General features: G+C 49.8%; 178 protein-coding genes (1 of these 178 cut by a window edge). 92 read left to right on the forward strand and 86 right to left on the reverse strand.

What is annotated here, in order from left to right; genetic code table 11:
• The 5 genes from FPE01S_RS00005 to glsA form a co-directional block, all read right to left on the reverse strand.
• On the reverse strand, positions 1-884 hold an 884-nt coding region (locus FPE01S_RS00005), incomplete at its 3' end, for a PAS domain-containing protein (protein WP_217998155.1).
• Positions 885-1,119: 235 nt separating this feature from the next.
• The gene (locus FPE01S_RS00010) at positions 1,120-1,386 is read right to left on the reverse strand and encodes a hypothetical protein (protein WP_046366936.1); all 267 of its coding nucleotides are present in this window, start codon (positions 1,384-1,386) and stop codon (positions 1,120-1,122) included.
• Positions 1,386-2,477 carry an amidohydrolase family protein gene (locus FPE01S_RS00015; RefSeq protein WP_046366937.1) on the reverse strand — a complete coding sequence of 364 codons (1,092 nt, stop codon included), beginning with the start codon at positions 2,475-2,477 and terminating at the stop codon, positions 1,386-1,388. The genes FPE01S_RS00010 and FPE01S_RS00015 overlap by 1 nt, the downstream gene beginning before the upstream one ends.
• A gap of 1 nt (position 2,478) precedes the next feature.
• Positions 2,479-3,816 carry a hypothetical protein gene (locus tag FPE01S_RS00020; protein ID WP_052955386.1) on the reverse strand — a complete coding sequence of 446 codons (1,338 nt, stop codon included), beginning with the start codon at positions 3,814-3,816 and terminating at the stop codon, positions 2,479-2,481.
• Positions 3,817-3,849: 33 nt separating this feature from the next.
• On the reverse strand, positions 3,850-4,923 hold the full coding sequence (glsA, locus tag FPE01S_RS00025; protein WP_245623914.1) for a glutaminase A: 1,074 nt from the start codon (positions 4,921-4,923) through the stop codon (positions 3,850-3,852).
• A 133-nt stretch (positions 4,924-5,056) separates the two neighbouring features.
• Between glsA and FPE01S_RS00030 the strand changes: the two genes are divergently transcribed.
• Together FPE01S_RS00030 and FPE01S_RS00035 are read left to right on the forward strand one after the other, a co-directional pair.
• Positions 5,057-6,091 carry a DUF481 domain-containing protein gene (locus FPE01S_RS00030; protein ID WP_046366938.1) on the forward strand — a complete coding sequence of 345 codons (1,035 nt, stop codon included), beginning with the start codon at positions 5,057-5,059 and terminating at the stop codon, positions 6,089-6,091.
• Positions 6,092-6,188: 97 nt separating this feature from the next.
• Complete coding sequence (locus FPE01S_RS00035; RefSeq protein WP_046366939.1) at positions 6,189-7,310, forward strand: hypothetical protein; 1,122 nt, start codon at positions 6,189-6,191, stop codon at positions 7,308-7,310.
• A gap of 4 nt (positions 7,311-7,314) precedes the next feature.
• Here FPE01S_RS00035 and FPE01S_RS00040 read toward each other — a convergent pair whose 3' ends face one another.
• On the reverse strand, positions 7,315-7,980 hold the full coding sequence (locus FPE01S_RS00040) for an outer membrane beta-barrel protein (protein ID WP_046366940.1): 666 nt from the start codon (positions 7,978-7,980) through the stop codon (positions 7,315-7,317).
• Positions 7,981-8,218: 238 nt separating this feature from the next.
• On the opposite strand from FPE01S_RS00040, the gene FPE01S_RS00045 reads away from it, so the two are divergent.
• The gene (locus tag FPE01S_RS00045) at positions 8,219-8,692 is read left to right on the forward strand and encodes a pyridoxamine 5'-phosphate oxidase family protein (RefSeq protein ID WP_046366941.1); all 474 of its coding nucleotides are present in this window, start codon (positions 8,219-8,221) and stop codon (positions 8,690-8,692) included.
• Between the two features lie 518 nt (positions 8,693-9,210).
• Here FPE01S_RS00045 and galA read toward each other — a convergent pair.
• The 6 genes from galA to FPE01S_RS00075 are packed head-to-tail and all read right to left on the reverse strand — an operon-like array spanning position 9,211 to position 20,669.
• The gene (galA, locus tag FPE01S_RS00050) at positions 9,211-11,616 is read right to left on the reverse strand and encodes a beta-galactosidase GalA (RefSeq protein ID WP_046366942.1); all 2,406 of its coding nucleotides are present in this window, start codon (positions 11,614-11,616) and stop codon (positions 9,211-9,213) included.
• Position 11,617: 1 nt separating this feature from the next.
• Entirely contained in the window at positions 11,618-13,900 is a 2,283-nt protein-coding gene (locus tag FPE01S_RS00055) for a membrane or secreted protein (RefSeq protein WP_174446972.1), read from the reverse strand.
• 4 nt (positions 13,901-13,904) lie between these two features.
• Entirely contained in the window at positions 13,905-14,960 is a 1,056-nt protein-coding gene (locus FPE01S_RS00060; RefSeq protein WP_046366943.1) for a glycoside hydrolase family 53 protein, read from the reverse strand.
• Complete coding sequence (locus FPE01S_RS00065; RefSeq protein ID WP_046366944.1) at positions 14,960-16,024, reverse strand: SusE domain-containing protein; 1,065 nt, start codon at positions 16,022-16,024, stop codon at positions 14,960-14,962. Before FPE01S_RS00065 ends, FPE01S_RS00060 begins: the two co-directional genes overlap by 1 nt.
• Before the next feature lie 26 nt (positions 16,025-16,050).
• Positions 16,051-17,658 (reverse strand): RagB/SusD family nutrient uptake outer membrane protein, encoded by a 1,608-nt coding sequence (locus tag FPE01S_RS00070; RefSeq protein ID WP_046368487.1) that lies wholly within the window; start codon positions 17,656-17,658, stop codon positions 16,051-16,053.
• 20 nt (positions 17,659-17,678) lie between these two features.
• The gene (locus tag FPE01S_RS00075; protein WP_046366945.1) at positions 17,679-20,669 is read right to left on the reverse strand and encodes a SusC/RagA family TonB-linked outer membrane protein; all 2,991 of its coding nucleotides are present in this window, start codon (positions 20,667-20,669) and stop codon (positions 17,679-17,681) included.
• A gap of 177 nt (positions 20,670-20,846) precedes the next feature.
• Between FPE01S_RS00075 and FPE01S_RS00080 the strand changes: the two genes are divergently transcribed.
• The 16 genes from FPE01S_RS00080 (at position 20,847) to FPE01S_RS00155 (ending at position 43,700) form a co-directional block, all read left to right on the forward strand.
• Positions 20,847-24,962: a hybrid sensor histidine kinase/response regulator transcription factor gene (locus FPE01S_RS00080; protein ID WP_052955393.1), complete on the forward strand. Its 4,116-nt coding sequence runs from the start codon at positions 20,847-20,849 to the stop codon at positions 24,960-24,962.
• Between the two features lie 561 nt (positions 24,963-25,523).
• Positions 25,524-27,674: a xanthine dehydrogenase family protein molybdopterin-binding subunit gene (locus tag FPE01S_RS00085; protein ID WP_046366946.1), complete on the forward strand. Its 2,151-nt coding sequence runs from the start codon at positions 25,524-25,526 to the stop codon at positions 27,672-27,674.
• A 12-nt stretch (positions 27,675-27,686) separates the two neighbouring features.
• Entirely contained in the window at positions 27,687-28,163 is a 477-nt protein-coding gene (locus tag FPE01S_RS00090) for a (2Fe-2S)-binding protein (RefSeq protein ID WP_046366947.1), read from the forward strand.
• Between the two features lie 2 nt (positions 28,164-28,165).
• Positions 28,166-28,807 carry a hypothetical protein gene (locus tag FPE01S_RS00095; RefSeq protein WP_046366948.1) on the forward strand — a complete coding sequence of 214 codons (642 nt, stop codon included), beginning with the start codon at positions 28,166-28,168 and terminating at the stop codon, positions 28,805-28,807.
• Positions 28,804-29,943 carry an XdhC family protein gene (locus tag FPE01S_RS00100; protein ID WP_072053930.1) on the forward strand — a complete coding sequence of 380 codons (1,140 nt, stop codon included), beginning with the start codon at positions 28,804-28,806 and terminating at the stop codon, positions 29,941-29,943. Before FPE01S_RS00095 ends, FPE01S_RS00100 begins: the two co-directional genes overlap by 4 nt.
• A gap of 14 nt (positions 29,944-29,957) precedes the next feature.
• Positions 29,958-31,235 carry an acetyl-CoA hydrolase/transferase family protein gene (locus FPE01S_RS00105; protein WP_046366949.1) on the forward strand — a complete coding sequence of 426 codons (1,278 nt, stop codon included), beginning with the start codon at positions 29,958-29,960 and terminating at the stop codon, positions 31,233-31,235.
• A 160-nt stretch (positions 31,236-31,395) separates the two neighbouring features.
• Positions 31,396-32,466, forward strand: coding sequence for an IS110 family RNA-guided transposase (locus tag FPE01S_RS00110; RefSeq protein ID WP_046368490.1), 1,071 nt, complete (start codon positions 31,396-31,398; stop codon positions 32,464-32,466).
• A 651-nt stretch (positions 32,467-33,117) separates the two neighbouring features.
• On the forward strand, positions 33,118-34,446 hold the full coding sequence (locus FPE01S_RS00115) for a sigma-54-dependent transcriptional regulator (protein WP_046366950.1): 1,329 nt from the start codon (positions 33,118-33,120) through the stop codon (positions 34,444-34,446).
• Between the two features lie 290 nt (positions 34,447-34,736).
• Positions 34,737-34,814 (forward strand): potassium-transporting ATPase subunit F, encoded by a 78-nt coding sequence (locus tag FPE01S_RS00120; protein ID WP_245623971.1) that lies wholly within the window; start codon positions 34,737-34,739, stop codon positions 34,812-34,814.
• A gap of 2 nt (positions 34,815-34,816) precedes the next feature.
• The gene (kdpA, locus tag FPE01S_RS00125; RefSeq protein ID WP_046366952.1) at positions 34,817-36,532 is read left to right on the forward strand and encodes a potassium-transporting ATPase subunit KdpA; all 1,716 of its coding nucleotides are present in this window, start codon (positions 34,817-34,819) and stop codon (positions 36,530-36,532) included.
• Between the two features lie 9 nt (positions 36,533-36,541).
• Positions 36,542-38,578 carry a potassium-transporting ATPase subunit KdpB gene (gene kdpB / locus FPE01S_RS00130; protein ID WP_046366953.1) on the forward strand — a complete coding sequence of 679 codons (2,037 nt, stop codon included), beginning with the start codon at positions 36,542-36,544 and terminating at the stop codon, positions 38,576-38,578.
• Positions 38,579-38,596: 18 nt separating this feature from the next.
• On the forward strand, positions 38,597-39,157 hold the full coding sequence (kdpC, locus tag FPE01S_RS00135) for a potassium-transporting ATPase subunit KdpC (protein ID WP_046366954.1): 561 nt from the start codon (positions 38,597-38,599) through the stop codon (positions 39,155-39,157).
• Between the two features lie 8 nt (positions 39,158-39,165).
• A complete protein-coding gene (locus tag FPE01S_RS00140; RefSeq protein ID WP_046366955.1) occupies positions 39,166-40,269 on the forward strand; it encodes a porin in 1,104 nt (367 codons plus the stop codon).
• A gap of 2 nt (positions 40,270-40,271) precedes the next feature.
• A complete protein-coding gene (locus FPE01S_RS00145; protein WP_046366956.1) occupies positions 40,272-41,387 on the forward strand; it encodes a histidine kinase in 1,116 nt (371 codons plus the stop codon).
• Complete coding sequence (locus FPE01S_RS00150) at positions 41,387-43,096, forward strand: sensor histidine kinase (protein WP_046366957.1); 1,710 nt, start codon at positions 41,387-41,389, stop codon at positions 43,094-43,096. Before FPE01S_RS00145 ends, FPE01S_RS00150 begins: the two co-directional genes overlap by 1 nt.
• A gap of 103 nt (positions 43,097-43,199) precedes the next feature.
• Positions 43,200-43,700: an SRPBCC family protein gene (locus FPE01S_RS00155; RefSeq protein ID WP_046366958.1), complete on the forward strand. Its 501-nt coding sequence runs from the start codon at positions 43,200-43,202 to the stop codon at positions 43,698-43,700.
• 58 nt (positions 43,701-43,758) lie between these two features.
• Here the strand turns inward: FPE01S_RS00155 and FPE01S_RS00160 are convergent, their stop codons facing one another.
• The 4 genes from FPE01S_RS00160 to ligD all read right to left on the reverse strand — a co-directional run bounded on the left by FPE01S_RS00160 (position 43,759) and on the right by ligD (position 48,872).
• Complete coding sequence (locus tag FPE01S_RS00160; RefSeq protein WP_046366959.1) at positions 43,759-44,772, reverse strand: zinc-binding alcohol dehydrogenase family protein; 1,014 nt, start codon at positions 44,770-44,772, stop codon at positions 43,759-43,761.
• Between the two features lie 42 nt (positions 44,773-44,814).
• Complete coding sequence (locus tag FPE01S_RS00165) at positions 44,815-45,438, reverse strand: hypothetical protein (RefSeq protein WP_046366960.1); 624 nt, start codon at positions 45,436-45,438, stop codon at positions 44,815-44,817.
• 56 nt (positions 45,439-45,494) lie between these two features.
• Positions 45,495-46,004 (reverse strand): DUF4382 domain-containing protein, encoded by a 510-nt coding sequence (locus FPE01S_RS00170; RefSeq protein ID WP_052955396.1) that lies wholly within the window; start codon positions 46,002-46,004, stop codon positions 45,495-45,497.
• A 66-nt stretch (positions 46,005-46,070) separates the two neighbouring features.
• On the reverse strand, positions 46,071-48,872 hold the full coding sequence (gene ligD, locus FPE01S_RS00175) for a DNA ligase D (protein ID WP_046366961.1): 2,802 nt from the start codon (positions 48,870-48,872) through the stop codon (positions 46,071-46,073).
• 67 nt (positions 48,873-48,939) lie between these two features.
• Here ligD and FPE01S_RS00180 point away from each other — a divergent pair, with 67 nt between their 5' ends.
• Positions 48,940-49,731, forward strand: a complete 792-nt coding sequence (locus FPE01S_RS00180; RefSeq protein ID WP_046366962.1) for a ThuA domain-containing protein — start codon at positions 48,940-48,942, stop codon at positions 49,729-49,731.
• Between the two features lie 9 nt (positions 49,732-49,740).
• Here FPE01S_RS00180 and FPE01S_RS00185 read toward each other — a convergent pair whose 3' ends face one another.
• From FPE01S_RS00185 to FPE01S_RS00195, 3 genes are read right to left on the reverse strand one after another with little or no spacing between them, the layout of a single operon-like run.
• Positions 49,741-50,037 carry a chaperone modulator CbpM gene (locus FPE01S_RS00185; protein ID WP_046366963.1) on the reverse strand — a complete coding sequence of 99 codons (297 nt, stop codon included), beginning with the start codon at positions 50,035-50,037 and terminating at the stop codon, positions 49,741-49,743.
• Positions 50,038-50,041: 4 nt separating this feature from the next.
• Positions 50,042-50,935, reverse strand: coding sequence for a DnaJ C-terminal domain-containing protein (locus FPE01S_RS00190; protein WP_046366964.1), 894 nt, complete (start codon positions 50,933-50,935; stop codon positions 50,042-50,044).
• Between the two features lie 20 nt (positions 50,936-50,955).
• Entirely contained in the window at positions 50,956-51,798 is an 843-nt protein-coding gene (locus tag FPE01S_RS00195; protein WP_046366965.1) for a sulfurtransferase, read from the reverse strand.
• A gap of 106 nt (positions 51,799-51,904) precedes the next feature.
• Between FPE01S_RS00195 and FPE01S_RS00200 the strand changes: the two genes are divergently transcribed.
• The 3 genes from FPE01S_RS00200 (at position 51,905) to FPE01S_RS00210 (ending at position 55,312) form a co-directional block, all read left to right on the forward strand.
• Entirely contained in the window at positions 51,905-52,786 is an 882-nt protein-coding gene (locus tag FPE01S_RS00200) for a COG4315 family predicted lipoprotein (protein WP_046366966.1), read from the forward strand.
• Between the two features lie 131 nt (positions 52,787-52,917).
• Entirely contained in the window at positions 52,918-53,361 is a 444-nt protein-coding gene (locus FPE01S_RS00205) for a VOC family protein (RefSeq protein WP_046366967.1), read from the forward strand.
• Between the two features lie 298 nt (positions 53,362-53,659).
• On the forward strand, positions 53,660-55,312 hold the full coding sequence (locus FPE01S_RS00210; RefSeq protein WP_046366968.1) for a GMC oxidoreductase: 1,653 nt from the start codon (positions 53,660-53,662) through the stop codon (positions 55,310-55,312).
• Here the strand turns inward: FPE01S_RS00210 and FPE01S_RS00215 are convergent, their stop codons facing one another.
• From FPE01S_RS00215 to FPE01S_RS00225, 3 genes are read right to left on the reverse strand one after another with little or no spacing between them, the layout of a single operon-like run.
• Positions 55,313-55,726 carry a VOC family protein gene (locus FPE01S_RS00215; protein ID WP_046366969.1) on the reverse strand — a complete coding sequence of 138 codons (414 nt, stop codon included), beginning with the start codon at positions 55,724-55,726 and terminating at the stop codon, positions 55,313-55,315. It lies immediately after the preceding gene.
• Between the two features lie 29 nt (positions 55,727-55,755).
• Complete coding sequence (locus tag FPE01S_RS00220) at positions 55,756-56,244, reverse strand: SRPBCC family protein (protein ID WP_046366970.1); 489 nt, start codon at positions 56,242-56,244, stop codon at positions 55,756-55,758.
• Positions 56,241-56,591, reverse strand: a complete 351-nt coding sequence (locus FPE01S_RS00225) for an ArsR/SmtB family transcription factor (RefSeq protein ID WP_046366971.1) — start codon at positions 56,589-56,591, stop codon at positions 56,241-56,243. Before FPE01S_RS00225 ends, FPE01S_RS00220 begins: the two co-directional genes overlap by 4 nt.
• Positions 56,592-56,766: 175 nt before the next feature.
• Between FPE01S_RS00225 and FPE01S_RS00230 the strand changes: the two genes are divergently transcribed.
• A complete protein-coding gene (locus tag FPE01S_RS00230; RefSeq protein ID WP_046366972.1) occupies positions 56,767-59,544 on the forward strand; it encodes an outer membrane beta-barrel protein in 2,778 nt (925 codons plus the stop codon).
• Positions 59,545-59,554: 10 nt separating this feature from the next.
• On the opposite strand, the gene FPE01S_RS00235 is transcribed toward FPE01S_RS00230, so the two are convergent.
• A complete protein-coding gene (locus tag FPE01S_RS00235; protein WP_046366973.1) occupies positions 59,555-60,337 on the reverse strand; it encodes a GLPGLI family protein in 783 nt (260 codons plus the stop codon).
• Between the two features lie 128 nt (positions 60,338-60,465).
• Between FPE01S_RS00235 and FPE01S_RS24505 the strand changes: the two genes are divergently transcribed.
• Genes FPE01S_RS24505 through FPE01S_RS00260 form a run of 5 tightly spaced genes read left to right on the forward strand, consistent with a single transcriptional unit; the run spans position 60,466 to position 65,237 of the window.
• On the forward strand, positions 60,466-61,911 hold the full coding sequence (locus FPE01S_RS24505; RefSeq protein ID WP_052955398.1) for a sensor histidine kinase: 1,446 nt from the start codon (positions 60,466-60,468) through the stop codon (positions 61,909-61,911).
• Positions 61,908-62,597, forward strand: coding sequence for a response regulator transcription factor (locus FPE01S_RS00245; protein ID WP_046366974.1), 690 nt, complete (start codon positions 61,908-61,910; stop codon positions 62,595-62,597). The genes FPE01S_RS24505 and FPE01S_RS00245 overlap by 4 nt, the downstream gene beginning before the upstream one ends.
• Before the next feature lie 48 nt (positions 62,598-62,645).
• Positions 62,646-63,689, forward strand: a complete 1,044-nt coding sequence (locus tag FPE01S_RS00250) for an Atu2307/SP_0267 family LLM class monooxygenase (RefSeq protein ID WP_046366975.1) — start codon at positions 62,646-62,648, stop codon at positions 63,687-63,689.
• 31 nt (positions 63,690-63,720) lie between these two features.
• Positions 63,721-64,161 carry a PepSY-like domain-containing protein gene (locus tag FPE01S_RS00255; RefSeq protein ID WP_046366976.1) on the forward strand — a complete coding sequence of 147 codons (441 nt, stop codon included), beginning with the start codon at positions 63,721-63,723 and terminating at the stop codon, positions 64,159-64,161.
• A 20-nt stretch (positions 64,162-64,181) separates the two neighbouring features.
• Positions 64,182-65,237 carry an exostosin domain-containing protein gene (locus FPE01S_RS00260; protein WP_046366977.1) on the forward strand — a complete coding sequence of 352 codons (1,056 nt, stop codon included), beginning with the start codon at positions 64,182-64,184 and terminating at the stop codon, positions 65,235-65,237.
• Here FPE01S_RS00260 and FPE01S_RS00265 read toward each other — a convergent pair.
• Positions 65,194-66,141, reverse strand: a complete 948-nt coding sequence (locus FPE01S_RS00265) for an NAD-dependent epimerase/dehydratase family protein (protein ID WP_046366978.1) — start codon at positions 66,139-66,141, stop codon at positions 65,194-65,196. The two genes, FPE01S_RS00260 and FPE01S_RS00265, sit on opposite strands and share 44 nt — an antisense overlap.
• Positions 66,142-66,200: 59 nt before the next feature.
• Between FPE01S_RS00265 and FPE01S_RS00270 the strand changes: the two genes are divergently transcribed.
• The 3 genes from FPE01S_RS00270 to FPE01S_RS00280 are packed head-to-tail and all read left to right on the forward strand — an operon-like array spanning position 66,201 to position 69,323.
• Entirely contained in the window at positions 66,201-67,394 is a 1,194-nt protein-coding gene (locus FPE01S_RS00270; protein ID WP_046368493.1) for a glycosyltransferase, read from the forward strand.
• Positions 67,378-68,475 (forward strand): glycosyltransferase family 4 protein, encoded by a 1,098-nt coding sequence (locus tag FPE01S_RS26115; protein WP_046366979.1) that lies wholly within the window; start codon positions 67,378-67,380, stop codon positions 68,473-68,475. The genes FPE01S_RS00270 and FPE01S_RS26115 overlap by 17 nt, the downstream gene beginning before the upstream one ends.
• Positions 68,475-69,323: a DUF6492 family protein gene (locus FPE01S_RS00280; RefSeq protein ID WP_046366980.1), complete on the forward strand. Its 849-nt coding sequence runs from the start codon at positions 68,475-68,477 to the stop codon at positions 69,321-69,323. Before FPE01S_RS26115 ends, FPE01S_RS00280 begins: the two co-directional genes overlap by 1 nt.
• Here FPE01S_RS00280 and FPE01S_RS00285 read toward each other — a convergent pair.
• Positions 69,318-70,139, reverse strand: coding sequence for a glutamate--tRNA ligase family protein (locus tag FPE01S_RS00285; RefSeq protein WP_046368494.1), 822 nt, complete (start codon positions 70,137-70,139; stop codon positions 69,318-69,320). The two genes, FPE01S_RS00280 and FPE01S_RS00285, sit on opposite strands and share 6 nt — an antisense overlap.
• A gap of 106 nt (positions 70,140-70,245) precedes the next feature.
• Here FPE01S_RS00285 and FPE01S_RS00290 point away from each other — a divergent pair, with 106 nt between their 5' ends.
• Together FPE01S_RS00290 and FPE01S_RS00295 are read left to right on the forward strand one after the other, a co-directional pair.
• Complete coding sequence (locus FPE01S_RS00290) at positions 70,246-70,683, forward strand: VOC family protein (protein ID WP_046366981.1); 438 nt, start codon at positions 70,246-70,248, stop codon at positions 70,681-70,683.
• Positions 70,680-71,066: a DoxX family protein gene (locus tag FPE01S_RS00295; RefSeq protein ID WP_046366982.1), complete on the forward strand. Its 387-nt coding sequence runs from the start codon at positions 70,680-70,682 to the stop codon at positions 71,064-71,066. Before FPE01S_RS00290 ends, FPE01S_RS00295 begins: the two co-directional genes overlap by 4 nt.
• Here the strand turns inward: FPE01S_RS00295 and FPE01S_RS00300 are convergent.
• Entirely contained in the window at positions 71,054-72,022 is a 969-nt protein-coding gene (locus FPE01S_RS00300; RefSeq protein ID WP_046366983.1) for a GlxA family transcriptional regulator, read from the reverse strand. The genes FPE01S_RS00295 and FPE01S_RS00300 overlap by 13 nt on opposite strands.
• A gap of 86 nt (positions 72,023-72,108) precedes the next feature.
• Positions 72,109-73,086 carry a GlxA family transcriptional regulator gene (locus tag FPE01S_RS00305; protein ID WP_046366984.1) on the reverse strand — a complete coding sequence of 326 codons (978 nt, stop codon included), beginning with the start codon at positions 73,084-73,086 and terminating at the stop codon, positions 72,109-72,111.
• A gap of 112 nt (positions 73,087-73,198) precedes the next feature.
• Between FPE01S_RS00305 and FPE01S_RS00310 the strand changes: the two genes are divergently transcribed.
• From FPE01S_RS00310 to FPE01S_RS00325, 4 genes are all read left to right on the forward strand, one after another.
• Positions 73,199-73,798 (forward strand): dihydrofolate reductase family protein, encoded by a 600-nt coding sequence (locus FPE01S_RS00310; protein WP_046366985.1) that lies wholly within the window; start codon positions 73,199-73,201, stop codon positions 73,796-73,798.
• The gene (locus FPE01S_RS00315) at positions 73,782-73,991 is read left to right on the forward strand and encodes a hypothetical protein (protein WP_046366986.1); all 210 of its coding nucleotides are present in this window, start codon (positions 73,782-73,784) and stop codon (positions 73,989-73,991) included. Before FPE01S_RS00310 ends, FPE01S_RS00315 begins: the two co-directional genes overlap by 17 nt.
• Before the next feature lie 36 nt (positions 73,992-74,027).
• Complete coding sequence (locus FPE01S_RS00320) at positions 74,028-74,747, forward strand: outer membrane beta-barrel protein (protein ID WP_046366987.1); 720 nt, start codon at positions 74,028-74,030, stop codon at positions 74,745-74,747.
• Between the two features lie 88 nt (positions 74,748-74,835).
• Entirely contained in the window at positions 74,836-75,636 is an 801-nt protein-coding gene (locus FPE01S_RS00325) for a phosphatase PAP2 family protein (RefSeq protein WP_052955404.1), read from the forward strand.
• A gap of 6 nt (positions 75,637-75,642) precedes the next feature.
• On the opposite strand, the gene FPE01S_RS00330 is transcribed toward FPE01S_RS00325, so the two are convergent.
• A complete protein-coding gene (locus FPE01S_RS00330) occupies positions 75,643-78,063 on the reverse strand; it encodes an FtsX-like permease family protein (protein ID WP_046366988.1) in 2,421 nt (806 codons plus the stop codon).
• 200 nt (positions 78,064-78,263) lie between these two features.
• On the opposite strand from FPE01S_RS00330, the gene FPE01S_RS00335 reads away from it, so the two are divergent.
• Entirely contained in the window at positions 78,264-78,992 is a 729-nt protein-coding gene (locus FPE01S_RS00335; protein WP_046366989.1) for a metallophosphoesterase family protein, read from the forward strand.
• 9 nt (positions 78,993-79,001) lie between these two features.
• Here the strand turns inward: FPE01S_RS00335 and FPE01S_RS00340 are convergent, their stop codons facing one another.
• The 6 genes from FPE01S_RS00340 to FPE01S_RS00365 form a co-directional block, all read right to left on the reverse strand.
• Positions 79,002-79,787, reverse strand: a complete 786-nt coding sequence (locus FPE01S_RS00340; protein WP_052955406.1) for an FHA domain-containing protein — start codon at positions 79,785-79,787, stop codon at positions 79,002-79,004.
• A gap of 9 nt (positions 79,788-79,796) precedes the next feature.
• Positions 79,797-83,789, reverse strand: a complete 3,993-nt coding sequence (locus FPE01S_RS00345; RefSeq protein ID WP_245623915.1) for an FtsW/RodA/SpoVE family cell cycle protein — start codon at positions 83,787-83,789, stop codon at positions 79,797-79,799.
• Complete coding sequence (locus tag FPE01S_RS24510; protein WP_052955407.1) at positions 83,779-85,524, reverse strand: serine/threonine protein kinase; 1,746 nt, start codon at positions 85,522-85,524, stop codon at positions 83,779-83,781. Before FPE01S_RS24510 ends, FPE01S_RS00345 begins: the two co-directional genes overlap by 11 nt.
• 1 nt (position 85,525) lies before the next feature.
• On the reverse strand, positions 85,526-86,851 hold the full coding sequence (locus FPE01S_RS24515) for a PP2C family protein-serine/threonine phosphatase (protein ID WP_052955408.1): 1,326 nt from the start codon (positions 86,849-86,851) through the stop codon (positions 85,526-85,528).
• 13 nt (positions 86,852-86,864) lie between these two features.
• On the reverse strand, positions 86,865-87,827 hold the full coding sequence (locus FPE01S_RS00360) for an FHA domain-containing protein (protein ID WP_046366990.1): 963 nt from the start codon (positions 87,825-87,827) through the stop codon (positions 86,865-86,867).
• Positions 87,828-87,950: 123 nt separating this feature from the next.
• On the reverse strand, positions 87,951-88,718 hold the full coding sequence (locus tag FPE01S_RS00365) for a hypothetical protein (RefSeq protein ID WP_046366991.1): 768 nt from the start codon (positions 88,716-88,718) through the stop codon (positions 87,951-87,953).
• Between the two features lie 124 nt (positions 88,719-88,842).
• Here FPE01S_RS00365 and FPE01S_RS00370 point away from each other — a divergent pair, with 124 nt between their 5' ends.
• A complete protein-coding gene (locus FPE01S_RS00370; protein WP_052955409.1) occupies positions 88,843-90,162 on the forward strand; it encodes a carbohydrate porin in 1,320 nt (439 codons plus the stop codon).
• Here the strand turns inward: FPE01S_RS00370 and FPE01S_RS24520 are convergent, their stop codons facing one another.
• The 5 genes from FPE01S_RS24520 to acnA all read right to left on the reverse strand — a co-directional run bounded on the left by FPE01S_RS24520 (position 90,163) and on the right by acnA (position 96,819).
• Entirely contained in the window at positions 90,163-92,325 is a 2,163-nt protein-coding gene (locus tag FPE01S_RS24520) for a response regulator (protein WP_052955410.1), read from the reverse strand.
• Positions 92,326-92,347: 22 nt separating this feature from the next.
• A complete protein-coding gene (locus FPE01S_RS25755) occupies positions 92,348-92,527 on the reverse strand; it encodes a hypothetical protein (RefSeq protein ID WP_157473846.1) in 180 nt (59 codons plus the stop codon).
• 195 nt (positions 92,528-92,722) lie between these two features.
• Complete coding sequence (locus FPE01S_RS00385; RefSeq protein ID WP_046366993.1) at positions 92,723-93,418, reverse strand: LytR/AlgR family response regulator transcription factor; 696 nt, start codon at positions 93,416-93,418, stop codon at positions 92,723-92,725.
• Positions 93,415-93,987: a hypothetical protein gene (locus FPE01S_RS00390; RefSeq protein ID WP_046366994.1), complete on the reverse strand. Its 573-nt coding sequence runs from the start codon at positions 93,985-93,987 to the stop codon at positions 93,415-93,417. The genes FPE01S_RS00385 and FPE01S_RS00390 overlap by 4 nt, the downstream gene beginning before the upstream one ends.
• 105 nt (positions 93,988-94,092) lie before the next feature.
• Positions 94,093-96,819 carry an aconitate hydratase AcnA gene (gene acnA / locus FPE01S_RS00395; protein WP_046366995.1) on the reverse strand — a complete coding sequence of 909 codons (2,727 nt, stop codon included), beginning with the start codon at positions 96,817-96,819 and terminating at the stop codon, positions 94,093-94,095.
• Positions 96,820-96,915: 96 nt separating this feature from the next.
• Between acnA and FPE01S_RS24525 the strand changes: the two genes are divergently transcribed.
• Genes FPE01S_RS24525 through FPE01S_RS00410 form a run of 3 tightly spaced genes read left to right on the forward strand, consistent with a single transcriptional unit; the run spans position 96,916 to position 99,128 of the window.
• Complete coding sequence (locus FPE01S_RS24525; RefSeq protein ID WP_052955411.1) at positions 96,916-97,506, forward strand: LVIVD repeat-containing protein; 591 nt, start codon at positions 96,916-96,918, stop codon at positions 97,504-97,506.
• Between the two features lie 10 nt (positions 97,507-97,516).
• Entirely contained in the window at positions 97,517-98,284 is a 768-nt protein-coding gene (locus FPE01S_RS00405; protein ID WP_046366996.1) for an LVIVD repeat-containing protein, read from the forward strand.
• 55 nt (positions 98,285-98,339) lie between these two features.
• The gene (locus tag FPE01S_RS00410; RefSeq protein ID WP_046366997.1) at positions 98,340-99,128 is read left to right on the forward strand and encodes an MBL fold metallo-hydrolase; all 789 of its coding nucleotides are present in this window, start codon (positions 98,340-98,342) and stop codon (positions 99,126-99,128) included.
• A 1-nt stretch (position 99,129) separates the two neighbouring features.
• Here the strand turns inward: FPE01S_RS00410 and FPE01S_RS00415 are convergent, their stop codons facing one another.
• Both FPE01S_RS00415 and FPE01S_RS00420 read right to left on the reverse strand, forming a co-directional pair.
• Positions 99,130-100,149 (reverse strand): ligand-binding sensor domain-containing protein, encoded by a 1,020-nt coding sequence (locus FPE01S_RS00415; RefSeq protein WP_046366998.1) that lies wholly within the window; start codon positions 100,147-100,149, stop codon positions 99,130-99,132.
• Between the two features lie 91 nt (positions 100,150-100,240).
• The gene (locus tag FPE01S_RS00420) at positions 100,241-102,613 is read right to left on the reverse strand and encodes an ABC transporter permease (RefSeq protein ID WP_046366999.1); all 2,373 of its coding nucleotides are present in this window, start codon (positions 102,611-102,613) and stop codon (positions 100,241-100,243) included.
• Between the two features lie 203 nt (positions 102,614-102,816).
• On the opposite strand from FPE01S_RS00420, the gene FPE01S_RS00425 reads away from it, so the two are divergent.
• The 6 genes from FPE01S_RS00425 to FPE01S_RS00455 all read left to right on the forward strand — a co-directional run bounded on the left by FPE01S_RS00425 (position 102,817) and on the right by FPE01S_RS00455 (position 110,470).
• The gene (locus FPE01S_RS00425; protein WP_046367000.1) at positions 102,817-103,416 is read left to right on the forward strand and encodes an outer membrane beta-barrel protein; all 600 of its coding nucleotides are present in this window, start codon (positions 102,817-102,819) and stop codon (positions 103,414-103,416) included.
• A 265-nt stretch (positions 103,417-103,681) separates the two neighbouring features.
• Positions 103,682-104,419 carry a murein L,D-transpeptidase catalytic domain family protein gene (locus FPE01S_RS00435; RefSeq protein ID WP_046367002.1) on the forward strand — a complete coding sequence of 246 codons (738 nt, stop codon included), beginning with the start codon at positions 103,682-103,684 and terminating at the stop codon, positions 104,417-104,419.
• A gap of 47 nt (positions 104,420-104,466) precedes the next feature.
• Complete coding sequence (locus FPE01S_RS00440; protein WP_046367003.1) at positions 104,467-105,441, forward strand: Gfo/Idh/MocA family protein; 975 nt, start codon at positions 104,467-104,469, stop codon at positions 105,439-105,441.
• A complete protein-coding gene (locus FPE01S_RS00445) occupies positions 105,441-106,856 on the forward strand; it encodes a sugar transferase (protein WP_046367004.1) in 1,416 nt (471 codons plus the stop codon). The genes FPE01S_RS00440 and FPE01S_RS00445 overlap by 1 nt, the downstream gene beginning before the upstream one ends.
• Positions 106,857-109,553 carry a M1 family metallopeptidase gene (locus FPE01S_RS00450; protein WP_046367005.1) on the forward strand — a complete coding sequence of 899 codons (2,697 nt, stop codon included), beginning with the start codon at positions 106,857-106,859 and terminating at the stop codon, positions 109,551-109,553. It abuts the gene before it with no gap.
• Entirely contained in the window at positions 109,550-110,470 is a 921-nt protein-coding gene (locus tag FPE01S_RS00455) for a GNAT family N-acetyltransferase (RefSeq protein WP_046367006.1), read from the forward strand. The genes FPE01S_RS00450 and FPE01S_RS00455 overlap by 4 nt, the downstream gene beginning before the upstream one ends.
• On the opposite strand, the gene FPE01S_RS00460 is transcribed toward FPE01S_RS00455, so the two are convergent.
• The gene (locus FPE01S_RS00460) at positions 110,467-111,147 is read right to left on the reverse strand and encodes a 2-C-methyl-D-erythritol 4-phosphate cytidylyltransferase (RefSeq protein ID WP_046367007.1); all 681 of its coding nucleotides are present in this window, start codon (positions 111,145-111,147) and stop codon (positions 110,467-110,469) included. The two genes, FPE01S_RS00455 and FPE01S_RS00460, sit on opposite strands and share 4 nt — an antisense overlap.
• Before the next feature lie 11 nt (positions 111,148-111,158).
• Here FPE01S_RS00460 and FPE01S_RS00465 point away from each other — a divergent pair, with 11 nt between their 5' ends.
• The 3 genes from FPE01S_RS00465 (at position 111,159) to FPE01S_RS00475 (ending at position 113,237) form a co-directional block, all read left to right on the forward strand.
• On the forward strand, positions 111,159-111,734 hold the full coding sequence (locus tag FPE01S_RS00465; protein WP_046367008.1) for a DUF4230 domain-containing protein: 576 nt from the start codon (positions 111,159-111,161) through the stop codon (positions 111,732-111,734).
• Positions 111,731-112,363 carry a DUF4230 domain-containing protein gene (locus FPE01S_RS00470; RefSeq protein ID WP_046367009.1) on the forward strand — a complete coding sequence of 211 codons (633 nt, stop codon included), beginning with the start codon at positions 111,731-111,733 and terminating at the stop codon, positions 112,361-112,363. The genes FPE01S_RS00465 and FPE01S_RS00470 overlap by 4 nt, the downstream gene beginning before the upstream one ends.
• A 166-nt stretch (positions 112,364-112,529) precedes the next feature.
• The gene (locus FPE01S_RS00475; protein WP_046367010.1) at positions 112,530-113,237 is read left to right on the forward strand and encodes an Abi family protein; all 708 of its coding nucleotides are present in this window, start codon (positions 112,530-112,532) and stop codon (positions 113,235-113,237) included.
• A gap of 12 nt (positions 113,238-113,249) precedes the next feature.
• On the opposite strand, the gene FPE01S_RS00480 is transcribed toward FPE01S_RS00475, so the two are convergent.
• The 7 genes from FPE01S_RS00480 to FPE01S_RS00510 all read right to left on the reverse strand — a co-directional run bounded on the left by FPE01S_RS00480 (position 113,250) and on the right by FPE01S_RS00510 (position 125,524).
• A complete protein-coding gene (locus tag FPE01S_RS00480) occupies positions 113,250-114,242 on the reverse strand; it encodes a bifunctional heptose 7-phosphate kinase/heptose 1-phosphate adenyltransferase (RefSeq protein ID WP_052955412.1) in 993 nt (330 codons plus the stop codon).
• A gap of 9 nt (positions 114,243-114,251) precedes the next feature.
• Positions 114,252-115,700 (reverse strand): APC family permease, encoded by a 1,449-nt coding sequence (locus tag FPE01S_RS00485; protein WP_046367011.1) that lies wholly within the window; start codon positions 115,698-115,700, stop codon positions 114,252-114,254.
• A gap of 63 nt (positions 115,701-115,763) precedes the next feature.
• Positions 115,764-116,357 (reverse strand): OmpH/Skp family outer membrane protein, encoded by a 594-nt coding sequence (locus tag FPE01S_RS00490; protein ID WP_046367012.1) that lies wholly within the window; start codon positions 116,355-116,357, stop codon positions 115,764-115,766.
• Positions 116,358-116,514: 157 nt separating this feature from the next.
• On the reverse strand, positions 116,515-120,810 hold the full coding sequence (gene rpoC / locus FPE01S_RS00495; RefSeq protein ID WP_046367013.1) for a DNA-directed RNA polymerase subunit beta': 4,296 nt from the start codon (positions 120,808-120,810) through the stop codon (positions 116,515-116,517).
• A 623-nt stretch (positions 120,811-121,433) separates the two neighbouring features.
• Positions 121,434-121,847, reverse strand: coding sequence for a phosphate-starvation-inducible PsiE family protein (locus FPE01S_RS00500; protein ID WP_046367014.1), 414 nt, complete (start codon positions 121,845-121,847; stop codon positions 121,434-121,436).
• 42 nt (positions 121,848-121,889) lie between these two features.
• A complete protein-coding gene (locus tag FPE01S_RS00505; protein ID WP_046367015.1) occupies positions 121,890-122,522 on the reverse strand; it encodes a response regulator in 633 nt (210 codons plus the stop codon).
• On the reverse strand, positions 122,504-125,524 hold the full coding sequence (locus FPE01S_RS00510; protein ID WP_046367016.1) for a ligand-binding sensor domain-containing protein: 3,021 nt from the start codon (positions 125,522-125,524) through the stop codon (positions 122,504-122,506). The genes FPE01S_RS00505 and FPE01S_RS00510 overlap by 19 nt, the downstream gene beginning before the upstream one ends.
• A 274-nt stretch (positions 125,525-125,798) precedes the next feature.
• Here FPE01S_RS00510 and FPE01S_RS00515 point away from each other — a divergent pair, with 274 nt between their 5' ends.
• The 7 genes from FPE01S_RS00515 to FPE01S_RS00545 all read left to right on the forward strand — a co-directional run bounded on the left by FPE01S_RS00515 (position 125,799) and on the right by FPE01S_RS00545 (position 134,354).
• Positions 125,799-127,421: an arylsulfatase gene (locus FPE01S_RS00515; RefSeq protein ID WP_083990093.1), complete on the forward strand. Its 1,623-nt coding sequence runs from the start codon at positions 125,799-125,801 to the stop codon at positions 127,419-127,421.
• An 88-nt stretch (positions 127,422-127,509) separates the two neighbouring features.
• Entirely contained in the window at positions 127,510-128,610 is a 1,101-nt protein-coding gene (locus tag FPE01S_RS00520) for an HAD family hydrolase (protein WP_083990201.1), read from the forward strand.
• A gap of 17 nt (positions 128,611-128,627) precedes the next feature.
• Complete coding sequence (locus FPE01S_RS00525) at positions 128,628-130,154, forward strand: DUF1254 domain-containing protein (protein ID WP_046367017.1); 1,527 nt, start codon at positions 128,628-128,630, stop codon at positions 130,152-130,154.
• A 36-nt stretch (positions 130,155-130,190) separates the two neighbouring features.
• The gene (locus tag FPE01S_RS00530; protein WP_046367018.1) at positions 130,191-132,209 is read left to right on the forward strand and encodes an alkyl/aryl-sulfatase; all 2,019 of its coding nucleotides are present in this window, start codon (positions 130,191-130,193) and stop codon (positions 132,207-132,209) included.
• A 13-nt stretch (positions 132,210-132,222) separates the two neighbouring features.
• The gene (locus tag FPE01S_RS00535) at positions 132,223-132,531 is read left to right on the forward strand and encodes a transposase (protein WP_046367019.1); all 309 of its coding nucleotides are present in this window, start codon (positions 132,223-132,225) and stop codon (positions 132,529-132,531) included.
• Positions 132,532-132,540: 9 nt separating this feature from the next.
• On the forward strand, positions 132,541-133,125 hold the full coding sequence (locus tag FPE01S_RS00540) for a hypothetical protein (RefSeq protein ID WP_046367020.1): 585 nt from the start codon (positions 132,541-132,543) through the stop codon (positions 133,123-133,125).
• Entirely contained in the window at positions 133,125-134,354 is a 1,230-nt protein-coding gene (locus FPE01S_RS00545) for a porin (protein ID WP_046367021.1), read from the forward strand. The genes FPE01S_RS00540 and FPE01S_RS00545 overlap by 1 nt, the downstream gene beginning before the upstream one ends.
• Before the next feature lie 583 nt (positions 134,355-134,937).
• Here the strand turns inward: FPE01S_RS00545 and FPE01S_RS00555 are convergent.
• Positions 134,938-137,064, reverse strand: a complete 2,127-nt coding sequence (locus FPE01S_RS00555; protein WP_046368506.1) for a glycoside hydrolase family 20 protein — start codon at positions 137,062-137,064, stop codon at positions 134,938-134,940.
• A gap of 118 nt (positions 137,065-137,182) precedes the next feature.
• On the reverse strand, positions 137,183-137,755 hold the full coding sequence (locus tag FPE01S_RS00560; protein ID WP_046367023.1) for a Fic family protein: 573 nt from the start codon (positions 137,753-137,755) through the stop codon (positions 137,183-137,185).
• Positions 137,756-137,857: 102 nt separating this feature from the next.
• Between FPE01S_RS00560 and FPE01S_RS00565 the strand changes: the two genes are divergently transcribed.
• Positions 137,858-139,369: a malate:quinone oxidoreductase gene (locus FPE01S_RS00565; protein WP_046367024.1), complete on the forward strand. Its 1,512-nt coding sequence runs from the start codon at positions 137,858-137,860 to the stop codon at positions 139,367-139,369.
• A gap of 57 nt (positions 139,370-139,426) precedes the next feature.
• Positions 139,427-139,834 (forward strand): hypothetical protein, encoded by a 408-nt coding sequence (locus FPE01S_RS00570; RefSeq protein WP_157473847.1) that lies wholly within the window; start codon positions 139,427-139,429, stop codon positions 139,832-139,834.
• On the opposite strand, the gene FPE01S_RS00575 is transcribed toward FPE01S_RS00570, so the two are convergent.
• Both FPE01S_RS00575 and FPE01S_RS00580 read right to left on the reverse strand, forming a co-directional pair.
• Entirely contained in the window at positions 139,835-140,461 is a 627-nt protein-coding gene (locus FPE01S_RS00575) for a response regulator (protein WP_046367026.1), read from the reverse strand.
• Positions 140,439-143,483: a sensor histidine kinase gene (locus tag FPE01S_RS00580; RefSeq protein WP_169749115.1), complete on the reverse strand. Its 3,045-nt coding sequence runs from the start codon at positions 143,481-143,483 to the stop codon at positions 140,439-140,441. The genes FPE01S_RS00575 and FPE01S_RS00580 overlap by 23 nt, the downstream gene beginning before the upstream one ends.
• Before the next feature lie 330 nt (positions 143,484-143,813).
• Between FPE01S_RS00580 and FPE01S_RS24530 the strand changes: the two genes are divergently transcribed.
• The 8 genes from FPE01S_RS24530 (at position 143,814) to FPE01S_RS00620 (ending at position 151,799) form a co-directional block, all read left to right on the forward strand.
• A complete protein-coding gene (locus tag FPE01S_RS24530; RefSeq protein ID WP_052955414.1) occupies positions 143,814-144,401 on the forward strand; it encodes an RNA polymerase sigma factor in 588 nt (195 codons plus the stop codon).
• 224 nt (positions 144,402-144,625) lie between these two features.
• Complete coding sequence (locus tag FPE01S_RS00590; RefSeq protein ID WP_046367028.1) at positions 144,626-145,207, forward strand: DUF4136 domain-containing protein; 582 nt, start codon at positions 144,626-144,628, stop codon at positions 145,205-145,207.
• Between the two features lie 32 nt (positions 145,208-145,239).
• Positions 145,240-145,545: a transposase gene (locus FPE01S_RS00595; RefSeq protein ID WP_046367029.1), complete on the forward strand. Its 306-nt coding sequence runs from the start codon at positions 145,240-145,242 to the stop codon at positions 145,543-145,545.
• 24 nt (positions 145,546-145,569) lie between these two features.
• Positions 145,570-146,124, forward strand: a complete 555-nt coding sequence (locus FPE01S_RS00600; protein ID WP_046367030.1) for a hypothetical protein — start codon at positions 145,570-145,572, stop codon at positions 146,122-146,124.
• 19 nt (positions 146,125-146,143) lie between these two features.
• Complete coding sequence (locus tag FPE01S_RS00605; RefSeq protein ID WP_046367031.1) at positions 146,144-147,214, forward strand: hypothetical protein; 1,071 nt, start codon at positions 146,144-146,146, stop codon at positions 147,212-147,214.
• 6 nt (positions 147,215-147,220) lie between these two features.
• Complete coding sequence (locus tag FPE01S_RS00610; protein WP_052955415.1) at positions 147,221-148,429, forward strand: BamA/TamA family outer membrane protein; 1,209 nt, start codon at positions 147,221-147,223, stop codon at positions 148,427-148,429.
• 126 nt (positions 148,430-148,555) lie between these two features.
• Entirely contained in the window at positions 148,556-150,721 is a 2,166-nt protein-coding gene (locus FPE01S_RS00615; RefSeq protein WP_157473848.1) for a hypothetical protein, read from the forward strand.
• 94 nt (positions 150,722-150,815) lie between these two features.
• Positions 150,816-151,799 (forward strand): DUF481 domain-containing protein, encoded by a 984-nt coding sequence (locus tag FPE01S_RS00620; RefSeq protein WP_046367032.1) that lies wholly within the window; start codon positions 150,816-150,818, stop codon positions 151,797-151,799.
• Between the two features lie 751 nt (positions 151,800-152,550).
• Here the strand turns inward: FPE01S_RS00620 and FPE01S_RS00630 are convergent.
• The 5 genes from FPE01S_RS00630 to FPE01S_RS00650 all read right to left on the reverse strand — a co-directional run bounded on the left by FPE01S_RS00630 (position 152,551) and on the right by FPE01S_RS00650 (position 157,268).
• Positions 152,551-153,159, reverse strand: a complete 609-nt coding sequence (locus FPE01S_RS00630; protein ID WP_046367034.1) for an outer membrane beta-barrel protein — start codon at positions 153,157-153,159, stop codon at positions 152,551-152,553.
• Positions 153,160-153,169: 10 nt separating this feature from the next.
• Positions 153,170-153,793: a DUF4136 domain-containing protein gene (locus FPE01S_RS00635; RefSeq protein WP_052955417.1), complete on the reverse strand. Its 624-nt coding sequence runs from the start codon at positions 153,791-153,793 to the stop codon at positions 153,170-153,172.
• Positions 153,794-153,958: 165 nt separating this feature from the next.
• The gene (locus FPE01S_RS00640) at positions 153,959-155,242 is read right to left on the reverse strand and encodes a BamA/TamA family outer membrane protein (RefSeq protein ID WP_046367035.1); all 1,284 of its coding nucleotides are present in this window, start codon (positions 155,240-155,242) and stop codon (positions 153,959-153,961) included.
• Positions 155,221-155,973: an OmpA family protein gene (locus FPE01S_RS00645; protein ID WP_083990095.1), complete on the reverse strand. Its 753-nt coding sequence runs from the start codon at positions 155,971-155,973 to the stop codon at positions 155,221-155,223. Before FPE01S_RS00645 ends, FPE01S_RS00640 begins: the two co-directional genes overlap by 22 nt.
• A 122-nt stretch (positions 155,974-156,095) precedes the next feature.
• Positions 156,096-157,268 (reverse strand): BamA/TamA family outer membrane protein, encoded by a 1,173-nt coding sequence (locus FPE01S_RS00650; protein WP_046367036.1) that lies wholly within the window; start codon positions 157,266-157,268, stop codon positions 156,096-156,098.
• A gap of 250 nt (positions 157,269-157,518) precedes the next feature.
• Between FPE01S_RS00650 and FPE01S_RS00655 the strand changes: the two genes are divergently transcribed.
• Positions 157,519-158,295, forward strand: coding sequence for a bestrophin-like domain (locus FPE01S_RS00655; RefSeq protein ID WP_046367037.1), 777 nt, complete (start codon positions 157,519-157,521; stop codon positions 158,293-158,295).
• 4 nt (positions 158,296-158,299) lie between these two features.
• Here the strand turns inward: FPE01S_RS00655 and FPE01S_RS00660 are convergent, their stop codons facing one another.
• The 24 genes from FPE01S_RS00660 to FPE01S_RS00775 form a co-directional block, all read right to left on the reverse strand.
• Positions 158,300-159,745, reverse strand: a complete 1,446-nt coding sequence (locus FPE01S_RS00660) for an NADH-quinone oxidoreductase subunit N (protein WP_046367038.1) — start codon at positions 159,743-159,745, stop codon at positions 158,300-158,302.
• Positions 159,742-161,220 (reverse strand): complex I subunit 4 family protein, encoded by a 1,479-nt coding sequence (locus FPE01S_RS00665; protein ID WP_046367039.1) that lies wholly within the window; start codon positions 161,218-161,220, stop codon positions 159,742-159,744. Before FPE01S_RS00665 ends, FPE01S_RS00660 begins: the two co-directional genes overlap by 4 nt.
• Positions 161,217-163,106, reverse strand: coding sequence for an NADH-quinone oxidoreductase subunit L (gene nuoL, locus FPE01S_RS00670; RefSeq protein WP_046367040.1), 1,890 nt, complete (start codon positions 163,104-163,106; stop codon positions 161,217-161,219). The genes FPE01S_RS00665 and nuoL overlap by 4 nt, the downstream gene beginning before the upstream one ends.
• Positions 163,107-163,110: 4 nt before the next feature.
• Positions 163,111-163,422 (reverse strand): NADH-quinone oxidoreductase subunit NuoK, encoded by a 312-nt coding sequence (nuoK, locus tag FPE01S_RS00675; RefSeq protein ID WP_046367041.1) that lies wholly within the window; start codon positions 163,420-163,422, stop codon positions 163,111-163,113.
• The gene (gene nuoJ / locus FPE01S_RS00680; protein WP_046367042.1) at positions 163,419-163,952 is read right to left on the reverse strand and encodes an NADH-quinone oxidoreductase subunit J; all 534 of its coding nucleotides are present in this window, start codon (positions 163,950-163,952) and stop codon (positions 163,419-163,421) included. The genes nuoK and nuoJ overlap by 4 nt, the downstream gene beginning before the upstream one ends.
• Positions 163,953-163,960: 8 nt before the next feature.
• The gene (nuoI, locus tag FPE01S_RS00685; protein WP_046367043.1) at positions 163,961-164,476 is read right to left on the reverse strand and encodes an NADH-quinone oxidoreductase subunit NuoI; all 516 of its coding nucleotides are present in this window, start codon (positions 164,474-164,476) and stop codon (positions 163,961-163,963) included.
• An 11-nt stretch (positions 164,477-164,487) separates the two neighbouring features.
• Positions 164,488-165,444, reverse strand: a complete 957-nt coding sequence (gene nuoH, locus FPE01S_RS00690; RefSeq protein ID WP_046367044.1) for an NADH-quinone oxidoreductase subunit NuoH — start codon at positions 165,442-165,444, stop codon at positions 164,488-164,490.
• 5 nt (positions 165,445-165,449) lie between these two features.
• Positions 165,450-168,131, reverse strand: coding sequence for an NADH-quinone oxidoreductase subunit NuoG (gene nuoG, locus FPE01S_RS00695; protein ID WP_046367045.1), 2,682 nt, complete (start codon positions 168,129-168,131; stop codon positions 165,450-165,452).
• Entirely contained in the window at positions 168,112-169,416 is a 1,305-nt protein-coding gene (gene nuoF, locus FPE01S_RS00700; RefSeq protein ID WP_046367046.1) for an NADH-quinone oxidoreductase subunit NuoF, read from the reverse strand. The genes nuoG and nuoF overlap by 20 nt, the downstream gene beginning before the upstream one ends.
• Complete coding sequence (gene nuoE, locus FPE01S_RS00705) at positions 169,409-169,942, reverse strand: NADH-quinone oxidoreductase subunit NuoE (protein WP_083990096.1); 534 nt, start codon at positions 169,940-169,942, stop codon at positions 169,409-169,411. The genes nuoF and nuoE overlap by 8 nt, the downstream gene beginning before the upstream one ends.
• A gap of 20 nt (positions 169,943-169,962) precedes the next feature.
• The gene (gene nuoC / locus FPE01S_RS00710; protein ID WP_046367047.1) at positions 169,963-171,705 is read right to left on the reverse strand and encodes an NADH-quinone oxidoreductase subunit C/D; all 1,743 of its coding nucleotides are present in this window, start codon (positions 171,703-171,705) and stop codon (positions 169,963-169,965) included.
• A gap of 24 nt (positions 171,706-171,729) precedes the next feature.
• Positions 171,730-172,368 (reverse strand): NADH-quinone oxidoreductase subunit B, encoded by a 639-nt coding sequence (locus tag FPE01S_RS00715; protein ID WP_046367048.1) that lies wholly within the window; start codon positions 172,366-172,368, stop codon positions 171,730-171,732.
• A complete protein-coding gene (locus tag FPE01S_RS00720; RefSeq protein ID WP_046367049.1) occupies positions 172,340-172,789 on the reverse strand; it encodes an NADH-quinone oxidoreductase subunit A in 450 nt (149 codons plus the stop codon). Before FPE01S_RS00720 ends, FPE01S_RS00715 begins: the two co-directional genes overlap by 29 nt.
• A gap of 37 nt (positions 172,790-172,826) precedes the next feature.
• Complete coding sequence (locus FPE01S_RS00725) at positions 172,827-173,258, reverse strand: CBS domain-containing protein (protein WP_046367050.1); 432 nt, start codon at positions 173,256-173,258, stop codon at positions 172,827-172,829.
• 164 nt (positions 173,259-173,422) lie between these two features.
• A complete protein-coding gene (locus tag FPE01S_RS00730; protein ID WP_072053931.1) occupies positions 173,423-175,063 on the reverse strand; it encodes a glycoside hydrolase family 31 protein in 1,641 nt (546 codons plus the stop codon).
• Positions 175,060-176,598, reverse strand: a complete 1,539-nt coding sequence (locus tag FPE01S_RS00735; RefSeq protein WP_052955420.1) for a DUF4832 domain-containing protein — start codon at positions 176,596-176,598, stop codon at positions 175,060-175,062. The genes FPE01S_RS00730 and FPE01S_RS00735 overlap by 4 nt, the downstream gene beginning before the upstream one ends.
• A 37-nt stretch (positions 176,599-176,635) precedes the next feature.
• Entirely contained in the window at positions 176,636-177,508 is an 873-nt protein-coding gene (locus FPE01S_RS00740) for a PKD domain-containing protein (RefSeq protein ID WP_046367051.1), read from the reverse strand.
• Positions 177,509-177,519: 11 nt separating this feature from the next.
• Positions 177,520-179,031, reverse strand: a complete 1,512-nt coding sequence (locus tag FPE01S_RS00745) for a RagB/SusD family nutrient uptake outer membrane protein (RefSeq protein WP_046367052.1) — start codon at positions 179,029-179,031, stop codon at positions 177,520-177,522.
• Between the two features lie 10 nt (positions 179,032-179,041).
• Complete coding sequence (locus FPE01S_RS00750) at positions 179,042-182,305, reverse strand: SusC/RagA family TonB-linked outer membrane protein (RefSeq protein ID WP_046368515.1); 3,264 nt, start codon at positions 182,303-182,305, stop codon at positions 179,042-179,044.
• Positions 182,306-182,498: 193 nt separating this feature from the next.
• The gene (locus FPE01S_RS00755; RefSeq protein ID WP_052955421.1) at positions 182,499-183,725 is read right to left on the reverse strand and encodes a FecR family protein; all 1,227 of its coding nucleotides are present in this window, start codon (positions 183,723-183,725) and stop codon (positions 182,499-182,501) included.
• An 88-nt stretch (positions 183,726-183,813) separates the two neighbouring features.
• On the reverse strand, positions 183,814-184,407 hold the full coding sequence (locus tag FPE01S_RS00760) for an RNA polymerase sigma factor (protein ID WP_046367053.1): 594 nt from the start codon (positions 184,405-184,407) through the stop codon (positions 183,814-183,816).
• Between the two features lie 61 nt (positions 184,408-184,468).
• Positions 184,469-185,086, reverse strand: a complete 618-nt coding sequence (locus FPE01S_RS00765; protein ID WP_046367054.1) for an NUDIX hydrolase — start codon at positions 185,084-185,086, stop codon at positions 184,469-184,471.
• 761 nt (positions 185,087-185,847) lie between these two features.
• Positions 185,848-186,819, reverse strand: coding sequence for a bile acid:sodium symporter family protein (locus tag FPE01S_RS00770; RefSeq protein ID WP_046367055.1), 972 nt, complete (start codon positions 186,817-186,819; stop codon positions 185,848-185,850).
• Positions 186,816-188,375: a hypothetical protein gene (locus FPE01S_RS00775; protein WP_046367056.1), complete on the reverse strand. Its 1,560-nt coding sequence runs from the start codon at positions 188,373-188,375 to the stop codon at positions 186,816-186,818. Before FPE01S_RS00775 ends, FPE01S_RS00770 begins: the two co-directional genes overlap by 4 nt.
• Before the next feature lie 161 nt (positions 188,376-188,536).
• Here FPE01S_RS00775 and FPE01S_RS00780 point away from each other — a divergent pair, with 161 nt between their 5' ends.
• From FPE01S_RS00780 to FPE01S_RS00840, 13 genes are all read left to right on the forward strand, one after another.
• A complete protein-coding gene (locus FPE01S_RS00780) occupies positions 188,537-189,703 on the forward strand; it encodes a 2-isopropylmalate synthase (protein ID WP_052955422.1) in 1,167 nt (388 codons plus the stop codon).
• Positions 189,704-189,705: 2 nt separating this feature from the next.
• The gene (locus FPE01S_RS00785) at positions 189,706-191,124 is read left to right on the forward strand and encodes an ATP-binding cassette domain-containing protein (RefSeq protein WP_046367057.1); all 1,419 of its coding nucleotides are present in this window, start codon (positions 189,706-189,708) and stop codon (positions 191,122-191,124) included.
• Positions 191,125-191,131: 7 nt separating this feature from the next.
• Positions 191,132-192,247, forward strand: coding sequence for a 3-isopropylmalate dehydrogenase (leuB, locus tag FPE01S_RS00790; protein ID WP_046367058.1), 1,116 nt, complete (start codon positions 191,132-191,134; stop codon positions 192,245-192,247).
• Between the two features lie 258 nt (positions 192,248-192,505).
• Positions 192,506-193,420, forward strand: coding sequence for a branched-chain-amino-acid transaminase (gene ilvE / locus FPE01S_RS00795; protein WP_046367059.1), 915 nt, complete (start codon positions 192,506-192,508; stop codon positions 193,418-193,420).
• A gap of 8 nt (positions 193,421-193,428) precedes the next feature.
• Positions 193,429-195,114 (forward strand): dihydroxy-acid dehydratase, encoded by a 1,686-nt coding sequence (gene ilvD / locus FPE01S_RS00800; protein ID WP_046367060.1) that lies wholly within the window; start codon positions 193,429-193,431, stop codon positions 195,112-195,114.
• 11 nt (positions 195,115-195,125) lie between these two features.
• Entirely contained in the window at positions 195,126-196,874 is a 1,749-nt protein-coding gene (gene ilvB, locus FPE01S_RS00805) for a biosynthetic-type acetolactate synthase large subunit (protein ID WP_083990098.1), read from the forward strand.
• A 15-nt stretch (positions 196,875-196,889) separates the two neighbouring features.
• The gene (ilvN, locus tag FPE01S_RS00810) at positions 196,890-197,477 is read left to right on the forward strand and encodes an acetolactate synthase small subunit (RefSeq protein WP_046367061.1); all 588 of its coding nucleotides are present in this window, start codon (positions 196,890-196,892) and stop codon (positions 197,475-197,477) included.
• Between the two features lie 56 nt (positions 197,478-197,533).
• Positions 197,534-198,583 (forward strand): ketol-acid reductoisomerase, encoded by a 1,050-nt coding sequence (ilvC, locus tag FPE01S_RS00815; RefSeq protein ID WP_046367062.1) that lies wholly within the window; start codon positions 197,534-197,536, stop codon positions 198,581-198,583.
• A 62-nt stretch (positions 198,584-198,645) separates the two neighbouring features.
• Positions 198,646-199,896, forward strand: coding sequence for a threonine ammonia-lyase IlvA (gene ilvA, locus FPE01S_RS00820; protein WP_046367063.1), 1,251 nt, complete (start codon positions 198,646-198,648; stop codon positions 199,894-199,896).
• A gap of 105 nt (positions 199,897-200,001) precedes the next feature.
• Entirely contained in the window at positions 200,002-204,516 is a 4,515-nt protein-coding gene (gene gltB / locus FPE01S_RS00825) for a glutamate synthase large subunit (protein ID WP_046367064.1), read from the forward strand.
• A 54-nt stretch (positions 204,517-204,570) separates the two neighbouring features.
• Positions 204,571-206,073 carry a glutamate synthase subunit beta gene (locus FPE01S_RS00830; protein ID WP_046367065.1) on the forward strand — a complete coding sequence of 501 codons (1,503 nt, stop codon included), beginning with the start codon at positions 204,571-204,573 and terminating at the stop codon, positions 206,071-206,073.
• Positions 206,074-206,444: 371 nt separating this feature from the next.
• Positions 206,445-207,842, forward strand: a complete 1,398-nt coding sequence (locus FPE01S_RS00835; protein WP_046367066.1) for an ammonium transporter — start codon at positions 206,445-206,447, stop codon at positions 207,840-207,842.
• 169 nt (positions 207,843-208,011) lie between these two features.
• Positions 208,012-209,124, forward strand: a complete 1,113-nt coding sequence (locus FPE01S_RS00840) for a porin (protein ID WP_046367067.1) — start codon at positions 208,012-208,014, stop codon at positions 209,122-209,124.
• Between the two features lie 66 nt (positions 209,125-209,190).
• On the opposite strand, the gene FPE01S_RS00845 is transcribed toward FPE01S_RS00840, so the two are convergent.
• The gene (locus FPE01S_RS00845; protein ID WP_046367068.1) at positions 209,191-211,764 is read right to left on the reverse strand and encodes a phosphoenolpyruvate carboxylase; all 2,574 of its coding nucleotides are present in this window, start codon (positions 211,762-211,764) and stop codon (positions 209,191-209,193) included.
• Between the two features lie 338 nt (positions 211,765-212,102).
• On the opposite strand from FPE01S_RS00845, the gene thrA reads away from it, so the two are divergent.
• The 7 genes from thrA (at position 212,103) to FPE01S_RS00880 (ending at position 220,414) form a co-directional block, all read left to right on the forward strand.
• Complete coding sequence (gene thrA / locus FPE01S_RS00850; RefSeq protein ID WP_046367069.1) at positions 212,103-214,547, forward strand: bifunctional aspartate kinase/homoserine dehydrogenase I; 2,445 nt, start codon at positions 212,103-212,105, stop codon at positions 214,545-214,547.
• Between the two features lie 16 nt (positions 214,548-214,563).
• Positions 214,564-215,484, forward strand: a complete 921-nt coding sequence (locus tag FPE01S_RS00855) for a homoserine kinase (RefSeq protein WP_046367070.1) — start codon at positions 214,564-214,566, stop codon at positions 215,482-215,484.
• A gap of 21 nt (positions 215,485-215,505) precedes the next feature.
• Positions 215,506-216,798, forward strand: coding sequence for a threonine synthase (gene thrC, locus FPE01S_RS00860; RefSeq protein WP_046367071.1), 1,293 nt, complete (start codon positions 215,506-215,508; stop codon positions 216,796-216,798).
• A gap of 51 nt (positions 216,799-216,849) precedes the next feature.
• Positions 216,850-217,539 (forward strand): response regulator transcription factor, encoded by a 690-nt coding sequence (locus tag FPE01S_RS00865; RefSeq protein ID WP_046367072.1) that lies wholly within the window; start codon positions 216,850-216,852, stop codon positions 217,537-217,539.
• Positions 217,536-218,900 (forward strand): HAMP domain-containing sensor histidine kinase, encoded by a 1,365-nt coding sequence (locus tag FPE01S_RS00870; RefSeq protein ID WP_046367073.1) that lies wholly within the window; start codon positions 217,536-217,538, stop codon positions 218,898-218,900. Before FPE01S_RS00865 ends, FPE01S_RS00870 begins: the two co-directional genes overlap by 4 nt.
• Positions 218,901-218,996: 96 nt before the next feature.
• Positions 218,997-219,485 carry a universal stress protein gene (locus FPE01S_RS00875; RefSeq protein ID WP_046367074.1) on the forward strand — a complete coding sequence of 163 codons (489 nt, stop codon included), beginning with the start codon at positions 218,997-218,999 and terminating at the stop codon, positions 219,483-219,485.
• Positions 219,486-219,496: 11 nt separating this feature from the next.
• Entirely contained in the window at positions 219,497-220,414 is a 918-nt protein-coding gene (locus FPE01S_RS00880; protein WP_046367075.1) for a bestrophin family protein, read from the forward strand.
• On the opposite strand, the gene FPE01S_RS00885 is transcribed toward FPE01S_RS00880, so the two are convergent.
• On the reverse strand, positions 220,411-222,387 hold the full coding sequence (locus FPE01S_RS00885; protein WP_046367076.1) for a S9 family peptidase: 1,977 nt from the start codon (positions 222,385-222,387) through the stop codon (positions 220,411-220,413). The genes FPE01S_RS00880 and FPE01S_RS00885 overlap by 4 nt on opposite strands.
• Positions 222,388-222,425: 38 nt before the next feature.
• Between FPE01S_RS00885 and FPE01S_RS00890 the strand changes: the two genes are divergently transcribed.
• Together FPE01S_RS00890 and FPE01S_RS00895 are read left to right on the forward strand one after the other, a co-directional pair.
• Positions 222,426-223,919: an N-acyl-D-amino-acid deacylase family protein gene (locus FPE01S_RS00890; RefSeq protein ID WP_245623916.1), complete on the forward strand. Its 1,494-nt coding sequence runs from the start codon at positions 222,426-222,428 to the stop codon at positions 223,917-223,919.
• Between the two features lie 137 nt (positions 223,920-224,056).
• Positions 224,057-225,484: a T9SS type B sorting domain-containing protein gene (locus FPE01S_RS00895; RefSeq protein ID WP_157473851.1), complete on the forward strand. Its 1,428-nt coding sequence runs from the start codon at positions 224,057-224,059 to the stop codon at positions 225,482-225,484.
• A gap of 78 nt (positions 225,485-225,562) precedes the next feature.
• Here FPE01S_RS00895 and rpoB read toward each other — a convergent pair whose 3' ends face one another.
• Together rpoB and FPE01S_RS00905 are read right to left on the reverse strand one after the other, a co-directional pair.
• Entirely contained in the window at positions 225,563-229,366 is a 3,804-nt protein-coding gene (gene rpoB, locus FPE01S_RS00900; RefSeq protein ID WP_046368519.1) for a DNA-directed RNA polymerase subunit beta, read from the reverse strand.
• Between the two features lie 220 nt (positions 229,367-229,586).
• Positions 229,587-230,686, reverse strand: the 3' portion of a protein-coding gene (locus FPE01S_RS00905) for a vanadium-dependent haloperoxidase (protein ID WP_046367078.1). The gene runs 226 nt beyond the window's last position; 1,100 of the gene's 1,326 nt are visible here — the last part of the coding sequence; the start codon falls outside the window, past its right edge; it ends in the stop codon at positions 229,587-229,589.

Genomic DNA, 230,686 nt, shown 5'->3' on the forward strand with positions numbered 1-230,686 from the left:
AAAGGCCCGGCTTCACCCGGCATGGCAAAAGTTTCAAACCAGGGTTTGCCCAATAATTGTTTTTCGTATTGACCACCCAGTTTTTTCGCTGCGTAAGGATTCAGATAGCTGATATTACCGTTCCTGTCCAGCTCAATGATCAGCAGGTGCATATTCTGCACGAGCATATTCCACCGCATGTCTCTCCAGCGTAAACTCTTTTCCAGGTGATATTTTTCCTGGGTATTGACGCGCAGCCGGATGCCAATGATCACAATGAAGGCGACCAGGTTCAGGTGCAGGGGGAAGAATACATTGACGCCAAGCCGGCTGGTCAGGGTATATCGGGAACCCTCATTCACCACGGAGAGGCCGAGGAGGATCCCATAGATGAGCAAGGCCGCAAGCAACCATTTGGCCTCCTTTCTTTGTGCCCGCCGGAACTGATCCCTGACGGCTATCAATCCGTATAGCAATACAGTTATCAATGCGATCCGCGACAGCCAGTACCAGTCCGTCCGGTCACCGTGTGTAGTGGCCATCACATAATAACTCCAGAGCAGAAAAAATTGGGTGAGATACGTAAACACCCTTTTCTTATAGCCCGTGTAATATTCAATGAAGACGGGAAGCAATGCGTAATACAACCAGATAAAGATGCGCTTTACCTGCAGTTCTACAGGATAGGGTGCCTTATCGGTCATCACAAATCCACCGGGGGGCAATACCAGGAAGAAAAATCCGCAGAGGCACATAATGCCGAATACAAGATCTGTCCTTTCCCCATGGGAATAGAGCCCGGCCAGAACGTTGATGATTCCTGATAACAAGGCTATGCCGGCAGTTATGTACGCGATTGACAGGTATAAGGTATCCATTAGCTCCGTTTCGGTTAATGTTTGCATAGCGTACGGTTACGGGTGCATTTGCCCAACCCATCCAAAACATCACATTTCGGTTGGGCGTTGCGGTTCAACGCTATCGTGCGGGGGAAAGGAATGCAGCCGGTACGGTTGGGAACGGGAGCTAGAATCAGGCTTACAGGTAATAAGGTACCTATTAATTTTCGTATCCGCAAGCACTTCGGCTGGATTTCATGACAAGTTGATAAAAATCAGCTTGTTATTTCAGGTGTTAAGATTACCTGTTTTGCGCAGGGCGAGATGGTCCAATATTGAATCTTTTGAATTCTTTTTCCAGTTCCCTGATCAGTTCCCTGTATTCTTCCATGGTTCTGTGTTGTTCCTGTGAAATTTCCTGGGTTGCCCGAAGGGCTTCAAGGCAGGTGATATAATCAATACACAGGTGCTGGAAACCTTCATCCACTGCATACAGCTTTTCTATCTGCTCCCGCTGCTGCGGAAAGCGGTCGCCGATTTCAGATAATATCTGATGCAGCGCTTTCATTATTTTCCATCTGATGCGTGTTCACTTTCCCATTTGCGTACCCTCACCCTGGCGGCATCGTACAGCCGGGCGTAGTTGCCTTTAAGCAGTTTGAATTTTGCGTCGGGGGTCAGCAGTTTGAACAGGGGTGCATACATGGTATACACCTTGAGGTATTTTTCCGGCGTCGCCGGTGCCACCTCATCGGTTCCAAACAGGAAACGGTCGGGATATTTATTGATCACATCAGCCATTAACCGCAGCGACTGCTGGGTTGCTACAATATATTTGGCCACTTCATCCCAGGAGATGTCAATATTGACGTGTTTCAAAGATGGATCATCCAGTGCTTTTTGCAGCATGCGCAACTGGTCATCGATCGGTTGAACTACCCTTCCCAGTCCGCAATGCGCCCAGATGATGGATGTCTGCGGATGCCGGCGGAAAAGATCGCCCAGCTGTTTCACCAGGTAAGGCTCCTGACCATCTTTGGGAAAGGGCATATCAATGTCGTTGTGCAGCAGCACCACCAGGCCGGATTCTGCACAAAAATCCAGGATCCTGTCCAGCGCCGGGTTGGTCAGGGAAGCCACTTCCCCGGCTACTTTGGAAGACACAAATTCCTTGTGAATAGTGAACTCGCCGATGCCACTGAATACACCCGGGAAAATCTTCAGCACTCTTTTGATATGGTCCGCTGCATACATATCGGCCGGGTTAAACCCGGTGATCATCGGATCAAAACGCTGCTGTTCGGCTTTAGACAAATTCCGGTAAGCCATTGCAATCATGGCATCGGTAAAGGAGTAATAATACAGGGGCGCATCTGAAGCCAGGTAGTAGTTGGGTGCAAAATCGCCGGTGTTGCCGTGCGACCAGGTCTGCTGCAGGGGAATGCCGAAGAGTGTTGACCTGCCCGTCCGGCCGCCCATAATGGTTAAAAACTCGCGTACCGTTATGCCTTCCTGGATATAATTGGTCAGATGGAAATGCGTATCATAAAACCAGGAAGTGTCTGATTTGGCAGGTGCCTGTGCAGAAGCCAGTGAAGGCAGCAGCAGCAATGCCAGCAGCGGCCGGAAGAGGGCCGTAAGCTTTGTTTTTGTACACATGTCAGAGTAGTATGTCGGTTCCGATCGTAACCGTGGTTCCTGTTTGGCCGGCGGTGTACAAACCAAAAGTTCCTCCCGCCGAACTTTTATATACATGGTGTAATTGTCCGTTCAGGCGCCAGCTCCTGCTTTTGAAGGGGTAAACATTCACGCCACCACCGAGTTCCCAGGGATGCCGCTTGAACTCGTCAAAGAAATAGGAATGGATGACATACACGTTCAGGATCTTTGGCACCACCATATGTGATAGCTGCAGGCTGTAGCCGACATCCTGGATCCTGTTGATCGGAACAGGACCGTCAGTGTCGAATTTTGACAGTACGCGGTTGTAGATCTCAGCCTGCGCATTGAAGCCTTTGTATTTTACGCCCAGGTCGAAGGCAATCATATCATAGTTTGCCTCCTGTACGGTAACACCATCAGCCAGCGCACCCGTCTCAAAAAACAGTACGCCATCTGTCATGCGCACCTGGGTATTGTCCGGTGATGGCTGTCCCGTATTGTTGAAACGATTGTCCCTGTCGTGCGTATAGCTCATACCAAATCTTGTAGAGACCTCTTTGTGATTTTCGAAATCGATCAGTCCGCCTCTCGGACCATATTCACCGGTTGTCGGCATCCATGTCAGCCCCACACCTTTCGACAGCGTTCGCGTCAGTTTGGCTGCCTGTACACCCAGTGTACTGAGATTATTGCCCAGGAACAGGGCGTAGTTTAACCGCGGTACAATCTCACCTTTCAGTGTGATGCCATTGGTGAACCCTGCCCGCAGGCTTTCCTCTCCCATGGTCCGGTCGGTTGAGAGATAAAACGGGAACGGCCCCTGCATCGACCGGACAGAAATGTTCGGCATAATACCCGCAGCCAGTGTGAAATTCTTATTGAAGCGATACTGGATATTACCATAAACCAGCGTCTGCTGGGTGGTCATTACAGACCACACCGTGGCGACATAGGTCAGCTTTGGCGTAAACAGTTGCCCCGAGAACCACAACATCGCACGATGCCAGTGAAAATCATTCCTCCCGGTGAATTCCCTGTCCCTTCCCAGGTGATCCTGCCAGGTCTGTTTGCCCGGCATCTGGTTGAGGTAACGGACCATGGCATAAATGCTCAGGTTCAGGGTGGCAATTTTTGTCTTGACAAGACTGAACCCCTTGCCCGGTGTAAACTCACCGGAAGTGGTATTCGGATAGGTGGGGAAAATTGAATCTCCCCTTACTGTCGTGTCCCGGAACAGCGTCGACTGCTCTAGCTGGGCGGAAGCACCGTTCCCTAAAAAACACAGGATCACCACGGGCAATAGCGCCCTTACAACCACTTTCACAGGCAGCATCATAAAGTATTTATTTGAGAACAACGTACCGTCCGCCTATTTCGGCTGGACCAGATATGGGTTTACATTGAGCTTCTTAACGATATCGTAGATGGTCTTCTGGGCTTTGACACTGTTGCCGGCTGCATTGAGCGGCGGAGAGATCACGGCGATGCCGAACTTACCGGGACATACCGCGATAATACCACCGCCAACACCACTTTTGGCAGGCAGGCCGACAGCATACAGCCACTGGCCGGAATCATCATACAGACCGGCAGTCGCCATTACAGACAGCGTGAATGCGGTCGTTTCCGGTGATACCACTTTCTTTTTGGTTATCGGGTTTACACCACCGTTGGCAAGTGTTGCGGCCATGATGCCAAGGTCACGGGCATTTACATTGATGGCGCATTGTTTTGTGTATACGTCGGTACTCTGTACCGGGTCAAAATACATCCGGCCATATGCCAGCAACAGGTGGGCGATCGCCTGGTTGCGCAGGTTGTCACCGGCCTCACTGATGTATACCGGTCCATTCAACTGAAGATCGGCACCTGCAAATTCATCGTGCGTCTGCAGGATGTTCTTCCATTTCGCTGCAGAGTCTGCTCCGTTAACCAGGCTCACTGCTGCGATCGCTCCGGGGTTCACCAGCGGGTTGATCTCCTTTCCTTTCTGCAGTTCGATGGCCACTATGGAATTAAACCGCAAACCCGTCGCATCCACACCGATCTTGTCCATCACGTACTTCGCACCATGTTCCTCTATAACCCTTGCCAGTGTAAATACTTTTGAAATAGATTGAATAGACACTCTTGAGTCCAGGTCGCCTTTTGTGTACACTGTTCCATCAGCTGTGACCAGCGCAATACCGTAAATATTCGGATCTACGTTGGCGAGTTCCTTGATGTAATCTGCATTCTTTCCTTCCTTGCTGTCTTTATTGGCATTGTAGGCATCATTGATTGCTGCCTCAATGTTTTCCTTTGACAATCCGGTAGTGGCTGCAGCTGAAGGCGTTGTGCCCTTCTTTTTTTTCTGGGCACCAGCAGTCATGGTAATGGAAACTGCTGCCAGCACCAACACAGCAGTGGCGCAATATTTCCCGAAAAAGAGTGCGCGTTTCATAATATAATTTTTTGTTGGTAGAGTAAGGTGAACAAGTCCGCTAAAGGTAGCGGGTTTGCAAGGCGAACGCATGGTTTGCCGGCGTTTAACGGTTAAACGATTTGCCGCTATCCGTTTGTTTTAAATTGATCTGATGAAAGGCGTTTTGCTGTGTGTTTGCCTGCTGCTGGGTGCATTCCTGCTTTCTGCACAGAAAGTCAGGACCAAAGACACTGTCTACTTTACGAATGGCACCAAAATCATTGGCGAAGTGAAAGGGATCAAGGTCGGGGTATTGACTTTTGACCCTGATGATGCCAACGATATTACCGTGCAACTGCGTGTGATCAAAACACTCGCAGCCATTTCAAAAGTATTCCGGGTGGAAACCATCGACCATCGTGTATTCTTCGGCAAAATGCTCCCCATGGAAGGCAACAAGGAGGCGCTGATGGCCACTGATGTTGACTCCACAGCAATCAGGATGGAAGACATTTCTGTGATGTACCCTTTCCGGAACTCCTTTAAACAAAGATTCACCGGAAGCGTACAACTCGGATTTGACTTCACGCGATCCAGCGAACTGGGCCGTCTCAATTATGACGGCAAGTTGAATTACAAGGCCCGTAAGGAAGAGATCACCTTTGGCATCTCCGGCATCTATACGTTGACAGACAGTACCCTGAGCCGTGATCGTGAGGATATGAGCATCAAATACAACTATTATTTCGGCACCACCTGGTTTGGAACGCTGCTCCTGAAATACCAGCGCAACCTTGAACTTGGCCTCCAGCGCCGTTACCAGGAAGGTATTGGTGCGGGCAATAAATTCATCACCAGCAAACACGTTTATGCATGGACCCGCGGGGGCTTCGTATTCAACCAGGAAACGAGCACCGAAAATGTAAAGTCCGGAACACTTCCCGAAGGATTCCTGCAGCTGGAATTCAATTTCTTCCGGTTCACGAAACCCAAGATCAGTGTCGTTCTGGCACAGGCCGGTTATTATAGCCTGTCTTCCAGCGGCCGTTTCCGTAACGATGGACAACTTGACACCAGCTGGGAGATCATCAAGGACCTCAACCTTACCCTCACCTTCTACAACAACTTCGACAGTCAGCCGCCCACTGCGGAAAGCAGAAAATTCGACTTCGGAACTATCTTTGGCGTTAGTCTCGTAATCAGGTAAATTCGTTTTACGGTGAAACGAGGCACATACTCAAGGGTTTCGGGTTAGCGGCAGAGGTAAATTAGTAGCGCATTCCATCCAGATCAAATTACCATTTATGCAAAAAATCAGCACCCTCTTCGTTGCCCTGATCCTTATCCTGGGAAAATTATCCGCCCAGTATTCCGCCGACATGGTAGTGGGCAAAAAGAATCTCGACACGCGCGACAGCATGAAGACTGCCTCCTATCCCTATATATTGCCGATATGGGGACAAAAAGCGACCAACAAGGGATTCAATCTCCCCTACTCTGCCGGGCTCAGCATGCAGTACATTTATCAGCAATCTGACATTATTATCAACAACCTCCAGGTTGGGTTCAATAACGGTCCGATGCACAATATGGATCAGATAGTCCGGTTCGATAATTCAGTAGCTACTTCCAATGGTCTCAATATTCGTCCCGACTTCTGGATCCTGCCCTTTCTGAATGTCTATGCGATTTTTGCGAAGTCGAAAACATCCACAGCCATCAATGCAGGCGTTTATCTGCCAGACAGCAGCGACACCTGGCACAGGATAACAGATATCAATACCAAGGCTGAGTTTGATGCAACGACGTTCGGGTTTGGGTTGACACCGACCATTGGTATCGGGGGTGCTTTCCTGGCATTGGACATGAACTTTTCGTGGACGGATATCGATGAGCTGGATAAACCTGCGTACGTATTCATTTTTGGTCCAAGGCTGGGAAAAAACTTTAAACTCAAAAAGAAGGATCAGAACGTTGCCGTTTGGGTCGGCGGCTTCCGGGTGAAGATGAACAGTGGTACCAACGGGAACATTTCCGCATCAGAACTTTTCCCGACAGATCAGTGGGGAGAGAAAGTAAATACCGGACTTGAAAAAGTGGCAGACGGTCAGCAAAAAGTAGATGCCTGGTGGGAAGACCTTACCCCGCAGGAACAAAAAAACCCAGTGAATATTGCCAAATACAACACTGCCAACAACGTACTTTCCAGGGCTGGTAATTTCTTCAATGCTGCGTCAGAAATTGTCAGCAATGCGGGCAATGGTTCGATTCAATATTCACTGGACAAAAAGCCGAAAGACAAATGGAACTTTATTGTGGGTTCACAATTCCAGCTTAATAAAAGCTGGATGCTGCGGGTCGAATATGGTTTTCTCAGTTCAAGGCAGCAGTTTATCGGGGGATTGCAATACCGGTTCGGGTTGTGAGGGCTTATTTCTTAGCACCCTGCAGCCGGAAGGTAAGTCCGCCGCCGAGGCCAAACTGCAACATGGAGGAGTAAGTAGATACACCTGTTCCCACACCACCTGTTCCAAAATAAATACCGCCGCCGGCAGCCTGGGTACAGGAAAGCAATTGCGCCTGCAGCTTAAGGCCAATTGCGCCGGAGGTCCAGATATTGGTTCCCAGTCTCAGGCCCCAGGCAAATTTGGTGGCACTTCCCTTGAAATCGGTATCGGGGTTTTCGGCATCAATAATACCCACGCCCAGCATAAAACCGCCATAGGGTTCAAAACGCTCACTACGGGCAAAATTGCGGGCGCCGCCGATCAGGATGTAGTTGACGGCAACATCAACATTGGAATATTTTTCCCGCAGCGAATTGTAGTCATAATAGGTAATTGGCGCTTTGGTATCCTGCCTGTAGTACAGCAGTTCAATGCCGTAGGCGTCATGCAGCCTGTATTCAATACCGGCGCCCCACTGGAAGCTTCCCTGGATGGTTCCGTTGAAATAGCTGGTATTGCTGTAATAGGAATCTACATTATCGTCAAAAACATAGCCGGCATAAGCATTGAGGCGTATTTTCTGTGCCTGGGCGGATTGCAGCAACGCGGCGAGGCAGAAGAGGCAGGTAAATCCAAGGAGCTTTTTCATATACGATGGTTATGGTTATCAAATGTAGCCGATAAGCCAGCCGGCGGCAGGAATCCGCAGCGTTTAACGGTTAAGTCAAGACAGGCCTCCCTTTATGGTTTCGCCATTTCCCGGAAAAAAATATGAGTGCCGGTAGGTCAGCCTGCAGCGTGCTTACGATCACGATCAGTTGACGGGCTGATGCCAGTCATTCAGTGCGACCGCAAAACGGCGTTCCTTCGTTAACAAATTGAAGGCTATGATCGGAAAACTCACCAGCGCCGAAATTGAGCAGGTGCTGTCGCAGCAGGTGATCGGCAGGATCGGTTGCCATGCAAAAGGAAAAACTTACGTGGTGCCCATCAGCTATGCCTATGACGGAGATTTCATTTACGGGCATACCCAGGAAGGTCTTAAAATTGACATGATGCGGGATAATCCATCGGTATGTTTCGAAACGGATTGTTTCGATGATATGGCCAACTGGAAATCCGTCATTGCCTGGGGATTGTTTGAGGAGATCCGGGATGCCGGTGACCGGGAACACGCCCTGAATCAGCTGCTGCAGCGAAACCTTCCGATGATCAGCAGTGAGACCACCCATATCACCCCGAACTGGCCGTTTGTGCCGGAAAACCGCAATGAGATCGGCGGTATTGTATACCGGATCTGGCTGCGGGAAAAGACCGGCCGCTACGAGAAAACTGCGGTTTTCCATGAGGCTGCATGGTGATGGCCCCGACCGCATTGGCGTAAAAAATACGAGGTCCAACAGACTTGGAACATATTCACCAGGGAGGTTGAACTGACCCGTAAATGAGGCTAAAAATAGCCTTATCCTTGTGTCAAAGTAGTCTCTTCCCTGGGTAAAGCCCCCCCTTTATACGGGGATGACACAAGGATAAGGCCATTTTTAGACCACTTTTAAGCATAGTCCTTTGGCCTCTTTGCTACCTCTGTTCAACCTCTGTAGGACCTCAATTTCTATACGCCGGGTACTCGGGTTTGCCTCGAAAACAGAGGAGAACACCTCGGATTCCGAGGCGAACCAGTGGTCCCACATAGGGAACAAAGGCCGGGAACAGAGGCGAAATCAAGGGTTTTGTGATCTCATCCCTGAAAAAGTGCAACCTCGTCCCGCCAAAAGTGCAACCTCGTCCCAGGAAAAGTGCAGCCTCGTCCCAAATCACATTCCCCGTTGAAAAGCGTTGCTAATTTTGTATCCAGTTCTTTGAAAGGGAGGTCAGAAAATTAAAACTCCACCGACGCAGTGGTGAGTCCCGGCGAAATTGCGGTCAGTTTCACTTTACCGGTTGTTTTTCCTGCCTGCAAAATCACCTGGCATTTTCCGCTGAAGAGGGAACGCTGCCAGGCGCCCGGAACACAATGGTCGGGTTCGTGACTGCTTGGGTCACCATTCCCCACACCGATGATCTTTGCATCTCCTTCCAATGCAAAGCGGATCATGTTGCCGGCATCAGGCACTTCCCGTCCCTGGCTGTCCAACGCAATAACATTCACCACCACGGCATCTTTTCCGTCTGCTGTTAAGGTGGTTTTCGACGGTTTTAACAGGATTGCTGCTGCTGCACCGGTCGTTTCGACAACCGTCCTGATTTCCCGGCCATGCCTCACCGCAACAGCCTCCAGCTTGCCGGGTTCATATTGCACGGTCCACCGCAGGTGACTGTTTCGCGGCATGGCTTTGCTGCCAAGGTTTTTGCCATTGAGAAAAAGGGTCACAGTATCTGCATTGCTGTTCACCCAAACTTCGGTCTGCTCTCCTACAGGCACCGGTTCATTCCAATGCGGGGAAATATGCAGCACGTCTTTATTGCGCCACCAGGATTGATAGTAGTAGTAAATATTTTTAGGAAACCCACAGGCGTCCATCACCCCGAAATGGGAACTGATGTTCGGCCAGGAATAGGGCGTTGGCTCTCCCCGGTAGTCAAATCCCGTCCAGATAAAGCCACCGAGCCAGAAGTCAGCATTGGCAGCCAGCTGCCACCATTCTTCTGCACGGCTTGCCCACCATGGCGCAGTTATGTCCTGGTCAGGGAGGTATGCGCGGACAGTATCTTTTTTCCAGATGCCGCGTGTAGTTACCGTACTGCCCATTTCTGTTCCCAGCAAAGGCTGCTGCGGATGGTCACGATGATAATCGGCAACCGCAAACTGGCGGTAATTAAAACTCCTGATGGGGATCACTTCATTTACGCCGGGATAAACATTGGCCATATCTGCGGCATACGTTGAGGTGCGGGTAGGATCAAGCTGCTTTAATTTGCGCATCAATGTTCCGGCGATCAGCCTGCCGGTGGAATTGCCCTGGATAAAACCTTCCTCATTGCCGATACTCCAGAGAAAAACGCTGGTGCGGCTGCGGTCACGTTTTACCAATCGTTCAAATTGGCCCAGGTATTCCGGTCCGCTGTTCAGCAGGCGTTGCTCATCAAGCACCAGCATACCGAGACTGTCACAGGCATCCAGCAATTCAGGTGTGGGTGCATTGTGGCTTGTGCGAAAGGCATTGCTGCCCATCTCCTTCAGCAATTGAATCCGATAATATTGCAGGTAATCAGGAAGTGCGGCACCCAGGCCGGCATGATCCTGGTGATTGTTCGTTCCAAGGATTTTCAGATGCTTCCCATTTAGGTATACACCGTTTGTCCGGAGCTCGATACTCCGGAATCCGAAACGCAGTTGCTGGCGGTCAATCAGTTTCCCATTTTTCTTCAATTCCACCACCACCCGATGCAGGTAAGGGTCTTCCAGTGTCCAGATCCGGGGTTGCTTTACATTGATTTGCTGAATGAACGTGCGGCTATTGCCGGAGCGTAATGACGTCGTTACCGGTTTTCCAGTGGCCAGTTTTCGACCGTCCCTGTCCGTGAGGTAGGCAACCACTTCAACAGGGCTATCTCCTGCTGCCTGCACCCCTTCCGTTGCTATCGTTGTTTCAACGGTCAGTGCAGCCCGTTCTCCTGCAATTTCAGCATGTGCAAAAATGCCGTCAGTAGTAATATGCGCGTTGACAAAACTGTTCAGCCACACATGGCGGTAGATGCCCGCGCCTTCATAAAACCAACCTTCGTATTGGGAAGCGTCCACACGAACCGTGATGATGTTCTCCTTATGAAAAAATAAAAAGTCGGTTACATCATAGTTGACGCCCAGGTATCCGCTTTTGTTGTTGCCGAGGTAAAACCCATTGATCCAAACCTGTGCATCGCGGAAGATACCATCGAACTGTATTTCAAATCTTCGCCCCGAGTCTGCGGGCGATAAAACAAAGTGTTTACGGTACCAGCCGATACTGGTCGCCGGAAACAGGCCGCCCACCGCTTTGTAGCCATGACTTTCCACTTCTTTGCTGTCGACCTGCACAAAAGGAAGTTCCACTGCCCAGTCGTGCGGCAGATCCAGTTTCCTCCAGCTGCTGTCATTAAACGCAGGATCAATGGCGGTACCTGTTGCTCCTCCTGACTTGGAGTATACCGTCCTGAGGCTGTAGCTGAAATCTTTTTCCGGAAGCGCGGCATGTCCGAATGCGAAACGCCATCCCTCATCAAATAACTCATGGCTGCGTTGCGCGCTGGCCTGGATGGTCAACGCCGCAAAAAAAACGAATAGTATCAGTGAATAGAGACGCATGTTAATGGAGCGAAATTTGGTAAATGTCAAGGGTAGCATCTGTCAGCTTTACCGGCTGCCGATTGTTGTCCAGGCTCACCTGGAGCTTTTCAATGTTTCTTAATTGAAGTTTCGGTTGACTGATCGCAGGGGAAAACTGCAATGGCTGGAACCCGGGAAATGGTCGCGGCAGCAGCAGTGCTGGTCCTGGCAGCAAAGTGTTGACCGGAATAAAATAAGTTCTCCTGTCTTTTCCAATGGGAACCTCCGCTGCATATCCCTGGCCCTGGTTGTCCACCAGGGTCAGGCGCAGGAGCAGTTGATCCGCTCCTGTACCACTGGCCGTCACTGCCAGGGTATCGGGTTCATCACCCGTCGCCTTCCTGTCCACTACTAACAGAGACTGAATATTGTTGCCGATAAATTGCTGGAAACCCATTAGCTCGTCCCCTTCCATGTTTTTGATGGAAAGCCGGAATGCTTCTGCTGACGGTTCCCTGTCGAAGTGGGTGGTAGAAAATCCTTTACGATATTGCGGTGTTACTGTGATCATCCTGTCGGTGGCGGGATTAAACAATATTGCAGTGGCAGGTGTCACTATTTCGGTATGATCATCCGATAGCGATGATGAACCAGCGTTAGTCGAAATGGCTGCTGTTGCTTCCGGGGCGACAAACTCCTGAGATGGCTGAATTCCTGCGGGCGCACCTTTGCGGCGAATAACATATACCCCAGGCTGTATGCTTATGGTTCCTTTTACCGCATTTGCTGAATATTTATTTCCGGTATTGATGCCCTGAACCGAAAAATCAGTTCCCAGCCCGGGAAGGTTGACCGACATTGATTTTGACTGCCAGGATATTGCTGTTACCGGTTTACCTGTTTCCGGCCGGCCAAAGGGATCTCGAAGCCGGATCACATCCGGCATCACTTCCAGCCGCCATTCATCCGGCGCCATCCTGTCAAGGAAGTAGGCGCCAGTACCGGAGTACCGAACGAGCACCGAGTTCCCTGCCCCGGCGATATGCTGCAATGCCGCAGCATCAGCGGGTTTCAGACTGGTGTTGTTGCTGTAATAGAATTTATCCTGCGATGCCATTACACTCAACTCTTTTTCATAGTCCACATGAAAACCATCAAATGCAGTATCGGTAGGATAGACACCCCAGGATTTATTCCTCGGCAGGTGGCGGAAAGCTTCTGCAGCGATCATCAGCGCTATCGCTTTGTGAGGCGTATAGGCCAGGTTGAGATAATGTGTCTGGTATTCTGTGTTCACATCGGCGATGGCCATCGGGTCGTAGGCAAACTGCGTTGCCCATTGAAATCCTGCTTCCCGGAAGCTGCGGGCCATCGCAGGATACATGGATGGATTCATCACATCCGCCGCATCAAACTCATACACCATGAGTGCGCGGTTGGCAAACGCCGGTATGGTGTCCCGGAACGGAATGCGGTATTTGTCCACCGCCGGCAGCGAGTTGCCCGGCAGTATTCGGTTGCCCACAAGACCTGTGGGATACCATTGAAAACTGAACCCATCGATATTGGCAGCTGCCACTGCATCTGCATACCACGGCCCCTGGGCAATATTGTAAAATACCGGCTTGCTCCAGCCGGTTGACCGCACCGCCGCCGCGAGGCGGTTGATATAAGCCGTTACGCCGGCTTTCGGACCGCTGTGCGCCGGCTCATTGTTCAGTTCTACGGCAATGATATCCTTATCTGCCTCATAACTCAGTTTCGTATAAGGGTTGACGTGGGAAAAGAATTGCCGCAGGTAGTTCTCCTGTGCAGCGATCGCAGTGTCATTGGTGGTGAGTTTTCCCCTGCCGTAATAGCGCGAGAATCCGGGTGTTGGTTCATCTCTATCGGGGTAGCCATTGCCCCAGAAAGCGATTGGTGTTACAATGGTTTTAATGCTTCTCTTTTTCAGTTCCGCCAGCAAAAAATCAAACAGCCGCAGATGTTCATTCTGCAGGAGGTTTCCCGCCGTATCGCTGATCTCCGTATCCCAGACATGCACGCGAAAGGCATTCAGGCCAAGACGGGACAAATGATACACATCATTCCTGATCGCCTGTTCCAGGTTCACCCCTTTTGCTTTCTGTGCCCGATAGGCATGCGCAAACGGTGTCGTATAATTCACGCCAAAAAAACTGGCCTCGCTGTTGTCTGCAGTATAGCGCATGACGCCTTCTTTGTCCACATACACCAGGTTCGTTGAGGCTGGAGGCAGTGAGTTGATCTGTGCCATCAAATCGGCAGACAGCAGCGCGAGTATAGTCATCAACATCATTCGCATGTCGTCAGTTTTTAAAAGGATCCAGCGCAATCGTGGGTTTGCCGGTGTTATCAAATGCCCCTAATGTATATCCCTTCCATCCGCCATATGCTTCGGGCTCCCAATAAAAGACGCCCAGTCCCCTGTCATCCTTTACCGATGCCGTCTTTCTGATAAGGTCGTCGAGAAAAGCTTTTGATGTAGCTGCGTCATCCCAGGGCATGCCGGCTTCCACTACCATCACGCCTTTGTTGTACCGTGTTACAATATCATTCATAATGGCCAGGCAGGCAGTATTGGCAGCAGCCCATCCGGATGGTGCATAACCGGGATACATCGACAGTCCGACAATATCAAATTTCGCTCCGGCCGCTGCCAGTCCGCCGATGTTCCATCGGAACAGATCATTGTCCCAGCCATTCGATACATGCACGATCACTTTTGCTGACGGATAGACGCTTTTGGCCGCATCAAATGCTGCAGTGATCAAAGCGGCATAGTTGTCCATATGTTCAGAGGCTTTCCCGTCCGGCCACAACATGCCATCATTGGTCTCGTTACCGGCCTGCACCCATTGTACGGTCACACCTTCCGATTTCAATTGCTGCAATACCGATTGGGTATGTTGTGCCACTGCGGCTTTGAGTTCACCGAAGGTCAGTGTAGCCCAGGTTGCAGGCTTTTCCTGATGCCCCGGATCTGCCCAGGTATCGCTGTAGTGAAAATCGATCATCACCTGCAATCCCAGTGCTTGTGCCCTTTTTGCCTTGGCGACTACATCAGCAACGCTGTTGTAGTTGTCCGCCGGATTCACCCAAACCCGCAGGCGAATGGTATTAAAGCCGAGTGATTGCATCAGCGCGAAACATTCCTTCTCCTGACCACCTGCAGTATAAAATTTCTTACCGGCGGCTTCCATTTCGGTCACCCAGCTGATATCAGCACCTTTTATGGAAACAGTTACCGGGGGATCAGGCGGAACAGGGTCCGGATCAGGATCAGAAGACTTGCTGCAGGCGCTCATAACGATGCAAAGGGCAACTGCCGCCTTCCACAAAATACTACTCTGGATACGTATCATTATTCGAAAGAATAGGTATAGGAACCGTCTCCTGCACTGAGATCAAGAATTACGGTATAGGTTCCGGTACCCGGTGCCGGTATATTGTTGCCGGACCAGTTCGGGGGACCGGCATAGATCAGCTTGCCATCACCATTTACTTTATAACTCAGGTCATAGCCACCATTGGCTGTAAAAACAAATGCGTTACCGGCCGTAAAATTCACACCGGTGGCAATGAGACGATGCGTTACGGGATCATAGGTCATAGGCGTAGCTTCAGTATCCCAGCCATTATGGTCGCCCGTAACAGTGAAAGTAACCGGAACAAAATTCACCGTACCTGCCTTTGTATCGGCATTCACTTTCATGAAATTCGGTGCCGGCGTAAACCACAGGTTGCCCGAAGCCCCGGCAGTCATGGTGTTGGCGGTGCCTCCCCATCCATAGGTAACACCGCTGCTTTCCACCATGAGTTTCAGTGCATCGCCTCCCCAACCGTCGGCATTTGGCAAATTGATATAGCCTTCATATTTGTCGTCGTAATTGGGTGATGTCAATACAAATCCGTTGGTTCTGACAGCAGGCGTCTGCCAGGAATTTCCACCCAGTACCAGCAATGCCGGGAATGCAACCTGATAGGGTGTTACGGTCAGCTGGCTGACTTCGGAATAAATAAAAACAGAATCACTGAGCAGCGACTTTATGCGGATGTCCAGGTCACCGGTTTCCCCGGCAGCGATACCGAGTCCGATCGCCAGTTCATTCAGTACAGAACCCAGGTATTTCAGTTGCGGTACGGTACCGGTATTGACTGATTTGGGCGCAGCAAAGCCGCCACCGGCCAGGTCAATTTCAACGGTATAACTAACGGCAGCTGAATAACCGAAATCGGCACGGGTCCAGCTGATGGTCTCTACGGTGTCGGATGCCGTTGACTCACTGAGCTCCAGGGTCTGGGGCGACAGGGTCACATCCGGCGCGGTTCCATCTGTTTTAAAGGTCTGCGAAATATCCTTTTTACAGGAAAACATTCCTGCCAGCAGCAGTCCTGTTAATCCGAGTTGTATGATATAGCGTTTCATCGTTTCAAATTTTGTTGGCTGTTGGATCAATAGCCACTGTTTTGATGCAGGTTGGGATTGGAGGACAAATCGGTAGCCGGAAGCGGGAAAATATTGTATTTGGCATCAGCGCCTCTCCCCGCTTGTACACCTCCTTTCCAGGCCCACAGGTATGCTTCAGTAGTAAAGCGGTTATATCGGATCAGGTCAGTACGCCGGTGCGCTTCATAGTATAATTCGCGACCCCGCTCATCAAGAATAAAATCAAGGTTCAGCTCACCAGCCGTGATGTTGCCATCGGTTTCACCGTCATAAGCGCGGGTGCGTAATTCATTGATATAATCAAGCGCCTCGTCCTGGCTACCGCCGGAGCCCCCGCGCAAAACGGCTTCTGCAAAAATGAGATAGATCTCGCCCAGCCTGAATAAGGGAAAGTCGATGTCTGCCCAGTTGCCGTTGGGATCGGCATGCGGAGCCGGGTCACCACTCCGTGTTTTGTTGCGGTACTTGTTGGAGGAATAACCGTCAGTGCTCACATACAATTCGGTCATTTGTTTATTCTGTCCGGAGGTATAAAACTGTGCGCGTTTGTCTGTATTGCCGGAAGGATCTTCAAACAGGTCAGTAAACTGTTCGGGGTGACGGAGTCCTCCCCAGGTGCCACTGGTTCCTGAAATATCGCCGGGCACTGCTGCAGGACCATGCGCCAGGTAAGTGGTGCCACCCCAGTTTTGGGTGTACTGGGCATCATAGGCGATCATGAAAATATTCTCATCAGCGTTGAGATTGTTGTCTGCCAGCGTCAGCTCACGGTAGTCAGGATGCAGGGTATATCCGGCATCAATGATCCTTTTGCACCAGGTTATGGCTTCCGTGTTCTTATCCGTACCGGTATAGACTTTGGCGTTCAGGTAAAGCCTCGCAAGGAGCGCCCAGGCTGCAGCCTTGTCTGCCCGCCCATACTCATTCGTACGCGGTTCAGCCAGTTCGCCATCAATGGCAGTCAGTTCAGCTTCGATCCAGGCATAGAGATCGGCCCGGCTGATCTGTTTTGGCAATCCCGTAGCAATGGGAGAATTCTCGTCCACGAAAGGCGGATTAGCAAAGAGGTCCATCAGTACCCAGTACTGGTAGGCACGCAGGAATCTTGCTTCAGCTCGATATTTTTTAATTTCTTCTGCATCCGTGCCGGTAAACCCACGGGAAGCAATCTTGTCATCCGTAGACTGGCGGATAAAATCATTGCAGACAGTGATCTGGAAGAAGGCGCGATAATATACGCCATTCACGATCGGGTTATTCGCTGACCAGCTCATCTCTTTCAATCCCCTGATTCCGGCATCATTCTGCCAGCTCCAGGCGGCTTCATCGGTAGTAAGCTCCTGCAGGTTAAAATAGAGCCGGAGAAAATCAGAGTTGCCTTCATCATTGATGATCTGTGTGGAAATATCGGGCGACCCGGTGCCGCCGGTATTGCCGGTCAGCGCAAATGCGCCGTATGCCTTGGCCAGGGCCTGCTTGTAGCCCTGCGCGGTACTGTACACCGCATCTGCTGTTACATCATTAGTGGGAACAAGGTCCAGTTTTTTAGTACAGGCAACAAATCCCGCCGTCAGCAGCAACAGGACCAGGCCGATTTTATAGGAAGTTTTCATACCAGTCATTTTGTTGTTCATTAGAAATTGAGGTTTAAACCAACGGTGAATACGCGCGGACGCGGATACAGGTTATTGTCCACCCCATTGCTGATTTCGGGATCGAGTCCCTTGTATTTCGTGATCACAAATACATTTTGTGCACTCAGGTATAACCTTAGCGCAGCCTTGCTGTTGATCACTCTTCCCGCATCATACCCGACCAGGAAATTATCCATGCGCAGGAATGATCCGTTCTGGATATAATAGTCGCTCAGCAGGTTATTGCTGTTGCCATGGAATCTTGTTTCCAGGTAATTGGAGGATGCATTGTACAATACTGCACTGCCAAGGATCTGCAACAGGTTACCGATATTGCTGTATATATTGTTGTATACATAATTTCCGATGCTTGCCCGCAATACAAATCCAGCATTGAACCGCTTATAACTGACATTGGTACTGAAACCCATGAACACATCGGGAACCGCACTCTCTGTTTTGGTCAGGTCATCCTGGTTGATGATCCCATCACCGTTCACATCCACAAAAACATTCTCTACCGGCTTACCACTCTTATCGTATACCTGCTGGTAAAGGTTAAAAGTATTCCGGCTGTACCCTACCTGCTGAATTTGTGAAAAACCGCCGCCTACGCCACCGGAGATCGCACCATCCTGGATACCGCGATAAGTCGGATCATTCGGCACCACGGTGAGATTGGTGATCCGGTTCCGGTTATACGTCACATTGAACGCGGCATCCCAGGTCCAGTCATTATTCTTAACGGGTGTTGCATTGATGTTGAACTCAATTCCCTTGTTTTCCATACTGCCCACGTTGGCAATAAAGAAAGCGGAGAAATTGGATCCTGCTGGTTGCGGGATATTATTGAGGAGATCGTCCGTCTTTTTAATGTAAGCATCAATGCTACCGGTAATCCGGTTATCCAGGAATCCAAAGTCAAGCCCGATATTGCTGGTAGTGGTTTCCTCCCATTTGATGTTTGGGTTGTAAGCCCCGGGACGATACATCTGGTAGTAGTTGTTACCGAACTGGTAGGTGGCATTGGGTGAGCTGAGGGCATAAAACGAAAGGAAATCATAGTTGTTGATGCCATCCTGCTGCCCGGTAACGCCCCAGCCTAACCGAAGTTTCAGATCAGACAGGACTCTTGCGTCCTGCAGGAATTTTTCGTCTTTGATCCTCCAGGCGAATGCTACGGAAGGGAACATACCCCAACGGTTGGCTTCAGCGAAGCGGCTGGAACCGTCGCGCCGCAGGGTTGCCGTCAGCAGGTACCTGTCATGGAAGGTATAGTTCAACCGGCCGAAGAAGGAGACCAGGGTGTTTTCCGGTTCATTATAGGGAAACGCCGGATCGGAGTTCGGGTATTTGACGCCCTGTGCGTTAAAGCTGGCATAATTGTAAACCTTGGTCAGGAAGTTATTATAGGAATATCCTGCTGTAAGGTCCACCCGGCTGTTGAGGCCGCCGAACAATTTATTGTAATTGAGGTAAAAATCAAATATGGTATTCGTGCGGTCCTGCCGGTACTGGTTGTTTTGCCCGCCTGCTCCACCAGCTGCATAATCTGAAGCGGCACTGTCACTCACAAAAATGGTGCCTTTGCCTCTTGCCACATCATATCCCATATTGACGTTGGCCCGCAATTCTGGAAGAAAATGGAACTTGTAATCGAGTTGCAGGTTACCGATGCTGCGGATAGGCTCACTTTCGTCAAAACGTTGCTCGAGTAGTCCCACAGGGTTCCGGCCCACGAGGTTGACGAGTCCGGTCGGGCTGTTCGGATCGCGCCATTCCCAGTATCCGCCGAACCGGCCATCACCCTTATCATCATACACCGGGTGAGTCGGATCAAAGCTCAGGGCACTGCCGATCGCTGCACTGTTTCCGAAGCGGGTTTTCTGTACTGTTCCCTTGAAGTTCAGATCAACCTTCAAGTGATTGTCAAGGAAGGTAGGATTCAGCGCAAGGGATAGAGAACCCCGCTGCATCTTGTCAGTCAGCAGCACACCACTCTGATTGGTATATCCCAGTGAAAGGCGGTAAGGCAGTTTTTTGATACCACCGCTAACGGATATATTATTGTCGGTGGCGAAGGCAGTGCGGTAGATCTCGTCCTGCCAGTCGGTGTTGTGGCTGCCCATCATCGCTTTCTGCGCATCGGTACCATTCTGGTTGACGATTTCACGGAAAGTGTCTGCATCCAGCACGTCTACTTTGTTGGCTATGTTGGAAACAGAGAAATTGGTGGAAAAGTTAATCCGCAACTTTCCACCGGTACCTTTCCGGGTGGTGATCAGGATCACCCCGTTGGCCGCGCGGGTGCCGTAGATGGCAGCTGCCGAGGCGTCTTTCAGCACCGTAAAGGTCTCAATATCGTTCGGGTTGATAAAGCTGAGCGGATTTGAGGCGCCGGGAATCGTTCCCGATTCCATTGGTACGCCATCGATCACGATCAGCGGATCATTGCTGGCACGCAGGGACGAACCACCCCTGATCCTGATCGTACTACCCGAGCCTGGCTGTCCGCCATTGGATATGATGGATACACCCGGAAGTTTTCCTGCGATCATCTGTTCCGGTGTCGAGATCTGTCCCTTCTGAAAATCTTTTGCGGAAACGCTGGCGACTGAGCCGGTGAGATCAGTTTTCCGCGAGGTACCATAACCGATCACCACCACCTCGTTGAGGTTGCCGGCCAGCGGGGTCATCTGGATCGTCAGGGACTCGTCCGCCCCAACTGTCCGTTCCAGGGACGAGACGCCAATGGAAGTGAAGACCAGCACATCGCCAGGGTTGACATTCTGGAGGCGGAAGGTACCGTCCACCCCGGTCGCCCCGGCATTTTTTTTACCTTTTACAGAAACGGTTACCGCTGAAAGGGGCTTTCCGGCGGTGTCGGTCACAGTGCCGGTGATCGTGCGGCCCTGACCATACAATAAAGAGGAGCATAACATAAGCAGTACAGCAAAGCTGCCTGATCGCAATCGTTTAAGCGCATTCATCGCAATCGGTTTTGTTTGGCAATAGCAACATGGGTAAGAGTTTCAAATCTATTGAAAAGGCTGCGCGGTCATTTTCCCCAGCTATCCGAACTTTGTTTCAAATCGTCATTCTTGCTACCGGCCTTGTTTTCAGCGATCTTTTTTCCTGTAAATTGAACAACACGCTTAATTGCCGACATGCCCGGAAGACGCCGTATCATATTATTATTGCTGCTGACTGCCTGCTGCCAGGGCCTGACTTTGTGGTGCGAGGCACAGTCACCTATCATTAATTTCCGTCATATAAAAAGTGAGAACGGGTTATCGAACAGTACGATCGAATCCATTCTTCAGGACAGCCGAGGCTTTCTCTGGTTTGGAACCCGCGACGGATTGAACCGGTATGATGGCTCACAGTTCCAGGTGTACCGGAATCACCCGGCAGACACTACCTCTTTAAGTGACAATTATATCACTGCCCTGCATGAAGACAGCGAGCAGACACTATGGGTGGGCACCTTAAATGGCCTCAGTCGTTTCCAACCCCGCCTGAATAAATTCACCCGATATCGCTTCCCTAAAGATCATGGTAATGGTAACACCAACCGTATTGCAACCATCATCGGCGACAGTAAAGGCAGGGTTTGGGTGGGTACTGCGGGAGGCGGTCTCCAGGTTTATGAAAAAGGCTCCGGTCGCTTCCGTACCGTCAGTTGCGTGCTGGGTGATCGTACCGAACCTTATATCTATGCCCTCCTGGAAGACAGCCGCGGTAATCTCTGGGCGGGAACCGAATCCGGCCTGTATTTGTATAATACCCGTGCGGCACAATTCGAAAATATACTGCTGCCGGCTGAACTAAATGGCAAAGCCACCATCAGTGCACTGGCCGAAACGGCAGATGGCCGACTGCTCCTGGGCATGTCAGACAACGGCCTTGTTATTTACCATCCCTCCTACCACAGTTTTCAGCACTTTGTACATCGCGCCGATGATCCCACGTCATTAAGTAGTAACCTGGTCAGGTCTGTGCAGGTCAGTAAAAAAGGGGATGTCTGGATAGGGTCGGTGAACGGCGGGCTCGATCATCTTGATGCATCTTCCGGAAAATTCATCAACTACCAGTACCAGCCCGACAATCCAAACAGCCTCAGCCAGCGAACCGTATCGGCATTGTACGAAGACCGGCAGGGCAATATCTGGATCGGTACCCACCGCGGTGGGATCAACCTGTACATGCCGGGTGCGGAGAAGTTCAGGCTGTACCGGCAGAAACCCTTCGATAACAGCCTTAGTTATAATGATGTCAAAAGTTTCTGCGAAGACCGTTCCGGCAATATCTGGATCGGTACGGATGGCGGCGGACTGAACCTGTTTAACCGCAAACTGAACCATTTCACCCATTACAAACATGACCCCTTCAACCGGAGAAGCCTTGGCTCCAATGAAGTAATGGACATCCGGGAAGACCGGGAAGGCACGCTCTGGGTGGCGACCTGGGGCGGCGGGCTTTGCCGGTATGATCCGCGCACCAATGATTTCACCCGGTTTACCAGCGCCGCTGCCAATTATATACAATGCATTTTTGAGGACCGGGACAGCAGTCTGCTGATTGGTACTTATTTCAGCGGCCTGCATGCCTTCAATAAAAGGACGGGGCAATTCTCCCGCATCACCAGGAGCCCATCCGGAAAAACATCCATCTCAGGAAATAATATCCTTTCCATTACACAGGACCGGGACGGAAATATATGGATGGGTACCGATGACGGTGGCCTTAACCGTAAGGATGCAGGGACGGGAGAATTCAGCCAGTATTTCCGTAATGAAGACAAACTCCCTGATATTCGGGTATTGTTCACCGATAGCCGCGGCGGTATCTGGGCCGGGCAGGCCGGACTATACAAGTATGATTCCGGCCGGAATGACTTTTTTATTTATACCCAGCAGGAAGGGCTGGCCGACGTCTTTATTAAGGGGATGGTGGAAGACAACAACGGGCAATACTGGATCACCACATCTGCCGGGCTTAAAATGCTGGATACGGAAACCGGCCACGTTCGAAGCTTCAATACAGGAGATGGCCTGCAGGAGATGGAATTTGAAGCCAATGCCTTTACCAAAACCCGCGACGGGCAGATTTATATCGGGGGCGTGAACGGATTCAACAGTTTCAATCCGAAAGAAATCAAGGCCAACGATTTCGTTCCCCCGGTTTTTGTCACGGATTTCCAGGTGCAGAACCACCCGGTATCAGGTGGTTCCGGCAGCAAGGTACTGAAGGAAGACATCAGCTTTACCCATGAGATTACCCTGAGTTATAAAGAAGCGACATTTTCTTTTGGCTTTGCTGCCCTGAGTTATACTGCGGCGGAAAATAATCGCTTTGCCTATAAACTGGAGGGATGGGACAAAGACTGGATCTATACGGCACAGGAAAAAAGAGCCTCTTATACCAATGTACGGCCGGGCACCTATACTTTTACGATCAAGGCATCCAACAACGATGGCATCTGGAACAACCAGGGATACAGTATCCGGGTCATTATCACTCCCCCGTTCTGGAACACCTGGTGGTTCCAGTTGCTCACTATTGCGCTGCTTGCCGGCGTATTGTATTATATCTACCATATCAGGCGGAAGGTGCAGCTGCAGCAATTTGAAGAGCAGAAAAAAGAAGAGATCCACCAGATGCAGTTGCAGTTCTTTACCAATATTTCCCATGAATTCCGCACACCACTTTCACTGATTACCGGTCCGGTTGAAAAACTGTTGCAGGAAGACGCCGACAACAAACATCATCACCTCTACCAGGTGATCCACCGGAATGCGAACCGGCTGCTGCAGCTGATCAATGAGCTGATGGATTTCCGGAAAGCAGCATCAGGCGCCCTTCACCTCCAGGTGATGCCCGGCAACCTCCCGTTGTTCCTGCATGAGATCGCCGAAGAGTTCAGTGAACTGGCGTTGCAGAAGAATATCCGTTTTACCGTTTCCGCACAAACCAAAAAATCCGAGATCTGGTTCGATCGGCAGGTGCTGGAAAAGATCATCACCAACCTGCTCAGCAATGCCTTCAAATATACCAATGACTATGGGCGTGTTTCCCTGCAGTTGCTGGATTCCCTGGATCAGTTCCATCCCCAGTATGAAAATAAATTACTGATCGGCAATCAGCCGGAGAACCGGGGCTGGGTCTATGTTCGCGTGTCGGATAATGGTATCGGCATTTCCGGTGAATCAATACGGCACCTGTTCGAGCGGTACTATCGGGTCTCTGATACGCATCTCGGTTCGGGCATCGGCCTTGCCTTTGTAAAAACACTGACACAACTGCACCATGGAAATATCTATGTGTACAGTGAAAGGAATAAGGGCACCGAGATCATTATTGCGCTGCCAGCCGAAAAATCGGCTTACTCCCGGAAGGAAAGATGGCTGCGGCCGGCTGAACTCCCCGATACCGGCGAATTGATTCAATCAGGGCTTTCCAATGGTACTGTCGTCACCCCGGCTACGCCTGTACCGGGATTGACAACAATTGCTGAAGGCAGCAGAAACCAGATTTTGATTGCTGAAGACAATCCTGAATTGCGGCAATTTCTTAAAGAATCGCTCGAATCCCAATACCAGGTAATCGAGGCGGCAGATGGCCGTGAAGCCATGGAAAAGACCGCCACGCAATTTCCGGATGTGGTGATCAGCGACATTATGATGCCGGTAATGGATGGCATTGAATATTGCCGTGCAGTAAAGAACAATGCTGACACCGCACATATTCCCTTTATTTTACTGACTGCCAAAAACGGGATGGAATCGAGGCTGGAAGGTGCGGAAACCGGTGCTGACTACTATTTTTCCAAACCGTTACGTATGGACCTGCTGCAACTGACCTTGCAGAATATACTCAGCCAGAAAGAAAAGCTGAAGGCCTATTACCGGAAAGATCAGCATGCTGAGATCAGGGAGCTGGCGCATTCGGAACGCGACCGGCAATTTCTTGAAAGACTCATTGCCGTGATCGAAGAAAATCTTTCCAAGCCTGAAATGGATATTGAATATATCTGTACACAGATTGGCATGAGCCGCACCAAGCTCTACAACCTCGTAAAAAATATTACGGGTCAGGCGATCGGCGACTTCATCCGCACCGTCCGGCTGAAACGCGCTGCAACATTGCTTACCAAGGGTGAATTGTCGATGTCTGATATCATGTACAGTGTAGGTATCCAGACGCAATCCTATTTTTCCAAGGCATTCAAGCAGGAGTTCGGCAAAACACCTACGCAATACCTGAAGGACCTGGAAAAATGAGGAAAGTTTTGACTGCTGAAGCTTTAGCGTAAGCAGTAACTTCAGCAAAGGGGGGGACCAGCTTTTTAGAAAGTGGTCAATTCATAAAACCGAGTGAAATGAGGCACCACACTGCATTTCACAAAATTAAACGTTTGCATATGTTTATTGCAAACACGTGGTTATATGTCATCGTGGACACTTATAATTGTTGCCCCAGCTGTCTGTAAAGATTTTCAAGTACTGGATCATATAAGTTTCCCGAATAATACGTTTCCGCTAAGTAAGTTTCCCGGCTATGATTTCTCCGTTGGACAATTTACCCGTTTAGAAAAACGGAATTTAAACAAGTAATACACATACGCTTCTGAAACTAAGTGTGGTGGCTCATTTCACTCAGTTTTATGAATTGCATCAATTTGAAAATTAGATACCTCCCGCTTATTCGGGGAATCCACACAGCGTGAACACATAATTCCTTCAACAAAGCATGGAAAGAAAACTATATGCGTCTAACCCAACTCCAAACCCCAACCTTAATCTTTTTTCTCCCGATTTTGTCCGAACTTGTAAGGAACGGCTATGACGACCATCACCAGACGATCCTTTCTCAAAAATGCCGGGGGCGCAGGCGTTGCCCTCTGGCTGGGGTTGTATGTTCACGGTGAAGTGGGAAAGACAACCAGTCCGGTGACGGCAGCACACTTTACACCATGGATCCTGATAGAATCCGGCGGAAAGATCACCATTTACAATACCAAACCCGAGATCGGCCAGGGTACATTCCAGGCGATCCCGGCGCTGATCGCCGAGGAGCTCGAAGTGTCTCTTGACCAGGTAACCATCCTGAACTCAAACGGCGAAAAAGAATTGGGCACCGCACAGCGGGCCGGAGGCAGCGCATCTGTGCGTACCAGTTTTTCTGACCTGCGGAAGGTGGGCGCTTCAGCAAAAGAAGTACTGATCCAGGCTGCAGCAAGTACCTGGGGCGTTGATGCCGCAACCTGTTATGCTGAAAACGCAACGGTGTACCATCGCGCGTCCGGAAAATCGATCGCCTACGGTGACCTGGTGGAAACTGCAGCGAAAATCGAATTGCCCAAAACACCAGTTCTGAAAGACGGGAAGGATTTCAAAATAATCGGGAAGTCCATGCGGCGGCCGGATGTTCCGCTGAAGACCAATGGAAGTGCTGTTTTCGGCATCGATGTGAAAGTAGACGGGATGCGTTATGCGTCAGTGGAAAGATGCCCCGTGATCGGAGGCACCCTGAAACAGTTTGATGCCTCCGCTGCCCTGAAAATAAAGGGCGTGGTTACAGTGGTTCCTGTGGAAAGGGTTTATGGCATTCATCGCAATACCGGTGTGGCCGTGATCGCAGATAATTATTGGGCGGCCCTCCAGGGCAGGAAGAAACTGCGCGTGGAATGGGACACAAAGGGATTTGAACATTTCCAATCGGATGAATATGAAGCGGGCCTCCGGTTGATGGTGTCACAGGAAGGCCTGACCGACAAAAATAAAGGCGATATTGACGCACTTACCATTGCACCGGAAAACCTGGTGGAAGCTTTTTACGAAACCCCGATGGTTGCCCATCATCCGATGGAACCGTTGAACTGTATTGCCCAGGTAAAAGACGACCAGGTGGAACTCTGGACTTCTACCCAGGTGCCCAGTAATGTTACCGGCAGTGGTCCCAATGACCTTCACAAACTGATCGGCGTGGCACCGGAAAATATTAAACTGCATGCAACTTTTGTAGGCGGCGGTTTTGGAAGACGGTTGTATCTTGATTTCATCGTGGAAGCCGTAAATATTGCAAAACAGGTGAACTACCCGGTAAAAGTGATCTGGACAAGAGAGGACACCACCGAACAAGGACCTTTCCGTCCCATGACCTTTTCACAGCTGCAGGGCGGCTTCAGTGCTGAAGGAAAACTGGTGACCTTCCGGCACAAAGTGATCAGCCCCTCCTACGCTGAATCGGTCGGCCGGAATTTTGATCCCAATAAAGTAGACGGTACCATGGTGGAAGGAATTGCGGAGCAGGCTTATGAGATTCCGAATATCCGGACAGCGTATGTCCGTGCAGGTTATCATGTTCCTGTTGCAGCCTGGCGATCTGTTACCAGCTCTACGGTTGCCTTTGCACAGGAGTGTTTCCTGGACGAGCTGGCCTGGAAAGCCGGGATGGATCCCATGTCCTTCCGCTTATCCTTATTATCCGCGCCTTCAGATACAAAAAGAGTATTATTGACACTGAAGGAAGTATCGGGATGGGACCGTCCGCTGCCCAAGGGAAGCGGACGCGGCGTGGCGACCTGGGAATTCTTTGCAGGCCTTTGCGGGCAGACCGTGGAAGTAACGCATTTGTCCGATGGCCGGATACGGATTGATAAAGTAGTAGCCGTGATCGACCTGGGAGAAGTGGTGAATCCTGATAATGTCAGGAACCAGACGGAGGGTGCCATCATCATGGCATTGGGTGCCGCAGTAAAACCGGATATCCGCCTGAAGCATGGCAAGGTGACCCACCATAATTTTTATGACAACCTGCTGCCACGGATCAGTGAGACGCCGTTGATTGACGTGCATATCCTGGCCGAAGGAGGTAAGGTTAAGGGTGTGGGTGAACCCGGATTACCGCCATTCGCCCCGGCCCTGGCCAATGCGATCTTTGCAGCAACAGGAAAGCGTAACCGGAAAATGCCTTTTGATCTTCATGTGTAAACAATACCAATTATGATCAGATTAACCGTTAACCAGAAAACACATAAAGTGGACGTTGATCCCGATATGCCCTTGCTTTGGGTAATCAGGGATATCATCGGACTTACCGGAACGAAGTATGGCTGTGGCGTTGCACAATGCGGCGCCTGTGTAGTGCACCTGAACGGGGAAGCAGTCCGTTCCTGCGTCACGAAAGTTTCCCGTGCAGCCAATCAGAAAATCGTAACGATCGAAGGGCTTTCTCTCCATAATGATCATCCTTTGCAGCAGGCATGGGCGGAGATTGACGTTCCGCAATGTGGATATTGCCAAAGCGGCCAGTTGATGTCTGCAGCAGTACTGTTGAAAGAAAATCCACAACCCGACGACGCTGCAATCGATGCTGCCATGTCGGGCAACCTTTGCCGCTGCGGCACCTACCCCCGCATCAGAAAAGCAATTCATCGTGCTGCTGAGCTGCAGCAGGAAGCCGGAAAAAAACCATTCTAACTATGCCTGTCAACCACAATCTTCCAGTAAGAACATTTTCCGTAGTCACCGGGCTTTTCGGATTATTCGCATTACTGTCTTTCAGTATCCGTAAAGGGCACATCGAGCAGGATGCCCCGACGGGCCATGACAGCCTTATGATCGTGAAAGATAGTGCTGCATCAGTTAAAGCTTTCCTGGAAGTATACAACGTATTGATGAGTCCGCGTTGCATGAATTGTCACCCATCCGGCGATGTACCGCTGCAGGGAGATGACAACCACCTGCATACCATGCTTCCCCAGCGGGGTAAGGACGGCAAGGGAGTATATGCCATGAAATGCGCCAATTGCCATCAACCAACCAATACGCCCGGGGAACATACACCTCCAGGCAATCCCAACTGGCATCTTCCGCCCGCTGATATGAAAATGGTATTCCAGGGAAAAACACCGCATGAGCTGGCTAAACAAATCATGGATCCTGCTCAGAATGGTAATAAGACACCGCAGCAATTGCTGGAACATGCACATGATGGATTGGTGGTGGCCGCCTGGAATCCGGGTGAAGGAAGAACCTTGCCCCCAATGACACATGATGCATTTGTAAAAGCCTGGACTACCTGGCTGAAAACCGGTGGGTTTGCCCCACAAGCGAACCCGTGACGAAAGAAATTCATGATATCATCAATGCTTACCACAAAGCCAGGCGGGAGGGAAAGCAAATGGCGCTCGCGACTGTGGTGCATGTGGAAGGATCTTCCTACCGGAGACCCGGCGCGCGCATGCTGGTGGAGGAAGATGGAAAAATGACGGGTGCCATCAGTGGCGGATGCCTGGAAGGCGATGCGCTTAGGAAAGCGCTGCTGGCGATACATCAGCAAGCAAACCGGCTGGTTACCTACAACACGCTGGAAGACGATATGGCATTCGGTGTACAGCTCGGATGCAATGGCATCGTGCATATTCTCTTTGAACCGGTCGACCCGTCAAAAACTAATCATCCCGTAACATTGCTTGAACAATGCGCATCGGCTCGCGAACCGCTGGTGCTGGCAACGGTTTTTAACCTGAACCGCAATCCACATCAACAGTTCGGCACCTGCCTGTTATCCGATGGAGAAAAGTCAGTTCACGCAGGCAACACCCCGCCTGACCAACTTCCATTGGTTACAGCATTAACAGCAGATGCTATACAAGCCCTGGACACACAATCTTCCCGGCTGGAACACTATCCTGCAACGGGCGACAGTGCCTTCCTCGAATACCTTCAACCAGCCATATCCCTGTACGTTGTGGGCGGTGGTAATGATGCCCTTCCGCTGGCAGCAATGGCGTCACTGCTGGGCTGGCCCGTGACGGTGATCGACGGAAGAATTACGCATGGCAACCGTCAGCGTTTTCCGGCGGTGGAGAATATTATCAACGGTAAACCTCAAGCCGTTCTGCCGCAGCTACAGATCGACCATCGCTCCGCAGTCGTGCTGATGACACACAATTACCATTACGACCTGGCGATGCTGAAAGGCCTGCTGCCGATGGAGCCCGGGTATATCGGCTCTCTTGGCCCAAAAAGTAAATTCTTAAAAATGCTGGACGACCTCCGGCACGAAGGTATTGAACCGAGCCAGGAGCAGCTTGAAGGCGTATACGGCCCTACCGGGTTGGATATCGGCGCAGAAACAGCCGAAGAGATTGCGCTTTCCATCATAGCCGAGATCAAGGCAGTGATGTGCGGAAGGAAGGGAAATTTTCTGAGGAACAGGCAAAACAGCATCCATCACCACGTTACAGAACAGTAGCCATATTCAACACCATGAGATTGCCCTTTACCTCCATCGAAAAAGCAGTTGAACTTGTTCAGTCCGGCGACCGTGTATTTGTTCACGGCAGTGCTGCCACGCCTCTTTCCCTCGTGAACGCCTTACTCGAAAGAGCTCCTGATCTGAAAAACATTGAGATTGTTTCCATCAGCACATACGGTGATATTCAATGGAAAAGACCTGGTATCACCGGCAGTTTTTACCTCAATTCCCTATTTGTTTCAGCCAATGTGCGGGAATGGGCCAATAGCCACTACGGAAGTTATGTGCCAATATTTCTCAGCGAAATCCCCAAACTCTTCCGGGAAAACATGCTCCCGCTCCAGGTAGCAATCGTTCAGGTGTCGCCGCCCGACATGCATGGCTATGTTTCGCTGGGCACGTCCGTGGACGCAGCCCTGGCCGCTGTACAGACAGCCCCGATCGTGATTGCACAAGTCAACCCCCGTATGCCGCGGGTATTCGGCGACGGTGTCATTCATGTTTCCCGGTTCACGGCGCTGGTCGAAGAATCAGCCGAACTTCCTGAAGTGGATTATGGCAGTAAATCAGATGCCGTGTCGCAGGAAATCGGCAAACATGTTGCGGGCCTCATCGAGGATGGTGCCACACTGCAACTGGGCATCGGTGCCATACCCGATGCAGTACTCAAACAGCTTACCCACCATCGCCGGCTAGGCATTCATACTGAAATGTTCTCAGACGGCGTGATCGATCTGGTGGAACGCGGGGTGATCACCAACGAACACAAAGTGATCAAACCCGGAAAGATCGTCACTTCATTTTTACTCGGAACAAGAAGGCTCTACGATTTTGTAGACAATAACCCCTTTATTTCGAGTAAGGATATCAGTTGGGTAAACGATACCGACATTATCCGCCGCAATCCGAAAATGATTGCGATCAACAGCGCCATCGAAATTGATCTGACCGGTCAGATCTGTGCTGATTCAATTGGCACCTATCAGTATTCAGGTATTGGCGGACAGATGGATTTCATGCGGGGTGCCGCCTTGTCTCCGGGTGGTAAAGCGATCATTGCGCTCCCCTCCACAACCAAAAAAGGGATTTCCCGCATTGTCCCCTTTCTCAAGGAAGGCGCCGGTGTGGTCACCACGCGGGGGCATGTGCATTACGTGGCAACCGAATACGGTGTGGTGAATCTGTTCGGAAAGAATATGGAACAGCGCGCGAGGTTGCTGATCAGCATTGCGCATCCGGATCATCGTGACACCCTGGAGAAAGCACGCATAGAGCGGTTCTCGCGATAAGCATCAGGCGCAGTTTTATCACGCTGTGTTTTCCCGCAAGGGCGCAGGCGCCCCGCAAAGGAGCAAAGATTTCATGCTTTCATTAGCAATAAAGAAGCTTCTGTATTAGGTGTAACTTTTGGTTGTCAAAATCAATCAATCACACTTAAAAACAGAAGCCATGACACAAGGTAAGAAATTGGACTTTGGCGGTCAATCGATTTTTTGTGGTATTGATGTACACAAAAAGTCCTGGAGCGTTTGCCTGCGGACTGCCGATCGGGAGCTTCAGTGCTACACCCAAAATCCGGATCCGGAATTGCTATCGGATCGCCTTAACAAGTCCTATCCGGGGGCCAGCATTCAGCTGGTATATGAAGCCGGTTTTAGTGGTTATTGGACGCAACAAAAGCTGAGTTGCAGGGGCTTTGACTGCCGGATTGTGCATGCCTCCGATGTGCCTCAGACCGATAAGAACCGACGCTTTAAGACCGATCCGGCAGACTGCCGTAAATTAGCCTGGGAATTAAGTAAGGGCTCTTTAAACTTTATTCATATTCCACAGCCCATTACCATAGAGAACCGTAGTCTGGTGCGCAGCCGCGAGCAACTGGTGAAGGACCAGACCCGCTATAAGAACCGGATTCACTCGTTTTTGGATTTTATGGGGGTTGCTGTTCCTGAAAACTTCACCAAAAGCACTCATTTTAGCCGGGCGTTCCTGAAGTGGCTGGAGCAACTGGATTTACCCGGGCACAGTAGAGCTGCCTTAAAAGTGAAACTCAGCATGTTAGAGGCCATACGCGGTCAGCTCTTAGAGGTGAACCGGGTACTCAAAGCCCTGGCTAAAAGTGACGCCTATCAAAAGCAAATGGGTTTACTCATGACCATCCCCGGCATTGGGTGGCTAAGCGCGTTAATCATCTTTACCGAACTTGAGGATATCAGAAGGTTCAAAAACTTTGATCACCTGGCCAGTTATGTAGGCTTTAAACCCGACATCTACGCTTCAGCAGAGAAAAGCAGCGTAAAGGGCATTACCCATCACTGCAATCATTTGCTTCGGGAAACAATGGTAGAATGTGCCTGGATGGCTATATCAAAAGACCCCGCGCTCACTCAGTCATACTACCAACTCAAGGGGCGTATGCACTACAATAAGGCGATTCTGAGGATCGCCAAAAAACTACTGAACCGGGTCCGCTTTGTACTGATCAATGAACAACCCTATCAGATTGAAACTGTATCCTGATGGCGCCAAAGTATAGGTATCTAGTTTTATAGGGAAACGGATTAAAACTTTTGCTGCGAAATAAAATTTTCCAAAAAGCTGCCAACGTTAATTTGCGCCTGCAGCAACCAACAAGGATCGTCTGTCTAGCAAAGAGTGCGCAGCTTCTAATGAACCTGAACAAAATCCTGCAGCGGCCAACTGCCTGTCTGCCAATAGGAGAGTGAATTTATTACAGCAGTACAAAGCCTATCCAAAAGCAAAACCCAATCAGATGAAACATAGGAGGCGCAAAGATTTTTGTGAAGATGTTTTGGGGAGTTTTGTAAATGAGATACCGGGTATTATAAAAGAAAGCAGCCTTCAGCTTTAATATTGTCATAGGCCAAATTTCCGGGACATTTCTTGCATTACTCCGGCTCTTCTCCCGCATCCGGCTGGCCCTTTTCCCGCAACTTTCCAGCGTAAAGGCGGCGCGTACCCGGCTTCTGCATTGCTCTACTTCTATTTACCCGATGTTACGCCGATCCTAATCCTCACTGAAACCAATACTACCTTCGCGCCTTTGCTCCTTTGCGGGGCGCCTGCGCCCTTGCGTGAAAATATTGCGAGAAATAAGCTGCGCGAAAAACAATCGCGCAGCACCGCGAACTTTTCCTCAATTTTGCTCCCATGCCCGGCACAATACTACTGATAGACGACGAAACGCAACTGAGAAAACTGCTCACGCGCATCATTTCACTGGAAAACTTTACCGTTATAGAAGCCGGCTCACTGAAAGAAGCAGATGCTGCAATGGCAAGACACACTATAGATGTAGTGCTATGTGATGTGAAACTACCGGATGGCAATGGCGTGGACTTCGTAAAAAAAGTAAAACGGGACCACCCGGGCCAGGAAATTATCCTGCTGACTGCTTTTGGTAATATTTCTGACGGCGTGCAGGCGATCAAAAATGGCGCGTTCGACTATATTGCCAAGGGGAATGACAACGACCGCATCCTGCCATTGCTGCACCAGGCCACTGAACATGTGCTGAAGCAACGGAAATCAGCTGTCCGCTTCCGTGATCAACCACATGATTTCAATGCCATTATAGGCAACAGTGCGGTCATCACAAATTGTATCAGTATTGCCCGCAGGATCGCAGACAGCAATGCAACAGTACTGATCCTGGGAGAAACAGGAACCGGTAAGGAGGTATTCGCACAAGCCATTCACCAGAATAGCCGCAGGAAAGCATTTCCTATCATTGCCATCAACTGCAGTGCTTTCAGCCGCGACTTACTGGAAAGTGAACTTTTCGGTCACAAAGCAGGCGCCTTTACCGGAGCACAGAAAGATAAAAAGGGACTGGTCGAACTGGCTGAACACGGTACCCTCTTCCTCGATGAAATAGGCGAAATGCCTATCGATCTGCAAGCTAAACTGCTCCGTTTTCTTGAGAACGGACAGTATATCAAACTCGGCGACACGAGAATATCCAAAGCAGATGTACGCATCATTGCGGCCACCAACCGCGATCCTGTGGAACAGGTAAAAGCCGGCCAATTCCGTGAAGATCTTTATTACAGGCTGAATGTATTATCCCTTATCCTGCCGGCACTGCGTGAAAGGAAAGCAGATATCGCCGCGCTTGCTTCCCATTTCCTGGATCTGTTCAGCAGCCCTGATCACCCACCACGCTCCCTTTCGGCTGATACCCTGCGGTTGCTGGAAAATTATCCATGGAAAGGAAACATCCGCGAACTCCGGAATGTGATTGAACGTGCACTGATCCTCACGGATGGTCCGGAAATCCTGCCAGGCCATCTTCCTATTGAGATGCAGCAACAACTTCAGCTGCAAGACACAAGCCATTCATTGTCAGCAGTAGAAAAACAACATATCGTCAAAATACTGAGGCATACCGGAGGGAACAAAACCAGGGCTGCGGATTTACTGGGCATCGGATTGACCACACTCTACCGGAAAATGGAGGAATACCAGATCTCCAAATAGGTTTAACCCTTTCATTTTGACAAAAAACCCTTTCATTTTGAAAGGGTTTTCGCACATCAGAACGTCCCACTCCCCTACAAACTTCTCTATAAGAACCTGAATTTCAAGGTATTTATTGTTTTGTTGTGACATCCCATCAAACAGGTATACCGTTTGGTCACGTAGCACAAACAAAACAACCTCCAATGCTCACGCTGATTCTTCTAGCTGCCGGCGGTATCTGCTTCTGGTGCTTCTTTAAAACCATCGACTGGTTCGAAAAAATTTAACCCTGAAATGAAAATCTTATGATGCTCAGCTTATTTATCCTGTCCATCGCCGTCTTTTTTTACCTATTGTATGTATTGATCAAACCTGAAAAATTCTGATTATGTCCGGCGAAATAATAGCCATAATATCCATCTTCCTGGTGACCCTCATTCTGGCATGGCCACTGGGGAAATACATCTCCAAAGTGTTTCGGGGAGAAAGGACACTGACCGATTTCATGTCACCACTGGAACGATTTATTTTCCGGTTCAGTGGAATTAATCCCAACGAACCCATGAGCTGGAAACAGTTTCTGAAAGCCATGCTGACTGTAAACGCATTGTGGCTATTCTATGCAATGGGTCTTTTAATTTACCAGGACCGTTTTCCGCTCAACCCGGATGGTAATGCAGCACAAACACCAGACCTGGCTTTCAACACTGCGATCAGCTTTCTGGTTAACTGTAACCTGCAACACTATTCCGGTGAAAGCGGCCTGACTTATTTCACGCAACTGTTCGTGATTACTTTTCTTCAATTTGTGAGTGCTGCAACTGGTATAGCGTGCCTGATTGGTCTCTTCAACGGATTCAGGGAACGCACTACCAACAATCTTGGAAACTTCTGGAACTACCTGGTTTTGAGTGTTACCAGGATTTTGCTTCCGCTGTCCATTGTTGTTGCTGTTATCCTGGTATTCAACGGAACGCCATCAAGCTTTGCCGGAAAAGATACCATTACGACGCTTCAGGGAGATACCGTGCAGGTATCCCGTGGACCAGCGGCCGGGATGATCGCCATCAAACAGCTGGGTACCAATGGCGGTGGTTGGTTTGGCGTCAATTCCGCCCATCCGCTGGAAAACCCCAACTACCTAACCAATGCGGTAGAAACAATTTCCATATTGCTGATCCCCATTGCGCTCATTTTTTCATTAGGCTTCTACCTGCAGCGCAGGAAACTGGCAGTTATGATCTTTGGTGTAATGTCGGTGCTCTTCATTCTCTTTACCGCAATCAATACATGGTATGAAACAAAGGGAAACCCCGCCATCGACAGGCTGGGTATTGCCCAACTCCAGGGTAGTATGGAAGGAAAGGAAGTTCGAATAGGAGCGGCTGCGACAGCATTGTGGAGTGTAGCAACAACCTCTACTTCCAATGGATCGGTTAACGGAATGCACGATAGCCTTACTCCAATTTCCGGTGGTGTGGTGATCCTTGATATGATGATCAATGCCCTTTATGGTGGTGTTGGTGTTGGGTTACTAAACTTCTTCATCTTCATTGTTATTGCAGTATTTCTTTCGGGCCTTATGGTAGGCAGAACGCCGGAGTTCATGGGACATAAAGTTGAAGCCAGGGAAGTAAAAATAGCTGCGCTAATCACACTGTTGTCCGCGTTCCTCATCAAGGGATTCACAGCACTGGCCGCTTATATGGTAGCTCATCACCCTGAAATCGCGTGGTCAGTAAAACCCGGTGCATGGCTGAACAACCCCTCTTTCCATGGATTTTCGGAAATGCTGTATGAATTCACCTCCTCCAATGCGAACAATGGAAGCGGATTTGAAGGGCTCGCAGATAACAATATATTCTGGAATGTAACAACCGGTATTGTTCTGATTCTTGGCAGGTACCTTCCGATCATCGGACCCATTGCAATTGTCGGACTACTGGCCAACAAAAAGTTCATACCTGAATCTCCGGGCACGCTCCGGACAGATTCCATCACCTTTGGGGTTATGACACTTGCAGTGATCATCATTGTAACAGCACTTTCTTACCTGCCTGCGCTTGCCCTCGGACCACTGGCTGAATATTTCTCCCTTTATTAATTGTACACCATGTCAAGTTCAAAAAGAAAAATACCCCTGTTCGAACCACGGCTGGTTCGCACTGCCCTGCAGCAATCATTCATCAAGCTGCATCCCGTTAAGATGTTCCGGAACCCGGTTATGTTCTCCGTGGAAATTGCCACTGCCATCATGCTGGCGGTAGTACTCTATCAAATGAGTACAGGTGAAAAGAGCCAGGGTGGCGTCTGGTACAATACTCTGGTATTCGCGATCCTGCTCATCACCGTGCTGTTTGCCAATTTTGCGGAAGCCCTTGCCGAAGCAAGAGGTAAGGCACAGGCCGAAAGTCTGCGTAAAACACGGGAAGAGACTCCGGCCAAAAAGCTAACAGGCGGCAAGGTTAACCGTGTTTCGTCTTCACAACTGCTACTGGGCGACCTGTTTGTATGCGAGGCGGGAGACGTGATTCCTATGGATGGAGAAATCATTGACGGTATTGCTACAATTGATGAGTCCGCCATTACCGGCGAATCAGCTCCTGTGATCCGTGAATCGGGTGGGGACAAATCATCTGTAACCGGTGGTACCAAAGTACTCAGCGATAGGATTGTCGTAAAAGTAACAACAGCTCCCGGTGAAACTTTTCTTGACAAAATGATTGCCCTGGTTGAAGGTGCATCACGGCAAAAAACGCCCAATGAAATTGCCCTGACTATCCTCCTGGCAGCCTTTACATTGATATTCGTTATCGTTTGCGTAACCCTTAAACCCTTTGCCGACTATGCAAAGACACCCATCACCATCGCGGCATTCGTTTCACTCTTTGTCTGCCTGATTCCCACCACTATTGGCGGATTACTGTCAGCCATCGGTATTGCAGGAATGGACCGGGCACTCGGCGCCAATGTAATTGCAAAAAGTGGCAAAGCAGTTGAAACCGCTGGTGACGTTGATGTATTGTTGCTGGACAAAACCGGTACCATCACCATCGGAAACAGAAAAGCCACCAACTTTTTCCCGGTAAACGGAATGCCTGAGAACAAATTCATCGAACTCAGTGCGTTGAGTTCCTTGTCGGATGATACACCGGAGGGCAAATCCATCGTGGAGCTTGCGCAACAAAAAGGAGTCCAGGCCATCGCTGAAAAAGGAACCAGGTTTGTACCATTTACTGCTGAAACCCGCAGCAGCGGAGTGGACACACCATCCGGCAGCAATATCCGGAAGGGTGCTTTCGATGCCATTAGTAACATGATAAAAGCCAGTGGCAACACAGTACCGCAACCGGCGGCTGAAACGGTACAACGGATTGCAGCCAACGGGGGTACTCCGCTGGTCGTTTCGCTGAACAATGAAGTAAAAGGGGTGATTGAGTTGCAGGATATTGTCAAACCCGGCATCCAGGAAAGGTTTCATCGATTGCGCAAAATGGGCGTAAAGACTGTAATGGTAACCGGAGATAACCCGCTCACGGCAAAATACATTGCCAATGTATCCGGCGTCGATGATTTTATTGCCGAAGCCAAACCGGAAGACAAGATGCATTACATCCGCCAGGAACAGGCGAATGGAAAGCTCGTTGCCATGATGGGCGACGGTACCAATGACGCCCCGGCACTGGCACAGGCGGATGTGGGTGTTGCCATGAACAGCGGCACCCAGGCTGCAAAAGAAGCCGGGAATATGGTGGATCTGGATAATGATCCCACCAAATTGATCGAAGTGGTGGAAATAGGTAAACAACTGCTGATCACCAGGGGTACGCTGACCACCTTCTCAATCGCCAACGATGTAGCGAAATACTTCGCAATTGTCCCTGCACTCTTCATCAGTTCCATACCTGCCCTGCAGGCACTTAACATCATGCACCTGAAGAGTCCTGAGTCGGCCATTCTGTCTGCCATCATCTTCAACGCGATCATCATACCGATCCTGATACCACTCGCTTTGAAGGGAGTGCAGTATCGCCCGATTGGCGCGTCTGCGCTGCTTCGCCGGAACCTGTTTGTGTATGGACTTGGCGGCATTATAGTACCCTTCATCGGAATAAAGCTGATTGACCTCCTGGTTGGCCTTTTCGTGTAATCAGAAAAACAAATAATTATGAAAAAGTATCTTGGTATATCATTCAAACTTTCCCTCGCACTGCTTATTCTGTGCAGCTTGCTTTTCCCTCTGCTTATTGCAGCTATCGGAAAAGCAGCCCCCGGCGGTGGAGATGGCGAAACAGTAAAAGTGAATGGAAAAGTAGTTGGGTATAAAAATATCGGTCAACAATTCTCCGAAGATAAATATTTTCAGGGTCGCCCATCTGCTGTCAGTTATAACGCAGGAGGATCCGGCGGCAGCAATAAAGGCGCCTCAAACCCTGATTACCTGCAACAGGTAAAGGACCGGATAGACACTTTCCTCGTGCACAACCCCGGCGTATCGCACGCCGATATCCCGGCAGACCTGGTAACAGCCAGCGGCAGTGGTCTGGATCCGGATATAAGTCCTGCTTCCGCCCTGGTACAGGTTAAGAGAATTGCTGCCATCCGCCATCTTCCTGAAGAAAAATTAAAATCCCTTGTTGCTGAAAATACTGAAAAACATATGCTGGGCTTTGGTCCCACTACAGTAAACGTACTCCTCCTGAATATCGCGCTAGACAATCTGAAATAAAGTGCACCATGAAAAAGAAAATCAAACTGCGCTCTCTTGCCTTCTTGTCATTATTGCTATGCAAAAGTCCCGTTCAGGCACAGGACACTACTGCATCCACTGCACCTGCCCCGACACTTCAGTTCAGCGGATACGCTGAAGCCTATTACTCCTATGATTTTAACGAACCAGCAGATCACAACAAAGCCACCTTCCTCTACAGTCATAGCCGGCACAATGAATTCAACCTCAACCTCGGATACCTGAAAGCCGCCTATTCGGCAGCAAGGATCAGGGCTAACCTGGCGCTTGCGGCAGGCACTTATATGAATGCCAACTACGCGGCTGAGACCGGTGTGTTGAAAAATATCTTCGAAGCCAATGCCGGTGTCCGGCTTGGCAGAAAACAATTGTGGCTGGATGCGGGCATCTTCGGTTCACATATCGGCTTCGAAAGCGCTATCAGCAAGGACTGCTGGACACTGACAAGGAGCATCCTTGCTGAAAACTCACCGTACTACGAGGCTGGGGCCAAACTGACCTATTCGACAGACAATGGTAAATGGCTCATGAGTGTTCTTGCACTGAATGGCTGGCAGCGGATTACCCGCGTAGACGGCAATTCCATGATGAGCTGGGGCACGCAATTGCAGTACAAACCATCGGGAAATGTATTATTGAACTACAGTACATTTCTCGGTACGGATAAACCGGATACGGCCCGGCTCTTGCGGGTGTTTCACAATGTTTATGGTACTTTTCAGCTGTCTGAAAAGTGGGGCCTTACAACAGGTTTCGATATCGGTACCGAAGAAAAGACACCATCCGCTGACGGCACAAACTTATGGTATTCCCCTGTTGTTATAGTACGTTTTGCCGTCAACAAGAAATGGACCGTTGCGGCAAGGGCGGAATATTATAACGACAAGGACGGGGTAATCATCAGTACGGAAACCCCGAATGGCTTTCAGACCTCGGGTTACTCCCTGAATATTGACTACAGTCCCGTACAAAATGCACTGATTCGCTTGGAAGGCAGGAATCTCCGGAACAAAGACGACAGTTTTGCAGGAAAAGACGGTCCCAGCAATAACGATTCATTCATCACGGCATCCATTGCCATTTCATTCTGATCATGGAAACCATAGCAACTGATTGGCCGGATCGCCGAAAAGAGCAAAAAGGCAAGCTCAAGATCTATATCGGGATGAGTGCCGGCGTGGGCAAGACTTACCGCATGTTGCAGGAGGCCCATACGCTGTTGCGAAATGGTATCAATTTGAAAATAGGTTATGTAGAAACGCACCGGCGCCAGGAAACTGAGGCGCTGGTGCCAGGTCTTCCACTGCTTCCACGAAGGAAAGTATTCTATAAAGGAAAAGAACTGGATGAAATGGATGTGCAGGCGATAATCCTGCTACACCCGCAGGTAGTAGTCGTTGATGAATTGGCCCATTCCAACATTCCCGGAAGCCGGAACGAAAAGCGGTGGCAGGATGTGCTGGACATCCTGGAAGCAGGCATTGATGTAATCACTGCAGTCAATATTCAGCATATAGAAAGCATCAATGACGATGTGAAAGCCATTACCGGCATTGAAGTTAAAGAACGTGTACCGGACAAAGTGCTTCAGCTGGCAGATGAAGTGGTCAATATTGACCTTACAGCCCAGGAACTCATCACCAGGTTAAAGGAAGGAAAAATTTATGACCATGCAAAAGTACAACAAGCCCTAACCAACTTCTTCCAGCCGGAGAAGATCCTTCAATTGCGTGAGCTCGCACTCAAAGAAGTGGCAGGCCAGGTGGAAAGGAAGGTAGATTATGAAGTGGCAGCCGGAAACCGCCAGTGGCGGCATGAAAGATTTCTTGCCTGTATTTCTTCCAATCATGAAACAGCACAGCACATCATCCGGAAAACTGCAAGAATGGCCTCGTATTACAACAGCCGATGGTATGTTTTATACGTTCAGACGCCCAGAGAAGCAGCCGATAAGATCCCACTTGCTGCACAACGACACCTGATCAATAACTTCAAAAATGCAACGGAACTGGGAGGCGATATTGTTCAGCGGCAAAGCCGGAATGTGGCGGAAGCCATCATGGCCCTGATTGAAGAAAAAGGAATTACAACAGTCTGCATCGGAAAACCACATTTTCACCTGTGGCAGATCATTCTGAAGACAAATGTGTTCAATCATTTGCTGAAAACCTTATCCAAAAATGATGTTGATCTGGTAATTTTATCATGATGGCAACAACCGTAAAAAACAAGATCCGTCTGGGAACTTTGTTCCTCTTTGTGCTCGTTTTACTTTCCTGCGGAGTAGGGATCTATAACCTGGTTCGCCTGAAACAGGATGCTGACAGAATTCTGAAGAACAATTACGAATCACTCGACTATTGTCACAGCATACAACAGTTGCTTGACAACGATGGTAATCCGTCGGCCATCGACAGCTTGTTGCGGTTACAGGAATCAAACGTTACCGAACCCGGGGAAAATGAGGCCACCAAAATAATCCGCGGTCATTTTGAAATATGGCGGAAAAAGCCGGCGGAAAATGAAGCAGGTGCCCGCGAAAACGCACTATCAGCTATTCGGGGAGGCCTGCAGGAAGTACTCCGATTGAACATGTCGGCCATTGAGGCTAAAAACAATAAAGCGCGTGATACCGCAGATACGGCACTGGCATTTATTTCATTTATTGCAGCGATAGTATTCCTGGTCGGTCTAAGCTTCTCTTATAATTTCCCGGCTATCCTCACTGAACCGATCAACGCATTCTCGGAAGGTATTGATCAGATCAGCAAGCGAAACTACCAGTATCGAATAGAACTGAACCGCAGGGATGAATTCGGCAGGATGGCGAATGCCTTCAATACCATGGCTGAACGGCTGGAATATTTTGAAAACAGCAACCTGAATAAGATCATCTTTGAAAAGACAAGAGCTGAAGCAGTGATCAACAGCCTGAAAGATGCCAGTTTTGGCATTGACAAAAAAGGAACCGTCCTTTTTGCCAATGACCAGGCGCTGCAGTTGCTGGGACTACAGGCAAAAGATATTGTCGGCATGCCTGTTACCGAAGTCAGCAGCAGGAATGACCTCTTCCGTTTTTTACTGGAAGACCAGGGCAACCTTCCGTTTAAGGTTGTGGTGGATAACCGGGAAAATTATTTTATTCGTGAACAAATGCAAATTGACCAGGAAGGTTACAGCAGCAAAGTGATCGTGCTGAAAAACATCACATCATTCAAGGAACTTGACGTTGCGAAAACGAATTTCATTGCTACCATATCGCATGAGCTAAAAACACCGCTTGCCGCTTCAGATCTCGGGTTGAAACTACTCGAAGATGAGCGGGTAGGTCTGCTATCTGGCGAACAACGTGACCTGATCGCACAGTTAAAAGCTGACAATCTGCGAATGCTCTCAATCTTAAGTGAGCTGCTCAACATGGCACAGGTTGAAGCGGGCAAAATTCAACTCGATATTTCTGCGGCAGCCCCGGAATCAATCATGGATAATGCCATCCGATTGGCGCAGGCAGCAGCAAAAGAAAAAAATTTAACCATTACAAGGGATTATGCCAATGGCTTGCAGGCAGTCAATGCGGATGCTGATAAAACCGTTTGGGTACTCAATAATTTCCTGACGAATGCCATCAAATATTCACCTGAAGGCGCCGGCATTTCTGTTTCCATCAGCCAGTCCGGCGATCGTATTCAATTCGCTGTAAGTGATGCTGGTCCGGGGATTGAACCGATTTACCAGTCGAAAATTTTTGATCGTTTTTTCAAAGTACCCGGTTCAAGAGCAGGTGGAACCGGACTGGGACTGGCTATTTCCAAAGAATTCATAGAAGCGCAGGGTGGTAACATCTGGGTACAGAGCCAACCTGGCACCGGAAGCAGGTTTGGATTTGACTTGCCAACGTACCGAAATTTTAACACTTGAAACGGATGGAAATTATTTCCACATCAATCCGGCACTAACGGAACAGTTCTTGTGACTGGTATGAAACCAGGAATATTCCTGTGTAACCATCAATTGTTTCGTTATGATAGCGCACAAAGAAACGATCTACACGAAAGACCCCAGTAACAAGAAGATGAAGGTGATCCGCGAATTTGACGCACCTGTGGAAGCCGTATGGAAGGCGTGGACGGATGCATCATTGTTGGACCAGTGGTGGGCGCCACATCCGTGGAAGGCCCGTACCCAAAGTATGGACTTCAAAGACGGCGGCACATGGTTCTATTATATGGAAGGACCAAAAGGCGAAAAGCAACATAGCCGGGCTGATTATACCGGCATCACACCTTTGAAGGAATTCAGCGGAGATGACGCATTCTGTGATGAGAAGGGTGAAAGGATTGAAAACATGCCAACGATGCACTGGAAAAACACCTTTGCCAAAACGAAGGATGGGACCAGGGTTACCTCAGAACTAACCTTCCCAACCGCTGCCGCATTGGACAAAACAGTGGAAATGGGATTTAAAGAAGGTTTTGCTGCCGCGCACCAGAATCTTGATGAATTGCTGGAACGCAATATCTGATGTATTTGAATTTTCTGTTCTCCACCCGTTGGCAACCAACGGGTGGAGTTTTTTTATGTCAGACCGTAATCACCACCTTACCGATTGCTTTTCCACTTTCCAGCAACTGATGCGCCGCTTTGAGGTTTTCCGCTGATAGTCCCTCATAGACACGCTGTATCGTGGTCTTCAGCAGTCCATCATCAATCATCCTTGAAATAATATTCAGGATCTCATATTGCCCGATCATATCAGTAGTTTGGAACATACTCCGGGTAAACATGAATTCCCACGAAAAAGAAACTGATTTGTTTTTGAGTTTATTCAGGGCAACCGGAACCGAAGAACCGGTTATCGAAGCAATCCTGCCCTGGGGGCGGATAAGTTCCGCCATAGTATCCCAGTAACCATTGGCATCAACAAGGTCAATAATAAAATCGACCACCGGAAATCCGGCTTCCTTTATTTCGGGCAGCAGGTTTTTATGGTTGATCACATAGTGGGCACCCATTTGCCGGCACCATTCGATCGTTTCCGGCCTGGAAGCAGTTGCAATCACTTTCAATCCTGCGATTTGCCTGGCCAGTTGTATCGCAATGGAACCCACACCGCCGGCACCTCCAATGATCAGCAGTGATTTGCCCTCGTCACGGTCTGCTTCAATGAGCATCCTGTCAAAAAGCATTTCCCATGCGGTAAGCGCTGTCAGGGGTAGCGCGGCAGCTTCAGCAAAATTCAGCCGGGCAGGTTTCTTACCAACGATCCGCTCATCCACCACCTGGAATTCTGCATTGCTTCCGGCACGAGTGATATCTCCCGCATAATAAACAGGATCGCCCGGTTTGAAAAGCGTCACCTTACTTCCCGTAGCGACTACTGTTCCTGCCGCATCCCAACCGATAATTTTCGGTTGCTCCAGCCTGTTTTCGCGGGCGCTGTTCTGCCGCACTTTAAAATCGACGGGATTGACACTGATGGCCTGCACCTGTACAAGCAGGTCCCTATCCCCCGGAACCGGTACCGGTGTTTCAAAAGCAACAAAACTATCCGGTTCTGAAATGGGCAATGACTGGTAGAATCCGATGGCTTTCATACAATGGCCTAACAACAGAAAAAGCTTCTGGTTTGAATCGCATCAAAAATTTACGGAGAGACTGACTACCAGAAGACCACTGGCAGTGAAGGGGTTAAAATAATAAAGTCCTGGCGTAAGGGACTTAAAGCTGTATGCTGCATAACAGCCTTTCTGGATGGAGTAATCACTGTTGTATAGTCTGGTGCGCTGGTACACAAAGCCCGTTTGAAAATTCCGGAAAGCCTGAATGGAAAGTGTGCCCCATGTATACAGGAACCAATTTTCTTCGCCTGTAAAATCGAGTACAGCTTCGGTTTCGGCATAATACTCAAGCTTTCGCCAGCTCAGGGTCCATTCTATAGCAGGTACCAGGCCATTGGTTTGTCCGAAAGCAATGCCCAGCATGGGCGTTGCCTCAAGGCGCAGCTTATTGCCCCAGGACAGGGTATATCCGCCGAAAAGGGAAGCCGTATTTCTGTCCTCGTAGTTGAACCTGCCTTCCATATGAAATCGTCCCCTGTCAGCTGTTGTAATGAACGTGAGGGTATTTTGTTCTCCTGGCACTACGTAGTAATACCCTGACGCGCCAAAGGTCCAGTTCCCCGAAGTGTCTGTGGTTTCCTGAGCGTTCAGGCTGGTGCCGGAAAGCAGGACAAAGGAAAGCAACGGGAACCGACTAAACATAAGTCCGGGGTTATCTTTTGCAAAATAACCCCGGAACAACTGCTATTTCAAGTTTATTATTTTAGTTTGATTACCGGCTTGAGTTTAAAATCTCCGGTGCCTTCCTGGAAGATCGACAAAGCCGCGTCAAAATCCACCACGATGGAATCGGATACAGGTCGCAGGTCCCGGTCAATTTTGAGCTTCAAACCTGACTCACTGCCACTGGGAATGGTCAGTGGATATTTGGTGTCGGCAATCGTGATACTGTTTTCGGAGCCCAGTACAAACCGAACTTCCTGCAACCGCCCGGCAGGGATGGAACCCTTACACACGAGTGTATCCAGGCCATTCTGGTAGTCAAGCAGATTGTAGATACCAACATGGGTGGGAAGGCTGATCCAGTCACTACCATCTACTTTAACATTCACCTCCCTGATATCAACATCTACTGCAGTGGCGTCATAGGGGTTGTCGGTGAGATGCACGCTGAGTTCAGTTGTGGGTTTCTTGTCATCTTTATCACAGGCGACAAAAAACATAGTGGCGGCGAAGGCAGCTGCGAGGGTTGTTTTACGGATTTTCATAACATTTATGTTGTTCGTGATCTTTTTTGAAAATTTCGTGCCAGCTTTTATGGTACAGTAGATTTCCTAACCCTGCTTCGTAATTTTGGCAAGCAGCTTCTTCAGATCGATCCCTTTTCCCAACACGGGTTTGAAAAGGTCTCCCGCAGATTTAATGCGATCCATGGCATTATGAATATTGAAATCCTTCATTTGCAATCCCTTTTTGACTTCCTCCCATTGAAGCGGCATAGACACCGTTGCGCCGGGTTTGGGACGCAGGGAATATGGTGCAGCCAGCGTGGCTTTAGGCCTGTTCTGCAGATAGTCGATATAAATTTTCTTTTTGCGGTTGCGGGTCAGCCGCTCAATGCTGGTAATATCCGGTAATAATCCATGTACCTGCGTAGCGATGATCTTTCCGAACAACTGGCATTCATCATAAGTGTATTTCGCTCCCATAGGGAGGTAAATATGTATGCCGGTCGAACCGGAAGTTTTTGGATACCCGTCGACGTTGAATTCATCCAGCACAGTTTTAACGGCCAATGCTGTTTCGATCACCTGTTCAAAACTGTTGCCTTTGTCAGGATCCAGATCGATCATGCACCAGTCAGGATGATCGGGTTTTTTAACCGTGCTGTTCCAGGGGTTCATTTCAATCGCACCCAGGTTAGCCATGTACAGGAGATCTGCTGCCTTATCCGGCACAAGGAAATTTTTTTGTTCACCTTCACTGGTCGTATAGGGATGCTGTTTGATCCAGGGAGGCACTTTTCCTGTCACATCTTTCTGATAAAAACTTTTCCCCCTGATCCCGTGGGGAAAACGGTTGAGGGATTGCGGCCGGTTAATGATATATGGTAGGATAAAAGGTGCAACCTGGTAATAGTAATTCAACATATCTCTTTTGGTAATCTTTTCGCCTGGCCAGTAAATCTTGCTAAGATTGGTAAACGTCAGTTCATGACCGTCAATCTTTTTTACCTGGGTCTCTTCAGATGGATTCAGCAATGTCTTTTTGTCGCCCGCAGTAACCGGTTTCAGTAACTTATTGGTTTGCCGGTTTTCTTTATGGGACAGTACCTTGGTGCTGCTCACCGCATTCTCTGCTTTTACATTAGCTGCAGGCTTATCCTCCCGCATGCCCTCAAAGCTGGGGTGACGCATAACACCATCACTTGTCAGTTCAGTATAACTCACTTCGCATACAAGATCCGGTTTCAGCCAGGTGACGGTGGCATGTGGCGGGTCAGGCCGGAACCGGGAAGGCTTGTTGACATCCGGAACTTCAGTGAAGGGGCTTGTCTTCCGGATCCGCTTGCTGAATGCTGCCATCATTTCCTTTTGCATTTTTATATTGAATCCGGTGCCAATCTTCCCGGTATACCGCAAGCCGTTTTTTTCATACACGCCGACCAACAGGGAGCTGAAAGGTTTGTTGCTGTCATCATTCAGGGTATACCCCCCGATGACGACTTCATGCCGCTGATTGGCTTTAATCTTCAGCCAGGTGGCACTCCTGTCGCCGGGTACATATGGGCTGTCCGCCTTCTTGGCCATAATGCCTTCCATACCAAGTTTGGCGGCTGCTTCCAGAAATTCTGAGGCCGGAGAATCGAATGATTCGCTAAACCTTATAATACTATTCCCCGGCATGCGTTCGCGTAAAAGCTGTCGTCGTTCTGTCAAGGGTAACGCTTTCAGATCGTGACCATCAAGCCAGAGCAGATCAAAAACATAATAGACAAGGTCTCCGTCGGCTTCACTTCGCCAGTTCTGCAGGCTGCCGAAATGCGCAATGCCTTTGTTATTCAGTACACAGATCTCTCCATCCACAACACCATCGATACCCCATAACCTTACCGCCTCATACACCGGATAAAATTTTTCATTAAAAGACTTCTGGTTCCGGGACAGCAAATCAACTTTGCCATGATGACTAAATGCAATGGCCCGGTAACCGTCCCATTTAATTTCGTGGATCCAGCCAGGTTCGTCAAAGGGTTTGTCCACCAGGGTAGCCAGCATCGGCTTGACCTGATGTGAAGGAAAAGCTGATTCAGGGCCTGCTACCGGCCGGACTTTTTTTTTACCGGAGCTTTTGGAAGCAGCCTTTTTTACAGCGGATTTCCGTGGAGCCGCATTTCCGGCTGCAGCTGCCACCACCCTTCCTGCTGATTTCTTACTTACAGGCTTCGTATCCGATGGCTTCCTGGCAGAGCCACTTTTTGTCACGGTTGATTTTTTGGCCTTAGCTGTGTTTGAGGATCCTTTTTTTTCTGCAGCATCCTTTATTCCATAAACCTTTTCCGGGCGTTTCGTCATTTGTTCAATGGACTTCCTGCTCAATACTGATTTATCCTTTGCCGTAATATCTGATTCACTGGCATATCTGTCGCGATGCTTGATCAGCAACCAGGCATTTTCTTCAGCGTTCTTCAACTTAACCAGGGCGAACTCTCCGTTCAGCTTTTTTCCGTGAAGGTTCACTTTCAGGGAACCTGATTTTAATTGTTTCAGCAGTTTTTTTTCATCTGTTTTTTTATCTCCGCTGGGCTCTAGCGGTTCAAAATACCCCTCATCCCAAACGATCACCGTACCAGCCCCATAATTTCCCTTTGGTATGATGCCTTCAAAGTTGCGGTAGTCATACGGGTGGTCCTCCACCATCATGGCGAGCCGCTTATCCTCGGGATTGAGACTGGGCCCCTTGGGAACAGCCCAACTTTTCAGTACGCCGTCCATCTCCAGCCGGAAATCATAATGCAGTCTCGTGGCCGCATGTTTCTGGACCACAAAACGTAATCCTTTAACCGCAGCCTTTCCGCCGGTTGGTTCAGGTGTTTGTTCAAAAGTTCGTTTTTGCCGGTATTTCGCCAGTCCCATAAAGAATTTTTCAGGTTACATGGAATTCCCGTGCCAGCATCATTTTACCTGTCTATCTTGTATAATAATGAAAACCAGGAGGATATTTCCGGTAGTCATCCTGTTGCTGATTACCATATCTCAGCTTGTTGCAGTGTTCCCCGCTTCAGGCCAGGAACAAAGCAAAGGAAAGTTCCATGTACTCGCCCTCTATGAAAACGGCGGTCACCACCTGGCATTTACCAATGCTGCCGTACCCTGGCTCCGGCAACTTGCTGCGGACAGCAGTTTCGAAATTGATTTTCTGACCCGCACTGACAGCATTAACATCGGGATGCTCAGCCGTTATCAACTATTCTTTCAATTGGATTTTCCGCCCTACGGCTGGAAACCTGAAGCTGCAACAGCATTTCAACAAGCTATCGACTCAGGGAAGATCGGCTGGATAGGCTTACATCATGCCAGTCTTCTCGGTGAATTCGATGGCTTTCCAATGTGGACATGGTTCTGGGAATTCATGGGAAGAATCAGGTTTAAGGATTATATCAGGGATTTTTCAGGCGGCACGGTAATGGTGGAGGACAGTGCCCATCCGGTAATGAAGCACCTGGGTGCAACATTTCGCATTGAGCAGGAAGAGTGGTATACTTATGACAAAAGTCCCAGGCAACAGGTTAAGGTTTTAGCACGTGTAGACGAGTCTTCTTACATCCCTCCTTCTCCTGTTCGGATGGGTGATCATCCGGTGATCTGGACGAACCCCGCATACCCGGCCCGTAACGTTTATATTTTCATGGGACATTCTCCTGGGTTGTTCAGCGATCCAGCCTGGCAACAGTTGCTGCGCAATGCGGTCAACTGGGCCGCCGGACACAATTGAAAGCAAGTATTAATGCCATTCATAGATGCTGAGGCGGTGTTGCAGCAGTTGTTTTTCCTGCTGCATTTGTTTTAATTGTGACAACAGGTGCTGGATCACTTCTATACCTTCCAGGTTGATGTCCATATCATAGTGGAACCGGATCATCTTTTCAAGATCAGGCACCTGGTTTGCCGGAAAATAATGGTGTGTCTCTTCATGCACCAGCTCCAGCAGTCCCGCATTTGCCAGGCTCTCCAGGAAGGAAGGTTCCACCTGGTAATTAATGCAGAATGTTTCGATCTCGATCAATTCTCTTTCATCCATGGCATCAGTTTTTCTCGTGAAGATTTTTCAATTGAATGAACAGCTCTTTTTCTGCGTCAGATAAAGATTTCGGAATCTGTACATGGTAGGTCACAAACCAGTCACCGAACTGACCTTCCTTTTTGTACACAGGAAACCCCTTCCCTTTGAGGCGCACTTTGGTACCATTCTCCGTGCCGGGCGCTACCGTAAGTTTCAGTTTGCCACCAAGCGTTTCGACCAAAGTTTCTCCGCCAAGTACAGCAGTATACAGATCGATCTTTGCCGTAGAATGGATATCATTACCTGTCCTTTTAAATGCTTCGGTATTGGGTATACTGAATTCTATCAGCAGATCACCTGCAGGACCGCCATTGACACCCGGTGTACCATAACCCTTCAGTCGGATCACCTGTCCGTCTTCAACACCAGCAGGAATCGTAATGCGGATATTCTTTCCATTTACAGAGAAGGTCTGCTGGTGGGTAGTGTAAGCATCCTGCAAACTAAGTGTCAGGCCCGCATGAATATCCTGCCCTTTGAACCGCATTTGCCCCCTTCCGCTCCTGCCCTCACGGCCGAACATGCTTTCGAAAAACTCAGAAAAATCACCGCCGTCAAAATCGCCGCTGAAGCCACCCTGGGCTTCTCCGGCACGCTGCCTTTGTTGTTTCGCCTGTTCGAACTGCTCAGCTTGTTGCCAGTCCTTTCCGTACTGATCGTATTTTTTTCTTTTCTCCGGATCACTGAGTACCTCGTTTGCCTCATTGATGCGCTGAAATTTCCTGTGGGCTTCCTTATCATTCGGGTTGAGGTCCGGGTGCATCTTTCTTGCAAGCTTGCGGTAAGCTTTCTTGATATCATCTGCACTGGCGCTTTTGGGGACGCCAAGTATTTCGTAATAGTCTACAAATTCCATTACCTAATATACGGAAACCATTATGCATTTCCTGTACCAACCGGCCGATTCGTTCTCGACCATTCGCTCCAGCTGCCCACATAAAGCGCCGGAATTTCAAGTCCGCCGGCAGCCATTGCAAGAATACTGTGACAGGCAGTTACGCCGGAACCGCAATGCACGATCACTTGTGACGCCGGCCTTCCTTCAAGTGCCGCACCATATAATACAGCAAGCGCCTGGGGAGATTTGAACTGACCATCGGAATCAAGATTATCAGTAAGCGGAATATTGACTGCACCGGGAATATGTCCTGCAATGAGGTCAATCGGTTCCGTTTCACCGCTATACCTCCTGGGGTCTCTCACATCGATTACCAGCCATTCTTTGTCTTTCACCCTTTCTTCCACCGTTTCGATACTGACAACGGGAAGCAGCCATCCGCTTACCGGATAGTCCTTTACCGGAACCGGTGAATGCATACCGGATTCCATTGGTAACCCTGCGGCCACTGCTGCCTGAAGTCCGCCATTAAGCACCTGGGCCTTTTCATGACCAACCGCTTTCAGCATCCACCAGAAACGCGATGCCGCATTGGCCCCCTGCTTGTCATCGTACACCACAACATGACTGCCGGGCGTGATGCCCATGGCCCCCAGCACCGCACCAAAACTTTTGATATCCGGCAATGGATGCCGGCCTCCGTGGGCGGGGTCTTTAACATTAGACAATTCATTATCAAGGTCTACTGGCAAAGCCCCTTTAAGGTGCGTTTCGCGGAAAGCTTCTCCATGACCTGCAGCTGCACGGGCGTCAACAACAATGACCCCGTTCTGGCCTAAGAGCTCCCGGAGTTCGGTGGTGGAAATTATCGGTGGAAACATACTGAAAAGATAAAAAATTTTCACGGCATGGAATTAAACGCAACCCTTTCCGTGAAAATGGAGTATGGAAAGAAGACAACGATTCACTTACCTTAAAATCAGCAAGATGAAAATCCTGTCCACGTTCCGTTTCCTGACGGCGACGCTGGCCATTGCCGGCGCTTTGAATTCCTGCAGCAGTGATTCTGATCCTTATGTTCCACCGACACCCGTTACCGAAGTACAACTGACCTCCAATGCTACGTTGGGAAGTATACTCACGGACAAGGATGGTCGTACCCTTTACTATTTTGCGAATGACGATTCTACTGTCAATCATTGCACCGGTGGATGTGAAGCCTTGTGGCCGGTATTCAATGTAGACAATCTCGCGGCAGAGAATCTCGGCACAGGGCTTACGCTGGGTGATTTTTCCCAGATCACTACATCAACTTCAGCAAAACAGCTTGCGTACAAAGGGAGGCCATTGTATTATTATGCACCGGTCAACAATGGCACGAACACACCTGAGCCTGCAGGTGCTATTGGCGGCGATAATTTCAATGGTATCTGGTTTGCAGCGAAACCCGACTACACTATTCAGCTGACCAATGCGCAATTAATTGGTCATGATGGCAAGCATTATAAATCTGATTATACAGAAGGCGATGGTAAAACATTGTATTTCACTGATGGCAATGGTGTAACACTATACACTTTTATCAACGATCGGTATGATGACAACAACTTTACCGCCGATGATTTTGCCAACAATGGCATCTGGCCGGTTTATGAAGAAGATGTCGTTGTGGTCCCCTCGAGCCTTGATAAAAACCTCTTCAACACGATCACTGTTGCAGGAACGCATAAGCAATTGACTTATAAAGGATGGCCCCTGTATTATTTTGGTCAGGATGCCGGAAAAATGGGATCCAACAAAGGAATATCCTTCCCTGCTCCGGGAGTCTGGCCAGTACCGGTGAAAGACATGGCAGAAGCAACCCCGTAAGAAGTACATGAGCATATTTTAGTGTCCAGCCCGTATTCCGTCTGTGCCATGTTCTGAAGGCGCCGGCTATTAAGGAATTTCCTTAATTTGCTGCGCCTTCACTACTTTTTTTCATCCAAAAACGAAGCCATATGGTACAGATTCATCCCTACATCAATTTCAAGGGCACCTGCGAAGAAGCTTTTAAATTTTATCAGTCCGTGCTGGGCGGCGAGATCCCCTATATCGGCCGGTACAAAGACATGCCACCCAGCGAAGATGCTCATGCTATGGGCGAGGTTGATGGCGAAAAGATCATGCATATGTCGCTACATGTTTCAAAAGATACGGTGTTGATGGGCAGTGATATCGGCGGTGAATGGGCCAAACATTCGGTGGAAGGCAATAATGTTCAGTTATCCATTAATGCATTGTCAGAGGATGACGCAAAAAAAATCTTTAATGGCCTGAGTGCGGGCGGACGGGTCACCATGCAAATGGAGAAAACATTCTGGGGTGCGCTGTTCGGAATGTTCACCGATAAATTCGGTATTAACTGGATGGTGAACTATGACTATAATCAGCAGCCGAAGTAGTGGAGGAAGTAAGTTTGAAGTCTGGGGTCTGTAGTTTGAGGTTGGGTTTGAAGTTTACCAGTTGTATTTACGGCAAAACTGACCTCAAACTATTGTCAGACCTTTGCTGGTGCCGTAGCAATCTTCAGTCATGCACTGAAATCCTTTATTATTTACCCGCATAAGAAAGAATGCAGTACCGTTGATCAATTAGTCAACTTCAAACCTAAACCCAACCTCAAACCACAGACAACAAACCCCAAACTTTCTTCCTGTTTTTCCCGCCGTCCTCCTTACCTTTCCCCATCAATCGTTGATCATGCCTTATGACGCTATAATCGTTGGCTCCGGTATCAGTGGCGGATGGGCCGCAAAGGAACTGTGTGAAAAAGGACTAAAAGTTTTACTGCTTGAAAGAGGCGCTCCTATTGAACATCCGTCATATCCCACAGCTACTATGGATCCGTGGGACTTTCCCCACCGCCAGCAACTTTCCAAAGAAGACAGGGCATTAAGGCCAATTCAGTCGCGCCATTATTCATACCGCGAAGACAATAAGCATTTTTATATCAGGGATCTCGAGAACCCTTACAGAGAGGAAAAACGTTTTGACTGGATCCGTGGTGATGTACTGGGCGGCCGCTCACTGCTGTGGGCCAGGGCATGCTACCGCTGGAGCGACCTGGATTTCGAAGCCAACCTTCGCGATGGCCACGGCATCGACTGGCCCATCCGGTACAGCGATATTGCGCCTTGGTATGATTATGTGGAGAGCTTTATCGGCGTCAGTGGAAATCGTGATGGCATTCCGCATCTTCCCGACGGCCCTTTTCAGCCTGCATTTGAAATGAATGCGGTGGAGAAATATTTCCAGCAAAAAGTTTCCGATAGCTATTCTGGCCGGCAGGTAATCATGGGACGAACCGCCAACCTTACCCAACCAGTAAAAGGACGGAGCAATTGTCAGGCAAGAAATCTGTGTCACCGGGGTTGCCCATTTGGTGCTTATTTCAGCACCAACGCCAGTACCTTACCTGCTGCACAGGCAACCGGGAATCTCGTTATAAGGCCATATTCCCTCGTTAACCAGGTGCTCTATGATGAACAAAAACAGCGGGCTACCGGCGTGGAAGTAATTGATACGCAAACGAAACAAACGATCACGTTCAATGCCCGCCTTATCTTCCTGAACGCCGCAACTGTTGCGACCACTGCCATCCTGTTGAATTCCGTTTCCCGCCGCTTTCCCACGGGCATGGGCAACGGCAGCGATCAATTGGGCCGTAACCTGATGGATCACCACAAAGGCTGGAGCATTACCGGTGATATCGACGGTTTTGAAGACAGTTATTATTCAGGCAGGAGGCCAACACCCATTTACATCCCGCGCTTCAGGAATGCGACAGAATCCACTTCAAAGTTCCTGCGGGGCTACCATTTTGGTGCCAGCGCATACCGGAAAAGACCACCTGCCGATGGCATTGGTGCTTCCCTCAAAGAAAGCTTATCCGAACCGGGCGGCTGGCAACTGGGACTGTACGCATTCGGCGAATGCCTGCCCTATCCGGATAACCGGATCACCCTGGATCATCATCAAAAGGACCCCTGGGGAAGGCCAACTATTGTGGTGGACTGCCATTTCAGGGAGAATGAAAAAATCATGCACGAAGACATGGGCGAAGCCGGAAAGGAAATGCTCGAAAAAGCAGGATTCAAAAATATCCAGGCATCGGGCAGCATCTCCTTTCCCGGCAATGCCAATCATGAAATGGGTACTGCAAGGATGGGCAATGATCCGAAGACATCAGTACTGAATGCCTTCAACCAGTTGCATGAAGTGCCGAATGTGCTTGTGACTGACGGCTCGTGCATGACTTCAAGTTCCTGCGTCAATCCATCGCTGACTTATATGGCCCTTACCGCAAGGGCCTGCGATCATGCCGTTCGGGAACTGAAGAAAGGAAATATCTGATCAACCCGGCATTTTGGACATGTCCATATATAGCATGTTCCATTTATGTCCATCGGGATCCGTAAAGGCAAAGCCATACATCCAGCCCTGCATTTCAGTCGGTTCCTGGTACAGTTTCGCACCGGTTGCTCTCACCTTTTCAGCCATGGCATCAACCGCTGCCCTGGTCTCAGTGCTGAATGAAATGATAATTTCCGAGTAATCAGGATCAGACACGACCTTGTTTTTGGTAAAGGACTGAAATATCTTTTCATCAAACAACATCACGATCACTTCCTTTTCACCAACCATCAGGCTGGCGGAAGTATTCCCGTGATCGTACTTCTCATTTATCTTAAAGCCAATATCCTGGTAGAATTTCCGGGAGCGGGGAACATCTTTTACCGGCAGGTTAAGCCACATGTCTTTGATCATAACAATTGATTGAAGATTTATTACAAAAATTATTGATTATCCAGCAGGTCATCAAGCCTGTCAAAGCCCTCCCGCATGCCGTGTTCCATCCCACTCTGGATCATCCCGTCACGGTCCGCAACGGAACCGTACACGGAGTGAATGGTTACCTTCGAACGTCCATCCGGCAGGTCATCAAATACAGCCGAGTCCAGCACAACATGGCCGCGTTCAGGCATTCCTTCAAACTCAAAGGTCTGAATCACCCTTTCAGGTTCGGTAGCTTCATGCACCACACCATTAAATCCATAGGCATTCCCATTAGGATCGGTATGGATGTAGCGGTATTTGCCACCAGTGGTGCAATCGTAATAATCAATCGTCATTGTCATGTTCTTTGGCCCCAGCCATTGCACCACCAGTTTTGGGTCGGTAAAAGCCCTGTAGACCTTTTCGCGGGGTGCATCGAACTCGCGGACTACGAACAACTCCTGCCGTCCGGGTTCCGCTTTGATCTGCATTTGATTTTTGGTAATCATTTTTTCTTTTTTTTGTTTTTATATGATGCATGCATATTTCCTAAAAGGTGATCCAGTTTGCCGAACCGGTGTTCCCACAGCTCCCGCAATGGCTCCAGCCAGTCGGCTACTGCACCCAGAGGTTCCAGCTGGACTTCGCAATACCTTTCCCTTCCCTCCTGCCGGATAATAACAAGCCCGCATTCTGTAAGGATCTTGATATGCTGTGATATTGCAGGCCGGCTGATGTCAAACTCGCCGGCAATCGAATTCAGGTTCATTGGTTTTTTCGCAATCAGCCCGATAATGTTGCGGCGGGTTGGATCTGCAATCGCCTGGAATACGTCGCGTCTGGCTGCTACTGTCATGTTATGTAAGTATTCGCTTACAAAACTAAACGTAAGTATTTGCTTACACGGGGTCCGTTCGCGCCGAATTGGGGGTGATTCACGACATCATAATTAACCTTCATTAACAATAAACCAAGGCTGATTAACCTCCTTACCCGCTGCTGGTCAATACTTTCGGGGCAGAAGTTCGTGTATGAGAGCCCTCCTGTTTCTATTGTTACTGTTACTGCTGGCCGGCTTCTTCGCCACCGCCCAGGTGACTACCCTGAAGGGTGTCGCTTTCGACAGTACCGCCCATAAGCCACTTGCCGATGCTACCGTTACCTTGTTGTTGCAGCAGGATTCTTCCCTGGTCAGCTTCACCCTGACGGATGGCGGTGGCCGATTTGACCTAAAATCGCTTCCGGCAGGCAGATACAGGCTACTGGTCACCCATGTTGCCTACCATAATTACAGCCGGTTAATTGATATCACCGGATCCACGGCAGAAAAAGACCTCGGTATGCTTTTCCTGTCAGACAAAAGCAAAATGCTGGATAGCGTAACGGTGGTAGCGGAAGCGCCACCGGTTCTACTGCTGGGTGATACAGTGCAGTACAATGCAAATTCGTTTCGCACCCTGCCCAACGCTAACGTAGAACAATTGCTCAAAAAAATGCCAGGTATCACGGTCGGAAAAGATGGCACCGTCAAAGCACAGGGCCGCACTGTGAACCGTGTGCTGGTGGATGGAAAGGAGTTCTTCGGCAACGACCCGAAGATCGCAACCAAAAACCTGCCGGCTGATGCAATTGATAAAGTACAGGTTTATGACCGGCTGAGTGACCAGGCGCAACTCACCGGCTTTGATGACGGCAACAGTGAGAAAACCATCAACCTCACCCTGAAAAAAGACAAAAAGAAAGGATATTTCGGCAGCGCAACTGCCGGAGCGGGTACAGCTGGCCGTTATGAAGGAAAGTTTAACCTGAATTCTTTCAAAGGTGCACGTCAGTTCTCTGCCATTGCCGCTGCCAATAATACAAATGCCGAAGCTTTTTCCTTCATGGACATGATGAATTTTACCGGTGAACTCAAGAGAATGCTGCAGGCTGGTAACGGGAATATCAATATCAGTGCTGATGATGCCGGTAATGCTTTCGGCGGCTTTGGGAATTCCGCTAATGGCATCAATAGTATTGCCGGTGCGGGGATCAACTACAATAACATGATCGGCAGAAAAATCTGGCTCACCAGCAACTATTTTGGCAGTCGTTACAGTCCATACCAGTCAATTTTGTCGGAAAAGCAATATATGCTTCCCGACTCCTCCTATTTTGTGAGCCAGTTATCCGACAAAAGAACTACCACCTGGTCGCACCGCTTCAATTTCAGTGCAGACATCGCAATAGACTCCTTTCATTCCATCAAGATCTCACCATCGTTCGGATGGCAGTCTTCCGAAGCCCTTACCAACGAGATTTACCGCCAGCGCAGCAAGGATGGCCTTCCCGGAAATGAAGGGTTCAGCAACAACCTGGTGAACAGTGACGGATACAATTTCCGGACAGATTTTCTATTCCGTAAAAAGTTTCGGAAACGTGGCAGAACATTTTCAGCGTTCATCCAGACCACAGGTAATGGCGCAACGGGTAACGGACATTTTCTGTCGGATAACAGTTTTACCGATACACTGCGTCAGCAATTCACTTCGGGCAACCATCTGAATGGCTATTCCGCCAGGATCGTTTATACTGAACCGCTCTGGAGGAGGTCATTGCTGGAGGGCCATCTTTCCCGAAGCAGCACAAGAAACGCATCAGACCGGCTCACCTATGATTACAATGCCACTACAAATGCCTATGACCAATTAAACGATAGTCTCACAAATGATTTCAGCAGTAATTATTCAGTAGCTGTAGGCGGATTACGGCTGCGAACGATCAGGAAGAAGTTCCAGGCTGCTGTTGGCCTGTCCTGGCAACAGGCAGTACTGGAAGGCGACAGCAAGGGCTATGGAAAAGATTCCGCCATCCGGAAGTCTTTTTACAATTTTCTGCCCAATGCAAGGGTTCAGTACCAGTTCAGCAGAAGCAAATCCCTGCAGCTGCAATACCGGCCTTTTACCCAGGCACCTTCCATTCAACAATTGCAGCCCCTGGCGGATATCAGTAATCCGCTTTATATCAAATCAGGAAATCCGTTTCTCCGCCAGGAATTGACACATGCTGTTCAGCTCAATTATAATGGCGTAAATCCATTCCGGAACAGGAATATTTTCATCATGATGAATCTGATCAAAACTGACGATAAGATTGTAAATGCGGATTCATTGCTGCCTGGTGGCGTAACGGTCAGCCGGCCCGTGAATGCCAGCGGTATTTATTTCACGGAAGGTGATTTTCAGTTTTCCCTTCCGGTACGGCGCTGGAAAGCCACGGTTGACTTTGGCACCAACGCCGCCTGGCAAAGGAATAAGCAACTGATGAATGGCGCAACCAACCTGATCAGCACCACATCCGCCGGTCCCTATGCCGGTATGCGGGTTGCAGTTTCAGAAAAAATCGAATGGTCTCTGCGTGCCAGCATTCGGTACAATCATACGCAATACAGCCTGCAACCGGATTTGAATACAAGATATTTCTCCCAGTATTATGAAACAGCTCTGGAATGGCAGCTGCCGCACTTTTTCCAGTTCAGCACTGATTTCAATTATACAGTCAACAACCGGTTGTCGGACGGCTTCAATGCAAAAGTGCCGCTCTGGAGCCTTTCCGTTTCCAGGCAATTTATGCGGTTCCAGCGGGCACAACTTAGTGTCCGGGTGCAGGATCTGCTGAACCGCAACCAGCGAGTGGAACGCACCAGCAACCAGAATTATATTGAAGACAAAAGGACCAATACCCTCAGGCGGTATGCATTGCTCAGTTTCACTTATAACCTGCAAAAAAATGGCGCTGCCGGAGGCAACGCCATTCAATTGAGAAAATAGTAACACCAGCCTAATTAATGCGGATACGCATGTTCCCGTTTCCCTGATTGTTTTTCTGCATTTCCTCCATCATTTTATTTCGTTCTTGAATGAATTCTGAGGGACTGACTTTTTTCCCTTTTGCAGGTTCCCGGATAGCGGCAATATCGGCTTTGGCTTCAATAGCAGTAACCTCGTAGCGGGTACGGCCATGATTTCCTTCCAGTATCATGATCAGCCCCGGCAATTGTCCCTGCATTTCTGGTCCTGCAGGAACGGGAATATCAATGGCAAACCAGGCGGCAACTTCCGTGGTATCTGAAAACTCCCTGCGGCTCATTTTCCCATTGTCCATCGTCATCATGCTTCGCTGGGAGATCCGTTGACCTGTGGCTTTTCTGCAGGAATGCCCCAGTATTGTCCGGCTGGAATCACTGAGTATCCATTTGCCCTTTGCCAGTGTATCCGACACCAGGAATTTGCGATCGAAAAACTCCCGCTGCTCCACCTTCTTTCCCGCGTTAAAATCGCAATAAATAATATCATCAGTACCACCGATGGTGCGGATCACAAGCCCTCCACCGCCGCTGACCGTTTCATCCGGAAGTTCGTCATCTGCCTTCTGCCAGATCATTTTTCCACCTGCAAAATCAAGTACAAAATTATCGGTGCGTTTCCGCTCCACAGGTCCTTCACCGTCGAGTTGCAGCTGCATAAGCGTGGTGCGGGTATAATAAACCCTCGCTTCCCTTTGCTGGCAGAAAGCGCTGCCGGCAGCCAGGGCGAAAACCCCTAAAATCAATATTCTTTTCATACAATAGTTTTGACCAAAGCTATCCCAGCCCCAAGGCCTGGATAGTTAACACACCTTACAATAAGGTTAATAAAGGTTAAAGCCATAAACCGCCATCAGGAATTGGGTAGATTTTGTTTTTAGTGAATATGAAAACCATTTCCTGGTCATATGGCAGTATTCTGCTGGCGATGCTGTTGATTGCCGGTTTCCAGGTCTATTGGATCAGGGACAACTACCTGCGTGAGAAAAGGGCACTCGAAAGCCGTGCAAAATCAATATTTACGGAAACCGTGATGCAATTGCAGGATTCTGCTGTCAAAGCACGGATTATTAAAGCTGGTGGTGATACTGCCGAGGCTCCCGGCCCCGCTGGCTTTACAGCTGCATTGCGCCGCCAGCCACCGCTACCCGGTGATTCCATCAGGCAGGTCGTTGTATTTAGGAAGGGAGGGGCTGACACCGCTTCAGGCAAGCGTTTTTTGACCGTGCGGGAGAATACCCACACGACGGATTCCGGCGGAACCAGATCAGTATCTGTCAATACGCTGATTTATACGAATGACAAAGGCCGGACCCTGCTGCTCAAAATGGATTCCCTGCTGTCTGACACAATTCCCATAGCGGTGATACAAGCCGGTTTTCGCCGATCGCTTGACCAGCAAGAAATGACTGTCGGATTCATTGTATTTGCAGACACCGCGGTAAATGAAGCGGAGGAAGACAAACTTGCGAAACTATTGCTTTGGAAAAAGTCCGGATCATACAATTTTGTATTGGCCCATACCTTTCCCTACCTGCTGCGTAAGATTACCCTGCCGCTGATCTTCTCGGTTTTCCTGATCGGCATTACACTTGCGGCATTTCTTCTGTTATTCCACAACCTTCGCAAACAACACAGGTTGTCTGCGATCAAGAATGAGTTCATCAGCAATATTTCCCACGAGCTGAAAACACCTATTGCGACGGTTTCGGTTGCACTCGAAGCCTTACGGGATTTCCATGCCCGTAAAGACCCCTTGCGCACCCAGGAGTACCTCGACATTTCGCACCAGGAACTTCAAAGATTGTCGCTGCTGGTAGACAAGGTGCTGAAGCTATCCATCTTTGAAAAAAAAGCGATCGAACTGAAAGAAGAAGCCGTGGAACTGGCAATGATCGTGGAAGAGGTCGCCGGATCAATGCGGCTTCAGTATGACAAATGCGGGGCAACCCTCCATACCAGCTTTGACGGAGATACTACTGTTATGGGCGACCGGCTTCACCTGCTGAGTGTGGTGTTCAACCTGCTTGATAATGCACTTAAATACAGTGGACAAAGTCCGGAAGTTTTTGTGCGGGTATCGGGAACTTCCCGGGAAGTGATCCTAACCGTTCGCGATAACGGTATTGGTATTCCTGAAGTGTATACGGAAAAAGTATTTGAGAAATTTTTTCGGGTTCCCCAGGGTAATGTACACCAGGCAAAAGGTTACGGGCTTGGACTCAGTTATGTTGCTGCCATCATGAAGCAACACCGGGGAAGCATCCGTGCAGAAAGTATTCTTGGAAAAGGCAGCAATTTCATCCTTCATTTCCCTGCAGGCCGTTTATGAAAAAAACAAAAATCCTTTATGTTGAAGACGAGGTCTTTCTGGGAAAGATCGTAAAAGAAAGTCTGGAAACGCGGGGCTTTGACGTGATCATGGAAACTGATGGCCATCTTGCGCTGCAACGATTTTCTGAAACCGAACCAGACTGTTGCGTGCTGGATATTATGTTGCCGGGAACCGATGGATTTGCGATTGCTGACAGCATCAGGGCAGTCAATAAAACTGTTCCGATCCTGTTCCTGAGTGCACGTACGCAAACCGAAGATGTGGTAAAGGGGTTTGCCGTAGGCGGTCATGATTATATCCGGAAACCTTTCAGCCTCGAAGAACTTATTGTAAGGATACATCATATACTTCGCATTGGCAGTGCTGCTGAAACACCTGTTACAGACGGTTGGCTTGAAATGGGCCTTTTCCGCTTTCATGATACCCGCCAGGTTTTGCAGTCCGGCAGTGAAGAACGTAAACTCACTTACCGTGAAGCAGCGCTCCTGAAGCTGTTATGTGAACATCGGAACAGGATCATCGACCGGAGGGATATCCTGAATCTGCTCTGGGGAAACGATTCTTTTTTCAACAGCAGAAACCTCGATGTTTATATCACCCGGCTGCGCAGTTACCTGAGGCCGGATCCCCGGCTGCAGATCACCACGATCAAAGGAATCGGATACCGTTTTACCGTGGGGTAAACAAAATGGTATCCCTGGTTGTTAGTGCAACCGGAATAATCATTCATTATGGAATTAGGTATCAGCAGCTTCGGAGAGGTGACTCCCGACCAGAAAAGTGGCGGTGCGGAAAATGCATACCACAGGGTCCAGGAAATAATTGAAGAAATCCGGCTGGCCGATCAGCTTGGGCTTGATGTTTACGCTTTGGGCGAACACCACCGGCCTGATTATGTGATTTCCAGCCCGGAAATGATTCTCTCTGCCGCCGCTGCGGTAACTGATAAAATCAGGCTGAGCAGCTCGGTGACGGTATTGAGTTCGGCAGATCCGGTAAGGATCTTCCAGCAATTCGCCACGCTCGACCTGGTTTCCGGTGGCAGGGCAGAGATCATGGCGGGAAGGGGATCCTTTATTGAATCTTTCCCGCTTTTCGGATACGATCTGAAAGATTATGATGCGTTGTTCTCTGAAAAGCTGGAACTGCTGCTTGCGATTAACCGCGATACCACCGTCAACTGGCGTGGACAGTTCCGCTCTCCCATTAAGAATCAGGGTGTATATCCCCGGCCGCTCCAGGAGTCTTTACCGGTCTGGATCGCAGTTGGCGGCACACCTGAGTCAGCAATCAGGGCCGGGAAACTCAATTTACCAATGACACTTGCCCTGCTGGGGGGCACCCCGGATCGCTTTGTTCCACTGGTAAACCTTTTTCGCAAAAGCCACAGCGAAGCCGGTCATGACCCTGCCTCCATCCGCCTGGCCGTGAACTCCCATTTTTATGTAGCTGAAGATTCGCAACAGGCTGCCGATGAGTTTTATCCCACCTATGCCCGCATGATGAACCGTGTGGGAAAAGAAAGGGGATGGCCGCCGTTGGACAGGGCACAATTTGAGTATCTTCGTCAGCATGGTCCCCTGCTGGTAGGTAGCCCACAGGAAGTGACCGAAAAAATCCTGTACTTCCATGAATTATTCGGGCAGGACCGATACCTCGCTCAATTCATATCAGGAAAGGATCTGCCTGTTGAAAAACAATTGAAAGCAGTTGCATTGTTTGGTGAAAAGGTAGCCCCACTGGTTAGAAAGCATGCGAAAGTACCCGGTCTGTAATTTGCATTTCTCATCTATAAAACCAAGTGATATGAAGCGATCCGCACTGTTAATGATGTCTTTGCTCCTTTCAGGTTTTTTCCTCTCCGCACAGGTTGTGAATGTTCCGGAAAAATCTAAAAAGCACTTTTTCGCTAAGTACCCTGGTGCCACCAATGTCGACTGGACCAACAGCGTTGCCTGGTATACTGCCAAATTTACAGACAAGGACGGCACCCGTGAAGTGCATTATAAGCTGGATGGCACGTGGGATTATACAGAACTGGATATGCCGAAAGCCTCCTTTCCGGCACCCGTACAAACATCCGTAGAAAAAAGCCGTTACGCCGGCTGGGAAATGAAATCCACCGCCTATGTCGAAAACAGGAAGGCAGAAAAACTTTACCGGGTGGAATGGAAAAAAGGCATAGAAAAAAAATATGTTTATTATGACGGAACCGGCCGCGAGATACGCAGCAGCAGTTCTCTCTAGTTTATTTCCGTAATTGCATCATGATTGACAAGCCGATAAGGCTTTTTACCATCACGGATGGTATTAGTCCTGCCCTGCATTGCCGCCTGACAAAGATCGGCGCTCCCTGGTATGAATGGGTGGCAAGGCCCGAAGAAGCAGATTTCCTGGTTTTCCCGGCCAACTATGAAGTGGCACACGAATTAACCGATTATTACCTGGTGTATTTCGGAGGTTCCCCATCTGATCGTGCCGCATGCCTGGAGGCTGAAGCCGGCCTGGTACAATTATCTGCCGTAACCGGCCGGAAATTACTGGTCTTTTTTCACAGCGATTCGGCAGCGCCTGTCGCCGTACCGAATAGTATTATTTTCCGCACCAGTATCGTGGGCAGCAAAAAGAAGCCCAATGAACACGCCATGCCGGGATTTAAGGAAGGGTCAGACTTCAGTGAATTTCCTTATGAACCGGAATTCCTGCCCTGGCAACCAATTCCCGAGGTCGGATTCCGGGGACAGGCATCACCTTCCTCCCTGGCACCCGGCCTGAAATGGAGGAATGGTGTCAACCTGTTGCTGAACAGGCTGGGAATCAACAGTCCGTTTGACATCAGCGATAATTTCGGCTATCTGGCAAGGCGTAATGCACTACTGGCCTTTCAGCGGCACCCCGGTATCAGGACACATTTTACGTGGTCCGGTCCTGGTGATGCAGATGCTCCGGTATCAAAACAACGATTCCGCGACGAGATCTTCGCTTATCCCTATACGCTATGTGCGAGCGGGTTCGGCAACTATTCCTACCGCCAGTTTGAGAGCATGAGTGCCGGTAGAATACCCGTGCTGATTGATACGGATATCGTTTTGCCACTGGAAAACAAAATTGACTGGAACAGCCTTTGTTGCATTGTACCTGAAAAACAAATCCCCCATATCGGCGACCGCCTGCTGGAATTTCATAACGAATGGAAAGGCGAACGGTTTGTTCAGCTGCAACGGATGATCAAAGAAACGTACCGCACCTGCCTGGGGCCGGAGAGCTTCTTCCGCCAGCTCAGCAGCTACCTTTCGAACGATAAAACTGCAAGAGACTTCTGATCCCGTCGTCCAGACCGGTAATAGGTCTTTCCAGGATTGAGCGCATTTTGGAAATGTCCGGCAGCCGCCGCCGCATATCACCTTCCTTCAGGGCAGGCAGATGAACTATCTGTGAGGATGATCCCGAAAGCGCTTTTACTTTTTCTGCAAGTGCAAGCATGGTGATCTCGGTATCGCTCCCGATATTGATCGTGTCGTTCAGGCCCTTATTACTATTAAGCATTCTTAGTGTTGCATCAACGTTGTCATCTACATAACAGAAAGTGCGGGTCTGACTTCCATCTCCGTAAATTGTCAGGTCTTCATTCCGGATTGCTTTCAGCAGAAAGCGGGGCAATACAAAATCATCACTTTGCCCAGGTCCGTAGGTATTGAAAAAACGCAATATCGTATAAGGCAGCCCATACTCCTGGTGATAGGCCTTGCAGAAAGACTCACCTACATTTTTGACCACAGCATAAGGCAATCTCGAATTCAGCGGTGTTGTCTCTTCTGATTGCGGAAAATGCACCGGTTCACCATAAACCTCAGACGAAGACGAAAAAAACACCCTCGACACACCAGTATTCCTGGCACCATCCAGGATATTCCTGATTCCATCTATATCGCGCAGTACCTGAACCGGGTGTTCCAGGGTACGTTTTACACCCACTACGGCTGCATAGTGGAACACGTAGTCGAAACGAGATGCCTGAAGGATGGCGCCGATGTCACGCTGATCGTTCACATCTGCTTTGACAAACCGGACACGCTCGCCTGGCGGTGGAAGATTGGCGGGATCACCGGTTGACAGGTTATCCACGAGCACCAGGTCATAAGCAGGATCATTTGCCAGCCTTGACGACAGGCTACCGGCAATATTTCCTGCTGCACCCGTGATCAATATTCTCTTTACACCTTTCATGAAAGTAATATACCAAACAAATTCATTTATTTTTGACCGTGGGTATTCAATCAAACGGTTTGAAAAAAGTATTATACTTCTTTCCGTTGAATCCTGCCGACAGGAACAGCGGCAGCATCTCAAGGGCACTAAGTTTATTGCAGTATTTCCGCGACCGCGGTTATCATGTAGATTTTATCAGCAAGGAGCACTGGGGAAATTACACTCCTGAGAGCAAAGCTTCATTTGAAAATGCACGCCTTGCCAACAGTCTTCATGTGTTTCGCAGGAAACCCGTGAAAACAAATCCACTGACTTATTTCTTCGGGTATAAGATCGGCCATTTGCTCTACGAGCGGCAGCTGAAAACGCCAAAAGGGTCAATCCCCAACCATACCACCTGGCACCTGCGCCGCCAGTTTGATGCCATGCTGCAGCGCACCCGTTATGACTATGTGATCATCAGTTATGCTTACTGGGCGCATCTTGTCAAAGACAATCCTTTTCTGGCGGGCGCCACTACCATTATAGACACGCATGACCTGTTATCGGCACAGCATCAGAACGAAGAAGGGTTTGACCGCTCCGTGGCGATAGGTGATGAACTTTACCGGCTGTCATTTTTTGACCGGATCTGGACCATCTCCGTAGACGAAACATACCTGTTCAGCCAGTTCTTCCCAGACCGGGTAGATCTCGTACCGATGATGATCAAAGCCCCCGACATTGAGCTGCCACCAATGCAGCAGCGGCGTTACGACCTACTGTATGTTGCAACCGATAACCCCCATAACCTGCGTTCCGCAAGTTGGTTTTTCACGGAGGTTTATCCGAAGCTGGATAAAAATTTACGGATCTGTGCGATTGGAACAATCGTGCCGCATCTGCCGGAGGATCTGCCTAACCTTGAGAAAATTTCTTTTGCACCGGATCTTCGTGATTATTATTCGCAGGCAAAGATCGCCATTTGCCCCATGCTCAGTGGTACCGGTGTCAAGATCAAGGTAGTGGAGGCAATGGCTTACCAGCTCCCGGTGGTGTGCAATGAACGGGGAATCGATGGTCTACCTGATAAAACCAGGAACGGTTGTTCTGTGACCAACGATCCGGTAGCTTTCGCAGATGCTATTGCAACCTTGCTGAATGACAACAACTTTTATCAGCAGCAATCCCGCTGGGCATTTGAATGTTTCAAAAATAATTTCGAACGCGCCGCTGTATACCAAAAGCTCGACAATATCCTGGAAAATATCGCTCATGGCAAAAGCTACTAAAGCGTTACTCGTTTTCTTTAACGGCAAATCCAATGCTGGAGGTGCAGAACGAATGGTTCAGTATTTTGATGAATACCTGATGAGCCGTGGCGTGACTACCACGATATTGGATGAAGCTTTTCTGCTCAACACCTGGGCGGGCAGGCTGTACAAGCATCTTTTCCGTTACAGGCATTTTCTGAAAAGGAAACCAATTTATATGGCCCGGTTTGCTTCCGCATATTTGTGGACGAGATTCCGGTACAAAACAATCGTTGTTTCCAACGGAGAATCAACACCATTCTTTCCGGCAGATATTGTGATCAGCCAGGGATGCTACCACGTCATGGAGATGGATTACGGCAGGAAGGAAAAAAAGCTGAGCAGGGTTGCCAGGTTGCAACAGCGCGGATTGCGGATCTGCAAACAGATCATTACGGTGACGGAAAAGGTAAAAAATGACCTCATCACCTGGTACGGTATACCATCTGAAAAGATCTCCATTGTAACCAACAGAGTGGATACGAATTTCTTTCCTGTTCTTCCCAAACCCAAAAGGCCATGGAAAACGGTACTCTATGCAGGACGGCTGGAGCCTGGCAAGGGTCTTCCCACAGTCGTCAGGCTGGCAGAGATCATTGACGAATCCGAAGACTGGCGTTTGTTGGTCGCCTGTAATTTTCCCAATAACAGGGAGCAGTTTGAGCATTTCAGGCATACCACCGTCAAAGTCGGACTTAACCTGGAAAATATCAACGAAGAAGCATATGCACAGGCTGATCTTGTTATATTCCCTTCACTGTCGGAAAGTTTCGGCATGATCACGCTGGAAGCACTGGCTGCGGGAGTACCCGTGATCGGCACACCGGTAGGCGTTCTTCCCGACCTTCACCGGCAGAAGATGCCCGGTGTCTATATACTGGAACCTTTCAATGACCGGGCGATCCTCCGCCGGTTTGATGAAATCCTGGAAGATTTCAGTCTTGTTGACCGGAATGCGTTGCATAAATCCATGGACAATCTGTTTGGAATACCAACCTACCGGCTAAGGCTGGATGAAGTGATCGGACCGCTTATTGAAACAACAACGCCATTACGCTGATGGAGAAACTATTGCTATTTATCAAAAGCTACCAGCCTGACTTCCTGAGAGTGGAAAAACTGCTGGCTTCCATCGGGAAATTCAATACCGACAATATCCCCGTACTGCTTTCGGTAAACAATGATGATTACCGCTATTTCCGGAAACGGTTGCCGGAAGCTGTCGATATCATCCGTGACAGTGATATTGTGGATTGCAAACTGAAAGACGGCTGGCGTTACCAGCAGGTCATTAAGGCGCAGGTGAACAGGCTGAACATTTGCAACGCCTACCTCTGTCTCGATTCCGACAGCGAATTTATCCGCCCCTTCAGTTATGCTGATTTCCTTTATGATGACAAGACGCCTTATACCGTGATGCACGAAAGCAAGGCATTCAAAGACACCATGGAATTATTGGGCATGGATTCTGCGGATCTGTTCCAGTCGCGTGCATTGAAAGCAACCCGGCAGTATTTCGGCACCCATGGAAAAGCCTGGGATTATGGCCCGTCACCCTATCTCTGGTCTACCAGCGTCTGGCGGCATTTCCAGGACCATTTCCTGGGAGAACGCAAACAGAATTTTGAACAGTTTTTCCGGGAAATGGAAGAGAAAGCCGCACTGCCTTCCGAAGCAGTGATCTACGGCGAATACCTGTTGAAAACAAGAGTGATCGATATCCTTCCAGTGGAAGGATACTTTAAAGTGTATCATTACCAGGAACAGTATGAGCTGGAAAAAGATCATTTTGACCTGGAGCGACTGAGCAAAAATTACCTGGGCATCATCATGCAAAGCAACTGGGACAAAGCAGCAGATGCACCGCCCAAACCATCTTTTTTTGATTTCCTTAAAAGAAAATCATGATCCTGTAAAAGGGTGACTTTGCAGAAAAGCCTGCGCAACCGCTTCTTTGCTGTCGATGGCATCGCCCAGCCCGCAACTCCTGCCAATAAGGCGGAACAGGTCCCGGCGATCCGGATTTTTCTCACGCAGGTACTGAACAGAAGTTGCTCCGGCAGATTTCGAGAGTTTGCTGCCATTGGCGCCCAGGATCAGGGGGTGATGAAAAAACAATATCCCGGAAAAGTCATTTGCCGGAAACCGTGATGCCAGGAACAGCTGTGCCCTGGTACTATCCCTGAGATCTTCCCCCCTGACGACAAGGGTTACGCGAAAATGCAGATCATCAACAACAGAACACAGCTGGTAAGCCGGCATGCCATCTTTTTTACGGACGACAAAGTTGTTCAGAGAATCGCTCAGGCCGGCACCTGCTGTATTGATGCGCCATTGCACACCGGGTTGCTCAAAGGAAATGCCCTTTGTGAGGCAACTGCATAGATCTGCTGTCTTTCTGCTACAGGTACAGGCAAATAAGCACCCCGAATCCCGAAGGTCAGTCAGCGCCTTCTCATATAGCGGCAGACGATGCCGCTGGCTGTATTGCTGCTCAAAATCTGCAACTGTTATGGGGCCCTCTTCCCAATGAAAACCCAGCCACAGCAGGGAGGAAAAAATGTCTTCCAGGTATTGGGGTCTTACCCTGTCGCTGTCCATATCATCAATGCGCAACAACAGCGGGGCATTATAACTGCGTGCGAGGTAGTCCGTCAGGCAGAAAGACAGGATATTGCCAATATGGAGATAACCACTGGGGGTAGGTGCCAAACGCGACTTCATTTGGGCAAGCTCGTGTTTTTTTGTCGCATTTACCCTTGATATTGCCGTTTTCAGACCACCTGGGCCATTTGACCGCCCAGTAGATTTGTTGAACAAACAACAGGCCATGATCGCCATACACCCCTATCTGAATTTTGCCGGCAACACTGAAGAAGCATTTCGTTTTTATCAATCTGTTTTTGGTGGTAAATTCAGTACAGTTTCACGCTTCAGGGATACCGCGGAAGCTTCAAGACTTCCTCATGAAGAACAGGATAAACTCATGCATATCGCGTTGCCGGTAGGGAGGAATACTGTGCTGATGGCGACGGACGCGCTGGAGTCGATGGGGCATCACCTGAACGCAGGCAACAATTTCTCACTGCAGATTGAAGCCGAATCGACCGAAGAAGCTGACGCGCTTTACAGGGCGTTGTGTGAAGGTGGCAAACCCACGTTACCTATGATGACGATGTTCTGGGGCACTTATTTCGGTATGCTGACAGATAAATTCGGCATACAATGGATGATCAACTATAATTTCAACCAATCAATCAGTATATGAAGAAAACAAAAATCATCTATTGGATCTTTACCGGCCTGCTCGCTGCGCTCATGCTGAGTTCGGGTATCCAGAATTTTATGTACACGCAGCCAACGGAGGAATTGTTTAAACACCTCGGATATCCGGAATATGTTGCCCGCTTCCTGGGGCTGGCAAAAATCCTGGCGGGAATCGGATTGCTGATACCCGGCTATCCCAGGTTGAAAGAGTGGGTTTACGCAGGGATCTTTTATGATCTCCTGGGTGCAGTATATTCAGGCGTTTCCATTGGCGACCCGATCGTTCAATGGTTGCCAATGCTTATATTTTTTGCCATCCTGTTCCTTTCCTACTACTACCATCACCGGCTGTTGAAGGAAAGGCTGCAGGCTCAGCGTACCTGAAATTTAAGCCGGTACTCAGATGGTGTCATGCCCACCGCTTTCCGGAAAACTTTCCGGAAAGCCTTTGCATCATTGTACCCGGCATTGAAAACGACTTCGCTCATCTGCTGGGAAGTCTGTTCCAGCAAACGCTTGGCAGCCTCCACACGGATATTCTGCAGGTATTCGATAGGCGTTACGCCGGTGACCTGCTTGAAGCGGCGCACAATATTCCTCCTGCTTGAAGGAATGTCCCTGATCAGCTCTTCTATGGTGCCGGCTTCCTGATAGTTTGTTTCAATCTTTTGCTGTGCGGTAGCGACAAGTTCATCGGTGTGATTGTGCACCGGCTCAAAGCTCCCGAAATAAGACTGATGGTGACGATCCATATCAATGGCAAAGATCTTTGCGATTTTTACAGCAACCTCCCGCCCGCAATGCCGGTTGATCAGGTGCAGCAACAGATGGAAGGTTGAAGTTGCCCCGCCGCTGGTATACAAACGGTGATCAGCAGTGACGGTTTTATCAAGGCGTAATTTTACCTGGGGGAAATGCTGTGAAAAAGACGCCCCGGCATCCACATGGGTGGTCGCCAGTCTGCCATCGAGCAATCCGGTAGCAGCCATCAGGAAGGCGCCCGTACAGAAGCACGCCAGTTCTGCGCCATCTTTGTACTGCTCCCTGAGCCAGGGCAACAGCTGACTGTTCAGGGCGAGCGACTGGCGTATGTCATGCGAGTTAAAGGAAGGCACCATTACCAGGTCAGATTTACCGGATTCACTGATCGGGTCCACCTTATAGCCATGGAATTCTGCAGTCGTTGGGTTGCAGGCTATCTGCCCTACCAGCCGCAACAGGAATGGCGGTTCCTCCCCCCTCTCCTGGTAAAGCCGGTTAACAGCTTCAAAAACCTCCATGATTGCTGCAATACTCAACAGCTTATAATGCTGCGTAACCACTATGGCAACCTGTTTCATATCGATAGGTTTGATCAATAAACTTAGTGCATTTGAGTTACCCGCAAATTCCTGTCCATTCCTACCAATGAACGGTTAAAATCTGTCTACAGAATTGCTTCTTTGTTGTATTTGTTACGGTAATCTGCCGGCGAGAGTCCGGTTATTTTTTTAAAGATGGAGCGGAAAGATTTGGTATCGGCATACCCCACTTCATACATCACTTCGCTCACATTTTTTCTTCCGTTCTCCAGGCCTTTTTTTGCCGCTTCAATTTTTACCCGCTGGATATATTCAATGGGTGTATTGTTTGTCGCTTTCTTAAACCTCCTTTCAAAATTCCGCCGGCCTATCGCAAACCTTGTGGCCAGTTCTTCCACCGAAATTTTATCGCCCACATTTTTTTCAATGAATTCCTGCGCAAGTCTCACGGGTTCGTCAGAATGACCTTTCTGACCATTGAACATGATGAAGGGCGACTGACTTTTTCTTTCTATTTCGATAGCGTAAACTTTGGCAGCGGTAATTGCCATCGGGCGGCCAGCCATTTTTTCTACGAGGTAGACCAGCAGGTTCCAATAGGAATTTGCACCGCCACTGGTATAGAGACCCTGCTCTTCGGTGATAATCGTATCGTCAACAAGATCGATCTCCGGGAACATGATCCTGAAATCATTGGCCGAACGCCAGTGGGTTGAACATTTCTTTCCATTGAGAAGACCGGTTGAAGCGAGCAGGAAAGCGCCGATGCAGAGGCTTACCAGCTCAGCGCCTTTGGCATATTGCTCCCGCAACCAGGGCAGCATCTGGGCATTTTTCTGCAAAGCCTCCTGCATGTCGCCGATGAGCGCAGGAATGAAAATCAGATCCGTCCGCTCAACTTCATGAAGCAGCCGGTCTGTATGCACGGTGAATCTTCCGCCATGCAGGGCAACTGATGACGTCATGCCGACCAGTTCGATCTGGAACATGGGTTCTCTTCCGGATGCAAGCAGAAATTCATTGACACCGGCAAACATCATGCGGGGATCATCAATGCTGGCCAGCACCGCATCCTCCGGAACGAGTATCGATATCTTTTTCATTGGATAAATATAAAGAATACTCAAGTTGCCAAAAACAGTACTGTCGCAACAAGCCCCCACAATTGCCGTATACACACCCTGTTCGCTCCTGCCACAGCCAATAATTTTGGTTATGCGTAAGATCATTGCATCCATGAATATTACCCTGGACGGTTTTGCCGCGGGCAACAACGGAGAAATGGATTGGCATTTCAGTTGCTGGAATGAAGAAATGGAAAGGAATTTGTATGGATTTCTGCATTCCATTAATACTGGCCTGATCGGAAGAGTCACTTACGAGGCAATGTCGCATTACTGGCCGGCTGCTGAGCTGGATCCTACGGCAACCAACAGCGAGATCGGTCTTGCGAAGCACATGAATTCTATGGAAAAAATTGTGTTCAGCGCAACGTTACGGAATCCGAAATGGTCAAACACGCGATTGCTCAGATCAATTGAACACGAGGCGATCGATGCGCTTAAAGCTGAAAACGGCACCGATATGGTACTCATGGGAACGACACTGATTCAAAGCTTTATGCAGCTCGGACTGGTGGATGAATACCGGTTGATGATGCACCCCGTGATCCTGGGCAGTGGAATACCGCTTTTCAGCCATCACAATGGATGGCTAAACCTTGACCTGCTTGAATCGAAAACCTTCAGCAATGGCGTACTGGCCCTGCGATTTTCGAACAAGCGGAAATATTGCCACCATGGTAGAAGTATTTAAAACAAATGTTCAGGAAAACTTCAACGCAGAATACCTGCTGCACCACCTGAGACAAAAATTTCCTGAATGCCGGATCAATTTCGACCTCGATGATTGTGACCGTATACTGCGCCTCGAGGGTCCGTCCGTATGCTCCGTCACTGTAGCGGAACTATTGGGGATTCACGGATTTACCTGCGCAATACTCGACTAGGCATATGAATTGTATTGAAGAAGGAAAGCTTCCATTATGAAAAAGCTCCCTTACCTTCTGGCTGCTCTAATTATATGTGCAACAGCCTATGCCCAGGACAGCTCCTGGTCCAAAAAACATGATTGGCGCGACATGCCAATGCCCACGATCGGTTTTGGCATAAGTTTCCAGAAATTCAAAAACCTTGACAACAGGGTAGCAGGATTACCGCAATACGAAGGATTACCCGAAAGCAGTGGTACACTGCAACTCGGCTGGCTGAAACAAAAACGCAGCCTGGTTTCAGTGTTTAACATCATGGGAGGAACCAGCTTCAGCGGTGATCACCATAAAAAAAGCAGCGTGCTGCGTTACCTGGGAATTGCCGGCGATATTGGTTATGATGTGGCGAAGCAGGAAAGGATCATGTTATACCCATTTGTAGGGCTGGCGTATCAGTGGTACCAGGCTAAGTTCTATACCGATAACTCTGGTGTCGAATTTGACGATGCACTGGAGTCTCCGGCTGTACAAAATGAGATCCGGCCTGTGAGCTTCCGCAACAGCTTCTTCAATTACCGCGCAGGCATCGGCGCCCAGTTCATTTCCCAGAAAGGCGGCACCATCGGCCTGCAGGCAACCTATACAGGGAGCTTCCAGGAAAGAGCATGGAAAGGCAATGATAACCAGACACTTGGCAATTCCCCGGAAGACCGGCTCAGTCAGTTCAGCATAGCCTTGATCCTGGGGTTCAAGCCAATGATGATGTACCATTAACATTCCTTTACGTTTCGGAATTGCTAAAACCCGCTACAGGAGCAGATTCTGGCATCATTCTCACTACTTTCGCAGTGAATTGCCGCACATGAAGAGAACCCTGATTACCCTTGCCTGTTGCTGGGCTGGCATAACCTGTTGCAAAGCACAACAGGGCCCTGCCAGAAAGTATATGGGCGACACCACCCTGCCACAACATCCACCGATCAACTGGAATGCTGCGGAATTGCGTCCACGCATTCCTGCCTCGGCCTTTATTGCGCCGGGTATTTTGATTGCTTATGGGGTAACATCAACAAAAAGTGATGGCCTGCATCAGGTCAATGAAAAAATAAAAGAGGAAGTGTGGACAGAAAATCCCCACAGCAAAACCAGTATAGACAATTACCTCGTATTTGCACCCGCTGTCGCCGTATATGTTTTGAATGCCGCGGGCGTGAAAGGCAAACACAATTTTAAAGATCGCACGATCATATACGGAATGGCCAATCTTATTTCCGCCGGCGTTTTCTGTGGTGTTAAGAGTTTCTCCAACGAGATGCGTCCTGATGGTTCAAATAATTTTTCTTTTCCTTCCGGACATACCGCAACGGCATTCGTTTCTGCTGAATTCCTTCGCCAGGAATATAAGGATGTTTCTCCCTGGTATGGTGTTGCGGGTTATGCTGCAGCAACAGCCACCGGTTACCTGCGTATGTATAACAATAAACACTGGCTGGGTGATGTTGCTGCCGGTGCCGGCGTAGGCATCCTGTCTACCCGCCTGGCTTATTGGCTATACCCTACCATCAAACGCACTTTCTACAAAAAGTCTGATGAAGTAAAAACCATCATTATGCCTACTTACCAGTCCGGCGCTGTAGGCCTCGGCCTTGTGCACCATTTCTGACCTTCATTATTCGGTTCTAATGCTTTTTACGGGGTTCTGAGTAGCAGCCTTCCAGGTGTTGAAAGCTATCGTAACCAGCGCCACAACAAATGCAGTCAGTGCCACCAGGCCGAACAGCCACCATTCCAGCCGGATATGATAGGGAAAGGATTGCAACCATTGATGCATCAGTATCCAGGCGACAGGAATTGCGATCAGTACCGAAAGCCCCACCAGTTTCAGAAAAGATCTTGAAACCAGCCACGAGATCTGCTCCGTACTGGCACCCAGCACTTTTCTGATCCCGATCTCCTTCACCCGCTGCCTTGTTACCTGCATCACCATTGCCAGCAGTCCCGTACAACTCAGGATGACGGATATGATCGCTGCAAGACTAAACATCTGCGACATTGTCTTTTCCTGCTTGTACCAGTTCTCAATATTCTCCGCTACGAATGATCCCCTGAAATCTGCATCGGGTTCAAGCGCTTTCATAACCACCTGCAGCTGGTCCATAGTTGCTTTTGCCCTTTGTGCCGTAGTTTTCACAAAGCAATAATTGATATCGCTGTTTGGCTCCATAACCAATGTAAGTGGTTGAGCTTCCTCGCGCATGGAATACAGGTGAAAGTCTTTGAAGATCCCGACAATATTCCAACGCGGCGCTGCACTATCTACCAGTATCGATGCACCGACCACGGCATCTTTACCAAACTGCTTCGCCACAGATTCCGCAATCAGCACGCTGTGATTCGTATCACTGGCATAGGACTGATCGAAATCCCGGCCGTTGATCAGGGTGATCCCTACTGTTTTGGAATAGTCGTAATCTGTCTGGGCTATATTGGTAAAAATCTGTTTGCCTTTGTAGGAGAATCCAATGGAACTCTTCATGCTCACACCATCGCGACCGCGACCAAGGTTGATGGATGAGCCGCTGATGCTTGTTATACCCGGAAAATTCGCCAGCCGCGAACGAAGCTTACTGATCGTCTCCCGGCCTTTTTTCCCATTCTGCAATGGCAAACTGATCAGGTATTCCTTGTTGATACCGAGGTCTGCGGCCTGAAGATGTTGAAACTGCCGGTAGATCACCAGCGTACAGCTGATCATGAGGCAGGCGATCACAAACTGAAAAACAATCAACCCATTGCGAAGCCGGTGTTTTCCATTCATTGCCAGTTTTCCCTTCAGCGTTTCCACCAGCGGAAACCGCGACATCAGCCAGCTGGGATATCCTCCCGCCAGCAAGGAAACCAGCACCAACAATCCCAGAGCACTCCCTAAAAAAAGCGGATGCATCGACATTCCCTTCATAGCAATATTGAAATTGCCCCGTGCGGCAAAATAATCCAACAGGTACTGCAGCGCGGCGAAGGAAACGACAAAGGCAACACAACAGACCAGAAAACTTTCCGTCCAGAGCTGCCGTACCAGTTGCGATTTTCCTGCACCCAAACATTTCCGCACTCCGATCTCCTTTGCCCGTATAAAAGCCTGCGCCAGGTTGATGTTGATATAGTTAAAACACGCTATCAGGATGATCATCAATCCCACACCCAGCACTACTGCCAGTTCGGTATAGGCTACCCCATGGTCGTCTATCTGTTTGGAAAAATGCAGCTCTTCCAGGCACCGCAATTTCGTCGCATAGGTATCTCCCTGCTCGTTGGTCAGGTAGCCTTCCTGCTTCATGGACGCGTAACTTTCAGCATGTATCCGGTGATTCAGTTCACTGAGTTGCTTTTCTGCCGTACCCCGGCTGGCACCTGGTTTCAGCATCACAAAAACCGACTGGTTCTGGTAATCCCATTTGTTTTTCTGCTGTGCATAATCCGACCTGTTCTCCACCCTTGCAAGGGCATCGAACCTTAGCGAAGACTGCATCGGCGGATCCTTCAGTACTGCAGTCACTGTATGTTCGAGAAACACTTCCCCGTTCGACAACTGTACTTTTTTACCCAATGGATCTTCCTGTCCGAAAACCTTTTTTGCTGCCGACTCCGTAATCGCGAGTCCGTTCAATTGCTGAAGCGAAGCTGCCAGGCTTCCCTTCACTGCCGGGAAACTGAACATAGCTGCGAACCCGGTATCCACCAGGATCACGCCCAGGTTCGACTCATGTTCGTTGAACCGGAGATTAGAGCCACCGGGTACCCACCGGCTCATTTTTTCTACCGCATTAATATCAGACAGGTAAACTGGTCCGGCAGGATAGCCGAACTGAACCCCGTACTCTGTTCCCGAGGGCTTGTAATATTCATTGTAAACCTGGTAGATCCTGCCTCCCTTTGCATGGAATTTGTCGAACTGTAACTGATAGATCACCGCCAGCAATACACCAAGTCCGATGGTAAATCCAAGGATAAGACCGCCTGAGTTGATGAAAGTGTTCCATTTATTGCGAACCAGGCTTCGCCAGGCATATTTCAGGTTCCGAACCGGCATGGGGGATTTTTTTAAACTGTCCGCCAAGTTTGGGCCACAATACCAACTCATTGAAAATTAATTGCTTACTTGTCACACAAACAGGATGATTGTCCGGTATTGATACGGTTACTGTCCGGTGGCGCACTGCCTTCGGCTGTTCGCAGCCGTAAGTTTGGCTGGCTTAGTTGTAGATTTGGCCTGGCGTAGAAACTGACGATATGAAAACTTATGTGATAGGGGATATCCATGGCGCTTTGAAAGCACTGGAAGAATTGATTGACAGGATCAGTCCGGCCGCAGAAGACAGGCTCATATTTTTGGGTGACCTGGTGGATGGCTGGCCGGATTCCGCGGAAGTTGTGGCTTACTGTATTGCCCTCCAGGCCAGGCAGCCCTGTATATTTATCAAGGGAAATCACGATTCCTGGTGTGAAGGATGGCTCCAGGGTGCACATACCGGAGACGATTGGTTGTCACACGGTGGTGATGCCAGCATTCGCAGCTATGCCAAAGTGCGCGAAAAAGACCGCAAGAACCACCTGTATTTCCTCAACCATATGATGCCTTATTTTGTGGACGAAGAAAACCGGTTATATATCCATGCAGGATACACCAGTCGCAATGGCCCGTCAAAAGAGACCTATGTCAGCAATTTTTATTGGGACCGCTCCCTATGGGAAATGGCGGCTTGCCTGGACAAAAACATTCCCGTTGACTCCCCATACTACCCGAAACGCCTGACCCATTTCAGGGAGATCTTCGTCGGACACACCCCCACGCTGAACTACGGTATTACCGTTCCCATGAATGGTGGCAATGTGTGGAATGTGGATACCGGTGGTGCGTTCCAGGGCAGATTATCTGCATTGGAAGCCACCACCAAGGAGGTCATTCAGAGCAGCCCTGTGCAATCTTTGTATCCTGGTATTCAGGGACGGCTTAAATAGCGTTGCTGATCAGGGTTCGAGAAACACAAGGATGGCTTCACCTCCCAAAGCAATCTGATCGCCATCGCGCAATTCATGCGGTACGCCGGCGATATTCAGCTGTCGCACTTTGTCGTCCTGCGTATAAACCTTCAGCTTATTGCCGCTTTCCGGTAACCCTCCCTTGTCGGGATACAAAAGGAATTTCTTGAACCGCGGGTCAAAACAGATCATGGCATGATTGCGGCTTACCTGCAGATTCCCCCTGGCTTTTTCACTGTCGAAACCCGGTTCATCTGCAGCAACGAAAACAATATCGTTTGGATGTACTTTACCCGACGAAAGCCGCGGTTCGCGACTCCTGCCGATATAGTATTTCAATTGCCTTGAGGGATCAAGCGGATATTCCGTCTGCTCGGTTTGTCCCACCAATGTTCTGATTACAGCTTTGCCACCCGGCTGTCCCCAGGCCTGATTCGGCCGCACAATATCAAGCCCGAACTGGCCGTCTGATATAATATTTTCCGGAAAGGCCTCTTCAGTCACCTGCACTTCAAAAAACCATCCGGCAGACAGGTGGATATAATGATTGTGCAGATGCCGCTGCAGAATATCCTGCTGAAAATGCCCGGGCCGGTCGAGGTACAACGCTACCTGCACCAGCGACGCTGCCTGCATATCTTCGCAGCGGATATAAAGACGCAGACCATCCACTACAGCAGATTTCTCATCTACATAAGGCTGCAGTGATTTCAGGATAAATCGCAGCACAGCATCGCGGTAGCCGGCGGCGGCGGGGATGACAGTTGATCTCATGACAAATGATTAATAGGATTCCACATAATTTCTTTTCAGTAATATCTGTGCAACAGTATTGCCCAGCACCACAGCATTGGCGGAACTCAGCCCTTCTTCTATTCGGATGCAGGTTACTGTTGCGGATGGCTTGCCCGGAACAGGTGCGAAAAACACATACCAGCCGTCAGCAGTCTTTTCACTTTTGACAATACGTTCCGGCGTGCCGGTTTTACCTGCCACTCGAACGCTTTTGATCTTCGGCCTGCCGGGAGGATTGGATTGTTCAATCATGAAATTCCTGATCAGCCTCGCATAACTGCTATCCCTGGCAAGCGGTGCGGCAGGAACTTTGTCGGGTTGACGGCCACTGATTTCCGACAGGTACCGGGATGTCTGCATGCTTCCGTCAAGTGCAATGGCGCCGGCCATCCTCGCCATGGAAACCGGCGTGGCGGTCAAAGTTCCCTGCCCCCATGCGATACCGGAGAAATCACTCAGGTAGCGTTTTTTGCGCCCGATATTAGCCGGATTGTTGAATAGCTTCCGGTCATGGTTAAGCGCAGTCCGGTGCCAGTTGTCGAGTGTTTCGTGTTTCCTTTCCGGATCGAGTGCAGAGGTATAGTCAAATCCGCCGGTCTGGTTGATGCGCATACCGGTAGAAAGATAGAGGCTGGCCATTTCATCTTCAAGGTCGTGTTCATTGGCCATGCGGATAAAAAAGATGTTACTCGAATGAATGATAGCTTCCCGCATATCTACAAAGGGTACCTGGGGAACAAAAGGCTCCTGTTCTTTTGCATTGTCCCGGAAGATTTCCGAACGGGAGATATCCCTGTATTTTTCGGCAGCAGCGGCAGTTCCCATTTTATTCAGAGCGGCCATTGCAGTCAGTATTTTCACAGTAGATCCCGGTGCCGTCGCATAAGTCATGCCGAGATCCCTTTCCGTTACGGGAAAATCAAGCTGCCTTCTTTCCCTATCCGGCAGTCCAAGCAGTTCCGGGTGTTTCAGATCCGGCAGGGGATGCACCGCACTGGCGAGAAGTTCTCCTGATGCAGCATCAAGCACCACCACAGCTATTCGCTTGCCGGTAAAGGCAGAGCGTTGCAGGGAATCTTCGATTTCCTTCTGCAGTGCTGCATCCACAGTTAACCTTACATCACGGGGAGATTGAAGGATCTCCCGGATGGCATTATTGGAAGAATCTAATCCGTTCCGGAGAGATGGGATCAGGGCGGAATAATCATAACGGACCAGCTCAACCGATTTTTCCACGGGGCGGGTGAACCGGTCAGGCCGGTACGCCATGGCCAGTTGTTCCTGTTTTACCGGGTGTGTTTCAAACCCGCGCAATGCGCTGAGATGCCGGGCTTCGGCAAAATAGCCGTTCTGCTGGGCCCAGAAAAGGCGGGTGTTATAATCTCCTGTCCAGAAAAATAGATTTTCACCGAAAGGATACAAACGTCTTAGCCGGCGATGTTGAAGCGCCTGCAGCTGCAGTCCATCAACACCCGCGGCTACAAGGCTGTCACGTTGTTGCCTGATCGCTGATTTCTGGCTGGTGGCCAGCAGCAGTCCATTCCTGTCCGTGATGTTGCCGGCTGCCAGAAACGCGGCAAGTTTGTCAATCCTGGGATTATAACTATAAATCGGTACCCCGTTCCTGTTTACGACGCGACTTTGCTGAACAAGGTACTGGTCTCTGTCTGAGATCTGAACCATAAATAATTTCCCGAGGATCACAACAATCCCCGTCATGATCCCTACAACAGCAGCTACGATCACGGTGTCATATCTCGCACTGATATGCTCCTGTTGTTTGCTGGTACCTGATCTTGCTGAAATGCCCGCGATCACGCCGAGTGCGCAACAATTCACAATCAGTGAGATCTTTCCATAACTGAGAAATGGTACCGCGAGACCGGTAAGGGGCAACAGTCCTGTTGAACCGCAACCCATCAGCAATACCTGGATGCCTGTCGCAATAGCAATCCCTGATCCAAGGTAGAAACTGAAGGGCTGTCCCGAACGCCGCGACAACAGCAGTATCCTGTACAACAATATCCCGAGCAGCAGGAATACCAGCAGCAGTCCTGCCCATCCCATTTCTTCACCGATACCAGGCAGGATCATATCCGTGTGTGCAGCGGGCAGTGTATTCGGAAATCCTTTACCCAGCCCCTGGCCCTTCCATCCGCCGGAACTTAATGTCCAGTAGGCATGGGCCAGGTGGTCTCCACCGTAAACATCATTGTTCCAGGGATTCAGCCACATTGATTTTCTTTCTGCGAGCCTGGATCCGATGCCAGGCAACTGGTCCCCGAATACAAATGCCGCCATCACTACCAAAATCAGCACCGGCGCCTCTGCCAGTACGGCGAAGGAACCATACCATTGCGAAGATTTTGCTGATCCGTTGAATGTCAGCAGCAGCAGGCTGAACACAAAAGCTATCGCGGTACCCATCCATGCCGGCAGGAAATACAGTAATCCGCCATACACGACTGCAGCCAGCAAAGTATAGGGAAGGTTCCCCCTCGCGATGCTGAGAAATACCAGGAAACTGAAACAGACAACAAGCGCCGGGCCCATGTCACCCATCAGCAGGTAAAGCGCCAGCAACATGGCTATGCCGGCCATCATGAAAAACCCCAGGATAAGTCGATTACGGCTATCCGAAATATGCCTGAGGTGATCTTCATTAGCGGCAAAAAACCCCGCCATAAACAGGATCAGTAAATATTTGGTGATTTCACTGGGCTGGAACAAAATTCCTGCCAGCCGCAGGTTAACTTTTACACCGCTGCCTTCAGGCCCGGTTCCGAATAGCAGGGTAATAACGGCCAGCAGCAACGCAGCAACGAGCCATGTATATCCTTTCAGTCCGAAGATCTCCCGCCGTTTGTAATTAAACAAACCATCATACCACCATCGCGTATACAATTTTCCCGGATTGCTGCCGGCCAGCAGGGCAAATCCCAGCAGCCCCGCCAGCAATCCCTGCAGGCTTTGCATGGCCAATAGTGAATCTGTCAATGGCTGCTGGATACAAAGCAACATCAGTATGGCCAGCCCGGTAAGTAACATCAGCACCGGCAGGATCAGGGGATCTGTTTCAATACGCCGGATGGAGAGATATGCCTGTACCACCAGGAAACCGGCGATCAGTAACCCGGCGATGAGCCAGAATTGCCGGCGGAAACTATCCGGCGAACGCACCAGCAGCACATTGTCTTCTTTTAGTTGCCCGTAGGCCAAAGCGCCGATCAGCCGCAACCGGTGCGGTTGCCCGGTGAAGGTGAAGGAACGGTCTCCCCCGAGGGAAGCCGTCCCCTGCCTTCCGCCAAATGCAAAACCGGGTTTTAAAGGAAGCACGCTGTACCCGCTATCGGGGTACAGGCCGGCAAAACTGAATTTGCCATCTGTATCCGTCCGTACATAAAATTTATTTTCTTCCTCCTCCTGCTCGCCTGCGCGATGTTCCTGTAATGATACGAGTACACCTGCTGAAGCCAGACCATTGATCAGCACGGTGCCGGAGATTTTACCGTTTCCCTTCCCTGCAGTAATGACTGATGCCAATGATCTCCCTCCCTTTCGCTCCTGCACATAAAGTGCAGAATCAAATCCTTGTGTCTGCCTGGCTGCGGCTAGCCTGTCGTTCCAGTCTGTACCGCCATAACTACTCTTCCACGCCAGTGGTGCGGCAATGAACCACGACTGCTTATTCAATTCACCCAGGTTCGCCGGTACACCATTCACAACCAGCTTTGCACTCAGGGAATCCGCGATCAGCTTTACATCGGCAGCATCTGTGCAATAACTGCCATTGTCCAGTATACGTTGCAACTGTGTTTTGCTGACACCGGGCTGAAGCACCAGCGCATTGTTACTTTGCAGATCAAGTGCTGCCTTATCCAAACGTGGCGATAATACTGTATACAGGCGCAGGAACAGGCCCAATACAACCATTGCGGTTATGCCCAGCAGCAACCAGGATTTCTTGTTTTTATCGGACACCTCTCAGAATAAATTGGTCAAATGCCACTTGCTGATTGCCGTCAACCCGCAGACCGAATCCATTTCCGAACGCCCCCTCAAAAGGAAGCGTAATCTCCTTCACATCATTGATGAAGAAGGAAAGAAAGGAACCCTGTTTGGAAACTGACAGCATATTCATGGCATTCTCCGGATGAATATTGTAGGTTCTTGTCCAATCTACCAGCGCCCTGATATCATCTTTCTGATGCGCTTCGATTTTGTAATAACCATCGGCCGAAATGTAGAAAACATAATATGCTTCCTTTTCCGGATCCGACAGGTAGTTCAACCCGAATCCATCAGGCTCATTGCCTGACCGCCGGTTCATGTTTACGGCTACACTCCAGTTTTTGTTAAGATCGATGTCGAAATAGCGGGTAGATTGATAAGTATAGTTGCTGTCATATCCCTTGATTACGTATTTGCCATTTTCGTATGCGAATTCTTTCTGATCGTCCTTTTCCCGGATCCATCCATTGCCGGGAGAACTGAAATCGTCAATAAAAAACTGGTCTTTTACAGGATGGATGGGATATCGGACCTGACGGGCATTATGGTTTACAGGAACGATGGATTTTGTATCATTATTTTGTGCAGAATCCCTGTCGCGGGTACTATTAACAAATCTTTCAGTAACTGGAAATTTCTTCAGAAAACTTCCCCATACAAAATAGGCTCCCAGCGCGAGCGACATCACCAGCAACAACACGAAAAATGGAAAGAAAGCAGACCGGTGCCGGGAAGGCATCAACAACTGCACCGTTCCTTTTACCGCAGAAAATGTTGGCAGGATGGTTTCGTAACCATAACGGTTGATGCGCTGCGGTGCCGCCATGGTCTGCCTGGTTACTGCTGGAGCCGGTGCCTGAGGCGCATCGGCCATTTCCTGCCGCGCTGCCTGGATCATCAGTTTCAGCTGACCGGAATCAGTGAGCCTTTCTGTTGCACGCTTGGCCAATAAACCCTGAATTATTTTTTTCAGCGTCGGCGGAAACCCGGGAGGCAACTGAAACATATCCACGGGATGACTGATTACCTGGTTGATATGCAATAACAGGTTGCCTTCCTCATATTCAAACGGCACACTGCCAGTTGCACATTCATATAATACAACCCCCATTGAATAAAAATCGGTTGCGGCATGCACTGCCCTGGAATCTGTGAACTGTTCCGGTGATGCATATTCGTAAGTAAGCATCGATGATCCGGTAACGGTATTGGATTGCTCCCGTAATTTTGCGATACCGAAATCCGTCAGCAGGTATTGCAATTCGCCTGACGGCAGCCGGCGATACATGATATTTTCCGGTTTGATATCGCGGTGCACCACATCACGCTGATGAATAGCATCCAGCGCAAGCGACAACTGCTCTGCCAGCCGGAGTATCTCAGCAACAGGCAATACGCCTGCCGCGCGGAGATGCTTACGCAGGTCTCCCCCTTCGATCAGTTCCATCACCACATATGGCAGGTCGGCGTCAAGGTGAACATCGATAATCTTGACGATGTGCGGATGCTGGATGGCAATCATGATCTCAGATTCCTGCTGGAATCTCCGCAGGGTATCCGGGTCAGTATTAAAAGCAAAATGTTTGATCGCCCGCAGCTGACCACTATCCCGGTGCCGCACCTTCAGTACCCGCGCGTTTCCCCTTCCGAGCTCGCCGATGATCTCGTACTGGGGAAAATACTGGGTAAAAGAAGTGGTTTGCATGTCAGCGCTTATGGGAAATGATTACCGGGTTTTTGACTGAATCAAATGCCGTATTGTTTAATCGCAGGTAAATATTCATCCTGCTGATGATTCCCGTATCGAATCCCCGCAGGGTCACGCGGTCAAACGTGAGTGTATCCGGTGCACTGTTGGCATCGCGGTTCAGATCAATAGCGGCGTGGCGGTTTTTACCCGGAGCCGGTATCAGCACCAGTTGCCCTGATGAAGCATCCCGCCGTTGTTGCCATTCTGCCCTGCTCAGCGCGTGTTCAATAACCAGCGTATCGGTTGCAGGAACCGTTGCGGATACAGGCTGCCGTATACTGTCTTTCGGGATCGTAGTAATGGAATCTTTGCGTGGGGGTTGCGCTTGTTCATGTCCGTTATGGAAATAAATCCACCCCGACGCCAGCAATAATACTGCCAATAAAGCAATCATAAACCAGACCTGCCGCGACGGGCGTTCTTTCGGACCGGTAGTTTCTACCGGCGCTGCCACCGAAGGGTTATTGGACGATGGGTGGTTACCAGCGCGGGACTGGGTCATTTTGTTTCCCGCAGGTCTTTTCGGCTTGCCGGCCGGATACCGCGCCATCACCACGGTAATATTATCATGCCCCCCTGCTTCATTGGCCTTACGGATCAGCTTCTCAACTTTTTTATCCAGGGCAATGGGTTGTTGCAGAATGGCTCTCAGTTCAAATGCTGACAACATATCGGAAAGTCCGTCGCTGCACAAAAGAATTTCATCGCCCGGTTGGAGCGTGATGGACCCGAAGTCAAGAAACCCGGGATCATCTACCCGGTGAACACTGGAACCGACTTCCCGGAGGATCATATGCCGGTGCGGATGTGACATCGCCTCCTGTTCCGTGATTTCACCTGCATCCTCCTGCATCCCGACAAGGGAATGATCATGGGTGATCTTGTGCAGTTTGCTCCTGTTATTGTGATACAGCCTGGAATCACCTACATGCACATAATGGAGTTGACCTGACTGCAGGTCAAAAGCTGCCACGGTCAGCACACAACACATATCAGCATAGGCGGGTGTGGATTCACGGGCAGCGGTGATCTGATTATTGGCAAACACCACAGCCTCCCTGAGCATGGTCAGGACATCTCCTTTCGGCTCCTGCATGTATTGTTCAATGCTTTCCCGGGCGAGCAACGCAGCAACGGCGCCGCCGGCATATCCGCCTACACCGTCGATAGCGGCCAGCAACAAAGTTTCCGGTCCCCAGAGCGTCCGGCAGATAAAGGCGTCTTCATTCTCTTTACGGCGCATCCCGGTATGGGTGCTGCCGCTGAACAGCAGGTTAGGCATAGTATGGCTGGCGTCAGGTGATCGCCGAAAAATGTAAGGTTACACTGGCATTTAGCAACAATTGACTTTCATTGGCAAGTTCCACCCATTGTGGCTGCCCGGGATCACTGCGGGGCACGACCACTTCGTTCACCCTGGTCTCGAAGCGGCTGAAAGACGCGATCTGAAAACTACCGGTACTTTCGTTCAGTCGGATCCGTGCATGCGGGTCAGAAACAAAACCGGAGTCGATCAGCAGGTAATTGCTGTAAGCCTGGTTGCCAGGATCCTTACGGGCAATGACCATTTCCTTATCCTTCATGAGATAGATCCCATCTTCGTTTCTGTCGGCGAGGTAATAACTGATGCGTGCAATCCCCTGGTCCAGGTTTCTGTTATTTCGTGCAGCCGGCCCCGATGCCAGTTTGAGATCGGCACTATAACGCACACTGAAACTTCCGGTATCCACAAAATTCACCTGCTGTAAAAGGTCAAGGTTGATATCCATTTTTTCGTATACGTTAGTCCGCTTGCTTTTCATCGTGACCTTGGTCGTATTGCCGGCTGCAGGTGTGCTGGCCTCCCGGCCGCCTGTCAGCATCCCGATCACCTGGATATCATCCGGATGCATTTTCTCGCCGTTAAAAAACTCCCCTTCCCCAAAACGGAAATGCCATTGCACGGAAACCGGACTGATCTCTTCGTATTGAGGCTTATACAGATTAAGTTTTTTGTAGAATCCTTTCACCGCTTCTTTTACAATTACAGGGAAGGAAGCAAGCCGCTCTGCATAACGGTCAGGATGAAGAATTATCACAAAATGCATATTGAACAGCAGGCTGCTGCCAACAGATTCCTTTTTACAACTCTTGTCAAAGCAGGCCAGCAACTCACCGAGAATGGCATTGTTATCCAGTTCCCTGGTAACGGTCGCCGGTGTTGCCGGCAGGATAAGCGTTTTCAATGCGCCAAAAAAATCCAGTGATTTTTTCTTCATGTTGTTGCCAACTTATGAATTAAAAATACTGGATTTGAAACCTCCCGCTCAGTAATGATATGTTAATGTGCTGCTTACATGCCTGTTAAAGTTTAGCAAACATCTGTGGGTATATCGTTGAAATTATTGATAATCGTATTTGATCGTAGCATCACCGTCACTCGATGTCAGCACATAACCATTGGCGTCATAAGTGTAAGTGTTGGTGATTTCATAGTCCATTTCGGTTCCGTCAAAATCCCACGAAGCGGTTTTGATCTCATTCTTTGAAACGAACTGGAGTGAAAAACCTGCATGGTCCAGAACGAACGTAGAAACGGGCGGCATAACCGGTTTGTTAGTACCGTAAGTGAACAGGGCTTCATAATGATAAATGCCATCCACTGCCACTTTTGCCAGGTTGCCATTCTGGTAACTGAGCACAAAATCCGCAGAGGCGCCTTCATTCAGACCGAAAATGGTTTTGATCTTCGTCACCTGGTTGCCGGTCAGGGTATATTCCAACTGGTCGTCTTCGATCAGTTCGTCTGGCTCTCCCGCTGTCTTCTGCCAGCTTTTGAAAGTTCCCGTGGATGGCAACCCGCCCTGGTACGTATAGGTATAAATATTTTTGAAGTCGCTGTCAGATTCTTCCACCTTGATCAGCTTACCTTCGTTATCATAGGTAAACACGGTGGATTCATTGTTATCGGTGCTGATTACGGACTGAAGCTTGTTGCCGGCAGTATAGGAAAGGTTATAGATTGTTTCCTGACCATTTTCAGTTTTCGTCATTTTCACCAGTTTGCGTTCCCCGCCATTACCCGGATCAGGCTTGTCATTCTTGTCTTTGCTGCAGGATCCGAGAGAAAGCAGCGCGACACCAGCTGCGAGATAGATGATTTTTTTCATGTTAAAGGTTTGATGATTGAGTAGCAAACATAATTACGCATAGCCGCGGTCGTGATGAAGAACCGGCGTATTGCAGAAAGCAGCGGATGAATTGCGTAAAATCATGACCTTAACATTTCCGGATATGTCATTTAGCCACAGAAAATGGGTGCTGGTGACTTACCTGATGATCACCGCATCAGCTTCAATCGCCCAGGAGTTCCGCCGAAAGGAAGAAAAATGGAGCTTTCATTTCCAACTGACCGGCATCATGCAGGCGCACCCCTCCTTTGACGCAGCCTATTCAGGAGACAACAGCCTCCACGACTCAGCTGAACATGAATTGTCGCTCACCACCACGATCTATCTTGGCCGGCGTTTATGGAAAGGCGCCGCGATATATTACAATCCGGAGGTCGCCGGGGGCAGCGGCATCAGTGGCGCCAAAGGTATTGCCGGCTTTACCAATGGAGAAACTTTTCGCATCGGCGATCCTGCTCCTGCATTTTACACAGCCAGGCTTTTCCTGGAACAGGAATTCTCCCTGGGGAATCAGCAGGACACGCTTTATGTTGATGCTGATGCCAACCAGCTGTCGGGATACACTACCCGCAGTAAACTGGTTATCCGGGGCGGAAAATTTGCCTTGTCCGACTATTTTGATGACAATAGCCTCTGTCACAATCCGCGCACCTCCTTTTTCAACTGGTCACTCATGAGCAATGGTGCGTGGGACTATCCCGCCAACACCCGGGGATATACCTGGTCACTGATGGCCGAACTTATCCTTCCCCGCTGGTCATTACGTGCCGCCACCGCCCTGGTTCCGGTTTATGCCAACGGACCCGACCTCGACTGGCACTATACAAAGGCCCATTCGGAAACTATCGAAGGGGAATACCATTATACGATCGGGAGGCGGCAGGGAACGCTCCGGGCCCTGGCTTACCGGAACGTTTCCAAAGCACCGGACTACGATGTGGCGGCTGCAACAGACAAGGACGTGATCTACGGCAAAGATTATGGCGGCGTGAAATATGGCTTCGGGCTGAATGCCGAACAGGAAATTTCCGATAACCTGGGGATTTTTGTGCGCAGCAGCTGGAATGACGGCCAAACGGCCACCTGGGCTTTTACGGAGATAGATCGCAGCCTCAGCGCAGGGATCCTTGCAACGGGCGCTTCGTGGAAGCGGCCTGGTGACCGCCTGGGAATCGCTTTCGTAACCAACGGCATCTCCACACCGCACGCCCGCTTTCTGAACAGTGGCGGCTATGGCTTTATCATTGGTGACGGAAAACTTCCCGATCAGCGCGGAGAATCTATTGCGGAGTGCTTTTATAATGCTGCCGTTTTCGAACATTGCTGGCTGACTGCCGACTATCAGTTAGTGCAGCATCCTGCCTATAACCCTGACAGAGGACCGGTTCATGTGTTCGCCGCCCGGGTTCATATTGAATTCTGATCATGTTTCGAGTACCGACAAATAACTGGAAGCCTCCTGCAGGGCCTGATGAATTTTGCCGGACAACTGTGAAAAGACTGCCGCAAACTCCCGGTCATTCAGTTGCTGGTACTCAATGGCATCCAGGAAAGGATTCAATTGCAGATTCAGCCCCATCACAGAAATACTGGTCTTCAACTGGTGAGCAACCTGTCTTGCTCTTTTCACATCTCCCGTTTTCCAGGAAGCCTCCAGCTCGGTCAGTTCCTGCGGAACCAGTTCAAGGAACTGCCGGCTGACTTCCGCTTCATATTCCCTGTCGCCGGCACTTACGGAATGCATGTACCGGAGATCAATAACCGAAAAATGATTGATGCCGCCGAACTCGCGGATCGTTTCCAGTAATTCTTCTTCGAGGATCGGCTTCGACAGGTAACCGTTCATCCCTGCCGCCAGGCATTTTTCTTTTTCGCCGGCGAACACATGCGCCGTCATGGCAATCACCGGCAATTCCCTACCCCATAGCTTGCGTATGGCAGCAACGGTATCATAGCCGTCCATACCGGGCAACTGGATATCCAGTAATACGAGATCACAAGACCTTTCCCCCAGCACCCTGATGGCAGATTCACCATCGGCAACACACTCCACCCGGATCTGCCATTGCTCCAGCATCCGGGTCAGCAATGTCCTGTTCAGCTGATTGTCTTCAACCACCAGTACACGAAGATGGCTGAGATCAGGCAGGGGCTGATCGCCGGAAGGCAATGGTTGAAAAGCGTTGGATGCTATTGACGCCGGTGCGGGAACGACCAGATACGGCAACACCACACTGAAGCAGCTTCCCGCCCCCCATTCACTTTCCACGGATACCCTTCCTTTTTGTAACCGCACCAGTTCCTGGACGATTGACAGTCCAAGGCCGGTTCCTCCCCTTGCTCCCACCGACGCCCCTACCTGGCCGAAACGTTCGAAAATATCGTCAATATCTTCCCGGCGTATCCCGATTCCGGAATCCTTCACATCAAACCGGAGGCAAAATCCTTCGGGGGCCGACCAGTCAGGCGTAACGGTTAGACTGATGGTGCCCCTGTCGGTAAATTTGAATGCGTTTCCCAGAAGATTGATCAGCACCTGGCTGAGCCTGGCAGGATCACCCAATAGTTTTTCAGGTACTGCCGGGGTGACGTCGACGAGAAAATCGATGGATTTTTCATGCGCTTTCTCCCTGAATATGGATTCCAGGTCAGCCAGGAGCTCCCGCGGTTTGAACACTATTTTTTCTATCCGCATCATGCCTGCTTCGATCTTGGAGAGGTCGAGCACGTCGTTGATAATGGTCAGCAGGTTAGCCGCAGCCTTGTCAATGGCCTGAACATATTCACGGCTGACGGCATCAGCGGGCTGCTTTTGCAAAAGTTGTGAGAAGCCCAGGATCGCATTCAGCGGCGTCCTGATCTCATGACTCATATTGGCCAGGAATTTTTCCTTTACGGCCACAGCCTGCTTTAATTCTTCCTGCGATGTATTCAGCTGGTTCAACAAATCCTGCTGCCGCCGGAGCCGGCTCAGTATGAACCAGAACAGGCCGATGGAACTGGCAATGATGAGGGCAAACAGCGCGACGCCCCAGCGTAATGCGCGACGCCCGCTTCTGTCGGCTGAAGCAATGATCTGGATGACCAGCTGTTGCCGGCTCGTTTCAATTTTGTGGCGGATATTATGGATACTGTCCATCAGTTGCCGCCGCTGTCCCGAATCTGCCAGCCGGGCAGCGGCTTGCGGACCTTTATGATAGAAACTGTCGAGTATCCGGTTGTTGAGAAAGATGGCCTGTTCGATCATGGACTGCAATTCGTCAACATAAATCTCTGTGTGCGGATCGTCGCGGATCAGCTGAAGAGTCTCCATTCCCGAACGCACGGCAGAAAGGTCGACCGCCACAGCATCCATGGATGGCACCTGCCTGGCGGCAAGCGCAGTATCGATCTTCCGTTCCAGCAGATTCAGGTGATGTTCCACACGCTTCAATTCGTTGGCGACATTGAATTCGGCTACCATCTTCTCGTTACCGCGAACAAGGTCAAATATGTTGGATGAAGAATTGTATTGAATGAAAACCAGGGCAAGAATTCCCGCGACAAAAGCAGCCAGAACGGCATATACAAAACGCTTTCCGATCATGCGGTGATGTTCAGGCTTCAATTTACTTTAAATAACGGATCAGGAGAAAAGCCATCAGCACAATGCAGCCGATCAGGCAACTGCACCCGGCGATCAGCTGGTGAAGATCCTGCCCCGTATAAAACAGCCGCAACAACCAGGTAAATACCAGGGCCAGGACGATAGTATCCAGCAGAAATAATATGAGATATAGCTGTTTCATGAAAAAAAGGAGGGCCACATAGACATGCAGCCCGAACCAAACCTTACTGCTGAGAAAATCCTCAAAACCTAAATTGTCGTAAACCTGAACCAAATCTACTGCGGACACGCGCAGGGGAAAAGCGGCAATAGTCCGGGAGGGAAAAACAGTCGGTCAGGAAGGAATTTGGCTCGGTGGCGATCGCCGGCGGAAGCGCTAGAGGATCCTTAACCGGCGGTTCAACTGGGCCCGGTAAGCATCTGCAACAGGAACAGACGTCTGGTTGATCACCAGCGCGCCATCGCGGATGGCATCGATCTTGCCCACCTGTACAACATACGATCGGTGCACCCTCAGGAACAGGCTGGCAGGCAACCGCTCTTCTACCGCTTTCAGTGTATTATGAATGATGTGGTATTTCTGCGCGGTATGAAGCTTAACAAAATCGCCCATAGCTTCCGCGTATAAAATTTCGGCAACTTCCAGCCGCTTTACGGTATTTGCTTCCCTGATGAACAGAAAGCCCTCCGGTGCAGTACTGCTCTCGAGCTGACTGGCCTGCTGCCATTCACGGGCTTTTTCTATTGCCTGGCGGAAACGCAGCGGCGTAACCGGCTTCACCAGGTAATCCACTACATTAAGGTCAAAGGCCTCCGCGGCATATTCCTTTTTTGAGGTGGTAAAGATGATCAACGGGCGTTTCTCACCCAGGTTGCGGACCAGATCGATCCCACTGAGCCCCGGCATCTCAATGTCCAGTAACAAAAGATCAATTCCACCTTTTAACAGCAATGAAGCAGCTTCCGTGGCATCACTGGCTTCACCGGCGTAAGCCAGGTCGGGAACCTGGCTTACCAATTGCCGCATCGTGGTGCGGGCAATTTTGTTATCATCTATGACCAGACAATTCACTCGGTCAATTTAGCATAATATTCTACATTTCCTTCAGGATCCACTTTTACCACCAGGTCTTTTCCGGGTGATTTCAATTGCACAAAATAGTTATCACGTCCTTCAAAAAAGTTCCCATAAATTTCCAGGCCTTCGTCATTGGCCTCATTGTCATCGTACCAGATCACCGCAACTGGCATCATACCGGGGTAATATTTCTCAATTGATTTCTTACCGGGCTCTGGAATGTCCGACCATGTTTTACTTTCACTGGTTCCCAGTAGCGTGCTTTCAACACCGTAATAAGCAGTAAGCTCATGGCCGTTCTGTTCAAAACTGGCTTCATCAAGGCCTTTTCTGCGTTGCCAGCTCACCTGGGCCACATCTCCAAAGTCCTGGTAAAATGCCGTTTTCGAAAGATCACTGACACCACTGCCGGCTTTTTCCATCTTTCGCTCCTGCCTGGACGCTTTCCTGTTTTCACGGGCGGCTTTTTTTGCTGCATCTGTTACGCCTGCCTGAACAACACCTGTTGTCACTAACCCTGCGATCAGCATCAGGATCACTGCGGGCCTTCTTTTCTGTTTCATAACATTTGATTTTACATGAATAAAATTCCATGAATCAAACTTACGTCACAGGCTGCCGGCGTTGCAGGCAGGATCGGTCAACAGGCTTTACCTGTCGGCGGTTACCTATGCCTTCTGCAGAAACTCCCGCAGCACATATTGCAATATCCCCCCATGATGATAGTAGGCGATCTCAATCGCAGAATCGAGCCTCGACCGCACTTTAAAGCTGATCGGATCACCGGCTGCAGGTACTGCTACCACATCCAGCAATTTATTGGGTACCGGCGCGTCCGCGATTCCCCTGATCTCATATCGCTCTAATCCTGTCAGCCCCAGCGATTCCGCATTTTCGCCCGCAAGGTATTCAAGCGGGATAACGCCCATACCCACCAGGTTACTGCGGTGGATGCGCTCATAACTTTCCGCGATCACTGCCTTAACGCCAAGCAGGTTCGTACCCTTAGCTGCCCAATCACGCGATGATCCGCTGCCATATTCTTTGCCAGCCAGTACGATCAGCGGTGTTTGCTGCTGCGCATACAACACTGCCGCATCGAACACCGGAAGCACCGTACCGGTGGGAATATGCGTGGTATAACCTCCTTCCTTAGCCGAAATCTGATTTTTGATGCGCACATTGGCAAAGGTTCCGCGAACCATTACTTCTTCATTACCCCGTCTTGAGCCATACGAGTTAAAAAGACGTGGTTCGATGCCGCGGTCCATCAGGTACTTGCCGGCAGCCGAATCTGCCTTGAAGGATCCAGCGGGTGAAATATGATCGGTGGTGACGGAGTCGCCCAGTTTCAGCAACACCCGGGCATCGTAAATATCCTGCATGGGCAAAGGCTCGTCAGATATATTCTTGAAGAAAGATGCTTCCCGGATATACGTGGAATCATTGCTCCAGTGATAGTCTTTTCCAGACGGCGCATGTAACCCTTTCCACTGGTCATCGCCATCAAATATTACACTGTAGGTCTCCTCGTAATCCTTTTGGCTCACCGCCGCCTGCATGGCTTCACTGATCTCCTGCTGGGATGGCCAGATATCCCGGAGAAATACAGCTTCGCCATTGGGGTCATATCCCAGTGGGTCAGTCACCAGGTTGATATCGATCCTGCCAACAATGGCATAAGCCACCACCAGCATCGGGGACGCAAGGAAATTCATCTTGACCTGCGGATGCACCCTCGCTTCAAAATTCCTGTTGCCGGACAATACTGATGCCACAATCAGGTTACCGCGATCCACCGCTTCGGCAATATGCAGTGGCAACGGGCCACTGTTACCAATACAGCTCGTACAACCATATCCTACAGTATGGAATCGTAATGCCGAAAGGTCTGTCATCAATCCGGCACGCTCCAGGTATTGTGTCACTACCTTTGAACCAGGGGCAAGGCTGGTCTTTACCCAGGGCTTGGTTGTTAACCCGCGGCTGATTGCTTTACGGGCCACCAGCCCGGCGCCCAACATCACACTGGGATTGGAAGTGTTGGTACAACTGGTGATGGCAGCGATCACAATCGAGCCATCGCTGAGTACATACTCCTGGTTCCGCAATTTGATCCGTACCGATTGAAGGCTGTCCACTTCAACGGCAACATCATCCAGGGGCTTCTGTACTTCATAGGTAAATGTCGTTCCGGATCCGCCCTCTTCCAGCCACGCACTGTCGCGCCGTTTGCCTTCAGGGGTGTAGATTCTCTTATATTCCTTGTTAAGCAATTCACCGAACTGCTCATGCAGCTCCTTTACCAGCACTTTGTCCTGCGGCCGTTTTGGTCCTGCAACCGTTGGCTGGATCTGAGAAAGGTCGAGGCTCACCGTATCAGAGTAACGGATTTTTTCAGTTCCCGTACGCCATAGCAGATTCTCGCGGCAATACGTTTCCACCAGTTTGATCTGCTCCTCAGAACGGTTGGTGCGCCGCATATAATCAAGGGTCTGGCTATCGATCGGAAAATAGGTTACCGTACAGCCGAATTCGGGGGACATATTGGAGATGGTGGCACGGTCCGGCACAGACAAATGATCCAGCCCGTCGCCAAATACCTCCACAAATTTTCCGACCACACCATATTTCCTTAACAATTCGGTAATCGTCAGCACCATGTCTGTGGCCGTAATTCCTTCCGCCAGTTTCCCGGTAAGCTCAAGCCCAATCACCTGGGGACAGGTAAAATAAACCGGCTGCCCCAGCAAAGCCGCTTCGGCTTCAATACCGCCCACCCCCCAGGCCATTACACCGATACCGTTCACCATCGGCGTATGCGAATCTGTACCTACCAGGGAGTCCGGAAAAATCCAGCCATCGCGACGGATTACTGCCTGCGCCAGGTATTCCAGGTTTACCTGGTGGCAGATCCCCATGCCGGGCGGCACCACAGTAAAATTGTCAAATGCCTGTTGCCCCCATTTCAGCAGCTGATACCTTTCTTTATTTCTTTCATACTCGTATACAACGTTTTTATTATAAGCATAGTCAGTACCAAAAAAATCCACTTGTACAGAGTGATCTACCACCAGGTCGACAGGAATAGCCGGATTGATGCGGCTCCCATCCTTCCCCCTGCGGATCACTTCCGCCCGGATGCTGGCAAGATCCACTACTGCCGGTACCCCCGTAAAATCCTGCATCAGTACTCTGGCCGGCTTAAAGGGGATTTCCCTGTCCGTTCCCTCCGGCAACCAGTTCACAAGCGTATCAAGGTGTTCATCCGTGATACCAAAACCGTCGTGATTGCGCAATACATTCTCCAGGAGAATGCGGATGGAAAACGGAAGCGAACTGATGTCTTTTCCTTCAGATTGAAGTTGTTTGAGGGAGGCGATCCTGTCATTCATAATCAAATCGTTTATAAGGACTATTAAATTACCGGTAATTACGCATACATCAGGCCAACCTTATTCAAAATAAACACTAACACCAAACCTTTCCAAATGCAAACCCTTCCCAGAACGAGCACCCTCCTGCTACTGGCTGGACTCGTAGTCACGCTGGTTTCCTGTTTTGACTTTTCCCGGCGGCCCGTTCCGCCGCCGCCGGAACAGATCTTCGAAGAAGCCTACGTGCCGGTATACGGTACTGATCCCGCCAAAAGAACCATTTCTGCAACCACGGCTCAACCTACCGAAGCTGCCGGAAAGATCTATGTTGCCGGCAAACGCCTTTACCAGGTCGAAAAGTACAAGGGCATTCATGTGATCGATTACACCGACAGGGAACATCCGCAAAAAATGGCATTTATCAATATTCCGGGATGCACTGAAGTGGCGGTGAAGTCCAATGTACTGTTTACGAACAATATGATGGACCTGGTGACGGTTGATATCAGCGATCTCTCTGTGGTGAAAGAACTTTCCCGCACACCGACCGCCTTTGAGGTAGAATATTATTTCAATGGACTGGCAATGGACGCAAAGCCTGAACAACGCAATGTTCATTATGTATGCCCCAATCCCTACAGTGGAGATGTGATCGAATGGAAACTCGAAAAAAAGGTTGCCGGAGCCTATTGCATCACCCAATAAACCTGAACAAATGAAAAAAATACTATCCAGCCTGGTGGTGATACTCATCTTAACTACCATGATTGCTTCCTGCTCAAAAGATGGTGCGGGTAATTATGCCGCTGCACCAGACAACAACAGCGGAAATGGAAAAAGCGGATCCATGGCGCGTTTTACGATGGTAGGCAATTATCTCTACATCGTCGACTTATCCAGCCTGAAAGCTTACGACTGCAGTGATCCGGAAAATCCGAAATTGTCTGGCTCCACCTACCTCAGCTGGAATATAGAGACCATCTATCCTTACCAGGACAAGCTGTTTATCGGGTCTTCCAATGGCATGTATGTTTTCTCCCTGGAAGATCCTGCCAACCCGAAAATGGAAGGGTCCGTCAGCCATGTACGCGCCTGCGACCCGGTAATCGGTAACGATACCGTGGCTTATGTAACCCTGCGGAGTTTTGGCAACAATTGTGGCAGCACTACCAATGTGCTCAACGTTTACAACATAAAGAACAGTGCACAACCTGTTCTGGTGAATACCATCGAAATGGCATCTCCATACGGGTTGGGAATGAGCGATACTGCCCTCTATGTTTGCGATGGCACCAGTGGCCTTAAAGTATATAATATCGCCAATGCCTGGCAGCCGGAGCTGGTGAAAACAATTTCCGGCTTTGACTTCCAGGATGTCATCCCCTATGGCGATATCCTGATTTCCCATATCGCTGACGGATTTCATTTTTTTGATATTTCTGATCCGCTGGAACCGGTTGAGACCGGTGTGGTGAATGATTAAGGAATAATGATCGTGGTGGATGTTTAGGTGATGTTTCAGGGGCGTACTTTTGCGTATGCCCCTTTTCATTACTTCACTGAATTCCGGCAGCAACGGGAATTGCTACTATATTGGTAACCAACACGAGGCCATCCTGGTGGACGCCGGCATTTCCTGCAGGGAGATTGAGAAAAGGATGTCAAGGCTTGGCCTGTCGATCACGTCCGTCCGCGCGGTTTTCGTATCGCATGAACATGGTGATCACATTACGGGTATCCCGCAATTATCAAAAAAACACCGGGTTCCGGTATATATCACAAAGGACACACACCGTGAGGCAGCGATACCGATTGAAGAAGAACTCATACGCACCTTCCAGGATAATGTTCCTGTCAGTATCGGCGATCTGACCATACTGCCCTTCCTGAAAAATCATGATGCCTGTGATCCGCATAGTTTCGTGGTGACAGGAAATGGTGTGACTGTTGGCATATTCACCGACATTGGGGTGAGTTGCAGTGCCCTGAAAAAACATTTTGGTTCCTGCCACGCTGCTTTCCTGGAATCCAATTATTGTGAGCAGATGCTGGAAAAAGGAAACTACCCCTTCCACCTGAAAAGAAGGATAAGCGGTGGAAAGGGCCACCTGTCCAACCGCCAGGCATTTGACCTGTTTGTAAAACACCGGAGCGATGCCTTACGGCACCTGGTACTTTCTCATCTGTCCAAAAACAACAATCATCCCGATATCGTCGAAGCGCTGTTCCGCGAATCCGCCGGCACCACACGCATCACTGTCGCCAGCCGGTATCATGAGATGCCGGTACTAACCGTGACGGCATCGCTCCAGCTATCGATCTTTTAGTTTAGAAGTCAGCAATGGTGCTTCCATCATAGCGACGCACTCCGTCAAGAGCGCCAAACCAAATACTCCCGTCAGCAGCTGCTAAAATCCCAAAAAACATCGGCCTGGTTGTCAATTCGGTTACCGTTGGATTTGCACTGGATAATGATTTTCCGTCATACCGGGCAAGCGCCCAGTCTTTGCCATTGTCCCTTTCTGAACTGGTCCAGATATTGCCTTTTTTATCTTCAATTATATAGCCAACAAACTTCTGCCTGAAACTGGTAAACGTACTGCCGCTATAGCGCCAAAGCCCATTCGCGCCACCAAGCCAGATATTGCCTGTTTTATCTTCAATTACTGAACGAACATTTTTAAAAGGGGTACCCTCATGAGCGAAAACTGTAAATGTTTTTCCATCATAAACGAAGGTATTGCCTCTTGTTGCAAACCATAATCTGCCTTTTTTGTCTTCAATAATAGCATTGACTTCATAGGGAGGTCTTTCCTGAAAAGTTATTCCGGTCAGATCCTGATTCATCGCATCTCCATTAATGACAAAATTCTGAAAGGATTTCCCATCGTAGCGGCTTGCTCCCCCAAAAACACCGAACCAGATGTTGCCACTTTTATCTTCATATATACAACCAACATCATTATTAAGAAGCCCATTCCGGGTAGTGAAATTCTGAAAGGATTTTCCATCGTAATAATAAACTCCTGAGCCGATAGAGCCGAACCAAAAATTGCCCTTTCTGTCTTCCAGGACAGAAAAAAAGCGGGCCTTACTTACACCATTTGTGATGTTGGTAAACGACTTGCCGTCATACCGGAAGATCCCGTCAAATGCAGCAATCCAGATATTGCCTTTTTTATCCTGTATGATATTCCGGGTTATTTGTTTTGGTCCGGAAGAAGTAACCAGGTTTTCTGTTCCGGACTTGAGATTTTCTTTGGAAAGATCAGCTTTGTTCTGCCCTTTGCAGGAAGCATAAACAACAAACACCAGGAATAAGGCACATATATGTGCGTATTGCTTCATTTACTATTATATTTTCTTTCAATTGCTTTCTTTCGTTACCAAACCCGCGGACCCCAACTTCCAAACTATTAAACAAATAAACTTATAAACTTTATTCTGTCCTCAAACTCTTCACAGGATTCGCCAGCGCTGCCCTCACTGAATGGAAACTTACTGTCACCAGGCTGATCAGCACAGCACCCAATGCGGCCAGGAAGAACACCCACATGGAAATGGTAGTGCGGTATTGATACTGTTGCAGCCAGCCAGAGAGGAAATACCAGGCAATCGGGATGGCAATCAGGCAGGAAATGATCACCAGCTTCAAAAAGCCGGTTGACATCGCCTGCCATAAATTAAATACAGACGCACCCAGCACTTTGCGCACACCGATCTCTTTGGTCTTCTGCTCCGCTACGAAGGAAGCGAGTCCGAACAATCCAAGGCATGAAATGAATACCGCAAGGATGGCAAAGAAAGTCGCCAGGTTACCGATCCTTTCTTCATCGCTGAACTTGTTGGCATATTCTTCGTCGGTAAATTCATATTTGAAGGGACTTCCCGGATCAGCTTTCCTGAATACCGGCTCAATGGCTGCCAGTGCTTTCCGCATCGGTACTTCCGGTTTTACCCTTATCGTGATCACACTCGTCCAGTTATAGTCGAGGAAAAAGATGGTCGGCTTAACCGGTTCGTAAGGCGATTCCATCACCATGTCTTTCACTACGCCGATCACTTTTCTTTCCTTGTCATTCCACTTGATGGTTTCTCCCACCACCTGCTTCAGGCCGGTGAGTTTGACAGCAGCCTCATTGAGGATCAGTCCGCCGGAATCTGTAACAAATTCTCTTGAGAAATCACGGCCTTCTTTAATCTTCCAACGGTGGGTATTGCCGTAGTCGTGTGTGCAGGCCACGATACCAAACAGCGGCACCGAGTTGGGATCCTTGCCTTTCCATTCAAAGCCGATCTGGTTAGACCAGATGCCGGTAGAGGGACTACTGGATTCTGCCATATCTGCCACCACGCCGGTTTTCAGCAGGTCATCCCGCAGGCTGTTGTAATGCCCCCATAACTCGGGCGTTGATATCATTACGGTAAACAGTCCGTCGCGGGAATAACCGACAGGGCGATCCTTGGCAAACTGGATCTGCCGGAAAACAATTATCGTTCCGATAATGAGGGTAATGGAGACCGTGAACTGCAGCACTACCAGTACCTGGCGGGGAATGGCTGCCAGCCTTCCTGCTTTGAATGTTCCCTTAAGTACTTTAACCGGCTGAAAACCGGACAGGTAAAAAGCGGGATAACTACCGGCAACTATTCCGGTAATCAGCGTTACTGCCAGTGCTGACAGCCAGAAATAAGGTTGCCCCCAGGGAATCGTGATTTCCTTTTTCGCGATACCGTTAAAGAACGGCAGTGCTGCCAGCACCAGGAGCACCGAAAGGAAAAGGGCGAACCAGGCAACCAGTATTGACTCTGTCAGGAACTGATAAATGAGTTGCGTCCGCATCGACCCGATAGCTTTCCTTACCCCAACTTCACGTGCACGCTTTTCTGAACGGGCGGTGCTCAGGTTCATAAAATTAATACAGGCCAGCAACAGTACGAATACACCAATGGTACCGAACAACCACACGAACTGAATCCTTCCGCCAGCTACTTTTCCGTTTTTAAATTCACTGTGCAGGTGCCATTTATCCATCGGATGCAACAGGATCTCTTCCTCTCCCTCTTTCACATGCTTTCTGGGAAGAAAGCGGATCTTATTGGTAACGGTTGCCATACTCACGCCCGGTTGCATTTCAGCAAACAACTGCCAGGAATGATTGCCCCACTGGTCTGCAGATTCTTTCACCCAGTTCTCTGATTTCAGGTAAGCTTCCCACGACAGGAATATTTTCGAATCGAAAAAAGTACTGTTGTTCGGCAGGTCTTTAAAAACCCCGCTCACCTTATAATCGGTACGATTATCGATTTTGACTGTCTGGCCCAGGGCTTCCCCTTCGCCAAACAATGCTTTAGCCAGTGACTGCGTAATCAGTATCGAACTGGGATTGTTCAGTGAACCTGCATTTCCCTTAATCATATGCAGGGAGATCATCTCGGGAAACGGCTGTTGCACCCACATGCCATGTGTATTCAGTTTCTTGTCACCAACAGCGATAATATGACCAAAATTCCAGGAAGTCTGTGCAAGGTGCTTAAAGTCGCCCGGGTATGCGGTGCGTAGTGCGGGGGCGATCGGCAGCGACACAGCAGGGCCGGTTCCCTTTTCACCGTTAAAGGTTTGCGTCGTCATCATCTGTGCCAGTCTTTCATGCTTCTCATGCACCTGGTTGAAACTGATCTCATCATAGATCCATAAGCCAATGAGAATCGTTACTGCCAGGCCCACTGACAGCCCCAGGATATTGATGGTGCTGTAGGCGGGATTCTTTCTGAGGTTCCGCAGACCGATTAACAGATAATTTTTGATCATAGTACTGGTTTGTCCTAAAATTTAATCATAATTCCAGCCCCATTTTTTCCAATATGACTTGCTTAAGATTTACCGGGTAAATGGTCAATGCCGGGGAGGAACGGCAATAAGTGTTTGCACTTAGCAATAAAATATATTGACCGGCGATTTGCTTTTTATAATGCCGCGCTCTATTTTGCCGCCTGATTAATAAACCTTAACCAATGAAAAAAGTCCTCCTGCTTACGCTCGGTGTAACCGCTTTTGTATTCTCCCAGGCCCAGTCTTTCCTGCACGGTGTTGGTACCGGCGCAATCGTCACTTCTTCAAAAAACGTTGAAAACAGTGTGATGTTTACACTGATGTACAGCCCACGCTACACGATCACGGAATCTGATGCATCCTCCATTTCTGTTGGCATTCCACTGGCAATTGGCTTTGGAGGCTCGGCCGAATACAACTCCCAATCCGGTACTACATCCAGCCTGACCTATGCAGTCAATGCACCGTTAATGATCAACTATAACGTAGGTGCCGGTTCTTCCAAAGAATCAGCAGACCGCTTTGGGTTCTTCCTGGGAGCAGGATTTGGCGCACACCTGGGAAGCTCGTACGTGCTCAAATCAGTTGACGGTGGTGATGACTACTATTATGATGAGTACGTAAAGGAAAATCAAACCACCTTTGGCCCTGCCGCCAATGCCGGAGTACGTTTCGCCGTAGGTGCCGGAACCCACAACATCGAGATCATGGGATCCTTTATGAAAGGCATCAACGAAGGCAAAGCGAATATCTTTGGCATTCACGGTGTGTTCAATTTCTAGACAATTAGATATTATTGCTAACACACATACATGAGCGAAAAGCCTGTTCCTGACCGGACAGGCTTTATTTTATGCCCGAATCGGCTAAAAACGGGTATTCCCAGGTTTTTGGCAAGGTTTTCGTTCAATAGCGCGCATATCCGGGAATTTTCTGAAAAACCATTTTTTTTTGATCCGTACACTATAAAAACTATCCCGCAACCAACCATCTGCCTTCGTTATCCGTCTGAAACTAACAGCAAGTTGTTTAACCAGTAGATAGCCCATGCAGAAAAAATTTAACCCCGTAACCCTCATCGCCGTACTGGCATTTATCGGATTTACCTTTGTTACGGTAAACTGGCCGACCAATGCCGCAAGCCGTGATTTCAGCGCGAAAAATACGGCCGTTACAGACAACCTTACAGAAGACGCGGCTTTCCGCCTGTATGACCTGTTGAGCCTGGATTCCCTGGGTTTACAGAAACAGGCATTTGAACTTGCAGTCCGTGGCTGGGAGAAACTGAAACAGCAGGGTCAGATCTCCAGGGATGCCATCATGACTATTGCCGACTTCAGCCAGCCAAGTGCCCGTAAAAGATTATACGTACTTGACCTGGAATCCGGCAAACTGCTCTACAATACCTATGTTGCGCATGGCCGCAATTCCGGCCGCGAAATGGCAAGCTCCTACAGCAATCGCCCCTCTTCTTATAAAAGCAGTCCGGGTTTCTACCGCACCGAAGAAACCTACTACGGCAGCAATGGTTATTCTCTCCGCCTCGAAGGCCTTGAAAAAGGTATCAACGATAATGCCGACAGGAGAGCCATTGTAATGCATGGTGCCCCGTATGTGAACGAAAAATTCATCAGCCAGCAGGGGTTTATCGGCAGAAGCCAGGGGTGCCCGGCCATACCCCAGAACATGGCAAGACCAATTATCAATGCCATCAAAGGCGGTTCCTGCCTCTTTATTTATTCACCTGCACCTGTTTACGCCCAACAGTCACAATTGGTTCGTTAAGTGCATTTAAGGTCACTTGATTATCTTTGAAAGATTAATCAGGGACTATGCTCAAAATAGGGGTTTTCGGTGTCGGACATCTGGGGAAATTCCATCTCAACAATTGGAAAGAAATTCAGGGGGTTGAACTCGTGGGATTTTATGATCCTCATGACGCCAACGCAGTGGAAGTGGAAGCCCGTTATGGTCTCCAACGCTTTCACGATCCTGAAGAACTGTTACGCCGCATCGACGCAGCCGATATCGTCGCTCCCACCAATTTCCATTTTGAACTGTGCCAGCTTGCCATCCGCAACGGCAAACATGTATTCGTGGAAAAGCCGCTGGCCAATACTATGGATGAAGCCAGGGAACTCGTTAAACTGGTAAAGGAATCCAATGTAAAAATGCAGGTGGGCCATGTGGAAAGATTTAATCCGGCTTTTCTGGCTACGCGCGGGCTCGACCTCAACCCCATGTTCATAGAAGTACACCGCCTCGCACAGTTCAACCCGAGAGGAACCGAAGTCAGTGTGATCCTCGACCTCATGATCCATGATATTGACATTATCCTCAGCATGGTGAAAAGCGAGGTGAAACATATTTCCTCTTCCGGCGTGGCTGTCATGACCGACACACCGGATATCGCGAACGTCAGGATCGAATTCAACAACGGATGTGTCGCCAACCTCACTTCTTCAAGGATCTCGATGAAAAAGATGCGGAAGATGCGCCTCTTTCAGAAAGATGCCTATGTTGGCATTGACTTCCTCAACAAGAAGACGGAAGTGATCCGGCTCAAGGGAGAATCTGATGCCAATGTTTTTGAATTTGACATTGACACGCCAAAGGGCAAAAAAACAGTCGCCGTAGCGAATCCGGTAATTCCCGAAGTAAACGCCATCAAACTGGAACTGGAGGCTTTCCGCGATGCCATCCTGCAGAATACCCGTACCATAGTGTCGGAAGTAGATGGATTCGGCGCTATGGAAGTGGCCCACCAGATCCTCCATAAAATACGCCACAACACGATCAATTCCTGATGCCGCAAACGAGGAGTTCAACCATAAGTCCATTCTGGTACGCCCTGAGCGATTATCTGGCTGCCGGCCTCGTGTGGTTTCTCTTCTTCATTTATCGCAATCATCTGCTGGGTGAACCAGTGATCGTGGATGGCCGCATATTGCTGAACAGCGGTATTATCGCGGGGCTGATCCTTCTCCCTTTTGCCTGGGTTGCATTTTATGGCATCCTGGGAAGCTATCATAGTTTATACCGTAAATCCAGGCTGGCAGAAGGCACCATTACCATCATTGCCAGCCTGATCGGATGTACTGTTATCTTTTTCGTCATTCTGCTGAATGATATCGACCGGAGCCTGCGGTATTACTATTCGATTTTCGCGTGCTTCGTGCTGTTGCAAACAGGCTTTACACTTGCCGGAAGGTTGTTCCTCCTGGCCCGCGCAAGGGCGCAGCTGCGTAGAGGCGCCGTGTTCTTCAAAAGCCTGCTGGTAGGCGACAACCAACCCGCCCATGAACTCTTCCTTGCCACCCGCGACCAGTTGCGTACTGCCGGGTATCACTATAACGGGTATCTCGCGCCCGTTGCAAACGGCCTGAGCAACGCCCTGCCTTATCTCGGCAAACCGGATGCCCTGGAAACCACGATCGATGAACAGGGCATAGAATTGGTAGTGCTTGCCCTGCAAACCGACCAGCAGCAGGAAGTTGAACAATATATCCACCGCCTCGGCAGAAAAGATGTGGAGATCAAACTGGCGCCTTCGGTACTGAATATCCTGTCGGGATCTATGCGTACTGCCAACGTTTATACGCCGCTGCTAACCGATATCCCTTCTGGACTGATGCCGTTATGGCAGCAACACATCAAAAGACTGATCGACGTACTGCTGGCCGCAGTGGCCCTTGTTTTGCTGTCTCCCCTGCTGTTGTATGTGGCCATCAGGGTCAGGCTGTCGTCACCCGGACCAATCCTCTTCCGCCAGGAAAGGATCGGCTACAAGGGGAAACCATTCACCATCCTGAAATTCCGGAGTATGGTCAGAGACGCGGAGCGCTCGGGGCCGGCACTGTCTTCTGAAACCGATCCCAGGGTCACTTCCTGGGGAAGAGTGATGCGGAAATGGCGGCTTGATGAACTGCCCCAGCTGGTGAATATCCTCCGGAACGAAATGAGCCTCGTCGGCCCCCGTCCGGAACGCAAATTTTATATTGATCAGCTGACTGCTATCGATCCCTATTACAACTACCTGCTGAAAGTGAAGCCCGGATTAAGTTCCTGGGGAATGGTGCAGTTCGGCTATGCAGAGAATCTGAAAGAAATGCTGGAGCGCATGAAATACGACCTGCTGTATATGGAAAATATCTCACTGGCCCTCGATATCAAGATCATGTTCTATACGATCCGTATCATTGTATCCGGTAAAGGAAAATAAATGAGATCAACCTTACTGCAATGCCTGTTATTCCTGTTACTGGTAACGGTGAAGGAGAGCCGAAGCCAGGAACATACTCCCGTTGCCCGCTGGCAACAGACGGCAGACTTTACCATTACGGCACAACTGGACGATAAAGAACACGGCATACTCGGAAAGGAAACGATCCGCTACAGCAACAATAGTCCGGATACCCTTTATTACATCTGGTTTCACGTATGGCCCAATGCCTATAAGAACGACCATACGGCCTTCAGTGAACAACTGCTGCTGCTCAATCGCCAGGATTTCTACTTCAGTAACGAAAACCAGCGCGGGTATATCAACCGGCTGAACTTCCGCATCAATGGCTCGCCGGCGGAAACAGAAGACCATCCGATCCACCAGGATATTGTCCGCCTGCAACTGCAGGAACCACTTTACCCGAAACAATCCATTTCCATTGATGTATCCTTCCATGTAAAGCTCCCGTATATTTTCAGCAGGAGCGGCTACCGGCAGGGCTTCTATGCCGTCACCCAATGGTTTCCGAAACCGGCTGTTTATGATACCGCAGGATGGCATCCCATGCCCTACCTCGACCAGGGTGAATTTTACCAGGAGTTCGGAAACTTTGATGTGACGATTGAATGCCCGGCCGGTTTTACCCTCGCAGCAACCGGCCACCTGGTGGATAGCAGTTCATCGGCACCCCGCCGTTTTCACTACCAGCTGGAACAGGCAACTGACTTCGCCTGGTTCGCCTCGAAAAAATTTGTAGTGACCACCGACAGCGTGCAGCTGCCTTCCGGAAAAAAGGTCAATATCCGGCAATATGTTTTCCGGAACAATGCCGCAAAATGGAATGGCAGCATCGAAGCCATCAAGACATCGCTGCTGCAGCGCAGCAAGTGGGTCGGTGACTACCCCTACAGCGATGCCGTTATCGTTGAGGGTTACCAGGGACCAGGTATCGGCGGAATGGAATATCCTGGTCTTGCAGTGATCCGGGAGGGCCTGAACGCCGGTGAACGTGACATCACCATCGATCATGAACTGGGACACAGCTGGTGGTATGGTGCCGTCAGCAATAACGAACGCGATCACCCCTGGATGGATGAAGGCATCAATACCTTCTATGACCACCGGTATCAGTTGCGTGACGAACCGGGTATTACCCGTCAGTTCGTAAGTGCGCTGGAAACAATGCACCTCGATCAGCCTGTTACGACGCCTTCAGATAATTTCAATAAAGCCAACTACGCGCTCATGGCTTATGAAAAAGCAGGCTGGTTCTTTGAGAACCTTGAGCATCAACTGGGCACACCGCTTTTCGACAGCTGCATGCGCACCTACTATCAGAATTTTCGCTTTGTCCATCCTGCACCGGCAGACCTGCGCCAAACTTTTGAAACCATATCGGGCAGGCCGCTGCCTCAATTCGAAAGACTTAACCAGCAAGGGTCGCTGGACAGCAATCACCGGCCGGTTCGCCTCGCCTTTCTTTACGGCAGAAAAACCCCTGAGCGATACCGCTACATCGACATCGGACCGGCGCCTGGTTACAACCATTACGACGGGTTCATGATCGGTGCCTTCCTGCACAATTATCAGCCCCCTTTATCACGTTTCCGTTTCTTTGTTGCGCCGATGTATGGCACCCGGAGCAAAACCTTTACGGGCATCGGTGATATTTCCTACACGGGTTTTCTTCCGGGATACTGGCATCAGTGGAAGGTTGGGGTAACCGCCGCCAGGTTCAGCATGCAGGAAACAGAGAACGAAGGCGTACGGCAATCCTACGCCTATGAAAAGGTCGCACCTTACCTGGTATACCAGCTGAAAGAACAGCCACTTTCCAAACGGGAACGCACCATCCAGTTCAAATCGTTTTTCTTCCGCGAATACAGTCCCGAATACAATACCATCATTGATGGAAACGATACGAGCATTGCCGTCACCAGCCAGAGCAGCACCCGCAACCTGCAGCAACTGCAATTGCGCTGGGCCGACCACCGCCTGCTCTACCCGTACGATTTTCAGTTCCAGGCAGAATATCAGCCCGAGTTCACCAGGCTCGCACTCACCGGAAATTATTTTTTTAACTACCATAAGAAAGACCAGGGCTTCCGGCTCCGGTTTTTCGCAGGCAAATTCTTTTATAACCGCGGCAAGACAACTTTCAGCGAACTCGAACTTGACCGCTACCTGCTGAATACTACCGGCGCAAATGGTGCAGAGGATTATACTTATTCCGGCTATTTTATCGGGAGAAATGAATACGAGGGATGGCAGAGTCAGCAGATCATGATGCGTGATGGCGGCTTTAAAGTGCGCACCGATCTGCTGAGTGACAAGGTCGGCAAATCAGACAACTGGCTGTTCGCCATCAACATGACCACCGACATCCCCGACAAGATCAACCCGCTGACCCTGTTGCCATTCAAAATGCCGCTGCGGCTGTTTGCTGATATCGGTACTTTCGGGGAGGCCTGGGAATCCACCTATTCAGAACAGAAAGTACTCTTCGATGCCGGCATCCAGGTATCGCTGCTGCGCGACCTTGTAACGGTGTACTTTCCCATTGTCGTGGCCCAACCATTCCGCGATTACAATAAATCCGTTTTGGGAGACAACAGCTTTTGGAGGACGGTTTCCTTCAGCATCAGCATCGGCCAGTTCCGCATGCGGCCACTGCTGGCACAAACCGGATTATGATGATTACCGGAAACATACAGTACCTGCACCGCGCAGCCATTGATACGGCACGCTGGGACGCCGCCATAACAGCTGCAGGCAATGGTACCCTGTATGCTGAATCCGCATGGCTCGACAATTTCTGTCCGCATTGGGATGCCCTTGTTGAAGGCGATTACGAACAGGTAATGCCACTGCCCTGGCGCAAAAAAGCAGGCATTCAATACTTGGGATATACCCCGTTTATCTATGCCGGCGGCGTATTTGGCAACGACCTGAATGCAGACCGGCTCAAAGCATTCCTCGATGCCGTTCCGCCTAAATTCCGCTACTGGGATTTCCCCCTGAATAACGGTAACAACTATACGCTCCCGGAATATCCCATGCTCCTTCGACGCAATTTCATTTTACCACTCTCCCCTTCCTACACTGACATTGAAAAAAACTACCGGAAACAAATCCACCGCAATATTCATAAGGCGAAAGGCCTCAGGTTTGTTGTGGACACCGCAGTTGAGGTGGAAGAAGTGATCCGGCTCGCCTCGTTGCGGCACTTCAATGATTACTTCAGCGTAAAGGATTATAACAGCTTTCTGAAGATCTATGGCGTAAGACAGGGGGAAGGAAGGGCAAAAATTTATGGCATCCGGACAAACCAGGGAAACCTGATGGCATCAGCAGTATTCTTCTTTGCTGCAGGTCGTGCCTATTACCTGCTGGTGGGCAATCATCCGGATGGTAAAACTGCCGGCGCATCGCATTTCCTTATCGACGCCTTTATCCGGGATCACTGCGCGCAACCACTCGTGCTGGATTTCGAAGGATCAGACATCGATGGACTCGCCTTTTTCTACAGCAGCTTCGGCGCATTTGCGGAATACTATCCTACCATCCGGCTGAACCGGTTACCGGCATGGCTGCGATGGCTGAAACCCTAAAGTCCCATCTCGCGTTCTTCCAATACCTTCTCTGCAATCAGCAGGTCAAGCGGCCGGGTGATCTTGATATTGCTGCTTTCCCCTTCAATGAGGTGGATCTTAACGCCCAGCCGCTCCACTACGCTGGCTTCATCAGTAAACGACTCGTGAAAATCCTGTTCAAAAGCCGACTTGATCAGTTCAGAGAAAAATGCCTGCGGCGTCTGGATGATCTTCACTTTATTCCTGTCGATCTGTTCACTTCCGTTGATGGTGTCGATGCGGATGGTATCGACCGCTGCGATAGCGGGAATGGCATTTCCTTTGTCCACTGCCGCTGCATAACAACGGCGCACGAGGTCGGGAGTCAGCAGGCAGCGGACGCCATCATGCACGAATACGATGGAATGTTTGTGAATATGCTGCAGGCCATTGCGAACGGAATGAAACCGCGTTTCACCGCCAACGGTCATCCATATGCGGTCAGGATCATAGGTAGAACGGAGTATCCGTTTGCCCGTTTCCAGGTGTTGTTCCGGCAATACCAGGATGATCTGCAGATCGGAAAAAGCATCCAGGAAAGCATTGAGGGTATACCACAGCACCGGGCGCTCCCTTATCTCCAGGAACTGCTTCGGCACCGGTGTGCCCATTCTCAGGCCGGATCCACCGGCAACCACCACCGCATATTTTTCCATAATTTGCAAATATGCTATATTTTAAGCACTATGCAGGAGCACTGCTGTTGCTGGTGATGGTCACCGGGCTGATTTCCTGCAGGCAGGAGGAACCGCCGCTGCAAAAAGTGCTTGAGGTACGGAACCTGTCTGATCTCGCTACCACCGAATACCATATTACCAAAATCGTGAAAGCCAGTGACGACAAGACCTGGTACAAACTGGGCGACAGAAAAATCCTGATGTCGGTGGAAGCCGTGTTGAAAGCTGGCATTGATCTGTCAAAGCTGCAACCTGAGGACGTGATCATCGATGGAAAAAACATTACGCTGAACCTCCCCGCGCCCAAACTGATTTCCCTCAACCTACCCCCTTCCGGCATAAAAGTGGAATACCAGGAAATCGGTGCACTGCGTGATCCCTTCGACAACGCCGCCCGCGACGCGCTCCTGGCACAGGCCGAAAAACAAATCCGGAGAGATATTGCCGCAACGGGCATTTTCACCGAAACGGAGAACAATACCCGAACCCTGATCACCGGCTTTCTGCAACACGCCGGCTACAACAACATTACCATTCGTTTTTCACCACAAACACCGCTGCCATGATCAGGCCCGTCATCAAAACAGCCGGTGTACTACTCGCCATAGCGCTGATCTACTGGCTGTGCTCCCGGGCAGGCTGGCTGCCATCTCCTTCCCGCTGGTTTTCTGCTGCGCCGGTAACGATTGATGAAAGTCCCATACTCGTCAGGGAAATCCGCAAAATCAGCCAGCTCGTTACGCTCAATGCCCAGGATGAAGTGGTCGTCAGTGCTGTTAAGCCTTCCCCGCCGGGCAGCGCAAGACAGATTGTTACCGTATTCACACCGGGTGCACCTCCTTCAATGGATCACCTGGTCATCATCGTAAAAGGTCAGGTGCTTTTGGGAACCGAGCTGAAAGGCCTCACCGTTGACCAGTTGTTTATTAAAGGCGATTCGATTTCCCTTCGGCTTCCCGTCGCAGGGATACTCGACATTCAGACAAATCCTTCCGACACCGAAACTTTCATAGAAGAAGGTAGCTGGAGCCCGGCAGAAGTAACTGCCCTGAAAGAAAAAGCCAGGGCTTTACTGGCAGAACGGGTCAAAGCAAAGGGCCTTCCCGAACGCGCCAATGCCCAGGCACTTAAAGTGATGGAAACTTTCCTGAAAACAATGGGCTATAAAAAAGTGACCGTTCTTTCGGGTAATTGATCCGACACACATAACGTGAAAAAACGTCGTCTTTAGATAAAAAAAAGGGTCATTTTCATGACCCTTTACAATCTTAAACTTAGTTACGTTGCATAGTTGCAAGAGGCTTGACTAAGCATCATACAATAAAATTACTGCATTTGATCAATAGTACAAAAGCTGATTGATGAAGTTTGAGAAAGTGAGGCTGTACCTCTCCTTACAATGTATTGACAGATACCTGATCGCAACTGGAAATCAAAAAACGAGAGCCGTCAGATTATACAAAGCAAATTTGAAAATTGCTCAATCATTTCATCCAATTTTAGGCATATTGGAAGTGGCGTTAAGAAATCGTCTGAATATGGTTCTTTCTGCACATTTCTGTGACCCCGATTGGATAATAAATCAAAAGAATGGATTTATGATCGCTCCATCTCTCACTCACATTGACAGAAAGACTGGAAAACTGGTCACAAATGCATTCCTGAAAACATCCGTCGAAAAATCAGAAAAAAAATTCAGGCGTTTAAATGTACCTATTACAAGCGGCAAAATTCTTGCGGACCAATCATTGGGATTTTGGTCCGGCTTATTCGAAGTGCATCATTACAAACTACTCCTGGGTAGACCTATTCAAGTGTTCAATAACCTTCCTACCGGACACGGCAGAAGTAATGTTTGCGTCAAGCTCAATATTGTAAGGCAATTCAGAAATCGGATAAACCACAATGAACCCATATGCTTCAACGGATATACTATTGATTTCACCTATGTTGAAAGTTTCTATAAAGCTATAGTAGACATCTTTACATGGATAGACCCTGATTTAGTCCATTGGATAAAAGACATTGACAATACAGAAACTAAAATTGCCAGGGCAAAAGCCATTTAGAAATTTAGGGTATTAACCCGCCAGCAACGCTTTGCACTCCGACAACAGGCGGTTTTTGTCGATCGCTGCCGTACCCACTTCCTCACATACCAGTCCGCCGGCAATATTCGCAATCTCTGCAAACAGCGAGATATTACCTGTAGTGGCATACACAAGCGATGCCACGGCAATCACGGTATCGCCTGCTCCGGATACATCGGCGATACTCCGGAGATGCGAAGGAATGATCCTGCTCTGGCTATCGGCCGCATAGAATACGCCCTTCTCGGAAAGCGTGATAAAAGAGATGCTGTGCTGCATTTTTTCCTGCAGTTTCTGGTGCACGTCCACGAGGCTGTCCGGATCAACATTCTCAAGGTTGATGTCCAGGCCTTCCCGCACTTCCTTGAGGTTGGGTTTGAAGATATCAACCCCTTTATACGTAAAGAAATTCTTCTTTTTGGGATCGACGGTCGTGATCACTTTCTTCTCCCGGCAAAGGGCGATCACGCGTTTGATCAGGGGAGAACACAAAACACCTTTGTCATAGTCCTCGAAGATCAGCACAGCAGGTTTTTCCCTTTCGATATAATCCTGCACGCGTTCGAACAGTGCGTCCTCCATGGCGTTACTCAGGTCAAGAATGGTTTCACTGTCGAGCCGCAGCATCTGCTGGTTACGGCTGATGATCCGGATCTTGTTCGTTGTTTTGCGTTCCTTGCTGAAGAGTGTGTAGGTAGTATCGATGCCGCTGTCGGTCAGCAACTGATCCAGCAGGCGGCCGTCGCCGTCCTCCCCGAGTACAGTAAAAATGGTCACCTGAGCCCCCATCGCCACGAGGTTGAGTGCTACGTTACCGGCACCACCAATACGAAGTTCACTGCGATCAAGGGCTACTACGGGAACCGGCGCTTCCGGGCTGATCCGCTCCACCTGGCCCCACCAGTACGTGTCAAGCATTACGTCTCCGATAACAGCAACCTTTACATTTTTAAAGGCTTCAAACAATTGATCATAGTCCATCATAGTCTCCTGTTAATTGTCTTTTTTGCCCGCAACAGCCAGATAGTACACCGGAACACCCAGCAATACGATCAGGATGCCGAACGAAGCAAAAGTTGGTTTGTAAATTAAGAGCGCTACACACATGGCGGTTGCCAGCAAAATGTAAATAGCCGGCAACACCGGATAACCAAAAGCCTTATAAGGACGAGCCACATCAGGTCTTAACCTGCGCAGCCTGAAAATGCCGATAATCGTAAGGATATAAAAGACGAGAGCAACCACCACCACATAATCCAGCAGGTCGCCGTATTTGCCGCTGAGGCACAGAATACAGGCCCAGATACATTGAACCCACAGGCCCTTGGCTGGCACCCCGTTCTCATTGAGGTTGGCCACCTGTTTGAAAAAGAGACCGTCTTTTGCCATGGTATAATACACCCTGGCGCCGGAGAGGATCAGGCCGTTGTTACAACCAAAAGTGGACACCATGATCATGATCGCAATCACCTTGGTGCCCACACTTCCGAAGATCTCCGTTGAAGCCGCTACAGCCACCCGGTCATTTTCCGCGAAAGCAATTTCATTCAATGGCAATACTGCCGTATACATGATATTGGCACAAACATAAATCACCGTAACGATCAGGGTGCCGAAGAACAGACTGAGGCCAATATTTTTTTCGGGGCTTTTGATCTCCCCTGCTATAAAGGTTACGTTGTTCCAGGCGTCACTGCTGAATACCGAGCCCACCATCGCCGCAGCAACCGCGCCGATGATCGGTCCCCAGCCTTCATAAGGTGTTTTCTGAATTGTTTCGCCGATAAATACATCTTCGGAGCCACCGGCTGTTCTGGCCAGTTTTCCGAAATCCCAGCCGTGCAGCCAGTTCGCATCCCACACACCGGCCTTTGCACCCAGCAGGAAACCAAATATGATGAGCCCGAACAGGGCCAGTAGTTTGGCCAGTGTGAAGGTGGTCTGGATAAGTTTGCCCTCCTTCACCCCACGGGTATTGATATAGGTAAGCAGGATCACCAGGATGATTGCAACAATCTGTGCAGCAGAAATTTTGAAATAAACGAGATCGATCAGGATATGGTGCTCGCTGAGCGCCGGAAACAGGTAGGCTGCAAACTTGGAGAAGGCCACCCCTACAGCAGCAATTGTGCCGGTCTGGATCACGGCGAAGAAACTCCAGCCATAAAGAAACCCGACAAGCGGGTTGAAGGCTTCCTTCAGGTAAACGTACTGACCGCCGGCCTTCGGGAACATCGCACTGAGTTCTCCATAACTGAGGGCAGCCGTTAGGGTCATAAAACCGGTCAGCAACCAGACAAAGATCAACCAGCCGGCACTGCCGACATTGCGGGTGATATCTGCGCTGACAATAAAAATTCCGGAACCGATCATTGAGCCTGCCACCAGCATGGTAGCATCCAGCAGTCCGAGCGTTGGTTTGAAGTGTGTGTTCGAAGACATCTAAGCAGTAGTATAAAGCGGGAAGTTAGCCGATTAGCCGGAAAATTGCAAACTTCCGGTAACTCACTTCTGCTTGTATTCCTTGTTCAGTCCGTCGATCAGCTGGTTGGTGATATTATAGGCCGTGTCTTTGTAAAACATCAGCTCAGGCTCATAGGAAATGATAAAGGAGTAGGTATTGTCTTTGTTGAATTCCTTGAGGTAAGCCTCGATCTTGGTCTTGATCTTCTTCTTGTAATCGAGTTTCTTGTTTTCCAGGTCCTGCTCCAGTTTCATGCGGTGCTGCTGGTAGTTCTGCTGCATCTGCGCATACTCGCGCTGAACCGCGTCGGCTTCGGACTGGCTCATGGTCGCGCCCTTCTTCTGCCATTCACCGATCTTGGCCTGGTAATTCCTTTCCATGGCGCTCAGGTCCTTGTTCATGCTTTCCTCATTCTTTTTCAACTCCGACAGGGCATCCTTGAAGTATTCATATTTGTTCTGAAGCGAGTCAATATCAAAGTAGGCGATCTTGAAATGTTCAGGCGTGGCAGTTTTTTCAGCAGCCGTTGTTGTTACCGGCGCGCTGACTTTTTTTCCCGCACTGAGCTGGTTGACCAGGAGATATCCACTGATGCCTGTTGCGATGATACTGAGCACTAAGGAAAGTTGCTTCATGAAAAGTGTTTTGTTAGGAGCAAATTAAGGGGTTTCGGGAAATTGAAACACGGTCGGCGGGGAATTTTAACGTTGTGTGCGACCTGTTTGGGTAAAAATCTAAAAATGGAGGCCGCCCCGGGATGAGGCGGCCTCCTTATTGGTATGTTTTCTATACTTATTCTTCGTCGTCGAAGTTCATGGCTTCGCGGGTGGTCTGGAGCAATTCATATTCCTCCTTGCTGCCCACGATCATGTTTTCGAAATCACGGAGACCTGTACCGGCCGGGATCTGGTGACCAGTGATCACGTTTTCTTTCAGGCCCATCATGTCGTCGGTCTTACCGTTGATCGCTGCGGTACTGAGTACTTTCGTTGTTTCCTGGAAGGAAGCAGCGGAGATCCAGCTCTGTACACCCAGTGATGCCTTGGTGATACCCAGCAGCAACGGATGTGACGTTGCAGGTTCAGCATCGCGGAATTCCACCAGCTTCTTGTCGGAACGACGCAGGATAGAATTCTCTTCACGCAGGTCACGCAGGCTCACGATCTGACCGGCACGCATCCTGGTGCTTTCACCCGGATCAGAAACGACTTTCTTGTCGAAGATCCAGTCGTTCTCGTCGATGAAGTCAAATTTATCAACCGTATCATCTTCCAGGAATTTGGTATCACCCGGATCAACAATTGATACTTTTTTCATCATCTGGCGTACGATCACCTCGATGTGCTTATCGTTGATACGCACACCCTGGAGACGGTATACTTCCTGGATTTCGTTTACCACATACTCCTGAACAGCGAACGGTCCTTTGATGCTGAGGATATCGCTTGGTGCGATCTGTCCGTCAGACAATGCCGTACCGGCTTTCACGAAGTCACCATCCTGTGCAAGGATCTGGCGCGTCAGCGGTACCAGGTATTTCTTGGTCACACCGTCACGGGCTTCCACGATGATTTCGCGGTTACCACGCTTGATGGATCCGAAGGCAACCACACCGTCGATCTCAGATACGATGGCTGGGTTACCGGGGTTACGTGCTTCAAAGAGTTCCGTTACCCTGGGCAGACCACCGGTGATATCGCGGAGTTTACCCAGCACACGCGGAATCTTCACGAGTACCTGGCCGGCTTTCACCTCATCACCTTCTTCCATGATGATGTGTGAACCAACGGGAAGGTTATAAGATTTGATCTCCTTGCCTTCAACGAGCAGGGACGGGATCTTGGTTTTATCTTTTGTTTCGATTACCACTTTTTCGCGGTGACCGGTTTGTTCGTCAGCTTCTTCCCGGAAAGTAATGCCTTCCAGAACGTTTTCGAATTTAACAGCACCCGCGATCTCAGCGATCACTACGTTGTTGTAGGGATCCCATGTGCAGATCACATCTCCTTTCACTACTTTCTGGCCGTCTTTTACCACCAGGGTAGAACCGTAAGGAATGTTCACCACGTTCAGGAGACGGTCGTTCTTCACGTCCATGTTCCTGATCTCACCGGTACGTCCGATTACCACCTGAACTTTTTCGCCTTCTGCATTTTCAGTAGTTACTGTACGCAGACCGTCGAACTGGATAGTACCGTCGAATTTCGCCAGCAGGCTTGATTCAACAGAAGCGGATCCCGCAACACCACCCACGTGGAAGGTACGCAGGGTAAGCTGTGTACCCGGTTCACCGATGGACTGTGCAGCGATGATACCAACAGCATCACCATTCTGTGCAGTATAACCGGTAGCGAGGTTCTTACCGTAACATTTCACACACACACCACGCTTGCTTTCGCAGGTCAGTACAGAACGGATTTCAACCGTTTCGATACCGGAATCTTCGATGCGCTGTGCAGAATCAGATGTGATCTCTTCACCGGCAGCAACAATGAGTTCTTCGGTGATCGGATCAAATACATCATGCAGGGAGTTCCGGCCTTCGATCCGGTCCTTCAGCGGTTCGATAACATCTTCGTTGTCTTTCAGGGCAGTGGTCGCAATACCGCGCAGGGTACCGCAATCTTCTTCACCGATCACCACATCCTGGGATACGTCCACGAGACGACGGGTCAGGTAACCGGCATCCGCTGTTTTAAGGGCGGTATCGGCAAGACCCTTACGGGCACCGTGCGTGGAGATGAAGTAATCCAATACGTTCAGACCGCCCTTGAAGTTGGAAAGGATCGGGTTCTCGATGATCTCGGAACCGGTAGATCCGCTCTTCCGGGGCTTGGCCATCAGACCCCTGATACCGGCCAGCTGCTTAACCTGCTGCTTGGAACCCCGGGCACCGGAGTCAAGCATCATGTACACAGAGTTGAAGCCTTGTTTGTCGTTCTGCATTTCGCGGATAAGGGTCTCCGTAATGCGGGTATCGACGCGGCTCCAGATATCCACGATCTGGTTATATCGTTCGTTGTTGGTGATAAGACCCATGTTATAGTTGTCCCACACCTCATCTACTTCTACTTTAGCCTGATCCAGCAGCGCACCTTTCACCTCGGGGATGATCAGATCCTGCGGGTTGAACGACAGACCACCACGGAAGGCCATACGGAATCCGAGTTGTTTGATATCGTCCAGGAACTTGGCAGTTTTCGGCACGTTGGTGATCTTGATGATGTCACCGATGATCTCACGAAGGCTCTTCTTGGTCAGCAGCGCATTCACAAAACCAACCTCAACCGGAACGTGCTGGTTGAAGAGGATGCGGCCTACTGTTGTTTCGATGAGCTTCTTCTCGAGGCTGCCGGTTGCGGCATTCCGCACATTCGCACGCACTTTGATCGGCGCATGCAGGTCAATACGGTCTTCGTTGTAGGCAATCAGTACTTCCTCGGGAGAATAGAAGGTCATGCCTTCGCCACGCACTTTTTCAGTATCGGTTGTTTTCTTGCCCTTGGTGATATAATACAGACCCAACACCATGTCCTGTGAAGGCAGGGTGATCGGCGTTCCGTTTTGCGGGTTAAGGATGTTGTGGCTGGACAACATCAGGAGCTGTGCTTCCAGCACCGCAGCGTTGCTCAGGGGTACGTGCACGGCCATCTGGTCACCGTCAAAGTCGGCGTTGAAGGCTGTGGTGACGAGCGGGTGCAGCTGGATGGCTTTACCTTCGATCAGTTTGGGCTGGAAGGCCTGGATTGACAGGCGGTGCAGCGTCGGGGCACGGTTGAGAAGAACCGGGTGTCCTTTCAGGATGTTCTCCAGGATATCCCAGATCACGGGTTCTTTCTTATCAACCAGTTTCCGCGCACTCTTCACGGTCTTCACAATACCCCTTTCGATCAGCTTGCGGATGATGAATGGTTTGAAAAGCTCGGCAGCCATATCTTTCGGAAGACCGCACTCGTGCATTTTCAGTTCAGGACCAACCACGATTACAGAACGGCCGGAATAATCCACCCGCTTACCGAGGAGGTTCTGACGGAAACGGCCCTGCTTGCCTTTCAGTACATCAGAAAGTGATTTCAGCGCACGTCCGCCTTCTGCTTTCACCGCATTGGATTTACGGCTGTTGTCGAAGAGCGAATCAATGGCTTCCTGCAGCATCCTTTTTTCGTTACGCAGGATCACTTCCGGCGCCTTGATCTCGAGCAGACGCTTGAGACGGTTGTTCCGGATGATCACCCGGCGATAAAGGTCGTTCAGGTCAGATGACGCGAAACGGCCTCCATCCAGTGGAACGAGGGGACGCAGTTCAGGCGGAATGACAGGAATGTATTGCATAACCATCCACTCGGGACGGTTGGTGATGCGGCTGTTGGCATCACGGAAAGCTTCCACCACACTGAGACGCTTCAACGCATCAGCTTTACGCTGCTGGCTGGTTTCAGTGGCTGCGGCATTCCGGAGGTCATAACTCAGCTGATCAAGGTCAATCCTTTCCAGCAGGTCATGAACGGCTTCAGCACCCATTTTCGCCATGAACTTATTCGGATCTTCATCAGGAAGATACTGGTTGTCCTTCGGCAGGGTGTCAAGTATATCGAGATATTCTTCTTCTGTGAGGAGGTCGCCCACATTCTGTCCCTTATCGGTACGGATGCCGGGCTGGATCACCACAAATCTTTCGTAATAAATAATGCTTTCGAGTTTCTTGGAACTCATACCCAGCAGGTAGCCGATCTTGTTCGGAAGGCTCTTGAAGTACCAGATATGCACTACCGGTACCACCAGCTTGATATGGCCCATCCTTTCCCGGCGAACTTTCTTCTCCGTCACTTCCACACCGCAACGGTCGCAGACAATGCCCTTGTAACGGATCCGCTTGTACTTGCCACAGGCGCACTCGTAATCCTTTACCGGTCCGAAGATCCTTTCACAGAAAAGACCGTCGCGCTCGGGCTTGTAAGTACGGTAATTGATGGTTTCAGGCTTCAGAACTTCACCGTAACTCTTTTCCAGGATAGAATCAGGTGATGCCAGTCCAATCGTGATCTTGGAGAAATTGAACTTTGGACGATTTTCTTTTTTGATAGCCATAGATATACTACAGATTGTGTTTTTATGGACCTACGAAGATGGTTGGTTAGGGTGAACACGCCAATTCCTGCTCGTTTCCGCCCTTAATGCGTTTAACGAAACAGGTTGATTGTCAATACTTTATATGGAACACACCTAGCTTTCCCAACTTAAATAGTGGGCAAAGATAAGGAAAGTTTGGAAGTTTGAAGGTTTAATAGTTTGGAAGTTGATCTCCGCCCGGCCAGGCGATCAGCCGGGAAGCAACAAATAAAAAATCAAGGACAGGGTTACCTGGATGGTGTGTCAGGAATTAAGGGTTGACGCCTAAAGTTCTTTCTTTTCCGCCCCGTGGTCAGGGCAAAAATGAGCCCATTTTTGTTCCCGGTGCGCCCATTATATGGCCTTTTGAGCACATTATGCCGATCGGCCGTGGACCTGTTGCCGAAGTGTGGTGAACTGTAACAGGCTGGTGTTTCGGGTTGCCGCGGTTAGGGTTACCGCGTTGATAACCAATTGAAAAAAGTAAGTATACCGACCTTCCTGCGCCCCGCGCGAAGGCAGCATACCTTGAAAAAATCCAGCCCGGAAAACCCACGGATAGTCTTCGGACGGTTTCTGAATGGCCTCAACAAGCGTGTCTGCTACTTCTCCACTTTCTGCACCAGGTAGTAGCCAAGGGCGAAAGCCAGGATCAGGGCGGCGATGCCCAGCTCACTTTGAAGGCTGTCATGTTCCTGCGTGTCCGCGGCCAGGAATTTCCGGGAGACAGCGATCATACAAACGATGAGGATCACCTTGATCTTAACTTCATGGCCCTTGCTGAAAACCCTGATGGTAGCCAATATTTCCAGCGACAGCAGGATGTTGAAGAAGAGCACCACGCCACTATGCATCGAACCGGGTTTGAATACCAGTCCATCTGTCGATATCCTGATCACCAGGTTGGAGATCATTTCCCTTAACAGTTCATAGGTCTGCAGGGTAATCATCAGCAGGGCCACCCCCATCAATACATAGGTGATCCATCTTTCAAATTTGTCGACAAAATTGTCCATAACAGTTTGGGGATTGGGTTTGGTTATATTGCGTTGAAGGCGTTATTCTATATGAAATGTTTTCATTAATTGCGATAAACCCACGCCATTGTGCACCTTCAGTTTTTCAAACACTCTCCGCTTATAGGTATTCGCTGTTGAGTACTGAATTTTCAAAAGGTTACAGATTTCAGGCAGGCTATGTCCTTTCTGGATCAATAAAGCGATCTCCAGTTCCTTCGCTGACAATTTGCCCAATGGACTAACCTCCGGCTGTTCATCTCCGTTTTCCTGCAGCAAAGCCTGCAACTGCCCGCTGATGTAATAACCACCTTCGAGAACAGTCCTGATGGCTTCCAGGATTTCTGCATTCGCTGCTGTTTTGCGCAAATATCCCCGCGCTCCCATCTGGAGACATTTCTTGCCGTAAATATCTTCATTATAGGTGGAAAAGATAAGAATACCGGTTTCCGGTGCCACATGCCGCAACCACTCCATCAGGTTGGTGAAATCTGATCCCGGGATGTTAATGTCCAGCACCAGCAACCGGAAGCTGCGTGACCTGATCTTTTCTGTGATCTCGTTTTCGTCTGATGCTTCCTCCACCTGCGCCTGGTCAATGTGCTGTTTGATCAGCGCCTTAACGCCTGATCTTACGATGCTGTGGTCATCTGCTATCAGGATACTTGTGGCCATAACTGCTGTTTTATCTCCGCGGTTGCTTGCGGCACCGGGCAATGTTTCAACCCCCGGAGCACGACTTTTGTTCCGCCCTGGATATTGTTTTCTATATCAAGCTCAATTTTCATCAGCTTGCAGAAATCTGTTACAAACCTGTAACCGAATCCCAACGCATCCGATTCCTTTCCGTAGCTGAACAAATTTTCGTCCCGGGCATGTTTCAGAATTTTTTCCCGCACGGCTGGTTTCATCCCCGTACCGTCGTCCGATATGGCAATGGATACCAGGCCGTCCGACGCCTCTGTCCTGATCATAACCAGGCCACCGCGCGTATGCTTGTTGGCGTTGTCAATGATATTGCGCAGTATGATCTTCAGCAACTGGTAGTTGGTATCCACCCAGGTACCGGGCGGAACATTTGTGCTGATGACATTGCCTCTTGACTTCTGCAGTTCCCTGAAAAAATCCTGCAACTCTTCCAGCAAGGTGCTGAGGTGTACCGGCGCAGGGTCGATTTGCCCGTGCAGGTTGATGTTTTTGATCCACACGTGGAAGTCATTCACAAACTGGTGAATATTCCGCGTGGTCTTCCTGATTTCCCTGCCGAGGTCGGCAGCCTCCGCGTTGCTGTTGTAACTGCCTGCCGGCTCCTGAAGCCGGTCAATGGCATCTGCCAGGAAGCGCAGGGGCGACTGCAGGTCATGGGTCACGATCATCGCCAGGTATTCCTTGAATTGAATCAGTTTATGAAGCTCGTCCTGTGACGCTTCCAGTTCCGACACCACCAGTTCCAGGTTACCGATCAACGCCTGCTGTTCCCTGGTTTTCTCCAGCACTTCTTTTTCAAGACGTTGCTGCCTCATCAGCAGCAGCCGGATCCGGAGCCGGTAAAGTCCATATGCCAGCAGGGCCGCAAGCAATAGCAGCATCAGCCGGAAAACTACCGTTTCAGTAAACATTGGTTCGACCGTAAAATCAAACCTGCGCAGTATCTCGCCGTCTTTTCCAAAGCCGGATGGTTTTCGGAGCCAGATGGTATGTTCTCCTTTTTTCAGGTTATTCAGTTCAATGACCTGGTCGCTCTTGAGTACATGCCATGGGTTATCTTCTTTGTCGATCCGGTAAATGATCTGCTGGTTGCGGGTATTGCCGAAATAGGGACTGGAAAAATAAAACTGCAGCCGTTCTTTTCCACAGGGCACGGTCAACGGGAAAACAGTGGACAGTTCCGTGGTATCAGCCATCACTTTATCCAGGAAGAAAGCAGCATCCGGAAAAACCGGCCTTATGCTGTCGGCAAAAAACTGAACGAGCCCGTTCATGGTGGGCAGGGAAAATTTGCCATTTCCCAGTACAATGCCGGCAGGTATACCGCCGCCGTTAAATTCACTGGTGGACATTCCTGCCGTATGATCAAAATAATAATAGTAAGGCGTTTTTTTCGGATCGGACAGGTAGCGGTAGAGATCGGCTGTTGCCACCACAAACAGTCCGTGATTGGTAGTCAGCCAGAACCTGCCGGAATGGTCAGGCAGGAAAGTATGCACAAAATTGAGATACTGGTCCTGGTCAACCGGAAAACTGGTCAGCCTGTTATCATACCACGCATAAAATCCATTTCCATAAGTAGCGATCCACAGGGTTCCCTTTTCATCCAGGTAGAGATTACGGATCGCCTTATTATTGAGTTCAGGCACCCAGTGAGCAGTATACTTGTTGAAGTCGACTTTAGCGATGCCCATACTGCCCGCGATCCAGAAAACATTTGGCCCGGCTTCCACGAAAGCCGCAACGGGAAAATCTGCCGGAAGTCCCGCCGGCCTGGTTTGCCATAGAACGCTATCCTTCACCAGCCGTCCCATAAAATAGCCGATGGCAGATAACCAGATGCTGCCGTCCCGACACTCCCGGAAACAACTGATGCCATTCCGCGGAAAGTAGATTTCCTGCACCAGTTGAAGGCTGCTGTCAAATTCAAGGATCCCTCCCTTCAGGTAATCCCTCCTGTTCAGGTAATAGGTACCCCGGCTGGTTTTCAGCATACTGAAAAGGCTGCAATCCATTCCCAGCGGCACAAATCGTTCCGGAGTCAGCAATCCCCTGGGTGTAAAGACACCATCGCTTCCCAGGGGAACGGTAGCATAAAAAACATTCGCGTCCCGGTCACTGTTCCGGACGGTTGAAAATTCCTGCCGCCGCAGCACATAAATTCCATCCGTGAGGGTACCGGCAATATAGATATTTTGTTCAGGCAGTTCCAGCAGGCCGATAATATTGGGAATTTCGCCGGCAGGCAAAATAGCCCTGAGCGCAGCAGCCGAATAATCAGGCCGGAATTGCATCTGGAAGATGCTGTCGCCATATCGCAGCAATACTTTGTTGCCGCATGGCAACAGCGAAAGAGAACCCGGTGAAATGGCTGTACTGCTTTTTTCGCGATGACCGCTGAACGCCAGCCTGACTACCTGGAAACGCTGCAGGCCGGTATCCGCAACAATCACCTGGCTCTTGTGATTCAGAAAAATATAATGGCCTCCCGCTATCGTGAAACTGTTCAGGTAAGACCGGCTGCTGTTCATGATATTGGGTAAAGCCCACTCCTGTAACTGGCCATCGCCAAATTTTTTGCGGCAACGGCTGAACACGGCGTTTGCCAGATCCGGTGTAACGCTGGTATTTTCAATCCCCTTCCTGAGTATTGATTTGTCTGCGGGCTGAAGAAAATGGTTGGCGGTTACCCTGAAATAACGTCCCGCTTCCGCCTGAACAAAAATATCACCGGCCGCGGTAGTGTCAACAGTTACAAGCCTCGTTACTGGCGATCCTGATTCCGTTTTGTCGATATACCTGAAATGTGTTCCGTCAAAACGAACCAGCCCCGATTCCGTGGCCAGCCATAAATACCCGTTGCTGTCATAAAGCATCCCCTTGATGGAATTGGGCAAACCATTCTCACTGTTGAAATGCTGCACATGAAAACCTGAAAACTGTGCATGGGCGTCTTCGAAGCACAACATCCCCGTTATTAACAGGGCAAAACAAAGGTGTTTCCATTGGCGCCGCATGCTTAAAAATACGTTGCGATACCTTACCTGTTTGTAGTCAAAACTGCTACAAAATGGTCCCTTGAGGTCTGTTACCTTAGGCGTACCGGATGATCTCCGGTTTGAGATGCAGTAACGTACTACTCAATTTCCCCGATTGATTTGTTCCTGCATCTGCCGGTTCATGTTCTGTTTAGCGCCCGTTCACCCGCCGTTGTGTTCAACCGTTAACCAATAAATCAAATTTATGATCCTCAAAAGGTTGCTGGCGTTTGGCCTTCTGTGCCTGTTCGCTGTTTCTTGCGCTACCGCCCAGCAAAAAAAACCGCACCCCAAAAAACCCAATATCATCATGCTTATCTCAGATGACACCGGGTGGGGCGACCTGGGTGTTTATGGCGGCGGTGCCGGCCGGGGTATGCCCACGCCCAATCTCGACCGCCTTGCCAAAGAAGGCATGCAGTTCTGGGACTTTTATGGCCAGCCCAGCTGCACGCCGGGACGTGCAGCGATGATCACCGGGCGTATTCCCAACCGAAGCGGCATGACCACGGTGGCCTTCCAGGGACAGGGTGGTGGCCTTCCCGCGCCGGAATGGACACTGGCTTCCGTATTGAAACAAGCCAATTACAAGACCTATTTCTCCGGCAAGTGGCACCTCGGTGAAGCCGACTATGCCATGCCCATTGCCCACGGATTTGATAAAATGCAGAATGTGGTGCTCTATCACCTGAATGCCTATACCTATGCCTTTCAATCCTGGAACCCTGATATGGATCCGCAGGTGCTGGCGGTATTCAAAAAAGTAACGACAGGGATTCTCGAAGGCGAAGCTGGTGGTAAAGCAAGAGAGGTTTCTAAGGTAACGGAAGAAAACATTGCCGAACTCGACAATATGATGACCGAAAATGTGCTGAAACAACTTGATACTTATGCAAAAGGTTCCGATCCGTTCTTCATGTGTGTAAATTTTGCGAAGAATCACCAGCCCAACCTTCCCTCCAAAGCATTCAAAGGCAAATCACCGGCCGGCAGCAAATATGGTGACTGCGTGATGGAGATGGATCATAATGTCGGAAGGGTAATGGACAAGGTACGTGCGCTCGGTATCAGTGAAAAGACAATTGTAATCTATACCGTTGACAACGGCGCATGGCAGGATGTTCATCCGGATGCCGGATATACGCCTTTCCGCGGTTCCAAAGGCACCGACCGGGAAGGAGGCAGCAGGGTTCCTGCCATAGCCTGGTGGCCCGGGCAGATCAAAGCAGGAAGTGACAGCCACGACATAGTAGGCGGCCTGGACCTGATGGCAACATTCGCCAGCCTGGCAGGTGTTTCCTTACCGACAAAAGACAGGGAAGGCAAACCGATGGTGTTCGACAGTTATGATATGTCCAACGTGCTGTTCAACGAGGGCAAACCGCTCCGCAACACCTGGTATTATTTTACAGAAGCGGAACTCTCGCCCGGAGCCGTGCGCGTCGGGCATTTCAAAGCGGTATACAATACGCGCGGCGACAATGGAGCACAAGCAGGAAGCGATGCCCCTGGTCAACAACTCGGCTGGCGGGGTGATGAAACTTATGTTGCCACAGTGCCTGCCATCTATGATATCTGGCAGGATCCCCAGGAACGTTACGACATCTTCATGACCAGCTTTACGGAAAAAACCTGGACCGCTATTCTTTTCAACCAGGCTTATGCCGATATCATGAAATCATATGTACAGTATCCGCCCCGTCCGCTGCAAAGTGAAACTTATACAGGTCCGATGGAAATCACCCGTTTCAGAAATCTCCAGGAAGCGAAGAAATTACTGGAATCGAAAGGCTTTCAGCTCCCGGATGACCTGAAACCAAAACAATAATTTTCTTTATCCGCGTATGCAGGGCCACAGTGCCCTGTATACGCTTTTTTGGCAACTCCCCTCTTGCCATGTTATTAAAACCTTCGCCATGTCTACACAACACTTGTCTGATCAGAACAAAAGGCTGAGTATTGCCCTTCTTACCATTATCCTGCTGGCGGCGCTAACGCTTATTGCAGGCAGCTCCTGCAAATCGCCGGGAGAGAAACCTGCGGCGGGAGAAAACAGTGCCGCCACCAGTGACACCACGGCAGCTGCCAGGCCTTCAGGTGACCCCCTCCCCTCCTGGAATGAGGGCACGGTGAAAAAATCCATCATCGATTTTGTCAACAGTATTACGACCACGGGCAGTCCCGATTTTATTCAACCCCCTGACCGCATCGCCACATTTGACAATGACGGCACGCTCTGGTCCGAACAACCGCTCTACTTCCAGTTCTTCTATGCACTCGACCAGGTGAAGGCCCTTTCAGCCAAACACCCTGAATGGAAAAAAAAGCAGCCATTCAAGGCGGTGATCGAAAACAATATGGGAGAATTAATGAAGCAGGGTGAGAAAGGATTGCTTCAGGTTATTGCGGCCACTCATGCAGGAATGACGAGCGACGAATTCAATACGATCATCACCCAATGGATCGATACGGCAAAGCATCCCATCAAAAAGAAGCTGTACAAGGAACTCATTTTCCAGCCGATGCTGGAACTGGTGCGCTACCTGCAGGCCAATCAATTCAAAACCTTTATCGTATCAGGCGGCGGCATTGATTTTATGCGGCCCTGGGCGGAAACGGCATACGGCATTCCAAAAGACCAGATCGTGGGTAGCAGCGGTAAAAGCGTATATGATTACAACAACGGGAATCCTGTTATCCGCAAGCTTCCTGAAGTGGATTTCATCGATGACAAAGCGGGCAAACCGGTAGGTATTGAAAAGTTCATTGGCCGGAAACCGGTGATCGCCTGCGGCAATTCCGATGGCGACCTGCAGATGCTGCAATGGACTGCTTCGAACAAATTGAAGAACCTCGAGCTATATGTGCACCATACTGACAGCGTACGGGAATGGGCCTATGACCGCAAATCTCATATCGGTACTTTCGACAAAGGCTGGGATGAAGCCATCGCGAAAAAATGGCTCATTGCAGACATGAAGAACGACTGGAAAGTGATCTATCCTTTCGACAAATAATACTCAAACACATTGGAATGAAACAAATCCTGATCGGGTCCGCCCGTTTGATAACCATAGGCGTGCTGGTTATTAGCATATCGATGTATGCCGCCTGCAATAATGCCGGCAACACAAAAAGCACCAACGATTCTACAGCTGTAACATCCGCAAAGGACACAACTGTTGAAGTTGTTGCCACGCACAGTACCATCGCCCCGGCCAGCACGGATATAACCATGCACCCGGAATATGCTAAAACACTGGCGCGTTTTGCCTATACCTGGGGGTACCCCATGGTCAATATGCTGAACAGGAAAAATACATTGAGTAAAGCGCCGCAACCCGGGTTACTGGGTGGTGTATTACCAGCAGCTCCTACCGGGAGGATCGCTATGCTGCATGACTATATTGATCCTGGGCAAACCTTTATTGCGTGCCCGAACCAGGATGTTGTGTACGGCCTCGGATTCTTTTCCCTGGATGACCAGCCCGTTGTCATCCAGGTGCCTGATTTCGGAAGCCGCTTTTTTGTTTATGCGCTGTATGATGCGCGTACCGATCAGATCGGTGAGATCGGACAGCCCTATGGCACCAAGCCAGGGTTCTATCTGTTGAAAGGCCCCAACTGGAAAGGCAATGTTCCCGCGGGCATCACCGGCGTGCTGACCAGTCCGACATCACTGGGTAACTGTATCCCGCGGGTGTTCATGGACGACACCCCTGAAGACCGTGCGGCCATTCAGCCGCTAATCAACCAGATCACGGTATACCCGCTTTCCGAATTTGACGGAAAAATGAAAACCACAGAATGGAAAAATGCGCCGATTATTCCCAATCCCAATGCAGGAAACGGAGGCGCTGAAACCAAATGGGTAATTCCCGAAAAATTCTTTGATGAACTGGGGACGGTTCTGGAAACAGTACCGCCATTGCCTGGGGAGGAAGCCCTGTACTCCCAGCTAAAATCCCTGCTCGCGGTTGCCAAACGCGACCCTGCAATACAAAAACTGATCACCAATGAGGCGATCGCCATGGACAAATCTCTCGTTAAGGATTTTATTCAGTGGAAATACAATGGCAAACCAGCGGGCAATAACTGGAACCGCTCCCAGAACAATGCAGAATGGGGTTTCGACTATTTCAACCGGGCAGGCACTTCAAGGTCAAATATGTTCGACAACCGGCCCAACGAGACGCAATACTTTTATACTGATTATACCGCAAGCGGTGAAAAGCTGCACGGCAAAAGCAACTACAAAATCACCTTTAAGGTATTGCCTCCGGTGAAAGGATTCTGGTCAATGACGCTCTATAACAAGGAACATTTCTTCTATCCGAATGACTTCAAAAGATATTCGCTTGGAACCAAAAACAAGACCCTGCAGAAAAATGCAGACGGCACCTTAACCCTCTATGCGGGAAATAAAAATCCCGGAAAAGACAAAGAATCCAACTGGCTGCCTTCTCCAAATGAAGACTTCTCCCTGTACATCCGTGCCTATTGGGGAGAAGCGGGCATTACAGACGGAAGCTGGGTGCCACCCGTTGTGGAAAAATATTGAGCCACTCCAACAATTCATTATTACAAACCCGATCATATGATTAATTCAATTTGCAGGATTTCTGCATTCATTGCAATGGCCTTTCTATTAAGCAATTGCGGGCAATCCGGAAACCAGCAGAACGACACCCCGGCGGCTGCCCCGGAAAACAATACCGTTAAGCCGGCTACGTCATTTACTGTTCAGAAACAGGCTGAGCTGCAGGCATACCTGCCCTTCAGCGATAAAACAGATTACGACAATGCCCGCAGGGGATTCATCGCCACATTGGATGAGGGTGAAATAAAAGACGAAAAAGGCAATGTGGTCTACAGCATGAAACAATACGATTTCATTAAGGGCGAATCGCCTGCCACTGCTAACCCAAGCCTGTGGCGGCAGAGCGAGATCAACAGCATCAACGGGCTTTTTAAGGTAACCGATGGAATTTACCAGATCCGTGGTTTCGATCTCGCCAATATGACCCTGGTGGAAGGCAAAACAGGCTGGATTATCATCGACCCCTTACTGTCACCGCCAACTGCGCGGGCAGGTCTCGAACTGGCCAACGCGAAGCTGGGAAAAAGAAAAGTTTCCGCAATTATTCATACCCACAGCCATATCGATCATTTTGGCGGCATCCGGGGAGTAGTGGACGAAGCCGATGTCATCAGCCGGAAAGTGCCCATATATATTCCCGAAGGATACTTTGACGAGGCGATTAGCGAAAATGTAATGGGCGGAAATACTATGGGAAGAAGGGCTTCCTACATGTATGGCAACCTGTTGCCCAAAGACTCCACGGGAACCCTTGGAACAGGGCTCGGACAAACAACATCAACAGGGCTTGCCGGCATCCTTCAGGGCACTCATGTAATCAAAAGCCTGACGGGCGAAAGCAGGGTCATCGACGGCATTAAAGTTGAATTCATCTACACGCCGGAGTCGGAAGCACCGGCAGAAATGATGTTTTATTTTCCTCAGTACAAGGCGTTTTGCCAGGCAGAAGATGTAAGCCATACACTTCATAACCTGTACACCCTGAGAGGCGCAAAAGTGCGGAATGGCCAGAAATGGAGTAAATACATTGACCTTTCCATTCAGAAATGGGGAAAAGATGTACAGGCCTCTTTTGGTTCACATCACTGGCCCACCTGGGGCAATGATACCATCAACGCCTACCTGGCGAGCCAGCGTGACCTTTTCCGCTTCATTCACGATCAGACACTGAGACTGGCCAACGAGGGGTACACACCTGTTGAGATTGCCAATATGCTGAAGCTACCCGAAAAACTCGACAAACGGTTTGCCAACAGGGGCTATTACGGATCCGTCAGCCATAATGTGAAAGCACAGTATGACCTTTACTTCGGATGGTTTGATGGCAACCCCGCAAACCTCGACAAACTGCCTCCATCGGAAGCTGGAAAAAAATATGTTGAATTTATGGGCGGCGCCGATAACCTCCTGGCGCAGGCTAAAAAGTCTTTTGATAAAGGCGAGTATCGTTGGGTAGCCGAAGTGGTTAACCACCTGGTGTTTGCCGATCCAAAAAACCAGGGGGCACGGAACCTGCTCGCAGACGCCTACGAGCAACTGGGCTACCAGGCAGAATCCGGCCCGTGGAGAAACTTCTACCTGAGCGGTGCAAAGGAATTGCGGCAGGGAGTTAAAGTTTTACCCGCACCAAATACTGCAGGTCCGGATATGATACGCGGCATGTCAAACGACCTGTTCTTCAACTTCCTTGCCATGCGGTTTAAAGGAACAGAACCGGCAGCTGCCGCCATGAAATACTCCTTTAACATAAACCTTCCGGACGTTAAAGGCAAGGTTGCACTTATCATCGAAAACGGAGTAGTAACGCCGAGAATAGGCAGTCATATTGACGGTAATGTCACTGCAACTGTAACGATTAACAGGAAAGACCTGGACCGGATAAGCCTTGGCGAAGCAACATTCAAAGAACTGACTGATAACGGCACGATTAAAATCAGTGGAGATGGAAGTGCTTTCACCTCCTTTATCAGCATGCTGGACAATTTTAATTTTTGGTTCAACATTATCGAACCCTAGACTAACCTGAGTTATGCCCGGCCGCCTTCGCAGAAAATTCACAGACGACGAGAAACGTGCCATTATAGACGGTGCCGCGCAGAAGGGCGTGAACGCCATTCTGCGCGAACACGGGTTATCGTACAGCGTTTACTCCCGCTGGAAGGAAAAATTTCAGCCGGAGGTGATGAAAGAGCAACATGCACAGTTCAGACTGCAACAACAGGTCAGAGTGCTCACTGCGGAAAACGAAAGACTGAAAAAGATCATCGCCAACCAGGCGCTGGAAATCCAGATCAAAACAGAAAAACTCGTGGAGCAGGCATCCCGCTTTCATCCATAAATAACAACCATGAACAAAAAATACTACCGGTACGGCCTCATTTCGTTTTCCCTGTTCCTGTTACTGTGCACCAGCAAACCGCTCAGTGCCCAAACAGAATCAGGTAACAAAGAACCTTTCAAACCCTTCCACCAGCTGGGACTCGCCATCGGTCATGAACACGTATTCAATGGCCGCGATGCTGAAGGCAACAGCAAAATGCTGATTGTTCCGTTCTGGGGACTGGATTACAATTTTCATCTTTCACCAAAATTTGCACTGGGTGTACATACCGATTTTGTAGTGGAAAATTTTGAAGTGGAAAAGAACCTGGAAGGGGGTCCCGACGATGTAGTCGAAAGATCCCGCCCGATCGCCCCGGCCCTGATGGGTATCTGGCAGCCAACGGAACACTGGAATTTCGGACTGGGCGTCGGTGGTGAATTCGCCAAAGAGGAAGACTACCTGCTGAACCGCCTTGCGGTTGAATATGGCGTAGAGATCCGCAAAGGCTGGGAAGTAGCAGGAAGCATCCAGTACGATTTCCGCTGGAATGCATACGACACCTGGACCATCGGGCTCGGCATCTCCAAATCCTTTAAAAAAGAAAAGTGATGCATCACTCTTCTCCGATATGGATCCGCTTCCTGGCATGCCTGCTGCTGACCATCTTGCTGTCGTTTTCCGCCACAGCCCAGGAGCCTGAAGAAAAAAACGACACAGCGGCAAAAGCAACGGTCAGGTATAACCGCGAAAAGGGATTTGAATTCAAAACCCGCGATAACAAATTCCTGATGCAGATCCACAGCCGGCTGCAGTTTCGTTTCGCCACCCCGGAAGACCAGGACCCCGTTACCTTCGACGACTTCACCGGAGAAAAAAAACCGGCTTTCAAGATCAACCGCGCAAGGCTGAAAGTGGGCGGCCATGCCTTCCAGCCCTGGCTGAAATATTACTGGGAATACGAATTGAGCCAGTCCAACCTGCTCAACTACCAGATCATGGTGGAGAAATGGGACTGGCTCAAATTCCAGGTGGGACAATTCAAAGTAGAATATACCCGGGAACGCCGCATCAGCAGCGGGGAACAACAGATGGTGGACCGCTCCGTGATCAACCGGCCCTTTACCCTCGATCGCCAGCAGGGCGCCGAGATCTATGGGCGCCTGAAAGGCAAAGGTCTTGCTGATTTCAATTACTGGTTCGGTGTGTTTACTGGTACCGGCCGCGGCAATACGGCTAACGACGACAGTCACCTGATGTATTTCGGCAGGCTGCAATGGAACATGTTTGGCCGCTACCTCGATTTTGTGGGGTGCGATCTGGAAATACATGAAAAACCCGCTGCAGTACTGGCCATTAATGCCGTTACCAACCAAAGCCCCTATACGCGTTTTTCGCAGGCCGGCGGTGGCTACCTGGAGGGTTATGAGGATGGGCAACCTGGACAATACCGGGTGAACCAGGCCAACCTGGAAACAGCATTCATGTATCGCGGATTCAGCTGGCAGTCGGAATTTCACTGGAAGGAGATCATTGACAAACTGAACAACGACCAGACCGATGACCTGCACGGTTATTATGTGCAGGCAGGATACTTCTTTCACCAGTTATGGCGCTGGTGGCCAAAGCAGCTGGAATTCGCCGCACGGCATGCCGCTTACCGGCCTAATGTGGAAGCCAGCGAAACCAAAAAAGGAGAAACCTCCGGTGCTTTCAACTGGTTTTTCAATGGGCACGCCAATAAACTGACGGCCGAGATGAGCTATTTTACGTACGACCTATCGGTTGATCAGCCCACCCACGAATGGCGGTTCCGGTTGCAGTGGGATATTTCCCTGTAAATTTTCCCGGGCTTTTGAGGGTTACCTCTGCCGGCCTTCCGGAATTAAGTAAAGAAATTGCCCTGCGCGTATTTCCAGTAGTTCTCTATTTCGTGTTGATGAGCCCATTATTTGGCGTTATGAGCCCATTATTCAGGCCAATGCGCCTAATATTTGGGCATTATGAGCCTATCGGTTTTTACCGACCCGGTTTCCATACCGGTTTAGCTGATCACCGAAGGACGCTCTTTTTCAATTGGAGGAAATTTTCAGAATCGCCTGAAATCCTTACCCACAAAGGGTTTCTTGCTACCCAGGGGGTGCCCCACCCCTGTTCCGGCTCCCAACCGGACCTTAATTTACCGCCGCTGGTGCCGCGGTAGAAAATCTTTTGGGAAACAGTTTCAAAACACCGTCTGCCGTTCGTCTGCCGTTTGTCTGCCGATGGTTTGCCGTCTTTCTAAGTGCCAACCCAGTACCATCCTTACTTCATCACTGCTCCAATCCGGCTCCCTGGAAACAACAACCCCGCAGCCGGAGCATGGATGAAGGAGAGATTGAGCCAGGTTGAAGCCGAGATGAAGCAGAGTCACTTTTTCAAGTTTCATTGAGCCAACAATTTTATGGCTTCAGGAGAGAGTGAATTGTTATACACTTTCAGGCTGCTGATGCAACCAGTAAAGCTATTTTTACCATCGCCGATATATTGCAAGGGGAAAAACAGGGTCTGCTGTTTGGCGATCTTATCTTTTCCGCCATTGAATTCCTGCACAGCGCCTTCCAGCTTCTCCACAAAATTTCCATTCACATACAAACTGGTTCCCTTACTGTTTCCGGTTATGATTATGTGCGTCCATACATTCTCCCGTACAACATAATTAAAATGATAATCATATCCTTCCCTTGAAAAACCAAGTTTTCCGGAATTGCCCTGTTTCAATTTCACGACGGCATCCTTCGATGAAAATAACACAGCGTCTGCTTCGTTGCCCTTTGCAGGATTGATATAAAATGAAACGGTATAATTGTACCCGATTCCTGTAATGGGTGTTTCGATTACACTTGTATTGGTAAAAGCGGCAGCTTTTTTCTGTAGCTGCACAACTGGTTTTACATTTTTAGTTGTCACGGCGTTGCGCCTGTTACCGCTGCCGTCTTTCACCGGTGTCTGTGAAAATGAGTAAGCTAAAATCAGGCTGTTTTTACCGGAAATCTTTCCCCTTATGTTTAGTCCCGGCCCCTCTCCTATTTTCGCAGCCGATTTTTTAAAACTGTCGTAGCTGACAGACAAATCCACTTTACTTCCTATCCACATTTTTTGTGCCAGCACCTGCATAGCCGGAAACACCCGGTCATGCACATCTTTCCCCGTAATACCATTGCCCACGTGGTCATTCCACACGGCGAACGACCCGCCCTTGATCTGTTTGTTGCTTTCCTCGAAGGTTTGGTCGCCGATGACATTGGGTGTCCATTTGCTGTAAATATTTTTCAGATCCAGGTAATCAAAATAGTATCCGGCCTTTGGCACAATGTATAACCAGCCATCCGGCGTGCTGATCACATCATAACCCAGCTTCAGCATTTCTTTAGGATCTGCATAGCCGTTATACCAAACGTTCATGGTTACATCCTTCACTTTGACAGGAGTACTCCCCGGGGCATGTGTCAATGCGCCCCATAGCCTTAGTTTTTTGCCAAAACTTTCTACATACCTGATGTAATGATCGGTGAACCCCCTGAATTTCTCAGCTTCTTCCCTGGCATATTCATCAGTACCTATATGCACTTCTTTTCCGATAAATACCGGTTCAGGTCCTTCAAGGTATTCTTTGAAAATATTATCCACTACGGTATAAGTATAAGGATTGTGTATATCCAGGTGATCCATGCCATATTTCGCACTGCCTATTTGTGGAACAGCCTTTGTAATGGACAGGGCATGCGCCGGCACATCAATTTCGGGCACAATGTTCACCCCATATCCATTGGCAAGTTTTTGTAATTCAATAAATTCTTTTTTACTGTAGGCGCCGTCTTTTGCAGTTAAACCGGGATAGGTTTCATTTTCCAGCCGGAATGCGGCATAGGTGGAATCCCAGTTATTACGAAAGAATTGTTTAAACCCGTTATCGTTTAAATGAATCTGGAAATCGTTCATTTTATAGTACGACATGAATTTTACATAATCCCTGAGAAAATCAATGGTAAAATATTTCCTTCCAACATCGAGTACAAAACCGCGGATCGGAAACAGCGGATAGTCTTTGGCTATGCCTTTGGGAATACTAACATGATGTGCATCCTGCTCTAATATTTGCAGCAGGGTTCTTGTAGCCCAAAAAGCGCCAATGGGTTGCGTTGCTTCAATGGAAACATAGTCGTCAATAGTCAAAATATATCCCTCGGGAGAAGGAAGGCGCGCAGTATCACCGGTGATAGAAAAATAAATATCTCCATTCCGCGGCTGGCCGGTCCTTATCTCAAACTTCTTTCCAGGATAAATGGTTTGCAGATCGGTCAAAAATGTTTGAAGATAGGTTTGAAGCGACTGATCCCTGGTGGAAACAACAAGATTGGTATTATCCGCTAACCTGTAAAATCCGCTTCCACCTTTCCATTGCTGCAGTGCGGGAATGACAAATGGCGCTTTATTGACCTGTGCATGCACAACAAATACAGAGGACAGAAAAACGATCAATACAATTATCTTATTAACCAGGCTATTCATGAACAATTGATTTACTAATTCCTTTTTACAAATGAATTCTTGCATCTCAATGTCCATTTTTCATCAGTAATTTGTACGGCAGAATTTAGCACAAACGGTTGCGCAATCTCTTCAAACGCTATTCTCCTGTCCCGTTCCCGCCTGATTGCACAAGGCTGTAGGTGAGGCCTGCACCGCGGCCGGTGAACATGATCAGTCCCCAGTCGACCAGCAGTTGCAGATCGCGGGTAGCCGTTGCTTTTGAAATCCTGTGCAGTTCACGGTATGCTTTGTTGCTGAGCGGCATATCGTGCACCAGGTATTGAAGGGCTGAAAGCTGCCGGTCCGAGACCGGGAAACGTTGCTGATAGTCGTCCAGCCGGCGTTCGGCGGCGGCTATCGCGGTACTCCGTTCCTTCAGGAACTTTTGAAGGACGACATTATAAACGCTGCGGTGCCGGGTTTTAGGGTTGGCTTTCAGCTTTTTCTCCAGTTCGGTGCAGGCCTGTTTGTTTTCCAGGAAGGTTTTTGCATATGCGACGGCTTCAGCGAAAAGATCATTCTGTTTCACCTGGAGGATCGAGAGCAGTACGTCGCTCCGGTCATTGTATTTAGCCATAACGGTGCTGTCGCCGTGCCGCTTGAACACGATGTCTTTTCCAACCTTACCGCTGTGAAACTTCGCCAGCAGGTTGCCTTTGTTTCTTGCCATAGGAGGGTTTCCTAAAAAATACTCAAAATCGTTAAATCTGACCTATATTTTTTACGATAACAGGGAATTGCGACTGCTGCAACACTTAATTTTGCGCCTGATATGGAAAAACAACCTGTGCTGCATGCGGATATCGTTTTGATCGGAGCGGGAATCATGAGTGCCACCCTGGCTGCCCTGCTGAAACAACTGAACCCCGATTTTTCCATTGTTGTGCTGGAAAGGCTGGATGTGCTGGCAGGCGAAAGTTCCGATGCCTGGAACAATGCCGGCACGGGTCACAGCGCCCTCTGCGAACTGAACTATACCCCTGAAAAGGCCGACGGTTCCATTGATATCAAAAAAGCGATCAAAATCTTCGAATCCTTCGAGGAATCCAAGCAATTCTGGTCATACCTGATCCAGGCCGGTGTCATTTCCCAGCCGGACAATTTTATCCGTCCGGTGCCCCATATCAGTTTTGTACGCGGCGAAAAGGACGTCAACTACCTCCGCAAGCGGTATGACGCCATGAAACAATACCATCTTTTTGATGAAATGGAGTTCACCACCGACCGGCAGAAGATGGCCGGCTGGATGCCCCTCATCATGGAAGGCCGTGACGAAAATGAACCGGTAGCCGCCACCCGCGTGGAGAATGGTACGGATGTAAACTTCGGCGCCCTCAGCCGGAAGATCTTCGAATACCTGTGGCGCCTTCCTGACGTACGCATCCGGCTCGCCCACGAAGTGGAAGACCTGAAGCAGCAACCCAGCGGCAAATGGCTGATCGAAGCGAAGAACCTGACGACCCGCAACAAGACGCATATACTCACCAGATTTGTATTTATCGGCGCCGGCGGTGGCTCCCTGCCCCTGCTGGAAAAATCCGGTATCCCCGAAGGCCGGGGTTACGGCGGTTTCCCCGTAAGCGGGCAGTGGCTGCGCTGTATCAATCCCGCCGTGATTGAAAAGCACCAGGCCAAGGTTTATGGCAAGGCCGCTGTAGGTGCGCCCCCCATGTCGGTACCCCACCTCGACACCCGGGTGATCGATGGCAAAAAGGCCCTCCTGTTCGGACCGTACGCCGGTTTTTCCACCCGCTTCCTGAAAAACGGCTCCCTGATGGACCTTCCGGCCTCCATCAAATACTACAATATCCTCCCGATGATCAAATCGGGCCTCGACAATATAGACCTCACGAAATACCTCATCAGCCAGGTAACCCAGAGTGCCGATGACAGGCTCGATGCCCTCCAGGAATATATGCCCCTGGCGAAAATGGCCGACTGGAAACTGGAGATCGCCGGCCAGCGGGTACAGGTGATCAAAAAAGATCCCGTGCACGGTGGCGTACTGGAATTCGGAACCGAGATCGTTTGCGCCGGTGACGGCAGCATTGCTGCCCTGCTGGGCGCATCGCCAGGCGCTTCCACAGCCGTGAGCATCATGCTGGAACTGCTTGAAAAATGCTTCCCGGCAGAGCTGGCAACGCCCGGCTGGCAGGAGAAACTCCGCAACATGATCCCTTCCTACAAACAATCGCTTTTGCAGAACGACGCGCTCTACCGTGAAGTATCAGAAAAAAGCAATGCGGTATTACAGCTGGAAAACAAGGTAACGGCTCAAGGTTAATAGCCGCTCATATACTTTTGGCCGGTATCCCTTCGTTTAAGGGGATATTCCATGCCCATGAATACCATCGCAGAAAACACCGTTGCGCTCAGTCAGCCTGACCTCAAATCCATGGTCAGCCAGCTTTTTGGCCAGGAACAGGAAGCCCGGGCGCTTGACAAGGAGATCAAGACCAAAAAGGCACATTATCATCACCTGATCCTGAAGAATTCCGAAAAGCTGTTTTCCGATGCCGAGATGATCGCCATCAACACGGTACACCGCGAATGGCAGGAACTAAAAGACCGGCAGGCCGGCCTTTTCGCGAAAGCTGATCATATCCGCGAAATACTTAAATCCCTCGTTCAATCACTCGATGGCGGCCGCTGGATCCATTCCACGGATGATTTCCTCCACCCCCACTGGGAATTCTGGCTGGAAGATGACGAACTCAAATTCGCGCAGCTAAATGGTAAAGGCTACTGATCATCCCAGCTGGTAGGTGATCATCAGTTTACTCATGGCGATCAGATTATCCACTTTCAGTTTCTCGAAGATCCTGCGCTTGTAGGTGTTACCGGTTGAGTACTGGATATTCAGCACCTGGCAGATATCGGGAAGTGACTTGCCCTCACCCAGTAACCTTGCAATCTCCAGTTCACGGGAAGAAAGGGCCGCAAAGGGATTTTCGTTTTTCCCCTTATTATATTCCAGCAGGTATTGCGCGAGATCATTGCTGATGTACAGCTGGTTGTGAATTACCCTGCGGATCGCCAGCAGGATCTCCTGGTTGTCGGCAGTCTTTTGAAGAAAACCTTTTGCTCCCAGCTGGATGGCACGTACGCCATAGAGCTGTTCGCTGTGCATGGTAAATACGATCACCCGAAGCAACGGGTAATGATGGTGCAGCCAGTCCATCAGCGACGGGAAATCGCTTCCCGGCAGGTTAACGTCCAGTAACATCAGGTCATAACTCCGCTCCCGGCAACGCTGCATGATCTCTGTTTCATTGTGCGCTTCACCAATGCTGTCGAAGTTAAAATGGGCGGTCAGCAGGTTCTTGATGCCGGCGATCACGATATGATGATCGTCAGCCAGTAGTATACTGCTCATGATGAATTGGTTTTATTTCAACGGATTGTTCTTCGGTTGTTACCACACAGGCCAGACCCTGCAAGGCAATCGTAGCGCCCGCCCCCTGGCGGCTGGAAAGCTTCAGCTGCAGGTTCAGCCGGCGTGCAAAAGCCGTAATGAACCGGAAGCCATTACCCCTGGCCGAAAAGTGGGTATCTACCGGGGCCGACTGCGTCACTCTTTGTTGCAATTCCAGCAGCAATGCGGGTTTAATGCCGCTGCCGTTATCGGTCACTATCAATGTACAGGTATTGGCTTCAGCCTGCGCTTCAATCACGATTTGTCCCTGCGCGGTGAATTTGTTCGCATTATCTACCATATTGCGAAGGATCACCCTTAACAACTGCCGGTCAGTGTTCACTTTGATGTCCGGAGGCCCCGCCACGATAATCCGGTTATTTTTTTCCCTTGCCAGCGGAGCAAAAAAATCAGCAATTTCTACAAGTAATTCCTGCAGCGGGAACAATTTCGTGTTAACGGTGAAATCCGAACCCATAGAGCGGATCCAATACCCTATATCTTCAATAAACACGTGATTTGCCTGTGTCGACTTACTTATCTCCCGCAGTAACCCGGAAAAGTCCTGGTTCCTGTTGACGCCATATTGCGCTTCCAGCCAGGCTGTGGTTTGTGAAAGGAACCGCAGGGGTGACTGCAGGTCATGGGCAATGATCATGGCCAACTGTTGCCGGAACTGGGCATCCTGCCGGATCTGATCCTGTGAAGATTCCAATGCATTTACGGTTTGCTCCAGGCTGCCGATCAGCTCTGTCTGCGTCACTGTTCTTTGCCGGATCTCTTTTTCGAGCCGTTTCTTCTGGTTGATCAGGTATTGCATGCGTACCCGGGCAAACGCGATCGTGGCGAGGATCAGGATGGCAGCAATAATGAGTTTGAAACTGATGGTTTCATGGAAGAAAGGTGGCACAGTGATCGCCATAGAAGTCTGGATCAGGTTGTCTTTTCCAAAGCCTGCCCGTTTTCGCAGGCGCAGGGTATAACTGCCCGCTGAAAGTTCATTAAACGTCAGCTTCTGGTCCCTGGGCAGCGCACGCCACTCCGGCGATATACCTTCCAGCTGGTACTCGATGTGGTTGTTATCCTGGTTCCCGAAAAATGGAGAAGAGATGGTTATTTCAAGAAAACCTGCCTTACGGTCAAACTGCAGGGTATTGCCTGCAGGAACGGAAAACTGCCTGTTGCCGATAGTAATGGCGTCGATATAAATGGGGTTCCTGGACAGGTATACAGGCACTTCCTCAGGCCGGAACTGCACCGCCCCGCGGATGGAAGGCAGTACAATCGAACCATCTTCCAGCCGGCAACCGGCAGGCGTACAGCCGCCGTTGAATTCATTGGATAAAAATCCGCTCGTATTGTCGAAATAATGGTAGTAGAGGGGAAACCGCGCATCATCCAGGTAATGGTAAAGATCATCAATATGCACGCAGAACAAGCCGCGGTTTGTCGGTATCCAGTAGTTTCCCTTGCTGTCTTCAATGAACTGGTGGGCAGTAAGCAGGTATTGCTGTTTATCCAGCGGCATCCGCGTCAGTTTTCCTTTCCGCCAGGCAAAAAAACCGCTGCCATATGAACCCAGCCAGATAGTACCGTGACTGTCCTCCACCATAGCACGCACCGTCACACTGTCCAATCCCGCTACCGGCGCAATGGCTCCTGATCCTGCCTTCATGATATAGACACCCCTCCCTCCTGCCAGCCATACATCTCCGGAAGCGGTTTCAATGAAAGTGGCCAGCTGAAAATTTTTCGGTATGCCCCCGGGAAGCTTTGACCATTGAATGTAATCCTGGTCCAGTCTTCCGATATATTCATTTTGTGCAGACAGCCAGATGGAACCATCGCGGAACTGTTGCATACAGGTGACCCGGAGGTCAGGGGAGGAAACGAACCGGGTTTGCTGCAGGTTACCGTCCAGCTCCACCAGGCCGGCATTGCTGCGTGATTGCCACCTGTTCAGCCAGTAATGCCCGTCACGGGTGCGGAGCAGTGCTTCGGAAGTAAAATTGTCCTTCAGCGGGATAACCTTTCCATTGTCGAAGGCTGCTTTCTTAGAGATGAATCCGTTTTTATGGTAGGGTGCCACTGCATAAAAAACATTGGCCTCCAGGTCGTCGAGCAGGTGGGTGATGAAATATTGTTTGGTAAATACGTAGAGCCCGTCAGAAAGCGTACCGAGCACGATTACATCCTGGCCGGCTGTCAGTGCGAGGCTGGTAATTCCCGGAATATCCCCAATCTTCAGGAATGGCTGCAAGGAGACCTGGTCTTCCCGGTCAATTATTATCCGGTACAGCATCTGGCCATCACGCAGGTACAGGTTTTCATCGTCCTGCAACAGGGAACAGGCCTGTTTGCTGGCCGCCGGCTGAATGCCCCTGAATTTTACCTTGCGGAAAGATCTTAATGCCGTGTCAGTGGTGATCATTTCCATGCCGGCGGTAAAGTAGTAGTACCTGTCTCCTGTACGCAGCATGCTGTTGACCAGCGAACGCCGGAGCGACATGGCATCGGGCAGCAATGCAGCATCCAGTTCACCGGCCGTAATTTTCGCTTCAATGCTGTCGTACACCTGGAAAGCGAATCCCGTTGCGCCGTTTTCCATCCAGCTTTCCAGCCCCGGCCGCGGCACAATGTCATTCAGTTTGCCGTCAGCGCTGATCTTATAATAGCGGTTATCGTCAGTAGTAAAATAGACGACAGCATCCGTTGCCGTCCGCAACATCGCGATCCGGTTGGAACCAAGCTGCGGGTACAGGGATTTGTCATACCATTTGAACTGGCTTCCGTCGAAACGCACCACGCCCATTTCGGTAGCCATCCACAAATAGCCGCGAATGTCAAATTCCAGTGCCTTGATGCTGTTTTGGGGAAGACCGTTTTCGTTGGTAAAATGTACCGAATGGTAAAATGGAAGCTGAGCCATTGCGATGCAACGGCCGGTCAGAAACACAGCAATCAGTATGGTTGTTTTCAGCATTTTCATTTTCGCCCTCCGAATCAATGATCATTGCCTAAACCTGATGCCAGTAATCAGAACAAAATATGCCTATGTATGCTTCACTGTAACATATTCTACTACGGATAATGGATAAAATATATTACACTATTCAACAATCTACGGAATTAAATTGCTTATACGAAAACAAATTCCCTTCGAAACATGCTAATAAACAAGGGTTCGGAAAATACCATCCTTAAATAGCAATATACCGGGAATATCCAATCCTCTCTTTCTAGTAGCCAGGTCCATTATCTGTTGTCGTTCTGCCGTAGTCCATTATCTCTTTTTCTAAACCATTATGATCATATGGAACCCATGCTCGTCTCCCGTAATCTGGCTTCAGATGCCACCATTCTCCGCCTTATGGAAACGGATAAACCGTTGGCCTTCAAATACCTGTATGAAAAATACTGGGATCGTCTCCTGGAGGTAACGCTGCACAGTGTACAGAATCCATCCGATGCAGAAGATGTACTGCAGGAAATTCTTGTGAAGCTGTATACTGCTCCGCCGGCTATCAGGGAAAATGGCAAACTGTATGCCTACCTGAAGCAATGTATCCGAAACAAGGTAATCAATGAATACCATAAGAATAAAGTATACAGGAAACACCTCAAAGTGAAAGCATCAGCCACCCTGTCAACGCACGATCCTGTAACGGGTACAACCGACCTTTCTGACATTCAGTTTTACCTCAACAATATCCTCGGCAACATGCATCCCAATTGCCGCATGGTTTTCACTATGAGCAGGCGGCAGGACTACTCCAACCGCGAGATTTCCTTCCTGCTCAACAAGCCTTACAGCACCATAGAAAAACAACTGAGACGGGCGCTGGTTATCGTACGCCAGGAGTTCCTGAAACATCCCGATTATGCCCGGATGGTATCCTGATTTTTTTAAAAAACAGCTTAAAAGTTGGCGGATAGCAAACCGCAATACTGTCCATAATTAAAAGACCGACCATCTCTCAACATATTTAAGAAGGGGAAAGGAAAGGGCCGTTCGACTTAAATACCGGGAATATCCATTCAGGGTATTTCGGACAGGCCCCCTTTTTATTCCTTCAGAACTGTTCATCGTATTATCCATTGCTCACCAACATTAAAACATGCAATATGCGTAAGACAAGTTACCCGCTCTTATTCTGCCTGCTGATTGCCGCTGCTGCCGGTACAGGCTGTACATCTTCCGTAAAAGTTACAACGGACTATGATCGTGCCGCCAATTTCTCGCAGTACAAAACCTTTGCGATTTACAAGGACGACGCCAAAACTGACAATGTCAGCCAGCTCAATTCAGGAAGAATTGAGAATGCCATCAAAGCAGAAATGATCAAAAAAGGGTTTACGGAAAACACCTCCTCACCCGATCTGCTGGTGAATGCCGTAACAATTGTAAAAAATAAACAGTCCATCAGTTCCACAACGAACTATTACGGTTACGGCGGCTATTACCGTCCCTATGCATGGGGTGGTGGTATGGGTGTAACCGGAAATACGACTTATAATGTGGACGATTACAAAGATGGTTCACTGATCATCGATGTGGTGGATGCTGCAGGAAAAAAACTGATCTGGCAGGGCACTGGCAACAAAGAGATCGACAATAAGGATTATAAAGATCCTGACAAGATGATCTCCGAGGCCGTTACCAAAATCATGGCTTCTTTCCCTCCGGGAGCTGCTGCGGCCAAATAACTACCAACGGGGGTTGACCAAACTGCATCAACATGTCTAAACAGCGCAGATCATTCCGGCTGGAGGACAAACTGAAAATCCTGCGGGAAGCAGACGAGATTGGCATCAAGAAAACACTGCAACGCCATAACCTGTCGTACAGTGTGCTGTTCCGCTGGCGGGAAAAACTAGAAGTCCTCAACAAGCTGGCTATAGACCAGGTAAACCATCCTTCACAGCAGGAACTGAAACTGCTGATTGAGGAGAATACGCGACTGAAAAAGATCATCGCTGAGCAAGCCCTGTTGCTGGAGATCAACAAAGAATACATGCGAAGTCATCCCCACCCCAAAAGCTGATCCTCAAACAAAAAATAAGCAATCATGAAAAAGATCATTCTGCTGTCTGCAGCACTTGCCGTTACAGCAATCTCCTTCGCGCAGGACGAAGAAGTAAAAATCACCGGCACCAAAAAGATCACTGAAGATGTTGCCCCCAGCACTGTTGTGGCAGACCTTCACAAACGCTTTCCTGATGCAAAGTCTGTAGAATATTTCCAGGTACCGAAAGGTGGTGTAACCAAGCAGGGATGGGCAGTAACCAAAGATGACAATTTCTCACCTGATGCTTCCCTGGATTACTATACCATCAGTTTCAAGCGCGACGACCTGAAGTATTATGGCCTTTACAGGGCTGACGGAACACTGGTTCGTTCGAAGCTCCAGGAAAATAATACGGCCTTACCGGATGCTGTAAAAAATGCCATTACCAATATCAGCAAATCACATCCTGGCTATACCGTTACCGAACAAACCTATTACAAGAATATTGACCACGAAAAAAACACAGAGTACTACGAGATCCATGCGGAAAAGGGAAGCACCAAGAAAAGGGTGTATTTCGCTCCGGACGGAACGGTGCTGAAAGTGAAAGGATAGTGTTGTTCACAACTGACCTATGAAACGAATTCGCCTTATTGTTACCGGAATAATTTCCGGGCTGACTATTGTTGTATCTGCGGCCGGCCAGAATGTTTCCACTATGCCACTCGGAGATAAGCACCGGCAGTACTACGACAGCCTGAAGAACATGAATTACGACCGCATCTTTCCCATACTGGGCAAGAAAGCCTATAAGGCGGGATTTGATATTCCGTTTCCGGTTGGCATCATGCTGAATTCATTCTACGCGGTCCAGGGTATCGACATCAGCAATATCAGGATTGGTATTAAAGGTGAAGACAATACCCTGGGCCCCGTGGACATGAGTGAAATCATCAAATTCCAGGAAGTGACCGCAAAAGGCCTGAATGCCAACATCCGGGCTGATGTCTGGGTGTTGCCTTTCCTGAACGTATATGGAATACTGGGGGCCCTGCCGCATGCCCAGACCAGGGTAGTGCTGGCCGAACCTGTGTCGATCACTTCACAGCCCGTGCAAAGCGGCTGGAACTATGGAATTGGCCTGATGGGTGCAGGTGGCGTTGGCCCTGTTTTCATACAGGGTGATTTCAATTATACCTGGAGCCACCTTGAACTGCTGGAAAATGTAGTAAAGACCAAAGTTGCCGGCATCAGGGTGGGGCATAATTTCCGGCTGCGCAATCCGGAACAGAATGTCACTGTCTGGGCAGGTGCCATGGGCATTTTCCTGAACAACGAAACGAAGGGACAGATTTCAATTGCCGATCTCTTTCCCGATCTGACGCAACAACAAATAGACGACATCAAAAACAGCTATGCTAATTGGCATGATGATCTCGGTCCCCTGCAGAAAGAGGTGGTTGACAAGATCGTTGACAAGATGCAGGCATATGTGGATGGCAGTAAAGGAGAGGATACCTATATCACGTATGAGATGGATAAAAAACCAAGTTCACGCTGGGCGGGACTGGTGGGCGCGCAATTGCAGTTCAGCAAAAGATGGCAGCTGCGCGTGGAAAGCAATTTCATCAGTGGCGGTGAGCGGTATTCCCTGCTGGCTTCTGTCAATTACCGGTTCCTGGGACCTAAATCCAAAAAACCATAGAATAGGATGCCACTGATGAAACGTCATAAATCAACACACAGGCGGCAGGCAATCGCCGCTTTTATGTTCGTGCTGATCCACGTGTTTTTCACGGGACCAACTTTGGCACAAAAAAAAGGCAGATTCAGCAACATCAGCCTTCGTGATTCACTGGATGGGAAAATGGATTTCAGTGACTTCCTGATTGATGCACATGGATTTATTCCCGTGCCCATTATCATTACTGAACCCGCCCTGGGTGGTTTCGGCGGCGGTATCGCACCGGTGTTCCTGCAAAAAAATCCGCCCATTATCAGGGATGGTGTCCGGACACCCCAGCCCCCCAACCTTACCACCGGGCTTATCGGCGCGACCGTCAACGGCAGCTGGTTTACCGGCGCATTCAGGGCAGCCACCATCCGCAAGTGGGGCATCCGGTACAAAACGGGATTGGCTTATGCCGACATCAATATTTCTTATTACCGCAACATCGCCAACCTCGGCGAAAAAGAATTTGCCTTCAACCTCAAAACTGTTCCGATCTACCTCAACGTCAACAAGCAATTATACAACCCCAAATGGTCCCTGGGGCTCCAGTATATATTTGCACACACCAATGTCAGTCTCCGCGGAACCGATTCACTTCCTGATTTTGTTAAAGACCGTGAAGTCAAAAGCAACATCGGCGAACTCGGTGTTGTAGGTTTCTATGATTCACGTGACAATACTTTCACTCCGGATAAAGGCATTAAGGCACAGGCCCTGGTCAACTTCAGTGATAATGTTTTCGGGAGCGATTACGACTATCAACGATTGAATTCTTATATCTACTGGTTTCAACCCATCAGGAAAAATGAAACAACCGGGAAAGGCTGGATCAGCGGGCTGAGATTTGACTACCAGCAAATGTTTGGTAATCCCCCCTTTTATATTATCCCTTCCATCCAGCTTCGCGGGGTTCCCACGATGCGCTACCAGGGCATGAAAAACATGCTGGCGGAAACAGAGCAACGCTGGGACATTGTACGCCGGTGGAGCCTGATCACATTTGCCGGGGCGGGAAAAGCCTTCGACGATTACAGCGAATTCGGAGACGCACAATGGATCTACAGCTATGGTGCGGGGTTTCGCTATTTGCTGGCCCGCAAATTCAAATTGCGGATGGGTGTTGATGTAGCCAAGGGACCATCGGACTGGGGATACTATATTGTCTTTGGCAGTTTCTGGGTGAGGTAATTTTTAAAAGATACTGATATGGTAAAGCATACTGTTTCGCACAGAGATTTTTTTTCTCGCGGAGATTTTTTTTCTCGCAAGGGCGCTAAAGCGCCACGCAAAGGGGCAAAGGCGCAAAGGTGGGTGATGTTTTTGGTAGTAGTGGTACTTGCAATGGGCATTCCCCTTCGGCAGTTTGCGCAGACGGCAGGAGAAGATATTGGCTGGCCCAGGCAGACAAAAAATTCGAAAGGTACACTGGTATATTACCAGCCGCAGATCAAAAGCTGGGAGAAATATACTGTCCTGACAGCTGATATGGCTTTCAGTCTTACACCTGCCGGCGGAAAGGAAACGCATGGTGTGGCCACGATCGCCTGTAATACGATAGTGGACCAGGAAAGTCATACTGTATACCTCCGTAACATAGATGCTACCAGCATCCGCTTTCCCGGCCTGCCGGAAGACCAGATGCAACCCATGGAAGACCTGTTCCGCCAACTCGCACCTACCGGTGGCGAACCCATATCGCTGGAGCGACTGATGGCAGATGCCGAACACAAAGATCTTCCCAACCACACTACCGAACTGAACAATGATCCGCCGAAGATCTTTTACAGCAATACGCCGGCTGTAGTACTGACGGTCACGGGGGATCCGGTTAAGGCTCCGGTAGAAAAAACCCATCTGGAATTTGTGGTCAATACCAACTGGGACCTGTTTTACGAGACCAAAGAAAAACAGTACTATCTCCTGGTGAATAATTTCTGGCTGAAATCGCCTCAACTGGAATCCGGGTGGAAAGTCGCGGCCACACTGCCCAAAGAATTTTCCAAACTGCCCGCCGGCCAGAATTTCGATGAAGTAAAAAAAATGATCCCGGCTCCTGCCAACCGCAGCAACCCACCACAAATCTTCTTCTACGACAAGCCGGCAGAACTGATCATTCTGAAAGGTGCACCGGTTTATGCCACAGTACCCGGCACGGGATTACTGTATATCACCAATACCGATAACGATATCTTCCTGGAAAACACCAACAAGGAGTTCTATGTATTGTTTTCCGGAAGATGGTTCAGTGGTTCTTCGCTGGAAGGGCCCTGGACCTACGCCAGTGATAAACTGCCGCCCGACTTTAAAAAGATCCCGCCAAAGGGCGATAAGGCCCGCGTACTGGCATCGGTTCCCGGCACTGTGGAAGCTTCCGATGCCGTATTGCTGGCCCAGGTACCCACTACCGCCATTGTGAACAAGGCTCAGGCGGTTTCACAGGTAAAGGTGCAATATGATGGTGACCCGCAGTTCAAACCAATTGAAGGCACCAGCCTTGAATATGCGAGCAATACCCAGCAAAAAATTGTAAAGGTGGGTGACATGTATTACCTGTGCTTCCAGGCCGTGTGGTTTATGTCAGCCAAACCCAACGGGCCATGGCAGGTGGCAGACACCGTTCCGGATGAGATTTATAAGATCCCGCCGAGTTCTCCGCTCTATAATGTCACTTATGTGACACAGACCAATGCCACCGAAACCACTATAGAAAGCAGTACCACAGCAGGCTATTTCGGCATGTTCGTGGTGGGTATGGCCGTGGGCGCCTGTATCGCCTATGGCACCGGCTGGTTTTATCCGCCCTATATGTGGTGGGGACCAGGATTTATGTATCCTGTTTATCGCCCATGGCCCTGTACTTATGGCGTAGGTGCGGTTTATAATCCCTGGACCGGCGGATGGGCTGCAGGGCGGTCGGTTTATGGCCCTTACGGTGCAGCCGGCACATCGGCATGGTATAACCCGGCAACGGGCCGTTATGGCCGTTCAGCAAGCGTACAGGGATGGTACGGCGGCAGAACAGCGGCATCTTCCTACAATCCGTGGACCGGCAGCTATGCGGCAACCCGGCAGGGGCATAATCCTTATGCGCAATGGGGAAGTTCAGTGGCTACCCGCGGTAATCAATGGGCGCAGACGGGCCACATCACCAACGCCAACGGAACCACCGCCGGCTACAGAACATCCACCGGCCAATCCGGTGTGGTACATCACGGCAATAACGGCACTATTGCCAAAGGGAGTAACGGCACGTATGTTGGACATGACGGCAATATCTACCGCAAAAATGACAACGGTTCCTGGAGTCATTACAACAACGGTAGCTGGCAGCAGAATGTAGGTGGTGACGGTTCAACGCGCAAGAGCCTCGATAATTCTTTTAATTCACGTCAGCGCGGTAATTTTCAAACACGGAACTTCCAGAACTTTCGCCGCGGCGGTGGCGGCGGACGCATGGGTGGCGGCTTCCATCGCAGGTGACGAACCGATGATGTATACGCGAATACATAACTGCTACAACCTTATAACTGCTCTCCTTCCGATAGCTTTTCTGATCCTATTACCCATATCCGCTTTGCATGCGCAGGGAATAAGACCCCAGAAAGACAGCATCTTCCTGTTCAATGGACAATTGTTGATTGGTGAGATCAAGAACTGCCAGATGGGTGTGCTCACCATCGATGAAACTGACCTGAAAATCATCACCATCAAACTGTATAAAGTCAGAAGGATCGTTGCGGAAACAGATATATTCCGGATCGAGACAAACGACAGGCATATCTACTTTTCACAGCTCCACCCTTCACCAACGAATAACCATTGTATCGTTGATGTTGGAACTGAACGAAGAGATCTCAGCCTGCTGGATATTTCAGATATGGTGGCACTCGAAAAAAACTTCTGGAAAAGACTTGACGGAAACCTGGGTATCGGCTTCAGCTTCACGAAATCAAGTGATATCGGTCAGTTGACAGTTAACTCCACCGTTTATTATGCTGCGAGAAAACTGGAATACCAGCTGACAGCCTCTGCCATTTCTTCCCTGGACTCCGGAAAATTGTCGCGCGACAACGAAGCACTCCAGTTGTTCAGCAACTATAATTTTACGACCAACTGGTTTGGAGCAGGTCAGATCTACTACCAGCGTAACCTTGAACTCGCCATTGCAAGAAGGCTCCAGGGAACCCTTGGCGCAGGTAACAAGCTGCTGGTGCATAAGGAATACCAGTTGCTGGCCATCAGCGGTCTCAGTGTGTCACAGGAAAAAAGTACCACCGGAGAACAATCCGTTCAGTTTGAAATCCCGGTCATGTTCCGTTTCAATTTTTTCCGTTACCAGCACCCGAATATCCAGGTTTCAGCCTATCAGTCAGGATTCGTCAGCATGTCCGACTGGGGTCGTTTCCGTTACGACGGTAACCTGAACTTCTCCCTTGAGATCGTCCACAATTTCTACCTGTCGCTGAATTTCTATTCCAATTTTGATAACCGGCCGCCGGATGGTTCGACCAATAAGTTTGACTATGGTACGAGCAGTACGATATCTTATAAGTTTTAGAATGGTTTGGGGTCTGAGGTCTGAGGTTTGAAGATGTGATTGACGTTTAAAGTTTCAGTTGTCCAGGGAAAATCACCAGTACCGTAATGGCTTTCGAAGTTTTGCCAACCAAAGCTTTGGCTTCGCCCTTCAAAGCTTTAACGAAGTAGGGAGCCGCTTTTTGGAAAACGGGCAATTTATAAAACTCAGTGAAATGAGCCACCACACTGCATTTCACAAAACTAAACGTTTGTACAGGGCTATTGCAAATTACGCCGGTCAGGTGTCAACGCAGGATCAGAAACACTTTGCTCCCGCAGCCATGAAGATTTTCCAGCTGGGGGCATATTTTTCCGGCAAACAAGTATCCGGTCAGAAAGTGTCCCGATTCACCAGTTTACCCGCTTAACAATTTAACCGTTTAAAGTAGGATTTGGAAACGGTTATGACACATACGGATACAAAACGCAGTGTGGTGGCTCATTTCACTGAGTTTTATGAATTGCATCATTTTGAAAATCAGATACCTCATTGAATTATTGCTCCCTATTGAAATATTGCACTTAGTTGAATTTAGCCACGAATAATAATATAGCAGCTCGAAATGACCCGATGTAAAAAATTGCGCCCATGTTAAACATGGGCGCATGACCAAATCAACTGCTGCTTATTCAACCAAAAAAAAGTTTATCAGTTTAGGTGTTTATCAGTTTAACTGTTGTTCCAATCACGTGCACTCACTACTAAACAACTAAACCTATAAACTTCTAAACTACCATCCACCTGCCCAGGCGAAACCGAGGTGCACACTAAAATTGGTCAGGCTGTTGATCCGGAAGGCGTCGTTCTTGTTCGTAGCCCAGGCATAACTGCCTCCCAACACAATGGCAGCGCCCCTGGTACCCAATGGATAATACGCTCCGATCTCCGGCTTCAGCAGAAAACCCCAGTTGTCTACATCAGTCTGGTAAATATTGTAATAGATTGTCTGATCGCTGTACTGCGCACCAATGCCGAGTCCGGCAAAGGGCCTTATCGTTTTGGGTCCCTTGAAATAATAGTGAGCAGTCAGTGCCATGGGAACGTTGTAAATAGTTCTTTCCATATCAGTGGTAACGGCCGTCCTGTCTTTCTCATAGGTTTGCCGCGCGATATACTGTTCATAGGAATTCCAGCTGAGTGTTGCGCCAACCGAAAGGTTATCCGTCAGAAATTTCTTATAGTCAAAACGGAAACCTGCGAGGCTGGTCTTCGTAAGAAAATCATTGTTTGTCGGGAAGCTGACGTCCCAGGCCGCGCTGAACAGGTTTGCACCCGTCTTCTGTGCGCTGGCACCCACGTACACAAGTGTCAGCAATAATATTACCAGTATCTTTTTCATAAAACATGAATTAGTTGGTTTTCAAATAAGATGATTGCTGGAAGGCCTGGTTGATCGCGTCAACTCCTTCTGCAATATTCTGGCTTTGTGTGCCCAATGCACCTCCCATCAATGCATCCCATAACATCCGGAGCTTTTTTGTTTCGGGGGCATTCTTGAGGTCACCCATGCTGATGTAGATCGACCCCGTCGTATAGGCATAAGTGTAAGACCAGGGATAATAGGGAGGATAATACCAGTCGTACCAGTACCAGGGATACCACCAGTCCCACCACCAGTCTGGGTACACAATCGTTTGAATATTCAGGTCTTTCACCACCATCATATTGAGCCCGACATCAGGATCATCAAAGCGACCGACAAAAGTGTACCCGAGCGCGCTCATATTAGACTTTACCGTGTTGATCAGCTGATCGGCATCAGGCCCGACGAGTACCGTGTCGGTAGAAGTGTTGGTCAGGTAGCGGATCGTGTCGGAAATAAAATACGTCTTGTACGTTTTGAAGTCAGCCTCCTTATCCGCATTGGTGGCGACTACAAACTTGGACGACAGTTCGTCCAGGTCAGGTGACTTGCGGCATCCCCCCACGATCAGGTAACAGGTAAGCACAAGCAACAATGATTGCAGTTTCATGTAGTATAGTTTAATGAATGGAAACGAAACCGGCACTGCGTAACGCAGCGGCTACTAACCTGCAATAATGTTTGGGGGGAAGGAAAATTGTCTGCTAAAGATAAGCCTTATCAATACGCATGCTGCTTAGGCAGCACTGTTATTTTGCCGATCATGATAAGTAAATCAGAATACTTCAGATGCACCGAAATATACACCGGAAGATCTTTCACCTTTACCGTAATCCAACTGGATATTCATTCTTGTCTTCTTGCTGAACAGGATCCTGACACCGGCACCGAATCCCGGTTGAACATACTGACCCAGTTTGACACCGGCCGGTTTGCTGTCGGTAGTCGTCAGGTTGGCGAACACCACTCCACCAAGCGTTTTTGTGCAACGTGAGATAGGGAAGCGCAGTTCCGACTCTACGTACATAAAGCTGTTGCCCCTGAATCTTCCGATCGCGTATCCCCTTCCTGTTTTGCTGCGCTGGTCATATCCCAGTGCCGGCAGGGCAAGATAAGGCTGATTGCCGCTTACGGTGAAATTACCAATGTACCAGAAGCCCAGTACCACCCTTTCATTCTTTTTCGAGAGGCCCTTAAAATAGCGGAACTCTGTATAGAGGCTGCTGCTGTTCTGGTCGCTGCCGAGGAATTCCGGATTGTACCGGTAGTTCAGGTTGGCATACATGCCCTTGTAGGCATTGATCTGGTTATCGCGTGTATCATAAACGAAATTGGCGCTGATGCCAATTTCCTTGTATTTGTCGGGATTGAACTGGTAGGCTTTACTGTAGCCATAATGGCTGGTGATAAACACACCGGGTGTATCGAGCTTGAGTTTTTCGTCCTTGATATCAGAGAACATGTCAAAGTGGATCCCGGCACCCACGTAAAATCCAGGTGCAACTCTCCATGACAACAACTGGTGAAGTTTAAGATAATTGTACTTCATGGGTTGCGTCAATGAATCCGTTACCTCGCCGCTGCCGGTATAGTTGAAGTACCAGGGCAGTGTTCCTTCAGGGGCATTGGTACCCAGGCCGAATGTTGGTTCGGAGTAGGCGAAGTAACGCCAGTCGCCGGAAAGCAACAGCTTGTTTTCCTTAGCATAAATAGTATTACGCATGAAGATCAGCAATTGATTTTTGCTGGTGTACTGGATATTGGTCTGAAAAGCAGAAAGATTGGAATTTTTCATCCGGAACGCACTTTGAAAAGTGGCGCCGAATATAAAGCCATTACTTGGGGTGGAACCGAAAACGGGTGCAATAAAGAATGCACTGTTTTTTTCCTTTTGCGGCTTGGTGATCTTAAACCATTTGCGGATCCAGTCGATCAGGTCCATTTCCCGGCAATTGCCGCCAGGCGCAGGAGCCTGCTGCGTTGCAGTGGAATCCTGCGCCTGTACGGCGGTAGCCAGCATAAAGCAATATATTAAGATCAGGGCTGTACGCTTTCCCATATCTTCTCTAGGTCCGGATTAAGGATGATCTCCGTGCGGCGGTTTTTCGCCTTACCTTCTTTGGTGCTGTTATCGGCTATGGGGTTATACTTTCCTTTACCGGCAGCGGTCATTCTCGCCGGGTTGATTTTGTAATCATCCCTCAATGCACGGATCACACCGTTGGCCCTTTCTGTACTCAGGCTCCAGTTGTCAGTTGTTTTACTTTTGAACATCTGGTCGTCCGTGTTGCCCATCACGATGATTTTCAGATCGGGATAACTGTTCAGCACATTGGCCAGGGGTGAAAGCGCTTCTTTTGCTTTCGGGCTCAATGCCGAACTGCCGGTTTTGTACAGCAGGTTGTCTTCCATAGACACATAAACAAAGCCATCCTTATAATAAACGTTCACCCCCTTGTCGTCGAGGTCAACCAGCGCTTCGGAGATCTTATCCTTCAGCGCCTGCAGTTTACCATACTCGTCTTTTAGCATGGCCTGAACTGCCATCAGCTTTTCTTTTGATTCCTGGCATTCGGCCACATATCGCTTCAGCTCAGCCGCTATCTTTTCGTCCCTCGCCTGTATCTCAGCCAGCTTATTTTCGAGGTCCTTGTTTTTGGTCGTCAGCTCGCCGTTCGCGGCCTGCAGGTTAGCGATTTGCGCATTGGCAGCCTCCAGCTTTTTTCCCGTGCCGCAGGAGCTGATTCCCGCTGCGAGCAACAAGCACAAACAAACATTTTTGATGGTCATAAATCCTGGTTTTTAATGGTGATTGAGAAGTGTTCGGTTATAGTCTTTTTTCGAATTCTGGTGCTTTCTGAATCCAAGACAGTTTTCCGGACGGATTTCGCCACTATTTTCAGCGCTTAACCTCAGAATGCTTCTGCAAAATTGATATAGGTGCCACTGATACCATGTGGACCGAAACCAAAATCAAAGCGCATATTCGTATTGTTCTTGGAATCGACCTTGATCCGGATACCCCCGCCGTAGGAAAGGTGGAAGCCATCCAGGCTCATATCGCCATAGTCCTTCCCCACCCTGCCGGTGGCGATCCAGGCAGCCACCCCGAAAATTTTCCACACCGGCATCCGGTATTCCACCTGGGCGTCTACCAGTACATTGTCGCGGTAAGCGCCCTCATAATATCCCCTCATCTTACTGTCACCACCCATCATCGCCATATCGTAAAATGGCTCATTACCGTCCGTCCAGGTAGTCGTTGCCTGCACAGCGATCACATGGTTCTTCCAGGGATTCCAGAACTTGCGCGTGTCAAGTACCCATTTGCTGTATTGGTACTTACTGCCGATGAATGTGGGATGCCAGGCAAAACTGGTCAGGATCAGGGATCCGGAATAGGCATTGTACCGGTTGTCGCGGCTGTCATAGGCAAAGGAAGCACCGATGCCATTGCTGAAACCGCCTTCTACACCCTTCACCTGGTCTTTGATCAGGAAACTGGAACTGTCCAGCTCCATGTTGAAATAATCCATGATTTCCAGGATAAATCCACCGTAGATGTTTTTGTCCTTCTTAAGCCGGATCAGGCCGTTCAGCAGGAACTTGATGCGCTCCGTTGTGATCTCCTCCATATCGTCCCGGGATACATCATTGCCAATTCCGAACAGGTATTCAGGGTTTTTCTTGTAGTTCACATAACTAATCGCCATGTATTTCTTTTCCTTCCAGATCAGTTCCGTGGAGATAGAAGCATTTATCCTCCCCTTGGTCGAAAACGTCACGACTTCCGAGATTTTGGATGGATTGGAAATGGTATCCTTTTTCGACAGTTTGAACAGGTTGAATTTAGCGAGACCAATGGTGGTACCCGCTTCTGTAGAATACGACACGATCGGCACCGGTATGATCTTGAACAGGTGTTCCATTTTCTTGTTGAAAGAATCAAATTTTGAGAGCGTATCCTTTGCGGGAGCGGCGGTGTCAGCTACAGGTACTGCGGCGGCAACTGAATCTGTGGTTTGTGCCAATAAACCCTTTAACAAAGCCAAACTGATGATTGTAAGGATTATGCCTTTATTCATAAGGATCTGCGGTTATTCAGTTGATTCCTTTGTCGCGATTGATTATTACCAAGTGCTGACGGAATGCCGTCATGTGTCAAAGGGTGGGATCTGCTTTGTTTTGTTTCCGAAGGGCGGTAGTTGAAGATAGGTATTCCACTGCAAAATGATGGGTCACAACAACCGCAAAAGCCTGGGTAAATGGGTGGTTTACAGTAAAATGACACGGGGTTTCCGGCTGCACTTTCCCAAAAAGGCGGTATTTTAAACCATGTACGTGATAGCAGCACTATTTGATTCCCGGTGGTTTCCGGTCATTTATTTATTGCTACTGGGGTGTAGCATTCTACTGGGCGCCTGGATGGCGAACCGCATGCACCTCCATGAACATATGGAATGGACTTCCAATAACCTGTCCGGTGCCGTGATCAGTTTTTTTTCATTATTGCTCGCATTCAGCCTCTCCTCCTCTGCCGGTTCCAACAAGGAACGGACCCGCCTGATCCACCAGCATGCTGATGCCATCGGCCGGTTATACCGCAAGAGTTTTCTGCTCAATGACAGCGTCAAAGCGAGCATCAAATCTTATGCAGTGCAATGCCTGAACCTGAAAATCCGGTCCTCTCAATTACATGGCGATGCCCGGCGGCATATTGACAGCGCTTCATTCTGGTTGAATGAAAATTACCTGAAATCAATCACGCGCATTAAAAATGCCAATGCTGAAGACCAGCAGGTGGCACGACTGATCGCGGATGAAGTGCAGGCGATTATGGCGCTTGACAACAATATTCATTACAGCAACCAGGAACGCACCCCTGCCATGGTAATGCTGCTGTTGATGGTCGGCTCCCTCATGGTCGGCTTCCTCATGGGACTTGGCCGATATCATTTCAGGCAGCGCAAATACCTTGGCCCAACCCTGTTCCTATTTCTTTCAACGATGACCGTCCTGGCCATACAGGATATGGACAATCCGCATACGGGAATGATCCGCCCGCCTTATGACGTTTACCAGGATGCACTGAATGAGATCAACAACGATTAATGAATTACCGAAGCAGCAGGAAATCTCTGACAACAGCCAGGAACATGCCGGGAAAGACCCCGAGCCAGCAAAGCAGGAACAGCATCACCCACAATGTTGCATAGGTAGCGAAATGAAAAAATGGATGCAGTGTATGTTTTCGTTCTTCCGCAGCGGGCGCATCAGCAAACAATGTACTGATGATACGAAGGTAAAAGTAGAGACTGACGACACTGGCCAATACCAGTACCGTTACCGGCAGCCAGAGGTTTGCCTGGACACCCGCGGCCAGCACAAAGAACTTTGCCAGGAATCCAGCAGTGAGCGGAATGCCCGCCAGGGAGAAGAGAGCAATGGATAGTACCGCCGCCAATGCGGGGTACCTCCAGAACAACCCCCTGTAATCCGCGATATCTTCCGCATCTCTTTCCCGGGTGGACATTACGGTTATTACGCCAAGGGCTGAGAGCAGGGTGATGGAATAGGACGAGAGGTAAAAAATGGTCGCTTCTACTCCTGCGGTATTGCCCGGCAGGAAGGCCACCAGCAGGTAACCAAAATGCGCAATGGAAGAATATGCCAGCAACCGCTTAACATTTTGCTGCTGAAGGGCAAGGAAATTTCCTGTGATCATCGATGCGATGGCGACAATTGAAAAAATCGTAGTGAATACCGGGAACTGTTGCAGGCCGATCTGCTGAGACAGCCGCAACAATACGGCGAACACGGCGATCTTGGAACTGGTGGCAATGAATGCAGTCACTGGCGCAGGCGCCCCCTGGTACACATCGGCTGCCCAAAGATGAAACGGCACCAATGCCAGCTTGAACCCGACAGCCACCAGCATGATACTGATACCCATGATAAATAATACAGAATTTGCCGGCCTGGTTGCAGCGAGACGTTGCACTATAAAGGCAAAATCCATGCTCCCCGTTTCCATATAAACCAATGCCATTCCAAATAAGAGAAAAGCTGAAGACAGGGCCGCCAGGATCAGATATTTCATACCGGCTTCAATGGCATTGTTGCGGTAGCGAAGATATCCGACCAGTGCATATAGGCCAACGCTAAGCAGTTCCAGTGCCAGGAAGAAGGATAAAAAATGCTTGCTGATGGTCAGTACAGCCCCGCCCAATGTTGCGAGGAATAGCAGGATATAATATTCCCGCGGGTTTTCTTCCCGTTCTTCAAAATAGACAAAAGAAAAAAGTCCCACCACCAGCACCGAAAATACGATCATACCGGTAAAGATTGCTGCAAAACCGTCTACCAGGAATAGTGGCGGCAGCGCCCTGGGCAATACAGTTCTGACCTGCCACATGGTAAACACAACCAGACACATCATCAGGAATCCGGTAACCTGGATAACCGTATGCCGCTGACGAAAGGCAATCAGCAGGATCACCACTATCGAAGATGCAGCCAGGAGGACGAATGGAAGGATGGCCTGAAATTGCAATTCGCTCATATGCCTCCGGATGAATGATGAATGATATTATTCAGGGCCGCCTTAACAAGGTCCATTACCGGCTGGGGATACAAACCCAGTACCACGATACTGCAGCTTAATACCGCAATGATCACCCACTCCCGCAGGCTGAGATCCCTGTACGTGCCTGAAATCGCCAGGGGTCCAAGAAATACGCTTTGCATCATCCGCAGGGAATAGACGGCAGCCAGCACCAACCCAATGCTTGCAATGGTGGTCAGGGTGCTGTTCACCTGGAAAGTTCCCAGCAACACCAGGAATTCAGCAATAAAATTTCCCAGCATGGGCAACCCGAGCGAAGCCATCGTAAACAACATGGCCGCACCGCCCATGGCAGGCATCAACGTCCACAATCCACCCATTTTATTTATTTCCCGAGTATGCAGGCGTTCCTTAAGCATGCCCGCCAGCAGGAACAATGCTCCCGTGCTGATGCCGTGTGCCAGCATTTGCATCACCACACCCTGGAGTGCAATCTCCCGGAACGAAAATATTCCCAGCAATACAAAGCCCATATGGCTTACCGAAGTATAAGCGATCAGTCTTTTGATATCGGTCTGGGCAAAAGCAAGTAACGCACCATAAATAATCCCTATTACACCCATCAGCATGGCCCATGACGCGATCGCTGCAGCCTGTTCGGGGAACAGGGTCAGTACAAAACGCAGGATGCCGTATGCTCCCGTTTTCAACAGCAGTCCTGCCAGGATCAAACTTCCTGCTGTGGGCGCTTCGCTGTGTGCGTCGGGCAACCAGTTATGCAGGGGAACCATCGGCAGCTTAACGAGAAACGCGACCAGGAAGCCGCTCATGATCCATCGTGCAGCCGAAGGCTGGATGGTGGTTTGCAGCAAATCGAAGTAGCCGAAACTATATGCGCCAGTTTGCTGCCCATGAATAAAATACAGGGCAAGGATAGCCAGCAGCATCAGCAGGCCGCCAGCCTGGGTGAAGATGAAAAACTTATAGGAAGCATAGCGGCGATTGCTGTCGCCCCATATCGCAATGAGAAAATACATCGGCACCAGCATGAGTTCCCAGAAAAAGTAAAAAAGAAAAAGATCCATGGCAATGAACACACCGCTGATTCCCGCAATGGTTGCCAGCAGGTTGAAGAAATAGAAACCCGTCCTTTGCCTGATTTCGGTCCAGGAACAAAGCACGGCCAGGGTCCCGAGAAAGTAGGTCAGCAACTGAAGGATCAGACTGAGACCGTCGAGCGCGATATGAAAACTGATTCCAATAGCCGGAATCCAGTTTACCCGGTAGTCGATGAGCCAGGCAGTACCGTTTACTCCGCCCCTGTAAGTCATTGCCAGCGAAGAAAAGACGACAAGTCCTGCCAGCATAGCTACCAGCGCAATCCACCTGCAGACAACGAAACGCTTCGATGCCGACAACCAGCAGGAACATCCGCCCAGGAGCAACACAATTATCGGTATTACCAGTATCATAAAATCAGCTGAATGGTGATGATAAACAGGATACCGATCAACACACCTGCTACATACCATCGCAGAGAACCATTCTGGGAGAAGCTCAGGCTGCGGTTGAACTGCTTACTAAAGGTTACGATCCCGTCGCTCAGCCTGTCAAATACATCCCGCTTATTGATGCCTGTGAGAAAAAGAAATGGCCGCACCACCAGGTGATTATAAAGCGCATCAAATTTCCATCCGCTGAAAAAGAATTCCCTGGCTGCCGCCGGAAACCTGGAGGATTTCCATTGAGCCAGCACAGCTGTATTGCGGAAATACAGATAATAGCCGGTGCAGATGCCAGACAATGTAATGACCACAGCAACTATCTGTAAGATGAACTCAGGCGGATGCCCTCCGCGCAGGGAAGTGGCAGGCAATACTGTACCCAGCCATTCTGAAAAAAGATGAACATTAAGCAGGTTGTGGGGCCATTCTATGAAACCTGCGGTGATGGACAGGAAGGCCAGTATAACGAGGGGTATGGTCATCGTTCTGCCGGGAGGTGAGCCAACCGGCGTCTTCCTGTCGCCCCAGAAGACAACCACCACCAACCGCGCACTGTAAAAAGCGGTAATGAAAGCTCCCACCAATCCTGCTATCCAGAAAATTGCGTTTCCACCAGCAGCACTATAAGCATACCATAATATGGCATCCTTGCTGTAAAATCCCGCGCTTATCAGCGGAACCGCTGCCAGGGAACCGGCGCCGGCCAGAAAGCAATAATACACCAGTGGCAGTTGTTTTTTCAGTCCCCCCATCCTGAATATATCCTGTTCATGATGCAGGTATTCGATCACCACGCCCGCAGCGAGGAACAGGAGCGCTTTGAAAAAAGCATGGGTAAAGAAATGAAAGATAGCCGCACTCCAGGCTCCCACGCCCAATGCCAGAAACATATAACCGATCTGACTGATAGTAGAATAGGCAAGGATTCTTTTGATATCGGTCTGCACCATGGCGCTGCAACCGGCCACGATCAAAGTAATGCTTCCAATCGCTGCCGTAACCGTCATGGCCAGGGGCGACAGGAGGAATATGGTGTGCATACGCGCGATGAGATAAACACCTGCGGTGACCATAGTGGCAGCATGGATCAATGCACTCACTGGCGTGGGTCCCGCCATGGCATCAGGTAGCCAGGTCTGTAACGGAACCTGGGCCGATTTACCCATCCCCCCCGCGAGCAATAAGAGGGCAATGGTGGTAATGGCACCTGACCCGCTGCTAAACCGCTGCGGGGCCTGATCGAGGATAGCCGGAATCTGTAAGGATCCCAGTTCCCGGAACAACAGGAAGATTCCAATGATCAGGGCCGTATCACCGATGCGCGTAATGATAAAGGCCTTGTTGGCCGCGCGGCAATTGGCTGCCGTTTCATACCAGAATCCGATCAGCAGGTAGCTGCACATACCTACGCCTTCCCATCCCAGGTAGAGCAGCACCAGGTTATCGGCCATCACCAATACCAGCATGGAAGCTACAAACAGGTTCATGCACGCGAAAAAACGGGCGTAGTCACGGTCAGCGCGCATATACGCCGATGCAAAGACATGTATCAGTGCGCCGACAAAGGTGATGATGAAAATAAATACCAGCGACAAAGCATCAACCCGCAGGGTGAGTCCAACAGCCAGTTCCGCCGTTTGGAACCATTGCCAAAGCGACTGTATGTATACCGCGTTCCCGGAATTCCCGCTGAGATAGTCCGTACAAAGGAGAATAGCAATCAGGGCAGCCACACAAACACTTCCCGTACCGGTAAAGGCGATGGCCCGTTTAGACATAGTTTTTCCTGCCAGGGCCAACAGCAGGAAACCCGCCAAAGGCAGAACCGGGATCAGGAAAAGGTATTGTTGCATACAACTATTTATCTCTTAACTCCTTCAGCGCGTCCACATCAAGTGTTTTATACTGGTGATAGATCTGCAGTACCAGCGCCAGGGCTACTGACACTTCTGCGGCAGCCATAGCCAGGATAAAGAGAAACATCACCTGTCCATCGGGCTGCTGCCATTTCGATCCGGCCGCAACAAATGCCAGGCCCGCGGCATTCAGCATGATCTCTATAGAGAGCAGCATAAAAAGAATATTTTTCCGCGTCAGCACACCCACCAAACCCAGCAAAAACAGGACGGCGGCAACAATCAAAACAGTATTTGCATGAACGGGCATCATGGTATGGTACTTTTTTCTTCAAGGAATCGGTGTAAGTGTTTTTTCTTGTGTTGCCCGATATGGGCAGCACCAACGATGCCTGCCATCAGCAGGAATCCCGCCAGTTCAACAGCAATCAGGTAAGGACCGTACAGGGAGAGTGCCACTGCCCTCGGAGGCACTGTGGTACCCGGCAGGGCTGAGCCATTTCCCTTTAGCAACAGGACGATCATTTCTCCCAGCAGCACCAACACCAGCAGCGAAGGTCCCAGCCACACTTTTGGTGTAAGCCATTTTCTTTCCTGCGCTGCTGTTTCTTTGTCGAGATTCAGCATCATCACCACAAAAATGAAAAGCACCATGATGGCACCGGCATAGATGATCACTTCCAGTACGGCTACAAAGGGGGCGCCCAGAGACAGGAAAATCATGGCAACGGCCAGGAAGGAGACGACCAGGTAGAGCAATGCATGGATCGGCTGGTAACGGGTGATGACCATGACCGTTGCCAATAAGGCGATGAACGACGATATATAAAACAATAGCTGCATTTTCAGTTTTAAGGGAGCAGGCTGTGTATATCAACGGGAGGGTCCTCATTTTTCCCTGTGCCTTTCGCCTTAACTCCCGCGTCCATTCCTGCAACCTTATAATAATTATACCCCGGATACTTACCCTGGCTGTTGATCAGCAGGTCCTCTTTTTCAAAAACGAGGTCCTGCCGGCGGTATTCAGCCATTTCGAAATCCGGTATGAGTTGAATGGCATAGGTAGGGCAGGCTTCCTCACAATACCCGCAGAAAATACAGCGCGAGAAGTTGATCCGGAAAAATTCAGGATACCTTCTCCCCTGTTCATCCTCTGTTGCCTGCAATGCGATACAATCTACCGGGCATGCCACAGCGCAGAGATAGCAGCCCACACACCGTTCTCCCCCGTCAGGATCGCGGGTTAAAACAATGCGTCCCTTATACCGGGGATGCAGTTTTACTTTTTCTTCCGGGTATTCGATGGTGGCCTTTTTCCTGAAAAGATGCAGAAACACCAACCACATTGTCCTGATATGACTTAACATAGCATTCGTTTTTAATTTTTCAGCAACAATAAAACGGCACCGGTGATCAGGAGATTTGCCAGCACCAGTGGTAACATCAGTTTCCATCCATACCCGATCAATTGGTCGTACCGCGGCCGGGGAAGTGATGCCCGCAACAAAATGAATAAGCCGATAAAAAGGAATGTCTTCACGAAGAACCAGCCCCAGGCAGGCAAAAAGGCGGGACCGAGCCATCCGCCAAAAAAGACGGTTACCATCATGGCAGAAATCAGGGTAATGCCCAGGTATTCGCCGATAAAGAACATACCGAATTTCATTCCTGAATACTCGGCATGGTATCCCGCGATCAATTCACTTTCTGCTTCGGGGATATCGAATGGCAGCCGGTGCGTTTCTGCGATACCGGCAATAAAAAATATGATTGCCCCCAATGGCTGTGTAAGAATGAACCATGCTTCTTTCTGGGCATTCACGATATCCGCCATTCTCATGGAACCTGTCATCATCACCACGCCCATAAGTGATAAGCCCATGAACACCTCATAGGCGATCATCTGCGAAGCACCTCTCAGCGCGCCCAGCAACGCATATTTATTGTTGGAGGCCCATCCCCCTAAAACTATACTGTATACCGCCAGGGAGGACATCGCCAGGAAAAACAGCAATCCGATATTCAGGTCTGCCACCACTATGCCAGGTGCGAATGGAATGATCACAAAACTCATCAGCACAGCACCCACTACAATGGCGGGAGATAGTATAAAGACCCAGCGATCGGCAAATGGCGGAATCCAGTCTTCCTTAAAAAACAATTTCAATGTATCTGCCAATACGATCAGGATTCCCAGGGGACCGGCCCGGTTCGGACCCAGCCTGTCCTGGAAAAGGGCCAGCAGTCTCCGTTCCACCCATATTAAGCCGGCAGCTATATTGAGCAGCACGAACAGAATGCCTAAAACGATCCAGATATGTTGGGCTGAAGTCATGTTTGCTATTTTTTCACTATTTCCACCCAGCTCCCGAAGGGGAGCACTGGCATTGCCGGTAGTCCCGCCGGGACCACTGCAAGTCCGTCAGTGAGCGTTTCTGCTATTTTCAAAGGGAGGGAATATGCTTTCCCCATAATTTGAACCACCATGGTGCTGCCTGTTGTCGCGTTCATTGCAACGGCGTCTTGCATGGATAACGCGAGATAAGGTTCAGGCGAAAGTTCTGCAATACCACGGCTTTCCATACTCATTTCACCTGAACCAAGAAGATGATAAGCAGGAAGTAACAACCATCTTCCCCTTCTTGCTGAGAACGCTTCCGGCATATCTGTAAAAAAGTCGCCACGGGGTTCGGCGCTTTCGTTCAACACCCTTACTCCCGGGTTTCCGCCTGTTAATTTACCGCCTGGTATTTCCTGGTATTTGTTCAGGGCCTGAACGGAATTCCACCCCGGTGCCCAGTAAAAGGGAATAATAGCTGCCGGAGGTATTCCTTTGTAACCCTCCATCGTGAATGACAGTGGCGCGTTGTTGTCCTGGTGCGGTTTGGGTTCGCTTACCTGCAAATGCGCCCACATCGCGGTACGTCCGCTATACCGGTGTGGTTCCCGGGGAACAGCTTCACCATGGATCCGGAAACCGGCTGCCGGTGCTTCCGTGCTTATTCCTGCGAATTGCGACAAACCCTTTTCAATCATTGTATGCAACTGGTCAATTCGTTCATTTCCTCCGCCAATTCGTTCCAGCCATTTCCAACCTTCAATAACATTGTTGTTCTCGGGTGCATATACCTTGTAAAATCTTTGTATCCGGCCTTCATTGTTCACGAAACTGCCGTCCCCTTCTGCGAAACTGGCCGATGGAATCAATACATGAGCACGTTCCGTGGTGCGGTTGTGCAGCACATCAAGCACTACTATTTTTCCACACTTTGAAAAAAACATTTCAGCTTGCTCTTCCGGCAAACAGCGATAGATATCCTGTTCTGCGACAATGACCGTAGTGCCGGTATTTCGCTCCAGTCTTCCCAATGCTTTTTCGAAAGACGGTGCCTTTGTCAATGCAAGGCCCATGCTGTTGCATTCGGGCAAAACATAGGAAATGCCCACCTCCTTCCCCATCCGCTTCAGTGCCCATGCGATATTATAGGCAGCTTTGAGAATTGCTTCATTGCAAGCCGAGATACCGCTGATGATTGCTGGCTTCCGGGCAAGTGACAAGGCCAGTGCAATCTCCCCGGTCCTTGCTGTCAATTCATTTTCCTGTTTTGAAAGTGGGGGAAGTGATGGGTCCAGGTGAGCAGCTATTGCATAACCCATTCTTGCGATATCGTCAGGCGCTGCCTGCACGTGGTGCGTAGCCAGCTTATCCAAAGGCGATCCGCTCGTGCCGGCATTTGCCAGGTAACCTCTTGCTTCCTGGGTCAGTTCTCTAACGGCAATATCATTCCAGGAAGGCAGGGATATCTGCTGCACGGTTTGTGAAAATGCGGTCTTCATAACTGATTGCCTTACCGTCAATGCCATTATGGGGGCTGTGTTCCAGATATCTTCTCCCAGTACCAGTATTGCATCAGACGACTCAATATCCCTGAGCGAATTACTGCGCAGGGTGCCTGATTCAAGAATATCAGTTACTCTTTTTTGCAGGAATGCCGTATCCTCATTAACACCCTGGTAAAAATTATCAATACCCACTAACTGCATCAGCGAAAAATTGGTTTCGACGGATGCCCGCGGTGAACCAATACCGATGATGTTCCCATTGCCGGTCAGGTGGCGCAGATACTCCAGCAACTGGTCTTCGCTTACAGCGTCCACCAACCGGCCACGAATAAGCGGTTGCCTGATCCTGTTCTCGCTATTGACAAATTCATATCCAAATCTACCTTTGTCGCACAGGAAATAACCATTCACCTCGCTATTGAAACGATTGGTAATGCACCGTATTTCTCCATACCGCTCTCCTGCAAAAATATTACAGCCCAGGCTGCAATGCGGGCAAACGGAACCTGCATTGGTGAGATCCCACTTACGGGTATAATGGGCTTTGAGTGTTTTATCGGTAAATACGCCGGTCGGGCAGATCTCGGCCAGGTTACCGCTGAATGGGCTTTGGAGCACGCCTTCCTTTTCCCTGCCGAAATAGATGTGATCATGGGCAGCATATACATTAAGATCCTCCCCGCCGGCAATGTCCCTATAGAAGCGTACGCAACGATAACACTGAATGCAGCGATTCATCTCATGATGGATAAACGGGCCAAGGTATTGATTCTGATAAGTTCTTTTCCTGTATTGGTAACGGCGGTAATCGTGACCCGTCATTACCGTCATATCCTGCAGGTGACAGCTTCCCCCTTCATCGCATACCGGGCAATCATGCGGATGGTTGGTCATCAGCCATTCGATCACCTGCTCCCGGAAGGCCTTTGCTGCAGGATCAACGATGGAAAGCCGCAGACCTTCCTTCACCGGCTCCATGCAACTCATTACAAGCCGTCCCCTCGTATCCTGTTCATCTTTGAATACTTTCACAGCACATTGACGGCAGGCGCCGACACTGCCCATGGCAGGATGCCAGCAAAAATAGGGCAGGTCAAAACCCAGCGCAAGGCAAGACTCCAGCAGATTCTTGCCATCCCTTACCTCGTAGTCCTTATCGTCAATGCGTATGGTTGGCATACGGGCATTTTTTCTGTTCAATGTGTTTCTCAAACTCCGGCCTGAAATACTTCAGTGCACTTTGCAGCGGTTCCATTGCCCCGGGAGCGAGTGCGCAAAATGTGTTACCCGGACCGAGGAACTTCGTATGCATGTCCAGGAGCTCCAGGTCTTCCTTCCTTCCCGCTCCCTGCTCAATGGACCAAAGTATCTTCTCCACCCAGGGAATCCCTTCGCGACAAGGGGTGCACCAGCCGCAGCTTTCCTGTGCAAAAAAATGTTGCAGGTTATGAACCATTCCAACCGGGCAGGTCTTATCATCCATAACGATCATGGTCCCGGTTCCGAGGCGGCTTCCTGCAGCAGCAACAGCGGCAAAATCCATTTTTATGTCGAGATGATCGCCGGTCAAAAAATCTGTAGAAGCACCACCCGGCAGGATCCCTTTCAACTGGTAGCCCGGGAGCATACCACCTGCATGCTCCTCCAGCAATTCGCGGATAGTAGTCCCCATCGGCAACTCCCACGCACCCGGGTTCCTGACTTTTCCGCTTACGCCGTAGATCTTTGTTCCGCTGTCTTCACTGCTGCTCAGGTTCCTGAACCAGGTGGCGCCATTGTTCACAATATGGGGAATACAGGAAAGGGTTTCAACATTGTTGACAATGGTGGGTTTCCCAAACAATCCGCTGATCTGGGGAAATGGAGGTTTTGCCCTTGGTGTTGCGCGTTTTCCCTCCAGTGCATTCAGCAACGCAGTTTCCTCTCCACAGATGTACCTGCCTACTCCGGTATGCAGGTAGAGTTCGAGCTTATAGTCGCTGCCGGCAATATGCTGCCCCAGGTATCCGGCGGCATATGCTTCTTCAAGGCATTTCTTCAGCAGGACAGCCGCACTGCGATAGGCCCAGCGCAAAAAAATATACGAGATATCGGCCTGTATGGCATAGGCCGCGAGGATCATTCCTTCGATGAGTTGGTGCGGGTTCCCTTCCAGCAGAAGCCGGTCTTTAAATGTACCCGGCTCCATTTCATCAGCATTGGCGATGAGGTATTTTCTTTTGGGGGCTTCGGGTCCCATGGGCACCAGGCTCCACTTCGTGCCCGTGCTGAAACCAGCGCCGCCGCGCCCCTTAAGCTTGCTATCCATGACCAATTGCTGCAATTCGGCAGGAGTCATCGACTGCAGCACTTTCTTCAGCGCAGTATAGCCACCTATCGCCTCATACTCTTTCAGACCGAGCGATGCACCGTTTCCTTTTATATATTGTGTGAGTGGCGTTTCCATACCGGCCTGGCTATTCATAATGTTTTAAAATCCCTTCCAGTTCCATAGGCTTTACATCTCTGTACAAGTCATCGTCAATCATCAACGCAGGTGCATGATCACAGCAACCCAGGCAGCAGTTGGGTAGCAATGTAAAGCGGTTGTCGCTGGTGGTATGCCCGAACTCAATGCCGAGCCGCTGCTGCAGTGACCTGTATAGTTCCGTGCAGCCCATAATATAACAGGATACGCTGTCGCAGAGCAGCATCACGTGCCGGCCCACGGGTCTGCGAAAAATCAGGTTGTAAAAAGTCGCCACACTGTCCACTTCGGCCGCATTCATGTCGAGGTACCTGGCAATCGCATCCAGGCTTTCGTCACTTACCCACCTTCGGTTTTGCTGTACTATTTTCAGGGCTTCTATAACAGCCGCCTTCCTGTAGGGTACCAGGCTGATTTCGTGATCGATCAGGGCTCTTTCAGCAACAGACAACTCCGTACCCCCCGGTTTTGCACTGGAGGGTTGTTGTATTGATGCATTTGTATCAGCCTTATTTTGTGACATCGTCAATTGGTTGAATGAATCTATCTGTCGATATCCGCCAATACGTAGTCCACGCTTCCCAGGATAGACAACAGATCGGCAACAGTATATCCCCTGCTGATATACGGCACCATCTGCATATGCGGAAAGGATGGAGTACGGATCCTGACCCTGTAAGGTGCCGTGTTGCCGTCGCTGACCAGGTAGTAACTATTGGCACCCTTGGTAGCTTCAATACAACTCATGGCTTCCCCCGCGGGAATTACCGGTCCCCAACTCACGTTCAGGAAATGCGTGATCAGCGTCTCGATATCCTGCATGGTATATTTTTTAATGGGTGGTGTGGTCAGGGGATGGTCAGCCTTATAATCACCTGACGGCATATTGTTGAGGCATTGTTCAACAATGCGCAGACTTTGACGCATTTCCTCCACGCGCACCAGGGAACGTGCAAAACAATCTCCCTCCTGAGCGGTGGGAATATCGAAGTCGAACATTTCATAACCGGAATAAGGACGTTTCTTCCGGAAATCCCAATCGCATCCGCAAGCCCGCAACCCCGGGCCGGTAACGCCCCATTCGAATGCTTCTTCGCGTGTATAGATGCCGATTCCCCTGGTGCGCGCTTTAAATAAACTATTGCGAATCACCATCTTGTTATAAGTGGCCAGTTGCTTTGGAAAATAATCGATAAAATCACGAACCAGTTTGTGCCATCCGTCCGGCAGATCCTGGGCGACACCACCAATGCGGAACCAACTGGGATGCATGCGCCCGCCACAGATCGCTTCGATGATATCGAATATCTTTTCCCGGTCGGTGAACATGTAAAACACCGGGGACAACTGACCGAGATCCTGCGCAAAAGTGCCAAACCAAACGAGATGACTGTTGATCCGGAACAATTCACAAAGCATTACCCTGATCACCTTCACCCGGTCGGGCACTTCTATCCCTGCCAGTTTTTCAACCGCAAGGAGATAGGCAAGGTTGTTCATCACGCCACCCAGGTAGTCAATGCGGTCTGTGTATGGGATATAGGTATGCCAGCTCTGTCTTTCTCCCATTTTTTCGGCGCCCCGGTGATGGAATCCGATCTCCGGAACGGCGTCTACAATATCTTCACCATCGAGTTGTAGCACGATGCGCAAAACGCCATGAGTGCCGGGGTGCTGCGGCCCTATGTTCAGGAACATATAATCAGCATCATCACTTTGCGACTTCATGCCCCAGTCTTCCGGTTTGAAACGCAATGCCTCCTGCTCGCGGTCCTGCTTTTCGTCCCATAAGCGGAATGGCCCCATTTCTGTTGCCCGTGCCGGATGTTCCTTGCGCAGGGGATGTCCCTCCCAGCTCATCGGCATCAGGATGCGCTGTAAATGGGGATGGCCTTCGAACCGGATACCGAACATGTCGTACACTTCGCGTTCATACCAATTGGCATTTCTGAAGAGGGAACAAATGGACGCCAGGGATGGATAGTCACCGTCCAGCGCCACCTTGAGCCGGATGAACTGATTGTTTCGGAAGGAAAAGAGATGGTAGAGTACGGTGAAATCATCGATCAGGCTATTGTCTTTCCTGGCGCGGTCGCGTTCATCGATCGCAGAAAGATCATACAGCATCAGAAAGGCAAGTTCGGTTTTGAGGACCCGGATTACGGGCACCAGCGCTGTCTTTGGAACCCATACCGTTAATATTCCATCAACAGTTTGCTGCCGGTAAAACGCAGTATCGCTGAAACGCTGCTGCAGTTGCAAGAGTATGTTATCAACATCCTCCATCACTGATGATTCAACTTTTAATACCTACACTTCGTCAACGCCACTGATATTTATCATAGTCCTCCGCTCTTCTCGTTTCCTGTCCTTCATGGAGGTTAAATCCGGCCTGATGATACCCTGTTCACCGATTGTCCAGCTCAATGGGCGCCTTTCCTTACCCACAGCTTCCCCCAGGAGGATCAGACCCTGCATAAAGGCATCGGGTCTGGGTGGGCAACCGGGCACATAAACATCTACAGGAAGAAATTTGTCTACACCCTGCACCACGCTGTATATATCGTACATGCCACCGCTGTTTGCGCAACTGCCCATGGATATCACCCAGCGGGGTTCCATCATTTGCTCATGCAGCCGTTTAATGATGGGTACCATTTTGATAAATACGGTTCCGGCGATAACCATTACGTCAGCTTCCCGCGGTGTGCCGCGGATCACTTCAGCGCCAAACCGGGCGACGTCATATTTGCTGGTAATACTGGTGGCCATTTCAACGAAACAACAACTAAGGCCAAAATGAAAAGGCCACATGGAGTTCCTGCGTCCCCAGGCCACCAGGTCCTGCACGGTAGTGAGCATGATGCTTTTCCCGGCAATATCATCGATGCTGCCGGAACCAGCGATCTTTGCTGTTGAATCACCCGCCTTGCTCGACCACCACTTCATTTTTTCGTTTTATCTTTTTATATGCCTCCAATATCTTTTTTGAATCAGGGCCAATATCAAGCGCGCCGATGCCCCACTCATACACCAGGATAACCACCAGTTGAAATATGAAAATAGCTGCACCGATATATCCCGGCCAGCCCAGCTCATAAAAACCCAGCGCCCACAACATAATGAACACGGCTTCTACGTCGAAGATTACAAACAACATGGCTACCAGGTAAAACTGCGCGGAGAACCGAAGGCGGGCCGATCCACTTTGTTCGATCCCTCCCTCATAGGGCTCGGCAGTAGCCCGATCGGAATGGTGCTGTCCCAGCAGGTAAGAAAGGGAAAGAATAGCAGCGAGTAAAACCACTACAATGGCTGCATACAAAAACAGCGGCCATAAGGGAATGTTATGGATATCATTTTCCGGCATATAACAATCACTTCACACAAAACCGCTTCCATGCAGCTTACTGGGTGATATAATGTTCCAGGTGCTGGATAATATAATCCTTCTGACTGATAATATATTTCACCACATCACCAATGGAAACGATGCCTACCAACTCACCATCGCTTATTACGGGCAAATGGCGGATGTACATATTTGTCATCAACTGCATGCATTCTTCGATCTTGGTGTCTGGAGTTACAAAAACCGGGTCGTCGGTCATGATGTCGCGAACGAGAGTTTCTTTGGAGGAGCGTCCTTTGAGGATTACTTTTCGTGCGTAGTCGCGTTCTGTGAAAATTCCGTCTGGCCTGCCGTTATCCTCCACCACTACGAGCGCGCCTACATTTTGATTTTCAAGCGCTTCTAGTGCTTCGTACACATACATATCAGGGCTCACGGTATATACCTGGCAACCCTTTATGTAGAGTATGTCCCTAACGGTATCCATGGCAAACACTTAAAGAACAATCGCACTATTAAGTTAAATCATTTTTATGAATAAAAAAAGGAAATAGCAAAGAGCCCGCGTCCGGGCCCTTTGCATGGGTTATCTAACCAATAGACTACTACGCAATCATCTAGACAAACGACATGCGTAGCATTCTTAACATTTCATGTTGTTCTTTTGAAACAGGGGATCGTGTTCAGCGTCACTTTCAGTTCGATGGTCTCGCCCCCCCTGTACACTTTTCCACTTTGTATTTCCTGCCAGCGACCTTTCGGCAGTTTAATTTTCCGTACTGATCCCTTCTCCAGTACAGGCGCCACGAGGTAATTGTCCCCCAGCATGAACTGATCTTCCACCCGTTCAAATCCCTGGTGCGGAAAAACAAATTCCATGCTGCGCAACACGGGCATTCCTGTTACCGCAGCTTCCCTCGTGTACTTCATGATTTCCGGAAGCATTTGCCGCCGCAACGCCACTGCATTTTTTACAGCCTGCAGCTGGCTGCTGTCCAGCACCCGCCAGGGTGCTACAGAGAACTGCATCATCGGCATGAGCGCATGACACTGCGCAGAGCGTACAATCAGCTCCTGGTCCAGTTTATTGTTGTTGAGAAAAGAACTGAAGTCACCGCCACCGATCATATCCGGACAAACAAAAGAATATCCCAGTAGTCCAGCCAGGCTGGCATGCGGAATCAGTTTGCGTACATCCTCCCAGGTGTGGTATTTGTCGCGGAGCCGCTCCACCAGGGGCTGCCCGCCATTCTTCCACATCGCCCGGTATTCATTCATGGGGTACAATAATCCTATCCTCCCCCAGCGCTCACATTGTTCATTGGCACCGATTTTTTCCCTTGACAAAATATTTCCCAGGTAGAATTCCGCATCGCCTGCATCAAACTTAAACCCATCGATGCCATACTGCTGCTGTAAACCATCCAGCTTTTCCCTCATCCAGGTTACCGCATCAGGATTACTGCCATCCAGCACAGCGCTGTACCCGTTCCACCAATGAACAATGGCAGGATCAACTGCATGCTGCCATTGCAGGGTATCTGAGCCCTTGCTATCAAACAGTACAATTCTTTTAGCCAACGCTTCGCGGAATGCTTCGGTATCGGGACTCAAAAAAGGGCAGACCCAGAGCATCACTTTGAAACCCATACCATGTAGTGTGCTGATCATTCCGGCAGCATCGGGAAACCGGTCTTTCCGAAAACTGAAATTGCCATAGTATGGAAACCAGTTGTCATCAATCATCAACACACCCGGCGGGAAACCATTTGCCACGATGTCACGGGCATATCGCAGGATGTCTTCCTGGTTCTGGTTATAGATCAGCTCGATCCAGGTATTGTATTGCGGGGCGGTAAACAAGCTGGTATCAGGCAACCTGCCGGAAGCAGGAAAAAACCTTGCGGCCGCTTCTCCCCAGGCATCTTTCAGGCTTCCCCCGGAAGCGGTATACAAGGCACCTGTTCCAGTGAAACTGATGCTCAGGATATCCCCCTCGCGCTTCACCGAAAACGGCTGATCCGACCATACATATCTCCCGGCTGACGACAACAGCAACGGCACTGCCTGGTTGCCTGACACATCGCCGTTCAGCTGAATGAAAGCCCCCGGTTGCAAAGGCATGTCATGTGCCCTGTTGACTGCTGCTCCCCACCAGCACTCCCCTTTCAACAAGGGAATATGCAAGGATTGCTGCCTTGCCTGCTGCGCCAACAACGTCGACACTCCCCCTGCAACCATGGCCAGCAACAACAGCCACGCTTTCAGAAAATTCAATTGCGGTTTCATCATTGGATCGTCAGGGTTGCTGCCAGTTTGTTATATCCCGTCGTTTCTTCCCAGGTATTCTCATTCGCCAGCCGGATGGCATATTCCGGTCTTGCTGCAATGGAAGCATATTTATCCGGCAGATAAAGAAAAAGATCGTATGTGCCCGCCGTCATCCCGGAGCTGGTAACAATTGCCTCTTCCACGGCAACCGGACCTGTATACCATTTCCGCACATCTCCCGAAAGATCAAATGAAAACTCCTCTCCTGACTTCTGACTGCGCAGGATGAGCTTCAGCGGCCTTTCATTAAAGGGAGAAGCGTATCCTTCATTTTCAAGTTCAAGCGTAAAGCTGTAGCGGGTACCGGCCTTTACGGGGTCTTTCGGGAAATATCCCTTTTTCAGCACGAACCGGTAGCCCAGGTTCCTTTTGATGGCATCCATACAACCACCATCCTGCCAGTCGTTGTTCACGTCATTGTTGTAGGCGCAGTTCAGGTAGCTGTAATGCAGGGTGCGCATTTCTGTTTGCGCCAGGCCGGCATTTTCGCAATCATTCTGCGGACTGTAAGCGTCATCACAGGTTTCGCCACCCACTGCCACATAACGGTTATCGGCAGCTGCATAGGCCTTTAGTACGCTGGTTGCAGCAGCACGCGGTGAGGATGAGTTGCCGTAGTCGGAATAGGTACCATAGTCATCGGCGCTGGCAAGGAAACAGTCGTTGTGCATGCCAATCCTGGCCTTGTCCGTTCCCGTAAAGGCTTCTGTTTCGGCAAGTGCTGCAGAAGACACCGGTGCATTGACACCGTAAACAAAACGCTGTTTCAGCTGCGGATACCTTACCTGTACCATCCGGTCTGCCGGCAACGCATCGAGCACTGCCCGCAGAATCTCTGCCCGTACCTCCCAATCCGCATCAAACAACTGCGATTGCCCGTTGGATGACGCATCGCCGAAATGATCGGTATAATAGTTCTCACCCCAGGTGCCAATAAAGCCAAGTTGCAAACAGGCGATCACATCGGCATTCTCCTGCAGCAGGGGCTTCAGCTGTGTTATATGCTGCAGCACAACTTCTTTGGAGGCGTCACCGTACGGCGGACAAATAAACCCTTCCGGGCAGTCGCCTGCTTTCGGAGATGTCGTATAGGTAAATCGCGGAATTGCTTTTAACCCGGCTTCCCGGATTGCAGCAAAATCTGCTTTTATCTTTTGCAGCAGCTCATCCGGCAGGGGTTTATCATTCAGACCATCCAGTACAAAATACCGGAACACCAGGCTGCTCATTACTGAATAGTTACCGCCGTCCGCCTGCACAGCGGTTCGCCAGCTTTTCAGGGTATTGACATCCAGCGGTGAATAATTGTCTGCATGCGTAGCGGAGTAGCGGTAGAAACCGCGTTCCGGGTTTACCAGATCTGCTGTGCTTGCCGTGTAAACGATGGTATCTGCCGCCGGAGGAATATACAGGATCGGTTTTTCAATCTTATCGCAGGAAGCGATCATTGCGAACAGCAGCAATTTGCTGATGACGCGCAAACAGGTTATCGACATGTTGCCGCTTTAGCTTTTAATAATTTGTTATGGCGTCTTATTCGCTCATGTCGAGCATGAAGGAAGCCGTTGTAATATCCGGAGTGGTGCCCACTACCGCGCTCCAGTCGTTCTTGGTCAATGACACGCCGACTTTAATGGCCTTGTTCACCAGGCCCTTCAGTTTGGCACGTTTGATTCCCATCTCAAATCGGAGCGTTGGTCCATCCTGTACGACAGTACCCACTTCATAGAACTCCGCAATGCCCTGCCAGGCCCAGGACCAGCCGGACTGGTTGGCGCCCCCGGTAAAATACATAGGGTCAAACCAGCAGTTGCAAAACACATCCCCTTCAATGAGCACATCATTGCCGGCTCCGGCAAACATCCAGGAGAGGTAGCCGGTAGCGGGAGAATTGTCTGTATCGAGATAGAAGTCAAACACATTGCCCGCGGCAACAGTGGAGGTCATTTCGAAATAAAAGAAAATATAATCGCTGTTGTAATCATATTTCGTCTGCTTCATGATGCCGCCGCCTGCCCCTGAAACAACAACATTGTGCGCCACTGTATCCCAGTCTGCCAGGGAATTGTCTTTTAGTTTTACGGCAGATGCTTTTGAAATATTGATCACGGTCGATCCTTCAGCAATCGTTCCATCAGCAGCAGTGGCATAGAGTGTCGGAACATACTTGCCCTTGCCGGGATATTCGTGCGAAGGGCTTTCTTCCGTGGAAGTGGTACCATCGCCAAAATCCCACTGGTAGGAAGCAGCGCCGGTCGTGGCATTGGTGAATTTTACCGTATAGCCGTCCAGCGCGACGGAATAGAACACATCCGGTGCAACCGGGGCGTCATCTTTGGAGCAGGCGCTCAGGCCGCAAAGCCCGAGGGCGATGCCGGCAAAGGTGATATATCGTTGGAGTGACATCTGGTTAAATTTTAAGGATTCTGTGTACAAAGGGTGTTGGTCTGTACTTCATCGATCGGGATGTAATAGATGACCCGCGGATCGGTGGGTGGCAATATCATATTGGCGTAACCGGTTGGCGTCTTCGACAGATCGATATCTGTTTCTTTCAGTCCCGGAAGGTGATATCCCCAATAGGATCTGTCCATGCTCATGTTGTTGCGGTACACATCAAAGACCCTGTGTCCTTCAAATGCCAGTTCTATCCTTCTTTCATTCAATACAGTTTCGAGCGCTGTCTGCCCGGCAGGCAATTGCTGATCATACAACGATCCTTCGAGTCCGCGGTTCTTGCGGATCATGTCGAGGTCATCCAGCGCAGCGGCAGTATTGCCCTGTTTGGCCAATGCTTCCGCACGGTTGAGGTACATTTCCGCCAAACGGAACATCACCGGTGAACTGAGTGTCGGGCTATTGTTCTGCCCGGAGAATTTGGAGATATACCAGGTTTCCAGGCCGTTTTTCTTCACCATATTGCCATCGCCGTCTTTCAGCGGGATGATATAAGACCAGCGGACATCTTCCTGGTGTTCGTTCATCAGGCTGAGCAGTGACGGCGATGCGAATTCCTCTCCCCATCCGGAGTTGCCATCGGAATAAATCATGGACGCAATGGAGCCGAATTTGCCATAGTCGTCTATTGTTGTAAAGGCGATGCAGAAGATGGTCTCCGTGCTGGCAGCTGCATTGGAGAACAGTGACGGGAAGGTGGCAGCAGTAGCCAGGTTGAAACGGCCGCCGTCAATTACCTGACCGGCATATTTGGCTGCATTTTCATTGTCTTCCTGGTACAGGTATACCCGGGAAAGCAATGCCCAGGCGGCTTCCCTTGAGGCATACTGCACCCCGCGCTGCTTTTCCATCAGGTCTGCGCCTTTCTGTGCGTCTGACAGGATCGCATCATACACTTCACCCACGGAGGATCTTTCCTTCAGTGCAGCATCTGCAGTGGATTGCCGGAGTATAATTCCAGGGGAAGATGGATCCTGCGTATAGGGCCTTGCAAAAAAACGCACCAGGTTGAAATTGCAGAAGGCGCGCAGGAAATAACACTCGCCGAGCAGCTGGCGGACGGTGGGGTCATCGCTGTTATTCTTTTCCGCTGCTTCAATCACCGTATTCGCATCATTGATGATCTTGTAGGATACATACCAGAAATAACGGGTATTGGTCTGCGCCGGAGAATGGTCAAGACTGAAGCTGAGGAACAAAGGATCGGTAGTTACCTGTCCGCATACAATATCGTCGCTGGCAAAATCAGAAAGATGATAGTATTGGCGGAGATACATATTGTTCTGGTTGGTGGTGCCGCTGAACACGATATGATCTTTGAACAGGGCATAGGCGCCGTTGACGGCATTGGTGAGACCTTCCACCGTTGCGGTGAGCGTTTCTGTAGCGAGTGCGTCACTCGGAGCTACATCCTTGATGCATCCGTTGAGCAGGATGCAAAGGAGGCAAAGTATGGTGATATGATTTCTCATAACTGTTTTTTTAGAACCTGAAGTTGATGTTGAGTAAAAACTGCCGGTTGTTCGGATACTTGAAATCTGAAACTCCCGGTGTAACATATTCTCCCGGTGTAATGGTCGTCTGCGGATCCTGGCCGAGGAACTTCGTGAAGGTGTACACATTGTCTGCCGTAACCGAAACGGTAGCCCCCTGGAGTTTTGCCCGCTTAATAAAATGCTGTGGCAGGTCATAGGACAGCGCGATATACCGGATGGCGAAATAGCTGCCGTCTTTCAGGTACCGGGTGGATGTTTGTGTGGAGTTGGCAGAGTTCTGCGGACTCGGATTGGAAGCAATGTCGCCGGGCTTTGTCCAGATATTGTAACCGGAAGGCAATACGATCTGGTTCATGTAAGGCTCACTGCCATCGTTCATCACAAAACGCAGGTTATTGCTGAATACCTTGTTGCCATACATATAATAGCCATTGATGGTGAATGTCAGGTTGCGGTAACGCAGGGAGGTCCCGATACTGCCCTGGTATTGCGGTAATGCTGATCCTACTTCCTGGAAGGTAGCTGCTGCATAGTCGGACGTAGCTTCCTTGCCCACATTATTGCCCTGGCCGTCTTTCACCACTTTCTCCCACAGCGGGGCACCTGTCTGCGGGTCAACGCCGAGCCATTTGGGCATGTAGAATTCGTAGAGATTGCCGCCTTCGCGATAGATCTGGCTGATGGGCCAGGCGCCGGTTGTTTTTACAATCTCATTGGGGAAATCCTCCAGCTTGTTGCTGTTGAAATTGATGTTGAAATCAGTTGTCCACTCCCAGTCTTTCGTTTTGATGTTGATCGTGTTCAAACCGATTTCGATACCCTTGTTGATGATACGCCCTGTATTCTCCCAGCGCTGTTCAAAACCAACGGAAAGGGGTTGCGGTGCCTGCAGCAATAAGTCGCGGGTATTGTTGTTGTACACATCGACTGTAAGGTTAACCCGTTTGAACAGGCTCAGGTCGACGCCGGCATTCAACTGGTACTTGCTTTCCCAGGTCAGGTTCGGGCTCGGCAATTGCAGTGGTGTGGCGGCAACGGTGGAGTTATATTGCGTGGTGAGGGAATACAATCCGAGGTAACGCGATGCACCGATGTCCTGTGTTCCCGTAACGCCGTAGCTTAAGCGAAGTTTGAGATTATCCACCACACGCCTGTCCTGGTAAAAGTTCTCGTTGCTCACCATCCAGGCTGCGGAAATGGAAGGGAATGATGCATAACGGTTGTCTTCCGGGAAGGCAGATGATCCGTCGATCCGGTAGGAACCGGAAAGGAAATAGCGGTTGAGGTAACTATAGTTCACCTGCGAAATGAAGGACTGGATGGAAGTCTGGTTGTTGGCGCCCCTGGCGATGATATTATTAGACACTACATTCAGCACGTCCAGCCCCAGCGGAAGACCGCGTCCTGAAGCACTCATGTAATCCGACTTTCCGCCTTCCACTGCCACACCGGCCAGGCCGCTGATATTGTGATCTCCCTTAATGAAACTGAAACGCAGCAAATTGGTGGAAATGCCCCCGTAATAGTTACTTTTTGTTTCTTCCAGGAAGCCATCACCGTGATAGGTGCCGGCAACTGTCGGCGAGAAATAATTGGTAGAGCCGCCGAATCCTGCGCTGAGGCGGTTGGTACTGACGAATGCCAACCATTTGGTGATCTGAATATTCAGGTTGAAATCATAGTTGACATCAAAATTCCGGTAAGGGTGATCAGAATTATTGATCGTATGCAGGGGATTGATCTTGTCTCTTGACCACCATTTGAACGGCGAATTGCCATCAACATACAGGGGATTGCCCGCACTGTCGCGGGGATTGTCCCACGGCATGTTGAGATAGGCATAGTAGATATCCATGTAGTCATAACTCCTGCCATTGGACGTGCTCAGGTTAATGTTGTTCGTCATGCTGATCTTGTCCGTAAAATGGTAGGTCGTATTGGCGCGGAGGTTGAGGCGCTGGAAATTTGTTTTCAGGAAGGTGCCTTTCTCGTTGAAATACGACATGCCGACGTAGTAGTCTGTTTTATCTGACTTGCCTGACATGGACAGGAAATAGTTCTGAACGAGCGCGGGACTGAAAATTTCATCCAGCCAGCTGTGATCCTGGTCTTTCAGTTCTTTGGGCCGCTCTTCTGTGAATTTGAGCAGATCGATCTTATAGGAATTGTCTGATGCAGAAGGGTTATAATCGCGGTAGAATTGTTTCTGGTATTCGTACACCTCGGAGCCATTCATCATTTCCATCCTGCCATAATCGGGCGTGCGAACACCTGTTGTTGCCTTTACATTGAAATTGAACTTGCCGGCTTTCGCTTTCTTCGTCGTGATGATGATCACGCCGGCATTGGCCTGTGAACCATACATGGCTGTGGCACCCGCATCTTTGAGTACTGTTACATTCTCCACATCATTGGGGTCATAGTTGCCGCCGATGATTCCATCCACCACAATGAGCGGGCTCTGGGAAGCATTGACGGAAGATATACCGCGAAGCCGCATTTCTGACGTGGCGCCCGGAGCACCGGAGCTTCTCACTACCTGCAGCCCGGCTACTTTACCCTGGAGCATGGCACCGAGGTCATTCGTCGTGACGTCTTTCAGTTTCTGTTCGGGAACAACGGTTACTGCGCTGGTGATTTCGCTGCGTTTTTTGTTGCTGTAGCCTACCAGGATGACTTCTTCAGTAGTGCCTTCCTGGAGTTTCAGGGCGATGACGAGTGGTTCCGTTTTCGGCAATTGCACTTCATCATTCAGGTAGCCGACAAAGGAAATTACCAGCGTGCCTTTGTTTTCGGGAAGATGCAGTTCGAATTCACCATCATTGCCGGTAGTCGTGCCCCTTGATGAACCTTTCAGGTTAACGGAAGCGCCCGAAAGCGCACGGCCCTTATCGTCGGTTACCCGCCCTTTGATCACAATGTCGGCGGGTGGCGAGGGCGCAGCAATGAGCGCTTCGCTCTTGCGTTTGATAATAATGGTGTTGTTGCGGATACTGTAGTCGAGCTGGAGCCCCTTAAAGCAATGGCTCAGGGCATCCGTGACAGGCACATCCTGCAGGTTGACGGTGATTTTGGGAATGTCTCTAAGCATTTTTTTGGTGTAGAGAAAGCCTACACCGGTTTGCTTTTCAATTTCCCTGAACACCTGTTCAATAGGCGCATCCTTAAGGGTCAGCGAAACATTCTGGGAGAATCCGTTCGCGGAAACCTGAAGAAAGGCAGCAGTTAGCAATATGAAAGTCAATTTCATTGCTTTCACCGTTTGGTTAGCAAGCAGTTTGGGACGCTGCTTACTGCATTTTAGAAAATGCATACATTTGCAGTGTTTGGTTAACGAATAAGTGATCCTTCGACAGTTTTATTTATTCAACAGCTAAATATTCGCCGGAAATGTTCGCAGCATTTCCGGTTTTGTTTAGTTGATGCCTGGTTGATCTGCCAGCCTACTTCACTACGATCTTTTTCCCCTCGATTTCAAAGCTCACGGTATGTGTTTCGCCCAGCATGCTGAGTATCTCCGACACATTGGCTTTCCGCGATATCACCCCCACAAATTCTTCGCCTGATACAGGTCCCTTATATTCCACTTTTACATCGTACCATTTTTCGAGTTGGCGCATAACGGCCTGGATGCTGTTGCCCGTAAAAATGAATTTGTCATGCTTCCACGCCATCGTTTCTTCCAGGTCGGGATGAAACTGGAGGTTGACCTCGCCATTCTTGCCGATCTGTGATTGCTGCCCGGGTTTCAGCAGGTATTTCCGGTCGCCTTTTTCCAGCGGCTTCACGGCAACGGAACCTTCCAGCAGGGTAACTGACATAACGGGTTCATCGTCGTAGGCATTCACATTGAACCGGGTTCCGAGCACCTGAACCTGCGCTTCGCCTTTAGCAACGCGGAAAGGCCGTGCAGCATCATGTGCCACTTCGAAATACGCCTCGCCGTCCATTGTTACATTTCTTTCTTTCCCGATAAAGGCGACCGGGTAGGTGATGGATGAACCGGCATTCAGCCAAACCCGGCTGCCATCTGCCAGCGTGATGTCCACCACGCGGCTGCCTCTCGGGTTCACCAGGGTATTGAACATGGGCTTGTCGGTTTCGCCCTGGTACACGATGCGGCCGTCATCCAGCTTGATCACCTGTACATTGCCGATAGCAGTCAGTGTGCCTTTGCCGGCACTGTCCAGCCCGATCTGCTGGCCATTGGCCAGGTTAATGGTAGCAAGGCTGGCTGCCGGGGCGGCTACATCGGTGTGTTTCGCTATGGGCTGCCCCACAGCGGGTTTTTCGATCACCTGCCTGGGTTGCAGGTAAAACCAGGCGGATGCTCCTGCCAGGATAATTACCGCTGCTGCTGCATACCACCAGGTGCGCCGGAAACGGCCGTGGACTACTGTGCCGGCTTCTTCTGGAATGTCGAACGCTGAATCGTGTTTATCGACAGATAAGATCCCCGTCAGCATGTTCTGCCAGGCGCTATCGGAGGCATTGACAAGAGGTGTCCGGATCTGCTGCCGCTCGAAATAGGTCCGGATCTGGTTCAGCACTACGGGGTCCTGCCCTTCCTTTACCAGTGCGGCCAGTTCATCACATTCGGTCGGGGTGATCTTCTCCTGCCGTATTCTTTCCAATAAATAGGTTACCCTTTCTTCTGAAGCACGATTCACGTCCTGAATTTTGATGAAGCAATAAGATGTTATATATAGTATGTTCCCTGGGAAAGGAAAACATACACATCTGTTCGAAAATATTTTTTCAGGGAAACAATACCAGAAGGATGGCGAGCGGAATCAGGATCCCGTACCGGGCAAGATAGTCTTTGATGAATTTACCCGAACGTGTGAGGGTATTGCGTACGCCCTGGATGGAGATGCCGAGGGCTTCCGCGATCTCTGCCGGTTTAAGTCCCTCGAGGCGGCTCATCTCGAAGATCCGGCGGCTTTGGGGCGGAAGTTCTTTAATGGCCTGGCGGATCAGCCGGTTGACTTCAGAAAGGTTGATCGACTCTTCGGTGTTGTGGGTTTCATCGGAATTATTCCCGGCAACTGATTTTACCCGCAGCTGAAGTGATTGCTTTTTGAGGTACCGGAAGGAAAGGTTGTAAGCGATCCGCATGATCCAGGCAGCAGGATTGTCTACTTCGGTAAGCCGGTCGCGGCCCAGCCACAACTGCAGGAACACTTCCTGCACAATGTCTTTTGTGGCGTGTTCGGAATTGACCACCTGGAAGACCATGCGGTGGACCCGGGAAAGGTAATGGTTAAAAAGTGCTTTAAATGCGGTTTCGTCTCCCTCTGCGATCTGATGGAACCATTCTTTTTCTTTATGTATTGAGGGATCGGGCAGCAAATTCTTCTCTTGATCACAAGTATACACAAATTAACCAAATGGTAATAAGGCCGTGCCGGTATCAGTCTACCAGCGTATGCGTTGCTCCTGCAATAGCATGGGCCGCCAATTTGCGGATCTGTTGTGCCAGGATCCTGTCTTCCGACATCATGGGCAGTTCGTCAAGCGGAAACCAGTTGATGTCAAGCACATCAAATCCCTTTTGCAGTTGCCCACCGGTAACTGCACAGAGAAAGATCAGCTTATACACATAGAATGCCTGTGGCGGGTGCGGATGCATTTTCTTGTCCCACACAGCCAGGAGGCGGACCGGGTCAACCTGCAATCCGGTTTCTTCCTGGCATTCTTTCACTACTGTCTCCCTGGGTGAATATCCTATATCGGCCCAACCGCCGGGAATGGACCATTTCCCGTCCAGTGCTTCCTGCACGAGCAATACTTTTTTATTGTCATCAGAAAGGATGAGTGCGCGGATATCGACTTTTGCAGTGGGGTAATCCTTAGGATGCTCGAACAGGTTGCGGAAGGATTCAGCGTCGCCGCCGGTGTATTCCTGCATGAGTTGCAGGGAGAGTTCTTTTATTTCTTCATAACGCTCACGGTCATACGGGTTCGCAGAGTACAGGAGCCCGGTGTCGGCGAGTGCGTTCAGTCTTTTGATCTTTTCCCACACGTTCATGGTTTCATTTTTTTGTTACGGCGAAGCGCCTTTCACGCAATTGTTTTTCACGCAAGGGCGCGGCGCGCCCCGCAAAGGTGCAATGGCGCAAAGAAAAGAAAAGGTTTATTGGTGGGAGTGCCGGGTAACGGACGGGCACACACGCTGATGTTTCTGAAGGCAAAACTAGTGCCTGGTTTCGAATTGTTGCAGGGATATGGGACGGGGTTGCACTTTTCCCGGGACGAGGTTGCACTTTTGGCGGGACGAGGTTGCACTTTTTCAGGGATGAGATCACAAAACCCTTGATTTCGCCTCTGTTCCCGGCCTTTGTTCCCTATGTAGAACCTCGCGTTGACCTCGGAATCCGAGGTGTTTGCCTCGGTTTTCGAGGTAAACCCGAGTACCCGGCGAGGTAAATCCGAGGTCCAACAGAGGTTGAACAGAGGTAGCAAAGACTTCGAAGAGTGGTCGGATCTTCCGGTTGGCCCCAATTTTTCTGGTTTGAAAAAAGCTTAAAAATGGTCTTATCCTAGTGTCAAACTAGTCTCTTCCCTATGTAAACCCACCCTTTAATACGAGAACGACACCAGGATAAGGCTATTTTGAGGCCAGTTTTAACCAGGGTTGGCACTACTGCCTTTCTAGTCCTGGAATAGCTATTCAGGTTAGCGCATCAATCCTGATTTGGGTTGACAACCAGGTTTGATTGAACTTTTGTGTCGTGGAACAACTTCTAAACGCCCCCACCTACGCTAAAGCTTCGGTGGGCACGTAAACAACTAAACCACTAAACTTTTTCTTTTAAACCGGCCAGCCAATATACTCACCAGCACAAGCTGAAGGGCATGGTAGATCATCAGGGGCAGCAGGAGTATGGCCGTCATGGGGTTGCCGGCGAAAAGGACCTTTGACATAACGGTGCCATGAACGAGTGATTTTTTGGAACCGCAGAACTGGGCGGTGATCGTGTCGGCTCGGTCCAGTTGCTGCCAGCGGCAGGCCAGCTGCATCAGGCCGTAGACGATCCAGAAGAGGGCTGCCATGGCGAGAAACAGGCCGATCAGTGCGGTACCTTCCAACGCATCAAATACATGCCGGTGGAAGGCATCGCAGAAGGCAGTATAGACAATGCACAGGATGATGGCCTGGTCAAAATACCGCAGTCCCTTTTTGTTCCTGTCCGCAAATCCGCCCCACCAGCGGTGAAGGATCATTCCCGCTATAACAGGAAGCAGCACCTGCAGCAGGAGCTTCACGATCACCGGGCCGAGATCGAGGGAACCGGGGCCGGTCGACAATGCGAGTTGCATCCAGAGCGGCGTAATGAAGATGCCCAACAGGCTGGAAATACTGGCGTTGAAAATAGCTGCGGGTATATTGCCGCCGGCAATAGAAACCATCACCACTGAGGAAGACACTGTACTGGGCAGGGCGGCCAGGAAATAGGCGCCCAGCCAGTATTGCTCGTAGGTTGTTTCGCGGAAAAACGGCCGGACTGCCAGCAGCAGCAAGGGAAATACAACAAAGGTGAAGGTCTGAACGAGCAGGTGCAGGCGGAAGTGGCCGAGACCGGCTTTTAGCTTTTCTGGACCCAGCTTGAGTCCGTACAGGAAAAAAATCACGGATACACCATAACCTGCCAGCGCTTCCAGCGACCAGGGCCCCTCTCCCAGTCCGCCTTCGGGCCACCATTTGGCCAGCAGGATCATACCCAGCAGCGCCAGCACAAAGGGATCCAGGCCGGTCTTCATACCTGTTGCCGCTTTTTCCGGTTGGCGAGGGCCTTACGCCGGATAATCTCCTGCACGGGAATTCCTTCCACTTTACTTTCCAGCCAGCTGATCACGTCGAGGTAAGAGAACGTTCGGGTCTCGCGAGGATCGTTTTCGTAAGGTTTGATCTTTTCCAGCAACTTTTTGAATTCAGTTTTAAGGTCTCCCCCTGAAAACCCGAAGGCTTTCCGGAGGAATCTGAACATTTCTTCTTCCACCACGCTGAGGCTGCCCATTTTCGCCATGAAACGGTAAACGGATTTGATCAGGTATTCCAGCAGGTCAAAGTTGCCGAGTTCATAATGGGCGATCAGGTGCAGCAACCGGGCATAACACTGGAGATCGGTGCGCAGGTCAACTTTCCGGTTGATAATCTTTTGCAGGTAGTCGATCGCTTTCTCATTGTTGCCGCTGCCGAAATACAGGCAGGCGATCTTGTAGTAAAATACCAGGATCCGGTGCCGGTCGATCTGCAGGCGGTATTCTTCGAGCTTTTCCTCCAGGTAAGGGATCAGTGCCTGGCCTTCCGTGAACGTGCCTTCCAGGAAGTGCAGGTTGATCTTGGCCTGTTGCCCGTAGACGAAGGCCTGGATGCGGTTATTGTCATTCGTCTGTACCACGTCCATTTGCTCGGCGGCAACGAACTGTTCCAGGGTTTTGCGGAACCCGTCTTCGTTGCGGAGGTCGAAATGGGCGCTCAGCAGGTTGTGAAGTCCCTTGATGTATTGCAGTGTTTCTACCTTGATCATCTCCGGGTACTTGTTGAACTGCTCCACCCACTTGGCGGTATACCGGTAGTACATGAGGAAATCCTGGCGGATAAAAGCATACCAGGTATAGCTCATGTAGGTGTACAACTGTTCGTAGAAACCTTTGACCTGAACGGATTCGGGAGGCATATGCTGGGCAAAGAAGGCGTCCAGCTCAGCCTCGTCTTCACGATTGCGCGCATGTCCGTGACGGATATACCAACTATAGAGCAGAAGAGACAAATTAGAAGTATCATTAATCCGTTGAATCCTCCTGGTCACCTCTTCTGATTCTTTTACGAGTGTTTCGGCGCGGTTTTCTTCACTACGGGTGATGTGGAGGGCTTCGATCTTCTTTTCAAAAAAAATGGCCTGGATCAGAAAGCTCATCTGGTTATGGGCCCGGGCCTGTTCCTTGAGCTTGTCAAGCATCTTGAGGCTTTGGAGATAGAGTCCCTTATTGTAAAGGATCCGGGCGTAGCCCATCTGCTCATGTAATTGAATATCAATGGCTTGATCGTCCCGCAGCAGGCGAAGGCTGCTCAGGATCTGGCGGTACAGGTGAGCTTTGAGGTTGCTCAGCTGAGATTTTTTGATCCCGGGAGTCTTTTTCAGCAGAATGGCTTCATCGTATTCCTGCATCTTATCGAGAGCGTCAAACAATTCCACCACCTTGAGGCTTTCTGCGGCGGAATTCCGGGTCATATAGAGCTTGAAATTCCGCTTTTCAGATTTCTCCAGAGACCTGATCAGTTGAAAAAGTGCATCTACAGATCTGTTGGGCATCGTAATTCTTCTTTATTAAAATCCTTGCCAGTATTGGGTTTCAGGGCATCCACCCCCCTTTTAAGGGTGTAAAAAAGCCCTTAATTTGATTTTAACCCCCACCCGACGATTGGTATTTTCGAAAGACAGGTTACTGATTTTCACAAACATAGCACACACTTATGGATCAAAAGATTTTCATTTTCGACACCACCCTTCGCGACGGCGAACAGGTACCCGGCTGCAAACTCAATAAAAAAGAGAAGATCGAGCTTGCCCTTGAGCTGGAAGCGCTCGGGGTGGATATACTCGAAGCCGGCTTTCCCATTTCCTCTCCGGGGGACTTTGAGGCCGTTCATGAAATCGCCACCCTGCTGAAAAAAGCTACCGTTTGTGGCCTGAGCCGCGCTGTACAGAAAGATATCGAGGTAGCAGGGGAAGCGCTGAAGCCAGCTGCCCGCAAAAGAATCCACACCGGTATCGGTACCAGCGACTTTCATATTAAATCAAAGTTCAATTCCAATCGCGAGGAAATCCTTGAACGTGCAGTCAAAGCCGTGAAATGGGCGCGTCAGTTTACCGACGATGTCGAGTTTTACGCCGAAGATGCCGGCCGTACCGCCAACGACTATCTCGCGCGGGTAGTGGAGGCCGTTATCAAAGCCGGTGCGACTACCGTAAACATCCCTGACACTACCGGGTACTGTCTTCCCCACCAATATGGAGAGAAGATCGCCTACCTCATTAATAATGTACCGAATGTGGACAAAGCAGTGCTGAGCTGCCATTGCCACAATGACCTGGGTCTCGCCACGGCTAACTCCATTGCAGGGGTGATTGCCGGTGCACGCCAGATCGAGTGTACCATCAACGGCCTGGGCGAAAGGGCAGGTAATACTTCCCTCGAGGAAGTGGTGATGATCATCAAACAGCATGGTCATCTTGGTTTCTTCACCGGGATCAACGCCACGCAGCTGAACCCGATCAGCCGCAAGGTTGCAGACACCATGCGGATGCCGGTACAGCCAAACAAGGCAATCGTAGGTGCCAATGCGTTTTCCCATTCTTCCGGCATCCACCAGGATGGTTTCCTGAAGGATACCACCACCTACGAGATCATTGCGCCTGAAGAAGTAGGTGCTGACAGTTCGAAGATCGTACTGACGGCAAGAAGCGGCCGGAGTGCCCTGGCCTACCGTTTCCAGAAACTGGGCCACAGCTTCAACCGCAATGATATCGACGCTCTGTACGAACAGTTCCTGGCAGTAGCAGATACCAAAAAAGAAGTGTACGACGAAGACCTGGAACAACTGGCCAAAGCCTACCAGGCAGCTTCTGTGACTGCATAAAAATGACCGGCATCACCACGATAGGGAATAATATCAACCTGCGGTGGCAGGGCAAATCCATCCTGGACAATATTTCATTTGCCTGGGAGCCAGGCAGCCAGGTGCTGCTTACCGGTGGCCCTGGTTCAGGAAAAACCCTGCTGACCAAAGCCTTTACGGGTGAATTGTTTCATGAAGGGACCCTGCAGTTCCTCCAAAACGGGGCGCCCGTAAAACCCAGAGTGATCCGCGTTGAACAGCACTATCACTTTACCAACCGGTCTCATGTAAACAGTTTCTATTACCAGCAACGTTTCAACAGCACGGAAGCAGACGATGCCGCGACCATCCGTGAAGAGTTGCTGCAACTGGATCCTGATGCTTCCAAATGGATGCCCATGCTGGAGATGTTCTCCATGAGCAGGCACCTCGATGCACCATTGCTCCATCTTTCCAGCGGCGAGCACAAGCGGTTCCAGCTGGTTCGCGCATTCCTCCAGGCACCGCAGATCATGATCCTCGATGAGCCGTTCACCGGGATGGATGCACATAGCAGGAAACTGCTCACAGATTTCCTCACGGCAAAGGTGGCAGAAGGTATGATGTTCATCCTGATCTGCCATGCAGATGAAACGCCGGCCTTTATCAATACCGAATTATTTGTTGGACCGGGAAGAATGGCCCTGGGAGATTTCCAGGTTCCCGATGAACTTCAGCCGGTGCAGGACAGCTTCAACACGCTGATCGATATGGCGGATACCCATATCCGTTACGGCCAGCGTACGATTCTTGAAAACGTGAACTGGACGGTGAAACCCGGAGAATACTGGTGGCTGAAAGGCGCCAACGGATCGGGAAAATCCACTTTGCTCAGCCTGGTGACGGGAGATAACCCCCAGGCCTATGCGAATAACATGAAACTGTTTGATCGCCAGCGGGGAACAGGTGAAACCATCTGGGACATCAAAAAGAATATCGGTTTTGTATCGCCCGAACTCCAATGGTATTTCGATCGTACCATGACCGTTTACCATACTGTTGCCTCAGGCTGGTTTGATACCATTGGTCTTTTCCGCACCCTGAGTACTGAGCAACATCAGACAGTGCTGCAATGGCTGCGGGCCTTTGACCTGCTCCCGGAAAAAGATCAACCGCTTTCACTTCTCTCTACCAGCCGGCAACGCCTTGCCCTGCTGGCAAGGGCCATGGTGAAGAATCCTGCACTCCTGGTACTGGATGAGCCCTGCCAGGGATTGTCTGATGCCCAACAGAAAGCCTTTACGCGCGTGGTGGAAATCCTTTGTGAGGATCCGCTGCGCAGCATCATATATGTTACCCATTATGAAAATGAACTGCCCGCCTGTATCGATCACCAGATCGCTTTATCCGGAGGTCACGCGATGGTTCAGGAATTTTCATCAATGACAACTTTAACAGCATAAACCTGCCATGGAAAAAAACATCACCGTAATTCTGGGAGACGGCATCGGACCTGAGGTAACCCGTCAGGCCGTGAAAATCCTGGAAGCGATTGCCAGCCATTACCATTATCATTTTCATTTCCGCTATGCCCTGATGGGCGCGGATGCGATTGACAAAACAGGCAGCCCTTTGCCTGATGAAACCATTGAAGCATGCCTGAACAGCGATGCCATTTTATTCGGTGCGATAGGACATCCGAAATATGACAACGATCCTGCTGCCAAAGTGCGGCCGGAACAGGGACTGCTGAAACTGCGCAAGTCATTGCAATTGTTTGCCAATATCCGCCCGGTGACCCACTACCCTTCCCTGCAGCATTTGTCACCACTCAAGGCGGCACTACTCGAAGGCGTGGATATGGTAATCTACCGTGAACTGACCGGTGGTATCTATTTCGGGGAAAAGACCATCAGTGAAGACGGCCAGCAGGCCAGCGACAACTGTGTATACAGCATCAGCGAGATTGAGCGGATCGCCCACCTTGCTTTCCAGGCAGCGCGCAACCGCCGTAAAAAAGTAACCCTGGTAGACAAAGCCAATGTGCTGGAGACCTCGCGGTTGTGGCGCAAGGCGGTGAAGGCCATCGGAGAACAGTATCCGGATGTAACCCTCGATTTTCTGTTCGTAGACAACGCAGCAATGCAACTGATCCTGAATCCACGGCAGTTCGATGTTGTGCTGACAGAAAACATGTTTGGTGATATCCTGAGTGATGAAGCCAGTGTGCTGGCAGGATCGCTGGGACTGTTGCCTTCTGCCTCTGTGGGCAATGGCGGCGCACTGTTCGAGCCCATACATGGTTCTTATCATGATGCAGCTGGAAAAGATATTGCCAATCCATTGGGCGCCATACTTTCAGCAGCCATGCTGCTGGATCATTTCGGCGCTCACGAAGCAGCATCCAAAGTGCGGATGGCAGTGCAATGGACACTGGAAAACGGATTTGTGACCAAGGATATCGACCCGGTGAATTTTTATTTCACCTCCACCATCGGCGAACTGATCGCTGACGTGGTGCAGGATAAGATTCCATTGGAGCTGCATGCGGAGAATATCCGCCTGCGCAAGTCGACGATTATATAAAAAATATCGTATAGTTCTTTATTTATTCAGGAGACGGCGTTATATTCGTGATAATACACGACTTCATGGCGTTAACCGGAAATATAGTGATCAATCGTTCTGCCAGCAATATTATTGCGGTGGTCCTTGTTGTCATTTCCGGTTCGCAGGAGGTGGTGTTATGATGTAAATAATCAACAAGCATATAACGGTCCGCCTCCAAAGAGGCGGACCGTTTTTTTATGCCCATGTAACGGCCGTCACCAAAAAAATAAACATATGGGTAACTACGTAAAAGGAAACAATTATTATAACCAGGATACCTTCCTGTACCTCAACGGCGCTTTCGTAAGAGCAGCGGACGCGAAGATGGACCTGTACAGCCAGTCGCTTCATTATGGCTATGCCGTATTTGAAGGGATCCGTGCCTATCGCACCGAATCGGGCGAGACGCGCATTTTCAAGGCGACAGAGCACTATGATCGTCTCGCCAATTCAGCAAGGCTGGTCAACCTCCCTTACCGGTTCGACAACAAAACGCTGATCGACGCCACTTATGAACTCCTGGAGATGAATATGCTGCAGGACGCTTATATCCGCCCGGTCGTATTTGCTCCGGCGAACATGAGTTTCCTTCCCAATACCGATTCCAACATCACGATCCAGGTTTGGGAAATGCAGCCTTTCCTGGGAGACCGCCTGTTGCGGGTGATGAGTTCCTCCTTTGAACGGCCTAACCCTCGCGGTTTCCATATAGAAGCAAAAGCATCCGGACACTATGTGAATTCGCTGCTGGCCAGCCAGGAAGCCAAAGCCAAAGGATTTGACGAGGCCTTGCTCAGCGATATGAATGGCTTTATTGCAGAAGGCCCCGGTGCCAATATGTTCTTTGAGCGTGACGGTAAACTATATACCCCCTCTGCAGGCAATATCCTTCCAGGCATCACCCGCGCTACGGTGCTGGAGATCTGTGCAGCGGAAGGCATTGCAGTAGAAGAAGGCAAATTTAAAATGTCGGAACTGAAAACTGCCGATGCGGCATTCTTCTGTGGCACAGCCGCGGAAGTGATCGGCTGGGAAAGCATCGACAACTACCAGTTTCCGAAGCCCTGGGCACAAACGCTGAGTGCGCACGTCCAGAAGGTTTATAAATCCTGGGTAACCGAAAAATCAACAGCAACCATTAGTCAATAGATAAATTTATGTCCAACCCACTGAACAAATATTCGCGCACCATTACACAGGACCCCACACAACCTGCAGCCCAGGCAATGTTTTACGGCATTGGTCTTACTGACGATGATCTTAAAAAAGCTCAGGTCGGAGTCGTCAGCATGGGATATGACGGCAACACCTGCAACATGCACCTGAATGACCTGGCTAAAGTGATCAAACAGGGCATCTGGGATGAATCGCTGGTCGGTCTTATTTTCAATACCATCGGTGTGAGTGACGGTATGAGCAATGGTACCGATGGCATGCGCTTTTCGCTGGTGAGCCGTGATATCATCGCTGATTCCATCGAAGCAGTTTGCGGTGCGCAGTATTATGACGGCCTGATTGCCGTACCGGGTTGTGACAAGAATATGCCGGGTTCCATCATCGCGATGGGAAGACTGAACCGTCCTGCCATCATGGTATACGGCGGTACTATTGCACCAGGTCATTACAAGGGACAGGACCTCAATATTGTTTCTGCGTTTGAAGCATTGGGTCAGAAGATCGCCGGACAATTGTCTGAAGCAGATTTCAAGGGAATCGTGAAAAATTCCTGTCCCGGTGCCGGAGCCTGTGGCGGCATGTATACGGCCAACACCATGTCTGCAGCCATTGAAGCATTGGGCATGAGTCTTCCCTATTCATCTTCCAACCCGGCGCTGAGCCAGGAAAAACAGGACGAATGCCAGGCTGCGGGGAAGGCGATCAGGTTGTTGCTGGAAAAAGATATCAAGCCACGGGACATTATGACCCGCGAGGCTTTTGAAAATGCACTGGTACTGATCACCATCCTGGGCGGATCTACCAATGCGGTGCTGCATCTTATCGCCATGGCCAAAAGTGTGAATGTTGAGCTCACACAGGATGATGTTCAGAAAGTGAGTGACCGCATACCCGTACTGGCAGATCTCAAGCCCAGTGGAAAATATATGATGCAGGACCTGCACCATCATGGTGGTGTGCCTGCAGTGATGAAATATCTGTTGAAAAAAGGCCTGCTGCATGGTGACTGTCTCACTGTTACCGGAAAGACCCTGGCAGAAAACCTGGCAGACGTTCCTGAAATTGATTTTGCTACCCAGCAGATCATCCTGCCGATGGAAACGCCGATCAAGGCTACAGGGCATTTGCAGATCCTATATGGTAACCTCGCTGAAGGCGGAAGCGTTGCCAAGATCAGCGGTAAAGAAGGAGAAAGCTTTACCGGTCCGGCACGCGTGTTCGACGGCGAGCAGGAACTGATTGCCGGCATTGAAAGCGGCCGGGTCAAAAAGGGCGATGTGGTGGTGATCCGCCAGGTAGGTCCCAAAGGCGCGCCGGGCATGCCCGAAATGCTGAAGCCTACCAGTGCCATTATTGGTGCGGGCCTGGGCAAATCAGTTGCCCTGATTACAGATGGCCGGTTCAGTGGCGGAACCCATGGTTTCGTGGTGGGACATATCACCCCGGAAGCATACATGGGAGGAACGATCGCACTGGTTCAGGACGACGATACCATTGAGATAGATGCGAAGACCAACCGCATTGACCTGAAGGTGAGCGACGATGAAATCGCGCGCCGCCGCGAAGCGTGGAAACAGCCCGCACTGAAAGCAACCAAAGGAATTCTTTTCAAATATGCCCAGTCGGTAAAGGACGCCAGCCAGGGCTGCGTAACCGACGAAGCATAAAACCTATTATCATGAGCACAGCAACAGCAGCATCAGCAGAACCGAAAAAACACACAGCCATTCCGGCCACCACCACCATCAGTGGCTCGGTTGCGGTACTGGAGGCATTTATTGCGGAAGGCGTTGACACCATCTTTGGTTATCCGGGTGGCGCTATCATGCCGATTTATGATGCCTTGTACGATTATACGGAGAAACTCAATCACATCCTGGTGCGCCACGAACAGGGTGGCATTCATGCGGCGCAGGGATATGCCCGCACCTCCGGAAAAACCGGTGTGGTATTCGCTACGAGCGGCCCCGGTGCGACCAACCTGGTAACCGGACTGGCCGACGCGATGATCGATTCTACCCCACTGGTTTGCGTAACCGGCCAGGTATTCGCTCATCTCCTGGGAACGGATGCCTTCCAGGAAACCGATGTGATCAATATCACCACCCCGGTCACCAAATGGAACTACCAGGTAACAGATGCAAACGAGATCCCCCATGTGCTGGCCAAGGCATTTTACATTGCCGGCAGCGGCCGTCCCGGACCCGTGCTGATCGACATCACCAAGAATGCACAGCTGCAGCAGTTTGCCTATGAAGGATATAAGAAATGCGATCACATCCGGAGCTACCGGCCGAAGCCGCTGGTGCGCAAGGAATATATCCGCCAGGCGGCTGACCTGATCAACCAGGCCAAAAAGCCATTTGTGCTGTTCGGACAGGGAGTGATCCTCGGGAAAGCAGAACAGGAATTCCGTGCCTTCATTGAAAAGTCGGGTATTCCTGCAGCATGGACCATCATGGGCCTTAGTGCACTGGCTACTGACCACCCGCTGAATGTTGGCATGCTTGGTATGCATGGCAACTATGGTCCAAATGTGCTGACCAACGAATGTGATGTACTGATCGCGATCGGGATGCGCTTTGATGACCGGGTAACCGGCAGGCTGGATAAATATGCCAAACAGGCCCAGGTGATCCATCTCGATATTGATCCCGCAGAGATCGATAAAAACGTCAAATCGACCGTTCCGGTGTGGGGTGATTGCAAGGAGACGCTTCCCCTGCTGACCGAACTGGTTGATCAGAAAGTGTATCCGCAATGGCTGGAAAAGTTTCATGACTACCGCAAACAGGAAGAAGAGCAGTGCATTCAGCCGGAAATGCATCCCGAAGGGGAAGTGATGACGATGGCAGAAGTATTGGATGCACTGAACGAGCTTACCGGCGGTGATGCCGTGATCGTTACGGACGTGGGCCAGCACCAGATGGTGGCGTGCCGGTATGCAAAATTCACGCAGAGCAAAAGCAATATCACTTCCGGTGGACTGGGAACGATGGGATTCGGATTGCCGGCTGCAATCGGTGCAAAATATGGTGCTCCTGAACGCCAGGTAGTAGCCATCATCGGAGACGGCGGCATCCAGATGACAATCCAGGAACTGGGAACGATCATGCAATTCGGTGCTGCGGTGAAAATCATTATCCTCAACAACCAGTTCCTGGGCATGGTAAGACAATGGCAGCAACTGTTCCATGACAAGCGCTATTCCTTTGTGAACATTACCAGTCCTGATTACATCGCGGTTGCCAAAGGCTATTATATCGAAGCGCAGAAAGTGGAAGTAAGGGAGCAATTGCGCGGAGCCCTGAAACAGATGCTGGATCATGATGGCGCCTATCTGCTGGAGATCATGGTAGGCAAGGAAAACAATGTATTCCCGATGGTTCCACAGGGCTGCAGCGTAGCGGAAATCCGGTTAAAGTAATCAACAATCAACAACATGAAACAGGAATTCACCATCACCGTATATACTGAGAACCAGATTGGTTTACTCACGAGGATCGCTATTATCTTTTCACGGCGGAAAATCAATGTGGAAAGCCTTAACACCTCTCCTTCCGAGATCGAGAACATTCACCGTTTCAATATCGTGATCAATGAAACGGAAGAAGTGGTAAAGAAACTTTGCCGCCAGATTGAGAAGCAGGTGGAAGTACTCAAAGCATATTACAGCAGCAATGATGAGATCATCTGGCAGGAACTGGCTTTGTACAAAGTGCCTACCGATCAGGTTGCCGAGAAGGTTCAGGTAGAGCGTTTGCTGCGCCAGTACGGCGCCCGCGCGGTAGTGATCCGTACAGACTACACGGTATTTGAAGCCACAGGTCACCGCGAAGAAACAGATAAGCTCATTGAGATCCTCGGTGAATATGGACTGATCGAATTTGTACGGAGTGCGCGCGTGGCGATCATCAAGAACTCCAAGGGATTCCATGACAAAATCAGGGAATTTGAAAAGCAGGAGCCCGGTGAAGAAGTGGTGGAGAACGAGTACCTCGACAAGAACGAAAGCATTTTCAGTATGTAATCTCAGCCCTCAAACAATACATCAATAAAAATTCAAACATTCTCAAAAATTGCACAATGGCTAAATTAAATTTCGGCGGCGTTGAAGAAAATGTGGTAACCCGCGAAGAGTTCCCCCTGGCAAAAGCACAGGAGGTTTTAAAGAATGAAACCGTTGCGGTTATCGGCTATGGCGTACAGGGACCTGGCCAGGCATTGAACCAGCGAGATAATGGCATCAACGTAATCGTTGGCCAGAGAAAAAATTCCAAAACATGGGACAAAGCCATCGCCGACGGTTTCGTTCCCGGTGAAACACTTTTTGAAATTGAGGAAGCACTGGAGCGCGGCACCATCATCTGCTACCTGCTGAGTGATGCTGCACAGATTGCCCTGTGGCCTACAGTTAAAAAGCACCTGACCAAAGGAAAGGCTTTGTATTTCTCTCACGGATTTGGCATCACCTTCAACGAGCAGACCGGCATTATTCCGCCAGCTGACGTGGATGTTTTCCTGGTTGCGCCGAAAGGAAGCGGTACTTCCCTGCGCCGGATGTTCCTGCAGGGCCGTGGCCTGAACAGCTCTTACGCTATCTTCCAGGATGCTACCGGCAAAGCCCGTGAGCGCGTTGTTGCCCTGGGTATTGCAGTAGGAAGCGGTTATCTCTTCGAAACCGATTTCAAAAGAGAAGTATATTCCGATCTGACTGGCGAACGCGGAACCCTGATGGGCGCGATCCAGGGAATCTTTGCTGCACAGTACCAGGTACTGCGTGACAAGGGACATACGCCAAGTGAGGCATTCAATGAAACAGTTGAAGAGCTGACACAATCACTCATGCCGCTGGTTGCTGAAAACGGTATGGACTGGATGTATGCCAACTGTTCTACTACTGCACAACGTGGTGCGTTGGACTGGTGGAAGAAGTTCCGTGATGCAACCTCTCCGGTATTCAAAGAATTGTATGAGAGTGTAGCTACCGGAAAAGAATCACAGCGTTCCATTGATTCCAACAGCCAGGAAGATTACCGCGAGAAGCTCGATGCAGAACTGAAAGAACTGCGTGAAAGCGAAATGTGGCAGGCCGGCAAAACCGTGCGCAGCCTTCGTCCGGAGAATCAGAAATAAATCATCACTATTAAAACCGGCTGGTTGGTTTCAGCCGGCCGGTTTTATCCCAGCTTACCGAATTGAACACATCACTTTCCATACCACTTGATTTTCAGCAGGCGGCTATCCGGCTGAGGAAGGTCATCCGCAAAACCCCGCTGACCTACAACCATAACCTGAGCCGCCGGTATAACTGTAATGTATACCTGAAACGTGAGGACCTGCAGGTAGTGCGCAGTTATAAACTCCGCGGGGCCTACAATATGATGAGCAGCCTTCCTGTGGCACAATTACAGCAGGGAGTGGTTTGCGCCAGTGCGGGGAATCATGCGCAGGGATTCGCTTACAGCTGCCGGCAGCTGAAGGTGAAGGGAGTTGTGTTCATGCCGATTATCACCCCCAACCAGAAAGTTCAGCAGACAAGAATGTTCGGTGAAGACTGGATCGAGATCAGGCTGGTGGGGGATACTTTCGACGATTGTGCAAATGCCGCAAAAGCTTATACGGAATCTCACGGAATGACATTCATTCCGCCTTTTGATGATGAAAAGATCATTGAGGGACAGGGCACTGTAGGATTAGAGATCCTGGAGGACCTGGACAAGATCGATTATGTTTTTATACCGGTGGGGGGCGGCGGACTGAGTGCCGGGATCGGCGCCTACCTGAAAACCTATTCACCGGGTACCGGGATCATCGGCGTGGAGCCAGAGGGCGCACCCTCCATGCAGGCTGCTCTGCACCATGGGGGGCCGGTGACCCTGGAAACCATTGAGCGCTTTGTAGACGGCGCTGCCGTAAAACGGGTAGGTGATAAAACATTCGCCATTTGCCGGGAAGTACTGGACGATATGCTGCTGGTACCGGAAGGAAAGATCTGCTCCGTGATCCTTCGCCTGTACAACGAGGACGCCATAGTGGTGGAACCTGCTGGCGCTTTGTCCATTGCGGCATTAGACCAGTATGCAGACCAGATCGCAGGAAAGACTGTTGTTTGCGTGGTGAGTGGCAGCAATAATGATATTGACCGGATGCAGGAGATCAAGGAGAGATCCCTTCAATATGAAGGGTTAAAACACTATTTCCTGATCCGGTTTGCCCAGCGCCCGGGAGCGCTGCGGGAATTTGTAAATAATGTGCTGGGGCCGACAGATGATATCACCCGATTCGAATACATTCAAAAGCACAATAAGGAAAGTGGCCCGGCACTGGTAGGAATTGAACTTCAGCAACCGGATGATTACCCCGTTCTCCTGGAAAAACTGCAACGTTATGGATTCACGTTCACCGAGTTGAACAAAGACGACAATCTCTTTGGCTATTTGGTGTAATGTGAATTAATTGTTGTATATTCATAGCGTCGCTTGCTAATATATTGAATTCCATATAGGGAAACGGCCCTTTTTTTGAATAATTTCTAAACTGCATTATCAACGATGGCAAGCAACATGGGTTTGTACGACCCCTCCTTTGAGCGCGACTCCTGTGGTATCGGTTTCGTAGCAAATATCAAAAGCCATAAGTCTCATCAGATCATCTCAGATGCCCTGACGGTATTGGAGAACATGGAACATCGCGGCGCCTGCGGTTGTGAGAACAACACGGGCGATGGTGCGGGAATCATGATCCAGACACCTCATGAATTCTATTTTGATGAATGTGTGAAGCTGGGCATTCACCTTCCCGCTTATGGCCGCTACGGTGTGGGTATGATATTTTTTCCGCGCGAGATCCGTCTCCGGGAAGAGTGTCGCGATATTTTCAACCGGTCAGCAGAAAAGCTGGGACTGGAGATCCTGGGATACCGGAAGGTACCTGTGAATACAGAAGGGATCGGTCCCACCGCGCTGAGCGTTGAACCTGAAATGGAACAGGTTTTTGTGGCCTGTCCTGATCACATCAACCAGCCGGAAGATTTTGAAAGAAAGTTGTTTATCCTTCGCAATTACGCGAGCCATACCATTCTGAACACTGTAAAGAAGGATGCCATCGGGTTTTACCTGGCTTCCCTTTCCTACAAAACCGTGGTGTACAAGGGTCAGCTGACCAGCAACCAGGTTCGTGGGTATTTCCCTGACCTGAGCGACAAGCGGATGGTCAGCGCCTATGGCCTGGTCCACTCCCGTTTTGCGACCAATACATTCCCCTCCTGGAAACTGGCACAGCCGTTCCGATATATCGCCCATAACGGTGAGATCAATACCGTACAGGGCAACCTGAACTGGCTGCGTACCGGTGAAAAGAGTTTCGCATCCCCCTACTTTTCCAAAGAGGAAATGGATATGCTGCTGCCCATTGCCACCGATGGTCAGAGTGACTCCGCCAGCCTCGACAATATGATCGAACTGCTCACCCTGTCGGGCCGTTCGCTTCCACATGTAATGATGATGCTGATCCCTGAAGCGTGGGATGGCAATGACCTGATGGATCCGGTGAAGAAAGCGTTTTATGAATTCCATGCTGCCTTTATGGAGCCGTGGGATGGTCCCGCTTCCATTTCATTTACAGACGGCCGGATCATTGGGGCGACGCTTGACAGGAATGGCCTTCGCCCTTCCCGTTATTGCGTTACCACGGATGACCGGGTGATCATGGCATCAGAGTCAGGTGTCTTGCCGGTTGATCCTTCCATCATTAAGGAAAAGGGACGCCTGCAGCCCGGCAAGATGTTCGTGGTTGACCTGGAGCAGGGAAGAATTATCAGTGATGAAGAATTGAAAAGCCAGATCTGCAGTCAGAAACCTTATGCAGAATGGCTGAACAAATATAAGATCCGCCTGGAGGAGCTTCCGGAGCCCCGGGTTTCCTTTACGCACCTCGAGCACGACCAGGTATTCAAGTACCACAAAGCATTTGGCTATTCTACTGAAGACCTGGAAAATCTCATTGCACCAATGGCTGTGGATGGTAAGGAACCCATCGGATCAATGGGTACCGATACGCCGCTGGCAGTACTGAGCGATCAGCCGCAGCACCTCAGCAGCTATTTCAAACAGCTCTTTGCGCAGGTAACGAACCCGCCAATCGATCCTATCCGGGAAAGGCTGGTGATGTCGCTGGCTACATTCGTAGGCGGCAACAGTAACCTGCTGGTGGAAGAGCCCCTTGCAGCGCACAGTGTAGCCCTGAAACAACCAGTGCTGAATAACCACGAGCTGGAGAAGATCCGCAGTATCGATACCGGAATCTACCAGGCGAAAACCCTGCAGTGTTATTTCCGCGCAGACGGCAAACCCGGATCGCTGCAGAAGGCACTTGACCGTCTCTGCCGCTATGCGGTGGATGCCGTACAGGATGGCTTTGAAGTGCTGATCCTGAGTGACCGCGCGATCGACAGCGATCACGCGCCCATTCCTTCATTGCTGAGTACAGCGGCGGTGCACCATCACCTGATCCGCAAGGGTTATCGTGGCCAGGTGGGGCTGGTAGTGGAAGCCGGTGATGTCTGGGAAGTACATCATTTCGCCTGCCTGATCGGTTTTGGCGCAACAGCCATCAACCCGTATCTCGCTTTATCGAGCATCCGTGACATGCGCCTGAACAACCAGCTGCAAACTACACTTGAGCCCGATTACCTGAAGAAAAATTATATCAAGGCTGTCTGCGACGGTTTGTTGAAAGTGTTCTCCAAGATGGGCATTTCCACCCTGCAATCCTACCAGGGTGCCCAGATCTTCGAGATCATTGGGCTGAACCGCCAGGTGGTGGACAAATACTTTACCGGTGCTACTTCAAGAATTGAAGGCATGGGACTCGACGAGATCGCCCGCGAAGCACTCGCCAAGCATTTTCTTGCCTTCAGCCGGAAAGATATCCCTGTGGATCGTCTGCCGGTTGGTGGCGTCTATCAGTGGAAGCGGAAAGGTGAGTTTCACCTGTTCAATCCGCAAACCATTCATGCGCTTCAATATGCTACCAGCATGAATGACTATGCGAGCTTTAAGAAATACAGCAAACTCGTGAACGAGCAGGGTGACAAAGCCGCTACGCTGCGCAGCCAGCTGCAATTCAAGAGCAACCGGCCATCTATCTCCATTGATGAGGTGGAACCCGCGTCCGAAATCATGAAACGATTTGCAACCGGTGCCATGAGTTTCGGTTCAATCTCCCATGAGGCGCATTCCACACTGGCGATCGCCATGAACAGGATCGGCGCGAAAAGCAATACCGGGGAAGGTGGTGAAGATGAAATGCGGTACAACGCGCTCCCCAACGGAGATTCCATGAGGAGTGCGATCAAGCAGGTAGCATCAGCCCGTTTCGGGGTGACCAGCCATTACCTGACGATGGCAGATGAACTGCAGATCAAAATGGCACAGGGCGCGAAGCCTGGTGAAGGCGGACAGCTCCCCGGACATAAAGTGGATGACTGGATTGGTAAAGTACGACACTCCACGCCAGGTGTGGGCCTGATCTCTCCTCCCCCGCACCATGATATTTATTCAATCGAGGATCTTGCACAGCTCATTTTTGATCTGAAGAATGCCAACCGTGCCGCCAGGATCAGTGTAAAACTGGTAAGTAAGGCAGGCGTTGGAACCATCGCTGCCGGTGTGGCAAAAGCCAAATCAGATGTCATCCTCATTGCAGGATTCGATGGCGGTACCGGTGCTTCTCCCATCAGCTCTATCAAGCATGCAGGACTTCCATGGGAACTCGGTCTTGCCGAATCTCATCAGACACTGGTGCGCAACAAACTCCGCAGCCGTGTGGTACTGCAGGCAGATGGTCAGATGAAGACCGGTCGTGATATTGCCATCGCTACCCTGCTGGGTGCGGAAGAATGGGGCGTTGCCACTGCAGCCCTTGTTGTAGAAGGTTGTATCATGATGCGCAAATGCCATCTCAATACCTGCCCGGTTGGTGTGGCTACCCAGGATCCCGAATTGCGAAAGCGCTTCAAGGGTAACCCGGATCATGTTGTGAATTTCTTCCAATTCATTACCGAAGAATTGCGCGAGATCATGGCTGAGCTCGGCTTCCGCACGGTGAATGAAATGGTGGGCCAGGTACAGTTCCTGGAAGCAAGAACAGATTGCAAACACTGGAAATACAAAAACCTCGATCTTTCTCCCATCCTCTATAAAGAACCCGGATCCTTGTATACCGGCCTTTACAACCAGGAACAGCAGGATCATGGAATGGCAGAAGTACTCGACTGGAAACTGCTCGATGCCGCGAAACCTGCGCTGGAACACCAGCAGAAAGTATTCGCCCATTTCGAAACGAAAAACACAGACCGGACCATCGGAACGATTCTCTCCAACGAGATCTCCAAAGTACACGGTGCCAAAGGTTTACCGGAGGATAGCATCCATTTCAAACTCACCGGTACAGCCGGACAAAGTTTCGGTGCATTCAACACAACAGGTGTAACCCTTGAACTGGAAGGAGATGCCAATGACTATTTTGGCAAGGGACTCAGCGGTGCCAAGCTGATCGTATATCCATCCCTGTTGGCAGGATTTGTACCGGAAGACAATATCATCATCGGCAATGTTGCGTTCTATGGTGCGACATCCGGCAGGGCGTATATCCGCGGAAAGGCAGGTGAACGTTTTGCTGTAAGGAACTCCGGTGCAACGGCGGTAGTGGAAGGTGTGGGTGATCACGGTTGCGAATACATGACCGGCGGTAAGGTGGTGATCCTTGGAGATACAGGAAGGAACTTCGCTGCCGGTATGAGTGGCGGCATTGCCTATATCTATGACGTAAAAGGAAATTTTGCTGAAAACTGTAACCAGGAAATGGTTGACCTGGATCCCGTTAACCAGGAAGATGCGGCTGAGCTGAAAGAAATGATCCTTCAGCACTATCAGTACACCGGAAGTACGGTGGCGCAGTTCATCCTGAAGGATTTCGACAACCAGCTGAATAATTTTATCAAAGTCTTCCCCCGCGATTACAAAAAGGTACTGTCTGAAAAGAAGGCCATGGTGGTAGACAAATAAAGATTCAGACAGCAACAATTTCAAACCTCATTTCAAATTTTCAAATTTCCCGCAATGGGTAAACCAACAGGATTTTTAGAGTTCACCAGAGAGCTCCCGGGCAAGCGGCCGGTTGCAGAAAGGGTGAAAGATTATAATGAATTCGTGCTGCGTTATTCAGATGAAAAACTGAATCAGCAGGCGGCACGCTGCATGGATTGCGGCATTCCTTTTTGCCATAATGGTTGTCCCCTGGGCAACGTGATCCCGGAATTCAATGATGCCGTATACCGGCAGAACTGGGAAGAAGCATATGATATTCTCAGCTCAACGAATAATTTCCCTGAGTTCACCGGAAGGATTTGTCCCGCGCCCTGTGAAACTGCCTGTGTGCTGGGTATTAATCAGCCGGCCATCACCATTGAAGAGATCGAAAAGCATATTATCGAGATCGCCTTTGAGAAAAGGCTGGTGAAGGCAAGGAAGCCGAATATGCGGACGGGCAAGAAGATTGCTGTAATCGGTTCCGGTCCGGCCGGACTGGCAGCTGCGGCCCAGCTGAATTATGCCGGTCATTCCGTTACCGTTTTTGAAAGGGACGAGAAACCGGGTGGACTGTTGCGATATGGTATTCCGGATTTCAAGCTGGAGAAATGGGTGATTGATCGCCGGATTGCCCTGATGGAAGAAGAGGGTGTGGTATTTCGTTGTCATGCCAATGTTGGCGTAAACGTGAAGGTAAATGACCTGTTGCGTGAATACCAGGCAATTGTTCTTGCCGGCGGCTCTACAGTGCCGAGGGATCTGACGATTCCCGGGCGTGATGCTAAAGGCGTGCACTTTGCTATGGAGTTCCTGAAGCAGCAGAACAAGCGGAATGAAGGCGCAGATCCGCTGGCTCATCCCGGAATTGAAAGCAATGTAGTTGCCGAGAATATCCTCGCTGATGGCAGGAATGTAATTGTTATTGGTGGTGGTGATACCGGAAGCGACTGTGTAGGTACTTCTAACCGACATGGCGCAGTTTCCGTGACGCAGTTTGAGTTGCTTCCCAAGCCGCCTGAATCCAGAACGCCATTTATGCCCTGGCCAACCTATCCCATGTTGTTGAAAACGTCTACTTCCCACGAGGAAGGGTGCGAAAGGCACTGGGCGGTTGCCACCAAGGAGTTTGTCAAAGATGAGCAGGGAAACCTGAAAGCCCTGAAAGTGGTGGACCTGCAGTGGACCGCCAGTGCGGATGGCCGCCCGGCCCAGTTTGCGGAAGTGGAAGGAAGTATCCGGGAACTGCCTTGCGAGCTGGCGTTGCTGGCGATGGGATTTGTTCATCCGTTGCAGAAGGGCCTGCTTGACGAGCTGGGAATTGAACTGGATGAGCGGGGTAATGTGAAGGCAACTGAGAAAGCTTACCAGACGAATATTGCCAAGGTTTTTGCAGCGGGTGATATCCGTAGGGGTCAGAGCCTGGTGGTATGGGCCATCAGTGAGGGCCGGGAGTGCGCCAGAAAGGTGGATGAATTCCTGATGGGGCAGTCCCTGCTGGAAACCAAGGATGCTTCATTGACAGTGGCAGTATAGCAGAACAGATATATTTATTTTAATATATAAATGAAAAAGCGGCTTTTGCCGCTTTTTTTTATGCATTTGATTTTTTTCAAAAAATAGCACCTGTTTATATGTTTTGTTGATGAAAGCGAAGAGGCCAATGGAAGGGGAAGCATCCGGCCTTTTTTTATGGCTAATCAAAGTATTGATAATCAAATGACTGTGAAGGTTCTTCCGGAGAATTATAAAACATTGGACAGGGAAGGTTTATCGGGTTGTATAACTATTATATTATATTTTATCCTATGTGAATATTTACGGCTATTTAACTGAAGTTTAATAACTAATTTAGGTTAGACGTTTAAGATTACTGTTTTTTATTATGTTCATTAAAACCAACTGAAATGAGTAAACTGACAACCAAACAGGTTGCCCCCTTTCTGGTTCTGGCAGCAGTAGCAATTGCCGCTCTTTTTGCCCCTACCCTGCCGAACTTCGATGACGGAGGTAAACTGTACAATTCAGCCGACATTGCGTGGATTATAGTAGCAACAGCGCTGGTGTTTCTGATGACCCCCGGTCTCGCCTTCTTTTATGGCGGCATGGTACACAGAAAGAATGTTATCTCAACCATGATCAAGAGTGTAGTAGCTGCCGGAGTGGTAAGTATTCTCTGGATTGTAGTTGGCTTCAGCCTTTGTTTTGGCGATTCAATCGGTGGTGTTATCGGCAACCCCGGAACCTTTGCCTTTTTCAAAGGCGTCACTTCCGGTGCTCCCTGGAGCCTGGCCCCGACTATCCCCCTGGCCCTGTTTTCTCTATTCCAGTTAATGTTTGCGATCATTACACCCGGATTGGTGGTTGGCGCTGTTGCAGAACGCATCCGCTTTACTGCCTATATCCTGTTCATTGCATTGTTCAGCCTGCTGGTGTATGCCCCCATTGCACACTGGACCTGGCATCCGGAAGGATTCCTGTTCAAAATGGGCGCTCTTGACTTCGCCGGTGGTACCGTGGTACATATCTCAGCCGGTTGTGCTGCCCTCGCAGGTGCACTGGTGCTGAAACGCCGCCAGGTTCACCTGGAACACAAAGAAATTCCTCCTGCCAACATTCCATATGTACTGATCGGTACAGGTCTGCTGTGGTTCGGCTGGTTCGGCTTTAACGCTGGTTCTGCCCTGGGCGCCAATGCACTTTCTGTTTCTGCCTTCGGTACAACCAACACAGCCGCTGCTGCCGCAGGTCTGAGCTGGATGTTCTTTGATGTTGTTCGCGGTAAAAAACCTTCTGTACTGGGATTCTGTATCGGTGCCGTAGTTGGCCTGGTAGCCATTACCCCGGCAGCTGGTTTCGTAGCGATTCCGCAAAGTATCTTCATCGGCGCCGCTGCCGCAATCATCTCTAACCTCGCCGTTTACTACAAGCAAAAATCAAGTCTTGATGACACCCTGGATGTATTTCCCTGCCATGGTATCGGTGGTATGGTTGGTATGCTGATGACTGGTATATTCGCTACCAAGGCTGTTAACAGCGCTGGTGCCGATGGCCTTTGGTTCGGCAACGCGGCATTCTTCTTCACACAGGTGAAAGCGCTCGCCATTGTAGTTGCCTACAGCTTTATCGTTTCTTACGGCATCTTCAAATTCATCAACTTCATTCTTCCGCTGCGCGTTAGTTCTGAAGAAGAAGAAATCGGGCTGGACGCTTCCCAGCACAATGAAAAATACCTGCAAGGCACCTTGCTGCTCCACAAAAACGGCAAATTACAGGAAGAAGAACTCGAAACTTCCGGAGTATAATCTATCAGGAACCGGGCTGTTGCTGACACAGCAGTCCGCCTTCCTTCTCTATCTGCTACCCGGAACCGGCTGACACCTGTTCCTGTAACAGAAAAAGGTACAGCTGGTATAAAAGCCTCTGACAAAGCTTTTGCTGTACCCTTCTCTTTAACACTTAAAATGCTATACAATGTTACAAAAAATATTTGCAACAGGCTTTGCTATGGCCTGTGTAGTCTCGGGATTCACACAAACGATTGATACTGCTGCAACAGCTCCCGCACCGGTTGCTGAAGCACCAGAAGAAAAAAAACCCTTCGTAACTTTCTCAGGATCAGCTGATGTTTACTATAAATACAATTTCGGAAAATCAGCTTCCAACAATTACACCAGTTTTACCGGAACGCATAACAGCTTTGCTCTCGGCATGGCCAGCATCAAAGCAGAACACAAGGGTGACAAAGTTGGCATGGTAATCGACTTAGGATTCGGTCCCCGTGCAAAGGACTTTGCCTACAATGATGAAGGCATTACCCAGGCAATCAAACAATTGTATATCAGTTACTCCCCTGCCGATTGGGTAAAGTTCACCGCTGGTACATGGGCCACCCACGTTGGTTATGAACTGGTTGATCCCCAGCTGAATCGTAACTACAGCATGTCTTACATGTTCACCAACGGCCCGTTCACCCACACCGGTGTTAAGGCAGAACTGACAAAAGGTAAAAGTGGTTTGATGTTGGGTGTATCCAACGCAACGGATTACCGGATTCCCCCGGCTGACCAGATCAATAAGAAATTCTTCATCGCACAATACAGCTACGCTGCCAGCGACAACCTCAAATTCTACCTGAATTATGTGGGTGGGGAGGCACCGGATACTTCCAAATCAAACCAGTTTGATCTCGTGATCACCGGCAAGATCAGTGACAAGTTCAGTGTTGGTTATAACGGAACAGTTTGTTCCATCAAAACCTGGGACGGTGAGAAAAACCTGGATGGTAAATCCTGGTGGGGATCAGCGCTCTATTTCAACCTCGACCCTAAACCCTGGTTTGGTTTGACACTCCGCACGGAATACTTCAGTGACAAGAATCAATTCAAGATCCCGGTTCCTTCCACAGCAACTGAAGGAGCCAAAGTATTTGCAGCAACACTTTCAGCCAACTTCAAAGCAGGTGGATTTACTTTCATCCCGGAATTCCGACTGGATAATGGCAGCCAGGAAATCTTCGTAGATGGAGATGGTGCCCCTAAAAAATCTACCGCGAGTCTGTTATTCGCAGCTATATATAGCTTCTAACGCTGTTTCACATATGGCAAGCAATCGTTGAGCGTCCCCTGTTTCTACAGGGGACTTTTTATTATCTTATGCACTGTTGCGGCCTGCATTGATAATGCCGAAAGAACAACGCATTACAAGCTTCTCGTACACTGCTTTCAGGTTACCGGCAACTGTTTGTCCAGCCGCCCCTTCCATTTCCCTCACCCGTGTAATGGCAAATTGCTGAATGGTGGTCAGCGGCAACACAATGCGTTCCCGCATCTGCACCGACAATTGTTCCACAGGATAATCTGCCATCAACTCATTTTTCCCCGAAAGCAGGAACAGATATTTCCTGGTCAGTTCATATTCTGAATAGATCATGTGCCAGATCTCACCGAATGACGGATGATCACCAAGATGGGTTGTTAGCGGAAAATAGCATTTGAGCATGGCCATTTCGCAGTTATCAATTAACGTACGGAAAAAGAGGGATTGCTGGTACAGGGCTTTGATCTTTTTCCACTCGCCCCTTTTTTCCGCAGCCTGCAAAGCGGTACCAACGCCATAATAACCCGTCACATTCTGCTTCAACTGGCTCCATGCTCCAACAAACGGGATCGCACGGAGATCCTTCAGGCTCAGCCTGGTGGCAGAACCTCTTTTTGCGGGCCTTGAACCAATATTGGTCTCTGCATAAAAACGGAGGGGACTGGCATGGGCCAGATAATCCACGAAAAACGGATGTTCTTTGAGGCTGACATAGGCCTGGTATCCGTCATCTGCCAATTCGCGGAGCAGTGCCTCCTCTTCCGGCTGAAGTGTTGGTTTACCTGTCGGCCGCAACATTCCGCTGAGTCCGGCATTCAGCAATTGCTCCATATTGTATTGCGCGGAGTCGATGGTTCCGAAATTGGAACTGATCGTTTGTCCCTGAATGGTAAGCTGGATCTCTTTATTGGAAACATCATTCCCCATTGACGCATAGAACTTCTGCGTCTTTCCGCCCCCCCTGGCAGGAGGACCACCACGGCCATCAAAAAACAACACATCCACGTTGTATTTCTCTGACAGTTTAGTCAATGCCTGCTTGGCCAGGAGAATGCTGTAGTTTGCCATCAGGTACCCCCCATCCTTGGTTCCATCGGAGAAACCCAGCATAATGGTCTGGCGATTTCCCCTTTGCTTTAAATGCTCACGGTAAACAGGAAAACTATATAATTGCTCCATTATTCCACCAGCATTGTGGAGATCATCGATTGTCTCAAAAAGCGGTACGATGTCGATCGGCAGGGCTTTACTATTCCATCCTCCCAGGAGGAACAGGCCAAACACTTCCATCACATTACTGGCCTTGTTGCACTGGCTGATAATATACCGGTGGCAACCCGCCTCTCCGTTCAGTTGCTGGATCTGCCGGATCGCGTCAATTGTTTTCAGTGTGTCGGCATGAATGGGCTCTTTCATAACCACACCTGAAGCCAGCGGCCTGATGGCAGACAAAGCCTCCAGTTTCTTTCCTTCGTCCAGGTTATCGTACCCATCCTGCAGCACGCCGGGTACAGCCGATAATGCTTTGTAAAAACTCTCATGTACTGAGCTGTCCTGTCTTACATCCAGTGCGGCATAGTAAAGACCAAATGCCCGCATCTTCTGAATGAGATTGTCCACCAGGTTGGCAAAAAGCCCGTTGTGCTGGTAAACGAGTGTATCCCGGATCTGTTTCAGCTGGCTGATCATGTCTTCCGCTTTCAGATCCTGCTGCATGCCTTCTGCGAATACCTCATTATACAACTGCTTTTCCAGCTGCGCGATCAGCTGGTCGGTTTCCTTGAAGGTCAGCCGCCGCTTGAGCCTTCGTACATCGATGTAGTAGCTGCGTACAATGCTGCTGCGCAGGGATGCTGCTACCTGAAGTGTGGTTTCAGCGGTTACAAATGGATTGCCGTCCCGGTCGCCGCCAGGCCAGAAGCCCATCTGCAGCAAAGGCTGTGCGGGATGAATATAAGACTCCAGTTCGTTTGCGGCATAGGTCAGGATCTTGCCCACAGCGGGGTAAAATACATTATCGAGGTACCACACAAGGCTCATGGCCTCATCATATGGCGTCGGTTTTTGCTTCTTGAAGAACGGTGTTTTGCCCAATTGCTGGAGGTAAGTATTGACAAGCGTCGTGTTGTTTTCCTGCAACGCTTTACTGAGGTCATTGATAATGCCTAGAACAGCACCCGGATAAAATTGGGTAGGGTGCGCAGTGAGTACCAGTTTCACACAAAAGGATTCGTCGCCTTCGGCAGGTGTCGTGATCTGCTGATCCAGCGCTGCCTTCAACTGCTTCAGGGTACCGGGGCCGGACAAATCATTCACTTTACTGAAAGCGGCATCTTCCAGTGCATCGAACAGTACAACCTGCCGTTCCACATACTGAACGAACCGGAACAGAAGATCTGTCTGTTCCTGTTCACTGCGGTAGGTTGTATGCATGGAAAAGAACTCTTCCATGATCTGAACGGGGCTTTTCATCTTTTTATAACCTTCCTCGCAAACATTCAGAAGCATTGACAAAAGGATCCCGGTCTTTTCAATCCGGTGAAAAGGCAATGATGTAAACAGACTGTTGTACAGCTGGAATTTCAGTGCAACCTCGCTCTTGAATTGCTGGAGGGCTGCCGTGTCCATACTTGGCATTTTTCGTTGTTTTGGTGCAATAACTGGCAGCGATCGTCCCCGATTTCGGGCTATGAATATAAGAAAAACCACAAATTTTATAAACTAACACTTGTTATGTCACTCCTGGTGTGTATTTTCATTCCTACAAAGTTTTGAAAACACAGGTTCAACATATCACCCTTCACTCCACGCAAGCCTCTGCATGCGGGACTGTTGTTTTCATTTCCACCACCACCACAACAACTACCACAACCCGTTAAGGGTTGTAGTTTTCCATATCATCCATGGGCCTTTGGCTTTACAACAAGGAATAATCTTTCCCCTTCCATCCTAAGTTCATTCAATATATGCAGGTACTTAAATTCGGCGGTACATCAGTCGGTTCTCCGGAAGCCATCCAGGCGGCGATGACCATCGTTCAGGAAAAAATTAAAACAGATCCCATAGTCATGGTTGTTTCCGCATTCGGCGGCACCACTGACGCGCTTCTCCAATGCAGTGAAATGGCAGCGGCAGGCAATGAATCCTTTCGCGAACTGATTGAAGCGATTACGGCAAGACATCTTGACGCTGTCAAGAAGCTGATCCCCATTCAACAGCAGAGCAGCCTGCTCAGTGCAGTCAAAACGCTCTGTAACGAGATAGAAGATCTTTGTAACGGTATCTTCCTCGTGGGAGAAGTTTCACTTCGCACGCGCGACAAGCTCTTCAGCTATGGCGAGTTAATCTCATCAAAAATTATTACTGCCGCTTTCCAGGCGAGGAAGCAACCCGTTGCCTGGTGGGACAGCCGCCTGCTGATCAGGACCGACGCCAGCTTTGGCAATGCACAGGTCGATTTCGGCCGCACAAATGAATTGTTACGGGATTCCCTCTTTGAACTGCAGGAGCCTCTGGTAGTGATGCCCGGTTTTATTGCAAGCGACGGCAATGGCATCAGCACCACGCTCGGCAGAGGGGGATCTGATTACACAGCGGCGATTGTTGCTGCGGCGATCAATGCGCGCCACCTTGAAATCTGGACAGATGTCAGTGGCATGATGACGGCCGATCCGCGATGGGTAAATAATGCAAAAGTTATTTCGGCGATTTCTTACCAGGAAGCCATGGAATTGTCCCACTTTGGCGCCAAGGTCATTTATCCACCCACCATACAACCGGTGATGAATAAGGGTATTCCGGTATGGATCAAAAACACATTTGCACCGCAGGATGCCGGCACCGTTATTCAGCTTGAAAGTTACCGGAACGGAGCAGCCGTAAGAGGGATCAGCAGCATCAATCAACTCGCCTTGCTGAGTCTTGAAGGAAGCGGCATGGTGGGCGTACCGGGATTTTCCAGGCGACTGTTTGAAGCGCTATCAGCCGAGAATATCAACGTTATCCTGATTACCCAGGGTTCATCAGAACACTCTATCTGCGTGGGTGTGGAAGCATTGTTTGCAGACAGGGCAAAGGCCGCAGTGGACAGGGCATTCACCAACGAGATCAGCCTGCGGCGCGTAGAGCCGCTGATTGTGGAGAAGGATCTTTCCATTGTCGCCCTGGTAGGGGAACAGATGAAAAGTCATCCCGGCATCAGCGGAAAGATGTTCGGCGCGTTGGGAAGGAACGGTGTAAATGTGCGGGCGATCGCACAAGGTTCTTCTGAACGGAACATTTCTGCCGTGATTGCCACCCGTGATGTGAGGAAAGCGATCAACGTGCTGCATGAAGAGTTTTTTGAAACCACCCTTCGGCAGGTAAACCTGTTTATTTCAGGAGTAGGTAATGTGGGAAGCCGGCTGTTGCAGCAATTGCAGCAACAACAACAATACCTTATTGAACATGCGCGGCTGCAACTGCGCGTCATCGGGCTGGCTAACAGCAAAAAGATCGTATTCAACGAAGACGGTATCAACCTTTCATCCTGGAAGCAGGCGCTTGAAATGGGTATTCCCGGCACTATCAGGGACTTTGTGGAAGGTGCCATTCAACGCAATCTGCGCAATACAGTATTTGTAGATATTACTGCAAGTGAAACAGTAGCCGGGGTGTACCCCTTATTGCTGGAGAAGAATATTGCAGTGGTGGCCTGTAACAAGATCGCCTGCTCCGCCCCGTACGCCTATTATGAATCACTTAAAAAGCATGCTCATGACTACAACACGGGATTTCTTTTCGAAACGAATGTGGGTGCCGGGCTTCCGGTGATCGGTACGCTGAACGACCTGCTGAAAAGCGGAGACAGGGTGCACCGTATACAGGCTGTACTCAGCGGCACGCTGAATTTTGTATTCAATCATTATGACGGCACAAAACCTTTTGCTGGTGTAGTGCGGCAGGCGCAGCAGGAGGGATATACTGAACCTGATCCAAGGCTTGATCTTGGCGGCAAGGATGTGATGCGCAAAATAATGATCCTGGCCCGCGAGGCCGGCGCCCGTCTTGAAATGGAAGACATCCAGAACGACAGCTTCATGCCGGAATCCTGTATGCAGGGATCTGTTGAAGATTTCTACAAAGAAATGCTTCACCAGGAAAAGCATTTCAGCAATATCTATGAGCAGGCTAAGCAACGGGGTAACAAACTGAAATTTGTGGCCACATTCGAAAATGGAAAGGCCGCAGTCGGTCTTCAGGAAATTGAACCCGGTCACGATCTGTATCATCTGTATGGCAAGGACAATATTGTTCTTTTTCATACCGATCGTTATGCACAGCAGCCACTGGTGATCAAAGGTGCAGGTGCGGGAGCTGATGTAACAGCATCAGGTGTATTTGCCGACATTCTTCGCGCCACCCTTCATTAAACCAATCAAAGAAAATATGCCGAATAATACTGTTACCTTAAACTGTCCGGCCACTGTGGCCAATATGGTCTGTGGGTTTGATATACTGGGCATGGCGTTGAATGATCCGTTTGACAAGATCACCATTTCACTGAGCGGGGAGCCGGGGATCAGGATCAATCACACCGATGAATATCATCTCCCTACCGAGCCTTCCAAAAATGTTGCGGGTGTAGCCCTCCTGGAAATGATGCAGTCCATACCCGAACCGGTTGGCTTTGATATGACCATCACCAAGAATATCAAACCGGGAAGCGGACTCGGTTCCAGTGCTGCCAGCGCAGCCGGGGCAGTAGTCGCTGCGAATGAGTTGCTGGGCAAACGATTCAATGACGCTGACCTGGTACGATTCGCGATGGCGGGTGAAAAGCTCGCCAGCGGGGTAAAGCATGCAGACAATATTGCTCCTTGTATTATGGGCGGGATCACACTGATCAGATCCATTTTCCCGCTTGATATCGTAAGACTGCAGGCACCCCCACTTTTTGTTACGGTAGTGCATCCGCAGATCGAAGTGAAGACTGCAGATGCGCGTCAGATCCTCCGGAAAGAAGTGTTGCTCAAAAATGCTATCCGGCAGTGGGGTAATATCGCCGGGCTTGTTGCAGGCCTTTTGCAGGGCGACTATGACCTGATCGGCCGATCGCTTGAAGATGTAATCATTGAACCCGTCAGGAGCATACTGATCCCCGGTTTCGACCAGGTTAAACAGCAAAGCAGAGAAGCAGGAGCATTAGGCGGTGGAATCAGCGGAAGCGGACCTTCCATTTTCATGCTTAGCCGCGATAAAGCAACCGCTTCACAAATCGCCGGGCTGATGGAGAATATCTATGAGCGTCTCGGCATCGATTACAAAACTTACATCACCACATTGCGTACCCAGCCTTTGGCTGGTTGAGCAACGATACAATCAGCAACTATGCTATTCAATTCACTCGGCGGCAAGACTGCTCCCGCTGATTTCCGGGAAGCTACCATACAGGGGCAGGCTCCTGATGGCGGACTCTATTTCCCCGAAAAACTACCGGCGCTAGATGCAGCTTTTCTGAAGGACCTGAAGAAACATTCCCGGGAAGAGATTGCCTTTCGGGTCATACAGCCATTTGTTGGCAACACCATTCCGGAAAATGATCTCCATGAGATCGTATCAGATACCATTGCATTTCCTATCCCCCTTGTAAAAGTCGACGAATCAATAGAGAGCCTCGAGTTGTTCCATGGCCCCACCCTTGCGTTTAAAGATATCGGTGCGAGATTCATGAGTCGTTGTCTTGGTTATTTTGCCAGGGGCGAAAAAAGAAAGATCACTGTGTTGGTAGCCACTTCAGGGGATACCGGCGGTGCAGTAGCCAGTGGCTTTCATCATGTGGAAGGCGTTGACGTGGTGATCCTGTATCCTTCAGGAAAAGTAAGTCCGGTGCAGGAAAAACAATTGACAACACTGGGTGGCAACATCACCGCACTGGAGGTGGAGGGTAATTTTGACGACTGCCAGCGTATGGTCAAACAGGCATTCCGGGATGAAGCATTGCGCAAACACCGTTTCCTTACTTCAGCTAACTCCATCAATGTGGCGCGCTGGTTGCCACAGCAGTTTTACTATTTCTTTGCACTGCAGCAATGGAATGCCGCAACGCCTCCCGTGATAGCGGTACCCAGCGGTAATTTCGGAAACCTTTGCGCAGGCATTATGGCCTGGAAAGCCGGACTGCCGGTATCGCATTTCATAGCAGCCTGCAATATCAATGATGTGGTGCCCAGGTTCCTTCAGGATGGAAAGTATGTTCCGGAAGCGGCCAGGGCAACCATTTCAAATGCCATGGATGTGGGTGATCCCAGCAATTTTGTGCGGATCCTGGAAATCTTTCGTGAAAACCCCGATGGCTTACATCAGATGCTTTCAGCCGTCAGCATTACAGACGATGAAACCAGGGCAACTATACGGGAGGTTTACCGGGATCTGAATTACCGGCTTGATCCGCACGGAGCGGTAGGCTATACTGCATTGCACCGTTGGCTTGGCGATCATGCCGGAGAATCGGGCTTATTCCTGGAAACCGCCCACCCGATCAAATTCCCGGAAGTGGTTGAAGCGGAAACAGGCGAAAAAATACCCATTCCGGGCGCTTTGCTGCACCTGCTGGACCGCGAAAAGTCGGCAACGCTGATACCCAACCGATATGAAGTGTTAAGAGATCTCCTGTTTAATTGATTTTTAAGCCGCGGTTCTTCCCTGAAAATACAGCCGGCTTACCTTTGCGGGATGGTGAATATTCTCGTAGTGGAAGACGAACCGAGCGTTGCCCTGCTGATCAGGAAGGGCCTCACTGAAAAAGGTTACATGATCAGCCTGGCCCCTGATGGCCTGACCGGACTCGATATGGCCAGGACCCATCATTTTGACCTGGTGATCCTGGATATCATGATGCCGGGAATCAGCGGACTGGAACTGTGCGGAAAACTGCGCAGTGAGGGCAACACTACGCCGATACTCATGCTTACAGCACTCGGCAGTACAGAGAATATTGTAACCGGCCTTGACAAAGGTGCCGATGACTATCTGGCCAAACCATTCAAATTTGCAGAACTGGAGGCGCGGATCCGTGCATTGCTGCGCCGTTACCAGCCCGAAGATACCGGTGACAAGGCTATCCTTTCTGTAGAAGACCTCGTGATGGATACTGATGCGAAAACGGTGAGCCGATCCGGTAAACCAGTACAACTGACTTCCACCGAATTCCGGCTCCTGGAATACTTTATCAGGAATCAGCGGCGGGTACTTAACCGCATGGATATCCTGGAAAATGTATGGGGTATAGATTTCAACATGACCACCAACGTGGTGGATGTTTACATCAACTACCTCCGGAAAAAAATCGACCAGGACCCTGATTCCAAACTGCTCCATACAGTAGTAGGAATGGGTTATGTGCTGAAACCTTCCGCATCATGAGGATACAGGTTAAAACAGCCCTATTGTTCACGGTGATTACTGCCTGCCTGCTGGGGATCATGAGCGTAAGTACCTATCTGCTCACTACAAAATTCGTGAACAACGATTTTCTGAAGCGGCTGGAACTCCGGGCAGTGGTGGCATCCAAAGTATTGTTCGAGCAGGATCACATCAGCAGCAATACCTATGAAGAATTGCGCAAACGCCACCTTGAATATCTCCCCCAGGAAAATGAATACGTCATCCGTACGGACACTATTGACAGGAAAAACCAGTGGCTTCCCGGTTCCTACCTCCAGGCAATCCTGTCAGCAGGCGGAAAAACAGTATACCATCACCAGGGCGATGTCGACTATGCCGGCATACTGTACCACGACGACAACCAGGACTATCTTGTTATCAAGAGCGCGGTGAATGAGTACGGCATCAGCACCAAAAAAAAGATGCGTGATGTCAAACTGGTGAGTTTTATTTCCGGGGTTTTGCTGGTGTATATCGTAAGCCTGTTTTTTGCAAGAAAGGCCTTTCAACCGGTCAGGGAGATTATCCGGAAATCAAAAGAGATCAGTGCCTACAACCTCGATATGCGCCTGGAAGAAAGCAAGGGCGCGGATGAAATTGCCGAGTTGACAAAGACTTACAATACCATGCTGGACCGCCTTGAGACAGCATTTGAAACGCAGAATAATTTTATCAGCAATGCTTCTCATGAACTGAGAACACCATTGACCAGTATCATTGGGGAAGCCGATTGGGCATTGCAGCAGGAACGCGCACCTGCAGCCTACCAGCAGACCATCCTTGAAATTCAGCAGCATGCAGACCGGCTGAATACAATGGTATCGGCATTGCTGACAATGGCGCAAAGCGGGTTCAACGGCAAAAGACAGGAATGGGAAAACATTGACCTGCTGGAACTGCTGCAAGAGGCACTCGAATCAGTACGCCGGTTAAATGGCCAGAATGAATTCAGTGTGGAAAATATCAGCCGGGATGATCAGGCGGAACTGCTGCAGGTATGGGGCTCCCGGAACCTCCTGCTGCTGGCATTGGGCAATATAATTTCCAATGCTGTCAAATATTCCCGTCACCGGAAAGTCACTATCAGGATCGGCCGTAAAGGCAATATGGCAGCCATCACCGTCTGCGACCAGGGAATCGGTATCCCTGACAAGGAAATTGCACATGTTTTCGAGCCATTCTTCAGGGCGAGTAACAGCCAGGAATTTGAAGGGTTCGGTATCGGATTGCCGCTCACCAAAAACATTGCCCGTATTCATGAGGGGTCGATACTGGTACATTCCAGGCTTGGACAGGGCACTGAGGTCACGCTGCACCTTCCCCTGATTACCAGCGCCTGAAGCTTCTAATCCCGCTCTAATGTACTTCTTAAGGTATTCTAATGCCTTTCTTAGCAGCACCTAATCCGTGAGGGTGAGTTTTGTGGAAAAGAAAATATGAAAACAATCCTCATCCCCACTGATTTTTCTGCCAGCTCTTTCGCCGCTGCAGATTACCTGCTCGAAAATCTCGGAAACGAAAAAGTTAATCTCTATTTCTTCCACGCATTTTCGCTTCCGGAATCTGAACAGGACGTTGTAGATAAAACGGAAAGGCCCCATCTCGCTGTATTGTCTGAGTCTTTCCGCCGGGAGTGCTGCCGCCTTAAAAACAATCATCCGAACCTTGTGCAGGCGGGTTACCGGTTCCTTTACGGCAACAGCAAAAAGCAACTCCGGAATTTTATCGAATACAACAATATCAGTCATTACTTCCTGGCTGATGGACAAAATCTTTCCGCCCTGCATCCCCGCAGTCTTGACCTCAGCGGACTCATCCGTAAAGAACTGGAGCAGGTAGAAGTGCTCCGCGAGATATACAGCATCCGCCTGCGTACCGGCCGGGTAAGGCAAGAAGAGCCGGCACTCGAAACTGCTTCTTCCTAAAAATCTGCAACATGTTATTGAAGAAAAATATTCCCTTCAGCTATATCTTTGGCAAGATCAAACACGAACTTGTCTGGATCACGCTGTATGCGGTGCTGATAGTTGTTCTTTACGAAAATTATCACATCACCAGGATTTCGATCCCGATCGCGATCCCCACCATTCTTGGAACTGTTATTTCCCTGCTGCTTGGATTCAGAAGCAACCAGGCATATGACAGGTGGTGGGAGGCACGCCACATCTGGGGCGCGATCGTGAATGACTCACGTACACTGGGCCGGCAGGTGATCAGTTTTACCAGCAACCTGTATGAAGATGAAGCCATCCTGAATTTCAGGAAGCGTATTATAAACCGCCAGATCGCCTGGAACTATTGCCTGGGTGAGTACCTCCGGCGCAAGCCATGCCGTCAGTCGCTGGAAAAAAGACTCAGTACGAGGGACATGGAGTACCTGATCCGCATGGACAATACCCCGGCTGCCATTCTCGACCTGCAGGCCAAAGACCTGAAGATCGCGCTGGACAAGGGATGGATCAATACTTATCAGCAAATTGAAATAGACCGGACCCTAAGCCGCCTGTGTGATGCCATGGGAAAATGTGAAAGGATAAAGAATACGGTGTTCCCAGTAACATACAGCCTTTATATTCACTTCGCGTTGTTGTTCTTTATTGCGCTGTTGCCTTTCGGAGTCATCGAATATTTCGGCTTCTTTGAGGTCCCGCTGGTTGTGGCCATTGCAGCCAGTTTTCTGCTTATTGAAAAAATGGCCATACACCTGCAGGATCCATTCGAAAGTAAACCGACCGATACGCCCATGACGGCGATAGCCAACAGCATTGAAAAGAACCTCAAGCAAATGCTTTCGGAAGAAGTACAGGAACGGGAACGGCAAAGGGCAACCGAAAAAGACTATTACCTTCTTTAACGGAGATACTTGTCAAACCACTGTATATGGCGCTGGTAGCGGTCTTTCAGATAGCTCGGAACCGTGATGCCATGGTATTGTTTGGGATAGATGACCAATTCCGTGGGCACGCCCAGTGATTTCAACGCCTGGTACATTTGCTCTGCACCTGCAACGGGTACGTTAAAATCACTTTCACTTGCCATGAACAACGTAGGCGTTTTGATCCTGTCGGCTTTGAAAAATGGATAAGATACGGCGATCCATTTTTCAGGTTTCTGCCAGGGAGCGCCAAGTTCCTTTTCGTATTGCGTAACATACTGATCGCTTCCATACAGGCTTAACTGCAGCGAACTTCCTGCACCACTTACCGCTGCCTTAAACCGGCTGTCTGTGGCAATAGTATAATTGGTGGAGATACCCCCATAACTCCAACCGGCAATACCCATGCGGTTCTCATCCGCCACACCCGTCTGAATGAGGTGATCAGCAGCACCGATGATATCCATTACCTCCCTGTTTCCCCAGTCTGCGTAAATAGACCTGATATAATCAACGCCTCTGCCACTGCTGCCGCGGTAGTTCACCCCTGCCACGGCATAACCTGCAGCTGCATACATCAAGCGGGTGAAATCAAAATCGAATTCATCCTGTCCGACGGGTCCGCCATGGATGAACAGGATCAGGGGCAGACGCTTTCCTTCAACGGCATCAGCAGGTGTATACAGGATTCCCGACACTAATGTGCCATCTTTGCTTGTTGAGCGGAATCCCCGGACCTTTGGCAATACCAGGGGTGCCAGGAAAGAATCCTGCACATGCGTGATCTGTTGCAGTTTTCCGTTTTCAAGCACTGCAAGTTCTGCGGGGCGGTCGGGTGTACTCATCACGGTAATCCAGGCATTACGCAATGGGTGATCTTCCAAAGCATAGAAACTTCGCTCTCCTTCGCTGAGTATAGTCACTTTCTTGCCCGCCGTTTCAACTGAGATCACTTTTACCTGCCGGTCGTCTTCCATGAGCATCACGAGGTTTTTGCCATTCACTGACCAGTGCAGATCGCGAACAGGCCGGTCTGCCTTGTCTGTCATCAGTTGTTTTTCTCCCCCGGCGGAGGGAACAACCGCAGCCATTTTCTGACCATACATGGTGAACGGTTCATCACTGGAACTCTGCAGATAGGCGATCGATTTACCATCAGGGCTCCACAAGGGATCACTATCCTCACCTTTCCAGGTGGTCAGTTGTTTCGCAGGAGCACCAGGACGGTTCTCCATCACGAAAATATCTGTGTTCTCATTTCTGTCCGGCAGGTCAGAGCGATTGCTTTCAAAGGCAATCTGGTTACCATCGGGACTAAACGTGGCATTGCGTTCGTTATAAATGCCACGGGTGAGGGTGTCCAGTTTTTTATTGTCGAGTCCAAACAGGTACAGATGGGTTTGTGCGCTGTCGAGATAACCTTCCGTATCCTGCTTGAAATGATAGCGGTTGATGACATAGGGTTTGCGGATTTTGGTACTGGCTGAATCACTGAAATCCGGGTCTTTGATTGACAGCAGTAGTGATTTGCTGTTAGGTGACCAGTCAAGGTCTTCAATGGAACCTTTGATGTCGGTCAGCTTTTTTCCTTCTCCTCCCCTGCGGTCAAGCAGGTAAACCTGCCCGGATTTGTCTTCCCCTCTTGTCGCTACAAATGATATGAAGCGGCCGTCAGGGCTCCACCTGGCCTGGGAAGCCCCGCTTCCGTCAAAAGTCAGCTGTACCTGTTCCTTTCCATCCCAGGATATCATCCACAGATCGGACTTGTTCTTGTCTTTTGCACTGTCAACAGATTGCAGTGTAAACAGCACCCACTTGCCGTCGGGAGAAACTTTCGGGCCTGACGGTTCCTGGAGGCGATATACGTCAGAAGGTCGCAATGCTCTTTTCGTTTGTGCATCAAGGGTAAAAACCGACAACATACCCGCAAAAAGACAAGTTAGGAGTTTCATATCCTCCAAAATACCTAAGTTTAAGCAAACTGCCTTTCATGCATAGACAATTCTTGTTGTTTCTCTTCCTGGCGAGCGGCCAGCTGCTGTTTGGCCAGTATGATATCCTGATCATTAACGGAAAGATATACGATGGTACAGGCAACTCCTGGTACTATGGCGATATTGCTGTATCTGGTGGCAGGATACAACGGATCGGCAAACTCACCAATGCCAGCGCAAAAGACACTATAAACGCCAAAGGCCTGGCTGTAGCGCCGGGATTCATTGATGTACATGGCCATATTGAAACCGGCATTTTCAGTCAGCCGACAGCTGACAATTATATTTATGATGGCGTCACTACCGTAATCACCGGTAACTGCGGTGGTTCAGAATCTGACATTGGTGATTTTTTCCGCAGGGTGGACTCGCTGAAACCTTCCATCAATGTCGCATCCCTTGTCGGCCACAATACAGTACGCAATGCCGTAATGCAAAGAGAAAACAGGGCGCCCCGTCCGGAAGAATTACAGGCGATGGAAAAATTGGTGGACCAGGCGATGAAAGCGGGTGCAGTTGGCCTCAGTACTGGTCTGATTTATATTCCTGGTGCATACGCCAAAACTGAGGAAGTGGTGGCGTTGGCAAGAGTTGCAGGTTATGATAACGGTGTATACGCGTCTCATATCCGCAATGAGGAAAGCCAGGCTGCAGAAGCCGTAACAGAAGCGATCAATATTGGCATTGAAGCGGGAATTCCCGTTCAGATTTCTCACTTTAAGGTTAGCGGAAAAGCGAATTGGGGAAATTCCAGACAGACACTCGACCTGGTGAAAGCAGCCCGCAGTAATGGTTACGATGTCACCATCGACCAGTATCCCTATACCGCGAGCTCCACCAATCTCGGCGTCAGGCTTCCGGATTGGGCCTTTGCAGGTGGTAACGACTCGTTTATGGCCAGACTGAAAGATCCCGGGACGAGAGCCCGTATCAAAAAGGAAATGTTGCAACAGCTTGCTGACTACAAGTATAAGAACTATTCTTACGCTGTAGTGGCGAATTATTCAGCTGATACCGGTTATAACGGGAAAAGCATTACCGAAATCAATGCGCTGAAAGGAAGGAAAAAGAACAGGAATGAGGAAGCAGAAACCATCCTCGACATGATGGCCGGTGGCGGCGCACAAATGATTTATCACGGGATGGATGAAGGTGATGTAAAATATATCATGGGTTATCCCTTTTGCATGGTGGGTGCCGATGCAGGCGTTCCTGTACCGGGAAAGGGCATGCCGCACCCCCGTGCTTATGGCAGCAATGCGAGGGTTCTTGGCAAATATGTGCGGGAAGAAAAAGTAATGAGCCTGGAAGAAGCGATCCGCCGCATGACTTCCCTCGCAGCCCGCAAATTCCATCTCAGGAACCGCGGGCTTTTACAGGAAGGTTTCGCGGCCGACATCGTGATATTTGACCCCGTTACGGTTAGCGACCATTCGGTTTACGTTCAACCCCACCAGTTCTCTTCAGGTTTCACGTGGGGATCCTGGTGAATGGGCAACCAGTACTGGCCAACGGAAAACACACTGGTGGCAGAAACGGGATTGCCCTGAAAAGAGATCTTTAAAAAGAGACGAAACTTTCGATCATATAAGCAACGTTTACGATGTAATCTGGTGTCTCTCAAAAGGTGATTTCCAAGTATCTTTTCCAGGTTGTTATGGTTACCGGTGCCCTGCTGGCCGCCATGACAGTTGCTGCCCAGTTTGAACTGCCGCCGCTTCAACCGGAACAGGATGCCTGTAACGCTCTCTACCTTTGCGGAAACAGCTTTTCCACCCCCTATAGTTACCAGGGGCCGGGCAGTAAGGTCGACTTTACTTCCACACCCTGTGGTGGCGAGGAAACCAATTCCATGTACATGATGGTCAAAATTGGGGGACCTGGAAAACTGTGTTTCGATATCATTCCCAAAGAACCCGGCGACGACTATGATTTTGCTGTGTTCAACATTACCAACGGCAGTTGCGACAGGCTCGCCGCTTCCCAGATCGTCAGGTGCAATTTTAATAACAACTTTGATGGAAGCAATGTGGATGGTATCGTTGGCATCAGGAAGGGATATAATGAAACAAGCGTGCAAGGCGGTACATTTCAGCATTCCTTCCTGAAACCGATCGATGCGCATACAGGTGACACCTACCTGATCATGATCAACAATTTTGGCAATTATGCCAATGGTGGTCCCAGTCAGGGTTTTACTATCGATTTCTCCCAGTCGGATGCCTTTTTTGATGGCAGCAGGGTACCAACGCTGGAAAAGATAAACAAGAAATGTACGGATACCGAACTGACCTTTTCACTGACCCTTCCGGTGAAATGCAGTTCGGTTGCCGCAGATGGCAGCGATTTTCGGATAACCCCGGCAGTTGGCATTGCAAAGATTGAACCCCTGAATTGTAATGCCCTGAATGGCTATACCCGCCAGGTGACCATTACATTTTCCAATCCTCCGGCACCGGGTAACTATATGTTACATGTACAAAAAGGCAGTGACGGCAACTCAGTGGTGGACCTGTGCGACCATGAAGCAGAAGAAGCGACACTTCCTTTCACTATACCCCGCCAAATCACGCCGGGATTTCTGATGGCTGATACGGTGAAGTGTTCTTATGAACAGGTATGGGTGGGACCAACCGCAATCTTTGAATCCTATAAATGGAGCACCGGGGAAACGACACCCACTATCCTGGTCGATCTACCGGGAAAATATCAGCTGAATGTCATTGATTCCAATGCCTGTACTGCCGTTGCGGAGATCAATGTGAAAGATTCGACTTGTCCGGAACACATTTTTGTTCCCAATGCTTTCAGTCCCAATGGTGATGGCCTGAACGATAAGCTCAAGGCGATCTTCCAGGGGGACGCGCGAAATTTTCAGTTCAGCGTTTTTGACCGTTGGGGTAAAAAAGTTTATGAAACAACTGATATTCATAAATACTGGGACGGAACTGTGAACGGCACCCCCATGCAGCAGGGCACCTATGTCTGGTATTGCAGGTATGTGCTGTTCAGAAAGCATGAAATGAAGCGCGGCACTGTGCTGCTCATACGATAATCACGATCGGGATGTACATGAGCCAACAAAAAAGGGAACCTTAAATAGGTTCCCTTTGATTTTATATCAGGTCATTTATCAATCGAATTTCAGATCGAGACCAAGACCTCTCAACTCATGAATCAATACGTTGAAAGACTCTGGAACACCTGCTCTCGGAATATTGTCGCCCTTAACGATCGCCTCATAGGTCTTCGCGCGGCCGATAATATCATCCGATTTGATGGTAAGCAGCTCCTGGAGGATGTTGGATGCACCATACGCTTCCAGTGCCCAAACTTCCATCTCACCAAAACGCTGACCACCGAACTGTGCCTTACCACCCAGCGGCTGTTGTGTGATGAGACTGTATGGTCCGATTGAACGGGCGTGCATCTTGTCGTCAACCATGTGATGCAGCTTGATCATGTAGATGATACCCACGGTAGCTTTCTGGTGGAAGCGATCACCGGTTTCACCATCATACAGGTGGGTGTGACCCATCATCGGAATACCTGCTTTGGAGCAATACTGTTCGATCTCGTCGGTTGTAGCACCATCAAAGATCGGTGTTGCGAACTTCACACCAAGTTGCTCACCGCACCAACCGAGAACGGTTTCATAGATCTGTCCAAGGTTCATACGACTTGGTACACCCAGCGGGTTCAACACGATATCCACCGGCTCACCATTCTCAAGGAACGGCATATCTTCCGCGCGTACGATCTTGGCAACGATACCTTTGTTTCCGTGACGACCCGCCATCTTATCACCCACCTTCAGTTTACGCTTCACAGCGAGATAAACCTTGGCAAGTTTCAATACACCGGCCGGAAGTTCGTCACCGATGGAGATATTGAATTTCTCCCTCTTGTAACGGCCCAGTTCTTCGTTGTATTTAATGCTGTAGTTATGCAGCAGGATGTTGATCTGGCTATCAGTTTTCTCGTCGCTTGTCCAGCCCAGCGGGTTAATGTTCAGGTAGTCAAGTCCTGCCAGGTTCTTGGCAGTGAATTTGGCACCCTTGCCGATCTGTACTTCGCCGAAGTTGTTGCTTACGCCGGCTGAAGCTCTTTCTTTCAGCAATGTCTGCAATTTGCTCAGGAGTACTTCCTGGAGGTCAGCAGTATTTTTCTCGTGCACTTTTTCTACTTTTTCCAAAGCAGCTTTTTCACGCACTTTACCGTTCTTGTCTTTCTTCGCACGCTGGAACAGTTTCTTGTCGATTACCACACCTTCAACACCATTCGGCGCTTTGAGAGAAGCATCTTTCGCATCACCGGCCTTGTCACCGAAGATGGCACGGAGCAGTTTCTCTTCAGGAGTGGGATCGCTTTCACCTTTAGGAGTGATCTTACCGATCAGGATATCTCCTTCCTTCACGTGGGCGCCAATCCGGATGATACCGTTCTCATCGAGATCCTTGGTAGCTTCTTCAGAAACGTTCGGAATATCGGGAGTCAGTTCTTCTTCACCGAGCTTGGTATCGCGAACTTCCAGTTCGTACTCAGAGATGTGGATAGAAGTGAAGAGGTCTTCACGAACTACTTTTTCATTGATCACGATGGCATCCTCGAAGTTGTAACCTTTCCAGGGCATGAACGCCACTTTGAGGTTGCGGCCCAGGGCGATTTCGCCACCCTGTACTGCGTATCCTTCGGTGAGGAAGTCTCCTTCTTTCACCTGCTGGCCTTTCTTAACGGCAGGCTTCAGGGTGATAGAAGTTTCCTGGTTGGTCTTCTGATATTTTGTAAGGCGGTAAACCACGAGGTCTTCCTCGAAACTTACCAGTCTTTGTTCGTCGTTCCGATCGTAACGGATATGAATTTCGTTACCATCAACATATTCCACCACACCATTTCCTTCAGAGAGGATCTGAACGCGTGCGTCACGGGCAGCTTTTGCTTCCAGACCGGTTCCAACAAATGGAACCTGGGGCTTGATCAGCGGTACAGCCTGACGTTGCATGTTTGATCCCATCAACGCACGGTTGGCGTCATCATGCTCCAGGAAGGGGATCAGAGATGCACTGAGACCCACGATCTGGTTCGGCGCTACGTCCATATATTCAACATCACCTTTGTCGAGGATCGGGAAATCACCGGTTTCGCGGCTGATTACCTTTTCTTCCACAAACTCACCTTTTTCGGAGAGCGGTGTATTGGCCTGGGCGATCTTGGCAGTATCTTCTTCTTCAGCACTGAGGAACGTAAGCTCCTTCATGTTCACTTTGCCATGGTCAACCTTGCGGTAAGGTGTTTCGATAAAGCCCATCTCGTTGATCTTCGCGTGAACGCAAAGGGTGGAGATCAGACCGATGTTCGGACCTTCCGGTGTCTCAATGGTACAGAGACGGCCATAGTGGGAGTAGTGTACGTCACGTACTTCGAATCCGGCACGTTCCCGGCTCAAACCACCTGGTCCGAGCGCCGAAATACGACGCTTGTGGGTGATTTCAGACAAGGGGTTTGTCTGATCGAGGAACTGGGACAACTGGCTGGTTCCGAAGAAGGAGTTGATTACGGAAGAAAGCGTACGGGCATTGATGAGATCCACCGGGGTGAATACTTCATTGTCGCGAACGTTCATTCTTTCGCGGATGGTACGGGCCATACGGGCCAGACCAACACCAAACTGAGCATAGAGCTGCTCTCCCACTGTACGTACCCGGCGATTGCTCAGGTGATCGATGTCGTCGATCTCAGCCTTGGCATTCGTAAGGCGTACCAGGTATTTGATGATCTCAATGATATCTTCCTTGGTCAGTACTTTATGGTCAAGGGGATAATTGAGGTTGAGTTTACGGTTGATTTTGTAACGGCCAACTTCACCGAGGTCATAACGTTTGTCGGAGAAGAACAGCTTGTCGATGATACCACGGGCAGTTTCGTCATCCGGAGCATCAGCACCGCGCAACTGGCGGTAGATGTGCTGAACGGCTTCGAGTTCGCTGTTGGAAGTATCCTTGTTAAGGGTGTTGTAGATGATGGCGTAATCTCCACCAACGTCTTCACGCTGCAGGAATACACTTTTCACATCCATATCAACGATCATTTCGATCGCTTCTTCATCAAGGATGGTATCACGCTCGAGCACCACTTCGTTCCGCTCGATGGACACAACCTCTCCGGTATCTTCATCAACGAAATCTTCCACCCAGGTACGCAGCACCCTTGCAGCGAGTTTCTTACCCAGGTATTTCTCCAGGGCTTTCTTTTCACCTTTTACTTCGTCGGCCATGCCGAAAAGTTCGAGGATGTCTTTATCCGTTTCAAATCCGATAGAACGCAGCAGCGTTGTAACGGGAAATTTCTTTTTGCGGTCGATGTACGCATACATCACGTTGTTGATGTCTGTTGCGAATTCCATCCAGGCACCTTTGAAAGGAATTACCCTTGCAGAGTAAATCTTGGTACCGTTGGGGTGAATGGACTGACCGAAGAATACACCGGGTGAACGGTGCAACTGGGATACAACCACGCGTTCAGCACCATTGATCACAAAGGTGCCTCTCGGCGTCATATAAGGGATATTGCCCAGGAATACGTCCTGAACGATAGTCTGGAAGTCAACGTGTTCTTCGTCGTTACAGCTCAGGCGGAGTTTTGCCTTGAGCGGAACGGCATAAGTGAGACCGCGCTCCATACATTCTTCAATAGTGTAACGGGGCGGATCGATAAAGTAATCCAAAAACTCCAGTACAAAGATGTTCCGGGTATCGGTGATGGGAAAGTTCTCCTTAAATACCTTAAACAGGCCTTCGTTGTTACGTTTGTCGGGAGTGGTTTCTAACTGAAAGAAGTCTTTAAACGATTGAATCTGCACTTCCAGCAGGTCAGGCGCTTCAGCAAGGTGCTTAATCTTGGCAAAGCTGATCCTGGAGTTCACTTTTGTTGAAGACATATGTATTTTAAACCGGTTTTTTATTTTGATATACTCATCTCCTGCCTGCTCCTCATCACGCACATCAACTTCCGATCGATCTGATTTGCAGGAAATTACGAATAAATGGCCATTTGCAAATTCCCGTGGACAGTTCAGAATATATGAAAACGGAGGGCAAAGTTAAGGATTTTCCTTGGTTTGCAAAAGAAATTGGCCCCCAGGCCTGCCACTTGCCGGGCTACCAGCCCAGGTTCACCCGTCCCAGCATCCATCCGGCAACCTCCACCCCTTCCTTATACCCGTTATCTATGGCCGGCCGGTAATGGATCCCGCCATACAACCTGGAAATCGCTGCCTCTTTGCTGGCTTCCTCAAATGACCGGAACTGCCTGGACGGTAAGCCAAACGGTACTTCGGTGTCATCGGTGAAGGCTACCTGATCGCCAAAAACTTTGGTAAGTACCACGCTGGCTGCTGCAGATACCACACTATGTCCGCTCGAGTGCTCAGGGAAAGGCGGGGTTTGCAACAGCGGTCTCCAGGATTCATCCATATAGGCATTAATATAGGTTTCCGGACGGATAAGCTGGCTGTGATACTTTTCCTCCCAGCAACTGATAAAACCCTCAAAAATGACCATTGCCGTCGCTGTATAGGCCTTTGAGGTGGTAAACAGGTCTGCTCCCTTCATCCTGCTGACCAGGCCGGCAATCTGCATCCAATGCCCCCCGGGTGAGATCTTCTTGGTGGCATAATTAAGATGCCCCTGGGTATTCAGAAAAAAGGGATTGCAGTCCCAGAAAAGGGCAATCTCTCTCTGCTCCTTTGTCAGCTGCTTGCTGATCGTATAAACTTCTTCCGCCAGCTGGTAAAAGGCGCTGCCCTTTTCCTTACTGAAAACGGTTGCGGGGGCTGGCCTGAATTGGGAAGCGCTGTCCATTGTCAGCGGCCGGATCATCCGCCAGTTCGGCTCCACTGCGGCCATATAACCCGGGGGAGTTGGTAGCCACGCCCCGGGGTCCTTTTTATAACTGTACCGGCGCATCTTTCTTGTCTCCTTATAATGATCGCGGCCAGACCATGCCAGGATACTGTCCGCCACCAGTTTGCCGGCCGCCAGGGAAGCGGACAAAGACTTTCCCTTTTTCAGTCCCGATCCGGCAATCGTCTTCAGGTGGTCCAGGGAATCTGTAAAAACCTTCTCGGAGAAAATCAACTGCTTCCCCGTCAGTTGGAAAGCATACAAGGCCGCAATTACCGGATCGATCCTTGCAGTATCCGGAAATTGGATCCGGGGATAGTCCATCACCTGCCCCTGCAAATTTTTCAACGATGGTG

This window comes from Flavihumibacter petaseus NBRC 106054, from assembly GCF_000974785.1.
GTDB lineage: Bacteria > Bacteroidota > Bacteroidia > Chitinophagales > Chitinophagaceae > Flavihumibacter > Flavihumibacter petaseus.

Excerpts from the sequence above, each read along its gene's own strand:
- nuoH (WP_046367044.1), bottom strand. The coding sequence starts at position 165,444 with ATGACTTCAGCCCAACATATCTGGATCGTTTTAGGCATTCTGTTCGTG.
- FPE01S_RS00440 (WP_046367003.1), top strand. The coding sequence starts at position 104,467 with ATGCTCAAAATAGGGGTTTTCGGTGTCGGACATCTGGGGAAATTCCAT.
- FPE01S_RS00520 (WP_083990201.1), top strand. The coding sequence starts at position 127,510 with ATGTCTACACAACACTTGTCTGATCAGAACAAAAGGCTGAGTATTGCC.
- FPE01S_RS00170 (WP_052955396.1), bottom strand. The coding sequence starts at position 46,004 with ATGAAAATCCGTAAAACAACCCTCGCAGCTGCCTTCGCCGCCACTATG.
- FPE01S_RS00060 (WP_046366943.1), bottom strand. The coding sequence starts at position 14,960 with ATGATACGTATCCAGAGTAGTATTTTGTGGAAGGCGGCAGTTGCCCTT.
- nuoC (WP_046367047.1), bottom strand. The coding sequence starts at position 171,705 with ATGGAGGATGTTGATAACATACTCTTGCAACTGCAGCAGCGTTTCAGC.
- FPE01S_RS00720 (WP_046367049.1), bottom strand. The coding sequence starts at position 172,789 with ATGCCGGAAAATGATATCCATAACATTCCCTTATGGCCGCTGTTTTTG.
- kdpA (WP_046366952.1), top strand. The coding sequence starts at position 34,817 with ATGTCCGGCGAAATAATAGCCATAATATCCATCTTCCTGGTGACCCTC.
- FPE01S_RS00645 (WP_083990095.1), bottom strand. The coding sequence starts at position 155,973 with ATGACCATCAAAAATGTTTGTTTGTGCTTGTTGCTCGCAGCGGGAATC.
- leuB (WP_046367058.1), top strand. The coding sequence starts at position 191,132 with ATGGAAAAAAACATCACCGTAATTCTGGGAGACGGCATCGGACCTGAG.
- ilvC (WP_046367062.1), top strand. The coding sequence starts at position 197,534 with ATGGCTAAATTAAATTTCGGCGGCGTTGAAGAAAATGTGGTAACCCGC.
- FPE01S_RS00405 (WP_046366996.1), top strand. The coding sequence starts at position 97,517 with ATGAAAAAAATACTATCCAGCCTGGTGGTGATACTCATCTTAACTACC.
- FPE01S_RS00055 (WP_174446972.1), bottom strand. The coding sequence starts at position 13,900 with ATGCGAATGATGTTGATGACTATACTCGCGCTGCTGTCTGCCGATTTG.
- FPE01S_RS00775 (WP_046367056.1), bottom strand. The coding sequence starts at position 188,375 with ATGCCCAACAGATCTGTAGATGCACTTTTTCAACTGATCAGGTCTCTG.
- FPE01S_RS00510 (WP_046367016.1), bottom strand. The coding sequence starts at position 125,524 with ATGTTGTGCTTCGAAGACGCCCATGCACAGTTTTCAGGTTTTCATGTG.
- FPE01S_RS00210 (WP_046366968.1), top strand. The coding sequence starts at position 53,660 with ATGCCTTATGACGCTATAATCGTTGGCTCCGGTATCAGTGGCGGATGG.
- FPE01S_RS00580 (WP_169749115.1), bottom strand. The coding sequence starts at position 143,483 with ATGCTGAAAACAACCATACTGATTGCTGTGTTTCTGACCGGCCGTTGC.
- FPE01S_RS00370 (WP_052955409.1), top strand. The coding sequence starts at position 88,843 with ATGTCATTTAGCCACAGAAAATGGGTGCTGGTGACTTACCTGATGATC.
- FPE01S_RS00505 (WP_046367015.1), bottom strand. The coding sequence starts at position 122,522 with ATGGCCACAAGTATCCTGATAGCAGATGACCACAGCATCGTAAGATCA.
- FPE01S_RS00630 (WP_046367034.1), bottom strand. The coding sequence starts at position 153,159 with ATGAAAAAGATACTGGTAATATTATTGCTGACACTTGTGTACGTGGGT.
- FPE01S_RS00365 (WP_046366991.1), bottom strand. The coding sequence starts at position 88,718 with ATGAAAAAAATCATCTATCTCGCAGCTGGTGTCGCGCTGCTTTCTCTC.
- FPE01S_RS00890 (WP_245623916.1), top strand. The coding sequence starts at position 222,426 with ATGCATAGACAATTCTTGTTGTTTCTCTTCCTGGCGAGCGGCCAGCTG.
- FPE01S_RS00610 (WP_052955415.1), top strand. The coding sequence starts at position 147,221 with ATGCCACTGATGAAACGTCATAAATCAACACACAGGCGGCAGGCAATC.
- nuoG (WP_046367045.1), bottom strand. The coding sequence starts at position 168,131 with ATGCCAACCATACGCATTGACGATAAGGACTACGAGGTAAGGGATGGC.
- FPE01S_RS00875 (WP_046367074.1), top strand. The coding sequence starts at position 218,997 with ATGAAAACAATCCTCATCCCCACTGATTTTTCTGCCAGCTCTTTCGCC.
- FPE01S_RS00735 (WP_052955420.1), bottom strand. The coding sequence starts at position 176,598 with ATGTCGATAACCTGTTTGCGCGTCATCAGCAAATTGCTGCTGTTCGCA.
- FPE01S_RS00290 (WP_046366981.1), top strand. The coding sequence starts at position 70,246 with ATGATCGCCATACACCCCTATCTGAATTTTGCCGGCAACACTGAAGAA.
- FPE01S_RS00650 (WP_046367036.1), bottom strand. The coding sequence starts at position 157,268 with ATGAATAAAGGCATAATCCTTACAATCATCAGTTTGGCTTTGTTAAAG.
- FPE01S_RS00665 (WP_046367039.1), bottom strand. The coding sequence starts at position 161,220 with ATGATACTGGTAATACCGATAATTGTGTTGCTCCTGGGCGGATGTTCC.
- FPE01S_RS00535 (WP_046367019.1), top strand. The coding sequence starts at position 132,223 with ATGCCCGGCCGCCTTCGCAGAAAATTCACAGACGACGAGAAACGTGCC.
- FPE01S_RS00455 (WP_046367006.1), top strand. The coding sequence starts at position 109,550 with ATGATGATTACCGGAAACATACAGTACCTGCACCGCGCAGCCATTGAT.
- FPE01S_RS00230 (WP_046366972.1), top strand. The coding sequence starts at position 56,767 with ATGAGAGCCCTCCTGTTTCTATTGTTACTGTTACTGCTGGCCGGCTTC.
- FPE01S_RS00090 (WP_046366947.1), top strand. The coding sequence starts at position 27,687 with ATGATCAGATTAACCGTTAACCAGAAAACACATAAAGTGGACGTTGAT.
- FPE01S_RS00165 (WP_046366960.1), bottom strand. The coding sequence starts at position 45,438 with ATGTTTAGTCGGTTCCCGTTGCTTTCCTTTGTCCTGCTTTCCGGCACC.
- FPE01S_RS00525 (WP_046367017.1), top strand. The coding sequence starts at position 128,628 with ATGAAACAAATCCTGATCGGGTCCGCCCGTTTGATAACCATAGGCGTG.
- FPE01S_RS00030 (WP_046366938.1), top strand. The coding sequence starts at position 5,057 with ATGAAAGGCGTTTTGCTGTGTGTTTGCCTGCTGCTGGGTGCATTCCTG.
- FPE01S_RS00745 (WP_046367052.1), bottom strand. The coding sequence starts at position 179,031 with ATGAGAAATCATATCACCATACTTTGCCTCCTTTGCATCCTGCTCAAC.
- FPE01S_RS00780 (WP_052955422.1), top strand. The coding sequence starts at position 188,537 with ATGGATCAAAAGATTTTCATTTTCGACACCACCCTTCGCGACGGCGAA.
- FPE01S_RS00010 (WP_046366936.1), bottom strand. The coding sequence starts at position 1,386 with ATGAAAGCGCTGCATCAGATATTATCTGAAATCGGCGACCGCTTTCCG.
- FPE01S_RS00075 (WP_046366945.1), bottom strand. The coding sequence starts at position 20,669 with ATGAATGCGCTTAAACGATTGCGATCAGGCAGCTTTGCTGTACTGCTT.
- FPE01S_RS00485 (WP_046367011.1), bottom strand. The coding sequence starts at position 115,700 with ATGTCTTCGAACACACACTTCAAACCAACGCTCGGACTGCTGGATGCT.
- FPE01S_RS00605 (WP_046367031.1), top strand. The coding sequence starts at position 146,144 with ATGAAACGAATTCGCCTTATTGTTACCGGAATAATTTCCGGGCTGACT.
- FPE01S_RS00295 (WP_046366982.1), top strand. The coding sequence starts at position 70,680 with ATGAAGAAAACAAAAATCATCTATTGGATCTTTACCGGCCTGCTCGCT.
- FPE01S_RS00035 (WP_046366939.1), top strand. The coding sequence starts at position 6,189 with ATGCAAAAAATCAGCACCCTCTTCGTTGCCCTGATCCTTATCCTGGGA.
- FPE01S_RS00840 (WP_046367067.1), top strand. The coding sequence starts at position 208,012 with ATGTTACAAAAAATATTTGCAACAGGCTTTGCTATGGCCTGTGTAGTC.
- FPE01S_RS00715 (WP_046367048.1), bottom strand. The coding sequence starts at position 172,368 with ATGAAGTGGTGGTCGAGCAAGGCGGGTGATTCAACAGCAAAGATCGCT.
- FPE01S_RS00045 (WP_046366941.1), top strand. The coding sequence starts at position 8,219 with ATGATCGGAAAACTCACCAGCGCCGAAATTGAGCAGGTGCTGTCGCAG.
- FPE01S_RS25755 (WP_157473846.1), bottom strand. The coding sequence starts at position 92,527 with ATGAAACAGCTATATCTCATATTATTTCTGCTGGATACTATCGTCCTG.
- FPE01S_RS00265 (WP_046366978.1), bottom strand. The coding sequence starts at position 66,141 with ATGAAAGGTGTAAAGAGAATATTGATCACGGGTGCAGCAGGAAATATT.
- nuoK (WP_046367041.1), bottom strand. The coding sequence starts at position 163,422 with ATGATGCCCGTTCATGCAAATACTGTTTTGATTGTTGCCGCCGTCCTG.
- ilvD (WP_046367060.1), top strand. The coding sequence starts at position 193,429 with ATGTCCAACCCACTGAACAAATATTCGCGCACCATTACACAGGACCCC.
- FPE01S_RS00845 (WP_046367068.1), bottom strand. The coding sequence starts at position 211,764 with ATGGACACGGCAGCCCTCCAGCAATTCAAGAGCGAGGTTGCACTGAAA.
- rpoB (WP_046368519.1), bottom strand. The coding sequence starts at position 229,366 with ATGTCTTCAACAAAAGTGAACTCCAGGATCAGCTTTGCCAAGATTAAG.
- FPE01S_RS00750 (WP_046368515.1), bottom strand. The coding sequence starts at position 182,305 with ATGAAATTGACTTTCATATTGCTAACTGCTGCCTTTCTTCAGGTTTCC.
- nuoL (WP_046367040.1), bottom strand. The coding sequence starts at position 163,106 with ATGCAACAATACCTTTTCCTGATCCCGGTTCTGCCTTTGGCGGGTTTC.
- acnA (WP_046366995.1), bottom strand. The coding sequence starts at position 96,819 with ATGAATGACAGGATCGCCTCCCTCAAACAACTTCAATCTGAAGGAAAA.
- FPE01S_RS00415 (WP_046366998.1), bottom strand. The coding sequence starts at position 100,149 with ATGAAGCAATACGCACATATATGTGCCTTATTCCTGGTGTTTGTTGTT.
- FPE01S_RS00335 (WP_046366989.1), top strand. The coding sequence starts at position 78,264 with ATGAAAACTTATGTGATAGGGGATATCCATGGCGCTTTGAAAGCACTG.
- gltB (WP_046367064.1), top strand. The coding sequence starts at position 200,002 with ATGGCAAGCAACATGGGTTTGTACGACCCCTCCTTTGAGCGCGACTCC.
- FPE01S_RS00835 (WP_046367066.1), top strand. The coding sequence starts at position 206,445 with ATGAGTAAACTGACAACCAAACAGGTTGCCCCCTTTCTGGTTCTGGCA.
- FPE01S_RS00110 (WP_046368490.1), top strand. The coding sequence starts at position 31,396 with ATGACACAAGGTAAGAAATTGGACTTTGGCGGTCAATCGATTTTTTGT.
- FPE01S_RS00640 (WP_046367035.1), bottom strand. The coding sequence starts at position 155,242 with ATGGGAAAGCGTACAGCCCTGATCTTAATATATTGCTTTATGCTGGCT.
- nuoI (WP_046367043.1), bottom strand. The coding sequence starts at position 164,476 with ATGTTAAGTCATATCAGGACAATGTGGTTGGTGTTTCTGCATCTTTTC.
- ligD (WP_046366961.1), bottom strand. The coding sequence starts at position 48,872 with ATGGGACTGGCGAAATACCGGCAAAAACGAACTTTTGAACAAACACCT.
- FPE01S_RS00435 (WP_046367002.1), top strand. The coding sequence starts at position 103,682 with ATGCAGAAAAAATTTAACCCCGTAACCCTCATCGCCGTACTGGCATTT.
- FPE01S_RS00285 (WP_046368494.1), bottom strand. The coding sequence starts at position 70,139 with ATGAAGTCGCGTTTGGCACCTACCCCCAGTGGTTATCTCCATATTGGC.
- FPE01S_RS00080 (WP_052955393.1), top strand. The coding sequence starts at position 20,847 with ATGCCCGGAAGACGCCGTATCATATTATTATTGCTGCTGACTGCCTGC.
- FPE01S_RS00445 (WP_046367004.1), top strand. The coding sequence starts at position 105,441 with ATGCCGCAAACGAGGAGTTCAACCATAAGTCCATTCTGGTACGCCCTG.
- nuoJ (WP_046367042.1), bottom strand. The coding sequence starts at position 163,952 with ATGCAGCTATTGTTTTATATATCGTCGTTCATCGCCTTATTGGCAACG.
- FPE01S_RS00160 (WP_046366959.1), bottom strand. The coding sequence starts at position 44,772 with ATGAAAGCCATCGGATTCTACCAGTCATTGCCCATTTCAGAACCGGAT.
- FPE01S_RS00255 (WP_046366976.1), top strand. The coding sequence starts at position 63,721 with ATGAAGCGATCCGCACTGTTAATGATGTCTTTGCTCCTTTCAGGTTTT.
- FPE01S_RS00180 (WP_046366962.1), top strand. The coding sequence starts at position 48,940 with ATGAAAACCAGGAGGATATTTCCGGTAGTCATCCTGTTGCTGATTACC.
- rpoC (WP_046367013.1), bottom strand. The coding sequence starts at position 120,810 with ATGGCTATCAAAAAAGAAAATCGTCCAAAGTTCAATTTCTCCAAGATC.
- FPE01S_RS00660 (WP_046367038.1), bottom strand. The coding sequence starts at position 159,745 with ATGAGCGAATTGCAATTTCAGGCCATCCTTCCATTCGTCCTCCTGGCT.
- FPE01S_RS24520 (WP_052955410.1), bottom strand. The coding sequence starts at position 92,325 with ATGATCGGAAAGCGTTTTGTATATGCCGTTCTGGCTGCTTTTGTCGCG.
- glsA (WP_245623914.1), bottom strand. The coding sequence starts at position 4,923 with ATGAAACGCGCACTCTTTTTCGGGAAATATTGCGCCACTGCTGTGTTG.
- FPE01S_RS00785 (WP_046367057.1), top strand. The coding sequence starts at position 189,706 with ATGACCGGCATCACCACGATAGGGAATAATATCAACCTGCGGTGGCAG.
- FPE01S_RS26115 (WP_046366979.1), top strand. The coding sequence starts at position 67,378 with ATGGCAAAAGCTACTAAAGCGTTACTCGTTTTCTTTAACGGCAAATCC.
- FPE01S_RS00235 (WP_046366973.1), bottom strand. The coding sequence starts at position 60,337 with ATGAAAAGAATATTGATTTTAGGGGTTTTCGCCCTGGCTGCCGGCAGC.
- FPE01S_RS00205 (WP_046366967.1), top strand. The coding sequence starts at position 52,918 with ATGGTACAGATTCATCCCTACATCAATTTCAAGGGCACCTGCGAAGAA.
- nuoF (WP_046367046.1), bottom strand. The coding sequence starts at position 169,416 with ATGAATAGCCAGGCCGGTATGGAAACGCCACTCACACAATATATAAAA.
- FPE01S_RS00765 (WP_046367054.1), bottom strand. The coding sequence starts at position 185,086 with ATGAACGTGTGGGAAAAGATCAAAAGACTGAACGCACTCGCCGACACC.
- FPE01S_RS00320 (WP_046366987.1), top strand. The coding sequence starts at position 74,028 with ATGAAAAAGCTCCCTTACCTTCTGGCTGCTCTAATTATATGTGCAACA.
- kdpC (WP_046366954.1), top strand. The coding sequence starts at position 38,597 with ATGAAAAAGTATCTTGGTATATCATTCAAACTTTCCCTCGCACTGCTT.
- FPE01S_RS00515 (WP_083990093.1), top strand. The coding sequence starts at position 125,799 with ATGATCCTCAAAAGGTTGCTGGCGTTTGGCCTTCTGTGCCTGTTCGCT.
- FPE01S_RS00360 (WP_046366990.1), bottom strand. The coding sequence starts at position 87,827 with ATGAAGAAAAAATCACTGGATTTTTTTGGCGCATTGAAAACGCTTATC.
- FPE01S_RS00410 (WP_046366997.1), top strand. The coding sequence starts at position 98,340 with ATGCCCCTTTTCATTACTTCACTGAATTCCGGCAGCAACGGGAATTGC.
- FPE01S_RS24525 (WP_052955411.1), top strand. The coding sequence starts at position 96,916 with ATGCAAACCCTTCCCAGAACGAGCACCCTCCTGCTACTGGCTGGACTC.
- FPE01S_RS00225 (WP_046366971.1), bottom strand. The coding sequence starts at position 56,591 with ATGACAGTAGCAGCCAGACGCGACGTATTCCAGGCGATTGCAGATCCA.
- FPE01S_RS00730 (WP_072053931.1), bottom strand. The coding sequence starts at position 175,063 with ATGATGAAACCGCAATTGAATTTTCTGAAAGCGTGGCTGTTGTTGCTG.
- FPE01S_RS00655 (WP_046367037.1), top strand. The coding sequence starts at position 157,519 with ATGTACGTGATAGCAGCACTATTTGATTCCCGGTGGTTTCCGGTCATT.
- FPE01S_RS00830 (WP_046367065.1), top strand. The coding sequence starts at position 204,571 with ATGGGTAAACCAACAGGATTTTTAGAGTTCACCAGAGAGCTCCCGGGC.
- FPE01S_RS00740 (WP_046367051.1), bottom strand. The coding sequence starts at position 177,508 with ATGTCACTCCAACGATATATCACCTTTGCCGGCATCGCCCTCGGGCTT.
- FPE01S_RS00070 (WP_046368487.1), bottom strand. The coding sequence starts at position 17,658 with ATGAAAACTTCCTATAAAATCGGCCTGGTCCTGTTGCTGCTGACGGCG.
- FPE01S_RS00885 (WP_046367076.1), bottom strand. The coding sequence starts at position 222,387 with ATGAAACTCCTAACTTGTCTTTTTGCGGGTATGTTGTCGGTTTTTACC.
- FPE01S_RS00140 (WP_046366955.1), top strand. The coding sequence starts at position 39,166 with ATGAAAAAGAAAATCAAACTGCGCTCTCTTGCCTTCTTGTCATTATTG.
- FPE01S_RS00870 (WP_046367073.1), top strand. The coding sequence starts at position 217,536 with ATGAGGATACAGGTTAAAACAGCCCTATTGTTCACGGTGATTACTGCC.
- FPE01S_RS00260 (WP_046366977.1), top strand. The coding sequence starts at position 64,182 with ATGATTGACAAGCCGATAAGGCTTTTTACCATCACGGATGGTATTAGT.
- FPE01S_RS00250 (WP_046366975.1), top strand. The coding sequence starts at position 62,646 with ATGGAATTAGGTATCAGCAGCTTCGGAGAGGTGACTCCCGACCAGAAA.
- ilvE (WP_046367059.1), top strand. The coding sequence starts at position 192,506 with ATGGGTAACTACGTAAAAGGAAACAATTATTATAACCAGGATACCTTC.
- FPE01S_RS00595 (WP_046367029.1), top strand. The coding sequence starts at position 145,240 with ATGTCTAAACAGCGCAGATCATTCCGGCTGGAGGACAAACTGAAAATC.
- FPE01S_RS00560 (WP_046367023.1), bottom strand. The coding sequence starts at position 137,755 with ATGGCAAGAAACAAAGGCAACCTGCTGGCGAAGTTTCACAGCGGTAAG.
- FPE01S_RS00095 (WP_046366948.1), top strand. The coding sequence starts at position 28,166 with ATGCCTGTCAACCACAATCTTCCAGTAAGAACATTTTCCGTAGTCACC.
- FPE01S_RS00770 (WP_046367055.1), bottom strand. The coding sequence starts at position 186,819 with ATGAAGACCGGCCTGGATCCCTTTGTGCTGGCGCTGCTGGGTATGATC.
- FPE01S_RS00555 (WP_046368506.1), bottom strand. The coding sequence starts at position 137,064 with ATGAATAGCCTGGTTAATAAGATAATTGTATTGATCGTTTTTCTGTCC.
- FPE01S_RS00565 (WP_046367024.1), top strand. The coding sequence starts at position 137,858 with ATGGAAAAACAACCTGTGCTGCATGCGGATATCGTTTTGATCGGAGCG.
- FPE01S_RS00310 (WP_046366985.1), top strand. The coding sequence starts at position 73,199 with ATGCGTAAGATCATTGCATCCATGAATATTACCCTGGACGGTTTTGCC.
- FPE01S_RS00105 (WP_046366949.1), top strand. The coding sequence starts at position 29,958 with ATGAGATTGCCCTTTACCTCCATCGAAAAAGCAGTTGAACTTGTTCAG.
- FPE01S_RS00420 (WP_046366999.1), bottom strand. The coding sequence starts at position 102,613 with ATGATCAAAAATTATCTGTTAATCGGTCTGCGGAACCTCAGAAAGAAT.
- FPE01S_RS00545 (WP_046367021.1), top strand. The coding sequence starts at position 133,125 with ATGCATCACTCTTCTCCGATATGGATCCGCTTCCTGGCATGCCTGCTG.
- FPE01S_RS00475 (WP_046367010.1), top strand. The coding sequence starts at position 112,530 with ATGAAGTTTGAGAAAGTGAGGCTGTACCTCTCCTTACAATGTATTGAC.
- ilvB (WP_083990098.1), top strand. The coding sequence starts at position 195,126 with ATGAGCACAGCAACAGCAGCATCAGCAGAACCGAAAAAACACACAGCC.
- FPE01S_RS00315 (WP_046366986.1), top strand. The coding sequence starts at position 73,782 with ATGGTAGAAGTATTTAAAACAAATGTTCAGGAAAACTTCAACGCAGAA.
- FPE01S_RS00590 (WP_046367028.1), top strand. The coding sequence starts at position 144,626 with ATGCGTAAGACAAGTTACCCGCTCTTATTCTGCCTGCTGATTGCCGCT.
- FPE01S_RS24505 (WP_052955398.1), top strand. The coding sequence starts at position 60,466 with ATGAAAACCATTTCCTGGTCATATGGCAGTATTCTGCTGGCGATGCTG.
- FPE01S_RS00040 (WP_046366940.1), bottom strand. The coding sequence starts at position 7,980 with ATGAAAAAGCTCCTTGGATTTACCTGCCTCTTCTGCCTCGCCGCGTTG.
- thrC (WP_046367071.1), top strand. The coding sequence starts at position 215,506 with ATGCTATTCAATTCACTCGGCGGCAAGACTGCTCCCGCTGATTTCCGG.
- FPE01S_RS00150 (WP_046366957.1), top strand. The coding sequence starts at position 41,387 with ATGGCAACAACCGTAAAAAACAAGATCCGTCTGGGAACTTTGTTCCTC.
- FPE01S_RS00600 (WP_046367030.1), top strand. The coding sequence starts at position 145,570 with ATGAAAAAGATCATTCTGCTGTCTGCAGCACTTGCCGTTACAGCAATC.
- FPE01S_RS00615 (WP_157473848.1), top strand. The coding sequence starts at position 148,556 with ATGTTTTTGGTAGTAGTGGTACTTGCAATGGGCATTCCCCTTCGGCAG.
- FPE01S_RS00115 (WP_046366950.1), top strand. The coding sequence starts at position 33,118 with ATGCCCGGCACAATACTACTGATAGACGACGAAACGCAACTGAGAAAA.
- FPE01S_RS00340 (WP_052955406.1), bottom strand. The coding sequence starts at position 79,787 with ATGAGATCAACTGTCATCCCCGCCGCCGCCGGCTACCGCGATGCTGTG.
- FPE01S_RS00570 (WP_157473847.1), top strand. The coding sequence starts at position 139,427 with ATGAATACCATCGCAGAAAACACCGTTGCGCTCAGTCAGCCTGACCTC.
- FPE01S_RS00015 (WP_046366937.1), bottom strand. The coding sequence starts at position 2,477 with ATGTGTACAAAAACAAAGCTTACGGCCCTCTTCCGGCCGCTGCTGGCA.
- FPE01S_RS00450 (WP_046367005.1), top strand. The coding sequence starts at position 106,857 with ATGAGATCAACCTTACTGCAATGCCTGTTATTCCTGTTACTGGTAACG.
- FPE01S_RS00460 (WP_046367007.1), bottom strand. The coding sequence starts at position 111,147 with ATGGAAAAATATGCGGTGGTGGTTGCCGGTGGATCCGGCCTGAGAATG.
- FPE01S_RS00280 (WP_046366980.1), top strand. The coding sequence starts at position 68,475 with ATGGAGAAACTATTGCTATTTATCAAAAGCTACCAGCCTGACTTCCTG.
- galA (WP_046366942.1), bottom strand. The coding sequence starts at position 11,616 with ATGCGTCTCTATTCACTGATACTATTCGTTTTTTTTGCGGCGTTGACC.
- FPE01S_RS00215 (WP_046366969.1), bottom strand. The coding sequence starts at position 55,726 with ATGATCAAAGACATGTGGCTTAACCTGCCGGTAAAAGATGTTCCCCGC.
- ilvN (WP_046367061.1), top strand. The coding sequence starts at position 196,890 with ATGAAACAGGAATTCACCATCACCGTATATACTGAGAACCAGATTGGT.
- FPE01S_RS00530 (WP_046367018.1), top strand. The coding sequence starts at position 130,191 with ATGATTAATTCAATTTGCAGGATTTCTGCATTCATTGCAATGGCCTTT.
- FPE01S_RS00065 (WP_046366944.1), bottom strand. The coding sequence starts at position 16,024 with ATGAAACGCTATATCATACAACTCGGATTAACAGGACTGCTGCTGGCA.
- FPE01S_RS00220 (WP_046366970.1), bottom strand. The coding sequence starts at position 56,244 with ATGATTACCAAAAATCAAATGCAGATCAAAGCGGAACCCGGACGGCAG.
- FPE01S_RS00325 (WP_052955404.1), top strand. The coding sequence starts at position 74,836 with ATGAAGAGAACCCTGATTACCCTTGCCTGTTGCTGGGCTGGCATAACC.
- FPE01S_RS00190 (WP_046366964.1), bottom strand. The coding sequence starts at position 50,935 with ATGGAATTTGTAGACTATTACGAAATACTTGGCGTCCCCAAAAGCGCC.
- FPE01S_RS00085 (WP_046366946.1), top strand. The coding sequence starts at position 25,524 with ATGACGACCATCACCAGACGATCCTTTCTCAAAAATGCCGGGGGCGCA.
- FPE01S_RS00575 (WP_046367026.1), bottom strand. The coding sequence starts at position 140,461 with ATGAGCAGTATACTACTGGCTGACGATCATCATATCGTGATCGCCGGC.
- kdpB (WP_046366953.1), top strand. The coding sequence starts at position 36,542 with ATGTCAAGTTCAAAAAGAAAAATACCCCTGTTCGAACCACGGCTGGTT.
- FPE01S_RS00480 (WP_052955412.1), bottom strand. The coding sequence starts at position 114,242 with ATGATGGACTATGATCAATTGTTTGAAGCCTTTAAAAATGTAAAGGTT.
- FPE01S_RS00855 (WP_046367070.1), top strand. The coding sequence starts at position 214,564 with ATGCCGAATAATACTGTTACCTTAAACTGTCCGGCCACTGTGGCCAAT.
- FPE01S_RS00865 (WP_046367072.1), top strand. The coding sequence starts at position 216,850 with ATGGTGAATATTCTCGTAGTGGAAGACGAACCGAGCGTTGCCCTGCTG.
- FPE01S_RS00305 (WP_046366984.1), bottom strand. The coding sequence starts at position 73,086 with ATGAAAAAGATATCGATACTCGTTCCGGAGGATGCGGTGCTGGCCAGC.
- FPE01S_RS00540 (WP_046367020.1), top strand. The coding sequence starts at position 132,541 with ATGAACAAAAAATACTACCGGTACGGCCTCATTTCGTTTTCCCTGTTC.
- FPE01S_RS00490 (WP_046367012.1), bottom strand. The coding sequence starts at position 116,357 with ATGAAGCAACTTTCCTTAGTGCTCAGTATCATCGCAACAGGCATCAGT.
- FPE01S_RS00465 (WP_046367008.1), top strand. The coding sequence starts at position 111,159 with ATGCTATATTTTAAGCACTATGCAGGAGCACTGCTGTTGCTGGTGATG.
- FPE01S_RS00145 (WP_046366956.1), top strand. The coding sequence starts at position 40,272 with ATGGAAACCATAGCAACTGATTGGCCGGATCGCCGAAAAGAGCAAAAA.
- FPE01S_RS00155 (WP_046366958.1), top strand. The coding sequence starts at position 43,200 with ATGATAGCGCACAAAGAAACGATCTACACGAAAGACCCCAGTAACAAG.
- thrA (WP_046367069.1), top strand. The coding sequence starts at position 212,103 with ATGCAGGTACTTAAATTCGGCGGTACATCAGTCGGTTCTCCGGAAGCC.
- FPE01S_RS00330 (WP_046366988.1), bottom strand. The coding sequence starts at position 78,063 with ATGCCGGTTCGGAACCTGAAATATGCCTGGCGAAGCCTGGTTCGCAAT.
- FPE01S_RS00120 (WP_245623971.1), top strand. The coding sequence starts at position 34,737 with ATGCTCAGCTTATTTATCCTGTCCATCGCCGTCTTTTTTTACCTATTG.
- FPE01S_RS00200 (WP_046366966.1), top strand. The coding sequence starts at position 51,905 with ATGAAAATCCTGTCCACGTTCCGTTTCCTGACGGCGACGCTGGCCATT.
- FPE01S_RS24515 (WP_052955408.1), bottom strand. The coding sequence starts at position 86,851 with ATGCCTAACCTGCTGTTCAGCGGCAGCACCCATACCGGGATGCGCCGT.
- FPE01S_RS00390 (WP_046366994.1), bottom strand. The coding sequence starts at position 93,987 with ATGAAACAGAAAAGAAGGCCCGCAGTGATCCTGATGCTGATCGCAGGG.
- FPE01S_RS24530 (WP_052955414.1), top strand. The coding sequence starts at position 143,814 with ATGGAACCCATGCTCGTCTCCCGTAATCTGGCTTCAGATGCCACCATT.
- FPE01S_RS00185 (WP_046366963.1), bottom strand. The coding sequence starts at position 50,037 with ATGGATGAAAGAGAATTGATCGAGATCGAAACATTCTGCATTAATTAC.
- FPE01S_RS00425 (WP_046367000.1), top strand. The coding sequence starts at position 102,817 with ATGAAAAAAGTCCTCCTGCTTACGCTCGGTGTAACCGCTTTTGTATTC.
- FPE01S_RS00880 (WP_046367075.1), top strand. The coding sequence starts at position 219,497 with ATGTTATTGAAGAAAAATATTCCCTTCAGCTATATCTTTGGCAAGATC.
- FPE01S_RS00635 (WP_052955417.1), bottom strand. The coding sequence starts at position 153,793 with ATGAAACTGCAATCATTGTTGCTTGTGCTTACCTGTTACCTGATCGTG.
- FPE01S_RS00195 (WP_046366965.1), bottom strand. The coding sequence starts at position 51,798 with ATGTTTCCACCGATAATTTCCACCACCGAACTCCGGGAGCTCTTAGGC.
- FPE01S_RS24510 (WP_052955407.1), bottom strand. The coding sequence starts at position 85,524 with ATGCAAACCACTTCTTTTACCCAGTATTTTCCCCAGTACGAGATCATC.
- nuoE (WP_083990096.1), bottom strand. The coding sequence starts at position 169,942 with ATGTCACAAAATAAGGCTGATACAAATGCATCAATACAACAACCCTCC.
- FPE01S_RS00300 (WP_046366983.1), bottom strand. The coding sequence starts at position 72,022 with ATGAAACAGGTTGCCATAGTGGTTACGCAGCATTATAAGCTGTTGAGT.
- FPE01S_RS00725 (WP_046367050.1), bottom strand. The coding sequence starts at position 173,258 with ATGGATACCGTTAGGGACATACTCTACATAAAGGGTTGCCAGGTATAT.
- FPE01S_RS00500 (WP_046367014.1), bottom strand. The coding sequence starts at position 121,847 with ATGGACAATTTTGTCGACAAATTTGAAAGATGGATCACCTATGTATTG.
- FPE01S_RS00020 (WP_052955386.1), bottom strand. The coding sequence starts at position 3,816 with ATGATGCTGCCTGTGAAAGTGGTTGTAAGGGCGCTATTGCCCGTGGTG.
- FPE01S_RS00245 (WP_046366974.1), top strand. The coding sequence starts at position 61,908 with ATGAAAAAAACAAAAATCCTTTATGTTGAAGACGAGGTCTTTCTGGGA.
- FPE01S_RS00470 (WP_046367009.1), top strand. The coding sequence starts at position 111,731 with ATGATCAGGCCCGTCATCAAAACAGCCGGTGTACTACTCGCCATAGCG.